Origin of the sequence: Actinomadura barringtoniae (assembly GCF_017573505.1) — a bacterium.
GTDB classification, from domain to species: Bacteria; Actinomycetota; Actinomycetes; order Streptosporangiales; family Streptosporangiaceae; genus Spirillospora; species Spirillospora barringtoniae.
In genome coordinates this window covers 171,650-398,602 of sequence record NZ_JAGEOJ010000011.1, presented here as the reverse complement: position 1 = coordinate 398,602, position 226,953 = coordinate 171,650, and the positions used below count along the sequence as shown (strand labels likewise).

The following is a 226,953-nucleotide window of genomic DNA, read 5'->3' as shown; positions in this document are numbered from 1 at the left end:
GCGCTCACAGAAGTCGCCCCAGGTCACCTGGTCATAGCCGGGCCTACCCGAGTTTTCATGGATGACCAGGAGCTCACGGAGCGCGAGACGGTAGGCGGCGGCGTTCTGCATGTATTGGCGCAGCTGCGTCCACGCGGCGATCGAGGCGAGGCCCGCCGCGGCCAGTCCGAGCGCGTCCAGGTCCGACCATCCGGCCGCCCTCGCCGTGGCGCCCGCGACGCCACAGCAGCCCAGCACGATGGTGGCCAGCCGCCAGCGCCAGGAGCTGTGGTCCGCGGCGGCCGCCTTGTCCTGGTACCAGCGGATCTGATCGGCCAGCCGGTGGGTGCGGTAGACCGCCCGCTTGTCGGGGACCTCGGCGTTCCGGAGGCTGCGCATCATCGGGCTGATCGCCCGATCCGGCGCGAGCAGCCACCCGCCGCGCACGCCGTCCGCGGACCCGGCGCCGTGGATCATGGGCCGGATCTCGCCGAGCCGCTCGATGAACAGGGCGTCGGCCGTCGAGTCGTCCTCGAACGGCTCGGCCCGCATGACGTACTTCCAGGTGAGCGTCTTGGTCGACTCGGCCGCCGCCCGGCCGTCGAACCAGCGGCGGTGGGCCCGGCCGGCGTTCAGCATCGCGCCGCCGACCGCGGCGACCGCGAACCACAGGGCGGCCATGGCGTCCGCCCATGCGTGCCAGGCAGGGCCGTCCTGCCCGCCGAACAACGCGAAGATCCCCGAGGCCAGCCCGGCGAGGATGAGCACGAGGTTCAGCTGCACGACCCTGCGCTGGCCTCGGCGTGAGATTCGAGAAGCGGCCCGGTACAGCTCCGGAAGCCCATCGCGGGTCAGCACGAGCACATCCGTCCCCTTTCGGCCCCGCTTTGATTGTCGGCATCTTGTCCGGGGTGCGGCAAGGGGCGGGTGAGACGCAGTGGCGGGCGGCCACAAGATGTGCCAAGAAATCGACTGGGTTGATGTTTAAAGCATGTCTCTGGCCCTTATCGCCCCGTCCCTATTTACCGTTCCGCTTCTGCATTCAGGTCGATAGCTTGAAGACGATTCGTCAAGTTCTGACGGGAAGTGGGAGCCGAACCAATGGCAATGGAGCGTGTTCGACGCGCCGGGATAGTCTCCGTGGGTTCGGCGATCGTCGTGATCTCGGGTCAGTCCCCCGCGGCGGCGCACTGTGCGGCCAACGGTCTGCTCTCGGCGCTCACGGCACCGCTCTGCATGGCGGCCGGCGGTCACACCCCGACGCCGAGCGCTTCTCCGTCTGAGCATCAGACCGTTCACCACAGCCCCCATTACGCGCACAAGCCCAAGCCGAGACCGCGCAGGCATCGGCATCACCGGCCGCGGGTCGTCGCTCAGCCGTTCGGGCTGCCGGCGCGGCCCGAGCCGATCGAGATTCCGCCCGAGCCGAAGGCGCCGCCGAAGCCGGCGCGGGTTCTGCCGCCGTTGCCGGATGTCGCACGGCCTCAGGCCCCGTCTGCTCCGCCGGTCACGCGGCTGGTCGCGGGTTCGGATCCGGCCGGGGAGCCCGGCACGGGTGCGGTCGCGCTCGCGGCGGCGCTCGGCGGGCTCGCCTGCGGGGTGTCGGGCTGCTGTGGATTCTTCGCCCTCAGGAGGCGACTGTCATGACCCCCCTCATCGAATCCCAGGATCTGCTCCCTGCTCGAACCAGTCCCGAGCCCTCAGGCGTCGCCGTCGAGGCGGACGGGCTCACGCTGCGCGGCTCGCTCGGCTGGGTCTATCGCGATGTGAGTCTCGTTGCGGCTCCGGGTCGCCTGACCGCGCTGGCGGGACCGGCGGGGTCCGGGCGGACCTGCCTGCTGCTCACGCTGACCGGTCGTATGAAGCCGACCGGAGGTGAGGCGCGGGTGGGTGACCACCGGCTCCCGCGCCAGGCGCACGCGGTTCAGCGGATCTCCGCGATCAGCTCCCCGGAGGGCCTCAACCCGCCGGAGCCGGCGCTGACCGTACGGCAGCAGCTGAACGAGTTCCTCCACCTGCACGCGGGCGTCTCATGGGTGCGGCGGTCGCGGCGCGGCGAAGCCATGGGGATCGCGCTGGAACGGGTCGGGCTGGAGCTGCCTTTGGATCGGCACGTCTCGGAGCTCGACGCCGTCGATCAGCAGCTCCTCGGTATCGCGCTCGCGCTGATGGGCGAGCCCTCGCTGCTCGCCGTCGATGACGTGGGCGCTCGGCTGCCGCCCGCGCGGCAGCGGGTGGTCTGGGAGCGGCTGCGGGAGGTGGCCGACTCGGGGGTCACGGTGATCGCCACATGCGTCGATCCCGATCCGGCCACTGATCTGGCCGATCTCGTACGGCTTCCGGCCGCCGGCTGAGCGCTCGTCTTCGGGAAGGAAGTGAGCCGATGCGGCTCGGCATCCCCGCGCTCTCGCTGAGCGTGCTGGAAATCCGGCAGATCACCCGCCACAAGCTGGGCCGCATCGCGGTGATCGGCCTGGTCTTCGTACCGCTGCTGTACGCGGGCCTCTACCTGTGGTCGCAGTGGGACCCGTACGGGCGGCTGAACCGCGTGCCGGTGGCCCTGGTGAACGAGGACCACCCGGTCAGTGCGAACGGGACGACCCTCGACGCCGGAGCCGACCTGGTGCACAAGCTCCAGGAACGCGGAACGTTCCAGTGGCACACGGTCGACGCCGGCGCGGCGGCGTCCGGGATCGCGGCCGGGCACTACTACATGTCCCTCACGATTCCCCTCGACTTCAGCGCCCGCCTCGCCTCGCCCTCCCAGGCCGGGCCGCCGGAGTCGGCGCCGCTGATGCTGCGGCTGGACGACAGCAACAACTTCGTCGCCAGCCAGATCGGCGAGTCGGTGTTCCGCGAGGTGCGGGCCGTCGCCGCGAGCGGCGCGGTGCGCGGCTACCTGGACAAGATGTTCGTCTCGTTCAGCCAGTTGCACACCAAGCTCGGCAAGGCGGCCGACGGCGCCGCGCAGCTCTCGGCGGGCGCGCGCAAGGCCGAGGACGGCAGCGGCCAACTGCACGACGGGATCGGCAAGGCACGCGACGGCGGCGCCAAGCTCCATGAGGGTCTCGGACGTCTCGACCAGGGAGCCGCGCAGCTCGCCGCGGGCAGCGGCCGGCTCGCGGACGGCGGCGGCAAGCTCGCCGACGGCACCCGGCAGCTCAACACCACCGTCGGCAAGGTCGCGGGCAACGTCGTGCCGCTGCTCCGCGAACACTGGAAGCAACTGCAGGCCGCCGCATTGACCATCGCGTCCGCGGCTGATCTGGTCGCCGACGTGGCGGGGCTTCTGCCGGGCGCGGACCGTACGACGCTTCCCGCCGGCCGTGCCGCCGCGCTGGGCCTCAGCACGAGCGACGAGCGCGACGGGGCGCAGGGTGACTCCGAGCGGCTGCCTACGCTGGCCGGGCTGGCTGCCAAGGCTCGCGCCATCGCCGAGCTGGCCCGCAAGTTCGCCGCCCAGGCACCGTACCTCGCCGACCGGATCGACCAGGCCCGCCAGGCCGTCGCCCGCCTCGACGACGGCGCGCACCGGCTGGCCGCGGGCGCGCACGCGCTCGCCACGGGCGCTGCCCGCCTCCACGACGGGACCGCCAAGGCCCACGACGGCGCCGGCAAGCTCAGCGACGGACTCACCCGGCTCGACGACGGCGCGGGCAGGCTGCACGGCGGACTCGGCAAGCTGACCGACGGCGGCCGGAAGCTCAGTGACGGTCTCGCCTCCGGAGCCGAGCAGGTCCCCGGTTACAGTCCGGCCGAACGGGCGCAGCGCACCGAGGTGATGAGCAGCCCGGTGCAGCTGTCCACGATCCGGCAGAACGCGGCGCCCAACTACGGGACCGGCCTGGCGCCGTTCTTCGTGTCGCTGGCGCTGTGGATCGGCTCGATGGTCATCTTCATGCTGCTGCGGCCGCTCAACCCGCGGGCCCTCACCACGAACGCGCCGCCCTGGCGCGTCGCGATGGCGAGCTGGCTGCCCGCGTTCGGGCTCGCCGTGGCCCAGATGATCGTCGTTCTGCTCGTGCTCAACGCCAGCCTCGGGATGCAGGTGCGGTCCTGGCCCGGCCTGATCGCCTATCTGGCTCTGGCGGTCGCGACGTACACCGCGCTCGTGCAGTGGCTGAACGCCAAGCTGGGCTCGATCGGCAAGGTCCTCGCCCTGGTGTTCCTCGTGCTGCAGCTCACCTCGGCGGCGGGCACCTATCCGATCGAGTCCAGCCCGAAGTTCTTCCAGTTCCTGCATCCGCTGCTGCCGATGTCGTGGGTCGTGAACGGCGTACGGCACCTGATCAGCGGCGGCGACCAGAGCTCGGTCTGGACCGGCGTCGTCGTCCTGGCGTTCTTCCTGGCCGGCGCACTCACGCTCACCACGCTGGCGGCGCGCAGCAGCCGCACCTGGAACATGAAGCGGCTCCACCCGCCGATCAAGCTGTGACCTCGCAGACGCGCCAGACCCCGTAGACCCGCCTGAAGGAGGGCGGTGCCGCGCAGGCACCGCCCTCCTTCAGGCACTCCCGAGATGCTCAGCCGCCGACGACCTCGGCGAAGCCTTCCTCCAGGCACTCCATGAACGCCGGTCCGTCGGTGACGGCGGCGGGGTCGGTGGTCAGTCCCAGGGTGGCGCCGCCGCGGCCGGAGACCATGACCGCCATGGCGGCGCATCCGGGCGCCGGGCCGAAGCAGTAGACGCCCTCGATGGCGGCGCCCGAGACGTAGAAGCGGCGGTGGATCCCCGCCACATGGCTCAGCTGAACGTCATAGCTGCGCCCGAGGCGACGCATCGCCTCGAGCGTGAGCGGCGTCGGCAGCGCGTTCACCACCGTCGAGGCCACCTCCAGCGCGGCCGGTGTGTACGCCGACGTCACCTCGGCCAGCCGGTCGCGTACGGCGGCCAGATGCGTCCCTTCCTTCGGCACGGCCATCGGCGCGGGCAGCCGGACCACGCCGAAGCCGTTCCCGACACGCGGGGAGGTCTTCTTGCGCGGCAGCGGCATCGCGATCGACAGCGTGTCCGGCGTCGATCCGCGCCGCTCGTGGTAGCGGCGGAAGCCGACGAGCATGCCGGTGAGGAACGCGTCGTTGACCGAGGCGCCTTCCTCACGCGCGGCGGCACGCAGGCCGTCCAGCGGCACGTCCATCAGGTCCAGCCGCCGCGACAGGCCTCGGCCGCTGAGCAGCGGCGACGGCGTGCCCACGGGCGTCGGGGTCAGCTCGACGGCTCCCCGCACGACCTTGAGCAGCGAGGCGCTCGCGGGCTCGGCCGAGTCCAGCGCCGCCTTGCCCTCGATCAGGCCTCGGCGCAGCAGGTCGAGCTCGGGTGGCGGTTCGAGCAGCGCCAGAAGGTCCGAGACGGGTGGTGGAGGCGGCGGCGGGTCCGGCTTGCCCGTCCTCGGCTCACGCTGCCTGTTCAGCAACGTGGACAGCCAGAACGCGGCGGTCTGCCCGTCGGCCATGCTGTGGTGGAACCGCAGAATCCACGCGGCGGGGCAAGGCTTGCCGTCCCACCGCAGCCCCTCCACCAGAACGCTCTCCCACAAAGGTCGGCCGGGCCGCCACGGGGCGGTCGCCATCGACTGCACGAGGTCGAGCAGTTCCCGGCGCCCCGCGTCACCCGGCAGCGCCGCCCTGCGCACGTGATCGGCCACGTCGAAGTCCGGAACGGACGTCCAGACGGGCGCCGCGGGCAGCAGCGGAAACGTACGGGGCCGGTCGCGCAGGCGGGGGATCATCCGCGTGGCCCACTCGTGACCGGCGACGAAGCGATCCCAGTCGGGCGTGTCGTCCAGCAGGGCCAGCAGTACGAGCGGGGCCCGCAACACCGGGTCGGCCTCGCACCGCCACATCAGCGTGTCCAGAGTGTTCAGGCGGCGGGGCAGGTTCCAGGCGCCGACTCCGAAGTGGTCGGCGGGCCTCACCGCAGCTCCCCCGGGACCATCGCGCTCCGGTCCCAGTTCCTGAGCCGGTCGACGAACAGGCCGCGGACCTCGCCGATCCTGGCGTCCAGCTCGTCGTCCGACCAGCGGCACACCTCGATGGGCGGCAGGACGGCGATGTCGATCTCGCCCGACCTGGCGGTCTTCGCGGCCTTGGACATCAGCTGACCGGCGTTGCGGATGACGATCGGGACGACCGGCACTCCGGCCTTGCGCGCGATGTGGAAGGCGCCCTTCTTGAACGGCCCCGGCATCGGCGTCCGCGACCGTGTGCCCTCCGGTGTGATCCAGATCGAGATGCCCCTGTTCAGCTGTTCCACCGCACTGCGGCAGAGCGCGTCGGCATCGTCGACGGCGCCCCTGTCCACGAAGGTGGTGTCGATGCACCGCAGGAGGTGCCCGAGCCCGGGGACCTTCCCGAGCGACGCCTTGGCCATCCCGGAGTAGTGCTCCTGCACGAGCCTGATCATGATGGCCAGGTCGAGCGCGCTCTGATGGTTGGTCATGAACACGGCGGGCCTGGACGACCAGAGGTTCTCGCGGCCTTCGACGCGCAACTTGATGCCCGCGATGCTGAGGAAGGCGTCGGCGCCCATGTTCATGGCCTGCTCGCCCACCTGCCGCCGGTCGGTGTTCAGCAACCCGATCCCCACCCCCGCGCTTCCGCCCGTCACCATGCCGCCGTACGCCGCGGCCGATCGCGCCAGCGTTCGCAGACCCTGTGAACGCTGCGGGGTCGAGCCGATGACCGGCCATTGGCGCCACAGGGCCATCTGCGCGAGGCGCGGGGTCGGGTGGACCGCGCAGGGTTTCCCGATGCTCTCCAGCAGAGGCACATCGTCGAACGCGTCCGCGTAGGCGTGACTGACCGTCAGATCCACTTCATGGGCCGAGGCGAACGCCGTGACCGCGTCGGCCTTGGCCTCCCCCCGCAGCAAGGGCCCCTGCAGGTCTCCGGTCAGCACGCCCTCAGAAATCTCCAGTTCGGTGCACAGGGCGTGCTCGATGCCCAGCTCCCTGGCCATGGGGCCCGTCTGGTAGCGCGTGGCCGAGGAGACCAGCACGAGGGTGTGCTCCATCATCCGGTGCGCCTCGATCAGCGCCCAGGCCTCCGAACGAAGCCGGCCGCACAAGCTCGTGGCGAAGACATGCTCGCCGAGCTGGACGACCTCGTCCTCCTGGCGGCCAGCGAGGGCGCCGAGCGCCACCTCGTACACCGACCGCACGGCGGCGTCGTCGGGCTCGCCGTGCATGCCCGTGCTCGCCACCAGCCGCATCGCCTGCGGGCCCTCCCGCAGCGCCCTCCGCAGTACGGCGGCCGGGTCGAAGTCCATCCGCTGGATCCGCGCCCGCACCATCGGCATCAGGAACGAGGTGACCGAGAAGCCGTCCACCACCGTGCCGTCGAAATCGAAGAAGGCCCCGACCCGGGGCCCGGCAGGACCGTTCAGTATCGCCTCGATCCGCGCGTCCAGACCGGCGGTGGTCATCGTCGTTCCTCCTCGGGGATCGGCATGCGGGCGGGGCTCGCGCCGAGCACGCCGACGTCGGCGAGCAACGACACATGCCGTGCGAGTTCGGCGGCGAACGCGGCCCGTGCCCGCTGCGCGCCGGGACCGGTCTCCAGCAGCCCTTCGCCCGCCGCGACGGCCAGGGCCGCATGGACGAGGTCACGCGAGGCGGACGCGGGCCACCTGCGGGGTTCGCCGTCCTGGGCGGTCGGCAGCGCCTGCGTCAGGGCGCGGCGGTCGGGTTTGCGCTCCGGCCCGGTGCGTTCAAGGCGTTCGGCGACGCGCAGCACCGCCTCCAGCGCGGGGCCGAGCACGCGGTGCGCGATCACGAAGTGCCGTCCGGCGGGATGGGTCAGATCGTCGACCTCACGGGCGAGGTCGCTGTCGAACCTGTCGGGGCCGGGGAACACGTAGGCGCGTTCCAGGAGCGTGCGCAGGCGCCGGCCGCTCGCGGTGATCTCGTCTGGGGTCGGGGCGAGGATGGTCGCGAGTTCGGCGATGGCGCGCATGACGAACCAGTGGGCCCCCGACTGCGCGTAGAACGTGGCGAGGTGATGCTGCTCCGGCTCGATCACGTAACGCCGTTCCGGAGAGCCGATCGTGGTGGAGGTCAGGACGCCCGCACCGACGAGCCGGTCGAGCACGGCCCGCACCTCACGCGTTCCGGTGAGCCTGCTGCGGTCGGTCAGCGGTATCCCGCGGAGACCGACGAAGTTCAGCACCGGCTCCAGGGCCGCACAGATCTGCGCGACGGTACGCGGCCCGTGGTCGCCGCCGCTGAGCAGCAACGCCAGCAGCGACTCGGGGGTGACCGGGGTCGCCTCGTTCAGCCTGACGCCCAGCTCGCCCGCGACCGACCTGACCAGCCCCCAGCCGTTCTGGTCGCTGACCGCTTCGGCCTGCTCCCGCAGGGAGAACGGCTCGCCGAACGTCACTCTGGCGACGGTCCCGCGGGCCGTCTGGTTGGTGCGGCGGTACGCCATGAGCCAGGCCAGTCCCTCGGGCCGTTTGTGCCCGCCGCAGTCCTCCTCGGCCAGCAGAACGGCCTCCGGGAGGATCTCGTAGGTGATGGAGACGGGCACGACGTACAGGTCGTCGATCCCCGACTCGCTGAACGCCTGGACGAGCTGCCGCAGGAGCCCGTGGCGCGGCCTGCGCAGCCGCCCGGTCCTGCTACGGCCCGCCTCCGCGTACCACTCCAGGCTCGTCCCCTGCCGGAGCAGCTGGGCGAGGTAGGAGCGGACGGCGAGCTGGTAGCTGCGGTCCTGGCCGAAGTCACGCCGGATGTAGATCGTGCCGCTGCGCCGCGCGAGCCATCCGATCGGCCAGAACGACAGGTTGTCGCCCGCGAGCCTGAACGGTTCGGCCACCCCGGCGATGCGCAGCGCGGCGGCCAGCAGCGGCGAGTCGGTGTAGGAACGGTGCGCCGGCAGGAAGACCAGCGGATGCCGGGTGCCGAGCGCCCGGAGCCGTTCGAGACCGGCCTCGTCGATCCGCAGCCGCCAGACCGACCGGTGCAGCGGGCCCAGGAGCAGGGACAGCGCGCTCGCGGCCCAGGCGCGCCGCGTGGCCACCAGGCCGCGCAGCTGCCTTCCCAGCCTCGCCCGCGCGGCCGTCTCGGTGATGCCCGCCCGCCTCGCCAGGGTGGTCGTGTCGGCCCGTACGGAGGGCAGGCCGAGCACCCGGTTCGAGATCCGGCGCCGGTCCAGGTCCCCGGCACTGTCCCGGCCTTTCACGCCATCACTCCTTGGGAACAGCACAGGAGGGTTCTCATTTCTTCTATTGAGCACGTCCCCAAAGAAATCCCCGGGCCGTGAAAACCGCACACTGGTACCTCTGCACTGGACCAATCGCCCTCGTGTCGAGACGGCCCGTGACTTGCGAAAATGGCACGAGAAATCGCGCCACGAACACCAAGGAGCGACCGTGAAGGAATCGACCCCCGCCGTCCTCGACGTGATGATCGCCGTGCTCGGCGCGGACCTGGACCTGCCCGTCACCAGCGTCACCGCGCAGACGACCTTCGCCGACCTCGACATGGACTCGATCGCCATGACCGAGCTCGGCGCCATTCTCGAAGAGGAACTGGGAATCGAGGTCGCCGACGAGGACATCACCATGGAGGACACCCTCGGCGGGATGGCCGCGCTTCTTGAGCGAAAGCTCGCCGCTCAGCCCGCGGCGACGATTCGCGTGCCGAGCGCGCGCACTTCGTAGACGCGCACCCCATCGACCCACAGCCAGGCGTCGGCCACAGCGAAGGGACCGCTGTCGTCGGCGCCGAGCTCGGTCACCTCGAGGTCGATCGTGACGAGCCCGGACGTCGGCAGGACCTGGCCGCGATAGGTCCAGGTGATCTCGTGACCGGTCCGTACGGCCTCGAAGCGCTCACCACAACTGTTGACGCCGTCGGCGAGGCCGCGCTCCAGCATGGAGTGGCGGAGCAGCTGGATCATCGCCTCAATGCCCAGCGAGCCGGGCTGGACCGGGTCCTCGAAGAAGTGGCTCTTGAAGAACCACTCGCGGGGATCGACGTCCTTCTCGGCGCGCAGCCGCCCGAGCCCGGCCGCACCGCCGTCCGGCCAGTAGCCGGTGATGCGGTCGATCATCTGGAGTCTGGAGCCGAGGGTGGGGGCGACGCACCGGTTTCCCGGTGTCGCGATGCGGGCCCGGTCTTCGGGCCCGGTGGGCAGCCCCTGCTGGCGGTCGAGGGCGTCGGGGGTGAAGAAGCCGAACGCGGCGTCCGCCGTGAGCACCGGCCGGTCGGCGGCGTCCCGGCATTCGACGGCGAAGTCGAGCAGGATCGCGCCGCCCGCCTTCGTCGCCTTCATCAGCTCCCCGGTCGTGTAGAGCTCACCGCTGTCGGGGGTGACCTCGCGCAGGACCCTGGCCGTGCCGCCGAGGTTGCGGATCAGCATCTCCCGGTCCTCCAGCGGGTAGCCGGCGTACGACGCGAGCCATCCGCAGGGCTGCAGTACGGTCTCCATCAGCGCGGCGAACGGCATCACCGGAGTCCCGCTGTCGCTCCAGAACCAGGCGTCTGGGCGAAGCACGAAGACCGACTCGGCGGTGGTGCCGATCTCGCGGGCCGCCTGGCCGCCGGACACCTTGGTCACCGCGTCCATGAAGAGGTACGGCGGGCCCGGCAGCCGAACGCCCCGCCGCGATTCGTCGAATATCGAGTAGGCCGGGCCGAACGCGTCCGCGAGGCTCCCCCACGCGCAGTTGAGCATCGACAGTTTGCCGGTCGGTCCCGCTTCGGTCGCCGCGACGGTTCGGGGTTCGTCGTCGATCGTGATGGCGCCCAGCTCGATCCACTGGCGCAGCGGCCGATCCGGTACGAGCCGCAGTCCGATCCCGTCGGCGCCGAAGACCTGGTGTCCGCCTGCGGAGCAGCGGATGTCGCCGTATACGGCCGGTTCGGGATCGTCGGACACCTCTTGAACGAGGATCTCGACGGTCGTCTTGCTCGGCTGAGGCTCCGGCGGCCTTCCCCGGCGTAGGTTGCCGGGAGCGCCTGGAGTCGGCTCGAAGCGCCAGCCGTCCCTGGCGATGGTGAAGCCCATCGCGGTCAAGTAGAAGGCCATGGCCTGCAAGCCCGCCTCAAGCATGAGCGAGTCCGGCCCTGGAGCCATGGCCAGTTCCATGCGGAGGTAGCCGCTGTCCGGGTCGAAGGCCACTACCTCTCCTCGCAGGGTCAGATGCTCCGGCGCCAGGCGAGGCGTTCGCAGATGCGCGTCGGCTATCCGCCAGGCCGGACCGAAGCAGTCGGCAAGGCGGCCCTCGGCGAAGGCCTGGATCGCGGCGGTGTCGTAAGCCTCCCCCGATGTCGTCGTTCGTACTGGCGGGCTGTCCTGAGCAGGCTCGATACGCGCGTGGCGGGGTGATCTGGACGCGAGGAAGCGCTGCTGTACGGCCGACTGCTGTGTCAGGAACTCCCGCTGGACTGAGGCGAGGTCGTGGCGGCGGCCCGCAGGGGCGGGTTCGAGCAGCAGACCCTGGGACGTCACCACTCCGGCCGCGGCGAGTTCGGCGACCGCCTGTAGGTAGGCGCCGAGCGAGTCCGAGCCGCCATCGTCGAACGGGACCGCGAGGTGCTCACGTTCGCCGAGCGTCTGCGAGATCCAGCCGGAACACAGACCGCGCGGCCCCTGCTCGATGAAGACCCGGACCCCGTCCCGCCACGCCTGCTCGACGGTCCCGGCGAAGTCGACCGTCCCGGTCACCAGCTCCGAGAGAGCCTCGGCCATCCCTTCGCGCGACGGCTGATAGGCCGCGCGCCGCACTCCGGAGTAGAGGCGCTTGCCGACGTGGCCTCCGTTCAGCGCATGGCTGTGCAGGACACGCCAGGGCTCCTTGGCCGCCTCGAACACCGGCGCGTGCACCGCGATGTCGTACTCCAGCGGCAGCGCTTGGACGGAACGGCCCAAGCGTTCCAGCACCCGCGCGCACGCCGATTCGTGCCCGCCGATGATGCTCGACCTGGGCGAGTTGACCACCGTGAGGAAGGCGCCTGTCTCCGCCTCGACCGCCTCCCGTATCCGGTCGGTCGGCCCCACCACCAGATGGTTGGCCCAGCCGCCGTCCTGAAGGCCCAGGTCCCGCCAGACCCGGCGGGTCAGCCGGTGCTCCCCGGCGATCTCGCGCACCAGCAGATCGCTGCGGCGCGCCTCGTCGGCGACGGTGGCGCAGTCGGCCCAGATGCTGAGGGCGACGGGTGCAGTGCACTCTCCCGAGGAGTAGCCCAGGGACGCGTTCGGCTGGATGCCGAGGACGTCCTGTGCGATCCGGCTGTGCAGGACCGCGAGGGCACCGGCGGCGATGATCTGGCCGATGGCCAGGCCCGCGGGCCCGGGAGACTCCGCGAACACCCAGCTCATGTACTGCTCGAGAGGGCCGTTGTCGCGCCGCACCCCGTCCATCAGCCCGGGGAACGCGAGCATCAGGTCGCGGCCCATGCCCTGATAGCCGGCCGCTCCGTTCGAGTAGACGAAGGCGATCTCGCCCTCCACGGGCCGGTCCCGGTAGGCCACGCCAGGGGGACGCGAGCCGTCACCGCCGAGCCAGCGAAGCGCCTCGCCCCGCTTGCGCCTGAGTTGCTCGCGGCTTTGGGCGACGACGGCCAGGCGTGCCGGTCCTGCTGAGGAACGCCGGCCATGGCGTACGGCGGCCATCACCGCGCGCCGGTCCGCGCCCGAGTAGACATGGAGTCGCGGCGGACGTGAGCCCAGCCAGGACACCGGACGGCCCGCGCTCAGGGTGACGCCGCAGGCCTCGGTCCGCCGCTCACCGAGCATGGGAGTCGCGGGCGCGCCGTTCCGGAAGTCCGCCCGATGGCGCAACCCCAGAGCGGCGACCAGCACAGGGAAGAGCTCCGGTTCGCGCGGCCCGCCATCGAGAACGGCGATGATCTCGTCACCGGCCGTGCGTGCGTCGCGTTCTCGCCGCAGCAGCAGCGCGACGGCGGCGCCGCTGCCGGGATCGGCGTCCGCGACGAGCACCTCGTCGGCGGTACGTTCGCGAAGCGATCGAAGGGCTTGGCCGAACGATCGGGTGGAGCGGCGCGTCCATCCTCCCGACGCCTCTCGCACGGCCGCCGCGAGCGCCCGGCCGGTGTCGTGCGGGCGCGGGGGCGGCGGTTCGGTTCCTCGCAGAAGCCTTTCGACCAATTCCTGTGTTCGACTCCAGCCCGGGCCGCAGGTGCCGACGGCGACGATCGCGACGGACGTCATGGAATGGTGTTCCTCCTGTTCAGGAAGGGCGACGGACCATCGACAGGCCGATCAGCTCAGATCTCACGCCCGCGTCGTCGATCAATGCGACGTCGCAGAGCGCGTGCGCGGCGCCCACATGGCGTCCGCGCACGATGCAGCGGGCCGGGCCGTCCAGCGGCCCCGGGCGGAAGAGGCGGAACTCGGCCATGCCCATCGGCAGCACCGGACCGCCGAGGCGTTCCATCGCCCAGCCGCACCCGATCTGCACCGCGCCGTCGACGGCGGGCGGATCGACGCGGCGCCCCGGGTCGGTACGCCAGCCCAGCTCGGCGGCGCCCACGAGCGTCGCCGCCGCGGCGAGGTCGGAGAGCCCGTCGACCGCGCACACCGACTGGAACAGCGGCCCGTGGAAGGCCACCTCGCCGTCGTACTCGGCGGGCCACACCTTCGGCGGCGCGAGGCCGGTGGGCTCCGGCCAGTCCGAGGGCTCGGCGGTGAGGGGCGAGACCTCGCCGCAGTAGTGCCGGTGCCCGTCCGGTCCGCGCAGTTCCAGGAAGGCGGTCGAGGGGTCCCAGGCGGACGGCTCGGTGGCGATCACCAGATCGGTGGGCCGGGTCTCCAAACCCGGAAGGTCGAGCTTGCGGTGCACCTTGACGTCGCGCAGGGCCAGGCCGCCGATGCCCGGGGCGAACTCCGCGGCCGCTGCGGCGAACCACTCCAGGACCAGCGCGAACGGCACGATGACCGTCCCCGTGATCTGGTGATCGAACAGCTCGGGATGGTCCTCGGCGCTGAGCCGCAGGCCCACCTCGCGCCTGGCGGTGCGCCGCGCGATCCGGGCCGGGCCGGCGTCGGCGTCGGCGTCGGCGTCGGCGCAGACCACCGCGCGTCCGGGGCGTCCCGTGTGCAGGTCGTCGAGGAAGGCCTGGACGCCTTCGTTCACCGGGACGAGCGAGATCCCCTGCTCCTGGAAGTTGCGGGCGAGGCCCGGTGTGACCATGCCGCCCTCCCACGGGCCCCAGCACAGGGCCCGCATCCGGCCGCCGCCCGCGGTGGCCACCTGACAGAGGACCTCGTTGGCCATGGCGTAGTCGCTCTGCCCGGCGTTGCCGTACTGGGCGACGATGGAGGAGAAGAGGCAGACCGCCTCGACCGGGTCGTCGGCCGTGGCCTCCAGCAGGGACCTCAGGCCGCCCACCTTGGTGTCGAAGACCGCCGCGAACGACTCTTCGGTCTTGTCCGCGATCGTCTTGTCCGCGATGACGCCCGCTCCGTGCACGATGGCGGTGACCGGCCCCCACTCGGCCCGTATGCCGCCGATCGCCTCGGCCACGGCCGCCGCGTTCGTGACATCGACCGCGAGATAGCGGACCTGAGCACCGGCCGCGCGGACGGCTTCGAGGTTGACCCGCAGTTCGCGCCCCGCCAGAACGCGCCGAGCGGTCGCGGCGGCCTCCGCCGGGCCCGGAAGCGGCTCGCCCCGGGCGCGGGCGTGGTCGAAGAGCGCGGCCTTGACGGCCGTCTCATCCCCCGCGTTCCTCAGGTGAACGGGCTCCTCCTCGTCCGGCGGCGGCGTTCGCCCGAGCAGAACGAGGCGTGGGGCGCCGGAGGCCGCGAGCCGGTGCGCGACGGCTGCGGTGATCCCGCGTCCACCGCCGCTCAGCACGACCACCGCGTCAGGCCCGAAGATCGCATCCGGCGCCCGCGCCTCCTCCGATGCTGGAACGGTCGCCTCGCGCGCCGCGAGCGTGGTCCGCCTGCCGTCGGCGTGGAGTCCGACGTTCAGGGTGGTGCCTCCGGCCAGCAGTTCGTGGGCGATCGCCGCGGCCACCGCCGCCGGTTCGCGGGCGCCGCGCTCGCAGTCGATCGCCTTCACCACCGCCTTCGGCCATTCGGCGGCGGTGGTACGGGCGAGACCCGCGAGCCCGCCGAGCCAGGCGCGTTGCCGGTGACCGCCGCCGAGGCCGAAGTCGCCGCCGGTGTCCTGCACGGTGACGAAGACGCCGCCGCGTTCGGTCATCTCACCGGCGACCGCGTGCGCCGCGCGGAACGCCTCCCGGTTCACCTCCACGGCCTCGTCGATCGTCTCGACGCGGCGGAGCCCGCCGAGGAAGACGACGCCTTCTGCTCCGCCCGGCACCTCGGCGGCGATCTCGGCGTGCACGCCCTCGGCCGACAGCGCGTCGGCCAGATGGATCGCGATGCCACCGCCGCCGTCGTCGGTGATGATCAGCTTTCGGGTCCGGATGCCCACCGGCTCGAACCCGCTCGGAGTCGCCACGGCCTCCGTGATCTCAAAGTGGCGAACCATTGCTTTTGGGTCCGCACCACCCCCCGAGACGCCAGAGGCGCCCGAGTGCCCCGACGGCAGCCAGTCGATCACGTCGCCGAGGGTCTGCAGGGCGCCGAGCTCGGCCATGTCGAGCTGCGGCAGGTCGGCCATCCGATCGCTGATCTCGGAGAAGATCTCCATCCGCTTGATCGAGTCGATGCCGAGGTCGGCTTCCAGGGACTTGTCGCGGGTGCAGACCTCCGCCGGGTAGCCGGTCTTCTCCTCCACGACCTCCAGCAGCAGGCTTTCGAGGTTCTGCGGCTGCCCTACCGGGGACGCCGTCGGCGAGGCTCCGTTCGACAGCTCCGGTGGAGGTGGCGCGGCAGGAGCGGGAACGAGGGCGGGCAGGTCGGGTGCGGGCGGCATCATCGTGGGTGGCGCGGGTGGGGGCAGGGAAGGCATGGGCGGAGGCGCGGAACTCCGCGGCGCGGGCATCATCGGGGACCGGTCGTGGTCGGCGCCGATGAACGGCGACTGCGCGGCCTGAAGGAAGGCCAGCTGGCTTTCGGCCATGGTCCGCAGGAAGGTCGTCTGGACCTCCGCGGTCTGGCGCTGGATCTCGTGGTACTGCTCCGACCACAGGTCGTCCGGCAGGCCGGAAGAAGTGCCGCTGTCACTCACTGCCATGGGCCTTTCTGGGTTCGGAGGAGGCAGCTCGGCGGCGCCTCCCGAGGGCGGATAGGGCTTGCCGACGTTGAAGCCCGAGATCGGATAGGTGGCCCGCGACGCGGGCGGTCGCGCCCCGGCCGGGGGCGCGTGCACGCTCCACAGCTCCCCGAACGCCATGGGCACCCCGTTCACCGCGAGCAGGGCCAAGGCCTCGTGGAGGGCGGTCATGCCATGCTCGCCGCGCCGGTCCATGGCGACGGCGAGATGCTCGCGGTCCTTCAGGTTCGCGGCGACCAGGCCGGTCAGCACCGAGCCGGGGCCGACCTCGATGAACGTTCTGACGCCGCGCGTGTACATCGCCTCGATCTGCGAGGCGAAGCGAACCGGTGAGGTGAGCTGCTCGACGAGCCGTTCGCGCGCCGTGGCCGGACCGGCCGGACCGGCCGGGTAGGGCGCGGCGTCGGCGTTCCCGTAGACGTCGGTGGCGGGCGGAACGACGTCGATCTCGTTCAGGAAGCCCCGCAGCGGCTCGGCCGCAGCCTCGACCAGGGGACTGTGGAACGCGGCGGACACGTTCAGTGGCTTGGCCCAGCGCCCGTCCTCCTCCAGAAGTCGGCGCAGCTCGGCGAGGCTCTCGTGCGTGCCCGCGATGACGACCTGGTCGGGCGCGTTGTGGTTGACCGGCCAGGCCTCGGTGATGCCGGCGGACTCGATGAGCGCCTCGGCCTGATCCCAGGTCACGCCTGCGGCGAGCATGCCGCCCGAGTCGTCCCCGGTGTCCCGCATCAGTTCGCCGCGCCGCCGCGCGATGCGGACGAGGTCTTCGGCGCTGTAACAACCGGCCGCGTGCAGCGCGACCAGCTCGCCAAGGCTGTGACCTGCCAGGCAGTCGGCGCGGACGCCGATGAGGTCCAGGACCCTGAGCAGCGAGGTGCTGTGGGCCGCGAGGGCGGGTTGGGCCCACTCGGTCCCGGTGAGCCGTGCCCGCTGCCGGGCGCGTTCGGCATCGGAGAAGACCGGCACCGGGAACACCACGTCGTGCAGGCCGCGCTCCCCCAACCGCAGGTCGGCCAGGCGGTCCCACACCTCGCGGGCTTGGGGAACCTGCATGGCCAGGTCCGCGCCCATGCCCACGTACTGGCTTCCCTGCCCGGGAAAGAGGAACGCGATCTGGCCGGTCTCCGGAGTGCCGCTGCGGTAGTGCACGGCGCCTGGGCGGTCGAACGGTTCGCCCGGGTGAGCGTTGATGGTCTCTGCGGCGGCGCCGGCCTTCTCAGCGAGATCTTCCAGGTCGGCAGCGACGATGGTGAGGCGTTCGGACGCGGACGGGTCGAAAGCCTCCTGGCAGCGGAGCGCGAGCTCGGCCAAAGTGGCGTTCTCTTCGGAGACGACCTCGCATCGCTTCACGAGTTCGTTCGCCGAATCCGCCGACAGCGGGACGAGCTCGGTCGGGGCCGTTCGGAGACGCCACGCGGCGCGGCCGCCCTCGTATTCCTCGATCGTCACGTGGAAGTTGCTGCCGCCGAAGCCGAAGCTGGACGTCGATGCGCGGCGCGGGTGGTCCGAGCCGCGGATCCAGGGCCGCGCCTCGGTGCTCAGGTAGAACGGGGAGCTCCCCAGCTCCAGGCGCGGATTGGGCTGCCGCACCTTGATCGTGGGCGGCAGCACCTGGTGGTGCAGGGCCAGCACGGCCTTGAGCAGCCCGGCCGCACCGGCGGCGGCCTTGGTGTGCCCCAGCTGCGACTTGATCGACCCCAGCGCGCACCACGGCCCATCGGCGTCCCCCGCCACCTCCGAGAAGACGCTGCGCAGGGACGCGAACTCGGCGGCGTCCCCGGCGGCCGTGCCCGTGCCGTGCGCCTCGACGAGTTCGACCGTTCTCGGCTGGTAGCCCGCGAGCTCGTACGCCCGCCGCAGCGCGCGCATCTGCCCCTCGGGGAGGGGCGCGTAGATCGCCTTGCTGTGCCCGTCCGAGGACGCGCCGAGGCCGCGGATCACGGCATGGATCGGGTCGCCGTCCTCCTCGGCGTCCGCGAGCCGCTTCAGCGCGAACAGCACCACCGCCTCGCCCAGCATCGTCCCGTCGGCGTCCTCGGAGAACGGGCGGCAGTCGCCCGACCTCGACAGCGCCGGGGTCTTGCTGAAGCACATGAACATCAAGATGTCGTTGAGGTTGTCGACTCCCCCGGTCACGACCATGTCCGCGTTGCCGACCGTCAGGTCGTTCACCGCCGTCGACAGCGCCGCCAGCGATCCCGCGCAGGCCGCGTCGGTCGTGAAGTTGGAACCGTGCAGGTCGAACCTGTTGGCGACCCGCCCGGCGACGACGTTGCCCAGCAGGCCGGGGAACGTCGCCTCCTGAAAGGGCACGTAATGCTCGGCGATGCGGTCGCAGATCTCGGTGACCTGCGACTCGGGCAGGCCGTTCTCGCGCATGGCCTTGGCCCACACCGGCCGCTGCAGCCGGGCGCTCATGTGCCACTGCAACTCCAGGGCACCGCCGACGCCGATCACGACGTTCGTACGGTCGGCCGGAACCGTCGGCCCGAGATCCTGGAGCAGCCGTCCCGCCGCGACCAGGGTCAGCAGCTGGGACGAGTCGGTCGCGGGCAGCGTCTTGGGCGGGATGCCGAACGCCGCGGTGTCGAAGTCGACCGGGTCGAGGAACCCGCCGCGGCGGGCGTAGGTCTTGTCCGGCGCCGAGGGGTCGGCGTCGAAGTAGTCCTCGATCAGCCAGTGCTCGGGCGGCACCTCCCGGATCTGGTCGACGCCGTTGACGATGGTCCGCCAGGCGCCGCCGACGTCGTTCGAGCCGGGCAGCAGGGCGCTCATTCCGATGACTGCGATGGGTTCCTGGTACGGCGTGCGCTTGGCTGGCATCAGCCGGGTCTCCGTCGGAGCGAGGGGATGGAGGATCGTTCTCGGACGAGGTCTCAAACGAGAGGGCGCGGCGTCACACGAGGGGGCGGGGCGTCACCCGGTAGGCGGCGTCGGGGACCGGCACGCCGAAGGTCCGCAGCTGCTGCGCGCGAGTGATCATGGTCGCGCCCTCCAGCAGGTTGAGGGCGATCTGGACCACGCCGCGATTGGCGGGCTCGGCGAGGAAGGTGCCGCGCGTCCAGCGGTTGAACGCGCCCATCGCGGGCCCGCACCACAGCTGGTAGTCGGTGCGGCGGTCGCCCGCTCCGGCGATGGCCCAGCGGCTCGACATGCCCAGGTACCAGCGGAAGACCAGCGCCATCCAGTGCTTGGGGTCCTGCTCGGCCTTGGCGAGCTGCCCGGGATCACGTTCCCGCCAGAACGACCGGGTCTCGGCCTCGACGGCCTCCAGCGAGGTGTGCAGCACGTCCTTCTCCAGCCCCGCGCGCTCGTCGCCGCTCAGCGCCTCCAGCGAGGGGTGCCGCCGGTAGATCTCGTACAGGCGCCCGGCCCTGCCGGCGAACGCGGTGCCGCGCCGGAGCACCTGCACCTTGACGCCCAGTTCGAACATGTCGGCAGATGGAGCCATGACGACGTCGGCCACGTCGGCTCGGGCGAGGAGCTCCTTGGCCTCGTCGGAGACGCCGGACTCGACGGCCGCCTGGTTGATCGAGCCCGTGACGACGTAGGCCGCGCCGAGCCCGAACGCCGCGGCGATGCCGCCGGGGTCGCCGAGGCCACCGGCCGCGCCCACGCGGACCGGCCGGTCGTAGTGGTGGCGGGCGGTGAGGTCGTCGCGGAGCCGCTGGATCACCGGGAGCATCGTGACCAGCGGCCGGTTGTCGGTGTGGCCGCCGCTGTCGGCCTCGACCGTCACGTCCACCGCGACCGGGATCCGGCTCGCGAGCTCGGCCTCGGCCGCGGTGATCTGCCCGCGTTCCACCAGCGCCCGCAGGATCTTGGCGGGCGCGGGCGACATGAACCGTTCGGCGACCTCGGGCCGCGACACCTTGGCGAACAGGTGCGTGCGGCGCGCCACCGCGCCGGAACGATCCGTGCTCAGCCCCGCGACGGCGCAGCGGACCACGGCCGGGGTGAGGGCCATGTACGCGGAGGCGGAGACGCGCGGCACGCGATGCGCGAGCAGCAGGTCGGCGACGCGTTCCTCCATCTCGGGCTCGGTGGGCGAGTGGATCAGGTTGACGCCCCAGTTGACCTGGCCGGGCAGCTCGCGGCGGATCTCGGCGATCGCGCTCTCGATGCGGCCGGGCGGCTGCCCCGCCGCGCCGAAGAAGCTCAGCATCCCCGCGCGGGCCATCGCGACGACCTGTCGCGAGGTGGCGATGCCGTTGGCCATCTCCCCCGCGATGTAGGCGAACCGCAGCCCGTGCGCCGTGCAGAACGTTCGCTGCCCGAGCCACTCGGGATAGAGCGCGGGCAGCACGCCCAGCACCTGATAGGGCGCGGGCCGCGACGACTCCGGCTCGATGATCCCCTCGGCCGCGAGACCGATCGCGCCGTCGGTGGCGCGGCTGACCACGTGCAACGGCTGCCTCGTCTCATGGGCGAGGCGCACGATCTCGTCGGGCGAGAACGCGGGCGCACCGCTTCCCCTCCAGGCGCCGATCGCCCGCGGCCCGCCCGTTCCGGACGAGCGGGAACCGTTCTCGCGGCGGGCCGGCGCCGCCGCGCGGGAGGGCACTGTCAGCACGCGGACACCTCGATCCCGCTCTCGCGACGGGAGTCCGCAGGCGGGTGAACGCTCGTGCCCTCAGGAAGCGGACCCGAGACGTACAGCTGCGCGCAGGTCCGCCGGCGCACCTTGCCGCTCGTCGTCTTGGCGACCAGGCCTTTGGGGCCGACGACGACCGTCACGCCGGTGAGCTGATGGTCGAGCCGGAGCCGGTGCCGGACGGCGGCGACGATCTCCTCGGCCGTCGCCTCGTCGGTGGCGGCGTCGCGGCGTTCGACGAACACCACCACCTGCTCGGCGCGGTCCTCGCCGTCGCCGGGCGTGGCCGCGGTCACCGCGATGCCGCCGGGCCTGACGTCGGGATGGCAGAGCCGGACGCTCTCCTCCAGGTCCTCGGCGTGGTGGTTGCGGCCGCGCACGACGATCATGTCCTTGATCCTTCCGGTGATGACGATCTCGCCGTCCGCGAAGAAGCCCAGATCTCCCGTGCGAAGGTAGCGGCGCGTGTCGGTGTCTCCCGCGACCGCCGCGTAAAAGACCTCTCTGCTCTCGGCCTCGCGGCCGTAGTAGCCGAGCGCCTTGGTCTCGGAGTCGACCCAGATCTCCCCGGCCTGGTCGGGGCCGCAGGGCTCGCAGGTGTCCGGGTCGATGATGCGGACCCTCGAGCCGGGCTTGGTGACCTTGCCGCAGCCGAAGTAGGTGGCCGCGCGGCGCCGCCGGTCCTTACGGGCGCCGTCGGGTTCGGCCGCGCAGTCCGCGCCGGCCGCGCCGTCCTCGCCGACCGCACCGTCCTCGACACGGATCACCTTGCCCAGCGACAGGGCCTCAGGGTCGACGGTGACTCTGGAACGCCCCCAGCCGGTCACGCTGACGCACGCCTCCGCCAGCCCGTAGGTCGGGCAGAACGTCTCGGGCCGCAGCCCGGTCGCCGCGAACTCGCGGAAGAAGGTGTCCACGGTCCTGGCGAGGACGGGCTCGGCCGCCGACATGACCATGCGCACCCGGCTGAGGTCCCAGCGGGCGCGCTGCTCGGGCGTGGTGCGGCGCACCACGAGGTCGTAGGCGAAGTTGGGGGCGTGCGTCTCGGTCGCGCCCACCCGCGACATCGTCTCGAACCACAGTCCCGGCGACCGCAGGAAGTCCAGCGGCGAGAGCATGTAGATCCGCAGGTTGCCGCTCAGCACGTTCATGATCACGTTGATCAGGCAGAAGTCGTGGTAGTGCGGCAGCCAGGTGACGCCGACCTCCGAGGGCACCAGCCCGTAGTCCGCCGCGTTCGAGGCCGCCTCGGCGATCAGGTTGCGGTGGCTCATGACCACGCCGCGCGCCGTCCCGGTCGAGCCGGAGGTGTACTGCAGCAGCGCCGGCTCGTCATCGCTCTCGGGCCGGTGCCACTCCCGTGGCCCCTCCTCGGGGTCGTCGTAGGCGAGCCGGTCGGTGCGGTGCCAGGGAATGTCGGGCCAGCGGCGGCCGCTGCGCGTGACCGCGCCCGCGACCGTGGCGAGCTTGCGGAGCCGGTCGTAGCCGGTGCTGGTGAGAACGGCCCGCGCCTCGCAGTCCAGGACCGCCGAGACGAACCCGTCCTCGTTGCCGCGGCCGTGGCGAGGGTCGGGCGGCAGCACCGCCGCCGGGAGCACGCCCGCCATCAGGCAGCCGACGAGCGCCACGATGAACTCGGGCCCCGGCGGATAGGCCAGGACGACCCGGTCGCCCGGAGCGAAACCCTCCGAGTCCAGGAAAAGGCGCACGTCGGCCGCGTCGCGTGCGATGGACGCGGCCGTGAGTCTGGCGCGGTCCTTGCCGTGCTTGTCGACGAACGTGAACAGCTCGCGGTCGGGGTGCTCGTCCAGCTGCGCGGCGAACAGGTCGAGGATGGAAAGGGCTGCCACTGCCATTGCCTCCAAAAGCGCGGCAATTGTTTGCAGCCACAATTCTGTGCGTCGCGAGAAACGAGCGGCAATGGGTCGTTTGGCGATGGACCGCAGGTCAGGGGAGCATCCGCACCAGTGCCAACGGACTATTGCGAGCCGAAACTCAATTCGTGTTCGGCGGGATGACGGCCACGGGGCAGTCCGCATGGTGGAGGATGCCGTGGCCCGTGGCGCCGATCCGGAACCTGTCGCCCTGTGTGTGCTTGCCGATGACGATCAGGTCGACCTCGCGGGAGACGGCCACCATGGCCTCCACCGGATGGTCGCGCGGAAGGTCCTCGACGACCTGGACCCCGGGGAACCGCTTGCGATAGGGGGCGTGGGCCTCGATGACGTTCCAGCGGATCCGTTCCTCCAGCTCCTTCAGGCTGATGGGGTGCGGGGTGTCCAGGACCCAGCCGGGCACCTCCCAGCCGTGCACGACCCGCAGCCGCGACCCGCGCCGGGCGGCCGCGTCGAACGCGTACTCCAGCACCGGGCCGTCGGCGACCAGGTCGACGCCCACCGCGACCTCGCCGCGCGCCGGGGCCGGGTCGCCGCGCACGATCACCACGGGCGAGACGGCCCGTTCAGCGATCTTGAGGCTGACCGAGCCGAGCAGTAGCCCGGTGAAGCCGCCCAGGCCGCGGTGGCCGACGACGATCTCGAAGGCATCCCCGGCCTCGCCCTGGAGCGCCGAGGCGGCCGACTCGGTGAGGAGCCCGGTCGTCACCGAGAGCTCGGGCCTGCCGCGGCCCGCCTGCTCAGCGGCGGCGTCCAGCGTGTGCCGCGCCGGCTCGTCCATGGCCGAGGCACCCTCGCCGGTGACCGAGGACGGCAGATCGAACGGCCATTGGTCGCCCCAGACCTCGTGGGAGTACACGATCCGCAGCCCGGCCTGGCGGCGCTGTGCCTCGTCGGCGGCCCAGGCCACCGCGCGGTTCGACGACGGAGAGCCGTCGACCCCGACGACGATCTTGGTGTGGTCGGCCATCGGCCCTCCCGATCCGGAGTCGGTCCCCGATACTGATTCCCGAGGCGACGATCCCCCGACGGGACCTCGCGTGACCTCCATCGTGATCGGCAGAGTTTCGGCCATATAGGGGCAAAGGTCCCGCCAGTACGGGCCTGTCACGTGGCGTGCGCTCTGTGACCGGGCGAGACTCGAGGGGGGCGACCCGTCCAAACTCCTGATCCAACTCAAGAGTTGGATCTTTCGTTATCTTGAACTGTTCTTGTTTAGGGGGATAGGTTGGCGGCATGACCGCAGCCCAGACTCCGACCACTGCCGAGGAGCTGCGCGGTGCGGGCCTGCGGGTGACGGCCGCCCGCGTCGCGCTGCTGGAGACCGTCCGGGACGGTGATCACCTCGGGGTCGAGGCACTCGCCTCCGGAGTCCGCGACCGCGTCGGCTACATCTCGCTCCAGGCCGTGTACGAGGCCCTGCACGCGCTCACCGCGGCGGGCCTCGTGCGGCGCATCGAACCGGCCGGGAGCCCCGTCCGGTTCGAGGGACGCGTCGGCGACAACCACCACCACGTCGCGTGCCGCTCGTGCGGTGCCGTCGCCGACGTCGACTGCGCGGTCGGTGAGGCGCCCTGCCTGACCGCGTCCGATGACCACGGTTTCGTGATCGACGAGGCCGAGGTCATCTTCTGGGGCCTGTGCCCCGACTGTTCCAACCGCAGCACCTGAGCACCGTGTCCGGAAGGATTCCCATGACTGAGAACAACGACGCGATCGTCGCCGACGCGAAGGCCGAAGGGGCGGAAGGCTGTCCCGTGGCGCACGGGCGCGCACCCCACCCGACTCAGGGGGGCGGCAACCGCCAGTGGTGGCCGGACCGCCTCAACCTGAAGGTCCTTGCCACGAACCCGCCGGTGACCAACCCGCTCGGCGCGGACTTCGACTACGCGGCGGCGTTCAACGCCCTGGACCTGCAGGCCGTGAAGCGCGACGTCGCCGAGGTGCTGACGACCTCCAAGGACTGGTGGCCCGCCGACTTCGGCAACTACGGCCCGTTCATGATCCGGATGGCCTGGCACAGCGCCGGCACGTACCGCATCAGCGACGGCCGCGGCGGCGCGGGCGCCGGGCAGCAGCGCTTCGCCCCGCTGAACAGCTGGCCGGACAACGCCAGCCTGGACAAGGCCCGCCGCCTGCTCTGGCCGGTCAAGAAGAAGTACGGCCAGAACATCTCCTGGGCCGACCTGCTGATCCTCACCGGCAACGTCGCCCTCGAGACGATGGGCTTCAAGACCTTCGGCTTCGCCGGCGGCCGCGAGGACGTCTGGGAGGCGGACGAGGACGTCTACTGGGGCCCCGAGACCGTCTGGCTGGACGACGAGCGCTACACCGGCGACCGCGAGCTGGAGAACCCGCTCGCCGCGGTCCAGATGGGCCTCATCTACGTCAACCCCGAGGGCCCGAACGGCAACCCCGACCCGCTCGCCGCCGCGCGCGACATCCGCGAGACGTTCCGCCGGATGGCGATGAACGACGAGGAGACCGCCGCGCTGATCGTCGGCGGTCACACGTTCGGCAAGACCCACGGCGCCGGTCCCGCCGACAGCGTCGGCGACGACCCCGAGGCCGCGCCGATGGAGCAGCAGGGCCTGGGCTGGAAGAGCTCCTACGGCACCGGCGTCGGCGCCGACGCCATCACCAGCGGGCTGGAGGGCATCTGGACGCCCACCCCGACCCAGTGGGACAACAGCTTCCTGGAGACCCTGTACGGCTACGAGTGGGAGCTCTTCCAGAGCCCCGCGGGCGCCAACCAGTACCGCCCGGTGAACGGCGGCGGCGAGGGCACCGTGCCGGACGCCCACGACCCGGCCAAGCGCGTCGCCCCGACCATGCTCACGACCGACCTGTCCATGCGGGTCGACCCGATCTACGAGCAGATCACCCGGCGCTGGCTGGACAACCCCGACGAGCTCGCCGACGCCTTCGCCCGCGCCTGGTACAAGCTCACCCACCGCGACATGGGCCCGATCGTCCGCTACCTCGGCCCCGAGGTCCCGAGCGAGGAACTGCTCTGGCAGGACCCGATCCCCGCGGTCACCGGCGAGGTCATCGGCGACGCCGACGTCGAGGCCCTCAAGGGCCAGATCCTCGGCTCCGGCCTGACGGTGTCCGAGCTGGTCTCCGCCGCGTGGGCGGCGGCCTCCTCGCACCGCGGCAGCGACAAGCGCGGCGGCGCCAACGGCGGCCGCATCCGCCTCCAGCCGCAGGTCGGCTGGGAGGTCAACAACCCCGACCAGCTCGCCAACGTGCTGCGCGTCCTCGAGGGCATCCAGCAGGGCTTCGGCAAGCCGGTCTCCATCGCCGACCTGGTCGTCCTCGGCGGTGTCGCCGCCGTGGAGAAGGCGGCCAAGGACGCCGGGCACGACGTGACGGTCCCCTTCACGCCGGGCCGCGCGGACGCCTCGCAGGAGCAGACCGACGTCGAGTCGTTCGCCGCGATGGAGCCCGCCGCCGACGGGTTCCGCAACTACGTGGGCAAGGGCACCCGGCTCCCAGCCGAGTACCTGCTGGTCGACAAGGCCAACCTGCTCACCCTGAGCGCGCCCGAGATGACCGTCCTGGTCGGCGGCCTGCGAGTCCTCGGCGCCAACCACAACGGGTCCAAGGCCGGCGTGCTCACCGACCGCCCGGGCCAGCTGACCAACGACTTCTTCGTCAACCTGCTCGACATGGGCACGACGTGGAAGTCGACCTCGGAGGCCCAGGACGCCTTCGAGGGGTACGACGCGGCCACCGGCAAGGCCAAGTGGACCGGCACCCGCGCCGACCTGGTCTTCGGCTCGAACTCCGAGCTGCGCGCCCTCGCCGAGGTCTACGCCAGCGACGACGCGAAGGAGAAGTTCGTGAACGACTTCGTCGCGGCCTTCGCCAAGGTCATGGACCTCGACCGCTACTGATCGAGACCCCGATCGGCGGCCTGATCGGCGGCCTGATCGGCGCCTGACCGGGCTCTGATCAGGATGTGATCGCACCGTTCAGGCCGGTCCCGGAGTCCCGGGACCGGCCTGAACCGCTCTTCTCAGTTCTTCGGGCGCGGCGTGACGTTCATGCGGATGTCGCCGTCGGCCCACAGGACGAAGCGTTCGATGGGCGTGACCGTCTGGCCGGGCGCGAGCCGGAAGTCGAACCGCTTGAGCAGGGTGGCCAGCACGAGCTCGGCCTCGACCATCGCCAGCCCGGCGCCCTCGCAGCTGCGCGGGCCGAGGCCGAACGGGATGTAGGCGAGCCGCGGCCTGGCCGCCGTCGCCTCCGGCGTGAAGCGGTCGGGGTCGAACACCTGCGGGTCGGGCCAGTGGTCGGGGTTCATGTGCACGGCCCAGAACGGATAGAAGATCGTGGTCCCGGCGGGGATCTCATAGTCCCCGATCACGACGTCCTCGGTGGCCTCCCGCGCGCCGTACGGGCCCGGCGGGTAGAGCCGCATCGTCTCCTTGAGCGCCCGGTCCAGCTGGACCAGGTCCTTCAGGTCGCCGTACCCGGGTACGGCGCGGTCGCCCAGCACCTGGTCGACCTCGGCGGTGACGCGCTTGGCCGCGTCCGGGTGCCGGGCCATCAGGTAGAGCATCCACGAGATGGCGACGCCGGTCGTGTGGTGGGCCGCCATCATGATCATCAGCACCGTGTCGCGGATCCGCGCCGGTGACTCCCCCGCCTGGACCAGCGCCGCGATCAGGTCGTTCCGCTCTTCCTGATCTTTGTGTGCGGCCAGGACCTGGTCGACGGTGGCTCGCAGGTAGGCCAGCGACTCCTCCGCGCGAGCCTGCCCGGGCCCCTCCATCTGGTACATCCGGCCGAGGTACTCGGTGAGCACGTCCTCGAAGGCGGAGACGACCTGCCCGACCGACTCCTCCGAGGCCAGGCCGCTGCCGAGGGCGTACTGGCAGATCATCCGCAGCGACAGCTCACTCAGGTCCTTCTGCAGCGCGACCTCGCCCTCCCGCTCCCACCGGTCGGCCATCTCGGCGGCCAGGGCGGTGAACCGCGCGAAATGGGCCTCGTGCGAGGGACGCCCGGCCAGCACCGACAGCATCACCCGCCGCCAGGGAACGTGCTCGTCGGCGGGGATCGTCTGCAGGTTCCCCGACTCCTGCAGTGGAGCCAGGAATTCGAACAGTTTCTCCGGCCGCTTGTTGATCTTCGCGGTGGCCTCCAGCAGCACCGGATCGGCGACCGAGACCGCCAGGCCCGCGCCCGGCAACGGGAACCTGGCCACCGGCCCGTATTCGGCATGCAGTTTCAGCTGGTAGTTATGCAATCCGCCCGCTGCGACGATGGCCTCGACGCCGTCGTTGTCCACGGCAGGCCCAGGGATCTGCGATGGAGTGCTGCCGTTGCGCATTTAGGTCTCCGCGTCCAGATCGGCGATTCGGTTGTTCCGCGATGGCCGTAATGCTTACATGTTCGTAGAAAGTTCGCGATATGACTGAGGCCGTAACGCCCGGGGAGAAATTCTGCGCAGCGTCGATACGTCCACTCCGAACGTCCCCCGCATGTACGACTACCTCTTGGGCGGCAAGGACAACTACGCCGCCGACCGTGAGGCCGTCGAGGAGGTCGTCCGGCACGCGCCGGACACCCCGTTCTTGGCGCGCGAGAACAGGGCCTTCCTCCGCCGCGCGGTGCGCTTCCTGGCCCAGTCGGGCATCCGGCAGTTCATCGACATCGGCTCGGGACTGCCCACGCAGGGCAACGTCCACGAGATCGCGCACCAGGTCGCGCCGGACGCCCGCGTCGTCTACTCCGACGTCGAACCGGTCGTCCTCACCCACGGCCGGGCGCTGCTGGCCGGGACGCCCGAGGTCACCGTGATCCAGAGCGACGCCCGCCACCCCGAGGACATCCTGACCGACCCGCAGGTCGAGAAGCTCATCAACTTCGACGAGCCGATCGCCGTCCTCATGCTCGCGGTCCTGCACTTCATCGACGACGCCGACGACCCGCCCGGCATCGTCGCCCGCCTGCGCGCCGCGATGGCCCCCGGCAGCTACCTGGCCATCTCGCACGTGACCGCCGACTTCGACACCGACAACAACGTCCGCGACGCCGGTGCCGTCTACGAGAAGGCCACGTACCAGATCACCCTGCGCAGCCGCGCCGCCGTCACCGGCCTCTTCGACGGCTTCGACCTGGTCTCCCCGGGCCTCACCACCCTCTCCCTGTGGCGCCCGGACGACGGCACGATCATCCCGCCCAACGCCGACCGCCAGTGGTGCTACGCGGGCGTGGCCCGCAAGGCCACCTGAGGGCGGGCCTGCGAGCCCGGCCTGTCAGCCCATGGTCTTGGCGCCGTCCAGGGCCTCGCGGATGATGTCGGCGTGGCCGCAGTGGTGGGCGGTCTCGGTGATGATGTGCAGCAGCGTGGCGCGGGCCGTCCAGAAGTGCTCCGCCTTCCAGGGCGCCGCCGGAACGGTGTGACCGGCGTTCAGGTCGGGCAGGGTGGCCACGAGCTCGTCGGTACGGGCGGCGACCTTCTCGTACTCGGCGAGGATGCCCTCCACGGTCTCACCCGGCTGCATCCGGAAGCCCTTGGCGTACTCCTCCTGCACCTTGGGGTCGGAGTAGTCGGGGGTCGTGGACGGGCCGTCGACGATGAAGTCCACCCAGCCCTTCTCGGTCGACGCGACGTGCTTGATCAGCCCGCCCAGGCACAGCTCGCTCACCGTGGTGCGGCGCGCCGCGTCCTCGTCGCTGACGCCGCGGACCGTGCCGCGCAGGAACTCGCGGCGGGTGCGCAGGTTCTCCAGCAGGTCGGCTCGCTCGCCGGTCAGGTTCTCGGTCATCGACGTGTCCCTTCGACTCACCCGTGTTCCAACGCCTCCGACTCTAGCAGAACGGAATAGTTTGTTCCACTCGTTGCGGGATCAGGTCCAGGGGCGTTCCTCGCCCTTGACGTCGAAGAAGTCGCCGCCCTTCGCCCGCGTGTCCTCGGCGCCCCATCGCCGGTGGCGCGGCATCTTCATCAGCCACGGGATGTGCTTGGCGCAGTGAATGTACGCCTCCTCGACGCCGACGCGCACCCACAGGCGGGCCCGCCGTCCGGGGATGTCGGCCTCCGGGCGGTCCGGCCACAGTTTCAGGAGGTCGGCGTCCGCCAGCACCTCCGCCGTGCCGTTGACGTGCAGGCCGATCAGGTGGGTGAGGAAGTCGACGAAGATCAGCCCGGCGTGGCCGTTCCCGGAGATGTTGCCGAGGCTGCCCATCACCCCGTTGCCGCGGTACTCCGGATAGACCAGGGTGCGCTCGTCCAGCACGTGCACGAAGCCGGGCGGGCCCGCTCGGAAGCTGCAGTCGCACTCGCCGCGGGCGTCGGCGGTGGCGACGAACATCATCTCCTGGCGCCCGACGAACTCCGCCATCCGCTCGTTCAGCCGGTCGAGCATCTGCTCCCGGTAGAAGCGCGCGGCGCGGGCGTCGAACCCGAGGTCGCGCTGCAGCATGTGCTCCCCCGCCGAGCCGGGCAGCCCGGTCCGCAGTTCGGTCATGTCGTCCTCCCCGATGCCGCGTACGTCTGCTCGGGAAGCTAGGCAGCGCCGGCGACGCGGCAGCGACACAGCGGCGACACGGTACAGACGCCCTCGACCGAAGTCGGTCAGGCGGAACGGTCGGCGGACAGGGTCGTGTGCAGCCGTCGCTGGAGGGCGGGCGACGGCTCGACTCCGAGGTCGCGCAGCAACCGGCCGCGCGCCCGGTGGTAGACGCCGACCGCCTCGGCGGGCCGCCCCAGGTCGCAGAGCGCGCGCATCAGCTGGTCGTAGAACGGCTCGTGCAGCGGATACCGCGCGATGAGCAGCTCGATGTCCTCCACCACCCGGTCGGCGCGGCCCGTGTCGAGATCAACCTGGATCAGCGCCGCGTGCACCTGCCGCCGCGCGTCCTCCAGTTGTTCGACCGCGGCCCGCGTGATGGGCCCGTGCCGTACGTCGGCCAGCGCGGGGCCGCTCCACAGCGCCAGCGCTCGGTTGAGCAGGAACGACGCGCGCCACGGATCCTCGGTCCGCCGCGCGTCCGTCCGCAGCCGCCGGAACGACGCCGCGTCCAGCTCGTCGTCACCGACGTCCAGCCGGTAGCCGTGGGAACGCTGCCGGAGCCGCCCGGCGATCCCCGGCTCGCGGCGTTCGAGCGTCCGCCGCAGCCGGGCGACCTGCGCGGTCAGCGCCTCGCGGGGCCGTGCCGGCAGCTCGACGCCCCACAGCTCCTCGATGAGCGCGTCGAAGTGCAACGCATGACCCTCGTTCAACAGGAGCACGGCCAGCAGGGTGCGCTGCAGCGTCCCTGGAACGGACTCGGCCGAGCCTGGAGGTCCCGCCATGACGGGACCGAGAATCCGGTAGTCCATGCCCACTGGTCACGGCCGCCGGACGGTCCCGGTTCAACCGGGCCGAGAGGTGGGGAGCTGCGGGAAACCCGAGTGCGCTTCCGTCACTTTGGACACTCCCGTGTCTAGGGTTTCGGAGCTATCTCAATTTCCTCCCGCTGTCGAGATCAAGGGCCGAACTCGGCCACCCCTGTCGACAAATCCGGAATCGAATTTGATCATCACGGGGGAACGCAAACGATCTTCGTGCAGAAAGGTCTCACGCATGCCCGAGATCACGCGCCGCAGGCTGCTCGGCACCATGGCGGGAACCGCCGCGAGCACGCTCATCGCCTCGCAGCTCCCCCCGAACCTGCGGCAGGCCGCCGCGGCCACGGCCAAGCCAGGTTCGCTGCGCGACATCGAGCACATCGTCGTCCTCATGCTGGAGAACCGCTCCTTCGACCACTTCTTCGGCAGCCTGGCGGGCGTGCGCGGCTTCGACGACCCGAACGCGCTGACGCTCCCGAACGGCAAGTCGGTCTTCTACCAGCCGGACCCGAAGAACCCCGACGGCTACCTGCTCCCCTGGCACCTGGACACGCACCGGACCAACGCCCAGGCACTGCCGTCGACCGGTCATTCCTGGGCGGTTCAGCACGCGTCGTGGAACAACGGAAAGATGGACAATTGGCTGCCCGCCCACAGAGCGACCGATGGTGACGCGGTCGGGCCGTTCACGATGGGTTACTACAAGTGGCAGGACATTCCTTTTGATTACGCGCTAGCGCACGCGTTCACCCTTTGTGACGGCTACTTCTGCTCGGTCATGGGCCCGACGTGGCCGAACCGCCTCTATCTGATGTCCGGCACGATCGACGCGGACGGTGTCGCGGGCGGCCCGATCACCAGCAACGTGGTGAAGCAGCCGTACCGCTGGAAGACCTACCCCGAGCAGCTCGAAGAGGCGGGCGTCAGCTGGCGCGTCTACCAGGACGAGGACGACTACGGCTGCAACCCGCTGGAGTTCTTCCAGACGTTCCAGGACGCCAAGCCCGGCTCTCCGCTGTACGAGCGCGGCATGCGCATCAGCCCCTCGGACCAGTTCGAGCACGACGTGAGGCGCGGCAAACTGCCCACGGTCTCTTGGATCGTTCCGACGTCCGAGCAGTCGTCCCACCCGTCGTACCTGCCGGCCGCCGCGGCCGACTTCGTGGCCAAGAAGCTCGAGGCCGTCGCGGCCGACCCGAGCCTGTTCTCCAAGACCGTCTTCATCATCAACTACGACGAGAACGACGGCCTGTTCGACCACGTACCGCCGCCCACTCCCCCGGCCGGAACCCCGCACGAGTTCGTCGGCGGGGTGCCCATCGGCGGCGGCTTCCGCGTGCCGTGCACGATCGTCTCGCCGTGGACGCGTGGCGGCCACGTGGCGACCGAGGCGTTCGACCACACCTCGGTGCTGCAGTTCATGGAGCAGGTCACCGGCGTCCGCGCGGCCAACGTCACCGACTGGCGGCGCCAGACGTTCGGCGACATGACCTCCGCGCTGGGTATGAAGGTCAACAAGCGGTTCCCCGCCATGCCGCCCACGATGCCGCTCTTCTGGCTGGCCGAGTACGAGGCCGCGACCCTCCCGGCCCCCACCCTCCCCACCACGAACCAGACTCCCCCGCATCAAGAAGAGCCCCCGTTCCCGCCGCCCACCCGGAAGACTCCCGCGCAACACCGAGGCGGCGCTCTCCGCGGCACCAAGAGCCGCCTGGACGAGGTGCGCGCCGAGCACCCCGATCGCGGCAAGGGCACCAACTTCCCCGGCATCATGGACGCGGTCTCCGACCAGCCCCACCTGGACGCCGCCGCCAACGTGAACACCGTCCTCTACGTAGCGTCCCTAGGCGGCGGCCTAGCGGCCATCGACCGAACGACCGGCGCACTCCTCGCCGCCGTCAAGGGATTCACCAACCCCTACGGCGTCACAGCCGCCGCATCCAAGCTCTACATCACCAACTCCGGCGCGAACACAGTCGCAGTAGTCGACCGAGCCACCAACAAGATCACCAAAACCATCGTGGTGGGCGTCTACCCCCACGGCGCGACAGTCTCCCCCGACGGCACCCGCGTCTACGTGGCCGACACGGGTCCCGACAACGGCCCCGGCGGCTCCCGCGACATCTCGGTGATCGACACCGCGACCGACACGGTCGTCACCACGTTCCGCGCGGGCGAGGCACCGCACGCCATCGCGGCGTCCTCCACCGCCCTCTACGTGACCTGCACCGACGGGCTCCACATCCTGACCGCCGAAGGCAGACACAAGACCACCATCCGCGACGCCGCCCGAGGCCGAGGCGTCGCGCTGAGCCCCGACGGCAAGTACTGCTACGCCGCCCAGCCCACAGAAGACCGCGTAGCCGTCATCGACACCGCCCGAGCAAGGCTCATCAAGCACATCCCCGTGGGTGACACCCCGTGGGGCGTGGCCTTCACCGCCGACGGCTCCCGCGCGTACGTCACCAACGCCAACGACGACACCCTCACCGTCATCGACACGGCCCGCCACACCCCGCTCACCACGATCCCCGTGGGCCACATCCCCACCGGCATCCTCGGCGACGGCACCACCCTCTGGGTCGCCAACAACACCTCCAGCACCATCACCCGCGTCGACTCCACCACCAACACCGTCACCACGACCACCCCCCTGGGCCTCAGCAACGAACCCGCCTCCCTGACCATCGCCTGACCCACCCGGTGGACTACCTGACCTGGTAAGGAACCGTCAACGCCCGCGACCTGGGAGGCCTGCGGACCACCGACGGCCGCGCCACTCGTCCGGCCGCGCTCGTACGCTCGGGCATGCTCGACCGGCTGACCGCCCAGGGCTGGTCCGAGCTGCTCGCGTACGGCGTCCGCACGATTGTGGACCTCCGCAACGACGAGGAGCGCACGGTCCTGCCTCCCCCGCCGCTGACCTGCGTGCACGTCCCGCTGGACGATCCTGCCGACACGGCCATGTGGGACCGCATCAGAGCCGACGGCGTGGACGGGACCCCCCTGTACTATCCGTTCTTCCTGGAACGCAAGGCCGAGCGGTGTGCGGCGGCGGTCAGGGCGGTGGCCCATGCCGGGCCGGGCGGCGGCGTGCTGGTCCATGGCGCGGGCGGACGCGACCGGACCGGCCTGGTCAGCCTGCTTCTGCTGCTCCTCGCCGGCGTGGCGCCTGACGAGATCGCCGCCGACTACGAGCTCAGCAACCAGTGGATGGCCCAGAAGAACCCGCGCTACTGCACGCTCGAGGTCCTAGCTCGCCACCACACCACTGAACGGGACGCGCTCCTGGCCGTCATCGACTCGCTCGACGCCGTCTCGTACCTGCGGGAGGCGGGCCTGCGGGAGGAGGAGATCGAGGCGGTCCGTTCTCGGCTGAGGTAGGACGGCGTCAGCTAGTGAGGAAGGCGCCGGTGGTGGCGGCTTGGGCTGCGGTTCGGGCTGCTTGGTCGGGGAGGTCGGGGTCGGGGGGTGTTCTCAGGAGGATGAGGTGGTGGTAGATGGGGGCGGTGGCGGCTATGAGGAGGGGGCGGGGGCTGGTGCCGGGCGGGAGTTCGCCTCGTTGGACGGCTCTGGTGACGACTGTTTCGCAGCGGGTGTAGCGGTCTTCCCAGAGGCGGCGCTGGGCGAGTTCGGCCTTGTCTGAACGGAACGAGGCGGCGATCAGGGCGGTGACGATCGGGGGGTCGGCGGTGAGGGCGTCCTGGATCTCGTGGTTCAGGGCCGCCAGGTCGCCTTGCAGGGAGCCGGTGTCGGGGGGGCGCCAGTCGTCGTCGCTCGCGGCGTCGAGGACGTCAGCGAGGAGGCCGCCGACGTCGCCCCAGCGGCGGTAGACCGTGGTGCGGTGGACGCCGGCGCGGGCGGCGACGGCGTCGATGGTGAGGGCGTCGTAGCCGTGCTCGGCGAGTTCGGCGAGGACCGCCTCGTGCACCTGGGTGCGGACGCGGGCGGTACGACCGCCGGGGCGGCGTTGCGGTGAGGTCATCGGCGGTCCGGTTTGCTCAGCGGTTCGGCGTCATGACACCATCTTAATGCATCAGTTGTCGCAATAGTGAGGTGGTCATGCCCGATCCGTCCGTGGTGCATCCCATGCCCGACCAGCCGCGGGTGGTGCTCCTGAAGCCGCTGATCAGCTCGGCGCTGATCGAGGTCGGGGACTTCACCTACTACGACGACCCGGACGACCCGGAGGCGTTCGAGACCCGCAACGTGCTGTACCACTACGGGCCGGAGCGGCTGGTCATCGGGAAGTACTGCGCGCTGGCCGAGGGCGCGCGGTTCATCATGAACGGCGCCAACCACCGGATGGACGGGCCTTCGACGTTCCCGTTCCCGATCATGGGCGGGGCGTGGGCCGAGCACTTCGATCTCATCAGCGGGCTGCCGGGACGGGGCGACACCGTGGTCGGCAACGACGTCTGGTTCGGCTACCAGGCGACGGTGATGCCCGGCGTCAAGATCGGGCATGGAGCGGTCATCGCGTCCGGTGCGGTGGTAGTCGATGACGTGCCCGACTACGGCATCGTGGGCGGCAACCCGGCCAAACTCATCCGGCGCCGCTACAGCGATGCTGACGTCGACCGGCTGATGGCGCTGGCCTGGTGGGACTGGCCGCTGGAGCACATCACCGCGCACGTTCGCACGATCATGTCGGGCAGCGTCGAGGAGCTGGAGAGGGCGGCGGCCGAGCTCAGCTGAAGCGCTTGCGTGCCTGGCGAACGACCCATGGCTCACCGCCCAGTTTTACGGCGCCGTTGATGGCGGTCGTCATGAACTGGCGGCCGATGAGCCGCTGGGTCGGCCCGGCGCTGTGCGGCAGGAGATCGCGTGACCACGTCGGCAGGGCGTCGACCAGCGCCCATCGCAGAACGGGGATGCGCTCCAGCTTGCCGAACATGAAGTCCAGCGTGGACTTGGCCTGCGGCGTGAGGGCGATCTGCGGCGCGACCCAGCGGTAGTAGTCGCGCAGGTCGGCCATCGTGGCGGGCAGGTCGGTCCCGCCGATCTCGGCGTGGATCCGGGCGAAGCCGGCCACGACCTCGTCCAGGCGTTCACGGTCCAGCGGCCGCGGGTGGTAGAGCAGGTGGCCGCGGATGAAGCCGTACGTCAGCCCGGCGTGCGCCCATCTGAGGTTGCCGGGGTCGTTGGCGGCGTAGGGCCGTCCGTCGGGCCGCGTTCCGGTGACCACCTCGTGGTAGCGATGAACGTTGCGGCACACGCGCTCGGCGACGTCGGCCGGCCCGAACACCGTCGCCCAGTAGAACGACCCGGACCTGCCGCCTCGGCGCTTGAACTGGGTGAAGAAGTCGGAGTGGTCGATCGCCGCGTACGCCATGTCGGGCATGAGCGCTTCGCACATCAGGCTCACGAAGCCGCCGATGAGCCCCGAGGGATGCGACTGCAGGTACCACATCGCACTGTCGGGACCGAACCACCCGGGATCTCCGACGGGATCGGCGAACCGCAGCCCGGGAAGCATCGATCGGTCGGTCGACACCTGCTCGAACGTGTCCTGCACGAGGCGCTGAACGAACCCGACCTCGGCGAGCCCCGCCTCGCGGGTCCGGGCACTGATCTTCAACGCGGGGTCTCGGTGGCGGTTCTCCAGCGCGTGTGCGGCCATCCGTCTATCACCTCACTCTCAGACACTAGCGTCTTTTTGTTACTCAAAGCCGTAGCAGTGGTTCTTCTTAAATACATATCGTCGTCTATATGAGCGGAAGACACCATCACGTCCGGCGCGGGTTCGCCTCGGCCGCCACGGTCGGCACCGCGTTCTGCGCGGCCATGTACGCGGGCGGGACGCAGACCGCGGCGGCGGGGACCACGTATCCGGTCGGCGATCTGAGCACCGCGATCGCCAACTTCTTTCTCAGTCCAGACGCTGTCACCGGGGCCAACGTCTGGACCTGCAAGCCCTCCGCCGAGCATCCGAATCCCGTGGTGATCGTGCACGGGACGACGTCCAACTTCGGGTCGGCCGCGGCGATGATGGCGCCCACGCTGGCCAACGCCGGGTACTGCGTCTACGGCTTCAACTACGGCGAGACGCAGTCGACCCTCGGGCACATCTACGGGCTTGGCGACATCGCGCAGTCCGCACGGACGATGAGCGCGTTCGTCGACAGGGTGCTGGCCTCGACCGGGGCGCAGAAGGTCGACGTGGTCGGCGGCTCGCAGGGCGGCATGATGCCGAACTACTACATCAAGCGGCTCGGCGGCGCGGCGAAGGTCCGCACACTGATCGGCCTCGGCCCGACCAACCACGGCACCACGATGAACGGGCTGGTCGACCTGGGGCGTTCGCTCGGCGTACTCGGCCTGGTGAACGGCTTCTACCACCTCATCGGGTCACCCGCGCACACCCAGCAGGAGGAGGGCTCGGACTTCCAGAAGGCGCTGTTCGCCGACGGTGACACCGTTCCCGGGGTGCGCTACCTGACGATCGTGACCTCGCACGACACTACCGTGACCCCGCTGACCAACGCCTACCTGCACGGCGGCGACGCGACCAACGTCCTGCTGCAGGACCTGTGCCCGGACGATCCGGTGAGCCACAGCGGGATGTCGTACGACGGCCCGATCATGCAGATGATCCTCGACGAGCTCGGCCCCAAGGTCCCCGGGTTCAAGCCGAAGTGCACCGCCTACGGCCCGAACGTCTGACCCCCGAACACCTAGGTCAGCGCGAAGGTGAGGATGGCGTTCGTCGTCGGCTGCGGCGAGCCGCCCGCGGGTTCGATCGTGACGCCGACCTGCTGGGCGCCGTCGAGCCCGGGCGCGATGGTGGACGTGCTCTCCGTCCGCGCCGTCGGGGACATGGTGGTCACCGAACGCGGCTGCCCGCCACCCATGAACCACAGCTGGTAGGTCTTCCCGGCGGGCACGGCGGCCAGGTGCGAGGTCGTGACGACGGCCTTGTTCAGCGAACGCGACGCGATCACGGTCATCGTTCCCTTGGGGCCCGTCTCCTGCGGGGCCATCTGCGCGTCGGGCGCGGTCAGCACGGCGGTGATCTCACGGCTCTGGGCCGCGATCCGATCGGCGCGGTCGGCGGAACGCTGCGCGACGACGCCGAGCGCCAGGGCGACCACCAGGCAGGCGGCGGCGAGCGCCCACGCGACGCTGTTGACGCGGAACGAGGGCAGCCGCGTCTGCTGGCGCGGAGGCAGCTGGCGGGTGTGGGCGATCTCGGCGAAGACGTGGTCGTGCAGCGCCACCGGTGCGGGCCTGGCGGTCGCGAGCGCGAGCCGCGCCGTGGTCTCCCGGAAGCTGCGGACCTCGTCGGCACAGGACGTGCAGCCGTCCATGTGGCGTTCGAAGCGCCGCGTCTCGGTGTCGTCGAGCGCGCCCAGCGCGTAGGCGCCGGTGAGGTCGTGCGGGTCGTGGGTCATCGGTCGACCCCCAGGCAGTCGCGGAGCCGGATGAGGCCGTCCCGCATCCGGGTCTTGATCGTGGACAGGCCGACGTCCAGGAGCCTTGCGACCTGGCTGTAGCTGTAGCCCTGGTAGTACGCCAGCGTGATCGACTCGCGCTGGAGCTCGGTGAGCCGTTCCAGACAGCGTCTGACCTGCTGCTGTTCGAGCCGTATCTGGGCCTGCTCGGCGACCTGGTCGAAGTCGCGTTCGGGGAGGTTGGCGCGTTCCTCGCGGTCCTTGTCGGCCTGGGACGAACGGACCCGGTCGATGGCGCGGCGATGGGCGAGCGTGAGGGCCCAGGCGGAGGCGCTGCCGCGTCCGGGCTCGAAGCGCGACGCCTTGCGCCACAGCTCCACCAGGGCCTCCTGAGCGACCTCCTCGGCCTGTGCGGGATCGCGCAGCGTACGCAGGGCCATGCCGTAGACGGGGCCGGACAGCTGCTCGTACACCAGCTCGAACGCGTCCTGGTCGCCGCGCGCGACGCGGCCGATCAGGTCGCCGAGATCTGCCGGGTCGGGAGCGGCGGTCGGCGCCGAGCCACGGCGCGGGGAGCCGTGCGGTTCATTGATCTCCACACTCTTACTTCGTAGCCGGGCCGCGTTCGGACTGGTCAAGCGATGCAGAAGATTGACCCGTCCGCTCTTGGTGCGGCTCCGAATACAGGGCGTGACACCTTTCAGGAGGGCTCCGGCGGCGTTCTGCGGCCTCGCTTCGGCCGCGGTCGCCATGGGCGCCGCCGAGCTGGCGGCCGGCGCGATCCGCCGCCCGCGCTCCTCGCCGCTCTTCGCGGTCGGCGCCGGATTCATCGATCTGACGCCGGTATGGCTGAAGGATTTCGCGATCCGCCACTTCGGCACGAACGACAAGACCGTGCTGCTCAGCGGGCTTGCCGCGGGCCTCGTGGTCGCCGCGATCGCCGTGGGGCTGCTGGCCCGCAGATGGCGATGGGCGGGGCTGGCGGGCCTAGCCTGCTTCGGGCTCGTCGGGCTGGTGGCCGCCCTCACCAGGCCCACGGCCGCGGCTGTCGACGCGCTTCCGGCGGTGGTCGGGACCGCCGCCGGCATGCTCGCGCTCCTCGTTCTGCTCCGCGCCTCGACGCCCGCTGCCGTCACTGACGGTGAGCATCGGCGGCGGTTGCTGCTGGCGGGCGCCGGAACGGTCGCGTTCGCCGCCGCGAGCGCCGCGGGCGGACGGCTGCTGATGGCTCGCACGAACGTGGCGGCCCTCCGCGCGCGGGTACGGCTGCCGGTGCCGGCGCCGTCCAACCAGGCGAGTTCCGTTCCACTGGGCGCACAGGTGCCCCTGGCCGGGATGCCGCGTTTCACCACTCCCAACAACGACTTCTACCGGGTCGACACCGCGCTCCTGCTGCCGCAGGTCGACCCGGGCGGCTGGACGCTGCGCGTGCACGGCATGGTCGCGCGGCCGATGGAGATCACGTTCGACGAGCTGCTCCGGCGCCCGCTGATCGAACGCGACATCACCCTCGCGTGCGTGTCGAACGAGGTCGGCGGCCGGCTGGCGGGCAACGCGCGCTGGCTCGGCGTGCCGCTCGCCGCGCTGCTGCGCGAGGCGGGCGTGGAGTCCGGCGCCGACCAGCTGCTGTCGCGTTCGGCCGACGGGATGACGCTCGGCACGCCGCTGGACGCCGTGCTGGACGGCCGCGACGCGCTGCTGGCGGTCGGCATGAACGGCGAGCCGCTGCCGATCGCCCACGGCTTCCCCGCCCGCATGGTCGTGCCGGGCCTGTACGGCTACGTCTCGGCGACCAAGTGGGTGGTGGACCTCAAGGTCACCCGCTTCGCGACCGACCGCGCCTACTGGAGGCGCCGCGGCTACGCCGAGCAGGCACCCGTCAAGACGTTCTCCCGCATCGACGTCCCCGCGCCGCTCGCCAAGGTGAGCGCCGGGCGCGTCATGGTCGCCGGAACGGCCTGGGCCCAGCATCGCGGCGTCGCCGCCGTGCAGGTGCAGGTCGACGACGGCCCCTGGCGGGAGGCGAGGCTGGCGCCCGTTCCGGGCCTGGACACCTGGCGGCAGTGGGTCATCGAGTGGAACGCCGTTCCCGGTTCCCACACGCTGCGCGTCCGCGCCACCGACGGCACCGGCGCCACCCAACCGCAGGAACGCGCCCGCCCGTTCCCCGACGGCGCGACCGGCTGGCATTCGGTGGTGATCACCGTCACCTGATCAGCGCGCACCACTTCGGCTCAAGAATTCCGATCGATCATCAGGAGATCATCATGAACCGCATCTACACGACCGCGATCATCGTGTCCGCGCTCGCCTTCGGCGCGACGGCCTGCTCCGGCGACGACTCCAAGTCCGACTCCTCCAGCGGCGGCAAGGCGGCCGCGACCATGCCGTCGTCGTCCGCGCCCGCCGCCGCTGCCGCGGACGCCAAGCCGTTCGGCCCCGCCTGCTCGGCGGTGCCGGCCTCCGGCAAGGGGAGCTTCTCGGGCATGGCCGCCGACCCGGTCGCGACCGCCGCGTCCAACAACCCGGTGCTGTCCACCCTGGTCACCGCGGTCAAGAAGGCGGGCCTGGTCGACACGCTCAACTCGGCCCAGAACATCACGGTGTTCGCGCCCACCAACGACGCGTTCGCCAAGATCCCCAAGGCCGACCTCGACAAGGTCCTGGCGGACAAGAAGAAGCTCACCGACATCCTGACCTACCACGTGGTCGGCCAGAAGGTCGCGCCGAACGCGCTCGCGATGGGCGACTTCAAGACCCTTGAGGGCGGCATGGTCAAGACCAGCGGCTCGGGCGAGTCCTTCATGGCCAACGACGCGAAGGTCGTCTGCGGCAACGTCCAGACGGCGAACGCCACCGTCTACATCGTCGACACCGTCCTGATGCCCAAGAGCTGAGCACCGGGAACGCCGTGTGCACTCGGGACCGCCACTCTCGCGGCGGTCCCGAGTGCATACGGAAGGAGGTCGGGAGCTAGTGCTTCTTGGGCGGGAGCGGGAAGAAGCCGCTGGTGCGTTCGACGTAGTCGGCGTAACCGGGACGCGTCCTGGTCAGCTGCTTCTCCAGGAGCGGCTTGCCGGTCTTGCCCGCCAGGAAGTAGGTCATGGCGATCGGCGAGAGCAGCGTGAGGACGCCCGGCCAGCGTTCGGCGGCGATCAGGAAGAGCCCCCACCAGACCACGGCGTCGCCGAAGTAGTTGGGATGGCGGGTGTAGCGCCACAGGCCGGTGTCCAGGACCTTGCCCTTGCTGTCCGGGTCGGCACGGAAGCGCGCGAGCTGCCAGTCGCCGACCGCCTCGAACGCGAACCCGACCAGCCACACGGCCGCACCGATCCAGGCGAGCGGACCGAGGCCGCCGTCCTCCCCCATGGCCACCATGACGGGCAGCGCGACGAAGTACATCACCACGCCCTGCGGCAGGTAGATCCGGGTGATCGCGGCGGTGTTCGGGTCGGGGTGGCGGCCGAGCATCCGCTCGTACCGTGGGTCCTCGCCGGCGCCGATGCTGCGGCGCGCGATGTGCAGCGCGAGCCGTACGCCCCAGATCGCGGTCAGCGCGAGGACGAGCAGGCGCCGCGACGTGTCACCGTCCCCGATGACGAACGCGACCAGGGCGATGACCGTGAAGCCGAGCCCCCAGATGACGTCGATCACCGAATGGCGGCCGAGCCGTACGGCGGCCGTCCAGGTCGTGGCGAGCAGGATCACGACGGCGACCGCGCACGCAAGGTAGGTCATGCCCGCCTCCTCAGCAGTAGTTGATGGACGTCCATCCGGCCCTGCTCGAAGGCGAGGCCTCCCCCGATCAGGTACAGCCGCCAGACGCGGGCCTGCTCGCGTCCGACCAGCTCGACCACCTCGGAGTAGCGGGACTCGAACGTCTCGTGCCAGGCCCACGCGGTCTGCGCGTAGTGGTCGCCCATCGCCTCGGCGTGCTCGAACTCCAGACCCGAGGCGGCGAGCAGGTCGATCGTCTCGCCTACCGGCCGCATGTGCATGTCCGGCGCGATGTAGGTCTCGATGAACGGGCCGCCGCCCGGGTGTCCCTCGCGCGACATCTGCTGCACGAGGACGCGCCCGCCGGGCCTGACCATCCGCTGCAGGGTGGCGGCGTAGCGCGGGTAGCCGGACGAGCCGACGTGCTCGCCCATCTCGATCGAGGCGACCGCGTCGTAGGGCTCGTCGTCGATGTCGCGGTAGTCGCGGAGCTCGACGGCCGCCCGGAGGCCGCGAGCGCGGGCGCGGCCTTCCACGAATTCCTTCTGCTCGCGCGAGAGGGTGTAGCCGACCGCCTCGACGCCGTACTCGTGCGCCGCGTACAGCAGCAGCGAGCCCCAGCCGCAGCCGACGTCCAGGAGCCGCATGCCGGGCTCGAGCCGGAGCTTGTGGCAGATGAGGTCGAGCTTGCGGCGCTGCGCCTTGGCGAGGGTGTCTCCGGGTTCGAAGTAGGCGCACGAGTAGGCCATCGTCTCGTCCAGGATGAGCCCGTAGAACGCGTTCGACAGGTCGTAGTGATGGGCGATGGCGGCCTGGTCACGGCGCGGTGTGTTCAGCCGTCCGCGCAGCCGTGCCTCCGAACGGGGCGCGGGCAATGGCGGGCCGAGGACGCGTGGCGTACGGGCCAGCAGCCGCGACACCTCGGTGAGCAGGCCGGGGGTGAGGTTGAGGTCCTTGGCCGAGGCCCGGACCTTGCGGAAGGCCTCGGCGAGGTCCCCTTCCACGTCCAGGGTTCCCGTGACGTACGCGCGGGCCAGGCCGAGTTCCCCAGGGCGCCAGAGGATGTAGCGCAGGGCCAGTGGGGTGTGGATGACGACGACGGGCTCATCATCTCCAGACGGGCCGTACTCCGTGCCGTCCCAGAGCCGGACGCGGAACGGAGGCCTCCCTTCGAACAGGTCGTTCAGCGCCGTTTCCAGGGTCATGGCCTCTCCAGCGTCAGTTGCCACACGTTGAGGTATTCGGATCGGAAGCCGGCCTCGGAGTAGGCCAGGTAGAGGGTCCACATGCGGTGGAACACCTCGTCGAAGCCCAGGGCGTCGACGGCTTCCCTGCGTTCCAGGTAGCGCTCGCGCCAGAGGCGGAGCGTGTCGGCGTAGCTGCGGCGCAGGGAGAACCGGTCCACGATCCTCAGGCCGCCGACGCTCGCCTCGATCGCCGGGATGGACGGGATCATGCCTCCCGGGAAGATGTACTTCTGCACCCAGGTGCGGGTGTCCAGGCTCGCGACCATGCGGTCGTGCGGCATCGTGATCGCCTGGACGGCGGCGCGGCCGCGCGGCGCGAGGCGGGCGCGGAGCGTCGCGAAGTACTCCTTCCAGTACTCGGCACCGACCGCCTCGATCATCTCGACGCTCACGACCGCGTCGTAGGTGCCCTCGACCTCACGGTAGTCGCGGAGGGCGATCTCGCAGCGTTCCTGGAGGCCGAGATCGGCGACGCGGCGGCGCGCCAGGATCAGCTGCTCCTGCGACAGGGTCACCGACGTCACCTCGGCACCGCGCTGGGCGGCGCGGATCGCCAGTTCGCCCCAGCCCGTGCCGACCTCCAGCATGCGGGTGCCCGGGCCGACGCGCGCCTGGTCGAGCAGCCTGTCGATCTTGCGGTGCTGTCCCTCGGCCAGCCCCTCCCAGGTGGCGCCGGACGGATCGGGGAAGAGGGCGGCGGAGTAGGTCATGGTCGGGTCGAGGAACTGCGCGAACAGTTCGTTGGACAGGTCGTAGTGCCGGTGCGCGTTCAGCCGCGCCCCCTCGGGCGTCGCCCGGTCGGCGCCCCGGGCCCGGGGGACGGCGATCTTGCGGAGCCGTTGCAGTGGCGCCGGAACGAGCCTGGTCAGACGCGAGGCGAAGATCGTGAGCACCCGAACGAGGTCGTCGGCGTCCCAGTCCCCCGACATGTAGGCCTCGCCGAAGCCGATCAGCCCGTTCGAGCCGATCCGCTGGAAGAACGCCTCGGGGCTGCGGATCAGCATCGTCGGCAGGTTGGATCCCGGCCCGGACGCGGATCCGGACACCGCCCCGAACGCGGACCCGTACTCCACGTGGAGCGGGAGGCCGCGGACGGCGTGCCGCCACAGCCGCTCCGCGACCGCGGCGCGGAGCCGGTGGGACGGCACGGTATAGACGTCAGGCCAGATGGCCTGGAGCTCCTTGGGGTTGGTCTTCATCGGCATCAGTCCCGGGGCACGATCTTCAGCCCGCGCAGGTACAGCCCGATCCCCTGACGGCGGATCCGGAGGCTGGTGACCAGCGGCGCGAGCGGGTGGCGGATGAACATGCGGACCAGGCCCGTGCCGGTGGCCGGCCGGCGCCGGCCGAGGACGGTCGCCACGAACGGCGGCCGCCCGTCCTGGTGGAGCCGGACGCTGAGCTTGAGGAACTCGCCGGGCGGCGGCAGGTCGAGCCGGTAGACGCCCGAGACGGTGTTGAACGGCGAGACGTAGAACGCCTTGGCCGTCTCGGTCTCCCCCGGCAGCATCAGGTACCGATGCCGTCCCCCATAGGTGTTGTGGACTTCGGCGATCGTGCAGACCGGTTCGCCGTCTCGCACGCTGCACCAGTAGACGGTCAGGGGGTTGAACACATAACCCAAGACCCGTGCCTGCGTGAGCATCAGAACGCGGTCCGCCACAAGGCCGTGCTCGTCCAGGAAGCGATCCACGTTCTGACGCAGCGAAAGCCCCGGGTCTCCCACGTGGTCCTTGGCGCGGAACGAGGCGAGCAGCCGCAGGACCCGGGAAAGCCGGGGCAGCCGGTCCAGATCGACCAGCCACATATAGCCGGAGTAGCCGAACGCATGCCGGATCGGCGCGGCCCGGGCATGGGTGATGCGGCACTCGTACAGAGCGTTCACCATCGGCCGCCCAGGGCCTCGGCGGCCTGTACGCCGGATCTGCAGCCGTCCTCGTGGAAGCCCCACCCGTGGTAGGCCCCGGCGAAGGCGATCCGCGAGTCGTTGAGCGAGGCGAGCCGCCCCTGCGCCTCCAGCGCTTCGGGCGTGTAGACCGGATGCTCGTACACCATGCGTGCGATGACCTGGTCGTCGGCGACCTCCTCGCCGAGCGTGACCAGGTACCTCGTCGGGCCTTCCAGCCGCTGCAGCCGGTTCATGTCGTAGCTCACGCGGACGCTGTCGTGGCGGGCCGAGCACGAGGCCATCCGGTAGTTCCAGGACGCTCGTGCGCCTCTCGCGCGGGGCAGCACGGCCGGATCGGTGTGCAGAACGGTCGCGTTCCGCGAGTAGCCGAACGCCCCGAGGACCGTGCGTTCATCCGTCGTCGGCTCCGCCAGCAGCCGCAGCGCCTGGTCCGCGTGCGTGCCCACGACCGCAGCGTCGAAATGCTGCGTGCCGCCCGCTTCCAACTCCACGCCGTCGGGCACGCGCCGCAAATTCGACACGGGCGTCCCCGTGTGGACCTCGGCCGACTGGCCTACCCGTTCGACGTAGGTGCGTGATCCGCCGGTCACGGTGCGCCAGCGGGGCGAGCCGCCGACCGACAACATCCCGTGGTTCGCCAGGAACCTGAACAGGTAGCGGGCCGGATAGCGCCCGGCGATGGACGGCGCGCAGGACCAGACCGCCGACACCAGCGGTGTCAGGAAGTGGGAGACGAAGTACGGCGAGTGCCCCCGCGCGAACTCGCCCAACGTCCGTTCGTCCCCGCCGTCCAGGGAACGCCGTGCCGCCCGGTGAAACCGCGGCACCTCCGAGAGCATCCGCAGGTAGGGACCGCGCCCGCGCAACCGGGGTTGCGCGAACAGCCCGACCGGGCCCCTGCCGCCCGCGTACTCCAGCCCGCACCCGCCGCACGAGACCGACATGCTCATGTCCGACGGCTGCGTGGTGACCCCGAGCTCCCGGAACAGCCTGGTCAGCAGCGGATAAGTGGCCTCGTTGTAGACGATGAACCCGCTGTCCACCGCCGTCCCGCCGACGCCGTGCGTATGGGCGTGACCGCCCAGCCGCCCGTCCGCCTCGAAGATCGTCACCTCATCGGTGCGCCCCAGCACATGCGCCGCCGCCAGCCCCGCGACGCCTCCACCGATGATCGCGATCTTTCTCCGTGCCACAAAGAGCCCCCAGGGTGCCGAAGGTGCCTACACCCTTCATTCGTGGCCGAAACGGGGTGCGGTTGGGTCTGACCCGCAACTAAGCGACAGACGAGACCCCCGCTGGTCACCGCACCCCCGGCGCTATAGGGCTTTCGGGACTTTCGACGCCGAGGACGATTTTTTGTGGGCGGCGGGGTCACGCGGCCGGGGAGAACATGTCGAGCATCCCCTGGGGCGCGTTCTCGTCGCGGCAGCAGAGCCCGAAGATGACGGCGGCGTCGTCGGCGGCCTCGGCGCTGCGTGGGAACAGGGCCTGCTCGTACTCGGCGAGCGCGGCCTCGATGTCGTCCGGGTGCGCGGCGATGGCCTTGCCGAGCTCGGCCCCGTCGTACATGGCCAGGTTGGCACCCTCGCCGGACGGCGCCATGAGGTGGGCGGCGTCGCCGAGCAGGGTCACGCCCGGCACGCGGTCCCACCGGTGCCCGCTGGGCAGGGAGTGGATGGGACGCGGGACCGGCGCGGTATCGGCCTCGGTGATCAGCGCGGCGAGCTGAGGCGCCCACCCGTCGAACTCCCGCGCGCCGATCAGGTGCTCGGCCACGCGCTCACCGCGGACGGCGTGGGCGGCTCGGACGGCGCGGACACGGGGCTGCGCGAGCTCGCGATCAGCGTCTTCGACACCCTCGACCGGCACCAGTGGGCCGCGTCACACCTCACCGCGCCCGGCACGCTGCCGAACGCGCTGCGCCTGCTGGACACCATCGGGACCCTGGTCGCCCGGACCGGCCTGCCCGCCGGGCGGCACTTCACGACCGCCACCGCGATCTTCTTCTTCGTCACCGGCGTCAGCGCCCAGATCATCGCCCCGGCCCCCGCCGCCGACGCGGCCACCGACGCGACCACCGGCCGGGACGCCTACCTCGCCGAGACCGCGGACCGCTGGGCGAGCTTCGACCCCGCCGACTACCCGTTCCTGTCCCGTACCGCCGCCGACCTGCGCGACCACGACGACCGCGACCAGTTCATCATCGGCCTCGACCTCCTCCTGAACGGCCTGCACACCTCCGCGCCCGACCGGGAGTGAACCGGAGGCGCGGGGCAGGCCGTACGACGTGCTGACAGGCTCACCGAGCCGAAGACCGTCGCTTGTCCCGAGACCTCACGGAGGATCGAGTGATGGACAACGCTCTGAGACCGAGCGGGTCGTCCTCCCTGTTCGAGACCGAGACCCTGGGCCGTCCGCCCGGGGGTTCGATCGGCACCACCGAACGTGTGCCCTGGCATCAGGCCCGGCCGGAACCGGCCCAGATGGCGCCAGGGCCGGCGCCTGCCCCTTCCGCGCACTCGCAGGCGCACGCGCAGGAGAGGCCGCCGGGGGCGAAGGTCGCCGGGAACAAGCTGTTCGTGGTCCTGCTGTTCTGGGGGCTGCTGGCCACCAGCATCGCGCTGTGGGCGTTCGGCACGCCGCCCAGCGCGCTCAAGAGCACGCCCGACCTGGTCACCGCGGGCGGGCGCGTCACCGGGATGATCGGCGGCTATCTGCTGCTGGTGCAGGTCCTGATGATGAGCCGGGTCGCCTGGCTCGAGACCTGGATCGGCGGCCACGACCTGATGCGCTGGCATCGCCAGCTGGGCGTCTACCTGCTGCTGTCGGTCCTGACGCACGCCGTGTACATCACGGTGGGCTACTCGATGGTCGCGGGCGTCGATTTCGTCTCCCAGACGGTCACGCTGTTCAACACCGTCAACGGGATGGTCGGCGCGTACACCGCGACCGGGATCATGGTGGCGGTCAGCATGCTGGCGATCCGCGGCATCCGGCGCCGCATGCCGTACGAGGTGTGGCACTGGCTGCACCTGAGCACCTACGCCGTGCTGTTCCTGGCGTACAGCCACCAGTTCACCAACGGCGCCGAGCTCGCGAGGGGCGGGTTCGCGCGGTGGTACTGGATGAGCCTGTACGCGCTGGTGGTCGCCTGCCTGTTCTGGGGCCGGGTCGTCGAGCCGCTGTGGCTGAACCTGCGGCACCGGTTCGAGGTCATGGACGTGGTGTCCGAGTCGGAGACGATGTTCTCGGTCTACATCGGCGGACGTCACCTGGACCGGATGGACGCGCGGGCCGGGCAGTACTTCCGGTGGCGGTTCCTGGCGGGGAACGGATGGTGGCAGTCCCACCCGTTCTCGCTGTCGGCGAGCCCCAACCCGCAGTGGCTGCGTCTGACCGTGAACGCGGTCGGCAGCCATACCAGGGAGATGCGCGAGCTGCGGCCCGGCACCAGAGTGCTGGCCGCCGGTCCGTCCGGAACGTTCACCGCACGCCACCGCACCCGGCAGCGCGCGCTGCTGATCGCGGGCGGCAGCGGCATCGCGCCGATCCGCGCCCTGCTGGACGAGCTGCCGAGCGGAAGCGTGGTCATCTACCGCGCCTCCGACGCCAACGACATCGTGTTCGGCGACGAGCTGCGCGGCATGGCGCAGCGGCACGGCTTCGACCTGCGGTACGTGCTGGGCTCGCGGTACGAGGAGGGCCCGCGCCGCCTGTTCACGCCGCAGGGCCTGCGGGAGCTGGTCCCCGACGTCCGCCACCGCGACGTGTACGTGTGCGGCCCGCCCGGAATGGTCAAGGCCGCGGTCGCCGCGCTGCGCCGCGCCCGCGTGCGCAAGCGGCAGATCCACCTCGACCCGTTCGAGTTCTGAACGGCGTCGACGTCCGAACGACCGATACCGACCGACCAACACTGGAGACGTGATGCGTCGAACCACCGCGGCCGTCGCCGGGACGCTGAGCGGGGCCGCCCTGATCCTCGCGGCCAAGTTCGGTACGGGAGCCGTCGCCGCGCCCGTGGCGTCCGAGCAGACCACTGACGACGCCGGCGGTCTCACGCCCTCCGCCGGCCCGTCGCAGCCCTCCTCGCGTCCTCCCGCCAGCCGCGCCCCGCAAACCGGCCAGGACGGTCAGGACGGTCAGGACGGCCAAGGGGATCAGGCCGGTCAAGGCGGGCAGGCCGGGCAGGCGGCCAACGGCCTGAAGAACGGGATCTTCCGTGGCGACGCCGTGCGGAATCAGTACGGTCCCATCCAGGTCACCATCCAGATCGCCGCCGGCCGGATCACGGGCCTCACCGCCACCCACGCGACCTCCCCGGCGATGACGGTCCAGGTCAACGAACGAGCGATCCCGCTTCTCCGGAAGGAGACCCTGGAGGCGCAGAGCGCTCAGATCGACGGCGTCTCCGGCGCGACGTTCACCACCGGCTCGTTCAAGAACTCACTCCAGTCTGCGCTCACGGCGGCGAAGGCCTGATGCGTCACGACGAGACGGTCATGGGCACGGTCGTCAGCATCGACATCGCCGACCCGCTCCCCCGGCACACCCTGGTCGAGCTGATCGACAGCACCTGCGCCTGGCTGCACGAGGTGGACCATCGCTTCAGCACCTACCGAGCCGACAGCGAGGTCACCCGTCTCGACCGGGGCGAGCTGTCCCTCGACCAGTGCTCGCCGGACATGCGCACCGTGCTGGACGCGTGCGAGTCCCTGCACCGCGAGACCGATGGCTACTTCGACGCCCGCGCGGGAGGGCGGCTCGACCCGTCCGGCTACGTCAAGGGCTGGTCGGTCGAGGTCGCCTCGGAACGCCTGGCCGCGTCGGGCTCGTTCAACCACTGCATCAACGCGGGCGGCGACATCCGCAGCCGAGGGCGTCCCGAGCCCGGCCGCGCGTGGCGCTTCGGCGTCCGCCACCCCTGGGAGCCCGGCAAGCTGGCCTGGGTGCTGACGGCGACCGACCTGGCCATCGCGACCTCTGGAACGTACGAACGCGGCCTGCACGTGCTGGACCCCCACACCGGCGACCCGGTCGAGGCGCTCCGTTCGGTCACCGTCACCGGCCCGGACCTGTCGCTCGCCGACGCGTACGCCACCGCCGCGATGGCGATGGGAACGCGCGGCCTGCTCTGGCTCGCGCGCCTGACCCGTTCCGGCTACCAGTCCGCGGCCGTGACCCGCGACGGCAACGCCTACCGCTCCGACGGCCTCCCCGTTCAACCGCCGGAACCCACGCTCATCGGCTGAACCCTGACCCCGCCGGCCCCGGCTGCTCGCTGATCAGCTGAAGCCGGCCTGGTCGAGGATCACCATGAACTCGGCGGCGCGATGCCGCGTGATGGCCCCCTCGCGCCACCGGGTCCGCACCTTCTCCTTCAGCCCGACGACGTCCCGCCGCAGCTGCTCCTCGCCGTCATCGTCGAGCGAGTTCGCGGCCACGTTGTCGAGGTCGCGGGCGACGTCACCGCGAATCTCGTCCGCCTCAAAGCCCTGCCGAATCGCGAACCGGAACTTGACCAGCACATCCCTGACCCGCGCCGACGGCTGAGACCGCTCGTCAGGGCCGGTCGTCCGTGACGGGCTGGGCGACACGGTGTGGACCGGCGGAGGCGAGCTCGTCGGTTCGACGGTCGGCTCGACGGCCGGATCGCCCGCGGGGACCGAACGCGTGGGCACGGGCGGCCGCAGCATCCCGTCGTGATGCCGCAGTGTGGAACTGATCGTCACCTCCAGCGTCGTCGCGGCCGCCGCCGCGACGATCAGGACCCCGAGCGTGATCCAGAGCGAGCCGCGGTGTCTCACCTGCGGCTTCACGCGGAACCGGTCGACAGGACGTCGGTCAGGCGGGCCGCGACGTCCTGGGTGAGCCCCTGCTCCCTCAGCCGCGTGGCGATCTTCTCCTGCAGCTGGGCGAGGCGTTCGGCGACATCGGTCGGACGCCCGGTGATGAGGTCGTTCCGGAGGTTGTTGATCACATTGTCGAGGTCCACCGCGACGTCGGAACGGACCTTCCCCAGGGTGAATCCGCGTTCCACGATCGGCCTGAGCTGCGCCAGCAACTCCAGCGTCTTGACGCTCTCGGCTCCGCCCGTGGGCGCGACGGTCGGCTCGCCGGTCGGCACCACCGTCGGTTCGGCAGGAGCCGAGTAGCGCGGGCCGGCCTGCGACGATGCGACGCCGCCGCCCGGTGCGTGCGCAACAGGCCCGGGTCGATGGGCGATGAGCAGCGCGCCCACGACTCCGGCCGCGATGACCAGCACGCCGACGGCCGCGCCCAGGTTCCGCCCTGACCTCCGTTCCGGCTCCGGTACGGGCCGGGGCGCGGAGACGATCACGGTGTCGAGCCGGGCTCTGGCCGCACGTCCGAGGCTGTCGGCCGCCACATCCGCCGACGGCCTGCTGACCGCGTCAGACGCGCGGCACCGCGCCTGGAGCCGGTCCACGTCGTCCGGCAGGCAGGCGTCGAGGATGCCGCCCAGCGCATAGACGTCGGCGGCCTCAGCGGTCTCAGGGTCCGCCCCACCCCGGACGATCATGCCGATCCCGAAGTCGACGACCTTCGCTCCGCCGGGCCCGAGAATGATCCGGTCCATCCGCAGATCACCGTGCGGCAGCCCGTTCGCATGAGCGGCGGCGAGCGCCTCGGCTATCCGCGCGCACGCCTCCAGGCCCTCGTCCGATCCCAACGGTGAGCGCCGGAGCCGGGTGGCCAGGTCCTCGCCCTCCACGAACTCCGTGACCACGTACGGCGTCAGCCGCCCATCGGAATCACGCGTCTGGTCACAGTCGTAGATCGTGGCGATCGCCGGATGGGTGAGCCCCGCCGCCTTGGATATCCAGCGGCGAACCCCCTCCCGTACGCCGGGAATCGTCGGATCCAGCACCTTCACGATCACGGTGCGATCCAGCAACTCGTCGCGCGCCCGCCACACCTCCTTGGCATCGCCGTCGCCAAGGCACTCCACCAGCCGGTAGCGGTCGATGAGTCGCAGTCCAGCCTGCATCGAACCCCCCTCCCTCGAGGTGCGGTTCCCAGGTCAGGAAGTACGCACCGAAAAGGAACCTGGTTCGGTACCGATGCCCTCAGGACGGAAGGGAAACCCGTTTCCCCCAGGTCACGGGAAGGCTTCGCAGGCCGCGCATGGTGGAGCGATTCCAGCGCAACGCGGACTCGGAGACCGCCGGCCGCAGGTCGGGGAAGCGTGACACCAGCCCGGTCAGGGCGACCTGAAGCGCCATCCGGGCCATGTGCTCCCCCGGACAACGATGCGGCCCGTACCCGAAGGCCAGGTGCGGGTTGGGGCGCCGCCGCAGGTCGAGCCGTTCGGGATCGTCGAACCGGCGCGGGTCGCGGTTGGCGGCGCCCCGGGCCACGAGCACCGCCGAGCCCTCAGGCAGGACCGACCCCGCCAGTACGACGTCACGGGTGGCTCCGCGGGCCATCCCGTCGCGGGCGTCGACCGGGATCCACCGCAGCAGTTCCTCGACGGCCGACGGGATGGTCTCGGGCCGTTCGGCCAGCTGCCGCCACAGGTCGGGGTAGTGGTAGAGCAACGTGTACGCCTGACCGGCGATGGTGTTGGCCGTGGTCTCGAAACCGGCGACCAAGGTCCCGATCGCCAGCAGGATCCGGGTGTGCTCGTCCACCGTGGGGTTCTCGGCGACGGCCAGGGCGGTCAGCAGGCTGTCGTCCGGGTTGGCGCGGTGCTCGGCGAGGCCGATCTGCATGTAGTGATACATGGCCGCGCCGGCCGCCTCGCTTGCCTCCTGGTCCTTCCCGCGTGAACGGGAACGGAGCCCGAGGAACGCGCGCGCCCAATCGCTGAACTGGCCCTGATCGTCGTCGGGGATGCCCAGCACGTCGCAGATGATGGCGATCGGCAGTGGCAATGCCAGCGCCTCGACCAGATCCACCGGTGGCACCGCAGCGGCCATCCTCTCCACCAGCTCGTCGGTGACCCGGCGTGCCCGTACGCGGAGTCTCTCGGCGCCCGCGGCGGTGAAGTAGCCCTCGATCAGGTTGCGCTGGGCGCGATGCCTCTCGCCTTCGATCTCGGTCAGGAACGCCTCGTCGCGCATCCCGTCGCGCAGGGCGTCGCCGGCGACGTTCACGTGCTCCCGGGAGAACTCGGCGGGCCGCGCCAGCACACGGCAGGCATCGTCATAGCGGGTCACCAGGACGGCCAGATCGCCTTCGGGCGTCAGGACCCGGGCGGCCGGCTCGTTCTCCCGCAGCCGCGCGTACTTCGGGTCCAGCCCCAGCCCCGGGCACCCCTCGTAACTGCCCGCGAACGGATACGCGTGCGGCCTGCCCGCCGTGGCGCCCGTGACCGCAGTCTTGTCCATCCCCGCTCCCCGTTCCCCGCTCCCCCGCAACGCGCGACGTGCGGTCGAACGGTAGAAGGCCCGTGTCATTTTTCGGTCATCGCGGTTTTCACACGAGGCGACGACAGTGACGGACTAGGATCTGTCGCTTGTTCTGAACAATGCGTTGATCTGGTCAATGCGGGTGATGATGGAGTCTCACGGGCGTTCGATGGACATCTCGGTCCTTGGCCTGACCGGTGTCGTCATCGACGGGCAGGACGTCCAGCTGTCCCGGGCCCAGCGGCGGTTGCTCAGCGCCTTGGTCGTGCTCTCGCGGCCGGTGTCCGCCGAGACCCTCAAAGAGATCTTCTGGGACGCCGCCGACGACACCGCCAAGGACCACACCGGCGACCTGACCAGCCTCATCCACAAGACCCGCAAGCGCCTTCCACCGGATCGGCTGGTCCTGCACGACGGCGGATACCTCCTCCAACTGCATGCCGAAGACCGGGTCGACATCCATCGCTTCCGCGAGCTGGTCAAACAAGCGCGGGTGGTGCACAGCCACAGCCCGTTCGAGGCCGCCGGCTGCTACCAGCAGGCCGTGGACCTCTTCGGGCCTCGTCCGCTCCCCGATGTCCCCGACCACCCCGAGCTGATCGCCCACACCCACCATCTGCTCACCGAACTGCAGGACGCCCGCGAGGGACTGGCGGGCGTACGGCTGGCGCTCGGGCAGCACCGCCAGATCCTGCCCGAGCTACGCCAGTGGGTGGCCCAGGATCCGTGGAACGAGTACATGCGCCAGCAGCTGATGCTGGCTCTCTACCGCGACGGCCGAAAGGCCGAGGCCCTGAAGATGTACGAGGAGGCACGCCACCTGCTCGCCGACTCCGCCACCGACGCCCAGCCGGGCCAGTTGCTGCAGAAGGTCCTCTCCAGAATCCTCATCGACGATCCCGACCTCGACCTCCGCTCTCGCATCGCACAGCCGCCGCCCGTCCCCGAGTCCAACGCGATCGCCGCCGATCGCCCCGTTCCCGCCCGCATGCTGAACTTCCTCAAGGGAGGCAAGGACAACTACCAGCCCGACAGGGACGCCGCCAGGGAGGTCATGCGGGTCACTCCGGGGCTCGCCGACATGGCGGTCCTCCATGCGGAGTGGCGCCGCCGGGTCATCATCGACCTTGCCAAGGCGGGGATCGAGCAGTTCATCGACCTGGGCGCCGGTCTGCCCGATCCGAGCAACCTGCACCAGATCGCCCGTGAGGTCATCCCGACGGCCAGGATCATTTACGTCGATGTGGATCCGGTCGTGGCCGCCCACGCCCGCGCACTGCTGCTGGAGGAGCCCTCGACCACCGCGTTCGTCCAGGCCGACCTCCTCGATCCCGAACAGGTCCTGCTCGCCGCCGACACACAGCGGTTGATCAACTTCGCCGAGCCGATCGCGGTCCTGCTGACCGCCGTGGTCCACCTGTTCCCCGACGATGTCAGCGGGGCGATGCCCGTCTACCTCGACGCGATGGCGCCGGGCAGCTACCTGGTGCTGTCGGTCGGGACCACGGACGGACTGGGCGAGGAGGTGGTGGACACCATCCAGCAGTTCGTCCCGCTCTACCACCCGCGTCCCCGCGATGAGATCGCGAGCCTGTACACCGGCTTGGAGGTCGTTGCGCCAGGGCTGGTCCGGCTGGACGACTGGCGCAACTCCAGGAAACTGAAGGGTGTGGACGCGCAGCCGGTCCTGGCCGCCGTGGCGCGCAAGCCTGGCGGCCACACGCGCCTGATCTGACCGTCCCGCGCGTGGCAGGAGGGCGGACGCGCCGGTTGATCTTGATGGGCCGAACGGTCGTTGGAGCATGGTCGGCGACTTCTCTTATGCGTCCGAGGGCTGAGCGGGGCGTTCCGAGGCGTGCAGGCGTTGCGGGGTGACCGTTCGGAGGAACGGGATCAGGGTCGCCGCCGTGGCGATCGCGAAGACGGCGAAGGCTGTGCGTAGTCCGGCGAACTCGCCGATCAGGCCCATCAGGGCGGCACCGACGGGCATCGCACCCCAGCTGAACAGGCGGGACGCGGCGCTGAAACGGCCCAGCAGTTCGTCCGGGACCAGGCGCTGGGTGATCGTGCGGGAGTTCACCGTCCAGAGCGTGCCGCCCATGCCGCCGAGGAACGCGCCTGCCGCCACGGCCCACATCTGAGTGGTCACGGCCGGCAGGGCGGCCATCGCCGCGGTGCCGAGGAGGTCGGCGAACATCGCCCAGCGGACGCCGAGCAGGCGATTGATGGTGGTCACCGTGAGGGCACCGACGAGGCCGCCGACGCCGAGGGCGCTGAGCACCACGCCGTACTGCCCGGCACTGAGGCCCATCTCCGTCTTCGCGTACAGCGGGATCAGGGCCAGCCAGCCGCCCCAGACCGCGCAGAGGACGGTCAGGATCAGCGCGAGCGTGCGCAGGAGACGGTGCCGCCACAGGTAGCGGACGCCCTCGGCGATCTGGGCGTTGACGGAGACGGGGGCGGCCGTGTCGTGGTTGGCGCGGAAGCGTCCGGCGAGCAGGAGGAGGGTGGGGGCTGCCAGGGCGTACGCGGCCCAGGTCGCACCAAGGGCCAGGCTCGTTCCGGCGGCCATCAGCAGGCCGCCGACGAACGGGCCCGCGAACTCCTGGCAGACCGTTTCGGCACCGGAGACCCACGCGTTCGCCCGTTCGCGGCCCTCGAGCGGCACGGCGGCCGGAACGATCGCGGAGCCGGCCGTGGCGGCGATCACCTCGGCCACGCCCAGCACCGACCCGGCGGTGAGAAGGGAGATCAGGGAGAGGCTCCCGGTGGTGGCGGTGATCGTGAGCCAGCCCATCGCGGCGAGGCGCATGGCGTTGGCCACCCAGATCAGGCGGCGCCGGTCGAAGCGGTCCACGAGGACGCCCACGTGCAGGGCGATCAGCAGCCACGGCGCGGTGAGAGTCAGCGAGACGGCCGTGACTTGCGCGGGAGAGCTGCTGAGCTGAGCGGCGAGCAGCGGGAGGGCCATCTTCATCACGCCGTCGGCGAGGTTCGTGATGGCGGTGAACGTGACGAGCACGGTGGTGTTGCGCCGGGTCGGCGGCCGTTCGGCAGGGCTCTCCCGCTGCCGCTCTGCAAGCACCGCTGTCGTCATCGCGCCCATCCTAACCGCCTATCCGTTTTGCCGGTGAGATGAGGATGTCATGGCTGGTGACGTACTGGCAACCGGTAAAACGGATAGACGGTAGACTGGCCTGCGTTCGGACGGATCGGAGGTGGGCGCGGATGCTCGAACAGCCCGCTGCGGCCGCGCTGGTGGAGGCGTTCGCCAACACGGTCGACGTGGAGGAGGCCAGCGACGAGATCGCCACGTCGGAGGGGCTCGCCGCCTGGTTGCACGAACAGGGCATGCGCGACGCCCAGGCGGCGATACCGGCCACGAGCCATGCCGCCTATCTGGCCCTGCGCGCCGGTATCCGCGAGCGGCTCGGCGCGCACGTCGGCGACACCCCCGACGAAGATCTCGTGGCGGCCGCGAACAACGTGCTGGCCGATGCCCCCGTGCTGATCACCGTCAGCGGGACCCTGAACGCGGCTCCCGGCGTACCGGCTGAGCAGGAGCCGCTGGTCCGGCTGGCCATCGCCTGGAGCGAGCTGACGACGACCGGCGACGCGGCGCGGCTCAAGCGGTGCGCCGAACACACCTGTGGCTGGGTGTTCTGGGACGTGTCCAAGAACCGCAGCCGCCGCTGGTGCTCGATGAAGGTGTGCGGCAACCGCAACAAGACCCGCGCGTACGCGGCCCGCGCACGAGCCGCAGCCGAGTAGAGGCTCGACAGTGGGGCTGGGCTACGGCTCGAGGACCAAGCCGAGCGAGCGCTCCAGACCTGCGGCCCCGGCGTCCGTGACGTGGACGACGCGCGGGCCGGCCCCCCAGCGCACCCAGTCCATCTCGAACAGCCGGGACGTCAGCACCGCCCCGAGTCCGCCCGCTAGATGGTGCTGGTGCTCGCTCCAGTCGACGCAGTAGCGGATCGCGGGCCTGCGCGGTGGCAGCCGGTCGGTGTCCACGCCGAGCTCACCGAGCTGCTCCCGGCCGCTGTCGGTGAGCTCGTAACTGATGTCGTGCCCGTACGACGAGACCCGGTCGCGCACGGCCCGCTCTGGACGGTGGATGCCGTCGTACCCGGTCAGTACGCCGCGCTCGAGCAGCGCACGCATCAGGCCGACGCCGAGCCGCCCGGCCAGGTGGTCGTAGCAGGTGCGGGAGCGGTGCAGCGCGTTCGTCCGATTGCTCTGCTTGAGCGAGGTGATCGGCAGGGGCGGGGCGATCAGCGCCAGCGCCTCCAGGGCGGCGCTGAGGTCCGGGCCGGAGAGGCTGTAGTAGCGGTACCGGCCCTGCCGAACGACCGTGACGAACCCGCATTCGACCAGCTTGGCGAGGTGAACGCTGGCCGTGGCGGCGCTGATGCCGGCTTCGCCCGCCAGCGCGCTCGCCGGCAACGGCCGCCCGTCCGCCAGGCACTTGAGCATCAGGGCCCGTGAGGGGTCGGCGATCAGAGCGGCGGCACGGGCGATGTCCGTCTGCTGCTTGAGCGGCTCCCCCTCAGACTCACGACTCTTCGGCATGGCCGCAGCGTACAACATCGACACTTTGATGACCGACTAAGCGTCCGCCCTCGACGATCTCTTCATGACCTTCACGGACCTGTCCACCCGCCCGGCGGCACCCCACACCGCAACCCCGGCAAGCAAGCCCGCCCCCGCAAAAGACCAGCGCCCCACGCTCGCTCTCGCCCCGCTGATCGCCCTCAGCCTCGGCTACTTCCTGGTGATGCTGGACGTCACGGTCGTCAACGTCGCCATCCCCGACATCCGCGCCTCCCTCGACGTCGGCGCCTCCGGCCTCCAGTGGATCGTCGACGGCTACAGTACGGTCTTCGCCGGTCTCCTCCTGCTCGGCGGCAGCCTCGCCGACCGCCTCGGCCACCGCCGCATGTTCCTGACCGGCCTCGGCGTCTTCACCGTGGCTTCCCTGGCCTGCGGCGTCGCCGCCTCCCCCGCCGTACTGATCGCCGGGCGGCTCGCCCAAGGCGCCGGCGCGGCCCTGCTCGTACCCGCCTCGCTCGCGCTCCTCCAGGCCATCTACCCCGACCGCGCGGTCCGCGCCCGGGCCATCGCCATCTGGGGCGCGGTCGCCTCCATCGCCTTCGGCGCGGGACCGGCCGTCGGCGGACTGCTGGTCTCCGGCTTCGACTGGCGCGCGGTGTTCTGGCTGAACGTGCCGGTAGGCGCCCTGGCCGTCCATCTCACCCTCCGCCACATCCCTGCCTCCGCCCGCAAGCGGGACACCCGCAAGGCGGACCCGCTGGGCCAGGCCCTGGGCATCTTCGGCCTGATCTCCCTCACCACAGGCCTCAACGAAGCCGGAGCCCGCGGCTGGACGTCCCCGCTGGTCCTGTCCACCGTCGGCCTGGGCGCCGCCGCCCTGATCGCCTTCGCCCGGGTCGAACGTTCCCTGGAGGCACGAGCCGCAGCCGCCCGCACCGAACGCGCCCCGCTCCTGCCGCCATCGTTGTTCCGTTCCGGCGCCTTCACCTCGACCGCCGCGATCGGCCTGCTGATCAGCCTCGGCTATTACGGCATGCTCTTCCTGACGACCCTCTACTTCCAGCAGCAGCGCGGCTTCAGCGTGCTGGCCACCGGCCTGGCCCTCCTGCCGTCGGTGTGCATGGGCCTGATCGCCGCCCCGCTCTTCAGCCGCCTCACCGCCCGCACCGGCCCGTACATCCCCATGGCCGGAGGCCTCCTCCTGGGCACCACCGGCTTCCTCGGCTGGCTGCTAGCAGGCCCCGACACCCCCTACCCCGTGCTCCTCTTCGCCTTGATCGCCACCGGCCTAGGCCAGACCATGACCGCCCTCGCCGCCACGGCCGCGATCATCGAGGCCGCCCCCGCCTCAGGCGCCGGCATCGCCTCGGCCGTCTTCAACGTCGCCCGCCAGGTCGGCAGCGCCGTCGGCGTAGCCCTGTTCGGCGCCTTCGCCACCGCCTCCGGCAGCTTCACCTCCGGCCTGCACCTCTCCACCGCCATCGCCGCCACCGCCTTCGCCACCGGCGCCCTACTGGCCCTAACCGCACAAGCCCGCACCCGCCGCACCACGGCCCATTGATCTACCAGGCCCCCTCCCCTGCGCCGCCACCCACGCCCGCAGCTCACAAGTGTTTGGCCGACTCGGACTACGGCTCCGCCGTCTCCTCGCCCCGAGACATCGCCGTCTCGCGTCGGCCGCACGCTGTTTGTCTCGGCTCCCAGCGGTCTGGAGCCGCCTATGTGACCCGAGGCGGCCATGTGTTTACGCTCCGCCATTCACGGATCTAGCCTGGCCTTAGTGGAGTCTAGGAGGTGCGAGGATCGTGGGTTTCGGCTTTCGCGTGGGGGTGCCGGGAGCTAGCGTGCGGGTCTCGACACGCGGCGTTCGTGCGTCGGCGGGGCCGCGGATCGCGCGCGTCAGCGTGGGCAGCGGTGGGACACGCGTGTCCAGCGGGATGGGACCGTTCTACGCTTCCTCCTCCGCTGGCGGCAGACGACGGACCAGCACCCGCAAGTCGACGCGAAACCGTACGGTCGGCCCCTCGCCCGCCCAACTGGAGCGGGCCCGTCGCCAAGCCGAGCGAGCACAGCAGGAGGCAGAACGCGACGCGGCGATAGCGCAGCTGCGCGAGTTGCGCCAGCAGACGACCAGCGTTCACCTGGTCAACTATCCGCCGCTCCAGGCGCCGCAGGTTCCTCGACCACCGCAGCTGGGTCTCCCTTGGGCGTTGACCGAAGCGCGCGCTTTTCACCTACGCGGTGTCGGCCGATTCGCCCGAGCCGAACGAGCAGCGGCCACACGCGCGGCCGAGCATGACGCCGCCGAGTTTCTGGCCGCTGAACAAGCCCGCCTGCACCAAGAGCACCAACGCCTCAGCGGCGAGGCTGACCAGTGGTGGCAGGCACTTCTTGCCAATGACGAAGTGACGGTCTGCGAAGCCGTGAACGTCGCGTTCTCTGACAATCCAGCCGCCGGGTGCGCAGTCGGCGTTGAGGAGAACGTTCTGTCGATCGTCCTACGTCAGCAGGACATCGATTCTCTACCAGAGCAGGCGCCAGGCCTTACTCCGAGCGGACGCCCGACCCTCAAGAAGCTCACCAAGCGAGACCGGAACCTTTGGTGGCTCAACATCATGGGCTCGAACGTGATCGCCACCCTTAAGGAAGCGTTCGCGACCGCACCCGCAATCGTGGCCATCGACCTCGCCGTACTGACGCGGATCCCCGAGAATCAACGCCTGGGAATCGTCGCCTACGGTCGGTGGAGCCGCCAGGCCGTCCAATCCACGGCTTGGCGCACTGCCGAGGACGCGCTGCGCTTTCTCGACCTCGGTCAAGACGTTGCCTGCGCAGTGACCACCACCTCATCTGGCAATCTCTCCACCACCATCAAGCCCCTCAACGCAGACCGGATTCCCGGTCTGCAGGCATTGCTCGACAACGCCGTGGATGAATCCGCGACCAACGCATCTCCGTTGGCAGAAATCGAGTCCCAGCTGCGGCCACGGCCAGATGGGCCCGCCGGCGGTCAAAGCACAGCCGATCCGTACTCGCTCCAGTCGTTCGAAGCATGGAAGCAGGCGAGCTCCGCCACACCACCTGCTCCGCCTGCCCCTCAGCGCCCGATGGCGCCCACGACGCTCATCCCCGGTCAGACGGTCGAGCTACCCGAGATGGCCCAGCAAGGCCTGCTCATCACTTTCACTTTCGCCGGAGCGGACGCCGACCTCACCCTCTTGCTCACCGGTCGCGACGGCCGGGTGATCGGTGACGAGGACTTCGTCTTCTACAACCAGCCGTCCACTGCCCAAGGCGCCGCACGCCTGCTCGGCAAGCAGCCCGAGGGGCCGTTCCTCGTCGAACGCGCAGCCGTCCACCTGGCGGCGTTGCCCGGCCACCTGCACCGGGTCATCGTGTCGATCAATATGGACGTCGAGACCGGCCTCACATGCGGGGCACTCACCCATTCCACCCTTCACATGCAAAGCGCCGACGGATCGGTCTGGGCGTTCGAGGCACCCGCCGATCCCAAGATCCGCGCAATGGTCATTGCTGAGCTCTACCGGCACACCACAGGTCAGGGCGCTGTCTGGAAGCTGCGAGCCCTAGGCCAAGGGTGGGCCGACGGCCTCGACGGGCTCGCACGCTCCCACGGTGTCGAAGTGGACTGACTCCCAGCGATCTACTCCTCCTGGCAGATCATCTCGAAACCGGGACCGGGCTCGGACGTCGCCCCCTGGTACGCCTTCGCTAACGCCGATCCGGCTACGGCGAGGCAAGGGGCAGCCGGAGAACGAAACGGGCGCCCTTAGTGCTCTCGGCAATGATGAGCGTGCCCCCGTAGATCTCGGCGATCTCCCGTGCAATCGGAAGCCCCAGACCGGTGCCGCCAGGATCGCGTCGCTGGGACTCCGGCAGCCTGGCGAAACGTTCGAAGACCCGCTCGCGCTCTTCGGCCGGGATCCCCGCCCCGTCGTCCCTCACCTCAAGCACCGCCTGCCCGCCGCCCTCCGCGACCACCACCTCGATCTGCGAGTCCGCGTGCCGTTCGGCGTTGCTGAGCAGGTTGCCCAGCAGGCGCCCGAGCCGTACCGCGTTGGCCCGCACAAGCACCCGAGGCTCCAGCCGAGTCACGACGGGAGGGTGCCTCGGATGCCGAACGGTCTCCCTTTCGACCAGCTCCGCCAGGTCGATGACCTCGACCAACGCGGGTGAACGCGCGTCCAGACGCGACAGCTCCAGCAGGTCCGCGACGATCTCGTTCAGCCGCTCGGTATCGCGCAACGCGGCGCGCACGGTCGGCTTCCAGTCAAAGCTGTCAGGCTCATCCAGCGCGACCTCAAGCCGGGTGTGCAGGCCGGCGATCGGATTGCGCAGGTCATGCGAAGCGTCCGACACGAACCGGCGCTCCCGGCTGGTGGCCTGCTGCAGCCGTTCCAGAGTGTCGTTCACCGTGACGGCCATCCGCTGCAGCTCACCCCCGGTATGCGGCTCCGGCACCCGCCGATCCAGATCCGTCGCGGTGATCTCGGCCAACTCCCGCCGGATGGCCTCGACCGGCCGTAGCGCGTTGCCGATCGTCCACCACGTCCACCACCCGACCAGCGCCGTGAGCACGAGCAGCACCACCGCTGCCTCCAGGTAGAGCAACGGCGTGCTCAACGGAAGAGGCACCGGCTCGGCGGCGTACAACATCACCGTGCGCGGATAGGCGCGCCCGCCGACCCGCAGTCCCACCAGATGGACGCACTCCTTCAAATATGAAGGACAGACCCGATCACTGATCAGCAGGTCGCTGATCCTGGGCGCCACCGGATTCAGCGACGGCCTACCCCTCAACGACGCCGACGCGGCGATCACCCGACCGCTCGGCTCCACCATCTGGATCAGCTGTGCCTCGCCCGCCTCCGGCCGCACCGGCGTCGCGATACCCCTTGTGGTGATGTCGAACGCGACCCGCTGCAGCGTCTTACGCGCGTGCCGCTCCGCCGCGTTCTCCCCCGCGGACTCCAGCAACTGCAGAGTCAGCACCATGCAGACCAGCAGAGTGACGCCGGCCCCCACCACCGAGATCACCGTCGCGCGTCCCCGCACCGACAGGAACGCCCGCGCGGCCCACCGCCGCGCCTGCTCCCGGCCGCGCCCCGCGCCCATCACCCCAGCTCCCGACCGCCCGATCCCTCAAAGACCATTGTCACTCTCCAATAACCCTAAGTGACCGCCGGATCTCTCCCTGAGCCGGGGGTGCTGCTGATCGCACCCGAAGCTGCGTTCGTGTGATCGACATCGGACCTGCTAGACAACTGGTTCATGGAACGACGAACCGTGCGGTGTTATCGCTATTTGCTGGTCATGACCGCGCTGGTGGTGTTTCTGGGCGTTGTTATCGGCCTGCTGGTGCGGGCGCTGGTCCAGGGGCTGTCGTATCTGGAGGCGTTGGGCGCGGTCATTCTGCTGGCGGTCCTTGGCCTGGGGCTGGTGATGGCTGTTGCGGCGTTGCGCAGTCGCGTGATCGTGGACGCGAAGGGCGTCACGATCGTGGGTGCGTTGCGGCGCTGGCGCTACGCGTGGGAGGACGTCACCGAGATCTCCCTGCACGCATCGCTGCGGTATTGGGAGGTGTACCTGCGGACGGCCGATGCCGAACGGCGGGTCTTCTTCTATCCGGTGGGGGTGTTCGCGCCTGCGGCGGGTGGGGAGCGCTTCTCCACTCCCCCGCCGCACACCCCGCCTGGCCTGGCGACCCTCTATGCACGGCTGACCGAGCTTCGCGGCTGAGACGGACAGACGGTCACAGCCGGGTCACAGGCTTTCGCACCGGGTTGTGACTCCTTCGCCGCTAGAAAGTTCGCGGCGAAGGATCACTGCGAAGGGGCGTGTGATGGCTGACGCGGATGCGTTGTTCAAGGCGGGGAAGTTCGAGCAGGCGGGTCGCGCGTACGAGGAGATCCTGAAGAAGGACCCCACGAACGTGCACGCGGCTCGTCAGCGCGGGTATGTGGCGCTGCTGTCCAATCGGTTCTCCGACGCTGAGATGTATTTGAAGGTGGCGCTCAAGCTGGGGCCTGGTGACAAAGACACGAACCGGCTCCTGGCGGACTGCTACACGCGGCAGGACAAGTTCTCTCTGGCGGCGCCCTACTGGCAGGTGGCCGGAGAAGAGGTCTATGCCACATGGTTCGCGGCGGTGAAGGGCGAGCCGTACCAGGTTCGCGGCGACATCGGCCGTGTGGCATTGAAGGGAATGGATCCGAAGCCGTTGGTGGAGGCTTCGGTCAACGGTGGAGCGCCGAAGCTCTTCACGTTCTATACACGGGTTCCGTGGCTGGGCCTGTCTGCGAAGACCGCCCAGGAAGCCGGGCTCAGCCCTGTCGCCAGTCAGAAAATCGAGTATGAGGGCGAGACTCGATGGATGTACTTCGGGGTGCTGGACTCCTTCAAGCTGGGCGACCTCGAACTGCGCAATGTCCCGGTGGAGTGGTCGGACTCGGATGCGGGCGATGAAAGCGCCGGCATCATCGGTACGTGGGTCTTCTACCACCTGCTGACCACGTTCGACTACCCGGGCCGGGAGGTGATCCTGCGCCGCAGGACGCCCGCAGCGGCCAGAAAGGCACGTGTCGACGCCGTACGAGCGGGAGCCAAGCCTCTTCCGCTGTACCTGGCCCGTGAGCACCTGCTGCACAGCAGGGGCAGCATCGCCGGCTCCGGAACGCAGGTGGTGGCCCTGGACATCGGCGGTACGAGCGAAATGGCCGCGAGCGTGCCCGAGGAAACGGCCAAGCGGTTGCGAATCCGTCCCGACTACGAGCGCCCGCTGGAGGCCTTTGCCGGGGGCCAGCCGGTCGTCAGCTATCCGTGTTATCCGAAAGAGATCCGCCTCGGCGGCGCGGTGGCCAAGGACACCTACTGCTATGCGGACAACCGGCCCGTGGACAGCTCCTTCGGGTTCGATTTGCTGGGCCACTTCGCCCACAGTTTCTACAAGCCGTACAACGTCACCCTCGACTTCACCGACATGAATCTGTACGTCGCGCCGGGGAAGGCCATCTGATCGCCGGGGGCCTATGGCTCGCCCGGCACGGCTTGCAGGTGCGGACGGTCGCGTTCGGCCCAGCGGACGGTCGGGGGAACGGCCGGTCCGGTCAGAGCGAAGAGGCCGCCGACCAGCCACCAGCCCGGCACGCCCCACTCAATGCACAACGTGATCAGCAGCACGGGGCCGATGGTGATCCCCAGGCCTTGTCCGTGAGCCGTCTTCACGCGCCTGGCCGAGGACTCCTCAGGGGCAGATCTGGCAGTAGAGCATCTGACCGGAAGCCTTCGCGCGGCGTGCCAGGCCGACGAGCTCGTCCATCACGGGCCTGACTTCGTCCGGGTCGTTCCAGGTGTTCCAGGCCATCTCTTCTGTGTTGGCCCAGATCGGAGCCGCTTCGGCGAGCGCCTCTTCGGTCGCCGCCGCGAGAGTGTCCCGGACCAACGTGCTGAGTTCGACGACGATTACCTCGTCTTGCTCAGGGGTGATGAGTTCCGGGCCGGGGATGTGGTCGGTCGGGATGCCGGAAAGCAGCAGATCCATGTAGGAGTCGCCCGACAGCAGACTGACGAGCTTGCCGAGAATGACGACCGGGTCGATCCCCTTGAAGTCCATGGCCTCAAGGTCGGCCGCCGCCGCTGCCTGAAAGAGACCGTCCTCGTTGAGGCTCAGCGAAAGAGCGCCCTCCCGGTCAGGCGCGCGGAAGTAGTCGCACAGCACGCCCATCTCGCCTCCATGTGTTCTGCCGGCATTCGCGCTCCGACCACCCTAGATGGTGTGGCGAGACCGTCCGGCTCGAGGGACCGGTTCATAGTCCGTTTCGCTTCTCGGCGAGGCGGGACGCAATACTGGCCCGCATGACGCAGCCGCTTGGTTTCGAGGGCCAATCCGAGATCGTGTCCGACATCACCACGACATTGCTGACGCTGCTACCGGAGGGATGGCTCCGCCTGCAGATCGACTACAGGGCGGTCGGCGACAACGTGGCCGGTGACGGACTGCTGTTTCTGGACGGCCAACGGGTGGCCGGCGTCGATTTGCCCGAGGAGATCCACGACCGGTTCGCCGCGCTGCGCAAGGGAATGGCGCATCCGGAACGCGGCACCTGGTTCCAGACCACCTATTGGCTGGAACAACCGGGCTCGGCGTCGATCACGTACGAGTGGCAGGAAATGCCGGCTTGGGACCCTCCGCCCTCCGCCGAGGACTGCGCGCGGGAACTAGAGCTCCATCCCCGCAGTGCCGACGCCGTTCCGGACTGGATGCGGGAACGACTCACGCGCTGACCGCAGAACGACTCGCGCGCTGACCGCGAAGGAACGACCGCGAACAGCCGACCGCGGCCAAGGGCCGTGACCTGGGCGTCGGCTGTCAGATCGCGCGCGCATTTGGACAGGAGTGCCTGTCGAACAGGCTGACAACACAGATCTTCTTGTGAACACGTGACCGGTTAGATGACGGTGGTCTCCGCTCCCCCAGCTCCCGCGACCTGGAGAAACGATGAGACTACCCTCATACGCCGCTGTCCTCGTGGCGACCGCACTGCTGACCGGAGCGGTCGAGGCGCCGGTAGCGCAGGCGGTCGACGCCAAGGCACTTCCCAAGCCACTGCCGCAGGCGCTTTCGAACGCACTTCCCATGGCGCTTCCGAGCGTGGACATGGAAGCCACCATCAAGGCGGCTCAGATCGACCCGCGGCGTCCTGACAACACGCTCACCCCGGGCGCCAAGGCGAGCGTTCTTCTGGTCGAACAGGCATTGCGCGACCGGCAACTGCTCGACGCGAAATGGGTGGACGGCTACTTCGGTACGACGACCATCGCCGCCTTTGCGAAGTACCAGGAATCGCTCGGCTACAGCGGTCTGGACGCCACCGGTCTGCCGGGCAAAACGTCCCTCACCAAGCTCGGAACGGGCCGTTACACGGTCACCCGCATTCTCGAACCGGGTGCCCGGGTTTCCAGCGACGGTTTCACCATCAACACCCGTACGCAGAAAATGCTGGCCGAGGCGGAGCGGCTGCTCGGCCGCGACCTCGTGCTGTCGCAGGGCTCGTACAACCCCGGCGGCGATCCCACCTCCGCCGGCACGCACGATGGTGGCGGCGTCGTCGACATCTCGGTCGACGGGATGAGCGCGGCCACCCGTACGACGGTCGCCCGAGCCCTGCGCCAGGTCGGCTTCGCAGCATGGGTGCGCAATCCCGATCAGGGCGACTGGCCGTGGCACATCCACGCCGCCGCCATCAGCGACACCGATCTCTCCAGCCAGGCCCAGCACCAGACCGGCGACTACTACCTCGGCCTGAACGGGCTCGCCGACCATGGCCCGGACGACGGCCCCAAGGTCACCATCCGCACCTGGGAGGAATACCAGCGCAGCTAGACCATCCGGGCTCCAGGCTCTGCGGAACGAATCCCCCCGCAGAACAGGCTCCGCAGAACAAAAGGAGAAACGACATGCTCGGGCTCACGAAGATCCTCACCGCCACGGCCGCCGCAGTAGCGCTCGGCGGGGCGACGGTCGCCCTCACGACCCCGGCCCAGGCGGCGGCCCGCGACGGCGCCTGCGACAGCGGCGAGTTCTGCTACTACTACAACAGCGACAACCAGGGCTCCATCTCCGACTTCACCGGCTCGGTCGCCGACTACGGCACCACGCAGCCGTCCTGCTACGACTTCAAGGGCGCGGGCAACGGCAAGGGCCTGTGCATCAAGAACAACGCGGCCTCCGTCTGGAATCGCAGCAGCCAGACCGTGCGGGTCTACTTCAACAGCAACTACGGCGGTACGTATCAGGACTTCGCGGCGGGCGCCAAGGGCAACCTCAACTCCAGCCTGAAGAACCAGAACGCCTCCCACGAGTTCGGCCCGTCCGCGCGCACGAACATGTCGTACGGCCTGTACAGCGCGAGCGGCGGCACGATCACCTGCGGGTTCGACGGCTACACCACCACGCCCGGACGCCATGAGGGCATCGACATCGCACGCAGCATCGGCTCGGACGTGCACGCCCTGGTGAGCGGTCAGGTCATCTACATCGCGCCCGGCGCGAACGGCAGCTCTGGGCTCTCCACGATCTCCGTCTACAACTCCTCGCTCGACAAGACGGTCATCTACCTGCACTCGGCGCCGCGTGCCTCGCTGGCCGTCGGCCAGACGATCAGCCGCGGCCAGGTCATCGCCGACGAGGCGTGGCACGGGATCTCCTCCAGCTCGGGCGCGCACACCCACGTCGAGATGCGCCTCGGCCGGCAGACGCACGCGGCCAAGAGCGTGAACGACCCGGTCCTGGACAACCCGAACCCGACCTCGTTCTGGAACTCCCAGGGCTACAACGTCCGATAAGCGCGCTGCGGCCCTTCACAGAAGAGGAACAGCTGTGTCGAAAAGAAATGCACGCATGACCCCGCGACTGTTCGCGGCCGGCGCGGCGATGGCGGCGCTCGGCGGGACCGTTCTCATCTCGGCGTCGCCCGCCTCTGCGGCGAGCCGGGACGGTGTGTGCGACGACGGCGAGTTCTGCTACTACTTCAACAGCGACAACCAGGGGTCCATCTCGGACTTCACCGACTCGGTCGCCGACTACGGCACCGCGCAGCCCTCCTGCTACGACTTCAAGGGCGCGGGTGCCGGTAAAGGCCAGTGCATCAAGAACCAGGCCGCGTCGGCGTGGAATCGCAGCAGCAAGACCGTCCGGGTCTACTTCAACAGCAACTACGGCGGCACGTACCAGGACTTCGCGGCGGGCGCCAAGGGCAACCTCAACTCCAGCCTGAAGAACCAGAACGCCTCCCACCAGTTCCTGAGCTCGACGCCGCCGACCGGCTGCACGACCGACGGCACCGACAGCAAACTGCCCACGACGATCCTGGTCTACCGGGTGTCTCTCAATCGCGTGGACAGGGTCGGCTTCGAGACCTACGTCAAGAACGTTCTGCCGAACGAGTGGATCACCAGCTGGCCCGCCGAGTCGCTCAAGGCCGGGGCCGTGGCCGTCAAGAGCTACGGCTGGTACTGGGCGCTGCACTCGACGCGCAAGACGCCGGGCGGCGCGTGCTTCGACGTCTACGACACCACCTCGAGCCAGGTCTACAAGCCCGGCTCCGCGGTCGCGTCGACGAACTCCGCGGTGGACGCGACGTGGGGAACGCGGATGACCCGCAGCGGAAAGATCCTGCAGGCGCACTACTGCTCCACGACGACCGCCTGCGGCGGCTGGGTCACCGGTGACTGGATGTCCCAGTACGGCTCACGCGACAAGGCCAGCGCGGGCCAGAGCTATTCCACCATCCTCAAGTACTACTACAGCGGGATCGTCCTCGACTGACCCCGCAGCCCCTCCTGGTCCCCCGCCGTGTCCCCTCGCGGCGGGGGCACTAGGGCCCGTCGACGATGACCTGGAAGTTGACCGGCCGGTTTCCGGGGAACGCGACCCGTCCCGAAGCGTCCACCAGCTTGAACCGCACGTAGCACAGCCCCGGTTTCCTGGGCGTGGTGATGTCGGTCCGGATGTCGACCATCTTGCCGGGAGCCGTGTCGTTGATCGGCACGTCGGAGATGGTCTGGCACTGGTCGGCCTGCTGCGGAAGGTCGAGGCGGCGCAGCGAATACCCCTCCCACGGCACCGTCCCGACGTTCTTGAGCCGCCACACCTTGGTGATCGCCTTGCCAGGACTCACATGCGCGCAGTCAGGCAACGTCATGTCCGCGACGAACGCGGCCGCGTCGCCCTCATGCGTCGGCGGAGCCGCAGCCGGATTCGACACAGGCACCGGGCAATCCGCCGCCGAGAGCGCCACCCGCGACGCGCTGACGGACGGCTTGGGACCGTTCCCAACATGCCCGGAACCACGATCGCCGGCCGTCAGAACGACCGCTCCCACCCCGACAACCCCAACCGCCAACGCGACCGTGACCAGCCGAAACCGCCCCCGCTTCGGCCGCACCACCTGAACGTCATTCGCGACGACGGCCGGCGACACCGAGATATGCACCGGCTCACGTTCCACGGTGTCCAGGGCAGAAGCGGCCAGCCCACCTGGCCGGGCCGCGATGGTGCCCGCGACGGCCGCGACCTCCCCGCCCGCCGCCGACCTCACCGTCCGGTTCGCCGTCTCCCACCGTTCGCGGTACGCGGCCGGATCCGCGCCGCACGCCTTGACGAACTCGACGGTCGTCGCCCAACTGGGGAGCCTGTTGCCCTTGGTGGCTTCGTACAGCGTCGTGTGCGAGATCGCCCCGGACCGACCCGACATTTCCCGGAACGGTGGATTGCCCACGGATCGACGCAGTTCCCGCAGTACCGAGGCAAAGTCCGCGACCGCCTCCATCTGTGCACGCATGCCGTCCACGGCCTGAAGCTAACCCGCCCAAGCACTTCGCTCAAGGCCCGAAACGATCTCGCTCTAGGCGCTGCTTGTGAGCTCGGGTGCGTGTACCCGAGACGGGCGGCGGCCCGGCCGACGATCCCAAATCCCAACGTGAGGGCGTACATCGCAATGAGCGATCGACTCAATCGTCAATCATCGCTTTTCGCGATCGAGTCACGCGCCTAGCGTGACAGCCGGCAGCTACGCCAAAGAGACATGGCTGCATGAGGAGACGAAGTGTTCGACTACGACGCCGAGCTCACCCGCTACCGCGACCGGCTCCTAGAGTTCCTCGACGTCCGACCCGGCGATCATGTCCTCGACATCGGCTGCGGCGCCGGCCAGACCACCCGGGACGCCGCCCGAGCCGCATCGCGGGGAACCGCGCTCGGCATCGACGTCTCGTCCGCGATGCTCGCCCAGGCCTGCCAACGGGCCAAGACGGAAGACCTGCCCAACGTCAGCTTCGTACAGGCCGACGCTCAGACCCACGCCTTCCCGCCTGAGCACTTCACCCTCGCCACGAGCCGGTTCGGCACGATGTTCTTCTCCGACCCCGTCGCCGCGTTCACCAACATCGGGCGATCCCTGCGCCCAGGCGCCCGCTTCGTTCAGCTGGTCTGGCAAGCCGCCGACCGGCAGGAATGGCACACCGCGGTCCAAGCGGCGCTGTCAGACGGCGCCCCGTCAGTACCCGACGCAGTCGCCCCGTTCGCCCTGGCCGACCCGGACACCATGATCAGCATCTCGACCGCAGCGGGCTTTACCCCGGTGGACATCATCGACGTCCGCGAGCCCATCTACTACGGCCCGGACGTCGAGAGCGCGAGCGCCGCCGTGCTCCAGCTCTGGACGGCCAAGGGCCCGCTCGCCGATCAAGACGCCGGCTCCACCGAACGCGCCCTAGACCGGCTCCACTCCACCCTCGAAGCCCACAACACCGGCGACGGCGTCTGGTTCGACTCCCGCGCATGGCTGGTCATCACCCGCCGCCCCTGACCGCCCACAGACTCAAGATCGTCTCCCACATCGTTCGGCGGGGCGTTCGGGATCATCCCGAACGCGGGATCACTGGCTGAGCAGCGGCGACGGCGGCTTCAATCTCGGTCGTCAGCCCCGCTTTCGCCTCCGTGAAGGAGAGCCATGCCCGTGAAAACCGCCCGGTTCCTGCCCGTCGCGGCGTTGTCGGCAGCCATGCTGTCGGTCACCTCACCCGCGATGGCCGCCACGACGCAGCCCGTCAAACCAGCCTCGCCCGCAAAGCGCACCATCGCCCCGTGCCCGCTGTCGATCCACTATCTGCTCGGGAAGAAGCAGCGCAGGATCAGGGCGATCAGCTTCCTTGGCCACGTGGAATGCCCCATCCCGGTGTACATGGACGGGCAGGCGTACCTCTACCACGGCAAGCAGAAGGAGGCGAACGGCCGGCATTTCAGTTCCCTGGTCTTCGCCGCGGAAAGCCATGGACGGTACGAATACGGCCGCCGGCGCAGCACCTACCGGGTGAAGTTCGTCGTCACGCTGACGGCCCAGGGCAACGCACGCTGGGCCTCGCTGGGCACTCACTGCTTCCGCCCGAGTCCATTCCTGGTCCAGACCATCCGCTGCATCATCTACAAGAACATCAAGACCAAGTAGCACGCTCACGAATGACGCCCTGCCCAGGAGACAATGGCGTCCCTGGGCGCGGAAGCCCATTCCGCAGGATGGGCTACGGGTTCAGCCGGCGTCGGTGCGGGAGACCACGTTCCCGCTCATGCGGCGAACAACGCACCGAGCACGACGATCACGTCTAGCTGGCGGGCAGAGCACGAAGGGCCAGCACCTTGGCTCGCGTGGCAGTGGTGGCGGCGTGGCTCGGCGTCGTGGTCGAACGCGCCCTCGCTCCGGCCAGCGGGGTCGTTCGGGCCGACGGGCGTCAGTGAACGCGTTGGGCGAGGGAGACGATGATGCCTTCCGGGCCGCGCACGTAGGCCATTCGCCATGACTGCTCGTACTGGCCGACGCCCCCGACAAGTCCGTAGCCGTCAGCGGCGAGCCGGTCGAGCGTCGCGTCGAGGTCATCGACCTCGAAGGCCACGTTGCGCAGCCCGAGTTCGTTGGCCATCGCGTCAGGGGCACCGGGCTGGTGGTCGGGCCGTTCGAAGCTCGACAGCTCCAGTGTCGTGCCCCCGTCCGGAGCGGCGAGCATGACGATGCGGGTGCGGGAGTCGGGGATACCGATCACGGTGTCGAGGAACTCACCCTCGACCGCCATCGGGGCGCCCTGGGCCTGGAGTCCGAGTCGTACGAAGAACTCGGTCGTCGCTTCCAGGTCCGCGACGGTGACACCGACGTGGTCGAAGCGGCGGATGCGGGAACCGTGCGCCGCTGCGGAGCCTGACGCTGGGGCAGGCGCCTGGCTGGAGGATGCCTGGTCGACGTGGGGCGGGTCTGACGCGCGCGGTGCTGGGCCGTCGTTCGGTGCGATGACCGCCACCCATCGCTCACCGTCGCGGGGGTAGGGGATGTCGGTGTACTTCGCGACGAGGCGGTCCACGACGGTCCAGGCCTCGGGCCCCGTGATCCAGTCGACGACGCGGCCGCGGACGGCAACGGGCGCGAACGGGTTGTCGGCGGGCGCGATGGACAGGGCGAGGCGTGGATCACGGCGCAGGTTGCGTGCCTTGCGAGTGTGCGGCCCGGTGAACAGCACGATGTGGTCGCCGTGGGTTCCGACGTACACGGGTGTGCTGTGGGGTGCGCCGTCGGGCAGAACGGTGGCCAGGTGCGCGATCGCCGGACCGTCCAGAACGCGTCGGAGCTCGGTGTCGAGCATGGCTTCTCCTTCAGCAAGAGCAAGAGTGGGAAGGTGTTCACCGGGCATGGGATCGGGCGACTTCGTAGTGCAGGTGTGTGACACCCGGGGCGGCCACCGCTTCGAGCAGCTGAAGCCGCACGTGTTCGGGCAGGTTCTGGAAGAACGGTCGGCCTTCACCGAGCAGGACCGGGACCTGGTGCAGAACGATCTCGTCGAGCAGCCCTGCCTTCAGCGCCTCGGTGACGACCCCGCCGCCCATCAGGGCCACGTCCTTGTCGCCGGCTTGTTGGCGCGCCACCGCGATGGCGTCCTCGATGCCCGTGGCCACGAACGTCTGGCGCTCGTTGTCCTGCGGCGCCGGGCGGTGGCTGAGAACGACCAGCGGAGCGTTCGGATGCGGCGTACCGCCGCTCCCCCAGCCGGAGTCGTCGTAGGTGTTGCGACCGCAGAGGCTGACGCCCACGCGTTCGGCGAGGGTGTCGAAGACACGGGCACTGGGCTTGCTCAGGGTGAACCCGGCGAAAGCGGTGCTCGGGGTGTCGCCGTCGGAGTACCAGTCGAACAGGATGCCTGCGTCGCCGAGACCGCGTCCGGCGGCGGGGTTCCGGCCGGTGATGTATCCGTCGACCGAGACCGACAGTGCGGTGATTACCTTGGCCATGAGCTGCCTTTCCGTCAGATCAGATCACGCATGCGGCGACGTTATGAGGAAGCGTGACGCCGCGTCTTGAACGAATCGCGCATGGGTCATAGCCGCGGTAGCGGCCTCGTGCGGGAGGCGAGGAAGGAACGGTACGACGCCGCGTGGTCGTGCTCGCGCAGGCATCGATCGACCTCGCCACCGAACAACGCGCTCGGGGTGACACCCGCCAGGCGCAGGCATTCGCGGCTGAGGTGCGACTGGTCGGCGTAACCGACATCGGTCGCGAGCGCAGCCATTCCTTCGGCGCCGTGCTGACCCAACGGCGGGCTCGCGGCCTGGGCCAGCGCGAGAAATCCCTGGAACCGCAGGGTCCGCTGCAGCACCTTCGGACTCACGCCCACCACGTGCAGGCACCGACGCCGTAGCTGGCTTGCCGATAGCCCCAGGTGCGAGGCGAGGACGCCGATCTCGGCCTGCTGCCAGGGCATCAGCAGCCGCACCGCCTCATCCATCAGCGGGTCCAGGCCGGTCGCCGTACGCACCTCATGCAGCAGCTGGGCCTGCAGCATCCCCAAGGCCGTCTCGGGTGTGGGCGCGTTCACCATCTCCTCACCGAGCTGTTCCACCCACCGATGTTCCAGCTCCCGCAGCCCGACCCCCTGATCGAGCAGCTCGGACAGCGCCACCGGCAGCAGCGGGTTGCCGCCCGGCCGAAACCGGACCCCGACGATGGTGGTACGTGCCGGGACCACGTCGAGCACGGGGCCGGTCATCGGGCCGAGGAGCCGCGGCTCTCCGCCGAGCGGCCAGTGCAGGTCGACCCCGCCGCTCGGGAGCCGACGCTGCACGTACGGAACGTCATCGGTGCGATGCACCCATACGGTCTGCACCAGCCTCGACAAGGCCGGCACCGGCAGCCGTTCGACGTACGACCGCACCGGCTCTGGCCCGTTGACACCGGGCGCAGCGGACCCCCATCGCCCTTGCTCATCCGCGGGCACACCACCGCGGAGGGTGTCGTCCCCCGGCCCGCGAGAACGGCCGAGCTCAGGCACGGATCGCACGGTCGACCAGCTCGGCGAGCTCCGCGGCGGCCCGCTCGGGGTCGGCGCCCGCGTTCACGATGTCCAGGACCGTCCCATCGATCGCACCCCGCAACGCCACCGCGGCCGTGTGGACATCGAACTCGCGCAGTTCCCCGCTCTCCTGCCCACGCCGGAACCCGTCCTCGAGCAACGCCAGACCCGCACCGCCGGCGACGGCGCCGACGGCCCCGGCCAGGTCGACGGCCGCCCGGGCATAGACCGGATCGGCGGCGATGAACTCCAGGTTGCTCCGGATGTAGACCCCGATCTTCGCGCGCATCGTCGTCTGCGCCGCGATCAGCGGACCCATGAACGCGGCCGCCCGCGTCAGCACGTGCTCGAAGGTCTGCTGAAGCAGCGCCTCCCGCGTGCCGAAGTGATAGGAGATCAAGCGGGTGCTGCTCAGCCCCGCCTCCTGCACCACCTTCGCGAACGACAGACCGTGACTGCCCTCCCGGGCGACCACCCGCACCGCCGCCTCGACGATCTGCTCCCGTCTCTGACCACTCACGCGCCCACCCCCGTCCGCTCGCGTCGCGCGATGCCGACATGACGCGCTCTTACTCACCTAGGTAACACCTTACTCATGTGAGTAAAAAAAGTCGCTGGCGGGCCACTCCCGCCGTACGGAACGGCCTGCCCAACCAGGACGCCCAGCTCACGGCACCGATTCCGGGTCATAGACTCGACACCGGGCCGCGCGGCCTGAAACAACCGCCAGCCGCTCACCGATGTCCGGCATATGCCTCACCTGAAGATCGGATCGCGCGAGCGGACAGATCAAGCCCCGAGGAGGTCGGTGTGCGGAGGAATCTGCTGACCGTCCTCGCTCAGGAACACGACCGATTCACCGTCATAACACTGAGCGGCGAACTCGACCTCTCCACCGCCGATCTCGTACGCCCTCATCTTGATTCCGCCAAGGGCCGACCCGCACATCTGGTGTTCGACCTGACCCAGTTGGAGTTCATGGACTCCAGCGGCCTTCATCTCCTCGCCAGGGCCTACAGCATCACCCGGGCCCAAGGAGCGGTCGTGGTGATGGTCGCACCGGCCGACAGAATTCACCGCGTGCTGGAAGTCGCCGGATTCACCAGGGAGATGGCGGTGTACCCGACACTCGAGCTCGCACTCGCCACCCTCCGCTAAGAGCAGAGCCGCGCCGTGAAACACGTCGCCGGCCGCCGGGCGGTAGGGCGAGCCGCTTCGCGACGAGGCAGGCCACAGGGTCATGAAGATCAAGCTGGCCGAAACGGGCCCGCGCACGATCGATGAGCCGCCTCGCTGCGCCTGGAGAACGAGGCAGGATTGGCACCGCCGACAACCCGGTCCCCAGTCACCCTTAGGAACGCGGCATGACCACCTACGTCAGCGACGATGAGATGCGCGCGGGCATGGCCACCACCAAGGCCTACACCGCGGTGATCCTCCTGCCCGGTCCGGAGTACGGGACGGCTGAGGCCGCCCCGATCGTGTGGGAGCACGGCCGCCGCAACTTCGGCCTGCGCGCCGACGGTGTCCTCGACATCGTCTGCCCGGTCACCGACGGTGGCGGCGAGGTCTGCGGCATCGGCATCTTCAACGCCGATCTGGAGGCCACGCGCGCCGTGATGGCCGAAGATCCCGGCGTGAAGGCCGGGGTCTTCACGTTCACCGCGTACCCGGTGCGCAGCTTCCCAGGCGATCAGTTGCACTGACGGCCGCTCAGGCAGGGAGCAGAGACGGGGCCGATCCAGGACGGTCGGGTTCTGCGGGTCGAGCCTGCCTCTCCCTGTACTGGCTGCGAGCCACGCAGAAGGTCAAGTGCGCCTCCTTCTCGCCGTCCATGAAGTCCAGCGCGACGCCGGTGGCGGCCCACACCTCGGCGATGACCTCGGGACCGTTGGCCGCGTCTCGGACCGCTGCCGTCGCGAACGCGATGAGCTCTTCGGCCCCGTTCTCCGCGGTCGCCGCCACCGCCTCGCGCACCGCCTTGATCAGCCTGGCGACCGCCGCCGCGCCGATGAGGCCCTGCCGGTCGGTGGCCTCGGCCGGCCGGGCCGGAACGTTGACCACCTGGTACGGCTCCGGGGGCCGTCCGGGCGTGAGATCGGCCATCCGCAACCGGGCCGAGTTGGATCCGACGTCAAGAACACCTACGCGCATGCGCTGCCGTTACCCCTGGTGCGCGCCTCAAACGCGAGGTTCTGTCGCCTGGCGGAAGCGATCAGTCTTCGGCGAGGAGACCGGCGCGAAGGCGTTTCAGGGTGCGGCGGAGCATGCGGGAGACGTGCATCTGGGAGCAGCCGAGCTGTTCGGCGATCTGGTACTGGGTCTTGTTCCCGAAGAACCGCAGCAGCACGACGGTGCGTTCACGTTCGGGGAGCTCGTCCAGCAGGGGCGCCAGCGCCTCCCCGTCGACCAGCTTCTCCAGCGCGTCGTCCTCGGCGCCCAGGGTGTCGCCGAGCACGGAGACCTCCTTTTCACCGTCGTTCACCGGTGCGTCCAGCGACACCGGGCTGTAGGCGTCCGAGACGATCATGACCTCGATGACCTCGTCCCGGCTGATGCCGAGGACCTCGGCGATCTCGGCGGTGGTGGGAGAACGGCTGTGCTCGCGTTCGAAGTCCCGCGTCGCCTGATTGAACTCGGCGCGCAGCTCCTGAAGGCGGCGCGGGACGTGGACGGCCCAGGTCTTGTCCCGGAAATGCCGCTTGACCTCGCCCTGCATGACCGGAACGGCGTAGCGGATGAAGCGGTCGCTGAGCTGCGGGTCGTAGTTGTTGATGGCCTTGACCAGGCCTACGTAGGCGGCCTGCTCGAGGTCGTCGTTCGGCTCGCCGCGATTGGCGTAGCGGTGGGCGATGCTGCGGACGATCGGGGCGTGCAGTTCCGCCAGCTCAGAACGGATCTGCTCCTCGCGGGGGCGGTCGATGCTCGGCGCGTTCAGCTCGCTCAGCAGTTGCTCGGCCAGGCCGGTGTCGTATCGGCCACCGGATGAGTCCTTGGTGGCGGGCTTCTGGGCGAGCTGCGGGGACGCCCTGCCGGTGTTCGCGGTGCCGTTTTCGCCCAGCGCCCGATCGTGATGGCGTGCCAGCAGCTCCCGGTCCTTGGCAGCCCAGGTGCGATGATGCTCGGCCGCCGCCAGATGCCCCTCGGCCTGGGCCGGGAAGTCGGCGGCCCTCTGCTCCAGCAGTACGACCGCGCGCTCGTGGGCCTGAGCAGAACGCAGCAGGGCTTGTTCCGCCCAATCCGCCGCCTCGCGAATGTGCCCGTCGGCATCGTCACGGCGTTCACGAGCGCGCCGCAGGTTCTCGGCGGTGGCCGCCGGGCCGGGGATCTGACCGTCGCGCCGTTCACGGTGCTGGTGAAGCTCAGCGGCACGCCGACCGGTCTCGGCGGCTCGCCGCTGGATCTGCTCGGCGCGTTGCCGGGCCGCCTTGCGGCGCAGACTCAGGTCTTCGCTCACCGTTCAACCGCCCTCCCAGGAGTCGCGATCATCGGCACAAGCGATGATTCCGCCCTGGTCGGCCTCCGCGAGTCCTGGATCGGAAATCGCTGTCCGCCGCTGCCCAACAGCCATGACACCCCTGCTTTCCGGTTCCGGGTCGGACGCGCCCGGCTTCGAGGCTGTCTTTGGCGTGTGCCCGGTAGTGGACGGCTAAACCAGGCGACCCGGCGAAGCATGATCAGCCTGGAGGTCGATGAGCACGCGCAGCTCGCCCGCGAATACCGCCAGGCGCTTCAGAACGAGGCAGAACCGCCTGCCCACCGACGACTGACCCGTCTCCGGTCGGCTTGGTGGATTGGGACTCGCGAGTCGGGTAGTGCGGAACTTCAAGGGTTCAAACTGCCGCGAAGGAGAAACGCTCATGGCACAGAAGGTGCGCGACATCATGACCGGCCATCCCGTGTGCGTTCCGCCGAACACCGAGATCAAGACGGTGGCGACCACGATGCGGGACGAGGACATCGGGGCCGTGCTGGTCACCGAAGGCGAGGACCTGCGTGGCCTGGTGACCGATCGTGACCTCGTGGTCCGTGCGCTCGCCTCGGATCTGGGCCCGCAGTCCAGCGTCGGCGGTCTGTGCAGTGAGGCGTCGGTACGGATCGGGCCCGACGACGACCTCGATGTCGCGGTCTGGCTGATGCGCACGCACTCGGTACGCCGCCTGCCGGTGGTCGACGGCACTCGCCCGGTGGGCATCATCTCGCTCGGCGACATCGCGATCGAAGACGATCCCGACTCGGGTCTCGCCGACATCAGCGCCGCCGAGCCCAGCACCTGAATGGAGACAGAGGAGCGCCGGTCATCGCCCTCAGCGGGCCGCCGCGGCGGCGTCAGCCGGCCGCCGGCATCAACTCATCGTCCGGTCCGGACGTTGCCGTCGTCAGCAGGACCGCGGCGCGCTCGGCGATCACTGATTGCAGACGCTGGTCGGCGACGGTGATGGCCTGCGGCCGCTCATAGTGCACGCTCAACATGCCCAGGACCTGGCCGGTGCGGTCGGTCAACGGTGTCGACATGCAGGCCCGCGCCCCAGCCTCCAGCATCACCCCCAGTCCAGCGGTCCCGGCGAAGACCGAACTGGCCGCCACGTTGGGCACCCGCACCGCCCGGCCACTGGACAGCGCCCGCCCGCACGCGCTGCTGGCATCGTCACCGTCGGCCGGAACCACCCGGAAGAAGTCCAGGAACGCCTTCTCGAAGCCACGCTGCACCGCGATCTGCAAACCCCCGGCTTGCGGATCGAGCAATTGAACATTGCCGCGCTGAGCACCGCTGTGCCGCACTGCGGTGTCCAACGCGTCCTCCAACATCGACGTGGGATCGGCACGGTAGGCACTCGCGGCGTCGAAGAACCTCCCCCTCGGCCTTCTCGTCACGACAACCTCCATTTACTTGGCCTGGCCCTGCCGCCTTCGGCACTGCCATTGCCCATTGCCCAAAAGCCAACGAAACGAACAAGGTACCTCTGGGATCCAGACCACAGCACGTCAGCGCGACCACGGCGAACCCGGCCACCGCCGACGGCCCGATCTCCGCCCTACCAGCGCACCCGCCACGCAATGGTTGCCCGCATCCCTGAGCACGAGTTGCCGCTCAAGGACTCGTCTGCCACGGCTACGTACGTCAGCGGCGCAGGCGCACGCACCCAGCCGACAGCGCGCGTCGGACAGCTGCGGCTGCCTGCCGGGTTCAGCAGAACGGTCCGCTCGTCGAGGCGCCGTTGTGCTGCGGTGTGGTCTTCAACGTGCAGGGGTCGATCGCCGCGCGGCGCAGGGCACTGCGGGCGGCGCGGGCGTCCGCGTCGCTCAGTGCCGGTGTGCGTGACAGCACGAAGCCGCTTCGGCGGCCGGAGTCGGTGACCACCGCCCAGCGGTAGTCGGCCGCCAGCCCCACCACGATGTAGTTGGCGTTCGCGGTGTGCCGCCAGGCAGAGCCGAACCGCAGGAACGAGACGTTCAGCCGGGCGTTGGTGGCGTCGAGCGGCCGGGCGTCGCCCCGGATGGTGCTGGTGATGCCGAAGAACGACCGGCAGGAGTTCTTCACCGTCACCGTCCCTGCGGGGCTGAGACCGTAGTCGGCGGTGACGTCGCGTCGGCATTGGATCTCATACAGGGCGGGCACGGCGGCGATCTGATACCAGCGCCCCAGGTACCGGTCGACCTGGACCTTGCCGACGGGCTCGGGCGGCCCCGGCGCCGCCATTGCCGGTGTCGCCGTAGCGGCCATCGTTCCTATTCCCACAGCCGTCATCGCGAGCAGCTTCAGCATCTCAAGCCTCCCGGCTTCCCTCGGCACGGTCCTGAAGGATCTTCGATAGGCCGGGCGCCACCGGATGCGTGCGCGACCAAGAAATCTCATCCCTCGACCAAGCCCTGGCCAAGAGCGCAGGGGCCGTCGCCATGCGCTCGCAGGCCTCATGTGGACGCCGCCACACCACGAGAAGCGGACCCATCCAGGTACAAAGCGCTCTGTTTGGGCAAGGGGCAGTCCGAACACACGTGAGGAGGATCCGAGATGACCGTTACCGGAATCATCACTGCGATCGTCATCGGAGCAATCATCGGCGCGCTCGGCAGGCTGGTCCTGCCGGGACGGCAGCCCATCGGCTTCCTGCTGACCATCGGAGTCGGCATCGTGGCAGCCCTGCTCGGAACGGCGATCGCGCAGAAGGTCGGCGTCGGCACCACCGACGGCATCGACTGGATCGAACTCGTCTTCCAGATCGGCCTGGCCGCCGTCGGTGTCGCCGCCGTCGCCGCGTTCCAACGCCGCGGCAGCCACCGATAACGGCAGTCACCACCACCGACAGCGGCGGTGCGAAACTCCGGTTTCGCACCGCCGCTGTGCCATGTCGTGGCACCAGGGCACAGCCAGCCGCTCCGGATCGCGGACCGATAGCCCTCTGCCGCTCGACCACGAGCGACAGCAAGCAAGGCCGGAACGTCCTCGCCGCGAAGACACCGTGCCCTGCGTGCCCAGGAAGCGCGGTAATGTCCGGGTGGCAAGAGGAGGGTCATGGCCGATGGATTGGACGCGAGTGCGCTCCGAGCGGGGATGCGCCTGCAGCTGAGCTGGCGTAGCGCAATCGCGTGACGATCGTCATCTGGGACGCGCGGCCGACGGCCCGCCAAGGTATGTCCCAACTCGCCTCCGCCAGACGGACCCCGGCCGGTTTCATCGACTGCGGCGAGCCTGCCTACTTGTGGCGAACGCGATGACTCATCTGACGCGCGGCGTCTTCCGTGGAGTGGCGCCGCCCCTGGACGGACGCGAGCAAACACAGGCCGCCGCCATCGACAACGCCCGAGAGTCCGCGACGAAGGGCCCAGACTCGGCGGCCGACATTCCCCCGCTGGGATTCTGCGTCAGCTGTATAGCCGGGACCGGCGACTGGAGAGCGGCCGTGGCACTGCACCAGGGAACCGGCTACTGCCCGGATCACCTGCCCGCTGCCTGAGAACCGAGGGCGGTATTAGCCGGCTCGCCGACTCGTCCGTCGCCGCGACGGCGCCAGCAGCCGACCGAGCACCCGGAACGGCAGGGTGAGAACATTCAAGACTGTCGAAACGATTGCACTGAGAGCGCCAGTAATGCGCCGCATCTCTCTTCTCCCATCTTCCGGTCGCATAACGCCTGTACCCTCCAGCCGCGGCTTACACATTCGAGCCCTGACAGGCCCCCTTGCGATTGCGCCAACACCAATGGCTTCTGACTGGCCAGCCGGCGCGCCGCCCCTCCCCGACCTTCACGGCCGAGATCGCCAGCGGTCGTCGGCTCGGCGCCAGGGAGGCGCTTCAGCGCCCGGATGGCGGTGGCCGTGCTCGCGACTCGTTGTGGCCATTTTGATGGCCGAGACGGGGGCCGGTGTCTATCGTGCGAGCCTAGGAGGTTGAACGACCGTGGCCGAAGGCCGCTGCTCTCCGGGCGTCGATGGCGTTCGCGGGAACAGCACCAGCCAGCGGACGCAGGGGGGGACGATGTCAGATCCGGAACTGGATCCGGAGCACGCTTTCGACCCGACCGGTCCGCTGGAGACCGCTGACGGTCTACGTGCTTTGCTGTCTGCCGAGGTCGTTCTCGGTGAGGTCGAACATGACCTGTTCCGGGACCGTGTGAACCAGTTGTGGGAGCAGCAGCGCGCGGTAAGGCGGCGTCTCGCCGATGAGATCGAACGGTTCGGCACAAGAGACTCACAGGCCGGCGAGGCCCAGATCGCCGAGTCCGCCACCAAGCTGTGGGAGGCCCTGGACGAATGCGAACGGCTGGCCGTTGACGTCGACGAAGCGTTGCAGGGCTTCCAGCAGACCGCAGATCTCCGCGCGAGCGCGCTGACCGACCTGCTGGACCGACTCCACATCGCCGAGGCGAGAAACCTGGACTAGTGGGCGTCCGCATCTGCCGGCAGCTAGCTTCGTCGGCCCTGTTGACCTGGCCCTGCCCACGCGACGAACGTTCAAGGGGTCGATGCGCGTGATCGTGGCCGGTGACCTCGCGCGGCCCGGCCACCATTTCAAACCAACTCGATAGGAATAGCCATATGGACAGAGTCTCGCGTGGTCTCATGTCGGCACGCGAGTCCGCTACACCTTCGTCACGCGGCGTCACGGAGGCTGACCGGCCGAGGACGGGGAGGAAGCACGCATGAGACGACGTGCGAGTGTGGTCGCTGTGGTCGTGACGGTGTCGTTTGCGGTGCCGGTCTCGGCCGGAACGGCCACCGCTGAGGTGGACGCCGGCAAGGCCGAGATCTTCGCGACGAACGAGACCTCCAACAGCTTCGATCCGAACGACCCCGCCCTGCGGACCCGGCTGGTGAAGTTCGCGCACCAGGTCGACGAGATCATCCGCGACAACGGAGGCAGGCCGCGGGGATCCACCCTGCTGAACGGGACGTTCTGGTCATCGGACCTGAAGAAGGCCGACTACGAGCGCTCGCGCGAGTTCCACATCGGACGCGTGGACGCCGCCGAGGTACGCGACATCGCGCACAAGGTCGCCACGCGCTTCCACCAGCAGTCGGTGCTCAGCTTCCAGTACCTCCCGAGGCGCTCGGCCCAGGTCAACGCCATCCTCGTCCAGGTACCCGGGGTCGACTTCCAACGCCTGCACGACGCGATCGAAGCCGACCCCACGCTCGGCGAACGGCTCGGCGGCGGCTCGGTGACGCTGAACGGCAGGCTGATCGAGGCCGGAGCCCTCGGCGACCTTCCGCTGATCAAGCAGCTCGTCCGCGCCGCCGGCGGCGACTGGAGCAGGGCCACGATCCGCTACGGCGCCTGGGCGTTCGTCTCCTGAGTCCTGACCGTGGATGAACCAGGGGCCGCCGGAAACACCGGCGGCCCCTCGGTTGCACGACGTCGATCTCTTCAGCGCAGCGGCGATGTCGGCGGATGCCGCGCACCGATGCAAGGGCGACCGGCTACAGAGGATCCGGCCGGTTGCGGCCCTCAGCGAGGACCTCTTCCATGGAACGCGTCCGGACGTGCCGGTCCGTCACCACTGTCCGGCCTCTTCGACGGCGAGCCGGACCAGCCCGGACTCGTTCAGGTCGTACCGGTTCATCACGCTCAGGGGCGGCGAGTACACGTGCACGCTGACAGCGGGCGCGTTCGAGACGTTGCGGACCTCGTGCACGTACTCGGGGCCGAATGAGCGAGTCTGGCCGGTGGTGAGCCTCCGCGTGGAGGCCAAATCCCGTTCCTCCAAATCGCCGAGCGCGACGGCGAACGCCCCGCGCGAGCCGCCGTGGTCGTGCAGCCCGGTCGCCTGGCCGGGCAGCCAGCTGATCAGCCAGATCTCGTGGTCCTCATCGCGATGCAAGCGCTCGTACCAGCGCCCCTCGGGACTCAGCCGGACTCGCGCCACCCACTCGTCGGGCGCCGCGGCCAGCGCGCCGGCCGTTTCGGCCAGCCGGGACACCGCGGGCGCGGCCATGCTCAACGTCATTTGATTCGGGTTCCTCTCCTTGTCGCTTCACCTCCGCCGAACGTGAGGGTCAGCGACACAGGTCGCTCGCCTGCCGCCGGAAGTCGACGTGCAGGCGCGACCACAGAGGGAGCCCCAGATGCATGGAACCAGCATGGAGGCAATTCCCTATCAAGTCAATCTGAAACGTCTTAATCCTCGAGGCCCCGTCGCATACTCGCCCTGACCAGAGGGGGCTACAGAGTGCGCTTGAGCTGCTACTCACAGCCACGAGGGCGCTACAGTGACCGTCGGCGGCGAGGATCTCCGGCCACGACCGACGGCCCCCGCCATTCCGCTTCGGGGACTCGACCCCGCTCACGAACGGAGACCACAGATGTACCGGCTGACCATCCTCTATGGCCACCCGACCGACCCCGAGGCGTTCGACGCCTACTACCGCGACGTGCACCTGCCCATCGCCCGCAAGATGCGGGGGCTCAAAGGCTGGACCATCGGCCATTGCGAGGCGACCGTTCCGGGGCAGCGGCCCCCGTACCACCTCATCGTCGGCCTCTACGCTGACACCCGCGAAGACCTCGAGGCCATCCTGGCCTCACCAGAGGGCCAAGCCGCCGTCGACGACGTGTCCAACTTCGCCACCGGCGGTGTCGACTTCCTCTACAACCGCGACGAACACATCCTGCCCGCAGCCGAGGCACCCGCAGACTTCTAACAGAATGCCCTGGCCACTGGCGGTCGGCGCTGGGCAGGCGTGCGCCGGCCCAGCACGTCCCGCGAGTGAACGCCGTTGAGAAAGGGTCAGGCGGCGATCGCGGCGTCATATACGCCCGCCGCGATGTCTTCGAGATATGTGCCGAAGTTGACGTCGCCCGCGACCAAAGAGTTGGAACCGATGATGTAGCCGTATCCGCTGCTCTCGGAGAAGTCTTGGAGCAGAGGGCCACCGCTGGAGCCGCCGTTGAGGCCGCAGTGGATCGCTTCGTGGTTCACCCGGTTGGCCGGGTCGTCGAAGGTCGGGCCACTGCAATACTGCATGATCGCGCCGTTGTCGCGGTCGCCGGGATATCCGAAGAGATAGCTGTACGGGTGCCGGACGTGGTTGAAGACGATGCCCTGCCCGCCGACCGTCTCCACGATGTGGCGCCCGTTCAGCGGATTGGCGACCACGACGGCGAAGTCGTAATTCTCGTAGGTCGGTGTCTGCTTGTTCCAGGCAGACGACATCACGATCGTCCTGGAGGTGAACAGGCCGTAGGGCTCCTGTCCTTCGCGATAGGCCGGTGCGAACGCCACGTTCTGCGCCCACTCGGCCCGGTCCAGGTCATAGATGCAGTGTGCGGCGGTGGAGATGCCGTCGAGGTTCCCGCCGTTCACCGCCGAGGCCGAGCACACGAAGTCACCGTGGCTGAAATGCATGAAGAGCTTGCCGCCGGTGGCCGTGATGCCCCCTCCGCCCTCCCACCGCTGCGGACTGGTGACGTCGGAGGGCAGCAGCCCTGCCGATGTCTTCGCGGTAGGACCGGTCGGCGGGACTGATCGCGGCTTACCGGACGGGAGCGAAGGCGTTCCGGCCGGGGAGAGCGTCGTTCCGGAACGCCGTTTGGGAAGTGGAAGCGGCTTCGCCTTACGCATTCGTTCGGGAGTCCAGTAATTGCTGGCACTTTTGGCTGCGGATGCGGGCAGGACATGTGAAATGGGTCGAGGGGCAGGTTCCGCTGCGGCTACGGCGGGTGTCCCGGCCCCGAAGAGCGCTGCGGTCGCCGTGACGGTCATGAGCAAATGCTGTGCCGATCGCACCAAGTCGCCCTTTCCGTTGTCGATCACATGACATCCGCAGGCTAACGATCAAGGATCGTCCATTGCTTGGCCATGGATGAGCAACCAAGGGTCGTCGCCACCCGGCGGAAGCGCACTTCCCGATAAGCCGGAATCGACAAAACTTGCCGGCGCACTGAGGACCAATCGGCCGGACCGCCACCTTCTGTCCGATTCTTGGCTTGGTCCTGCACTGCGTATGGCGAGTCGGCGGGAACACCGACTCCCAGGAGCGTTGGGGGGCGCCGCATGGCCGGGAGGCGGACAGGGCTGGTCCGGCTCGTTGACGGGGCCGACAATCTGCAGCTGTTCGCCGTGACCGGGATCAGCACGGTCCTGCTGACCCGCGCCTTCCTCGCCCTGTCCGGATACCCGCAGGTGGGCGGGCATGGCCTGCACATCGCTCACATGCTGTGGGGCGGGCTGCTGATGGTGGTCGCGCTGATCCTCGTGCTGATGTACGTGGGCAGGACCCCGCGCATCTGGGCTTCGCTGCTGGGAGGCATCGGGTTCGGCCTGTTCATCGACGAGATCGGCAAGTTCGTCACCCAGACCAACGACTACTTCTTCAAGCCTGCCGCCGCGTTGATCTACGTCGCGTTCGCGGTCCTGGTCGTGGTGGCGCGCAAGAGCCGGATCAGCCGTCCGCTGACCGACGCCGAACGCATGGCCAACGCCGCCTACACAGGCATCCGCGGCGTGATCACCGGGCTCACGCCCCTCGAACGGGAGGCGGCGTCACAGTTACTCGGGCAGCACGACGACGCCGTGCACACCGCGCTCCGGCAGCTCGTTCAGGCGGTGCCCGAACGCGCCGATCCGACTCCGCAGTTCCTGCGCAACGCCCGGGCGGGGCTGCGGCGACGACTGGCCTGGTTGCTGGACCGGCGCTGGTTCGTGGTGATCATCGTGGGGTGCTTCATCCTTCAGGCGGTGGTCGCGTTGATCTTTCTCGCCGGGTTGGGGGTGATCCTGGCGGGGCCGACCACTCGTGACGAGGTGCCGGAGCTGGGCGCGACCATCGCTTTGGCCGCCTCCAGCGCGGTGGTGTCGCTCATCGCGATCGCCGCCGCGATCCGGATCCGCCGGGATCGCGATGGCGGTTACGAATGGATGCAGGCGGCGGTCGTCCTGGACATCCTGGTCACCCAGCCGTTCAACTTCACCGTCGATCAGTTCACCGCCGTCAGCGGTCTCGTCTTCGACCTGGTCGTCTACGCGGTCGTCGCGCACCAGCGACGCCGCCTGCGCATCGCGGCCCCTGGCGACGGCGATCCCCGCCTGTGAGCCGGAACGGGCGCGTTCGGTAAAACCGTCGGCAACAAGCAGTCCATTCTCCGCTGTGACCTGCGCGAACACCGTGCTCCCCGTGTCGGATGCGGATAGGACCGGGGTTGATCTCGCTTGGGCCGCGTACTGCGACGGCCGCGTACTGCGACGGGGGCAACGAAGGTGATCGCGGGCACTGCGAAGGGCACCATCGGCCTTGCCGTGGGAGCCGCCTTGGTGGCCTGCGGCGCCACGTGGGTGGGCCAGAGTTCGTCCGTACGAGCCGGAGCACAGGCGCCAACGCATCGGCACCCGGTCTCGCACCCGGCGAGCAAGCAGCCGAGGGCGCGCCTCATCGGCGACGGCTCGACCGCCTACAGCGGCGAACAGCCAGGCCGGCGCCGACCGCAACGTCTTGCGCCGGGTGCGCGGCCTCCGCAGTTCGTGGTCTTCTCGTGGGACGGCGCGGGTGAGGACGACAACAGGTTGTTCTCGCGTTTCCGCGCAGTCGGCAAGGAGGTCGGCGCCACGCAGACGTTCTTCTTGAGCGGTCTGTACGTGCTGCCGCAATCCGAGGCATCGCGGTATCACCCGCCCGGCCACGCGGTCGGTTCCTCCGACATCGGCTTTCTGGGGAGCGCGAGCATCAGGCGCACGCTCGCTCAGCTTCGCCTGGCATGGCTCGGGGGCAACGAGATCGGTACGCACTTCAACGGGCATTTCTGCGGTCCCACGGGCGTGAATTCCTGGACTCCGGCGCAATGGAAGTCGGAACTCAGGCAGGCCAAGTGGTTCGTACAGCACTGGCGCACCACGACCGGCTGGAAGGACATGCCGTCACTGCCGTTCGACTACGACCGTGAGCTCATCGGCGGCAGGACCCCCTGCCTCGAAGGACGGCAGAACCTGCTCCAAGCCGCTCGCCAGATGGGATTCCGCTACGACTCCAGCGGCGTCGCCGACCAAGTCTGGCCGCGCAAACGAAACGGCGTGTGGGACCTGTCCATGCAACGCGTGCCCTTCGTCGGCACGAACTTCGAGGTCCTGACGATGGACTACAACTATCTGGCCAACCAGTCCAAGCGCTATGACGGGCCCGCGTTCCAACGCCCCGCTTGGCAAGACCAGGCCTCGCAAAGCCTCAGGCAGGGATTTGAACGCGCCTACGAGGGCAACCGAGCACCGTTGATCGTCGGCAACCATTTCGAGCAGTGGAACGGCGGCATCTATATGGAGGCCGTCGAGGAGTTCATGCGAGACGTCTGCCGAAGGCATGACGTGCGCTGCGTCTCGTTCCGCGACCTGGTCGACTGGCTCGACGCGCAGAACCCGAGCGTGCTGGCGAAACTCCGCACGCTCAAGGTGGGACAACGTCCGGACGCATGGCCGGGAGCCCCTACCAGCGAACGGTGATCCAGCCAAGGGACGGCTGCCGTACTAGAGCCCGTTCTCCACTTCGGCCTTGGCCACCGTTGCCGACGGCCGATGGTCTGCGGTGTCGTTGGCCTCAAAGCGCAGCAGGTCCCCCGGCTGGCAGTCGAGCGCCTCGCAGAGCGCGGCGAGTGTGGTGAAGCGGACCGCCTTGGCACGGCCGTTCTTGAGTACCGCCAGGTTGGCGGGGGTGATCCCGACGCGGTCCGCGAGTTCGCCCACCGACAGCTTCCGCTTGGCCAGCATCACGTCGATGTCGACGGTGATGGGCATCAGATCACCTCGTCCAGCTCGGACCGCAGCTGCGTCGCTTCGGCGTCGCGCGCGACGGCCTGGGCGAGCAGCATCCGCAGCAGGAGCACGATCAACGCGCCTCCCAGGATGGCCAGGCCGATCCCGCCCATGATGACGGTGACGCCCGGGTCGTCCCGCTGGCCCGGCGCGTTGATGGCCGTGACCGCGAACCACACGAGGGCGGCCGCCACCATCGCGCCGATGATGAGGTCCACGTACCGGAAGGCGGCGTCGGAGAAGACGGTTCCGCGTCGCACCATCGTCACCAGCCGCCATACGCAGACCCCGATGACCTGGATCGTCCCGATGCCCAGGATCGTGATCAAGCGCAGCGGGGTCAGTGGGAGCGATCCGTCCTCCGGGTCGTTCCCGCTGACCAGCGTCCACACCATCAACGCCTGGACGAGCACGGTGCCGGTGAGCACCACCACGAGCACGGCGCGCAGCGCGCGCACTGTCAGCTTTCCCATGGCCTGCCTTCCATCGAGTTGCGATGGAAATCTATCGAAATTCGATAGATTAGGCAAGGTACTGGCCGAGGAGGCAGGACCCCGTACAGGTGCGTAGGCACTAGGAGGCGTGCCCGGCTGGTCCGGGCGCACCAGGGGAAAGACGGCTGCCGCGGACGATGCCGGGCGGGGACGCCTGAGGCGAGTGTTGAAAGCGCGTGAGATCTCGCGCTTTCCCTTTGCCTGGTGGCGTCTGGAGTGATCAACAGGTGGCGACATTTCTTTACTGGATCGGACGGTGGGCGTTCCGGCGGCGCAGGCTCGTAGGCGGTCTGTGGCTGCTCACCCTGGGACTGGCCGTGGTCGCCGCCGCCCTGGCGCCGTCCGGGGACGACGAGGACCTCTCCATGCCCGGCACCGAGTCGCAGAAGGCGTTCGACCTGCTGGACGCGCGGTTCCCGCAGAGCAACGCCCAGGGAGCCGAGGCACGCCTGGTGTTCCAGGCCCCCGACGGGCAGCGGGTCACGGCCACTGAGAGCAAGGCGGCCGTTCAGAACGCCCTCGGCTCGCTGCGCAGGGGCGCCGGCGGGGGCGACGGCGGTCAGGTCGCGTCGATCACCGACCCCTATACGACCGGCGCCGTCAGCAAGGACGGCCGCATCGCCTACTCCACGATCACCTACACCGCGGACGCCGTGGACCTGACCGTACCGACGAAGAACGCCCTCGAAGGCGCCGCGAGCCAGGCCCGGCACGCGGGGCTGACCGTGGAGATCGGCGGCTCGGCCCTGGACGCTGAAGAGTCACTGGGCGGTACGACGGAGATGATCGGCGTGGTGGTCGCGGCGGTGGTGCTGATCCTCGCCCTCGGGTCGCTGGTCGCGGCCGGACTGTCGCTGCTGAACGCCTTCGTGGGCGTGGCCATCGCCTTCGGCCTGGTCTCCGCGCTGGCCGTACCGCTGGGTCTGACCTCCACCGTCGCCATCCTGACGCTGATGCTGGGGCTGGCGGTCGGCATCGACTACGCGCTCTTCATCACCTCCCGCTACCGCGACGAGCGCGCCCAGGGCCACGCGCCGGAGGAGGCCGCCGGCCGGGCGGTCGGCACGGCCGGATCCGCCGTCGTCTTCGCCGGCGCGACCGTCTTCATCGCCCTGGTCGGGCTGGGGGTCGTCGGAATCCCCGAGCTCACCAAGATGGGCCTGGGCGGTGCCGGCGCCGTGGCTCTCGCCGTGATCGTCGCGCTGACCCTCGCCCCGGCGCTGTTCGGCTTCTCCGGCAAGCGGGTCCTGTCGCGCGCCGCCCGCAAGGCCGCCCGGCAGGGAGGCACCGCAAGCGAGCACCCGCACCTGGTGCCCAGTGCGGCCGAACGGCCCGGGCCATTGGGCGAACGCCCTGGGCTCGGCGAACGCCCTGGGCTCAGCGAACGCCCTGGGCTCGGCGAACGGCCTGGGCTCGGCAGCCGCTGGGCACGGTTCGTGCTGCGTCGGCCGGTGGCCGTACTGCTGGTCGCCGGGCTCGGTCTCGGCGCCGTCGCCCTGCCCGCGCTGAACCTCGAACTCGGGCTGCCCGGAGACGAGTCCAAGTCGGTGGAGACCACCCAGCGCCGTGCCTACGATCTGCTGTCGGAGGGCTTCGGCCCCGGCTTCAACGGCCCGTTGACCGTGGTCGTGGACACCTCGAAGCCCGCGGACACGCGTGCCACCACGGACCGGGTCGTCTCGACCGTACGGGGGATGGCCGGGGTCGCCTCGGTCGGTGACCCGGTCCTCAGCCGGAGCAAGGACACCGCCGTCCTCACCGTCGTACCGCGCACCGCGCCGAACAGCAGCGAGACCAAGGATCTGGTGAACGAGATCCGCGGCGCGGTCTCCGGCATTGAGGCGGGCACGGGCGCCGGGGTCCTGGTGACCGGCACCACCGCGATGAACATCGACATCTCCGAAGCCATGTCCGACGCCCTCATCCCGTATCTGACCGTGGTCATCGGCCTGGCGGTGCTCCTGCTGATGGTGGTCTTCCGCTCGATCCTGGTCCCGATCAAGGCCGCGCTCGGCTTCCTGCTGTCGGTGGGCGCCGCCTTCGGCGTCCTCGTCGCCGTCTTCCAATGGGGCTGGGCGGCCGACCTGATCGGGATCGAACAGACCGGCCCGGTCATGTCGCTGATGCCGATCCTCATCATCGGGATCGTGTTCGGTCTGGCCATGGACTACGAGGTCTTCCTCTTCACCCGGATACGGGAGGCCTACGTCCATGGCGCCTCCCCCGGCGAGGCGATCGTCAACGGCTTCCGGCACAGCGGGCGGGTGGTGGCCGCGGCGGCGATCATCATGATCAGCGTGTTCGCCGGGTTCATCGGCATGAGCAACCCGACCATCCAGACGATGGGGGTCGGCCTGGCCGCCGCCGTCGCGTTCGACGCCTTCGTGGTCCGGATGGCGATCGCGCCCGCGGTTCTGGCGCTGCTGGGTCATCGGGCCTGGTGGCTGCCTCGTATCCTGAACCGTGTGCTGCCGAACGTGGACATCGAGGGGGAGAAACTGAGCAGGCATGTCCCGGCGCCCGCGACCGGACCGTACACCGCGACCGGGCCGGACGCGGCGGTGCCGCCGCTCCCCGCCCGCCGGCACTGAGGCGGCCATGACCAACACCGCCGGCGGGGGCCTGCGATCGCGCGTCACGCTGCAGGAAGTGGCGATCATCGCGACGGCGTTCGCGCTCTGCCTGCTCGGTGGCACGCTGCAGGACGACGGCAGCACGCTGTCGCCGCCGCCGGCCGCCGCCTACTTCATCGCCGTGGCGTCTTGTGCCGTGCTGCCGGTACGGCACCGGGCGCCACTGGCCGCCATGGCGGCCACGACGGCGATCGCCCTGCTGGCGGTGCCCTTCGGCCTCCTGCTGAGCCCGCTCATCGTGGCCCCCGCCGTGATCACCGCCTACTCGCTCGCCGCGCGCACCGAACGGCACGCGGCGAGCGCGGTGTCGCTCACCTCCGTGGCACTGCTGGTCGCCTTCACCCCCCTGCTCGGGGCCTTCTCGTGGAAGGACGCGAGCAGGATGGGAGCGGTGGCGGCGTTCCCGCTGGTGGCCGGCGTCCTCGGTCACTCGGCGCAGAACCGGCGGGCCTACCTGGCGGCCGTGGAGGAACGGGCGCGGCGGGCCGAGGAGAGCCGGGACAGCGAGGCGCGCCAGCGAGTGGCCGAGGAACGGGTGCGCATCGCCCGGGAACTGCACGACCTCGTGGCCCATCAGATCACCCTGGCCAACGCGCAGGCCACGGTCGCCGTCCACTTCTTCGACGCCCGCCCGGGGCAGACCCGCAAGAGCCTGAACGAACTCGTCGAGACCACCGGTAACGCGCTCAACGAACTGCGGGCCACGGTCGGCCTGCTGCGCCAGACCGGCGACTCCGCCTCGCCCGCCGAGCCGGCGCCCGGGCTGTCCCGGCTTCCCACGCTCCTGGAGTCTTTTCGCCGCGCGGGCCTGGAGGTGTCGGTGCACGAGGAGGGCACGGCCAGGCCGCTACCGCCCGGCGTGGACCTCACCGCGTACCGCATCGTCCAGGAGGCTCTGACCAACGTGACCAAGCACGCCGGCACCGGCAGCGCCCGGGTGCGCCTCGACTGGAACCGCGACCGCGTCACCATCACCGTCGCCGACGACGGAGAGGACGGAGCCGACGGGCAGGAGGTCCGGGCGGCACCGAACGCGTCCACGGTGTCGGACCATTCGCCCGGTTACGGACTGATCGGGATGCGCGAACGTGCCACCGCGGTCGGGGGACGCCTCTCTGCGGGCAGGCGTCCGGAGGGCGGGTTCCTCGTCTCCACCGAGCTGCCCCTCCCGCCTGCCAAGGACAAGGACGAGCCGCGCAAGGCCGACCGAGCGACGCTCCCTGAGGCCGGTGATGCGCTGTGACGCTCCGGGTGCTGCTCGCCGACGATCAGGCCCTGCTGCGCGGTGCCTTCCGGCTGCTTCTCGACACCGCCGACGACATCACCGTGGTCGGGGAGGCGGCCGACGGAAGGGAGGCCGTGCGCCTCACCCGGGAGCTGGACCCGGACGTCGTGGTCATGGACATCCGGATGCCCGAGGTGGACGGTCTCACCGCCACGTCGGAGATCTGCGCGGACCCGGAACTGAGCGCCAGCCGCATCCTGATCCTCACCACCTACGAGACCGACGAGTACGTCGCTCAGGCGCTGCGCGCGAGGGCCAGCGGCTTCATCGGCAAGGGCATCGGCGCCGAGGACCTGCTGGCCGCCGTCCGCACGATCGCCGACGGCGACACCCTCCTGTCGCCCGCCGCGACCCGTTCCCTGGTCGCGCGCTTCCTGGCCACACCGGACGGCGCCGTTCCGCGCGACCCCGAACGGCTCGCCGCGCTCACCCCGCGCGAACGCGAGATGGTGGCCCTGGTCGCGATCGGCCTGTCCAACCAGGAGATCGCCGAGCGAACGTTCCTCAGCCCCTACACCGTCCGCGCCCACGTGCAGCGCGCCATGACCAAGCTGGACGCCCGCGACCGAGCGCAGCTAGTCGTCATCGCCTACCAGACCGGCCTGGTCCAACCCACCCCCGACGCCCTCCCCTAGCCCGGCACAGCCGCGCCACCCGCTCCGGGCAGTCGACGGAAAACCATTGGCCTGCTTGATCGGGTGGAGCCTAGATTTTTGCGGAGACACCTCGCGGGAGGCCGCAGTGATACTTCTCAGCAACGTGCGGACCGATGACGCCGACCTGGCCCGTCTGGCCGCCGAACTCGACATTCCGACGATCGACGGACTGCAGCACCAGGGTGATGTGTCCGTCATCCCCGCCTCGATGGCGTCCGAGGACCACCGGCCGCCGGTGACCCCCGTTCCGGCCGCGGGCATCGCCGTGGTCCGCGGTGAGGCCGGCGGCCACACCCACCTGCTCCTCGCCTCCGGTGACGTCCGGTACGACGTCCGCGAAGGCGCGGCGGACGACCTCACCCTGGGGTCGCTGGAGGTCGGTGACGGCGCGAGCGCGTGGCTCGACCATCCTGAGCACGGCAACACCGGCATCGCGCCCGGCCGGTACGTGCTGCGCCGCAAGCGCGAGATGGCGCCGCGCGTTCTCACGCCCGACACCGTTCGCAAGCTCGAGCGGGCTCGCAAGCAGGCCCGTAAGCAGGAGGCCCTCGAGCAGGCCGAACGGGCCGAGCGTGAGCAGGCGGAGCGTGACCGGGCCGCCCGCGAGCAGGAATGGATGAACGTCCGCTTCGTCGCGGACTAACCGTCCCGTGGAACAGCGGGCGCTGCTGGAATCCGTGCGGGACGAGTGGATCGGCCACGGCCTGGCGGTCGGTCCGGCCGACCGGGTGGCCGCCGAGGCGGGCGTACGGGACGTCTACCTCGGCGCCGGCCGACGGCCGCCGGAGCAGATCATCTGGCTGGGTTCGCCGATGGCGGGCAGCATCGGCGCCGACATCCGCGCGGGGCGGTTCCAGGTCGTGACCAGGCGAGCCTGGCGGACGCTGCCGGAACAGGCCGCCGACGCCCTCGTCGACCGGGTCCCGGACGACCCGCAGGAAACCGACCTGATCATGCTGGACCCGCTGCCGTCCGGCCCGGACCGGCGCTGGCGCGCGTCACTGGACAGGCTCGGCCGCGAGGTCGCCACCGCGGTCGCCGCAGGTCTGGGCAAGGCCGTGGGTCAGGCCGTCGACCAGGCGGCCGCGACCTGGCAGGAGGCGTGGCAGTTCCCCGAGGAGTGGGCGCTGCCCAGACTGGGCGCGTTCCCGCAACGGGCATTGCCGCACCTCGCCCAGCTCGACTTCCTCGAACGTCTCGGCGCCGCCGAACCGGACCGGCACGGCCTGGGCCTGCTCCAGGTGGCGCGTTCGGCGGGCGAGTGGTGGCCGATGCGCGACAGCGTGATCCTCACCGAGCGTCCCGCCGAGCTGCACCGCGACGCCGAGGGGCGGCTCCACCATCCGACCGGCCCGGCCGTCGCGTACCCCGATGGCTGGCGCCTGTGGGCGTGGCACGGCGTCGCCATGCCGCGCGAGCTGATCGAGGAGGACGTCCCGGTCTCCCGGGCGGTGTCGCTGCGCAACTCCGAGCAGCGCCGCTGCGCCGTCGAACGCTTGGCGGGCCGGGCAGGCTGGCACCGGATCGTCACCGAGGCGGGCTGGCCGCAGGTCGGCCGGGAGGCCCCAGACCCCGGCAACCCAGGCCAGGTTCTCAGCCTCTGGTGCGTCGAACGCCTGTACGACGACCACCTGCACCTGCTCCTGATGACCAACGGCACCGTCGAACGGGACGGCACCCGCCGCGAGTTCGGCGAACTGGTCCCCGGCTGGATCCGCGACCCGGTCCACGCCGCGGCCTGGCAGATCGGGCTCACCTCCGCCCAGTACCGCCAGTCCACCCGCCGCACCTGACCCTCAACGCCCAAGGCCACCCAAGGCCGCCCAAGGCCAAAGCCTCGCGCTGGCGCGGGGAGTCGAAGATCCCATAAAACGATGAAGAGCCGTGGGCCTCAAGTGAGGTTCACGGCTCTGGGATGTGGGTTCGGGGTGGGCGATACTGGGTTCGAACCAGTGACCTCTTCGGTGTGAACGAAGCGCTCTCCCACTGAGCTAATCGCCCCGGGCGGACCGCCTTGCGGCGTTCCGACGTCGGAAACTCTAGCGCATCAGCGGGGGTGCTCACACATCCGTGAGTCAGTTCCAGGGGGTCCAGTCCTGGATGTTCCAGGGCAGGTGGAAGTCGTAGATCTTGAGGTAGGCGATCACGGCGGCGCCGATGAGGATGCCGGTGATGACGGCGAGGATGGTGTTGCGGCGCTTGGCCTTGGGGTCGAGGGCCTTCTCCTTGGCCTTCTCGGCGGCCTGGCGGGCGCGGTGGAGGGCTCGCTGGGCCCAGGCGAACTCGGTGGCGAGGATGGCCAGGCCGACGATGATGCCGAGGATGCCGGGGCCGGGGGCGACCATCATGACCAGGCCGCCGACCAGGACCGTCATGCCGACGGTGAAGACGCCGATGCGCCAGGTGGTGTCCAGGAGACGGTTGCGCCGGAGGTGCTCCCGGAACCGCACGAGGGCGTTGGCGTCCTTTTCATCCTCAATTGCCACGCAATTACCCTATGCCAGGTAGATGGCCGCATCGGGCCGCGAGCCGGTTTTGGGCAACCAATCGGCCCCCGCCGATCGTCACACATGGCAAGGGTCGACACCCCGGAACCCGGCCCGAAAGATCCGCTTTTGCCCTGGTCAGGGCCTACTTTTGAGAACGTGAGATAGATCACAGAGAGCGGCGGACGCGGAATGTTCCCACATCTTCCCTCAGTTACGCGTCATAGATCGCGGGGACATCCGTGAGAGGGAGTGAGGTTCCCACCGGAACGCCCGCGCGTTAGCGGGACCGACCTGAAGGAATGGCCATGAACAGCAGCAGCACCGTCTCAGCCGAGCTGGGCCTTCGTCTCGTCGTCCCTGACCGCACGACCGTCCCCCTGCTCGCCGGACTGGAGTACGCGGCCGATGACCCGTACGCCATCCGCATGGCCTTCTACGTTGGCAACGACGAGCCGGTGGAGTGGATCTTCGCTCGCGAACTTCTCACTGTCGGCATCGTGCGCAAGGTCGGGGACGGCGATGTGGAGGTCTGGCCCGCAGGGCCTGACGACACGACCCTGAACATCGCCCTGTCATCACCGTTCGGCAACGCCCTCTTCGAGGTGCCCCTGTCGCCGCTCGCGGACTTCCTGCACCGGACCTACCAGGTGGTCCCGGCGGGTCAGGAGTCGGAGTTCGTCGACATGGACGCCGAGCTGGAGAATCTTCTGTGGCCGTCCTGATCACTCGCTGAGCGGGCGAAGCCACCCCGGCGAGCGGGCGACATCGCCTGCCGAACGGGTGGCCTCACTCGCTGAGGCGGGCGATCTGGCGCATCTTGTTCATCGCGTCCAGGGCCGCCACCTTGTAGGACTCGGCGAGCGTGGGGTAGTTGAACACCGCGTTCACCAGGTAGTCGACGGTGCCGCCGCAGCCCATCACGGTCTGCCCGATGTGGACCAGCTCGGTGGCACCGGTGCCGAAGACGTGGACCCCGAGGAGCGATCTGTCCTCGGGCGACACCAGCAGCTTCAGCATCCCGTACGAGTCGCCGATGATCTGGCCGCGGGCCAGCTCGCGGTAGCGGGACACGCCTACCTCGAACGGGACCTTGGCCTCGGTGAGCTCGTCCTCGGTACGGCCCACGAAGCTGATCTCGGGGATCGTGTAGATCCCGATCGGCTGGAGCTCGTCCATGGCGTGCACCGGCTCGTCGCAGGCGTGATGGGCGGCGAGCCGGCCCTGCTCCATGGAGGTGGCGGCCAGGGCGGGGAAGCCGATCACGTCGCCGACGGCGTAGATGTGCTCGACCTCGGTGCGATAGTGGCCGTCGACCTTGATCCGGCCCCGGCGGTCGGCCGACAGGCCCGCGGCCTCCAGGGCCAGCTCGTCGGTCATGCCCTGGCGGCCCGCCGAGTACATGACGGTGTCGGCGGGGATGCGCTTGCCGCTCTCCAGAACGGTGAGGGTGCCGCCGTTGCGCCGTTCGACCGACTCCACGCTCTCGCGGAACCGGAACGTGACGGCCAGGTCGCGCAGGTGGTACTTGAGCGCCTCGATGATCTCCAGGTCGGCGAACTCCAGCATCCGCTCGCGGCGCTCGACGACGGTGACCTTGGTGCCGAGCGCGGCGAACATCGAGGCGTACTCGATGCCGATCACCCCGGCGCCGACCACCACCATGGTCTCCGGAACGCGCTCCATGTGGATGATGCCGTCGGAGTCGATGATCGTCTTGTCATCGAAGGCCACGGTGTCGGGGCGGGCGGGCCGCGTCCCGGTGGCGATGACGATCTTGTCGGCGGTCACCTTCTGCTCGCGTTCGCTGTCGCCGACGACCGAGGCCACGCCGACCGTGTGCGGGTCCAGAAAGCGGCCGGTGCCCGACAGGACGGTGATGTGGTTGCGGGCCAGCTGGCTGCGGATCACGTCGATCTCGCGGCCGATGACGTGCTGGGTGCGCATCCCGAGATCGGCGACCGTAATGTCTTCTTTGACCCGATAACTCTGCCCGTACAGCTCGCGCTGGCTCAGCCCGGTCAGGTACAGGACCGCCTCGCGCAGGGTCTTCGAGGGGATCGTGCCGGTGTTGATGCACACACCCCCGATCATGTTGCGGCGGTCGACGATGGCCACCCGCCGGCCCAGCTTGGCCGCGGCGATCGCCGCCCGCTGGCCGCCGGGACCCGATCCGAGCACGAGGAGATCGAAGTCGCTCACGTTCTCCAGTCTGGCCGTGACCGGGCGCACACATAAGGGCATTCGGGGAACCAATCCGTGCCGATCAGACGACACGCCGGTCCTTTTATCGTTCTTTAGGCTGTCCGTGAACGGGCACGGGTACGTCATGAGCATGGAAATGCTGGGCATCGACATCGGCGGATCGGGGATCAAGGGCGCCCCGGTCGATCTCGACACCGGCGAGTTCACCAAGGAACGCATCCGCTTCGAGACGCCGCATCCGGCGCACCCCGAGCCGATCGCGAAGGTCCTGGCGCAGATCGTCGAGGAGTTCGGCTGGACCGGCCGGATCGGCGTGACCTATCCGGGCGTCGTGATCGACGGGGTGACCTGGTCGGCCGCCAACGTGGCCAAGGACTGGATCGGCACGAACGCCGCCGAGCTGTTCGACAAGACCACCGGGTGCAGAGTCGCCTTGCTGAACGACGCCGACGCCGCCGGGATCGCCGAGATGCGTCTCGGGGCCGGCAAGGGGCAGATGGGCACCGTCGTGCTGCTGACGCTCGGCACCGGGATCGGCAGCGCGCTGTTCACCGACGGCGTGCTGGTGCGCAACACCGAGTTCGGGCACCTGGAGATCGACGGCAAGGACGCCGAGTCGCGCGCGTCGGCCAAGGCCCGCGAGGACCACGATCTCAGCTGGGAGAAGTGGGCGCACCGGCTCAGCGAGTACATGACCCACCTCGAGGGCCTGATCTCGCCAAGGCTGATCATCGTCGGCGGCGGGATCAGCAAGAAGGCGGACAAGTTCCTGCCGCTGATCGAGGGCGTCCGCGCCCCGATCGTGCCCGCCAAGCTGCTCAACTCGGCCGGGATCGTCGGCGCCGCGATGGCCGCCGCCGACGACGACGCCAAGGCCTCAGCGACAACACCGGCCGTGCAGTAGCAACGCTCTCGGAGACCGCCGCGGCTCAACGACTCTCAGGGCCGCGGCGGCTCAAGCGGGCCTCAGAGATCGCCGCGGTTCAGGCGAACCGCGGCGATCTCCCATGGACGCAGGGCGACCCGGACGATCTGGCCGTCGAGCACCACGACCGCGCCCGATGCGGCGGGGTCCTCGGCCACCAGACGGGCTTCGAGGGCCCCGTCGTGCTCGCGCAGGCTGGTCATGACGACGCCCTCCCCTGCGAGCTCCATCCCCGTTCCGGCGGGCGGCAGCGGCGCGTCGGCCGCCCCCGTTCCGGCGCCGGTCAGGAAGTCGTGGCGGAACGATTCGGCTGCGGTGAGCACGTCTCCGCCGGGCCGTTCGCCCTCGTACGGCATGATCGCAAAACCGACCGACCGTTCGCCAGGGCACTGGGCGCGCGGGGTCGCGAGCTGCGGCCCGGCGGGCTGGTCGCGGTACGGGTTGTGATCGCGCGACAGGAAACCCACCGAACGCAGCAGCGTCAGCGCGAGCTCCTGCCCTGTCACCTCGTACTCGGTGACGTGCTCCAGCAGCACGGCCGCTCCGCCCGCAGCGACGAAGGACGAGGCGGGGAAGGTCGGCACGGGCCGTTCACCCCAGCCGCCCTCGGCCGTCAGCCCGCGCTCGATCACCGCGAACTGGCCTTCGGCGAACGACGACGAGGCGGCCGTCGGCAGCGGCACGTGCAGCCGCACCCGGTGGTCGTCGCAGCGGTTGTCGAACGTGACCCGCAGCCGGGCGTACGGCTCTCCTGCCCGCAGCTCGACCCGCGTCGTGACCGGAACGCGCTCGCCGCCGCCCCACAAGTAGGTCCGTACGACATCGAGAGCGGCAACGACCGGACCATCGCATACCGGGACGAACTCCACCGAGTCCGGCACGTCCACGAGCCGATCGTCCTCGGGCGGCGCGTAGTTGTAGGTGTCCCCAACGTCTCCCCCATCGACGACCCGGCCGACGCCGGTGAACTCGGCCCCGCCGGCCGAAGTGAGCGTCAGCGTCCCGTCGTCGACCACCTCGACCCGCAGCAGCCCGTTGTCGAGCACCCGGCCGTTCATCCGCGCGAACAGCCCATCCGCCTCGCTCGAACCCGCGGCCTCGCTCGGCTCGGGCAGGAATGACACGTGGCCGAGCGGCGGCGCCTCGACCAGGGCCGCGACGCTGCGGCGGGGCGCGGCGAGCGTCCGCACGCGCCACTCCCCCTCGGCGCCGCTGAGCGCCGCCCGCACGTCGGCGATGTCGAACGGTGCGTCCGAGCGCCGTGCCACCTCGAACGTCAGCGTCCGGTCGTCCTCCGACACCGTCCAGCCGGTGATCTCCTGACCGAACAGCACCCGCCCGTACACCCGGTCGAGCACCATCGGCAGGTCGGCGGCCGGATGCACGGCGTCGTCCACGACGACCGGCGCCTCCTCGACGGTCTGCGTCGCGTACGACCGCCCCTCGGCGTCCACCAGCGCCGTCTCGCCCTCGGCCGGAACGTCCAGCACCACGACGCCGCGCCGCCACGCCGGGCTCGGGTTGAAGACCATGTGGCCGCCGAACGGGACGGACGCCGCCAGCTCCCCGGTGACCAGGTCGCACACGGCCTGCCCGATCTGCTCGGCCTCGGCCATCCGCGCCGCCACCTGCTCGGCGGTCTCGTCGCTGCCGCAGCCGGTGACCGAGTCGTGGCAGCTCACCTCGATGAGCCGCCGCCACGCCATGTCCAGGAAGCGGCTCGCGTCGCCGCTGTACCAGAGCGCCGCGAGCGGCTCGGCGTAGCGCTCGACCAGCCGTTCCGCCCGCCCCATCGCCTGTTTCAGGTGGATCCGCGCCGAGATCACGCCGGGCAGGATGTTGGCGCGCGCGTGCGACCGGAGCTCGCCGCGAACGACCGGCAGCCCGTCGACGGCGGTGCTCTCCTCGGCGAAGTAGCCGGCGAGCGTGTCGAGCCGCATCGGGGTCTCCAGCGCCTCGATCCGGTCGGCGAGGTCGGCGGCGGGCGCGGTGTGGTCCGCCCCGTACATCGCCAAGAACGTTCCACCGTCGTGCCGCCAGGGCCTCATCCGCTGCCCGAACTCGGCCACGCGCTCGGGCAGCAGTCCCGCGTCCTCGAACAGCCCGGCCGCGTTCCCGTAGCCGCCCTCGGGCATGTACTCGGTACGGATCGCCGTGCCGTCGGGGGACTCCCATGCGAACGCGTGCGTCCGGACCTCCCTCGGCACGCCGCGCCACACGCACGCGTGCTCGATCCCCGCCAGCCGCAGGATCTGCGGCGTCTGCGCGCAGTGCCCGAACTGGTCGGGCAGGTAGCCGACGTTCATGACCGCGCCGAACTCCTCGGCGCGGCGCATGCCGAGCTCCAGGTTGCGGACGATGTTCTCGCCCGAGCACAGGAACTCGTCGTGCAGGATCTGCCAGGGCCCGACCGCCAGCCGCCCCTCCCGCACCAGCTTGGCGACCAGGTCGCGGCGCTCGGGCCGGATCTCCAGGTAGTCGTCGACGGCGGCCATCTGGCCGTCCAGCGTGAAGTGCTGGCGCGGGTCGCGCTCCATCCGGTCGAGCACGTCGTCGAGCAGCGAGACGAGGCGGAGCCGGAAGCGCTGGAACGGCAGGTACCACTCCCGGTCCCAGTGGGTGTGCGGAACCACGACGATCATCCGCATAGAGCGATCACCTCGTTCTCATGCGTCTCCAGGCGGTGCGTGCCCGGGCCCTTGGTTCGCATGCGCACATCGTCCCCGCGTACGGCCACCCGCGTGCCGTCCGGGCGGATCATGACGGTGCCGTCCGCGCCCAGCGCGATGAGGTCGTCCTCGACCCGCAGCAGTACGGGCGCCTCCCGTCCCGCCGACACCGACGTACGGCCTGCGGAGAGCGCGCCGAGCACGTCGTCGTCGGCCGCGAGCACCCAGGTGGTCGGTTCGCCGAGCAGCTTGTGCTGCGCCGGGTCGTGGTAGTCGCTGCCGCCGAGCGCCACGACGTCGTCCCGCCACAGCGACGCCCACGACAGCGGGGCGCCCCAGCGCCGGTCCCACCAGGACGAGTGCCAGATCTCCACGAACCGCGGCCGCGACTCGACCGGCATGTCGCGCCGCCAGGCGCAGTCGCCGCTCAGCGGGTGGTTGATCGACATGATCCCGCCGTTGGCCTCGGCGAACGCGGCCCAGTCCCCCGAAGGCCGCCGGAAGTCCACCCATCCGGTGGGGCCGAAGACGTTGGCGTGCCCGAGGTCGGTGGTGACCTCCTGCCCCGGCACCAGAACGATCCCCGCGCGGGCGCCGACGCCGGCCAGCTCGGGGTGGTGGCTCACGGTGTTGTGGTCGGTGACGGCGAGGTAGTCGAGCCCGCGCGCCACGGCCTCGCACGCCAGCTCGGGCACCGTCAGCGTTCCGTCGCTGTGCACGGTGTGCGAATGCAGGTCGCCCGCCATCCACCGCATCCCGGCGGGCGCGGGCAGCGAACGCGGCGCGGGCCGTTCGGGAACGTCGGGGAACGCCGCCTGCTCCGGAGCGGGCGGCGCGACGTCGGACGTGCTCACCGTGACCTCGTACGGCACGCCGTCCGGCGGGATCCGGTGCAGCCCGAGCCAGACGTGCCAGACGCCGGGCTCCAGCTCGCCCGGCAGGTAGCCGGGCGTGGCCCAGTCGGCGGTGATCGTGTACTCCAGCCGCGCCCCGCCCGACCAGCCGCGGAAGCCGTCGGCCCCATGGCAACCGAGGTCGATCACGCCGCCCTCGAAGGACAGCCGAACGTTCAGCGCGGCGGTCCCCGGCGGCACCTCGACGGGCAGCTCGCGCAGCCCCTGCTCCAGCCGGTCTTCGAGCGTCCAGCGTCCTCGGTGGACGGTCGTGTAGGTCATGCCCGTGCCGCCACGGTCACGTCGTCGGTTCCGTTCACCAGATCCCCGTTCCGATAAACAAGCGCGCGGCCGGGCCGTGGCACGGCCCAGCCCTGATCCCCCGGTGCCGGTTCCTCGCCCTCGCCGACGAGAGCGTGCACCATGACTCCGGCGACGTCCAAGGTAACGAGCGAGGTGCTGCCGAGGTTCTCGACGACGGTCACCTCGCCGCCAAAAGCCCCGTCCGTCGCGACCGGCGAAAAGTCCAGGTAGTCGGGCCTGATTCCGTATACGACCTCCTGCCCATCGGTCTCCTGCCCGTCGGCTTCCTGCCCGCCGGCGAAATCCTCCCCTAGTGATGGAGGCAGCGGGAGGGCCGTCTCGGCGGCCACAATCTCGTCACCTCGCACGACCGCGTCGATGAGGTTCATCGGTGTGGAGCCGATGAACGAGGCCACGAAGACGTTCGCCGGGCGCCGGAAGACCTCACGCGGCGTGCCGATCTGGCGGATCCGGCCGGCCTCCATGACGGCGATGCGGTCGGCCATCGCCAAGGCTTCCGCCTGGTCGTGCGTAACGAAAACAGTTGTCACGCCGAGCTCTTGCTGCAGCCGCTTGAGGAACGTGCGCGCCTCCAGCCGCAATCGTGCGTCGAGGTTGGAGAGCGGCTCGTCCAGAAGGAACACCTGGGGCCGTGCGGCCATGGCCCTTGCCAAGGCAACGCGTTGCTGCTGCCCGCCCGACAGTTCGCCTGGACGACGCCCCAGCAGGCCGTCCAAGCCCAGTTCGCCTGCCACTTCGGCAGCGGCCTTATGCCGTTCAGGCCTGGAGGCCTTCTTGATGCGCAGCGGGTAGGCGATGTTGTCGGTCACGGTCATATGCGGGAAAAGCGCGTAGTCCTGGAAGACCATGCCGACGTTGCGACGCCCGGGAGGAGTGCGCGTCACGTCCTCGTCTCCGAGCCGTACCGAGCCCTCGGTGGCCTCCTCCAGGCCCGCGATGGTGCGCAGCAGGGTGCTCTTGCCGCAGCCGGACGGGCCGAGCAGCGCGAAGAACTCGCCGTCGGCGATCTCCAGGTCGAGGGCGTCCAGCGCCCGCACGCCGCCCGGATAGACCTTGGTCAGCTCGCGCAGGGTGATGGCGGCCATCAGCGCTTGATCCCTCCGTAAAAGCGGAACCCGTACCGCCGGCTCACGAAGAGATACATGACCACGACAGGCAGGGAGTAAAGCAACGAGAAGGTGGAGATCAGCGCCAGGTCGGGCTGGCCGCCCTCCGTGTAGAACGTGTACATGATCACCGAGGCCGGGGCCTTGTCCGGGTTGCGCAGCAGCAGGAAAGGCATCAGGAAGTCGCCCCAGACCTGCGCGACCGTCCACACCGTGACCGTGGCCAGGGCGGGCCGGATCGTCGGCGCCACGACGTGCCGCAGGATCTGCAGCGGCGAGGCGCCGAAGACCCGCGCGGCCTCCTCGTAGGACTTGGGCGTCGCGTCGGTGAAGTCCTTCAGGATGAAGATGGCCGTCGGCAGCAGGCCCCCGGTGAGGACCAGGATCACGCCGAGGTGCGAGTCGATCAGGTGCAGGTTGAACGCCAGCAGGAAGATCGGGACCATCGCCGCCGTGCCCGTGATGATCGACGAGAGCAACAGCAGCAGGTAGAGCATCACGTCGCGCCCGGGGATGTGGACGCGGCTGAGCGCGTACGACGCGAGCGCCGCGCAGGTGACGACGAACGCGGCGGTCCCGGCGGCCAGGATCACCGAGTTGCGCAGCGAGGTGAGCGCGTACGGGTTGTCCATCAGCACGCGGAAGTTGTGCAGGGTGAACTCCGGCACCGACACCGCGATCTGCGGGTCCTTGTCGAACGGCGCGAACGCCAGCCACAGCAGCGGCAGCGAGAAGAACCCGAGCACCAGCGAGATGAAGGTCGTCAGCGCGACCTTCCGCAACAGATCTCGCGCCGTCATGCCGGCGCCTCCTGGCCACTCGACGAGTCTCCGCGGCGTCTCAGAGCCCGCAGGTAGAGCAGGGCGATCACCAGGTTGATGAGGATCATGATGAGCGAGATCGCCGCTCCGAAGCCGAGCCGCCCGTCGCCGAGGGCGGTCCGGTAGACGTACGCCGACATGACCTCGGTGCGCCCGTTCGGCCCGCCCGCGGTGATGAGGAACGGCGTGAAGTCGTTGAACGTCCAGAGGCTGACCAGCAGCAGGCTCGTCAGCACGTGCCCCCGGATGCGCGGGAAGACCGCGTCGCGCAGCGTCTGCCAGGTGGAGGCCCCGGCGAGCCGCGCGGTCTCCAGGTGCGAGGGTGGAACGCTCCCGAGCGCCGCGCCGTACAGCATCATCGAGAACGCGGTGCCGCGCCAGATGTTGAACACGATGATGCAGGCCATCGGATGGTCGATGAGCCATGCGGTGCCCGGCGTGCTGAGCAGCGCGTTCAGCGTCCCGCCGTCGCGGTCCAGCAGCGCGATCCACAGGAACGCGATCACCGAGCCGGGCAGGATCCAGGCGAGCAGGACCAGCGCCTCGACGAGCCGCCTGATCGGCCCGCTGCGGTCGCGCATCACCCAGGCGAGGGTGAAGCCGAGCAGCGTCTGTCCGAGGACGGCCGAGCCGAGCACGAACTGGAGCGTGAGCCACAGCGACCGGTGGAAGTCACTGTCGCCCAGCACCCCGGTGTAGTTGTCGGTGCCGACGAACTGCGGCTTGCTGGCCGCGATGCCGGTCAGGCGGTAGTCGGTGACGCCGAGGTAGAGGGTCCACAGCGCCGGGAAGACGAGGAAGACGGCGATGAGGACCAGTGCGGGCGCGACGAACGCGGCCGCGCGTCCGCGCCCCAGCCCGGCCGCGTCGTCGTGCCCACTCCCCTCGCCACGCGCCTTTCCTCGCCTTCGTCCAACCGATTCAGTTGGCGGTGACGTGGTCGGCGCCACCGACGATCCCCTCCAGCTTCTTGGTGTAGGCGGCAGCGGCCTCGTCGGGGGACTTGCCCGAGACGACCTCGGCGGTCGCCTCCTGCAGCGCGGTCGACACCTGCGGGTAGACCGCGAGGCCCGGCCGGTAGGAGGTGATCGGCAGGACCTTGTCCGACAGGTACTTCAGGAACGCGTCGTCCTTGAGGACCTCGTTGTTGACGTCGGTCCGGGAGGTGATCTCCGGCGTGCCGGCCGTGCGCGCCTTCATCATCTCGGGCGAGTTCATGTAGCTGAGCAGCTCGAACGCCTGCTGCGGGTATTTGGTGTTGGGGTTCAGCACGGTGGCCGAACCACCCGACATGCTGACGAACGACTGGCCTCGCACGCCCTTGCCCGCCGTGACCGCGGGGATCATCGTGTAGCCGACGTCGGTGTCGCGGCTGGGCATCTTCGCGACGCCGGTCTTGGGGTTGAGAACGTCGCGCCAGAAGTAGTCGCCCTCGGCCAGGATGCCGATCTTGCCCTTGGCGAACTCCTCGAACGACTTGTCGCGCCCCTTGGCCTCCTGCTGGAGCTTGGGGTCGCCGAGCCCTTCCTTGCCGTAGATCGTGCTGTAGAGGCCGAGGACCTGCTTGACGGCCGCGCCGCCGCCGGTCCACTTGCCGCCGGTGTAGATCTCCGAGCCGGTCCCGACGAGCAGCGGGAGAACGCCCTGCATGGAGGTCGCCTCGCCCATCGCCGTGCCCGCGTTCAGCTGGATGGGGGTGACGCCGGGGACCTTCTTCAGGGCCCGGCCCGCGGTGAGGATCTCATCCCAGCTCTTGGGCTGCCAGTCGGCCGGAAGCCCGGCCTGGGTGAAGAGCTTCTTGTTGTAGAAGAGGACGCGGCCGTCGGTGCCGCCAGGGATGCCGTACCGCTTGCCCTCGAACGTCACCAGCTGCTGGACGGACTTGGGGATCTGCGCCCAGCCGTCCCACATCTCTGATTTGGCGCCGACGACGTCCTGTAGTGGAGCGATATAGCCGGCCTGGGCGAACTCGCCCACCCAGATGCCGTCGATGTCGAAGACGTCCGCGCCCGAACGGGACTTCAGATCGAGCGCCATCTTGGTCTTGTAGGGCTCGTCGTCCACGCCGTAGCCGCGGAACGACACCTTGGCGGTGACGCCCTTGGCCTTCTGCTGGGCGACGAACCCGGGGATCACCGACTTGGTGATCCACTCCGCTTCGCCGGTGTTCTTGCCGCCTTCGATCGCGTTCCGGCTGATGACCAGCGAGAAGCTCTTGGCGTCCTTACCCCGATTCGGATCGGTCGACGACCCGCCGCCGCCACAGGCGGCGAGCGCCGCGCCCGCGAGAACGAGCGCGGCCGCGCCGCCTGCACCCCGTAGGTGGGAGAAGCCCACGGTGACCTCCTTTTTGAGCGTCACCGTCACCGTGACCCAAGATCGGGATCACGTAAAGACTCGGTCCCATTACGGATTTTTCAAGATCATTTGTGGGCCGTGGTCCAAGATCGTTGCGGACCTCAGTCAAGGTCACGGGTCCATGAGCTCGGCGCCGCGCGCCGCGAAGACCTCCATGGCCTTGGTGGTGATGGGACCGGGGGCGACCGGGAGCACGGTGTCGTCGATGGCTCGGATCGGCTGGACGTCGCGCGTCGTGGAGACCAGGAACGCCTCCTCGGCCTGGTAAACCTCCTCCAGGGGGAGGTCCTCCTCATCGCCGCCGCACCATTCGAGCACCAGCGCGCGAGTGATCCCGGCGAGGCAGCCGGAGCTGAGCGTCGGGGTGATCAGACGGCCGCCCTTGACCACGAAGATGTTGCTGCCGGTGCCCTCGCACAGGTTGCCGGCCAGGTTGCCGAAGATCGCCTCGCCGCCGCCGCGCTCCTTGGCGTACGCGAGCGCGAGCGCGTTGTCGGCGTAGGAGATGGTCTTGAGGCCGGTGAGCGCGCCGCGCTCGTTGCGCGGCCACGGCACGACCGTGACATCGCCGGTCGCCGGGAACGGCTTCTGCTCGCTGACGATGATGGTCACGGTGGTGCCCTGCGTACCGCGGTCGGAGCCGAGCGGGCCCGGGCCGCTGGTGTAGGTGATGCGGATGCGCGCCAGCGGGAGCTTGGGGGACGCGGCCAGCACCTCGAGCGTGCCCTGGGCGAGGGCGTCCTGGTCGGGCGCGGGGAGCCCGAGGCCGGCCGCCGAGTCCGCGAGCCGCTTGAGGTGGCGGGTCAGCGCGAACGGCTCGCCGCCCGTCGCCTTCACCGTCTCGAAGACCCCGTCGCCGACGAGGATGCCGTGGTCGAAGACCGACACCTTCGCGTTCTCAGGGTCGTGCAGTTCCCCGTTGATCCAGATCTTGCCCTGTCCGGTCGTCACCGGAAGCCACCTCCAATAGCCGAGCCGCCTTCAGCTCGGTCTCACGCCATTCTCGATGCGGGTCGGAGCCCCAGGTGATGCCCGCGCCGGCACCGAAGCGCAGCAGCCCGTCCTCCGCCCAGAAGGTACGGATGCCGACCGCGAGGGCGGCGCGCCGGGAGTCCGCGTCCACCCAGCCGATGGCTCCACAGTAGGGGCCGCGCGGTGCGGGTTCGAGTTCATTGAGCAAGGTCAGGGCGCTGGACTTGGGCGCGCCGGTCACCGAACCCGGTGGAAACGTCGCCGCCAGCAGCTCCGGCCACCCCATGCCGCGTGCGAGGCGGGCCCGTACGGTCGAAACGAAATGCACCAGGCCGGGCGCCTCCTCGGGGACGCACAGCCCCGGCACGGTGACCGACCCGACCTCGGCGACGCGGCCCAGGTCGTTGCGGACCAGGTCCACGATCATGACGTTCTCGGCGCGGTCCTTGGGGGTCAGCTCCTCGGCCGTACGCGCCGTGCCCTTGATCGGACCCGACTCGACCACCTCGCCGTCCCTGGAGAGGTAGAGCTCGGGCGAGGCGCTGGCGATCTCCAGGCCGGGCAGCCTGAGCGTCATCGCGTACGGCGCCGGATGCCGCGCCGCCAGCCGTACGCCCAGCCCGGCGATGTCGGCGCCCTCCCCCAGCGGCGCCGACAAGATCCGGCACAGGTTGGCCTGGTAGACCGTCCCCTCGGCGATCGCCGCCCGGATCCGTTCGACACCGCCCTCATAGGCGGCCTGGCTCAGCGAGCTCTCCCACTCCCCCGGTGGCGCCCACGGCCCGTCCGGATGCGGCGCGGGCCGTACGTCATCGAACCGCGCGCAGGTCACCTTGCCCTCGTAGGTGACCACGACGGCCCACCAGCCCCGCGAGTCCAGCGCCGCGAGGTCACTGGTCACATCGGCCAGCCCTGTCGCCAGCAGCCCCCCGACGTGCGCGAACGCCTCCCTCATGGGCACCAGTGTGGCGGGTGCCCCCTGGGGTCACGCACGCTGGGGCAGGATGCAGCCGAACGAGTCGGCCAGCCCGGCGAGGCCGACCTCCGTCACGTTCAGCGCCCGGCGCGTGCTGCCCCGCTCGAACCACTCCAGCTCGATCAGCCGCGTGGTCAGCGTCGCGCCCAGCGAACCGTTCAGATGTGGCCGCCGCTCGGTCCAGTCCAGGCAATGTCCGGCGAACCTCCGCCGCCCTTTCCTGAGCTCCTCCACATCGATGCCCAGCCGCCCGAACCGCTCGTCGCCCTTCTCGGTGACCTCGTACAGCTCACCCGCATCAGGCTCGATCATTCCCCCGTCCAGCAAAGCGGCGAACAGCGCCACTCCCGCCTCCCCGGCCAGGTGGTCATAGCAGGTCCTGGCCGTGTGCAGCCGCTTGGCGTCCCGCGACTGCCGCAGGCTCTTGACCTTGATCGGCGGGCTGATCGTGCTGAGCGCCTCGATCACCTGGGCGATCTCCGGCCCCTTCAGGCTGTAGTACCGGTGCCGCCCCTGCTTGATCACGGTCACCAGGCCGCCGTCCAGCAGCTTGGACAGATGGGCGCTCGCCGTCTGCGCGCTCACCCCGGCCACCCTCGCCAGCTCCCCCGCCGCGAGCGGCCGCCCGTCCAGCAGAACGGTCAGCATGGCGGCCCGGGCGCGGTCCGCGAGCAGGCCGGCGACCAGGGAGATGTCGGAGTCGTACGTCAGGTCTGCGGACATACTTCGACCCTAGGCGAACCATCCTTCGACCAGCATCGAAGCATGAGCCCGAAGAACCCGGCCACCGCCGTCGTCACCGCCGTGGACCACTGCCTGGACCTCGCCGCCACCTGGATCGCCTGGGACGGCCGCCCCCTGATCACCGACGGCGACAACGTCTGGACGCCCCACAAGGCCCTCCGCCGCATCGGCGACCACCTGATCGACCACCTGTCCGAGGTCGAGGCCCTCCTCTCCGGCTCGCCCACGATCCCCGACGGCTGGCACGGCCGTTCGGTCACCCTGGACTCCGACTGGGCCCGCTTCACCGAACTGGACCTCTCCGAGGCCCGCCAGCGCCTCCCCCGCCTGGCCCAGTGGTACGAACTCCGCTACGCCGCCTGCGGCCCGGACGAGTGGGACCGCCCCCGTTCGCCCAACTGGACCCTCCGCGAGATCGCCGACCATGTGACCGGCGTCACCTGGTACGCCGACCAGGTGGGAAACCGGTTTGGGGAAGCGCCGACTTCGCGCTAGTCTTTCCCCGTCGCCGCGAAGGGGCTCCGCCCCTGAGCAGCGCAAGCGGAAGTGGCTCAGTGGTAGAGCATCACCTTGCCAAGGTGAGGGTCGCGGGTTCGAATCCCGTCTTCCGCTCTGAGGGGCCTTGCAGAAGGCCTCCCTCCTGGTGGAGTGGCCGAGAGGCGAGGCAACGGCCTGCAAAGCCGTGTACACGGGTTCAAATCCCGTCTCCACCTCAAAACCGCGCTTCCGCCAGAAGCACGGATCCGGGCGATTAGCTCAGTGGGAGAGCGCTACCTTGACACGGTAGAGGTCACTGGTTCAATCCCAGTATCGCCCACCCGGTAACACCAGGTCACAGGCCCTGCCTCACACCACGAGGCGGGGCTTTGATCGTTTTCGGGAGAGATTCGGAGATCATCACCTCCTGACCACTACCGCTCCGTCTCCCAGCCGCGCCCCAGCCATCACTCTGGGTGAGATCATGAGAAGAGCGGGCGGCACGATCTGCGGCAGGTGCCGTCTCTCCTCGACCGTCAGCTGGCTCACACCGCTGACAACAGGCGAGAGCGGATGTCACGGCCTCAGCCGACGTGCTTGGTTCCGGTGATGACGTCGCCTTGGATACTGACCGCCCCGTGGAAATGGGTGGAGCCCTGCTGGGGTGGCTGGGCGTCCTGTCGGGGTGCCTGCGGCCGTGTCTCTCGACCGCTGTCAGGAGGTACGTACAACCACGCTTTGATGTGGGACGACTTGAGTTGGAAGTCCACGGGTGTGAAGGCATCGGCGTCCAGCATGCCCACCGTGGTTCGGATGGACGAAACGAATACGTGGTCGGAAACCATGAATGCCAGGTCAGCCTTGGACTCCTCCAGCGCGGCTCGCAGCGGGCCGGAATCCAGCATGCGAGCCGTGTTAATGATCGCGTCCCCGCTGAGGCCCTCCCTGTCTCGCACCACCGGACCAACATGAAGTGCGGCACGAAGTCTGATGCACATCGCCGCGCTCGCTCGGCGGTTGTGGCGGCGCAGACCTACCCGGAGCCAGGCCAGCAGAGGATCGGCGACCGAGCGCGTGGGGATGGCTGGGGGCACGATCACCAGGACTCCGTCGCCGCGGTCCTCGTGGTAGCAGGACGACCATGACAGCCCCGACTCCTTGAACGCCTGTACGAGAATGTCGTAAAGCGCGGTCCGGACCTCGGCCCGATCGCTCTCGTCGCGGACTGCCGAACTGAACCCGACCACGTCAATGAAGAAGATCGAGCAGTTGAGAGACGACCATTCGACGTCCTTCGCGCGGCGCGAGTACAGGTCGTTGAGATTCTGCGCGTCCACGATCGTCAAGCTGTGGCGTGCGGTGACGATCAAACCATGCCGGCGCCAGATCTTGAGGACCTGCCCGATGTCGTCGCGTTCGGCGTCCGCCCAGCGGGCCAGGTCTTTGCGCGACAGCGGAAGGCTCAACGTCGTGCCCGCAGGTGTGCGCTCGCCGCGGCGGAACGCGAGCTCGGACAGAAGGTAGGCCAGCCGGTACTCGATTTCGTCCGCCCCGGTCCTCAGCAGGGGTTCATTGTCCTCGGCCAGCCGCTCCTGTTCCTGCTTCGCCAGGACGCTCTGGAGTCGTGGGTGCTCCGAAATCAAGTCGTGGAACCTGGAAGCGGACAAGGCGATGCCGCGCACGTCGTCCAAGGCGATCACCACTGCCGAACGGGAGCGCCGTGTCATCGCGGCCCGCTCCCCCACGATGTCTCCCGGACCGCGCAGTGCAACGATCCACTCGTCGTGGCCTTCGGACATCACCACCTTGGACCAGCCCGACTTGATGAGGGTGACGTGGGCGGAGTCGAGCTCCTCGGCACACACGACCGCGCCCGCCGGAAGGACGATCTCGTCGCCGGCGTCCTCGAACGCCTCCCGCTCCACAGCGCTGAGCGACATCCAGAAACTGTGCTCCGGCGGGTGTTCCCAGCGACGTGCCGATGGTGACCGCTCCATGCGGGCTCCTTCCCGGGCATCGACGCGCATCTGCCGCCAGCATCACCGAGGGCACCGGAACTTACGATGTCGTATGACACGTTGTTCGGGCGTGGACGGGCATTTCCATGAGATCTGCTTGGGCAGCGTCTGCATGGATCACTTTGCCGGTCATGCCCCATGGGCCATTGCCATGATCAAGCACGAGGTCACTAGCTGCGCAGCTAACTACTACAGGTCAGCTACGTCATGTGACTCCGGCACCACGAACTGACAGGCACACCTAGTGGCTCTGCACGCGGTCGACGAGGGCGAGAGGCACCGGGCGTCGAAGTCCATGAGGAGGCGGCGAGCTTCCTCCCAATAGGGCCGAGCGGCCTCCAGGCAGTCATTGCGGGCGACGATCCTGGCGGCCTGTGAGAGCCGACGGCCAAGTGCGAAGGGGTTGTCGAATCCGCGCTCGATCGTGACCGCGTCCCGGGCGTGGCGCGCAGCCGTCGGACCCAGCCCCATCCGGTCGCAGAGCTCCGCCATGGCGATGTAAGTGCTGGCGGTCCCGCGCACGTCCCCGATCTCCTCACGGAGGGCCAGTTCACCCTCGAGCTCGCCCATTGCAGCGTCGTAAGACTGCCTCCGCATCATGATCAGGCCGATAGTGTGGCGCCGCAGGGCGATTCCGTACGGATCCATGAGCTGCTCATCGATGCTCAAGGCGATGCGGGCATGCGTGAGAGCTTTGCCGACCTCGCCGAGCGCTAGATGGACCCGCGCCAGATTGTCCCGCGTTGCGACCTCACCGCGGCTATCGCCGATCTGGATCTGAATCTCCAGAGCCTCGGCGGCTTGGAGATACGCCTCACGCGGCTGGTTGAGATGGCGGAGGATGTTTGCGCTGCTGCACAGCGCTACGGCCTGTCCTGGTTTCGCGCCGAGCTGCGTGTAGATCTCCAATGCTTCATCAGCCGCCTGAAGCCCCCACACGTGCATGCCCATGCGGCAGAACACCCGGGACAGGTTGAGGAAAGACCGCGCCTCGCCGTGCCGGTCAGCAAGCTCCTGACGAAGATCGAGCGCTTCGAGGTCGCATCGGAGCGCATCCGAACAATGGCCGAGACGCCGATGAATTCTGGCCAGGTCGTGGAGGCATTCGGCTTCGCCTCTGCGGTCGCCGAGCCTCTGCCGGATCTGCAATGCGCCGTCGGTCAGTCTCCGCACCTGCTCGTAGTTGGAACAGCGCCAGTGGATACTCGCCAGCGTGGCCATCGACTCGGCTTCGGACCATTGATCTTTGTGTGCGGCCGACAGCGCGCGTGCACGTTCGCCAACCCGGATCGCCTTTTCGTAACGGCCTTGTTCACGGTAGATGCAGGCGAGGTGGCGGAGCATTGTCGCCAGCGGGAGGTGGTCTCGACCTAGCTCCGCAGCCTGGGCACCGTACTGATGTACCTCAAGGTTGTCCTGGGTGTAGGCCCGCAGATCCAGGAAGGCGAAGAGCGCGTCGGCAAGCTGCCAGGTCACCTTGTGGAAGCCGCCGAGTGCCGCCTGCCGAGTGGTCGCTACGAGGAGATGACGCTCACGCTCGTACCATTTCAGGGCCTTGTCCAACTCAAGGGATAGCGGCGAAGCGGAGGGTCGGCGCGGGGGTCCGAGGATCTCGGCTGCGTTCTGGGCCGTCCCGAGAAGCCAGTCGAACAGCCGCCATCGGGCTTCCGACTGTTCCTGTGCGAGATCCTCCGACCGAAGGCGTTCGCGCGCATAATCGGACATCAGGTCGTGGAGGCGGAATCGCTCCGTGCCGACATCCTGCACCAGATTAGCGAGAGTAAGCCCACGGAGAATCTGACGGGTCGCTACCGGGCCACGCTCTAGCAGCGCTGCGACGACCTCCGGCCCGAAATCCGGTCCGGTGACAAGGCCGAGCAGGCAGAAGGCGCGCTTCTCCTCATTGGCGAGCTCGCGGTAGGAACAGTCGAATGCAGTCCGCACAGCGCTCGTGTACGGGTCGTCGTCGTGCGCGAGAGCCGACAGCCTGTCGCCCTCGCCGAGCTCACGAGCAATCTCAGCGACGGTCGTGTTCGTGCGGACGCGGCGGTTGGCGGCTGCGATGCGCAGCGCAAGAGGGAGGTAAGCGCACTGTTTGGAGAGCTCGGCGATTGCTTCCGGGTGCGCGGACGCCTCGCCGACGCCGAGTAGCCCGGACACGAGTTCATGGGCCTCTTCAGGTTGGAGAACATCCAGGTCCACGGTGTGGACACTGCTCTTGACGATCAGGCCAGGGAGGCGGTTGCGGCTGGTGACGATGGTGGTGCAGGAGCGACCGGAGGCCAGCAGTGAGTGCACCTGGTCGGAACTCACCGCATTATCGAGGATCAGCAGCATCGATCGCGAAGCGAAATGCGTCCTGGCCAACAGGATCTTCGCGTCCAACGTGGTGGGAACGAGTTCGCCCGGCACCCCGAGCCCGCGCAGGATGCGATCGAGCGCCTCCTGCGGATCCATCGCCGCCTCGGCAGTGTGTCCGCGAAGGTCGACGAACAACTGGCCGTCCGGGAAGCGTGAAGCGATCTTGTGAGCCCAGTGCACGGCAAGCGCCGTTTTGCCGACGCCGGCCATGCCCTGGATGACGATCACCAGCGGTGCGGTGTTGTCCATTGAGCCGCGCAGGAGTTCGTCCATGTTCGTGATCGTTCCGCTCCGTCCACAGAACGGAGAGACGTCACTCGGCAGCTGGCAGGGAGCCGGCGAACCGTTGAAGCGGGCGGCAGTGTCGTCACCGATCATGTCGTCCGCCGGGCGCGAAGCGGCGAGGGAGCCTTGGATCGTGCGCCGTTCGGCGGGGGCAGTCACCAGATCTCTCCAAGTGCCTGTCGCTTATGGAGGAGATACCCCCACGGCATGCACCGAATCGCTACACATCAGCTCCAGGACGAAGAGTCCGCCAGCTTGGCGAAGTCGGGGCTGCGGAACAGTCGCAAGCGTTCCTCTGTGCGGCCGTTCAGCAACAGCCTTCGCAGAACAACGAAGCGGAACATCCAAGCCACGACTTCCGGCTGGTCTATGGCACGGGCCTTCAGGTACACGTCCATGAAACGTCGCGCCAGCTCCAGGCGCCCTGACTTCTGGCAAGAGCAGGGGCAGCTGACCATGAACTGCAGTGCCGCGAAAACGGCGTCCTGCAGGTGATGGTCATGACGAGCGCGTTCCCAGTCGATCACGTTCACCACCACCCCCTTGCGCACCAGCACGTTGGCGGGGCGGTAGTCGCCGTGTGTGAGCCCGGTGAGCCCGGCCTCTTCCGACGCCCATAGAACCTTGTCCGCTCCCAGGAGCAGCATGTCCACCGCTCTGCGGATCTCGTCGCGCTCACCCGCCGCCAGCTGCTCATGCTGGAATCCGCTCAGCACGACATCGAAGTTGTCAACGACCGTCGTAACGGACCAGTTGAGCGCGTGCTCGGCCTCTTCGGGCCCGACCACCGGAGCCGTGCAATCTTCACCTGCCTGATGAAGGCTGGCGAGGGTCCGCGCAGCGTCGGCTACCACGTCGATGCAGTGCCATGGCGCATAGCCATCATGCCGGGTGAAATTACGCAGCAACCAGTAGCCCCCACGCTCCCCGCCCTCGACTACCGGCTCGCCGTCAACGGTATCGACCGGGGAATGGACGAGGGAGAACCCTGCCTCCTGGAGCGCCCGGATGATCTCGAACTGCTTGCGGAATGGAGGGACCTTCACACTCGGCGCATAGCTGGACAGAACGTACCTCTGACGCAGCGTCCGGATGAAGTGATGCTCACCATGATGCTTCGACAGAGCGGTCCGCGCAGACCACCGAATGTCGTAGTGCTCGCGCAGAATCCGGGACCAATCCCCGGTCACACGGCCTCTGATACCGATGACCAACCCCGTGCCGTCCTCACTGTCCGGGGCGGTCCCCACGACGGTGCCCGGAAGTAAGCCATCGTGGCAGATCAGGGTCATGATCGATGCGCCGTGCGGAGAAGTCGGCCCATGTTGCGAGTCAACCTTTGCAGGGCCGAGCCGTTGCTTGGCGAGAATGTGAGCGAGGCGGCCCCAGGCGGCATCGACGCCATGTGATGTAACGGCCTGGTGAGAGTGCGTTCCGTCGGCCGATCACGAGCACGCGCAAGGTCCAACACTCCGCGCCGCGACAGCTCGGCCAGCACCTTTCACTCACATGCTGTGATCACGAGAGCGGGCAATCGCATCCAGGACCTTGACTCACTCTCCTGCAAACATCATTGTTTATTTAACAGAGGAGGGGATCGAGCATGACCCAACCGATCACCCCGATCGTGCGGCCAGCGATGGGCCACGATGTGTCCAGCATGGCTGTCGCACTCGCTAGAGCCTTTTACAGCGATCCGCTGTTCGTCTGGATGTTGCCCGACGCCGCGACCCGCAAGGCCAGGAACGCGATACTGTTCGACATCCTCGCCCGCCATGCGCACCTTGGGCACGGCGGCGTGGAGGTGGCCGAGTGCGGCACCTCGATCCTCTCTGCGGCACTCTGGGACCCGCCGGGTCGGTGGCGTCTTCCTCTACGGGCCCAGCTCGCACAGGCCCCCGCCTTCCGGCGGGCTTTCGGGACACGCCTTCCGGCGGCTCTGGCCGTGCTCACCGCCGTCCAATGGCATCACCCGGCCGAGCCACATTGGTATCTGGGCGTCCTCGGCACCGAGCCCGCGGCCCAAGGTCAGGGCCTGGCTGGGGCGCTCCTGCGGTCGCGCCTCGACCGCTGCGACACCGACGGTGTGCCCGCCTACCTGGAAACCTCCAACGAGCCCAACATCGCCTACTACGCCAAATTCGGCTTTCGCGTCACCAAAGAGATCTCCCTGCCACGCTCGTGTCCGCCGATCTGGCTGATGTGGCGCGACCCGCAATGATCACGAAGCGCGGCTGGAATATCAGTTCGGGCAACGCGGTGCTCGAACCCAGCCGGGTAAGAAGCCTTCAGTCGCTCCGGCTGCGCTGATGATGCCTATGCCCCTTTGAGGACCATCGGGTCTTTACGGCCCCTGACTGCTGCGGACCCGATGGCCGCGGTCAGCCCCACCAGGGTGAACACCGCCGCGCCCCGATTGGCATATCCCGGCACGGCCGAGCTCACGGTATAGCTCCCGCCCCCATCGAGCTTGCACTCGAACCGGAGGGGCAGGAGGCCGACCGCGTAGTCCCTGACGTGCATCGCCTTGTCCATCCCAGCCTCACGGCACGGTTGAGGAGGCGCGGAGTCGGTGCCGCCACTATCGGCGTCCATCACGGGCAAGGACAGACAGCCCAGCCCCCACGCATATAGGCCAAGGCCCACGCCGAAGGCGGCCGACGCGACCGCCCCGAGCAGGCCGGCCCACGAGTGCCGGCCCCTGCGTACGCCCAGCACGATCCCACCAGCCACCAAGGCCAGCGCGATGACAGCGCAGGCCAGGAACCCCATGACCAGGACCAGCCACATCCAAGACCTCCCGATTGCCGGTAATAGGCATGATCCCATTAAGCCGTGAGACACCTCGGACGAAAATGAAGCAGATTCCAGGCTTGGCACCGTCCTGCTTTTCGGTCCGAACAGCCACAACTTCCCGTACAGCAGCCCTGTGGTGAGGGATGCCGCTAGGGCTGGGTCTCGCGGATCCAGGCCAGCGATTCGGCGTCATGTTCGCCGTCGACATCGCCAATTTCAGCACCCGTCCCGCCTACATTCAGCAACAACTGCGCACCGTGTTGTACGCGTCAGCCCAGAAGTCGATCAACTGGTGGAGTGGAAGGTCGTGCAGGAGGGGCGGCTGGTCTGAGCGGCGTCCAGTGATCAGCATCCACCGTGGGGTGAGGGCGGCCGCCAGGGACTTCTCCTCCGCCGACTGCGGTCCACAGGTGTGTGGCCGACCGACCCTGCTGGCCCTGTTGCGGGCAGCTGCCGCGGTTGTGGCGGCCAATGCCGCAGCACCGGCGGGCGGCGAGTGCATGAGGCGTCGGACCCCTTTCGTCGGGTTTGTATTGCTGAACATGGTTTGACGGCGCCGGCCTGCGTGGACACCAAGAGCCAACCGGCCGGGACACGGCAGTCCGCATTGGCGCCTGCCACTCGCCGGTGCCCGGCGCTGAACAGCTGGAAACGAAGCTCGCTGCGGCGGGGTGGTCACCGTTGGCGCAGGCGGACCTGGCCAGCTGATGGGCATGGGCAGTGGCGTGCCGGCGAGCGAGGTTGCGCGGGCTGGCCTGCAGCAACTCCAGCGCGAGTTCATGCCCGGTGGCGGCCGCCGCGGTCAGCAGCGCCAGCGCCGCCTCGCTGTGGTCACGGTCGACCGACAGCAGGATCGCGACCCGGTAGACGGCGTCCGCCTCACCGGCCATGGCCCTCATCTGCAGCTGACGGGCATGGTCACCGAACGAGATGACGTGCTCATAGGCCTGCTCATCCAGATAGAACTGCCCGATGAGGTCCGCGGTCTCCCCCGCAGCGGGCTCAGCCTCCGCAGTCTCGTCCGCACCTGAGTTCGTGGACGCACCGACGATCAAGAGCGTCTCTACGACCGAACGCTGTCCGACCAGCCATCGACCTCACCACAGCCCCCGGTAGAAGCAAGGCTGATCTTGTGAGAGGGCCGTGATGTGAGTCGATCCAGAGCGCCCCATCGCTCCGGCAGGAGAAGCAGCATGCCAGCGCGATGTGCCACCCGACGCCGACCGTCCCAGAAGGCGCCTGGTCCGGCCGCCGCCATACGAGATCGACGGCGGCCGGGCGGTGCCGTCCTTGCCGGACACGCTCGGCCGTCGAGTTGATCTCAACCGCGGACGGACTGGGGCTTGGACGACGTATTTCAGGCGCGTGACGCTAGCTGACGGTGACCGTCAGGTTTTGGGGGTTGCCGTCGCTGGCGGCGCCTGAGACGTCGGGCTGGCCGTCGGGGCAGACGTCGTCGTAGGGGAAGGCGTATCCGATCGGGGTGTTGGCGTGCAGGATCCGTGCCCAGTGGTTGGTGGTCGGGTCCTTGTAGAAGTCCGACTCCTGGGTGCCGTTCGGCTGGTCGGCGCTGCCCAGGATCGTGCTGCGGTTGAACGCGGCGGCGATGCGTGCGAGCAGGCCCTTCTTGATGTCGGAGTCAGCCGGGTTGTTGGTGAACGGCCCGTCGTTGCAGGTGAAGATGTCCTTGGACGCGGGCCGTGCGAACGTGCTGCCGTCGTTGAAGGTGAGCACACCGCCGTTGACGCGCCCGGTATAGACGCCGCGCCCGCCTTGGAGATCCACCTTGAGGTCGGTTCCGGCGTACTTGTCCCAGACCTGGCCGACGTAGCCGTCCCAGTACGAGGAGAAGGCGCCGGGGTTGTTCGCCATGTGACCCTGCGGTGAAACGACCCGCAGGACACCGCCGCCGTTGCGGATGACCAGCTGATCCCAGGGCTGCCCGTCGGTGTTCTTCTGTGCGACGAGGGCGTCCGCGACCGCGTTGACCGCTCCGGTGGGCGCGGGCGCGACCGTGTGCGTCGAGTCGCCGACGAGGTTGAGCCCGATCGGCAGCGCGGTGAGCAGGTCGACGTAGGAGATGTTCGCGAACAGCTGCGTCGGGTTGAAGGTGAGCTCGCAGAACGACCATGTCTTCAGGTAGTTGGGGTCGGACGGGTTGGCGAAGGCCGGTTCGACGAGCGCGGGGCCGGGGTTGACGTAGAAGTCGAGCCCGTCGTTCTTCACGAAGTAGATGCGGGCGGCGTACATCTGCCTGAGGGTGAGCTTCGCCTCGCCACCGGCGCCGACCGGGATCGAGCAGTCCACAGGGAGCGGGGTCTGCGGCGCCGAAGGCGACTCGGGATAGTACGGCGAACTGTCGGCGCGGAGCAGCATCAGCCGGTCGGTGCCCTGCTCGCGGCCGGTGATGTAGGCGTTCACGGGAGCGGAGCCGTGGTTGGCGAGCGTGAGCCCGCACGTCGATGGTGCCGCGAACGCCGGCCTGCCGAGCAGGTCGCGTCCGAACGGGAGGGCGAGTGCGGCCGTTCCGGCCGCAGCGAGAAACGATCTGCGGGTGACCAACGGAAACTCTCCTGGCGGGGTGGGGTCGGTTTGCCGTTGTCTGCCATGCGCGCATCTGGAAAGACGCCCACATGGTTCCCCGATCACGTCTCTACTGTCAAGAGTCTTTCCAATTAGCTCGCTGCGTCGCGGCCGGGAGACGGCGTATGACGACGCCGAGCACACCGGCTCCGGACAGGTAGCCGTAGTGGCGGGAGTCGATGCTCCCGGTGGGGTCGTCGCCCAGGACGAGCAGGCGTCCGTCCGGCACGGAGACGATGGGGCGGAACCGTTCGTGGTTCTTGATGCCGAACAGGCAGCCGAAGCCCGGGCGACCGTCCTGAAGCAGGATGCTCAGATCGATGGCGGGGCGCCAGGGGTCCGTCGGCCCAAGTCCGGGCCAGCGGCATTCTGTTCGCGGGGGCTTCGTGGCAGCCTGGCGGATGCGGCCCGGCTGACTCGGCTAAGGGGTGTGAGCATGGCTACGACTGGTCTGCCGTCTATGGCTGACTTCGAGCGCTCTCGGTTGGAGCTTGATCCTCGGTTCGGCAGTGTGAGGCGGGCTGCGCCGGTTACGCGGGTTCGGCTGGTCGGCGGGGGTGAGGGGTGGCTGGTCACCGGGTGGGAAGAGGCCCGGCGGGTGCTTGCCGACCCGGTCTTCAGTCGGGCGTTGGCCGTCGGGCGATCGGCGGGGGCACGGCGCGAGACGTTCATTGCCGACATGGATCCGCCCGAGCACACGCGCGTTCGGCGGCATGCGGTGACTGCCTTCACGCACCGGCGTGTGCGGGCGATGCGGCCTCGGATTGTGGAGGTTGTCGATCGGCTTGTGGGTGTGATGGTTGCCGGGGGTGCGCCTGCGGATCTGGTTGAGGGGCTGTGTCTGCCGTTGCCGGTGGTCATCATCTGCGAACTCCTCGGGGTGCCGGAGGGTGATCGGCGTCGGTTCAAGGAGTGGTCGGACGCGTTTCTCTCGGTCAGCGCCTACTCCGCGGAGCAGGTACGCGACGCTCATCAAAGCCTGGACGCGTATCTGGCCGAGCTGATCGCTCGGCGTCGGGCCGAGCCTGCCGACGATCTGTTGTCAGCGCTGGTGCGGGTCACCGGCCAGGAAGGTGGGCTGACCGAGGATGAGCTGATCAATCTGGGCGTTGGATTGCTGATCGCGGGATACGAGACCACTGCGAGCCAGCTGACGAATCTGAGTTTTACGCTGCTGACGCATCGGGAGCTTTGGGAACGGCTGGTGAGCGAGCCTGGTTTGCTGCCCGTCGCGATCGAAGAGTTGCTGCGGTATGTGCCGCTGGGGTCTGACACGGGCATGCCTCGGGTCGCTGCTCGTGACGTGGAGCTTGGTGGGGCGCGGATTCGGGCTGGGGAGACTGTTGTGGTCGCGCGGCCGGCGGCCAACCGTGACGAGGCCGTGTTCGGGGATGCTGAAAGCATCGTTATCGATCGGGGCGATAATCCGCACCTTGCGTTCGGGCATGGCATCCACCATTGCCTTGGCGCGCATCTGGCACGTCTTGAGTTGCAGGTGGCCATTGGCGCCTTGCTTGCCCGGTTCCCGGCGTTGCGATTGGCGGTGCCTGAGTCCGCGCTTCAGTGGAAGGTGGGGCTGTCCGTTCGAGGTCTGCACGGCCTTCCGGTTACCTGGACGTCCGATGGCTCATGACCGAACGGCTGTAGTCGGAGGGCGGATAGGGCTAGGGCGGAGGCGGTGATGCCTAGGGCTGCGCTGAGGGTGGGGAATGCCCAGCCTTCGAGGGCGGTCAGTCCTAGGAGGGTCGTGCCTGCGGCTATGCCCGCGTGCATGAGGGAGTTGTTCCAGGAGATGACGGTGGCGCGGCGGGTGGGGTCGGCTGAGCCCAGGTAGCTCTGCTGGGTGGCGTAGAAGGCGCCACCGGCCACGAACCAGCCGAAGAGGGCGAGAAGGCTCGTGGGCAGGGATGTTGTGGCGAGGGCGATCGCGGCGGACGTTGAGAAGAGCAGTGCCCAGGCTGAAGAGAGGGCGAGTTCGTTGCGGCCGTGGGCTCGCCATCGGTCGCTGAGGATGCCGGCCATGAGGGATCCGGCTAGCGTTCCGGCGCCGACTACCAGGCCCATCAGCGCTAGTCCGCCGGGCGAGAAGTGGAACCGCCGGGTGTAGAGGACGCCGACGTAGGTGTAAGCGCCTAGGCGGCCTGCCTGGAGAAAGGCGGTCGCGAGGAGCGCTGGGCGGATCTGCGGGGAACGCCATGGGCCGAACAGGTCGGAGAATGGGGAGGCGGTGTGGCGGGGCGGGGGTGTCTGGTCACGCTCTATGCGGAGTAGGACTCCTGCTAGCGCAACTAGCAGGGCTAGGCCGATCGCGGCGTAGGCCCAGCGCCAGCTTGCCCATTGGGTGACCAGCGCGCCCGCCGGTACGCCTAGGACCTGGCCCAGCGAGTAGCAGGTGACTCCCAGGGCGGCGGCGCGGCCTCGCTGGTCTGCTCGGGCACGTTCGGCTAGGTAGGCCCACATGGCGGGGGCCGCCGCGGCTCCGCCCAGTCCGGCGATCGCCTGGCCGGTGATCAGCAGACCGAGGTCAGCGGCCAGGGCGCACAGGAGGGTTCCGGCGATCAGGACAGCGATGCCCCCAGCGATGACGGTGCGTCGTCGCAGTCTGTTCGACAGCGCGGCGAAGATCGGGCCCGCTATGGCGTACGCGAGGACGTAGCCGGTGACCATGCGGGCGGTGGCGTTCGTGGACGCGTGCACGTCGGCGGCGATGGAGGGCAGGAGCGGGGAGGCCAGGAACGTCTCGGCTCCCATGAAGAACAGCACCGCGTACAGGACCGCGTAGCGGGCCCAGGGTGTCGTGTCGGTCCGGGGCTGTTGGTGTGTCGTTAGTGTCATGACCCTCCACGGTGGTGCGGGCGGCTAGAGGGAGTCCAATAGACATTTCAGCTCGGCTGATAGGCGGCGCCTATGGTGGAGGCATGGAATTGCGTCGGCTGCGCTACTTCGCGGTGCTGGCGGAGGAACTGCACTTCGCCCGTGCCGCCGAACGTCTGCACATCGCCCAGCCGAGTCTGTCGCAGCAGATCAAGGCGCTCGAACGCGAGCTCGGCGTACGGCTGCTCGATCGTGGTGGCCGCGGCGTGACGCTGACGTCGGCTGGGGAGGCGCTGGTGGATGAGGCCGCCGCCGTGCTCACGCGGTGCGACGAGTTGGTGGAACGGGTCCGGGCGGCAGGCCATGGGCTTTCGGGGCGACTGCGGATCGCTTACACGCGTTCCGCCGTGGACCTCGCCGCTCAACCGATCGTCGGGCGCTTCCGTGAGGCGGTGCCGGGCGTTGAGGTGCTCGCCATGACCGGCTGGACGTCGGAGAACCTCCGGCGGCTCGTGGCGGGCGAGGTCGACGTCGTCTTCGTCCGGCCGCCGGTCAGCGACGCAGGGCTGGCCGTACGGCAGGTGGCCGAGGAGGAATTGGTGGTCGTGGTGCCGGCCGGGCATCGGTGGGCGGCGCGGCGGCGTATCAAGCGGGCCGAGTTGCGGGATGAGCCAGTCGTCATGTGGCCGCGTGCCCAGGGGCCCGGCTACTACGACCACATCGTCGAGCAGGTGTGGGCGGGCACTCCCCCGAGGATTGTCCGGCGGGAGCCCGAGGCTGAAAGCATCCTGGCCGCCGTCAATGACGGGGTCGGGATCGCGGTGCTCGATCGGGGGCGGGCTGAGAAGCTGCGGCCTCGGGGCGTTCTGGTGCGCAGGTTCGCCGCACCGGCGCCTACGGCCGGGCTTGCGATCGCCTGGCGGCCTGCAGATCGTTCACCTGCTCTTGCACGCTTCCTTGAGTTGCTTCCGATGAGAGCTGACGACAGAAATGTGGCGGTCACGTAGCCCAACTTCGGCGCGGCACGGGTCGTCCTAACGATTCTCCGCCGGGGACACCGCGTCGCCGGCGCCTCGAAGGGGTGGCCATGCGGCTTAAGATCACGATTCTGCTGGCGGGGCTGATGACGGCTCTGCTGGTGGCTCCGGGGACGGCCCACGCCGAGCCACCGCTGCCCGGGTGCACGAGCATCAGCGGCGACTGGCGCAACATCGACGGCCAGACCCGTTCCGTCACGCGTGCGGCCGCCAGCACGGACTGCTACTCCAGCTACCACGGCACGGCCCATCTGTACGGGAAGTGCTCGCCCGCCGACTGCGACTGGGGAACGACTCGCATCGACCAGCAGTCCGACGGCTCGTGGACCGGGCAGTACGTCACCGGCTTCGCCACCCGGCACATCTGGCTGAAGACCTCTTACTTCAGCGGCGTCCGCTACCTGCGGGTGTACGTCCAGAGCCACTACAACGACGGCCGCGCGGACACCACTTTCGACGACTGGATGCTTCCGGCCTGAGCTGATCCAGATCCGTTCAGCAACGTCGCGCGTCCGGCGGCAGCGGCGCCGACCCGACGCGCCATAGCCAGAGGGCGCCGTCGCGGCCTCCGCTGGCGAGGGTCTGGCCGTCGGGGCTGAACGCGATCGAGTAGACGTTGTGGGTGTGGCCGGTGAAGATCTCCGCGGGATGCTCGGCGCACAGCTGCCAGAGCCGGACTGTGGTGTCGCGGCCGCCGCTGGCCAGGAGGCGCCCGTCGGGGCTGAACTCCAGGGCGAGGACCTCGCCCGTGTGTCCCTTGGCGGTGGCGATCCGCCGCCAACGGTCGAGGCTGCAGAGCCGGATCGCGCGGTCGTCGCCGCCGCTGGCGGCGATGGTGCGGCCGTCCGGGCTGATGGCCATGCACCTGATGCCGCTGGTGTCCCCGGTGAGCGTCGCGGTGTTGTCCCCCGTACGGGTGTCCCAGAGCCGGATGGTGGGGTCGTCGCCGGCGCCGACGCTGGCCAGGGCCCTGCCGTCCCGGTTGAACGCCATGCAGGTGACCGCCTTGCTGTGGCCGCTGAACGTCTTGGTGTTGCGGCCGGTGCGGACATCCCACAGGCGGATGCGCGCGTCCAGGCCGCCGCAGGCCAGGGATCGCCCGTCGCGGCTGATCGCCACGCAGGTGATGCCGGTGGCGTCGCCGGTGAGCGTCGCGGTGTTCTCGCCGGTGTCGATGTTCCAGAGGCGGATGGTGCGGTCGTCACCGGCGCCGGCGCTGACCAGGGTCCTGCCGTCCGGGCAGAACGCCAGGAAGCTGATTCCCTTCGTGTGGCCGGTCAGCGTCATGACGTTCTGGCCGTTGCGGACGTCCCACAGGCGGACCTGCGCGTCGAAGCCGCCGCTCGCCAGGGTGTGCCCGTCTCTGCTGAACGCCACGCAGGTGACGCCGCTGGTGAGGACGGCGAACGGGGAGCGCGATTGTGCGCGGTGGCGAGGTTCGTACCGATCGTGCCGATGGGTGTTGGAGGAGCGGATCTGCTCGGCGACGGCGGCGGCCGTGGCGGGACGTTCGCCGGGGTCCTTGGCCATGAGTGCGGCGATCAGGCCGTTCAACCAGTCGGGGCAGTCGGAACGGACGGCCTGTGGGGGCGGCGGGCTCTCCTGAAGGTGCTGATACATGATCGCGGCCGCGTTCGTACCGGCGTCGAAGGGAGGAACGCCGGTGACCAGCGCGTACAGCACGCAGCCGAGCGCGTAGAGGTCCGTGCGGCTGTCGGTCGGGTCGCCTCTGATCTGCTCGGGTGCCATGTACAGCGGGGTGCCGCCGATGCAGGCGCCCGACTCGGTGATGCTGGTCGCGTCGGCGAGACAGGCCATCCCGAAATCGCAGACCTTGACCCTGCCGTCGTCCAGGAGGAACAGGTTGGCGGGCTTGATGTCACGGTGCACGATTCCCGCCGCGTGGGCCGCCGCCAGGGTGTCGCTGATCTGCGTGGCCAGCGTGACCACCTGGTCGATGGGCAGGCCGTGCGGGTGCTCGGCGAGCAGCTGGCACAGATCACGTCCTCGCAGGAGCTCCATCACCAGGAACACGCGCTGCCGGTAGTCGTCGATGTCGAAGGTCACCGTCACGCCGGGATGCTGGAGCCTTGCCGTGACCTGCGCTTCACGGCGGAACCGCGCGATGGCCACCGGATCGGCCAGGTGACGCTCGTGCAGGAACTTCACGGCGACGGATCGCCGGAGCCGGAGGTCGACGCCCTCCCAGATCTCCGCCGTACCCCCGTACCCGAGGCGCTTGACCAGTCGATAACGACCAGCAAGACGTAGGCCTGGTTCCATATTCTTCCTCAAATGAGAACGACGCCATGAAGCCATCCCGAGGCAATTTCGCAAACACCTCAGGCGGTGGTCTCATGAATTCGCCGACCAGCTCCCCTCAAATGGGGACCATGGCCGGGCGCCGCGATTCCTCAACCCCCATAGAATGACAATCAGGAGTCAACCCGATGCACAGCCATCATGCCCACGCGGACATGCAGCTGCAAGCACCTTGGCTCATGCAAATGCACGTGCATTTCAGTCGATCAAGGAATCCGCAGGTCATGCGATTTCAACCCCTCAAAGCCGGACGGTGCCAAAAGATTGCGGAAGCAACGACCACACGCTCCGTCTATAAAGGACCGACTATTACTTCAATATAGGGCCGTCCGCCTTAAGGATTACCCTAAGCTCGCGACCGGACACCGGCCCTCACTGGACAGAAGTTACTCCGTTAATTTGAGTCAGCGGGCCCATTCGACATGTGCCACGCACGGTCACATCACTGACCCCCTGCGGACACAAAGCCCCGCCTCGCGGTGCGAGGCGGGGGCCTTGATTGTTTCTGGCAGAGCGCGCGAGGTCTGGCGCCCGGGTTAGTGGTCTTCGGCCGGGTTAGTGGTCTTCGAGGGATAGGAGGAGGGCGGCGGACCAGCTGAAGTTGGTGGAGTTCAGCGGGGCGCCAGTGGCGGGGTTGTAGTTCTCCATGATGGGACCGTCCCCGAGGAGGCCGGACGCGGAGTTGCGCAGCCGGTCCGCGAACGTTCGGGCATCGGCTCGGTAGCCGTACGAGCGCAGGCCGACCAGGGAGAAGTAGGCCTGGTCGAGCCAGACCGGGCCGCGCCAGTACTCGGCCGGGTCGAAGTAGGGCGAGCTCTTGGCCACCGTCGGGAACGGCACCTTCGTCGCGAACTCCGCCGGGTCCACCAGCTTGCGGTGAACCGCAGCCCCCTGCGCGCGCGAGGCGACGCCCGCCCACAGCGGGATCGCTCCCTCGATGCCCCTCCCTCGCGCTGTCAGCGGCTGCCCCGAGTCGATGCCCGCGTCGTAGAAGAATCCGCCGGCCCGGTCGTACATGCGCGCCTGCACGAGGCCGGTCAGGTTGCGCGCCTGGCGCTCGTCGCGGTCGGCGGCGGCGCGGTCGCCCAGCCGCCGCGCGATGCGGGCCAGGTAATGCTTGTCGGCGACCAGATAGGAGTTGAGGTCGACCGACTCCTGGTTGAGGGAGTAGCCGAGCAGCTTGCCGCCGCGGTCGCGGTTCTCCAGCATCGCGGCGCCGAGCTTGGCGTCGAAGCGCGGCGCGTTGTCCATGCCGCTCTCCCACGCCGCCGCCAGCAACTGCTCGTCGCCGTTGTCGTTGGCCGGGTCGACGGTCGCGCCGTATTCGGCGAGCCCGTCGTGATCGTGGTCGCGATTGGTGTACCACCAGGCGTGATAGGCCGCCAGCTTCGGATACATCTCGCGGAGGAACCGCAGGTCGTGGCTGTGCTGGTAGGTCTCCCACACCGCCCATGCCGCCAGCGGAGGCTTGCTGTTGCGCTCGTTCCAGTTGCCGCCGCCGCGCGCCGGATCGTTGTAGAAGACGACGTCGGGGATCATCCCGGCGTCCTGCGGCCGCGACGGCGAGGCGGCCGTGATCTGGTAGTCGAACATCGACCTGATCTGTGCCTGGGCCAGCGACGGGTCGAACCGGCTCACGCCGACGGCCTGCTTCCAGGTGTCCCAGGCCCAGAAGCCGCCGGTGAACCACTTGTAGGAGATCGACGGGGTGATGCCGTCGTGCTTAAGCATGCCGGCGGCGCTGCGCCAGTTGGTGACCAGCGTTTCGACCGACTTCACCGCGAGCCTGCGGCGTTCGGCGGGCACGCCGTGCGTCGCGCGCGCCACGTATCCGCGCCAGCGGGCGTCCCCGGCCCTGACGGCGCGGTCCGGCGAACGCAGGAGGCCCGCGATCACCGGTGCCTCGGCGCGCCGCTCGGCCTCGGTGAAGGTGTAGGTCTCGGTCCAGGTCAGCGACGTACGGCCGTGCGCCGGAACGGTCACGGGTCGCGCGGTCGACGTCTCGTAGGCGTCGCCGTTGGTCGTCGTGCGCACGGGACCCGCGTGCGTGACCTCGAAACGTTCGGTGCCGTCGGTCAGGTAGTCCCACGTCTCGCGGACCTTGGCGAAGCCGACCGCGACGCCCTTGTCCGTGGCGTGAAGCGAGGGCGCGCTCTTCATCGGCTCGGTCTGCGGCCGGAGGAGTTCGCCGGTCCAGGCGACCTGGAGGGTCCGCGCCCTGCCCCTGGTGTCGTCGATGTACGCGCGCACCAGTGCGGTGCGGGAGCTGGCGAAGCGCAACTCCAGGGTGAGCCGGAGCCCGTTCAGGTCGTAGGTCTGGCGCAGCAGGCCGGGGAGCGCGGTCAGCACCGGCTTGCCCGCGGCGGCGAGGTCGATGACGCGGCCGTTCTCGCTGAGCCTGATCTTGCTGAACGCCTTGCTCAGCCACCACGGGTACTCCTGGGCGATGTAGAGCGGCCCGGAGAACCCTCCGTACGCGGCGGTGTCGCCCACCTTCGGCAGCGCGTACGCGTGCCAGGCCCCCTGGTCGGCGAAGACGTTGATCTCGCTGACCGTGGCGGGCTTGGCCGCGACTGGAACGCCGTGCAGGTCGAGCACGTCGGCGTAGGAGTCGCCACGGGCGGAGGCAGCCCCAGCCGCCTGCGCGGAGATCTGCGCGGATGCCTGCGCGGGCACGGTGAGCAGGGCGAGAACGGAGCCGAGCGCGAGCGCGGCTCCACCGGGTGCCTTCATCATGACCTTCTCTCGGGGAGGGATGTGCGGAGCACCGCCGCCCCGAGCGGGGCGAGCCGCAGCTCGCCGCGCACGGCGGCGCCGGTCAGCAGGTCGGTGCCGTCGAGATCGCGGACGACCTTGTCGACCGGTGCGTGGTTGAGGAGGAAGAGGTGGCGGCCGCGCCGGGTCACCTCGACGCCGGGCGGAACGGGGTGAACGGGCCGTACCCCGGCGGCGTCCACGGCGGCGCCGAGCGCCTCGGGCAGGTGGCAGCTCACGTACCAGGCCAGCCCAGCGCCGTGGGCGTTGCGGGTGACGGCCGGGCGCCCGCTGAGCTCACCCGAGGCGTACGAGGCGACCGCCTCGGCGGTCGTGGTGTCGAGCCATTCGCTCCACAGCGTGGCCACGCCCAGCGGGGCGACCTTCACGTCGTCGCCGTCGGGAATGGGCCAGAACTCGTCGACCACGATCCCGAGCACCTCGCGCAGCGGCGCGGGGTAGCCGCCCAGGTGGATGTGGTCGTTCTCGTCCACGATGCCGCTGAAGAAGCCGCAGACCAGATGGCCTCCGTTCCGCACGTACCGGGTGAGCGCGGTCGCCGCCTCGTTCCGGAGCAGGTAGAGGTTGGGGGCGAGCACCAGCCGGTACGGGCTCAGGTCGGCGCCCGGCGGAACGAAGTCGACCGCGATGCCGCGCCGCCACAGCACCGAGTACCAGGACGTCACGAGTTCCTTGAGGTCGAGCCGGAGCGACGGGTGATCGTCCTGCTCCAGCGCCCACCAGGAGTCCCAGTCCAGGACGATCGCGGTGTCGGCCGTGACGCGGCTGCCCGCGATCTCGGTGAGCCGCGCCAGCTCGCCGCCGAACCGCACGGTCTCCGCCCAGCCGCGCGAGGTCGTTCCGCCGTGCGGGAGCAGCGCGCTGTGGAACTTCTCCGCTCCGGCGCGGGACGCGCGCCACTGGAAGTACATGACGCCGTCGGCGCCGTGCGCGACCGTCTGCAGCGACCACAGCCGGTGCAGGCCCGGCCGTTTGGGAACGTTCACCGGCCGCCAGCTCACCGCCGAGGGGGCCTGTTCGAGCAGCAGCCATGGCCGCCCGCCCTTGAGCGACCGCATCAGGTCGTAGTTCATGGCGGCGGTGATGTGCGCCTCGGGATCGGCGGGGTCGGGGTAGGCGTCGTCGGACACCAGGTCCTCGTGCGAGGCCCACTCCCAGTAGTCCAGGGCCTTGAACATCGACATGAAGTTGGTGGTCACCGGAACGCCGGGCGACACCTCGTCCAGTACCGCCTTCTCGCCCAGATGGCATGCGAGCAGCGCGTCCGAGCAGAACCGGCGCCAGTCCAGCGTCTGTGTCGGGTTGACCGGGCCGGGAGCGGTACGAGGCGGCTCGATCTCGTCCCACGCCCCGTACCGCTGCGACCAGAACTCGGTCCCCCACGCGGCGTTAAGTGCGTCGAGCCCGTCGTACCGTGCCCGCAGCCAGCGCCGGAAGTCGGCCGCCGAGACGTCGCAGAAGCACTCTGTGACATGGTCGCCGTACTCATTGTGCACGTGCCACAGCGCCAGCGCCGGATGGTCGTGATACCGCTCGGCGATCGCCCGCGCGAGCCGTACGGCCGCCGCCCGGTAGACGGGCGAGGACGGGCAGTAGTGCTGCCGCGACCCGAACTCCAGCCGTACCCCGTCGGCCGTGACCGGCAGGATCTCGGGGTGGGCGCGCACCAGCCAGGCGGGCGGCGAGGCCGTCGCGGTCGCCAGGTCGACGCCGATCCCGTGGGCGTGCAGCAGGTCCAGCAGCCGGTCGAGCCACACGAAGTCCCACTCGTCCGGGCCGGGCTGCAGCCGGGCCCACGAGAACACCCCGACCGTGACCAGGTTGACCCCGGCCTCGCGCATGAGCTCCGCGTCCTCGGCCCAGACGGGCTCGGGCCACTGCTCGGGGTTGTAGTCGCCGCCGTACAGCAGCCCCGGAATACGTGTCAGCCCCTCGGTCATCCCTGTCATCCCTTCACCGCCCCGCCCAGGAGGCCCGCGATGAACTGCCGTTGGAACGCGAAGAAGACGATCATGATGGGCAGGGTGGCGAGGAACGAGCCGAGCATCAGGCCGGAGTAGTCGACCTTGGTCAGCCCGATCATCGTGTTGAGCGCGATGGGCACGGTGTACTTGTCCTCGGTGTTGAGCATGAGCAGCGGCCAGATGAAGCTGTTCCACTGGCTCATGAACGTGAAGATGACCAGCGCGCCGAGCTGGGGGCGCACGCCGGGCAGCACGATCCGGTAGAAGAGCCGCAGGTCGCCGGCTCCGTCCAGGCGGGCAGACTCGATCAGCTCGTCGGGGAAGCCCAGGAACGCCTGCCGCATCAGGAAGATGCCGAACGCGTTCGCCAGGAAGGGCAGGATCACCGCCTGGTAGGTGTCGGTCCAGCCCAGGTTCGCCATCATCTGGAACAGCGGGACCAGCAGCACCTGCATCGGGATCATCATCGTCGCGAGGATCACGCCGAGCAGGACGCCGCGGCCACGGAAGCGGTACTTGGCCAGGCCGTAGCCGCACATCGCCGAGATCAGCGAGCTCAGCACCGTGTAGACGACCGCGATGCCCAGGCTGTTGGCCATCACGCGGGTGAAGCCGTGCTCGTCCTCCAGCCGGGACAGGTTGGCGAGCACCTTGCCGCCCGGCAGGAACGGAGGCGGCGAGGTGAAGAGCTCGGAGGTGTCGTGGGTCGCCGCCACGGCCATCCAGTAGAACGGCACCAGGCTGATCACGACGCCGATCGCCAGCAACGCGTAGGCCCCGGCGCGGCCGAGAATGCGTGGGCTCATCGCGTACGGTCCCTTCCCAGCAGCCGGAACTGCACCAGCGAGACCAGGCCGATGAGCAGCACGACCACCCAGGCGATCGCGGCGGCGTAGCCGAAGTCCAGCTGGTCGAAGCCGATCTTGTAGAGGTACAGGACCGGGGTCATGGTGGCGTTGTCGGGCCCGCCGCGGGTCAGCACGTAGTTCTCGTCGAACAGCTGAAGCGTGCCGATGGTCGAGGTGATCGTGCAGAACAGGATCACGGGCTTCAGCTGCGGGACGATGACGCGGGTGAACGTGGTGACCGGGCCCGCGCCGTCGATCGCGGCGGCCTCGTGCTGGTCCTTGCCGATCCCCTGCAGGCCTGCGAGCAGGATCACCGCGTTGTAGCCGGTCCATCGCCAGGTGATCGACAGGATCAGGGAGATCCGCGCCCAGGTCGCGTCGTTCAGCCAGTCGACCGGCCCGAGCCCGAACGCACCGATGAACTGGTTCGCCAGGCCGCCGTCGGCCTTGAGCAGCACCCGGAAGACCACCGAGTAGGCGACGAGGGTCGTGACGGCGGGCAGGAAGTAGACCAGCCGCCACGTTCCCCGGAACCGCAGCCAGGATGCGTTCAGCACCCCGGCCAGCACCAGCGCCAGCCCGATCATGATGGGCACCTGGATCAGGAGCAGCAGCCCGGTGTTGACCAGCGACTGGAGAAGGACCGGGTCGTGCACCATCCGCCGGTACTGGGCGAGCCCGACCCAGACCGTGACTCCGTCGCGGTCGGCGGTGAAGCTCTGCCACAGGCTCGCACCGAGCGGGTAGGCGAAGAAGGCGACGAAGAGCACGGTCGCGGGTCCGGCGAACACCCAGGGGGCGAGTCGCGGGACGCGCCGTCTCCGGGGCGGGCGGGCGTGGGCGGCACCGGTGGTCGCGTCGCCGGCCGCTTCACCGGTCGCGATCGCGGGCTCGCGAGTCTTCACCACCATGACCTACGAGGCGATCTCGCGGCTGGTCGCGGAGGCCAGCTGCTCGGCCGTCGAGTCGAGCGTCTTCTTCGGGTCCTTGCCGCGCAGCAGCACGCCCGCGTTGGCCGCCCAGACCAGCTCGTTGGCCTTCGCGCCGTCCTTGGTGTACTCGATCGGCGGGATGGACTTCACCAGGTCGGCGAACGTCTTGTTGACGGGCTGCCCGCCGAAGTAGTCGCTGGGCTGGGACACGTACGGGTCCTGAAGGGCGGGCAGGTACGCCGGGAACAGGCCCTCCTCCTTCAGCATCGACACCTGGTTGCCCGGGTCGGCGAGCATGAACTGCACGAACGCCCACGCCGTCTGCGCGTTCGAGGTCTGCGACGTCACGGTCAGCACCGAGCCGCCGTTGTTGGAGGTACGGACTCCACCGGCGTCGAACGCGGGCAGCGGCACGACGCCGAACTTGCCCTTGAGCTCCTTCATCTCGGTGGTCAGGGTCCCCGACCACCAGGCGGCGTACGGCGCGCTGACGGACTTGCCCGTCTTCTGCGAGGTGACGTAGCCGTCCCAGCCCCTGGCGAAGTCGATCAGGCCCTTGTCGCGGAGCGTCTTGAGCAGCTGCATGGCGCGCAGGGCCTTGGCGCTGCTGACCGCGACCTTGCCGCCCTGGAAGTAGCCCTGGCCCTGCTGCTGGAGGAGAAGCAGGAAGGTGTTGTCCTCGGCGTTGTCGAGGGTGAGCAGCTTCTTGCCGGTCTTGGCCTTGATCTGCTCACCCGCCTTGACGTAGTCGTCCCAGGTCGCGAGCGAGTTCGGGTCGACGCCCGCGCTCTGGAAGTGGTCGCGGCGGTAGTACAGCGCGCAGGGCCCGGTGTCCCAGGGCAGCGCGAGGACGCGGCCCTTGTCGTCGGACGCGGTGCGCCAGGCGGCCGGGTCGTACTTGCCGTTGTACTGCGCGGCGAGCGCGGACAGGTCGTAGAAGCCGGACGGGAAGTTGCCGAGGAAGCTCTGGAACCGCGGTCCCTCGACGGTGGTGATGTCGGGCAGGCCCTTGCCCGACTTCAGGCCGACGGTGATCTTGTCGTAGGCGTTGTCGTACCCGATGTCCACGACGTTGATCTTGACTCCGGGGTGGCGCCGTTCGAACTCGGGGGCCAGCCGCTTCAGCGCGGTGGCGGCCACGTCCCACGACCAGACCGTGAGGTTCCCCTTGATCGCGGCCGAGGAGGCGCCGGCGAGCTTGGGCCCGTTCTTCTTGGTTCCCGACCCACCCGCGGCGCAGCCGCTCGCGCCCAGGACCGCCGTCGCGGCACTCGCGGCCCCGGCGACCAGTACCGACCGCCGTGTCCATTGTGTCCGTTTGGTCTGCACCCTTGCCTCCCGACACAACTCTGTTGAATGCTGTATACAGCACACCGAACACGGTGCATCCGTCAAGAGTTCAGCGCGGAAGCGTTGCGGAGCGATTGCGGCGCCCCTCCGTCAGAAGGCAATCAGGAAGCGGGGAGCATGACCGGCGCACGAGAACCGTTCGTCCATCCGTACATCCCGAACGCGGTCCCAGCCATCAAGCAAGCGATGCTCACCGAGGTCGGTGCCGCGAGCATCGAGGAGTTCTACGCGGACGTGCCGGAGAGCATCAGGTTGCGCCGGCCGCTCGACCTGCCCGCCCCGATGCGCTCGGAGGCGGCGCTCGCCCGGCATGTCGGCGGGCTGCTGCGCCGCAACGTCAGCACGCGCGACAACCTGAGCTTCCTCGGGTCGGGCGTGTACCAGCACCACGTGCCCGCCGTCGTCGACGAGGTCGTCAACCGCAGCGAGTTCCTGACCGCATACGCGGGCGAGCCGTACGAGGACCACGGCCGCTTCCAGGCGCTGTGGGAGTACCAGTCGCTGATGGGCGAGCTGCTGGAGATGGACGTCGTCACCGTGCCGGTGTACGACGGCTACCAGGCGTCGGGCACCGGCCTGCGCATGGCGGGGCGGATCACCGGCGCCCGGCGACTGCTGATCGTCACGGCCATCGATCCCGGCAAGCTCTCGAAGATCCACGACTACGTCGCCCCCGTTCACGACGTGGTCGTCGTCCCCGTGGCGCCCGACACGGGCCTGGCCGACCTGGACGCCGTACGGAGCGAGCTCGCCGCGGGCGACGTGGCCGCCGTCTACGCCGAGTCGCCGTCCGCCACCGGGATCATCGACCCGGCATTGCTCTCGCTGGGCCGCGCCGCCCACGAGGCCGGCGCCCTCTACGTCGTCGGCTGCAACCCGATGTCGCTCGGAGTCGTCGCGCCCCCGGCTGCGTACGGCGCCGACATCGCGTGCGGCGACGTCCAGCCGCTCGGCCTGCACATGAGCTACGGCGGCCTGAACGCCGGGTTCATCGCCACCCGCGACGAGGAGCGGTTCGTCGCCGAGTTCCCCTCGCGGCTGTTCGGCGTGGTGCCGACCGAGGTCGAGGGCGAGTACGGCTTCGGCGACGTGGCCTACGAGCGCACCTCGTTCGCGCTCCGCGAGGAGGGCAAGGAGTGGGTCGGCACCGCCGCCGCGCTGAACGGCATCACCGCCGGGGTCTACCTCGCGGTCATGGGCCCGCAGGGGATGCGCGAGATCGGCGAGACGATCATGGCGAACACGCGGTACGCGATGGAACGGCTCGCCGCGGTCCCCGGCATCGAGGTCCCGTACGCGGCCGCCGCGCACTTCGCCGACTTCACCGTGCGCTTCACCGGGGCGGCGAGCACCGAGGAGATCAACGACGCGCTGCTCGAGCGCGAGATCTTCGGCGGCGCCGCGCTCTCCGACACCGACGCCCTCTACTGCGTGACCGAGGTGCACAGCAAGGACGACATCGACCACCTGGCCGCGACCCTCAAGGAGCTCGTGAAGTGAGGACCGCCCCCGTCTCCGTCTCCCCCGCCGACGCCAAGATCGGCGCGAAGCCGCCGCTGCGCCGCTTCCATCAGGCCAGCTGGGACGAGCCGCTGCTGTTCGAGCTGTCCAGCCCGGGCGAGCGCGGCGTGCAGGTGCCCGCCCCCGAGGTCCCGTTCGACGACGCGCTGCCCGCGGGCCTGCGCCGGCAGGACCCGCCCGGCCTTCCCGAGCTCTCGCAGTTGCACGTGCTCCGCCACTATCTGCGCCTGTCGCAGGAGAACCTGGGCGTCGACCTCAACATCGACGTCGGCCAGGGCACCTGCACGATGAAGTACAGCCCCAAGATCAACGACCAGTTCGTCCGCGACCCCGGGGTGGCCGAGCTGCACCCGCTGCAGGACGAGCGGACCGTGCAGGGCGTGCTGGAGATCGTCTACCGGCTGGAACGGATGCTCGCCGAGATCTCCGGCATGGACCACGTCACCCTGCAGCCGGGCGCCGGCTCCGCGGCGATCTACACCAACGTCGCGATGATCAGGGCGTACTTCGCGGCCTGCGGCGAGCTGGAGCAGCGGGACGAGATCATCACCACGATCTTCTCCCATCCCTCCAACGCCGCCTGCGCCAAGACCGCCGGGTTCAAGGTCATCACCCTCTACCCGGACGCCGACGGCTACCCCGACCTGGAGGCGCTCAAGGCCGCCGTCGGGCCGCGCACCGCCGCGCTCCTCATCACCAACCCCGAGGACACCGGGATCTTCAACCCGCGGATCGAGGAGTTCGTCCGGGTCGTGCACGAGGCCGGCGGGCTCGCCTGCTACGACCAGGCCAACGCCAACGGCATCCTCGGCATCACCCGGGCCCGCGACGCCGGGTTCGACCTGTGCCACTTCAACCTGCACAAGACCTTCTCGACGCCGCACGCCTGCGGCGGCCCGGCGGCCGGGGCGTGCGGGGTGACCGACGCGCTCGCGCCGTACCTGCCGCGCCCGACCGTCGAGTTCGACGGCGCCTCGTACTGGCTGAACGACGACCGGCCCGCGTCGGTGGGCAAGATCCGGCCGTTCTACGGCGTGATCCCGAACCTGGTCCGCGCGTACGCCTGGATCATGTCGCTCGGCGCCGAGGGCCTGCGCGAGGTGGCCGAGATCGCGGTGCTCAACAACAACTACCTGATGAAGAAGGTCCTGGAGATCCGCGGCGTCTCCGCCCCGTACGCCGAGGGCAGGCGCCGCATCGAGCAGGTGCGCTACAGCTGGGCCGAGCTCACCGAGGACACCGGCGTGCACAGCGACGACATCGGCGTGCGGGCCGCCGACTTCGGCACGCACTACTGGACGAGCCACCACCCGTTCGTGGTGCCCGAGCCGATGACGCTGGAGCCGACCGAGTCCTACTCCAAGGCCGACCTGGACGAGTACGCCGCGATCCTCGCCGAGGTCGCGCGCGAGGCGTACGAGGACGCCGACGTGGTGCGGACGGCCCCGCACAACTCGACGGTCCACCGCGTGCGGCCGGACACGCTGGACTCCTCCGAGACCTGGGCGGTCACCTGGCGCGCCTACCGCCGGAAGATCCTCGGCGAATGAGACTCGGGCTCGTGGTGAACCCGGTCGCCGGGCTCGGCGGCCGGGTCGGCCTCAAGGGAAGCGACGGCGAGGCCGTTCAGGCGCGCGCTCTGGCGCTGGGCGCGCGCCCCCGGGCGTCGGAACGGGCCGCCCTGGCGCTGACCGAACTGCGTTCCCGGCTTCCCGGGGACATCCCGCCGATCCTGACCGCCGGTGGGCCCATGGGCGCGGACGCCGTCCGGGCCGCCGGCCTGGTGCCCGAGGTCGTCTACAAACCGCAGAGCCGGACGACGCCCGACGACACGGCCGCCGCGGCGAAGGCGCTGGCTCCGCTCGTTGACCTGCTGGTGTTCGCGGGCGGTGACGGCACGGCGCGCGACCTGCTCGACGCCGTGGGGACGTCGGTTCCCGTGCTCGGCGTCCCGACCGGCGTGAAGATGCACTCGGCGGTCTTCGGCGTGAGCCCGCGCCTGGCCGCCGAGGCGGTGGCCGTCATGGCGGCCCGCCGTGCGCGCCTCATCGACGCCGAGGTCATGGACCTGGACGAGGAAGCCGTACGGGAGGGCCGCGTGACGGCCCGGCTGTACGGTCATCTGCGGGTGCCGGACGTGCCCGTACGGATCCAGCAGCGCAAGACCGGCAGCTCCGCGCCGAACCCCGCCGCCATCGGCGGCATCGCCGCCGAGGTCGCGTCCCGGCTGCCGGCGGGCGACCTGCTCGTCCTCGGCCCCGGCGGTACCACCCGGGCCGTCGCCGCCGCGCTCGGCGCGGCCGTCCCCGTCATGGGCGTCAACGCCCTTCGCGCGAGTACGGGCGTGACCACAGGGCTGTCGGCGGTCGCCACGGATCTGTCGGCCGACGGGCTCGCCGAGCTCGTCCGTTCCGCGCCGTCCTGGATCGCGGTGACGCCGATCGGGGGCCAGGGCTTCCTGCTCGGCCGGGGCAACCAGCAGATCTCCCCCGACGTGCTGCGGGCGGCCGGCCCGGACCGGCTGCTCGTCGTGGCCACCGAGGCCAAGCTCGCCGCGCTGGGCGGACGGCCGCTGCTGGTCGACACCGGCGACGACGCCCTCGACCGGGAGCTGGCCGGGCACCGGCCGGTGATCACCGGCCGGGGGCGGTCCACCATGTACCCCATCCACTGACAGGAGGATCATCAATGATCGATCTGACCGGAAAGAGCGCCGTCGTCACCGGCGCCGGGTCGGGCATCGGCCGGGCCACCGCCGGGGTGCTCGCCGAGCTCGGCGCGGCGGTCGTGCTCGCCGACATCGACGAGACGAGCGGCACCGAGGCCGCCAAGGAGATCACCGGCGCGGGCGGCGAGGCGGCGTTCGTCCGCTGCGACGTCTCCAAGGCCGCCGACTGCGACCGGGTGATCGACGCCGCCCGCCAGGCCCACGGCGGGGTCGACGTCCTGTTCAACAACGCGGGCATCATCAGGCGTTCGACGGTCTGCGAGATCACCGAGGACGACTGGGATCTGGTGATGGCGGTCAACATCAAGTCGATCATGTTGATGAGCGCGCGGGCCGTTCCGCTGATGGCGGCGGCCGGGGGCGGCAGCATCGTCAACACCGGGTCCGGATGGGGCATCAAGGGCGGTGCGCAGGCCGTATCGTACTGTGCGTCCAAGGGCGCGGTGGTCAACATGACCCGGGCGATGGCCATCGATCACGGCCCGCAGAACATCCGGGTCAACTGCGTCTGTCCGGGAGACACGGCCACCGGGATGCTCGCGGACGAGGCACGCCAGCTCGGAGAATCGGTGAACGCGTTCTACGAAGACGCGGCCGACCGGCCGCTCGGCCGGATCGGTCAGCCTCGCGACATCGCGAGCACCGTGGCGTTCCTGGCGAGCGACGCGGCCGCCTTCGTGAGCGGCGCCGTCATCGCGGTGGACGGCGCGGGGACGGCATGACCCCGAACGCGAACCGAACCGCCAGCGACGAGAAGGAAGACCATGCCGATCGAGCACCGTCCACTGCGTGAACAGATCAAGGACGAGCTGCTCCTGCGGCTGAGCCGGGGAGAGTTCACCGCGGACGAGCCGCTCAACGAGAGCCAGCTGTCCACCGAGCTGGGCGTGAGCCGCACTCCCCTGCGCGAGGCCCTGATCGCCCTCGAACGCGAGGGCATCATCCGCAGCGAGCGCGGCAAGGGCTTCCGCTTCGCGCCCTTGAGCAGCAAGGAGTTCCGCGACCTCACCACGATCGTCAGCGAGATGGAGTCGCTCGCCCTGCGCCTGTCCGGCGCCGACTTCCTGAAGTCGATCGCCCCGCATCTGCTCGACGAGGCGCGGGCGTTCTCCGACCCGCAGGCTCCCCTGAACGTGATCGAACGCTACGACGACGCGTGGCACGACCTGATGCTCTCGGGCTGCCCGAACGAGCGGCTCCTGGACCTCATCGCCTCGCTGAAGCTCACCATGCACCGCTACGAGCGCGTCGTGGTGGGCGATCAGGAGGTACTGGAGCGTTCGGCCGAGGAGCACGAGCAGATCGCCGAACGTCTCCTGAACGGTGACGTCGACGGCGCCGTCACCGCGCTGAAGCGGAACTGGACCAGCGGAATGGACCGCATCCTCGAACGCTTCGCTCCCACCGAGGCGCGCCCGCCGGGCCTCGAAGCCGGCTGATCGCCTGACCGCCGCCTCACAGAACGTCGTCGGCGAGCCCGTCGATGATGCGGACGATCTGCTGAGGGTCCTTGAGGTCCGCGCTGTGATCGCGCTTGTGCATCACGACCCGTTCACCGTTCGGCAGAACGTTCGCGATCGCGTCGAGCCGCTCGGCGAGGTGGGCGGGGCTGCGGTCACCGCCGAGCAGCACGGTCGGAACGGGGATCTGGGCGTAGGCGTCGAGGCGTACGCCCAGCTCGTCCAGCGCATGCAGATCGTCGAGCTGGCTCGGCACCAGCCTCCGGTAGCGCGGGGCGGCGCCGATGAGGACGCCGGCCGGCGTGGCCTGCCACGCGGGCATTCCGACGACCTCGCGCATGAAGATCGCCAGCGCCTTGCCGGGGCGGCCCGAGGCCTCGGCGGCGCGGGCACGGCCCAGGGCGGCACCTCCCAGCGGCGGGCCGATCACCGCGGCGGGCTCGAAGATCACCGCGCCCGCGAACGCATCCGGCGAGGCCGCCAGGGCCTCGAGAGCGACCACGCCGCCGGACGAGTGGCCGTAGAGGATCACCGGCTCGCCGGCGGTGCGCACGAGGGACAGCACGTCCGCGGCCTCCTGCGCGATCGAACAGGACGCTCCCCCGGCCTTGAGGTCGAGGCGGTACTGGCGGCGCTGGAGACGCAGAACGCGGAAACGGCGGGTCAGGAGCGAGGCGAGCTTCTTCGTCCGCGATCCGTCGTCCATGCCGGGGCCGACGATCACGACGGGCGGGCCCTCCCCCTCGTCGTACGCCCGGACATCGGTTCCGTCCGCCGAGACCGTGGTGAGCATCGAGACCTCCCGCGCCTGGCCGCCGCCTTAGCACTGCTAAGGAGAGTTTAGCAGTGCTAAGGTGGCACCGATGTCGACCGCGAAGAGACCCGGCCTGACCAGGCAATCGATAGTCCAGGCAGCCCTGCGGCTCCTCGACGAGGTGGGTCTCGACGGCCTTACGGTGCGCAGGCTCGCGGCCGAGCTCGGCGTCCGGTCACCGGCGCTCTACTGGCACATCCGCACCAAGCAGGAACTGCTCGACGAGATGGCCGAGGCGATGATCCTGGCCGCCGGGATGGGACCGCCCCGCGAGGACGAGTCCTGGCAGGACTGGCTCGCCCGGCGCGCCCGCGCCTACCGCCGGACGCTGCTCGCCCACCGCGACGGCGCCCGCATCGTCGCCGGCGCCGCCCAGCTGAGCGCCGCGACGATCAACCAGTTCGACGAGGAGCTGACCGCGCTGGTCGCCCGTGGCTTCACGCCGGTGCTGGCGCTGCGCACGATCACGACGATCTCGCTGTACGTCAACGGGTTCGTTCTCCAGGAGCAGACCCGCGCCCATGAGGAGAGCCCGCCGGAGCCGGACCGTTCCGCCGGTCTGGCTCAGCTGCTGAACGCCGGCCCGGCCTCCACCCTGCTCGCGGCCCTGCGCGACGGCGGCGGCGACCCGAGCGAGAGCGCCTTCGAACACGGCCTCGGCGTACTGATCGACGGAACGGCCGCCGCGATCAGCGAGTGAGCAGGGGCCGGCGCCGGTCAGTGTGCCCGATTCGCGGTCACAGCCGCGTCACAGCTTTCCGCACCGTGCTGTGACTCCTCGGTCGCTAGAAAGTTAAGCGGCGAAGAGGCCATCACGTGAGGAGAGCATGTTGGCGGTCGACGGGGAATGGAAGCGGCGTTCGGTCCTGCGGGGCGCGGCCGTGGTGGCGGGCGCGGCGGCGACGGCGCCGCTGCTGGGCAAGGCCGCAGCGCGAGCCGACGACGCTGACGCGGACGCGCTGTTCAAGGCGGGGAAGTTCGAGGAGGCCGGCCGCGCGTACGAGGAGATCCTGAAGAAGGACCCCACGAACCTGCGCGCGGCTCGTCAGCGCGGCCATGTCGGGCTGCTGGGCAACAAGTTCCCCGACGCCGAGAAGTACCTCACGATGGCCCTCCGGCTGGCGCCCGACGACAAGCAGACGAACTCGCTGCTGGGCGACTGCTACATCCGGCAGGACAAGTTCGCGCTCTCCGTGCCGTGCTGGCGGGCGGCGGGCGAGGAGGGATACGCCCAATGGTTCGCGGCGGTCCGCGGCGAGGCGTATCAGATCCACGGCGACATCGGCCGCGTGGCATGGAAGCAGACGGACCCGTTCCCGCTGGTCGAGGCCTCGCTGAACGGCGGACCTGCGAAGAGCCTCTCGTTCTACACCGGCGCCCCGAGTCTGGGCCTCACCGCGTCGGCGGCCAAGGAAGCCGGGCTGAAGCCCGTCTACCAGGAAGAGACCGAGTTCGAAGGCACCAAGATCTGGGTGTACTACGGGGTTCTGGACTCGTTCAAGCTGGGCGGCATCGAGCTGCGCAACCTCCCCGTGGGCTGGTCGGCGACGGAGTCGGGCGCGGATGTCAGCAGTGACAGCGACGGCCTGATCGGCACGTGGGTCTTCTACCACCTGCTGACCACGTTCGACTACGCGGGCCGGTCGCTGATCCTGCGCCGCCCGACCCCCGGAACGATCGGCAAGGTGCGCGCCGACGCCGCGCGGGCGGGCACCAAGGCCCTGCCGCTGTGGATGTCGCGTGACCACGACGTCAGCAGCATCGGCAGCATCGCCGGCTCCGGCGAACGGGTGATGGGCGTGAACTTCGGCGGAACCAGCGGCGAGGCCGCCCTGGGCATGCCCGGGGAGGTGTCCAAGCAGCTGGGGATCCGCACCGACGACGAACGCCCGATCGAGACGTTCGCCCACAGCCACCCGACCACCACCTACCCCTGCTACCCGAAGCAGATCCGCCTGGGCACCGCCGTCGCCGAGAACGTCTACTGCGAGACGGACCCGGAAATGCCGGTCAACGTGCCGTGGCCCTACGGGCCCGGGTACGACGCGATCGGCCACTTCTCCCACTGCTTCTTCAAGCCGTACAACATCACGCTCGACTTCACCGGCATGAACCTCTACCTCGCCCACGGCAAGGCCGGCTGAAAGCCGTGCCGCCCGTCCATGTACGCCGACCCCTACCAAGACCCGAGGACGCAGCAGTGACCGGCAGTGAACCAGGACAGACGACGGCGCATATGGACGCGGAGATCGAACAGGACGACACGAGCCGTCCGACCCCCGCCTCGTCTGCCTGGCGTACGCGCATCCGCGAGGCGCTCGGCGCCCTCTCCGGGCCCGAGCCCTGGAAGCGCGGCCCGATCCTCACGGCGCTGGCGGTCGCGCTGGGCCTGTTCATGATGCTGCACGCGCAGATCCCGAACTGGCTCGGGAACGTGGGCAGTCTGGTGGAGACCATCCTGCCGTGGTTCGGGGTGTTCGTTCCGCTGCTGCTGGCCGCGGCGGTGTGGCGCCGTTCCGCCTCCGCGGTGGCCGCGCTGCTGCTGCCGGTCGTGGTGTGGCTGGGCCTGTTCGCCGGGCAGCTCACCGACAAGTCCCACGCGGGCGGCGACCTCACCCTGGTCAGCCACAACGTCGGCGCCGACAACCCCGACCCGGCCAAGACCGCTCGCGACCTGATCGCCTCCGGCGCGAACGTGCTGGCGCTGGAAGAGCTGACCCCGCAGGCCGTCCCCACGTACGAGAAGGAGCTGGCGAAGGCCTACCCGTACCACTCGGTGCAGGGCACGGTCGGGCTGTGGAGCAAGCTGCCGCTGTCGGACGCCAAGGCGTTCGACATCAAGATGGACTACGGCCCGCTGGCCGCGACCAAGCCGTTCGACCTCAAGATGGAGGACAACCGGGCGCTGCGCGCCGTCGCGGCCACGCCCCACGGGCCGCTGGTGGTGTACGTGGCCCACCTGGCCTCCGTCCGATGGAATCCCCGGGGAGGCTTCGTGACGGCCCAGCGGGACAGAGGCGTGGACGCGCTCGGCAGGGCCGTCGCCGCCGAACAGAATCAGCATGTGGTGCTGCTCGGTGACTTGAACGGCACCACGAACGACCGGGCGTTCAACAGCCTCACCTCGCAGCTGCGCTCGACCCAGGACGCGGCGGGGGACGGCTTCGGTTTCACCTGGCCGAAGGCGTTCCCGATGGTGCGGATCGACCAGATCCTGGTCAAGGGCGTGAAGCCGAAGAGCTCGTGGGTGCTGCCCGGAACCGGCAGCGACCACCGTCCCGTCGCCGCCGGAATCGCCTGGTGACCGCGTCACGTCTTGATCGCTGAGGCGGGCAAAACCCTGACCATCGCGCAGCCTGGCCTTAGGATCGGGCCAATCCCGCCTACTCCCCGGAGGCTCTGGGTTGCGCATGGTACGGGCATTCGAATGGTTCCTCCGGTACGTCGACGTCATCGTCGCCCTGCTCCTGGCGATGGCCGTCGTCGGCCTCGACGTCATCGGCGTCGCCTCGGACAAGGTCGTGCAGAACGCCACGGTCGCGACCCTCGCCGTCGTCGCGATCGTGCTGCTGCGCGACCGCCAGCGCAGCGACGAGTCGGTGGACGAGACCCACCGGCGCCTCGACCGCATCGAACGCGGCGCGCTCGTCCGCGAGGTCAGCGGCGCCGAGTGCACCCGGGCGCTCACCGAGGCCCGCCGCCAGACCGCCCGCTGGTACTTCAAGGGCGCGACCGGCACCTACGTCCGCGCGGTCACGCTCCCCGAGTGCGTCGCGTCGGCCCGCCCGTTCCGCCGCCCCCTCAGGTTCCACCTGGAGATCCTCGACCCCCGCGACGAGGATCTGTGCGACCGCTACGTCCGCTTCCACAAGGCGCTGCCCGCGGGCGACGGGTCCGAGGACTCCTGGTCGGTGAAGGCCACCCGCCAGGAGCTGTACGCGACCATCCTGGCCGCCTGCTGGTACGGCCAGCGCTACGAGTTCCTCGACATCGACGTGTGCCTGTCCACGACGTATTCGCTGCTGCGCTACGAGGAATCCGACACCTGCCTGATCATCACCCAGCGCGGCCCGAACTTCCCGGCCACCATCATCGAGCGCGGCAGCTCCACCTACGACTGCCTGGTCTCCGAGCTGTACGCCAGCCGCAAGCAGGCCCGCGTCCTGGCGCTGCACAAGTCCAAGGACACACCCCTCGGCGAAGAGCCCACCCCCGACGAGATCCGTGCCCTCTTCCGAGTCCTCGACCTCGCTCTCCCCGACGACTACAGCGAGAAGGACGTGAAAGAAGTCCGCGCTCTCGCCCTCAGCCAAACAAACCCCTACGGCTGAGGAACGCCGAGTGCGGTCCGGCTCAGTTGCGGGCGCCTGAACTTCTCAGGTCTTGGAGGAGGTCGGCCTGGCCTGAGAGGACTCCGGTGAGGATTCTTCGGGCCACGGCCAGGAGCTCGGCCACGTCTGGGCTGGTGAGTGAGTAGTAGGCGGTGGCGCCTTCTTTGCGGGCCACGACCAGGTTGGCTCGGCGGAGGACGGCCAGCTGCTGGGACAGGTGGGCCGGCTCGATTCCGACCTCTGGGAGCATCTCCGCGACCGAGTGCTCGCGGATGCTGAGGAGTTCCAGCACCCTGATCCGGGCCGGGTGGCCGAGCGTCTTGAAGAACTCCGCCTTCAGTTTATACAGCGGCGTACTCACCTCGACCGCCCTTCATTCTGGACTTCAAGCCCGAACCGGGCATCCATCACACAATAGCAGCGCCAAAAGTGCGCGCGGTGGAGATTGATGACGCGGGAATCTCAGATACCGAATACTACTCGGAATTTTAATGGCGGGGTGGACGATTCTTTCGCAAGGTGACACATCATGAAATATGCAAGAGTAAGGTGACGCCATCGGACGAGCCCCTCCCCCGCAAGGAGGAACACATGGCTGGTATTGACCTGTCACTCAAAGAGATGATGGCGATCGACGGCGCCCTCGGGGCGGCCGTCGTCGACTACAGCAGCGGCATGGCGCTGGGGACGCTCGGCGGCTCCAAGGAGCTAGACCTGGCCGTCGCCAGCGCAGGGAACACCGAGGTGGTGCGCGGCAAGATGCGCACCATCGAGCAGCTCAACCTCAAGGAAGGGATCGATGACATCCTCATCACCCTCACCCGGCAGTACCACATCATCATGCCGCTGACCGGGCGGAAGGGCGGAGGGCTGTTCCTGTATCTGGCCCTGGACCGGGAGCGGGCGAACCTCGCTCTAGCCAGGCACCGGCTCAAGGCCGTCGAGGAAGCGATCGCCGTTTAATGATCGGCTTTTCTCACTGATCGCCGCCCGCACCGAATGGCGCGGGTGGCGATCGCCGCGTCAGGCGCATGGCGTCGCGACTGGGCGGAGTGCCGTAATGGCCACGTTATTCGCGGCTGAATTCTGCGGGCGGATTCTTTCTGGAATTGAACTGGACTGAGGCTGCAGTCGTCAGGGCAGAAGGCTGTCGAGTTCGGCGTCGAGCCTCCAGGACGGTCGTCATGATCTCGTTCGAGATGGCTGTGATGTGAGCTCGGTGATCAGCTCGTCGCGGCCGGCGTAATAGCGGTAGAGCGCGGGACCGCTCATGCCCAGCCGCTTGGCGATCGCGTTCAGCGAGAGCGCCGAGGCGCTCGGCATGGGCCTCGAGGCCTGGCTGCGCGACTTGAGGACCGCCGCCGAGCGCTAGGCCCGTTCGAGCCGGGCGACCGCAGGTGCCGGCCCCGGTGCGGCACCGATGCGGTCGCCCAGCCGTGCGGCGGCCGAACGGTAGGACGGGTCTTCGATGACGGTGCGGACGGCGGCGGCGATCTCCGCCGGGCTCGCGTTCTCGCCGTCGAGGGCGATGCCGGCTCCCAGCTCGGCCGCGCGCTGGGCCAGGGCCGGCTGGTCGGCCGCCGGGTTGGGAAGCGCGACCACGGGGACCCCGTGTGCCAGGGCGGCGGCGAGCGTTCCGTGGCCTGCGTGGGTGACGACCGCGGAGGCCTGCGGGAGTACCTCGGTATGGGGCAGCCAGGGTAGGACGACCGCGTCGCCGTGGCTGGGGGCCGCGGTTTCGCCGGTGGTGATCAGGACGCGGTGATGCCCGTCGGCGAGGGCGTCGAGGGTGCGCTGGATGCGTGAGCGCTGGTCCCACGCGACACCCGTGGAGAAGCTGCCGATGATGAGCGGGCGCGGGTCGTCCTGCGGCCACGGCGCTTCCCAGCCGGACGGCGGGCGCTGCTCGAACAGCGGGCCGATGTAGGTGAACGACTCCGGCACCTGGTCGGCCAGCGGGTCCAGCTCACGGATGCTCGTGCAGAGCGTAGTGAACGGGGTCCAGGCGTCCCAGAGGTGATCGATGGGAGGCTGCGCCGCCTGCTCACGCAGCGCGTTCACCGCGGGGAGAAGCATCTGCTCCAGAGGTTGGCCCGGAGGCGCCAACGCTCCGGGGGCGCTGTGAACCAGAACCGTTGCCGGAGTGGACGACGCTTGCAGGTACGCAAGTGCACCGAACATCAGGCAATCGGCGACGACGCGGTCGTAGGAGCCCTCCTTGAGCAGCTCCGGCACGTCGGTCAGGTGGGCTTCGCAGGCCCAGACCGCGCCTACCAACGCGGGCAGCCAGCCCTCCGGGGGCGGTTCGGTCGGGTAGCCGGCGTCGGCCTTTGGCAGCGTACGGAAATCGAAGCCCGCGAAGCGGTCGCGCTGGCTCGCGTAGCCCGCGACGGTGACGTCGTGCCCGCGACCGGCGAGCGTCTGTGCCAGGCCCAGCATCGGAACCTGGTTCCCCGCACCATCCCAGGTGAGCAGCAGCCAGCGCATGGTCAACCTCCGTTGAGCAGGGACTGAATCATCAACGTCATGGCCGCCTCGGCATCGGCTCGCGAACGGCCCATGTCGCGGCGGAGGAGCTTCCAGGTGTAGACGTCACAGGCGCAGACCAGCGCGTCCAGGAGCATCGTCCGGCGTTCGTCCGGAACGTCTGCCATGAGCGGGCCCAGCTGTCGTTCGACGTGCTCCCGGTGGCGGGTCTGGCCGATCCGCACGATCGGGGCCACGACCGGATCGGACTCGTCGGCGAGGTTGCGCACCACCGCGTCGCCGAACTTCTCGTAGTGATCGAACCACGCGGCGACGGACGCGGGGACGTCGCCCGGCTCGGCCTGTTTCAGCTCGGTGCCGATGCCCTCCAGCACCTGCGCCAGGGCCAGGTCCACGAGCTGAGCGCGGGTCCCATACGCCCGCAGAACGGTCGGGACGCTCACGCCCGCCTCGGCCGCCACGTCCTCCAGCCGGATGTCGGAACGCATCCGGCGCTTCAGCAGCGTCACCGCCGCGGCGAGGACGCGCTGCCGGGTCGCCTCCGCCGACCGGGCGCGCGCGCTCATCGTGTAGGCCCTTTTCATGACAACGGACACTAACACGAAATTATGAGATGGCGATGATGATCTGCCGTGGCTACCATCGGACCCATGAACGGCACGGCCATCACTGTTCGCCCGAGCGCCTCGTGCGCCGGGCTCGTGGTCGTGCCTGCTCCTGGCCGTCGATGAGCGGACGTCGCGCCCGTGCGCGACCCGCGGATCCTTTCGACGGCACTCACAGGAGCCTTGCCATGTGCATTGTTGAAATACGTCCGGGCGAAGGCGGAGCCGACGCGCTCACGTTCGCCACCGATCTGGCCGAGACCGTCACCGCCTGGGCCGCTCGACACGAGTGGTCGGTGCAGCGAGCGACCGCCGAGGCCCGCACGACCATCCTGGTGCTGGGCGGCGTGCCCGTCTCGCAGGTCGGCTGGCTGGCCGGGACGCACCGGCTGCAACACGAGCCGCGCAACGACCGTCGCGGCCGGCGCCACACCTCCACCGCCACGCTCGCCGTCCTGCCCGAGGGGCCGGCGGTGACCGCGCCGGAGATCCGGAACGATGACCTGGTCATCGAGACCATGCGAGGGCGCGGCCGGGGCGGGCAGCGCAAGAACAAGGTCGAGACGGCGGTGCGGTTGCGGCACATGCCGACCGGCATCGTCATCACGCGCACCACGGGCCGTTCACAGGCCGCCAACCTGGCGTCCGCGCAGGCGGAACTGGAGCAGCGCCTTCAGGAACGCGCCGAACGTGCGTCGCGGCACGCGACCGACGCGACGCGGCGCAGGCAGGTGCGGGCGGAACGTTCGGCCAAGGCGTTCACCCACAACAGCCAGCGCCACGAGGTCGTCGACCACGAGACCGGGCGGCGCTGGACGCAGCGGGCCTGGCGCCAGGGGCGGCTCGGCTAAGCGCCGGGCTCACACCCGGCTAAGCACCGAAACGGGTCAGGACGCGCTCGGCCTCGTTCATCATGTCCCGGACGATGTCGCCCGCCGGACGGATGTCGTGGATGAGGCCGACGCCCTGGCCCATCAGCCAGGGCACCTCCTCCCAGTCGGCCTGCGTCGCGGGTACGGGCGGGAACACGGCGAACTTGCGGAGCGGCGTCTCGGTCCCCTGGAAGACCGTGGTGCCGATCAGCTCCAGGTCGTCGCGGTCGGCCGGCACCTCGTCCAGGCGGTCGTTCCACTCGGCCACGACGCGGTCGCGCTGCACGCGCATCGGGTTGAAGTCCGGCCACTCGGGACCGAAGACGCCGGAACGGACCGTGTCCTCGCCGACCGAGGCGATCAGCCGGTTGTGGTGTTCGGGATGCACGTTGGCCTCGGCGGACGCGACCATCCGCGTTCCGACCCACACGCCGTCGGCGCCCAGGCACAGCGCGGCGGCGACCTGGCGGCCGTCGGTGATGCCGCCCGCGGCGAGGACCGGCACGCGGTCGCCGACGGCGTCCACGACCGCGGGGACGCCGACCATCGTCGGCAGGCCGCCGTAGTTGTGGCCGCCCGCCTCCCAGCCCTGGGCGACGACGACCTCCACGCCGTCGTCGGCGGCGAGCCTGGCGGCGCCCGCCGAGGCGACCTGCTCCCAGACCGAGACCCCGGCCTCGCGCAGGTACTTGATCTGGTCGGTCGGCGGGTGGCCCCAGTGGAAGGAGACGATCGGCACGCGCTCCTCGACGCAGAGGCTGACGTACTCGGCGTTGTCGAAGTAGGTGATGAGGTTGACGTTGAACGGCGCGTCCCCGACGGCCTGCTTGATCGCGCGGATGATGCGCCGGACCTCGTCGGGCGGCAGGAGCGCGACGCCCACCGCCCCGACGCCGCCCGCGCGGGTGACCGCCACCGCCAGCTCCGGCGTGCCGCCCGCGAACGCCATCCCGGCGCAGGCGAACGGGTACTGGACGTTGAACCTCTCGGTGAACCGGGTGGACAGCACGCTCATGATCTCTCCCCTGGGCGAGGGCGAACCCCGACGACGGGCCGAGGATGGGCCGAGGATGGGCCGACAACGGGCCGGCGATGGGCCCGGTCTGAGGTTCCGGCCGGTCGGGGGCGTTTGCAAGGGCGGCGCTGACGACGAATGATGCGAACTGTTAGAAGATCCTTGACGGGTGCTTCGTTCACGCTTTAAATCAGGTCGTGAAATAAAGCGTGAACTAAGTGGGGGCTCACGCTTCGGGCACGCTTCACGCTCGTGAGGAGCCGCGCATGCGTCCGTTCCCACCCCTCCGATCCCTCTCCCCTCGTCCCTGGTCGGCGGCCCTCGGCGGGCTGCTGCTCGGCGCCGCCGTCGCCTGGCCGGGTTCCCTTCCGGCAACGGCGAGCACGGCGGCGAGCACGGCCGCCAAGCCGGCGCCACGCGTTGCGGCATGCGGCACCAGCGATGCCGCGCAGAACAAGCCCGCCACGGCGTCGTCCACCGAGAGCGGCGCGTTCGCCGCCTCGGCCGCGGTCGACGGCAACGCGGCGACGCGCTGGTCGAGCGCGTTCAGCGATCCCCAATGGCTGCAGGTCGACCTCGGCAGCCGCCAGGACGTGTGCCAGGTGACGCTGGCCTGGGAGGCCGCCTACGGCAAGGCCTTCCAGATCCAGGTCTCCGACGACGCGGCCAACTGGACGACGATCTACTCGACGGTCTCCGGCACCGGCGGCACCCAGACGCTCAACGTGTCCGGGACCGGCCGTTACGTCCGCATGTATGGGACGGCCCGAGGCACCGGTTACGGCTACTCGCTCTGGAGCTTCTCGGTCTACACCGGCTCGGGCAGCAGCCTGCCGGGCGGCGGCGACCTCGGGCCGAACGTGCTCGTGTTCGACCCGTCGATGCCCGCGGGCGACATCCAGAGCCGCCTGGACTCGGTCTTCAAGCAGCAGGAGAGCGCGCAGTTCGGCACCGGCCGGTACGCGCTGATGTTCAAGCCGGGCAGCTACAACGTCAACGCCAACATCGGCTTCTACACCTCGATCGCGGGCCTCGGCCGCAACCCCGACGACGTCACGATCAACGGCGCCGTCAACGTGGACGCGGGCTGGTTCAACGGCAACGCCACGCAGAACTTCTGGCGGTCCGCCGAGAACCTGTCGATCACCCCGTCCGGCGGCATGGACCGGTGGGCGGTCTCGCAGGCCGCGCCGTTCCGCCGCATCCACGTGCGCGGCAACCTCAACCTGGCGCCGACCGGCTACGGCTGGGCGAGCGGCGGCTACATCGCCGACTCCAAGATCGACGGCCAGGTACAGCCGTACTCGCAGCAGCAGTGGCTCACCCGGGACAGCCAGATCGGCGGCAACCTGAACGGCGTCTGGAACCAGGTGTTCTCGGGCGTCATCGGGGCGCCCGCGCAGAGCTTCCCGAACCCGCCGTACACCACGCTCGACACGAGCCCGGTGACCAGGGAGAAGCCGTACCTGTACGTGGACTCGGGCGGGGCGTACAACGTCTTCGTCCCGTCGCTGCGTCACAACACGCGCGGCACGTCCTGGTCGGGCGGCTCGACGCCCGGCTCGTCGCTGCCGCTGAGCCAGTTCTACGTGGCCAAGCCCGGCGTCACGGCCGCCACGCTGAACGCGGCGCTGGCGCAGGGCCTGAACCTGCTGTTCACGCCCGGCGCCTACCACCTCAACCAGACGCTGAACGTGACGCGGCCCGACGCGGTCGTGCTCGGCCTCGGCTACCCGACGCTGATCCCCGACAACGGCGTCACCCCGATGAGCGTCGCCGACGTGAACGGGGTCAAGCTGGCCGGTCTGCTGTTCGACGCGGGCACGACCAACTCGCCGTCGCTGCTGCAGGTCGGGCCGAACGGGGCGAGCGCCGATCACGCCGGCGACCCCACCTCGATCCAGGACGTGTTCTTCCGGATCGGCGGCGCGGGCGCGGGCAAGGCGACGGGCAGCCTGGTGGTCAACAGCGACGACGTACTGATCGACCACATCTGGGCGTGGCGCGCCGACCACGGCACCGGCGTCGGCTGGACGGTCAACACCGCCGACAACGGGCTCACCGTGAACGGCGACGACGTCACCGCCTACGGGCTCTTCGTCGAGCACTACCAGAAGTACCAGGTCGTCTGGAACGGCAACGGCGGCAAAACGATCTTCTTCCAGAACGAGATGCCCTACGACCCGCCGAGCCAGTCGGCCTGGCGGAGCGATTCCAATGACGGCTACGCGGCCTACAAGGTCTCCGACTCGGTCACCACGCACGAGGGCTGGGGTCTCGGCTCGTACTGCTACTTCAACGTCAACCCCTCGATCGTCGCCGCGCGCGGGTTCGAGGTCCCGGCGCGATCCGGCGTGCGCTTCCACGACCTGCTCACCGTCTCGCTCGGCGGCAACGGCGTGATCTCGCACGTCATCAACAACACCGGAGGCCCGGCGCAGGGCACCGACACCGTCCCCTCCAACCTCGTCAGCTTCCCGTGAGCGGAGAGATCTTCATGAAGCGCCCTGCCGCGGCCGCGCTGTCGGTCCTCCTGGCCTTCTGCACCGGTGTCCTGGTGCTCACAGGCCTGCAGGGGACCGGCGGCGCGGCGGCGTGCGGCACCGCCGATGCCGCACTCAACCGCCCCGCCACCGCCTCGTCCGTCGAGAACGGCGCGTTCCCCGCGTCCGCCGCCGTCGACGGCAACGCGGGCACCCGCTGGTCCAGCGCGTTCAGCGACCCGCAGTGGATCCAGGTCGACCTCGGCAGCCGCCAGGAGGTGTGCCAGGTCGTCCTCAACTGGGAGGCCGCCTACGGGAAGTCGTTCCAGATCCAGGTCTCCGACAACGGCACCAGCTGGACCAGCATCTACTCCACCACCACCGGCACGGGCGGCGCCCAGACGCTGAACGTCTCCGGCAGCGGACGCTACATCCGCATGTACGGAACGGTCCGTGGCCTGCCCTACGGCTACTCGCTGTGGAGCTTCGCCGTCCACACGACCGGCGGGACCACGCCGCCCACCGATGACTTCTGGGGCGACACCTCCACGATCCCTCCCGCGCACAACGTCCTCACGGTCAAGGTCCTCAACCGCACCAACGGCAAGTACCCCGACAACCAGGTGTTCTGGAGCTTCAACGGGCAGGTGCACTCGATCGCCGAGCAGCCCTACCTCGACATGCCCGCCAACTCCGCGGGCCGGATGTACTTCTATCTCGGCTCGGCCAACAGCCGCTACCAGGACTTCATCGAGTTCACGGTCGGCCCGGCGGTGTTCAACGGGAACACCACCAGGGTCGACGGGTTCGGGCTGAAGCTGGCGATGCGGCTGCACGCCAAGGACGGCTACGACACCGAGGTCGGTGAGGACCGGGCCACGTTCGCCGAGGACCGCAACGCGACCTTCCAGAAGTTCACCAACGAGGTCCCGGCCGAGTTCGACTCGCTGGCGCAGGTCGAGGCGCCGTACCGGATCCCCTCCCCCGGCAACGCACCGATCTTCCAGCCGGGCGGCGCGCAGGCGAACTACTTCAACGCCTACGCCTCCAGCGTCGGCGTCTCCGCCACCTCGCAGCAGATCTTCGGCTGCGCGGGGCCGCTGTCGCAGAGCGCGGGCATGTGCTCGGCCCTCAACCGGCACGTCGCCCACCTGCCGCAGTCCCAGTGGTCGGATCCGGCGCAGTTCTACAAGGCCGCGCCGGCCAACTACTACGCCAAGTTCTGGCACGACCACGCGCTCAACAAGCTCGCGTACGGGTTCCCGTACGACGACTACGCCGGACAGTCCTCGTTCATCTCGCACGGCGACCCCCAGTACCTGCTGGTGGCCGTCGGCTGGTAGCCCCCTAGAACGAAAGACCCCTCGGAGCCTCAATGACCGCCGCACTCCGGCGGCGAGGCGGCGTGAGCCTGCCCGCTTTCGTGGCAGCGCTCACGCTGCTCGCCGCTCTCCTCACCGTGCCCGCGCACCCGGCGCGAGCAGCGACGCTGCTGTCCCTCGAGAAGCCATCGACCGCGTCGTCCACCGAGGGCGACGCCTTCCCCGCCTCGGCAGCCGTGGACGGCGACAACGGAACGCGCTGGTCCAGCGCGTTCAGCGATCCGCAGTGGATCCAGATCGACCTGGGCGGCAGCGCCGACATCAGCCAGGTCGTCCTCAACTGGGAGGCGGCGTACGGCAAGTCCTTCCAGATACAGGTCTCGGCGAACGCCTCCACCTGGACGACCATCTACTCCACCACCACCGGGACCGGCGGCACCCAGACGCTCAACGTCTCGGGCACCGGCCGCTACATCCGGATGAACGGGACCGAGCGCGCGACCGGCTACGGCTACTCTCTCTGGGAGTTCTCGGTCTACGGCACGTCCGGCGGCACGGGCCCGCCGCCGACCGGCACGCCGATCTCGGCGTTCAAGCAGGTCGCGGCGTCCTCCTCGGAGGGTGGCAACGCGCCCGCCGCCGCGCTGGACGGGCGCACCAACACCCGCTGGTCCAGCGAGTCCAGCGACGACCAGTGGTTGCGCGTCGACTTCGGCGCCACCGCGACCATCACCGGCGTGAGCATCAACTGGGAGAACGCCTACGCCACCGGCTACCGCCTGGAGGTGTCCGACAACGGTTCGGACTGGTCGACGATCTACTCGACGACCAGCGGCAAGGGCGGGATCGAGAACCTCACCGTCTCCGGCAAGGGCCGCTACATCCGCTTCCACGGAACGGCCCGCGCCACCGGCTACGGCTACTCGTTCTGGGAGTTCCAGGTCTTCGGAACGCCCGGCAGCCCGCCGTCCACGCCGCCGCTGCTGTCGGGCCCGGCCAAGGCGCCGGGCACCACCGGCCAGTTCGCGCTGAATTCGCCCGCCGACAAGGCGATGATCACCGACACCCGGCGTCCCGCCCTGTCGTGGGCGGGCGTGTCGGGCGCCGCGCACTACGAGGTGTGGCTGAACGTCAGCCGCACCGACTACGACTTCACCGCGTCCGGCTCGCTGCTGGACCTCTACACCAAGGTCGCCGAGCCGACCGGCACCGACTACACGCCGTCGTGGGACATCAGCGACCGCTGGACCTACAAGTGGTACGTCGTCGCGGTCAGCGGCTCCGGCACCCGGACAACCTCGTCGATCCGCACGTTCAGCGTCTACCTGCCGGACATCGAGACTGCAGACGACGGCGTGAACATCGTCGGCGGCGCCCGCGACCTGGACAAGAACGGGACGATCGAGCCCTACGAGGACTGGCGGCGTCCCGTGGACGCCAGGGTCGCCGACCTGCTCGGACGCATGACGCCCGAGGAGAAGGCGTACCAGATGTTCTACAACGCCCAGACCTACAACAGGTCGGGCTGGCACTTCGGTCCCGCGCAGCCGAACGACCTGAACACCGTGCTGCGCAACGCGTCCGGCACCCGGCTGGGCATCCCGCCGGTCTCCGCGGGCGACACCATCGCCGGCTACCAGACCACCTATCCGCTGCAGAGCGCGCTCGCCGCGGGCAAGGACTATCCGCTGGACTACAAGCTCGGTGAGATGCAGCGCCGCGAGGAGCTGGAGGTCGGGGCGCGCGGCGTCCTCGGCCCGCTCGCCGAGGTCGGCACCAAGGTCCTGTATCCGCGCATCCAGGAGGGCAACGGCGAGAACGCCGACGTCGCCGCCGCCCAGGTCCGTGCCCTGGTCTCAGGCCTTCAGGGCGGCCCCGAGCTGAACCCCGGCTCCGTCCTGGCGACCGTCAAGCACTGGCCAGGCGAGGGCGCCGGCGGCGAGGCGGGCATCACCTACGACGGCGTGACGATCAAGTACCACATGATCCCGTGGAAGGCCGCGCTGGACGCCGGGGCGGTCAACATCATGCCGGGCTACGCGGGCAGCTCGTACCTCGACCCGGGCGGCCCGGGCGCGGGCAACAGCGCCAAGATCCTGGCGTACCTGCGCACCAACCTCGGCTACACCGGCCTGATCACCACCGACTGGCTGCCGTCCGGCGCCTGGGTGAGCGCGGCCAACGCGGGCTCGGACGTGATGGGCGGCGCCGACCCAGGCGCGTCCGGCTTCACCATGGCCGACTTCCTGGCCAACGTCCCGATCGCGCGGATCAACGACGCGGTCACCCGGATCCTCAAGCTGAAGTTCCAGCTCGGCGTCTTCGAGCACCCCTACGGGGACCCGGTGAACGGCCCGTACCGCTTCCACCAGCCGTCCTACACCGCGCTCGCCGACCAGGCCGCGCGCGAGTCCATCACCGTCCTGAAGAACGACAACGTCCTGCCGCTCAGGCTGAGCTCCGGCGACAACATCGTCGTGGCGGGACCGCGCGCCACCGACGGCGGCGCGTGCTGCATCTGGACGAGCTACTTCCATCAGGAGTACGGCTCGCAGACCCTTCTCGACGCGATCAAGTCCCGCGCGTCCAAGGCCGGAGTGAACGTCTACCAGGACAGCGGTCCCTCCCCCAAGCTCGCCATCGTCGCGGTGGGCGAGCCGTCCTACACGCACGCGACCTCATGGGTGAAGGAGAAGCCCTACCTGCCGCCCGACCAGCTGGCCGTCATCCAGAACTTCAAGAACCAGAACATCCCCGTGGTCGTGGTGATGGACCTGCCCCGGCCGACCGTGATCACCGAATGGCGTGACCTGGCGTCCGCGATCGTCATGACGTACCGAGGCGGCGAGGAGGTGGGTCCCGCCACGGCGAGCCTGCTCTTCGGCGACTACGCGCCCCGCGGCAAGCTGCCCTGGCAGCTCCCCCGCAGCGTCGACCAGGTCCTCAAGCCCGGCGGCACCGACGTCCCCGAGGACGCCGTCGAGGACTGGAACATCCCCTACGACCTGGGCGCGACCGCCGCCCAGCGCACCGACATCCGCGGTCACATCGACGCGGGCACCACCATCCCGACCACCTACGGAGATCCCCTCTACCCCTACGGCGCGGGCATCCAGTCCTGGCCCGCCTCCGCCAAACGCAAGTAGAACCAACCGCAAGGAGAACCACTCATCCCGTGGCCCGGCCACCGTCGCGCACGCCGGGCCACGGGATGCGCCCTTCGTCCCGCCCCTAAGCTGCCGCCATGAACGTCACGGTGAACCGCAGCAGCGTGGCGGCGGGAGACGACGCCATCCCGCACGACGAGGTCGTGGAGGTGGCGCCCGACGTTCCGCTGAGCAAAGTGGTCGCCGACCTCCTGGCCCGCTACTACCTGGCCACGATCGTGGGCGGCCAGGCGACCTGGATCCTGGAGAGCGACCGGCCGCTGGCCGTGGTGGCCCAGCAGTGGCAGCGGCCGCGCTACCTCGTCGACCCGGATCTCCCGATCAGCTCGTTCGAGGTGGACGGGCGAGGGGTCTCGCTGATGTTCCGCTACTGGCTCCAGAACGACCCTGATCACGTCTTCGACGAGCTGGCGGCCGGTCGCCGGCCCCCGCGGCGGCCCTAGCGTCTGAGATCATGGGGGCAGGCTCCGGATCAGACGTCAGGGAGGACGTTATGGCCAAGAGCTACCGGCCGAGTTCGCTGGGCCGCCTGCGGGACGGGCTGATGGCGTTCGCGCTGCGCAAGGGCGTCGGTCCGCCCGGCATCTACCTGCTCACCGTCGCCGGCCGCAAGACCGGGACCCCGCGCAGCACGCCCGTCGCCCCGCATGAGCACGGCGGGGAGCGGTGGCTCGTGGCGCCGTACGGGGAGGTCGGCTGGGTCCGCAACGCGCGGGCGGCCGGCAAGGTGACGCTGCAGCGGGGCAAGAAGATCGAGACGCTCAAGGTCACCGAACTGACGACGGTCGACCAGGCCGCACCCGTTCTGAAGCGCTACCTGGCCGAGCATCCACGGACCGTCGGCGCCTACTTCGACGTCCGCAAGGACGCCACGCTGGAACAGTTCGAGTACGAGGCCGAGAAGGGCGAGCACCCGGTCTTCAAGCTCGAGAGCGAGGCCGCGGGCTAGGGCGGCGTCAGCACGAGCGACGCGTGGTGGCCGCCGAAGCCGAAGGAGTTCGACAGCACCGGCGCCACCGGGATCTCGCGCGGGCCGCCGTGGACGACGTCGATCCGGTCGGTGCCGCCGGTGAAGTTGGCCGTCGGCGGAACGAGGCCGTCGGCAGCGCTCATCAGCGCGATGACGGCCTCGAACGCGCCGCACGCGCCGAGGAGGTGGCCGGTCACGCCCTTGGTGGCCGTCACGGGCGGCGACGAGGCGAAGAAGCGCTCGATCGCGGCCACCTCCGCGTTGTCGTTGGCGGGCGTGGCGGTGGCGTGGGCGTTGACGTGGCCGATCTCGTCCGCGCCGAGGTCGGCGTCCTCCAGGGCGCGGCGCATGCACTCGGCGGCGACCAGGCCGTCCTCGCGCGGGGTCACGATGTGCGCGCCGTCGGACGCGGCGGCGTAGCCGCTGATCTCGCCGTAGATCCGCGCGCCGCGTGCGGCGGCGCGGTCGGCCCGTTCCAGCGTGAGGAACGCGGCGCCCTCCCCCATCACGAACCCGTCCTGGTCGGGGTCGAAGGGCCGGCTGGCCGCGCCGGGATCCTCGCGGCGGCGCGACAGCGCGCCCAGGCGCGCGAACGCGGCGACGACGAAGGGCGTCAGCAGGGCGTCCACTCCCCCGGCGATCGCCGCGTCGATGCGGCCCGAACGGATCGCCAGGGCCGCCTCGCCGAGCGCGGTGGCGCCGCTCGCGCACGCGGCGGCCAGTGTCAGGCAGGGGCCGCGATGACCGTGCCGGATGGAGATCTGCGCGGCGGCCGCGTTCGCCATTATGGTCGGCACGGTCGGGACCGGGACCTTGTTCAGGGTGCCCGCGTGCTCGTGCCCGCCGAGGGCGATGATGGACGCCAGGTTGGCGGAGGCGGTGCCGACGTACGTCCCGCGGCGCAGCGGGTCGTCACCGGAGAAGCCCGGCCCGGCCGCCGTGATCGCCTCGTCGGCGGCGGCGATCGCCAGCTGGGCGGCGCGGTCCAGCCGCCTGCGCTCGACCTTGCTGAGGCCGGACTCGAAGTCGCGCACCGCGCACCCGAACGTGACCGGCAGCCCCGCGTCCAGCAGTTCGGGCAGATGCGCGGCCTGGCCCTTCCCCGACGTCACGGTCGCGTAGGCCTCCGAAGGGTCGTTTCCGGCCGGGCTCCTCACGCCCATGCCGGTCACCACCACTCGGGGTGTTCCATCGGGCCGCTGCATCCGCCACCTCGTGATCTCGCCGGGGACGAGGTGACGCTAGCGGCGGGGCCGGGCCGGGCACTTGTAGCGGTGCGCGCCGGTCTGCCCGCACGGTTTGTCAGGTGCGGACAGAAGGACGAACCATTGCAGGCAGACCCGTATACCAATGCGTTTCACCCCTGTCACTCAAGGCGCGAGCCGCGCCTGGCGGCGTCGCGTTCCTGGATCAGCCGGGCCATCTCGTGCTTGATCTGGTCGAGGAAGGCGTCCACCTCGTCCATCGCGTATCCGGGCAGCAGCCGCCTCGTGCTGAAGCGCTGGTTCTGTACGGCCTCGGGGGTGAGCCTCAGGTGAAGGTCGTCGTTCATGGGCCCTTCTCCTAGCACGCGCCGCGACGCGTGGGCGGTGATTCGTGTGGAGGTGTTGCGAACGCGCCTATTCGCGGGCGCCGGATGCGCACGTGGTGAGTAGGCACGCCCGCCGCGCCCCGGATCTGGGGCACGGCGGGCGTTCGCGCTACTTGCCCGCGAGGGCGAGCTCGGGGTCCTGCTCCCCGGCCGGGGGCTCGGCGCCCGGCTTGGACAGCGCGCTCGGCCACCACATCCGGCGGCCGACGTCCAGCGTGAGCGCGGTGACCAGCACCGACCGGACGATGAGGGTGTCCAGCAGCACGCCGAACGCGACCGTGAAGCCGAGCTCGGCCGCGAACACCATCGGCATCGAGCCGAGCGCGGCGAACGTGCCCGCGAGCACCAGGCCCGCCGAGGTGATGACGCCGCCGGTGGCCGACAGCCCCGCCAGCGCTCCGCGCCGGGTGCCGTGCAGCATGGCCTCCTCCCTGACCCGGGTGACCAGGAAGATGTTGTAGTCGATCCCGAGCGCGACCAGGAAGACGAAGGCCATCAGCGGGAACGAGGCGTCCATCCCGCCGAACTTGAACACGTGCTCGAACATCAGCACGCTCACGCCGAGGGCCGCGCCGAACGACAGCACGACCGTTCCCATCAGCAGCAGCGGCGCGACGACCGCGCGCAGCAGCAGCGCGAGGATGAGGAACACCACGACCAGCACGACCGGGATGATCACCTTGGAGTCGCGGGCCGCCGCGTTCTCCATGTCGAGCGTGATCGCCGTGCCGCCGCCGAGCCGCGCCTCCGCGCCGGAGATGCCGTGCACCGCCGTACGGGCCTTCTTGACGGTGTCCATCGCGGGCTTGCTGTTGGGCGCGTCCTTCAGCGTCGCGAGGATGAACGCGTCGCCGTTCTTCAGGATCGGCTGCTCGACCGCGACGACGCCGGGGACGCCCTGCAGCGTGGTCTTCACCTGGTCGGCCGCCGAGGCCTTGGCGACGACGTAGATCGGGTCGCCCGACCCGGCCGGGAAGTGCGCGGCCTGGATCTCCTCGCCGACGACGGCCTGTGTCTTCTTGGTGAACTGGTCCTTCTGCGGGATGCCGTCGGCCTTCATGCCGACCAGGCCGATCGACAGCGCGGCCAGCACCACTGCGGTGCCGATCCACACCAGGCGCGGGCGGGCCGCGACGCGGGCGCCGACGCGCGTCCAGAGGCCGTCGGAGGTCGGCTCCGGCGAGCCGTACGAGGGACGCTTCGGCCAGAAGATCCAGCGGCCGAAGATGACCAGCAGGGCGGGCATCAGGGTGACCATCGCGAGCAGGCCGACCAGGATGCCGATCGCGCAGACCGGGCCGAGGCCCTTGGTCGAGTTGAGCGTCGCGAGCATCAGGACCATGAGGCTGATCGCGACCGTGGCGGCACTGGCGACGATCGCCGGGCCGGAACGGTGCAGGGCCTCGGCCATCGCCTCGTGCCGGTCCTCGTGCCGCCGCAGTTCCTCGCGGTACCGGGCGATGAGCAGCAGCGCGTAGTCGGTCGCCGCCCCGAACACCAGCACGGTGATGATGAACGCCGACTGCGCGTTGACCGTGAGGCCCGCGTGCTTGGCGAGCAGGTAGACCACCGCCTCGGCGCCGAACAGCGCCCCGCCCGCGGTGAGCAGCGGCAGCAACCACAGCAACGGGCTGCGATAGGTGAACAGCAGGATGACGATGACCACCACGGCGGTGATCAGTCCCAGCGAGTTCCCCTGGGTGAAGATCTTGCCCGAGTCCGCCGCGTAGCCGCCCATGCCCGTGACGTGGACGCCCAGCCCGCCGGAATTGCCCTTGGCGATGTCGAGCATCTTGTCGACGGCCTTGGTCGCGCCCGCCCAGCCCTCCGAGCCGAGCTTGATCGTCACGACCGTCTGCAGCGCCTTGCCGTCCTTGGACGGCACCGGCCCCTGTACGGCACCTTCCACGTCCTTGACGCCCTTGAACGCGACGGCGTCGGCCTTGGCCTTGGTCAGGTCGGCCGGGGTGACGCTGCCGGCCCGGTCGTAGATCACGACCGCCGGCATCGTGTCGCTGGGCTGGAACGTGGCGGCCTGGTCGAGCACCTTGGTCGCCTCGGCGTCCTTGGGCAGCCACGCCGACATGTCGTTCTTCTCGACGTCCCCGAGCTTCCCGGCGAACGCGAACGCCGGTATCAGGAGGGCGATCCAGACGCCCAGAATGATCCATTTGGCCCACCGACCACTCGGCAAGGCCGCTACTCTGCGTATCACGTGGGGGGTTCCTCCGTTAGCGAGCGTTCAGCATGCTGATGGTTAGCTTAAGTACGCTGGTGTCACCGCAGTCCACCGACCCCTGTTACTTCCTGATGAACGATGTCTGACCAGTCGCGATCCCACCCCGCCAACGAACTGGCGACCTGGCACACCGGCAAGCTCCTCACCGCGGCCGCCCGGCTCGTCGAACACGCCTTCGACGCCGGGATCGCCGAGCTCGGTGTCACGCACGCCGGAATCCGCATTCTCGACGCCCTGAACGAGGACGCGATCACTCAGCGTGAGCTCGCCGGGCGGTGCGGCGTCCAGGACCAGACGATCAGCCGCACCATCGACGGCCTGGAGCGGGACGGGCTGGTCATGCGCCACCGCGACCCGGGCGACCGGCGCCGCGTCCTGGTCGAGCGCACCGAGGACGGCGCCCAGGTGCTGGAGCGGGCCCGTGAGGTCGCCGACAAGCGGCTCGGGACCCTCGACGAGGGCACGCCCGAGGACAGCGCCGCGGCGCGGCGGGTGCTGATCAACATCATCGAGCGCTACAGCGGCGGCCGCTGGGGCGGCTGCGGTCACTGAGTGGCCATGAGCCCATCGCCTCGATAACGCGGGGAAATATCGTATAAGTGGTCACCGGGCATTTACCACTCGGCCACTTCGGGAATGCCTTTCACAGCATCGATGCGTTCCCCCGCCGAAAGGCCGGTTCCACCCCACCGGCCGGTTCGAAAGGCCCCCGCATTGGGTCGACGTGCGACCCCCACCTCGCTGGTGGGATGCTTCGTCCTGCTCGTTTCGTATCTACTCGCCTTTCCGGCCGCACGGCCGGCAATGGCGGCGCAGGCGACCGTCGTCGCGGAAACAACGGTCGCTTCGCGCACCATCGATCTCACCATCCAGTCCCCCGCGATGAACGCACAGGAAAAGGTGCGGCTGCTCGTGCCGAATGGATGGTCGAAGACCTCCTCGCGCACCTGGCCGACGCTCTGGCTTCTGCACGGCGGCGCCGACGACTACACCGCCTGGACCCGTGAGACCGACGTCGCGTCCCTCACCGCCTCGTCGAACGTCATCGTCGTCATGCCCGAGGCCGGCCGGTGCGGCAACTACTCCGACTGGTGGAACTACGGCAACGGCGGCCCGCCCGCCTGGGAGACGTTCCACATGACCGAGCTGCGGCAGATCCTGGAGAGCCGGTACCGCGCCAGCACGGTGCGGGCGATCGCGGGCAACTCCATGGGCGGCCTCGGCACCATGGAGTACGCGGCCAGGTTCCGCGGCTCGTTCCGGATGGCCGCCGCGTTCAGCGGCTACCTGGACACCCTCCTCAACCACAAGCCCGGCGACGACTCCACCGGCTGGGGCCCGTCGTTCACCTGCCCGGGCACCGACTGGCGCCGTGTCTGGGGCGACCCGGACGACCAGGCCTCGATCTGGCACGCGCACAACCCGTACGACCTGGCCGACAGGCTGGCCGGCACCAAGCTGTGGGTGGCCGCCGGCAACGGCAAGACCGGGCCGCTCGGCGGCCTGCCGTTCACCGACCCGGTCGAGTCCGCCGCCAACGACAACGCCCGCGCGTTCGTCGGCCGGCTGAACGCTCTCGGCATCCCCGTGACGACGCGCTACTACGACGGGCAGCACAGCTGGCCGTACTGGCAGCGGGAGCTGCACAACGCCTACCCGGCCCTGCGCGCCTCCATCGGCGCCTGACGGCCAGGCTCCTACGACCCGTCAGCGGCTCGCGTAGTGCTCCGCGAGCCGCTCGGTCCGTTCCTTCGGCCACGGGCAGCGGATCTCGCCCATGACGGCCGCGAAGAACAGCTCCATGTGCACGTGCCACGCGGCGAGCGTGACCGGCAGCCGGTCGGCGGGCGGCAGCGTCTGCGTCAGCTCGGTGCGCACGCCGAGCCTGGGGTCGGAGACGATCTCCCAGCGCACCGTTCCGCCGTCCAGGGCCCGGTACTCCAGCACGTGCGGCGCATCGACCACGGTCAGCTCGCCCGCCGGGACGTAGTCGTTCACGGCGCGCGCCGGGGGCTCGCCGCCGACCTCGGGCGCGGAGCCCTCGACCAGCAGCTCCCAGACCTTCTCGGCCGGCTTCCAGACCAGGTCGCGGGCGAAGCGCACCTCGCTGCCCGACACCGCGCCCTCGCCGATGCCGAACTTCTCGATGTAGCCCTCCATCGGCGTGAGCCAGTCGGTGCGGGGCTCCACGGTCGTGCCGTCCAGTCCCGCGGCCAGCACGTCGAGGCAGGTGTCCCAGCCCGCGGCCGTACGGCCCGCACCGAGGCGTCCGACCGCGCCGCCGCCGAGGGTCTGCGTGAACACCAGCAGGCAGCCGTCGCCCTCGGGGATGATCTCGAAGCGCAGGACGTCGGCGTTCCAGCGGAACATGTACACCTTCGGCGGGTCGACCTCGAGCACCTCCCCGTCCCACGAGCCGTCCACGACCGCCTCCTCCGGGAAGGTGAAGCGCATGGGCGCGCCGGGGCGCAGCTCGGCCTCGACCGCCGTCGGGAACCAGCTCCCCATCTGGGCCGGGTCGCTCACGGCCCGCCACACCTTCGCGGGCGGGTGGGCGAGCCTGCGCTCGAAGCGCAGCGTCGGCTCTCCGTTCACCGTCTGCAGAATCGCGTCCTGAGTCATCACGAGTCCTCGATGTCGTCGTCCAGCTCGGCGTCGTCCGGCATGGCGTCCAGGTGCCGTTCGAGGGCGTCCAGGCTGGCGGACCAGAGGGCGCGGTAGGGCGCGAGCCACGCGTCGATTTCGGCCAGCGGCTCCAGGCGCAGCCGGTAGAGGCGGCGTTGCGCGTCGCGGCGGACCTCGACGAGCCCGGCCCCGCGCAGCACCTTCAGATGCTTGGACACCGTGGGCTGGCTCAGCGCCAGCCGTTCCACCAGCTCGCCGACCGGTTGTTCCCCGCCGCGCAGCAGATCCAGGATCTGCCGCCGCCGCGGCTCGGCCAGCACCTCGAACGTAGATGCCATGCCAGCAATATACCCAGCGAGGAATATAAGAAGTCAAGCGGCACCGGCTCCCGCCCGGCGCGGCGGCGGGAGCCGGTGCCAGTCCAGGTTGCTCAGGCGTCGGCAGCAGCTTCACCTGCATGACCAGCTTCACACCGCGAACGTAACCGGCAGCACCGACGAAATAGCCGGGTGCAACGTTCGTCCATAGGCCACAACCGGCCGGGTGGAACGCCCATGCCCCCGGCGGGGCATGGGCGTTCGCCGGTCAGGCCTCGGCGATGACCGCGTCCACGAGATGGCGCGGGACCTCGGCGTAACCGTCGAGCTGCATGGTGTAGCTCGCACGGCCCGAGGTACGGCCACGGAGGTCGCCGACATAGCCGAACATCTCCGCGAGCGGCACCACGGCGTCCAGAACGCGGGCGCCCGAGCGCTCACCCATTGCCCGGATGTGGCCACGGCGCGCGTTCAGGTCACCGATCACCTCGCCCATGTACTCCTCGGGCGTGGTGACCTCGACCGCCATGACGGGCTCCAGCAGCACCGGCGAGGCCAGGCGGGCGGCCTCCTTGAAGGCGAGGAGGCCGGCCTGGCGGAACGCCGGCTCCGAGGAGTCCTTCACGTGGAAGTCGCCGTCGAGCAGCGTGACCCGTACGCCCGTCATCTCGTACCCGGCCAGGATCCCGAACTGCAGGGCGTCCTGGCAGCCGGCGTCCACCGAAGGGATGAACTCCTTCGGGATGCGGCCGCCGGTGACCTCGTTCACGAATTCGTAGCCCTCCTCGATCGGCTCGAGCGCGATCTGGACCTTGGCGTACTGGCCCCTGCCTCCGTTCTGCTTCTTGTAGGTGTGGTCGTGGCCGGTCACCCGGCCGCGGATGGTCTCGCGATAGGCGACGCGCGGCCTGCCGACCGCGGCCTCGACCTTGAACTCGCGTTGCATCCGTTCGACCAGCAGCGACAGGTGGAGCTCGCCCATCCCGCCGATGACGGTCTGGCCGGTCTCCTTGTCGGTGTGCACCCGGAACGAGGGGTCCTCCTCGACGAGCCGCTGGATCGCCAGGCGGAGGCGCTCGCCGTCGCCGGACTCGATGGCGACCTCGAGGACCGGAGCCGGGAAGTCCATGGACTCCAGCACGACCGGCGTGCTCTCGTCGCACAGGGTCTCCCCGGTGGTGGTCTGTTTGAGGCCCATCACGACCACGATGTCGCCCGCGCCCGCCGACTCGACCGCCGCGCGCTTGTCGGCGTGCATGCGGTAGAGCTTGCCGATCCGCTCCCTGCGGCCCTTGACCGAGTTGAGCACCGAGGTGCCCGGCTCCATCCGGCCGGAGTAGATCCGCACGAACGTCAGCTTGCCCAGGTGCGGGTCGGTCGCGACCTTGAACGCCAGCGCGGCCAGCGGCTCATCGCCCGACGGCCGCGCCCCGCCCGCCACGTCGAGGGAAGGTAGCGGACGACCGCGTCGAGCAGCGGCTGGACGCCCCTGTTCTTGAACGCGGTGCCGCCGAGCACCGGGGTGGCCGTGCCCGCGATGGTGAGCCTGCGGATCGCCGCGTGCAGCGGCTCCTCGCCCGGCTCCACACCGTCGGCGAACAGGCGCATGACCTCCTCGTCGTGCTCGGCCACGGCCTCGACCAGCCGGGCCCGCCACTCGCGCGCCGCGTCGGCGTGCGAGTCCGGGACGTCGACGACCGCGAAGTCGTCGCCGGACTCCGGCCAGACGAACGCGCGCATGCCGACGAGGTCGACGACGCCCGTGAAGCCCGCCTCGGCCCCGATCGGCAACTGGACGACCAGCGGCACGGCGCCGAGCCGTTCACCGATCATCGCGGCGCAGCGCACGAAGTCGGCGCCGGCGCGATCGAGCTTGTTGACGAAGCAGATCCGCGGGACGCCGTAGCGGTCGGCCTGGCGCCACACCGTCTCCGACTGCGGCTCCACGCCCGCGACGGCGTCGAACACCGCCACCGCGCCGTCGAGCACGCGCAGGCAGCGCTCCACCTCGATGGTGAAGTCGACGTGCCCCGGCGTGTCGATGATCGTGACGGTATGGCCGTCCCAGTGGCAGGTGGTCGCCGCCGAGGTGATCGTGATCCCGTGTTCTCGCTCCTGGTCGGTGTAGTCCATCGTCGTGGTGCCGTCGTGGACTTCGCCGATCTTGTACGAGACGCCGGTGTAGTAGAGGATCCGCTCGGTCGTCGTCGTCTTGCCCGCATCGATGTGCGCCATGATCCCGATGTTGCGGACCTTGGTCAGGTCCTGACGGGTCGTGGTGGTCATGGCTGTGATTCCTTTCTCGATCCGATGGGATACGACGACCGGCCGTACGCGCCCACCAGTATCGAGTCGGAGATCACGCCACCGCACGCCATTTTTCGGGCATGCGGCCGTCACCGCCCGCGGCGAGGGATCAGTGGATCGGCATCGACGAGTGCGGGACGAAGCCTGCGGAGGGCGCGGTGATGGCCCAGCGCTCGTGGTCCCGCCAGGCGCCGTCGATGAAGAGGTAGTCGGGCGAGTAGCCCTCCTTGCGGAAGCCGGCCCGCGCGACCAGCCGGAGCGAGGCGTGGTTGGCGGGCTGGATGTTGGCCTCCAGGCGGTGCAGCCGCAGGTCCTCGAAGGCGTGGCGCAGCGCCAGCCGCATGCCCTCGGTCAGGTAGCCGCGCCCCGCGCTGGGCGCGAACGCCGCATAGCTGATCGTGGCGCCCTGGTAGCGGCCGCGGATGATCTCCTTGATGTTGATCATTCCGGCGGCGGCGCCCGAGTCGCGCAGGCAGACCAGCAGGCTCTCCGAGGACGCCGGGTCGAAGCCCGCGAGGAACGCGCGGAACCGCTCCGGCGTCGCGGGCAGGGACATCCAGGGATGGTGCAGTTCGGCGCTGTCGAGGACGAGCTTGACGAACTCGTCCTCGTCCTCGCCGGTCAGCGGGCGCAGCGTCACGCGCGAGCCGTCGTGGTCCATGTCAGGAGACCTTCCGCAGGAGCTTGCCCGCGAGGCGGAGATGGGAGACCCGCCCGTCCTCGCGGAGGAAGCGGACGAGCAGGCCATGATCGGCCCGGCCCTCGTCCGGGGCGATGAAGCGTACGCGGCCGAGGCCCTGCTCCGACAGGACCACCCCGTCCGGCACTCCGTCGACGCGGATCTGGTCGGAGCCGTCGGTGTAGACGCCGAGATGGTCGCGGACGTCCGGCGCCGCCAGGAACTCGTGCTCCGGCTCGGCCGGCAGCCCGAGCGCGGCGGCCGTCTCCCGGTCGAGGAACGGTCCGGCGTTCTCGGAGTTGGCCAGGATGACGAACGCGCGGCCGCTGTCGGGCAGCAGTGTGAGGCGAGCGGTGTAGCCCTTGGTGTGGCCCGCGTGCCCGGCCGCCCGCCCTCCGCCGGGGAGGTCGAAGACGTTCCAGGCGACGCCAACGTGCGAGCCCTGGTCGAACCCGTCGGCGAGCGGCTCCCAGGCCGGACCCGGGTCGGCCAGGGTGTACCGGGCGAACGCGATCAGGTCGCGGGCGGTGGTCATGAGCCCGCCCTGGCCGTTGCGCGCCCTCGACCGGCCCCACGGCCGCAGCACGCGCGGAGGCTCGCCCCCATGGCCGAGGGCCACCGGGTGGGTGACCGCCTCGTCGGTGAAGTACGTGGAGCGCCGCATGCCCGCCGGTTCGAGGACCAGGCGGCGCGCGGCGTGCTCGAACGGCTCCCCCGCCACCACCTCGACGATCCGGGCGAGGACCATGAAGCCCGCGTTGCTGTAGCCGTAGTAGCGGCCCGGCGGGGAGATCTGCGGCGCGACGGCGAGGTCGGCGACGGCCCGGGCCAGCGCGCCGGCGTCCAGCTCGTCGGCCAGGCGGTCCTTGTTGACGTCGGGCGCGAACCCGGCGCGATGCGTCAGCAGGTCCCGGACCGTGATCCGTCCGGCCGCATCGGCGTCGGCGAGCCGGAAGTCCGGCAGGTGGTCGCGGACCGCCGAGTCCACGTCGACGCCCAGCGCGGTGATCGCGGCGCCTGTGATCAGCTTGCTGACCGAGGCCACGCGGAACAGCGTGTCCTCGTCGACCGGCATCGGATCCTCGGCGCTGCGGACCCCGCGCGACTCGTAGCGCTCGCCGCCCGAGTCCAACCACGCCCTGCACAGGCCCGGTGGATCGGGGGTCACAGCGCGACGAAGGTCAGGCCGCGTTGCTTGAGCGCGGGGATGACGCTGCGCAGCGCCTCGATGGTCTGCGTCCGGTCGCCGCCGCCGTCGTGGCAGAGCAGCACGTCGGCGGCCTGCGCCTTGAGCATCTCGGCGGAGATGTGGGCGGTGCCCGGCCGTGCCCAGTCGCGCGGATCGATCTTCCAGTCGACGCAGATCATCCCGTGCGCGGTCGCGGTCTGCACGACGCCCGGCGACCACGCGCCGCCCGGCGAACGGAAGAACTTGGGCGACCGCCCGGTCGTCTGCGCGATCTGGTCGTGCGCCTCGGAGATCTCCTTCTCCATGGTCGCGGGCGGGAGCCGCACCAGGTTCAGCGGGTGGTTCACGGTGTGGTCGGCGAGCTGGTGGCCCGACTCGGCGATCCGCCGCACGACCGCGGGGAACTCCAGCACCTGCCGCCCGATCAGGTTGAACGTCGCGACCACGCCGAACTCGGCCAGCAGGTCGAGCATCATCGGCGTGTAGCGAGGATGCGGGCCGTCGTCGATCGTCAGCGCGATCGCGTTCGGCGGCGCGGGCGGCGTCAGGTCCCGGAGGCTGTGCACGGGGTTCTGCACCGCGTGCATCGGCTGGCCGTGCGCGTAGCCGGGGTCCGGCGGCGGCTTGGGCTTCTTCGGGTTGTGATGGTCGGCGTGCGCCTGGCTCCCGTTCCGCAGCCCGAGCAGCTCAGGGGCGGCGCCCGCGCCGACCCCCACCGCCGCGGCCGCCATGGAGACGATCGCCTGCCGCCTGTTCAGCCCCGCCATGCTCTCCCCGTTCCCCCAGAAATCGCCGCAAACAACTATCGGGGTGGTGCGCTCTCCGGCACAACCCGCCCCCAGTCCGAGAAAGTCCGTCATCCGAGGGTGACCATGGGCCTACGATTCGTGATTTGTGACCACCCCCCACGGTGCCGGCGCGAGTACTCACGGTGCCGGCTCCAACCATCACGCGATCCGCGAGGACCTGGCCGGCCGGGCGATCGAGCAGCGCCCGCCCCGCCGCCTCTATCTGACCGGAGCCCGGCAGGCCGATCCGCCGCCGATCCCGCCCGTCGAGCTGGCGCCGGTGGCGGACCTGATGGCGACGGCGCGAGCCTCGGCGCTGCACGGCATGGTGATCGCGCAGATCGACTGGATCCGGGAGGGCCGTGAGGTCGGCGCGAACGGAGAACTGTCCCCGGCGGCACTGACCGAGTTCCTCGACGTGACCGACGAACGGGTGAGCTCGGCCGCGTCGGAGTCGGCGGAGATGGCCGAGGCCGTACGGCAGTTCTGGGGCGCCCTGGTGGGCAGCGGCATCCTGCACATCGACACGGCCCGCTCACTGGTGTGGCCGGGCCCGAACGCGGTCGCGCTCACCGGCACCGACGGCCAGGCGGCCCTGCACGCGTGGCGGACGTTCCTCATCGCGATGCTGGACCTGTGGAGCGGTCTGGGCCGCGGCGAGCCCGAGGAGCAGGGCCTCAGCACCAACATTCTGATCTCGCTGTACGCCCACGGCGGCCCGGTCCCCCGGACCAAGCTGTCACCGCTGATCGACGAGGCGCGGGCCTACACCCAGCTGCATCTCGACACGCTCACCCACGCCGGGCTGCTCCAGCAGGACCCCGAGCTGGTCTGCGTCACCACCCTCGGCACGTACGTGTGCCACGCCCTCCTGGAGGAGGCGAGCGGGCTCCGGATCCCCGTCCTCGGCTCGTACGCCGACGCCGACGCCGCGGTCCTGCTCCAGGCCATCACCGCCTACCCGGTCGAGCGGATCCCGGTGGAGGCGCACGGCTGGCTCGGTGACCGCCCGGCCGAGGAGGGCGCCGCCGCGATCCGGGCCGCGCTGCTGGAGGTCGGCCCGATGGCGCGCCGGGCCGGGCTCGACCTGCTCGCCGGGACGTTCGGGGACACCTTCGGCATGGACGGCCGCCGGACGCTGCTGGAGCTGGCCGGGGACGAACGGCTCGGCGCGCTGGCGTTCAACTACCTGTCCCCCACCCAGCAGGCCCAGATCCCCACGCTGGGCCGCGCCACCAGCACCTGGGCGCTCATCGACCTCGCCGCGATGAGCCTGGAGGCGGGCACGCCCGCGCACGAGATGGTGCACGGCCTCGGCTACGTCGACCAGCCGGCGGGCAAGATGGCCAAGCTCATCGATCTGTTCGGCGACGCCGACCACCCGTGGGCCGCCCGCGTCCTCGACGCCATGATCGCCCACCACCCCGAGCCCGAGGTCGTGGAGGCCGCGCGGAGCGCCCGTGACCGCCTCGGTGACTAGCCGGCCGCGCCGGCGTCGATGACGGTGTCCAGCATGGCGCGGGAGGCCTCGAGGTCCTCGATGGCGCCGGTGATCCGGTCGCGTTCACGCTGAAGGTCGGCGAGCATGTCCGGGCACGTGGGAACGAGGCGTTCCTCCTCCTCGCGCAGGCAGGGCAGCACCTTGGCGATCGCGCAGGTGCCGAGGCCCGCCGCGAGCAGGCTGCGGATCCGGCGAACGGTGTCGACGTCGCCCTCTGAGTACTCGCGATAGCCGCTGGGGCGGCGCGTGGGCCGCAGCAGCTCCTGCTCCTCGTAGTAGCGCAGCAGCCGTTCGCTCACGCCCGACCGCCGTGACAACTCCCCGATGCGCATGCGACCTCCGTCACACGACTTGACTCTCACATCCATGTGAGACCTTAGCGTCCGCGGCATGAGACGAGGAATCGCGGTGCTCGCGGCGCTGACGGTGAGCGTGTTCGTGGTCGGCACGTCGGAGTACCTGATCGCGGGGCTGCTCCCGCAGGTCGCGGACGATCTGGGTGTGTCGGTGGCGACGGCCGGGCAGGCGGTCACCGCGTACGCGCTCGGCGTGGTGATCGGCGGCCCGGCGGTCACGATCCTGACCGTGCGGCTGCCCCGCAAGGGCCTGGCGATCGGCCTGCTGCTCCTCTTCGCGGCGGGCAACGCGATCTGCGCGCTGGCGCCCTCGTACGAGATGCTGCTGGCCGGGCGGGTGGTCGCCTCGCTCAGCCACGCCGCGTTCCTGACGCTGGCGATGCTGCTCACCACCCAGTCGGTCGCGCCGGAACGGACCGGTACCGCGATCGCCACGGTCGCGTCGGGCTTCGCGGTCGCGACGCTGCTCGGGGTGCCGGTCGGCGTCCTGATCGGGGACGGCGCCGGATGGCGGGCCCCGTTCGCCGTCCTGACCGGGCTGGCCCTGGCCGCCACGCTCCTGCTGGCCCTCGTCCTCCCCCGCCAGGAGGCGCGGGAGACCCGCGTGCGGGACGAGGTGCGCACGGTCACCCGGCGGCCCGTACTCCTGGTGATCGCGACGACGTCGCTGGTGATGGCGGCGGTCGCGACGGTGTTCACCTACCTCGCGCCGACGCTGACGCGGATCTCGGGCTTCGGCACGACGGCGGTGTCGGTGCTGCTGCTGGTGTACGGGGCGGGCAGCCTGCTGGGCGGGCTGATCGCCGGGCGCCTGGCGGACCGTTCACTCGGCGCGACGGTGCGCGGAACGATCGCCGCGCTGTCGGGGGTGCTGGCGCTCGTGCCACTGGCCGCCGGGTGGAAGGCGTCCGCGGTGGTGGTCGTGCTCGCGTTCGGGCTGCTCGCCTCGACCACCACGCCCACCATGCAGAGCCTGCTGCTCAAGCACGCGGGCAGCGCGCCCACGCTGGCGGTGGCGGTGAACGTGTGCGCGTTCAACATCGGCATCGCGACCGGGTCGATGGCCGGCGGCGTGATGGTCGCGGCGGGCGGCCTGCGCTGGCTCGGATTGGCGGCGGCGGTGCTCGGCCTCGGCGCGCTCGCCCTCACCTCCATGACGGAGGGCTTGTTCGGACACCGATCCGACCTTAATTTCGGAACAAGATCCTTGATCATTGAGGCGGGGCGCCATGAGTGATCTCGAACCGCTGTTCCTGGCTCGCTCGGAAGGCGAACGCCCGCAGGCGCCCGGGCCGGACTTACTCATCCTCGGCGAGCTGGTGGTCCGGAGCGGCGGCCGCGACGTCGCCCTTCCGGGCCCGAGCGTCAGGGCGCTGCTCAGCGCGCTGCTGCTCACGGCGGGCGAGGTCGTCGGGGAGGACCGGCTCCTGGAGCTGGCATGGGAGGCGGAGAAGGGGAGCCGGCGGGCGCTGCAGTGCGCGGTCCACCGGCTGCGAGGGTGGCTCGGCCGCCTCGCGACGGGGTGCCGGCTGGAGTACGCCGGGACGGGCTATCGGCTGGTTGTGCCGGGCGGCGCGGTCGACCTCGGCCGGTTCCAGGAGCTGCTGAAAGAGGCCGCCGCGGCCCAGAATCCCGAGCGCGCACTGGATCTGTTGTCGCTGGCGCTCGGCCAGTGGCGCGGGCCCGTGCTCGGCGGGCGGCCCGAATGGCTGGCCGTTCATCCGCTGGTTCGGGCGATCGAGCAGGCGCGGGTCGAGTGCGCGGCGGCGGTCGCCGACCTGGCGTTCCGGCTGAACCGGCATGACGTCGTCCCGCTGGTCGGCGAGGTCGCCGCCCTCGCTCCCTACGACGAGCCGCTCCAGGCGCGCTTCGTACGACTGCTGGCGAGGGCGGGGCGGCATGCCGAGGCGCTGCGGCACGTGGAAGAGGTGCGCAGGCGGCTCGCGGACGATCTCGGCATCGCGCCGTCGCGCGAGGTCCGCAGCGCTCACGCGGTCGCACTTCAGGGCGAGGTGCCGATGCAGTTGCCGCCCGGCCTGCCCGACTTCACCGGGCGGGCCGCCGAGACCGCCGCCGTGACCGAGCCGCTGCTGTCGGGCCGGGAACCGCGCGCCGCGCTCGTCTTCGCGATCAACGGGCCGCCCGGCGTCGGCAAGACCGCGCTGGCCTTGGAGGTCGCGCATCGGATGGCGGCGCTGTTCGCGGACGGGCAGTTGTACGCGGACCTGCGCGACCAGGCGGGACGGCCGGTCGCGCCGGACGACGTTCTCGCCAGGTTCCTGCGGAGTCTCGGGCATGACTCCGTACCGGGCTCGATGGAGGACCGCGTCGCGCTCTACCGATCGCGGACCGCGGGACGACGGGTGCTGGTGATCCTGGACAACGCGGCCGAGGAGGCGCAGGTGCGTCCCCTCGTTCCGGGCAGCAGCGGGAGCGCGGTGCTGGTCACCAGCCGGGTGTGCCTGGCCGGGCTCGCGGGCGCACGGCTGCTGCGGCTCGGCATGCTCGCGCAGGACGAGGCGGTCCGGCTGCTGGTCCGGGTCTCCGGTCGCGACGGTCTCGCGGGCGATCCGGCCGTCGGTGAGATCGCCCGGCTGTGCGACCTGCTGCCGCTGGCCGTACGGATCGCGGGCATCCGGCTGGCCGGGCGGCCGAGCCTGCGACCAGGCGGGCTGGCCCGGCTGCTGCGGAAGGAGGATCGCCGCCTGGACGAGCTCGCGGTGCACGGCCTGGCCGTACGGCCGAGCCTGGACGCCGCCTACCGCGACCTCGCGCCCGCGCACCGGCAGGCGTTCCGGCTGCTCGGCCGGTTCGGCGGCGCGTTCACCGCGCAGTCGGCCGCCGCGTGCCTGGGCGTCTCGCCCGACTCGGCCGCCGCCTACCTGGAGGCGCTCGTGGACGCCGGGCTCCTCGAGGCGGCGGCGGACTACCGGCTGCACGACCTCATCCGGCTCTACGCTCGCGAACCCGCCCCGGACTGAAAGTGATCTGAGAGCGGATCGAAAGCGGTGCTCGGTCAGGATTCAGCCGTGATCGCAGCTTCGCCTCCGTTCCTGCGCTTCGATCCCCCAGAGCTCCACGAGGGCGCCCTGGTCGTCCGCGCCGTTCCGGCGGAGGACCGCGAGCGGCGGCGCCTGGCGCCGGACGCGCCCCTCGGCTACCTCTACGAGACGGTCTCGCCCGGCGAGCCCGAACACGACCTTACGTTCACCGCCGGCCACTTCGACGAGTCGGCCCTGGTCTGGTCCTTCTCCGGGGAGGTGACCGGGATCGGCGGCATCTCCGAGCCCGCGGCTCCCGCTGCACCCGCTGCTCCCGTGTCTCCCCCGCCCAGCTCTTAGCCCCACCGGGCTTCGCACGACCCCCGCCGCCAGCGTCGCCGGAGACACCGGCGAAGAAGGAGGTTCACATGTCCGACGTCCTGACCCGTGATCCGCTGCTCACCTCGCTGTCGATGGTCGACGGCCACCACGTCGAGCCCGCCCTGCCCGCCGACCCGAGCACGCAGCCGCTCGCCTACCTGTACGCCGAGTGGGACGGCAGCGTCGCGGCGCCGCAGGCCGGCGACTTCGACGCCGACTCCCAGACCTGGTCGTGGCCGGACGGGATGCCGCAGGCCGGCATCGCGACCTACACCTCGACCAGCTGTTACCAGGGCTCGGACCGCTGCCGCGACGACACCTGCGCGTAGCGGATGACATCCCCCGGCCCCTGGGTGCTGATCGTCACCCAGGACTTCGATCCGACCGTCGATCCGGTGATCCAGACCCTGTCGGACCGGGGAGCCGGCGTCGTGCGCGTCGACCTGAGCTATTTCCCGCGCAGGTTGACGCTCACGACGTCGGACTTCGAGGGCGAGCGGCGGGTGCTGCGGCACCGCGACCGCGAGATCGACCTCGACCGGCTCTCCAGCGTCTGGTACCGCCGCCCGACCGCCTTCGACTTCGGTCCCGACATGGCCGAGCCGGAACGGCAGTTCGCCCGCAAGGAGGCCATGCAGGCGATCGGCGGCATCCTGCGCGCCACCGACTGCCTGTGGGTCAACCGCCCCGACATCGACGCCATCGGGGAGCTCAAGCCGTACCAGCTGGAGCTGGCCAAGCGGCTCGGGTTCCGCGTGCCGCGCACCCTGCTCACCAACGACCCCCGTGAGGTCGCCGATCTGGTGGCCCGGTCCGAACGGCCCGTGGTCTACAAGAGCCAGATCGGCGGCGTCATCCACTATCCGGGCGCGTTCCCCGGCGGGCTGCTCACCACGGTCGTCGGCGACGAGATCGCCGAGCACCTGGACCGGGTGGGCCACACGATGTGCATGTTCCAGGAGTACATCGACAAGGCCTACGAGGTCCGCCTGACCGTGATCGGCGACACCTACTACCCGGTGACCATCAACTCGCAGGAGATGGACACGACCACGATCGACTGGCGGGGCGAGTCGGGCGAGACGTCCGTCCTGCCCTACGGCGACTACCATCCGCTGCCCGACGAGATCATCAAGAAGACGCAGGCGATGCTGACCGAGCTGCGCGCGGTCTACGCGGCCGTGGACTTCATCGTCACGCCCGACGGCGAGTACGTCTTCCTGGAGGTCAACCCGGCCGGCCAGTTCATGTGGATGCAGTACGACCTCGGGCTGGACCTCAGCGGCGGCATGGCGGACCTGCTCATGCGGGGCGGCCCGTTCCGGCGAGGCGAGGTGACCCAGATCGGTTACTGATCGATGTCATCGAACCTGATGGCGTGGTGCCAGGCGGCGGTCGCGGTCGCGTTCGCCGCCTCGGCCACCACCAAGGTGACCGGCCGTGCCGCCTACACCGCCTTCCGCCGCTGGCTGACCGCCGGGCCGGGCGTCCCCGCACGCCTCGCGGCCCCGCTCGCGCCGGTGATGATCGCGGCCGAGGCGGCGACGGCCGTCGCGGTCGTCGTCCCGGTGCTTGCTCCGGCGGGCTTCGCGGCAGCGGTCGTGCTGCTCGTCGTCTTCAGCGCCGGGGTGCGGTCGATGATGCGGCGGCACGTCACGGTGCCGTGCCGCTGCTTCGGTGCGGGGCGCGGCGCTCCCGGCGTGCCGCACCTGATCCGGAACGGCGCGCTCCTCCTGATCGCGATCACGGGCGGCGTGGTCGCCATCGCCGGTGGAGGCGCAGGATCGTTCGGCCCCGACGAGGCGGTCGCGGCGCTCGCGGGGGCCGCGACGGCGCTGCTGCTGGTCAATCTCGAGGAGATCGTCGCCCTGGCCCGCCCCATGCCGGGCCCCGGGCGCAGCTGAGGAGGCACCATGGCGCTCTCGATCATCGGCGCGCTCGGCCTGGCCAACATCGCGCTGACCCTCCTGGTCATCAGGCGGCTCGGCGAGCACAGCAGGCTGCTGGCCGAGAACGCGACGGCGCGGCCCGCGAGCGCCGCCGGCTGGCCCGCGGCCATCGACGTGGCGCCCGGTGAGCAGGTCGGCGACTTCGCGGTGACCGCCTTCGACGGCACGTCCATGTCGCGCGGCGACCTGAACGGCAGGACGCTGGTCGGCTTCGTCGCGCCCGGCTGCCCGGCCTGCGACGCCAGCCTGCCCGACTTCATCGAACGCGCCGGAGCCGCCGAGGGCGGCCGCGCCCAGGTGGTCGCGGTCGTGATGGGCGACGCGCGGGCCGCCGGGGAGGTGTGCGAGCAGCTCTCCCCCGTGGCCAGGGTGCTGACCGAGGATCAGGAGGCGGGCCCGCTCGCGACGGCGTTCGGGGTGGGCGGCCTGCCCGCGTTCGCACTGCTCGCGGGCGACACGGTGGTGGCGAGCCACTCGCTGATCGAACGCCTGCCCGCATGATGCGTCCGGCCGCCGCGGCACTGGAGCTGGCGTGGGCGTCGGGCCGCACCCGGCTGCTGATCCGGGTGGCGCTGACCATCGTGGGCAGCGCCGTCCCGGTGGCGATGGCGTGGCTCATGAAGGCGGTCCTGGACGGCCTCACCGCGCCCGACCGTCCGTCGCTCGTCCTGCCCGCCCTGCTGCTCGCGGCGGCCGGGATGGCGGCCGCGTTCCTGCCGCAGGCCGTGCAGTACGTCGAGTCCGAGCTGCAGCGGGCCGTCGACCTGACCGCGCGCAAGCGGTTGTACGCGGCGGTCGCGCGGATGCCGGGGCTGCGCCGCTTCGAGGACCCGCGTTTCCAGGACCGGCTCGCCCTCGCCGCCGAGACCGGGCCGACCGGCCCCTCCGAAGTCGTCAGCGGCGGGCTCGGCGGCGCCCAGGGGCTGCTGATGCTGGGCGGCTTCTTCGTGACGCTCGCCGTGCTCAACCCCTGGATGCTCGTGCCCGTCGTGCTGGCGGGCGCGGTGTCCATGCACGGGCAGATCCGGCTGAGCCACTACCGGGCCCGCGTGCTCGGCGAGCTCGGCCACGCCACCCGCCGCGAGCAGTTCTACGCGCAGCTGCTGACCAGCCCGAGCGCCGCCAAGGAGGTGCGGCTGTACGGGCTGAGCGACCTGTTCGGCACGCGCATGCTCCGCGAGCTGCGCTGGATCAACCGGCGGCGCCGCACGATGGACCGGCGCGAGCTGATCGTTCAAGGGCTGCACGGGCTGGCGGGCGCCTGCGTCGCCGGCGGCGGGCTGGTGTGGGCCGTGGACGCGGCCCGGTCCGGGCGCCTCACCGTCGGCGACGTGTCAATGTTCATCGCGGCGGTCTCCGGGGTGCAGAACGGCCTGGCCGTCGTCGCCGGCAGCGCCGGGCGCATGCACGAGGCGATGCTGACGTTCGGCCATTACCTGCACGTCGTCGGCGCCGAGCCGGACCTCCCCGAATCCAGCCGGGCCTCTGGTCTGGAGCCCTTGCGCGAGGGCATCGAGCTGCGCGACGTGTGGTTCCGCTACGGCGACGGCCTTCCCTGGGTGCTGCGCGGCGTGACCCTCACGATCCCTGTCGGCCGCGCGACCGCCCTGGTCGGCCCGAACGGCGCGGGCAAGAGCACCCTGGTCAAGCTGCTGTGCCGCTTCTACGACCCGACCCGCGGCACGATCCTGTGGGACGGCGTCGACCTCCGTGACATCCCGGTCGCCGACCTGCGCGCCCGGATCGGGACCGTGTTCCAGGACTACATGTCCTACGAGCTCAGCGCCGCCGACAACATCGGCGTCGGGCGGCGCGAGGCGATGGACGACCGCGACCGCGTCGAGGCGGCGGCGCGCCGGGCCGGCTGCCACGGCACCCTTGCGGAACTGCCCCGCGGCTACGACACGATGCTGTCGAGGGCGTTCGACTCCGGCGAGCACGACGACCCCGACACCGGCGTGCTGCTATCGGGCGGGCAGTGGCAGCGGGTCGCGATCGCGCGGGCGCTGCTGCGCGACGACGCCGATCTGCTGATCCTGGACGAGCCGAGCTCGGGCCTGGACGCCGAGGCCGAGCACGAGGTGCACACCCGGCTCCGCGAGCACCGCGCGGGCCGCACCAGCCTGCTCATCTCGCACCGGCTGAGCACGGTCCGCGAGGCCGACTCGATCGTGGTGCTGTCCGGCGGCGCCGTCGCCGAACGCGGCACCCACGACGGGCTACTGGCCGCGGGCGGCGTCTACGCCCGGCTCTTCACCCTCCAGGCGTCGGGCTATCAGCAGGTGTCGTTGACCGCGTCTTCCAGCGACTGGAAGGCGGTGCCCGCGCCGCGGAGCGCCGACCCGGCCGCCGCCAGCGACTGAGGGCTGGTCTTCCCCACGGCCCCGGAGATGGCCGTCGTGGCCTGGCTGATGGCGAGGTTCAGCGCGTTCAGCTGGGTCGAGAACTGGCCCTTGGCGCTCTGGGCGAACGTCTGCAGGTCGCTCTTCACCTTCGACACGTTCGTCTGCAGTGCGTTCACGCCGTCGCTGTTCAGGCTGGTGCTCCTGAGGTCGGCGACCGACTTGTGGAGCGAGTCGAAGTCGTCGCACACCTGCGGCCGGTTCGAGTCGCCGCACGCCGTCAGTACGAAGGTCAGCGGAACCAGCGTCGCGGCCGCCACCTTCCACGTCCTGCCCGTGGATCTGCTCATGCGGCGATGATCAGCGCCCGGCCAGGCCCGCACATCACCCGCTCCGGAGGAGCATCCCGAACTCAGTCGCGGAGTTTCTGCAGCAGGCGGATCGCCTGTCCCGCCGTCAGGTCCGGCACGTAGGCGCGCCCGATGGCGTTGGCGATGGCCGGGAGCGCGGCGGGATCCGGATAGGCCATGTAGAGCGGCTGGTACTCGGGCTGGAACTTGGCCTTGAAGGCGAACAGCGAGCGGAATCCGTACACCGGCTCCAGCCACCGGCCGGTGAGGTCGAGCAGCCGCTGGAGCGCCCCCGGCTGGTCGCCCCGGTCGAGCCGGGCCAGCGGCGCGCCGGACAGGCTGAGGAACTCGGCGCCCTCGTCCTTGAGCGTGAGCGCCGCCGACGCGATCAGGAACTCCATCACGCCGCGGAACGCCTCGTCGGTCCGGCGGCGCATGAAGTCCAGCGTCCAGCCGACCGTCTTGCCGTCCTTATAGACCGGCATCCAGCTCGTCACCCCGTGCACGTCGCCGTCGGCGTCCACCGCGACCAGGCAGCGCACGTCGCGGTCCTTGAGCTCGTCCAGCCCGCCCAGCGTGAAGCCCATCTCGGGCAGGCCCTTGTCGGCGACCCACTCCTCGGAGATGGCGTTGATCTGGTGGACGATGCCGAGCGGAGCGTCCTGATAGGTCCACCACTCGGCCTTGATCCCGGCCTTGCCCGCCTTGTTGAGCGCGGTGCGCACGTCCTGCCACTTCTTGCCCTTGAACGCCAGGTCGGGCAGCGGCACGACCGTGTCCTCGGCGACCTGGACCGCGTTCCAGCCGAGCGGCTCGACCTCCGCGGTGACCCGCGGCGTGACGCTGTAGAAGCACGGGGTCACGCCGCGCTGGGAGCAGAAGTCGGCGAAGTCCCGCACCGCCTGGATGCGCGCGGCGTCCTGGCCGTACGGGTCGCCCAGTGTCACCGCGACGCCGCCGATCTCCCGGTAGGCGACCGCGGCGCCGCCGCCCTCGCTGAACCAGTACCGGTTGCCCGGCCAGGTGGTCATGTACGAGAGGGTCGAGCCGCTGCCCGAGGTCAGGATGCGCCGGGACCGTTCGGCGGCGCCGGTCTGGGAGACCGTTCGGCCGCGCCAGAAGAACGCGAGGAGCCCGGCCAGTGCCACGACCCAGAACACCATGAACAGGTAGACGTACAGCAGCTTGGCGACGTCGCCGTGCGGCAGGAACCGGGTCGGCAGCAGGTCCAGGTAGGCCGGGGCGAGGAACCGCGTGGGCAGGTCGGCGATCAGGTCGGTGAGGGCGGGCTCCGGCCGGAAGTAGTCCTGGATCATGTAGGCGAGGTGGACGTAGATGTAGGCGACGATGAAGAACGATCCGCCGACGAGCTCGGTCAGCCGCAGCCAGGACGACCGGTCGGCGCGCTGGTCGAAGTGCCGCCGGGTGAACAGCAGCAGGGCGAGGATGGCGGCCCAGGGCAGCAGCGCCTCGGCCGCGGTGACGAAGTACCAGACGTTGCTCGCGGTGTCGCTCCAGTCGAACGACGGGTCGGTCACCGCCTCGGTGAACAGCCAGCCCGCCAGCCCGAGCAGGGCCAGGTGCACGATCAGGGCCAGCCGCCAGGCGAACCGCCGCCCGCGCCGCAGCCCGTCGGCGAGCACCATCAGCAGCAGCGCGGGGACCAGCGCCAGGAACGTCGCCAGGCCGCCGTAGAGCTGCTCGGCGTGAACGGCCCGGCAGTCCCCCGCCGACCCGCCGCTGCCGCACGCCTCCTTGAGGGTGTCCGGGTCGGGCCCGGTCGCGGCGACCAGGAAGCTCAGCGGCTCCAGCGGCCCGTTCGGCTCCTGGGAGAACGCCGCGACGATCGCGCCGAGCGCGGAGGCCGCGACGGCGAGGGCGACCAGGATCCGCGTCTCGTGATGCGACGCCCGCCAGCGCGTCCCCCTTCCGCCCGCACTGGCTGCGGCTCCGCCCCGCCCGAACATCAGCAGGCCCGCGCACAGCCCGACCAGGCCGCCCGCCACCCGCACGACCTCCTGCACATGCCCGATGTAGAGCATCGTGATGAAGATCCCGACGAGCAGGAAGAGCCTGATCCGGCGCCGCCACATCGTGGTCATCGTGCAGGTGAGCGCCAGCCCGACGCCGACCGCGCCGGTGGCCGGGCCGACGTCGAGCTCGCCGGCGATGGAGCTGAGCCAGGGCTCCCCGGCCAGGTCGCCCAGCTTGATGATCCCGGTGCCGAGCAGGCTTCCGCCGACCTGGCTGACGACCAGGATCAGAGTGGTGCGCGCGGCGCCGATCCTGCGTTCGGCGGGCGCGACAAGGATCAGGATGAGGACCGTCTTGGCCAGGTAGCTCCACAGGCTCGACGCCCACAGCCCGGACGTCAGGACCGTCCACCAGCGCCCGTCCGACAGCGCCGGGAGCCCGCCGCCGATCTCGTTCAGCAGCCCCTGGGACGGGCCGTGCAGCACGCTCCCGGTGGCCAGCGCGAGGATCCACAGCGCGGCGACGTACACCAGCGTCACCGGAGAGTGCCTGAGCCTGCGCACGGCCCGCACCGTTCCGGTGACGGTCGACCAGTGGTTCATGCGGACGCCCATCACGCAGCGGATCTTGTGTGTTCGGCGTCCCCGTTTCCCTCTCCCCCAAGACTCAAGAGGGTGCAATGTCGCATCAAAGAGGACACCACTCTTGTGAGGCTCTGGAGGCAGAGGTACGGTCCGAGGACTGCTGCTTCATAACGCCCTGCAACCGGGATGTGACCGCAATGCAGCGGACACTCGACGCACGTGAGGTCTTCGCACGCCGGGACCGACCGGCCACCGGCCTTGCTCAGGACGCCGAAGCGATCGCGCTCGCCTGCCACGCCATGGCCGGGCGGTTCCGCGAGGGCGGGCGGCTCTTCTCCTTCGGCAACGGCGGCGCCGCGACCGACGCCCAGCACATCGCGGTCGAGTTCGTCCACCCGGTGATCGTCGGCAAGCGGGCGCTTCCCGCGCTGGCGCTGACGGGCGACGTGGCCACCGTGACCGGCTTGGGACAGGACGCGGGTCTCGAAGCCATCTTCTCCCACCAGCTCCGCTACTTCGCCCGGCCCGGGGACATCGCGCTCGGGATCTCCGCCGACGGCCGATGCCCGAACGTGCTGGAGGCGGTCCGCGAGGCTCGGCGGCTCGGGCTGCTGACGGTCGCGCTGCTCGGCGGCGACGGCGGCGAGATCGCGCCGCTCACCGACCATCCGATCGTGGTCGGGTCCGACGACCCACTCGTGATCAAGGAAGTGCACGTCACGGCCTATCACCTGCTGTGGGAGCTGACCCACGTCTTCCTGGAGCGGGGGATCCCGTGACCGGCTGCACCGGTGACCATTGCGTCACCTGCTCGGACGAGGCCGTCGCGGTGACCGTCGTACGGCTGCTGGACGACGACCTCGCCGAGGTCGACGTCGGCGGCGGCCGTACCGAGGAGATCAGCGTCGCGCTGGTGGAGGCGGCGGCCGGTGACACCGTGCTCGTGCACGCCAAGGAGGCCATCGGGACGGTGCCCCGATGACCGAGCAGCTCTACCCGTTCCTGCACGCCGCCGCGACCGACCTGGACACCGTGCTGGCCGAGGTGCGGCGCTCCACCGAGGAGAAGGTCGCCGAGATCGTCGCACTGCGCCGGACCGTGCTCGAGCGGGACGGTGCCCGGCTGGAGGCGTGCGCGCGGCGGCTGGGCGAGGCGTTTCGCGCGGGCGGACGGCTGTTCACCTTCGGCAACGGCGGAAGCTCCACCGACGCCCAGGACGTCGCGTCCCTGTTCCTGCATCCGGGCGGCAAGTGCCGGCCACTGCCCGCGCTCGCGCTGACGACCGACGCCGCCGTCGTCACCGCGCTGTCGAACGACATCGGCTTCGACGTGGTCTTCGCGCGCCAGCTCGCCGCGTTCGGCGGCCCCGGCGACATCGCGCTCGGGCTGTCCACCAGCGGCAACTCCACCAACCTCATCCGCGCCTTCGAGGAGGCGATGCGCAGGAAGATGCTCACGATCGGACTGGCCGGATCCACCGGCGGGCAGATGGCCGAGCTCGACGGCATCGATCACCTCTTCGTGATGCCGTCGTCTTCGGTGCACCGGATTCAAGAGGCGCAGACCACCGTCTACCACGCCCTGTGGGAACTCATTCAGCGCGCTCTGTGACGCGCACCCCGTCAGGAGCCGCGACCGGCTCCTGCCCCGCTGAACGCCCCCCATACACGGCGGTACGACATGACGACCGACACGGCCGACGCCGGCGGTTCGACCGGCGCGCAGGAAGCGCAGGAACCCGACCTTCACCTTCTCTGGATCAACGCGGGACTGAGCTGCGACGGGGACTCGGTCGCGCTCACCGCGGCCACCCAGCCGAGCATCGAGGAGATCGTGCTCGGCGCGCTGCCCGGGCTTCCCAAGGTGGCGGTGCACTGGCCGCTCATCGACTTCGAGTGCGGGCCCGACAAGGGCGCCGACACCTTCATCGAGTGGTTCTACAAGGCCGAACGGGGCGAGCTCGAACCGTTCGTGCTGGTCGTGGAAGGCTCGATTCCGAACGAGTCCATCAAGAGCGAGGGCTACTGGTCGGGGTTCGGCAACGACCCGGCGACCGGCCAGCCGCGTACCACCAGCGAGTGGCTGGACATCCTCGCGCCCAAGGCCACCGGTGTGCTGGCGGTCGGAACCTGCGCGACCTACGGCGGCATCCACGCGATGGAGGGCAACCCCACCGGCGCCATGGGGGTCGCCGACTACCTCGGCTGGGACTGGAAGTCCAAGGCGGGGCTGCCCATCGTGAACGTGCCGGGCTGCCCGATCCACCCCGACAACCTGTCGGAGACGATCCTCTACCTGCTCTACCAGGTGGCGGGCCAGGCGCCGATGATCCCCCTCGACGAGAACCTGCGGCCGAAGTGGCTGTTCGGGCAGACCGTCCACGAGGGCTGCGACCGCGCCGGGTACTACGAGCAGGGGCAGTTCACGCACGAGTACGGATCGCCGCGCTGCCTGGTGAAGATCGGCTGCTGGGGTCCCGTGGTCAAGTGCAACGTCCCGAAGCGCGGCTGGATCAACGGCATCGGCGGCTGCCCGAACGTCGGCGGCATCTGCATCGCCTGCACCATGCCCGGCTTCCCCGACAAGTTCATGCCGTTCATGGACGAGCCCCCGGGCGCGCGCGTCTCCTCGACGCTGAGCGGCGCGTACGGCGGCGTCATCCGCACGCTGCGCGGGATCACCGAGCGCACCGTGGACAAAGAACCCAAGTGGCGCCACAAGGGCGACCTCACGACCGGATACAAGCCCTCCTGGTAGGCGGACCCATGACCAGCAACCCCGAAAGCACCGACGGCGTCGTCGAGATGGCATGGGACCCGATCACCCGGATCGTGGGCAGCCTGGGCATCTACGCCAAGGTCGACTTCAACAACAACCGCGTCGTGGACTGCTACAGCACCTCGTCGGTGTTCCGCGGCTACAGCATCTTCATGAAGGGCAAGGATCCGCGCGACGCGCACTTCATCACCAGCCGCATCTGCGGGATCTGCGGCGACAACCACGCGACGTGCTCGGTCTACGCGCAGAACATGGCCTACGGCGTGCGGCCCCCGCACCTCGCCGAGTGGATCATCAACCTGGGTGAGTCGGCCGAGTACATGTTCGACCACAACATCTTCCAGGAGAACCTGGTCGGGGTGGACTACTGCGAGAAGATGGTCCGCGAGACCAACCCCGGCGTCCTGGACCTGGCCGAACGCACCGAGGCACCGCACGCGGGCGACCACGGCTACCGGACGATCGCCGACATCATGCGGTCGCTCAACCCGCTGGAGGGCGAGTTCTACCGCGAGGCCCTCCAGGTGTCGCGCTCGACGCGCGAGATGTTCTGCCTCATGGAGGGGCGGCACGTGCACCCCTCCACGCTCTACCCGGGCGGGGTCGGCACGGTCGCGACGGTGCAGCTGTTCACCGACTACCTCACCCGCCTCATGCGGTACGTGGAGTTCATGAAGCGGGTCGTCCCGATGCACGACGATCTCTTCGACTTCTTCTACGAGGCGCTGCCGGGCTATGAGAACGTCGGCCGCCGCAGGGTCCTGCTCAACTGCTGGGGCTCGCTGAACGACCCCGAGCACTGCGACTTCACGTACCGGAACATGGCCGACTGGGGCCGCAAGATGTTCGTCACGCCGGGCGTGATCGTGGACGGCAAGCTGCTCACCAACGACCTGGTCACCATCAACCTCGGCATCAGGATCCTGCTCGGCAGCTCCTACTACGAGGACTGGGAGGGGCAGGACCCGTTCGTCACCGAGGACCCGCTCGGCAACCCTGTCGACATGCGGCACCCGTGGAACCAGCACACGATCCCGCGGCCGCAGAAGCGCGACTTCGACGACAAGTACAGCTGGGTGATGTCGCCCCGCTGGTTCGACGGCACCGAGAACCTGGCGCTGGACACCGGCGGCGGTCCGATCGCGCGGCTGTGGTCGACGGCGCTGTCGGGCCTGGTGGACATGGGGTACGTCAAGTCCACCGGGCACAGCGTGCTGATCAACCTGCCGCGGACCGCGCTGAAGCCCGAGGTCACGTTCGAGTGGAAGATCCCCGAGCGGAACGGCGAGCTGCTGTCCAACGCGATCGAGCGCAACCGGGCCCGGACCTACTTCCAGGCGTACGCGGCGGCGGCCGCGCTGCACTTCGTCGAGAAGGCCCTCGCCGAGGTGCGCGCCGGGCGCACCAAGACCTGGGAGCCGTTCAAGGTCCCCGACGAGGCGATCAGCTGCGGGTTCACCGAGGCGGTGCGCGGCGTGCTGTCGCACCACATGGTGATCAAAGGCGGCAAGATAGCGAACTACCATCCGTACCCACCGACCCCGTGGAACGCCAGCGTGCGCGACATCCACGGCACTCCGGGGCCCTACGAGGACGCGGTGCAGAACACGCCGATCTTCGAGGAGAACCCGCCGGCGGCGTTCAAGGGGATCGACATCATGCGGGCGGTCCGCAGCTTCGACCCGTGCCTGCCGTGCGGGGTGCACATGTACCTCGGCAACGGCAAGTCGCTCGACCGGCTGCACTCCCCGCACGCCTTCGCCTCGGGTGAGGGCGGATGACCGGCGACGGGACCGGCGGAACCGGCGGAACGACGGGCGGGGCGCGCGAGGTCCGGGCCGCGGGCGCCCGCGTCGAGGAGCTGCTGGCCGGGCTGTCCGGCTCCGAGCGCGACCGCGCCGAGAAGCTGGTCGGCGAGGTCGTGCGGCTCTACGGCGCGGGGCTCGCGCGGGTCATGGAGATCGCCGGGCCGGAGGGCGGCCGCGCGCTGGCCGCCGACGACCTGGTCGGCTCCCTGCTGGTGATCCATGACCTGCATCCGCTGAGCACGGCCCAGCGCGTCCGTTCCGCGCTCGACCGGGTCCGGCCCTACCTCGGGTCGCACGCGGGCGGCGTGGAACTGCTCGGCGTCGACGCCGACGGCGTGGTCCGGCTGCGGCTGGAGGGCAACTGCCATGGCTGCCCGTCGTCGCAGGTCACGGCCACGCAGGCGATCGAACGGGCGGTGCTGGACGACGCGCCCGAGGTGACGAAGGTGGTCGTCGAGGGCGTCCAGGCCGAGCCGCAGCTGCTGCAGATCCACCCGTACCGCGATCGGGAGTGCGCCGTGCCGGAGGAGGCCGCCCGGTGAGCCTGCGCCGCTTCGCCCAGCCTCGGAGCTCTCAGCCCGGGCCCGAGCCGGACACCGCTCCGCCTCAGCACGACCGGATCGAGGCGGAGCGGTGCGAGCTGTGTACCGAGGCGATCGGCGAGGAGCACGCGCACGTGGTCAACCGGGAGGACCGGCGGATCCTGTGCGCGTGCCGGCCGTGCGCGCTGCTGTTCGCGCATCAGAGCGAGCAGCGGTTCAGGATGGTGCCCGACCGCTACCGCTACGAGCCGGACTTCACGGTGGCCGAGGAGGACTGGATCTTCCCGGTGCGGATGGCGTTCTTCTTCCGCAACTCCGCGCTCAGCCGGGTGGTCGCGTTCTACCCGAGCCCGGGCGGCGCGACCGAGTCCGAGCTGCCGCTGGACGCCTGGGTGCGGATCATGACCGACAACCCGGCCGCGCGCGAGGTGGAGCCGGACGTCGAGGCGCTGCTGGTCGACCGCGAGTCCGGCGCGTACGTGGTGCCGATCGACGCGTGCTACCGGCTCGTCGGCCTGGTCCGCCTGCACTGGAAGGGCTTCGCGGGCGGCACCGAGGCGTGGGACCTGATCGAGGCCTTCTTCGCCGAACTCCGGGAGCGTGCGCATGGCTGACCTCGATCTGGCCTTCGAGTGCGTGGACGCGCGGCCCGACCCGTACGCCGCCGCGCCGACGCTGGTCTTCAAACTGCGGATCACCGAGTCGTCCGGGCTCAGGGTGAACGCGATCGCGCTGCGCTGCCAGCTGCGCATCGAGCCGCAGCGCCGTGCCTACGGCGAGGCCGAGTCGCAGCTGCTGGCCGACCTGTTCGGCGGCAGGGAACGCTGGGGCGAGACGCTCCGTCCGCTGCAGTTCGCGACGATCTCGGTGATGGTGCCGCGCTTCACCGGCTCCACCGAGGTCGAGGTGCCGGTGCCGTGCTCGTACGACCTGGAGGTCGCCGCGAGCAAGTACTTCGCGGCGCTCGGCGAAGGCGAGATCCCGTTCCTGCTGATGTTCAGCGGCACGGTCTTCACGGGCGAGGGCGTACGCCAGATCCCGTGGGATCTGGAGACGCGGCACCACCTTCCGGTGTCGGCCTGGCGCGAGCTGATGAACCGCTACTTCCCCGGCACCGGCTGGCTGCGGCTCGGCAACGACACGCTCGCCGCGCTGCAGCGCTTCAAGTCCGAGCGGGCGCTGGCCACCTGGGACGACGTGATGGCGGCCCTGTTGAAAGAGGTCCGGGGATGAGAGGCCTGAACGCGGCGCGGCAGATCGCCGACGCGGTCCTCTACGAGGGCTACCTGCTCTACCCGTACCGGGCCTCGGCGGCCAAGAACAAGGTGCGCTGGCAGTTCGGCGTCCTGGTGCCGCCCGGTTTCACCGCGACCTCCGAGCCGTCCGCCAGCCGCACCGAGTGCCTCCTGGAGGCCGGCGCCGACGCCGTCCTTCACCTGCGGCTGCGCTTCCTGCACGTTCAGGCCCGCCGGGTCGATCCGGAGGGCCTGGTCGTGGACGGCGTCCAGCACCGCACGTTCGACGAGGCGGTAGAGGCCGAGATCGACGCCGACATCCCCGTCATGGACCTGCTGGCGGCGCCGCACACCATCGAGCGGATCGTGCCCGCCCGGCGCTGGGGCGAGGAGCTCGGGCCCGGCCGGATCATGCGGACGCGCTGGCCGCTGCGGCTCGAACTGCGGGTGCGGGCCGAGCCGGTGCCCGGACCGTACGGCGGGATCAGGCTGGCGGTCGAGGTCGGGAACACCACCGCGTGGGACGGCGAGGACCGCGAGGCGGCGCTGCGCCGCTCCCTGGTCGCCGCGCACGTGCTGCTGGGCCTCACCCACGGCCGGTTCCTGTCGCTGCGCGACCCGCCCGAGTGGGCGCGGCAGGCGGCCGAGGCGTGCCGGAACGAGCACGCCTGGCCGGTGCTGATCCAGGACGACGTGGTGCTCGCCTCGCCGATCATCCTGGACGACCGGCCGAGCATCGCGCCCGAGAGCCCGGGCGACCTGTTCGACGGCACCGAGATCGACGAGATCCTGACGCTGCGGACGCTGGCGCTGACCGATGCCGAGAAGCGGGAGGCGCGCGGCACCGACCCGCGCGCCGCCGAGATCATCGACCGCGTCGACGCGATGCCGCCCGAAGTCCTGGCCCGGCTGCACGGCGCCATCCGCTCCCCCGGGCCGCGCCGCGGCTGGGACGAGCCCGTTCAGCGGGACGAACCCGTTCAGCACGACTCGGAGCCCGTTCAGCAGCGGACCGAGGACGGCGTGTTCGAGGTGGACCGGCCCTGGTGGGATCCGGGCGCGGACGCCTCGGTGTCGCCCGAGACCGACAGCGTGGTGATCGCGGGCGTGCCGGTCGCGCGCGGGGCGAAGCTGCGGCTGCGTCCCTCGGGCCGCAGCGACGCCCAGGACATGTTCGTCGCCGGCCGCACCGCGACCGTCGAGGCGGTGCTGATGGACGTGGACGGCGCGACCCACCTGGCGGTGACCCTCGACGACGACCCCGGCGCCGACATCCGCCGCGAGCAAGGCCGTTTCCTGTACTTCGGGCCTGAAGAGGTGGAGCCGCTGTGAAGATCCTGGTGGCCGGGGTCGGCAACATCTTCCTGTCCGACGACGGCTTCGGCGTCGAGGTCGCCCGGCGGATGGCCGGCGCGACCGATCTCCCCGGCGGCGTGGACGTCGGCGACTTCGGCATCCGCGGCATCCACCTGGCCTACGAGCTGTCCTCCTACGACACCGCGATCCTCGTCGACGCGGCGCCGCGCGGCGGCGAGCCCGGCTCCCTGTACGCACTGGACCTGAGCGAGATCGAGCAGTCCCCCCGCCCCGTGATCGACGCGCACGGCATGACGCCCGACGCCGTCCTGGACATGGTCGGCATGGTGGGCGGCACGGCCGGGCGCGTCCTGCTCGTCGGTTGCGAGCCCGCGACCGTCGAGCCCGGAATGGACCTGAGCGCGCCGGTCGCCGCGGCCGTGGCCCCCGCGATCGCGCTGGTCCGTGAGCTGATCGAGGAGGCGCTCCATGCTGAAAAGGCTGTTGCTCTTGGCGGCCCTGACGGTTCTGGTCATCCTGGCGGTGCAGGGGATCCCGGACATCAAGCGGTTCATGAAGATCCGGGAGATGTGAGGAAGGCAGGGCGGCATGCATGAGTTCGGCCTCGCCGAGTCGATCCTGGACGCGGTCGAGCGGCGCGCCGCCGGGCGGCCGGTGAGCCGCGTCCGGGTCCGCGCGGGCGTCCTGCTGAACGTCGTCGGCCCGTCCATGAGCCAGGCGTACGAGATGGTCACCGCCGGCACGGTGGCCGAGGGCTCGGCGCTGGACCTGGTGACCGTGCCCGCCGACCTGGCCTGCCGTGGCTGCGGCCACCGGTCGGGCACCACCGACCCCCTGGCGGTCTGCCCCGCGTGCGGCGGCGGTGACGTCCAGGTCACCGGGGGCGACGAGCTGACCCTGATATCCATCGAGATCCTGGAGGCGCGGGATGTGCCTGGGAATCCCCGGCGAGATCGTGACGATCCTGCCGGACCAGCCTGACCTGGCCACGGTCGACGTCAGCGGCGTCCGGCGGAAGATCAACATCGGGCTGCTGGAGGGCGATGCGCTCGCCCCCGGCGACTGGATCCTGATCCACGTCGGCTTCGCCCTGTCCAAGATCGACGAGTCCGAGGCCAAGGCCGCGCTGGAGTTCCTGGAGAGCATCGGCCAGGCCTACGCCGACGAGATCGACGCCCTGCGTGAATCGAGGATCGAGTGATGCGCTACGTCGACGAGTACCGCGACGCGGGCAAGGCGCGGGCGCTGGCCGCCTCGATCGCGTCCCTGTGCGAACCGGGCCGCCAGTACAAGTTCATGGAGGTGTGCGGCGGCCACACGCACACCATCTACAAGCACGGTCTGGAGGACTACCTGCCGGAGAACGTCACGCTGGTGCACGGGCCCGGCTGCCCGGTCTGCGTGATCCCGATGGGCCGGGTGGACGACGCGATCCACATCGCCTCCCAGCCCGACGTCATCATGACCTCGTTCGGCGACATGATGCGAGTGCCCGGCGGGGACGGGTCGTTCTTCGACGCCAAGGCGGCCGGGGCCGACATCCGGATGGTCTACTCGCCGCTGGACGCCCTCAAGATCGCCAAGCAGAACCCCGGCAAGCGCGTGGTGTTCATGGCGATCGGGTTCGAGACGACCGCGCCGTCCACCGCCATGACGCTGATGCGCGCCGCCGCGACGGGCCAGGACAACTTCTCGGTCTTCGGCAACCACGTCACGATCATCCCGGCGATCAAGGCGATCCTGGACTCCCCCGACCTGCGCCTGGACGGGTTCATCGGCCCCGGGCACGTGTCGACCGTGATCGGCTGCCGCCCGTACGACTTCATCGCTCGCGAGTACGGCAAACCGCTGGTCGTGGCGGGCTTCGAGCCGCTGGACATCCTGCAGTCGGTGCATATGCTGCTCACCCAGCTGGCCGAGGGCCGTTCGGAGGTCGAGAACCAGTACGGCCGCGTGGTGCCCTGGGACGGCAACCTCAAGGCGCTGCAGGTCATCAACGAGACGATGGAGCTGCGCCCCTACTTCGAGTGGCGCGGCCTCGGGTTCATCTCGCACTCGGCGCTGCGGCTGCGCGACTCGTTCGCCGCCTACGACGCCGAACGCATCTTCCAGATCCCCGGCAGCCGGGTCGCCGACCCGAAGGCCTGCCAGTGCGGTGAGGTGCTCAAGGGCGTTCTCAAGCCGTGGGAGTGCAAGGTCTTCGGGACCGCCTGCACCCCGGAGACGCCGATCGGAACCTGCATGGTGTCCTCGGAGGGCGCCTGCGCCGCGTACTACAACTTCGGGCGGTTCACGCGCGAGCGCGTGCGGGAGGCGACCCGATGAAGGACGAGCGGCTGCTCATCAAGGAGGAGCAGGTCCTCGAACGCATCGAGCGGGCCCGGCGCCGCAAGGCTCGGCTCCGCGAGCAGGCCATCACCCTCGCGCACGGATCGGGTGGCAAGGCGTCCCGGACGCTGGTCGAGGCGGTGTTCCTGGAGTCGTTCGGCAATCCGCTGCTCGCGCCGCTGGACGACGCCGCGTGCCTGTCGATCGACGGGGCGGCCCTGGCCTTCACGACCGACTCCTACGTGGTCTCACCGCTGTTCTTCCCCGGCGGCGACATCGGCGACCTGGCGGTCAACGGGACCGTGAACGACCTGGCCGTCTCCGGTGCCGACCCGCTGCATCTGTCGGCCGGGTTCATCCTGGAGGAGGGCTTCGCGGTCGACGACCTGCGCCGGATCACCGCGTCGATGCGGCGCGCCGCCGACGAGGCCGGCGTCACGATCGTCACCGGCGACACCAAGGTGGTCGAGCGCGGCAAGGGCGACGGCTGCTACATCAACACCGCCGGCGTCGGCGTGACGCGGCGGCCGCCGTCGGGCGACGTCCGGGCGGGCGACGCGATCCTGGTGACCGGGCCGATCGGCGAGCACGGCGTCACGATCATGCTGGCGCGCGGCGAGCTCGACATCGAGGCCGACCTGCCGTCCGACACCGCGCCGCTGAACGGCCTGCTGGAGTCGCTCGGGCCGTTCGCCGTGCGGCGGATGCGGGACGCGACGCGCGGCGGCGTCGCCACCGTGCTGAACGAGATCGCCACCGACCACGGCCTCGCCGCGGTCGTGGAGGAGGAGGCCATCCCGGTCCGGCCGGTCGTCCGGGGCGCCTGCGAGCTGCTCGGCATCGATCCGATGTACGTGGCGTGCGAGGGCCGTGCCGTGATCGTCGTGTCGGGCGAGGACTGCGAGGACGCCCTGGCCACGCTGCGGGCTCATCCGCTGGGCGCGGAGGCCGCGGTGATCGGGCGGATCAAGGACGACCCGCCGGGGCTGGTGCTGCTGAAGACCGCGTTCGGAGGGACGAGGATCGTCGATCTGCTGGTCGGTGACCCGCTCCCCCGGATCTGCTAGCTCAGCGCTGTCAGCTCAGCGCTGTGGCGACGGCGGCCTGGCCGAGGCTGATGCCGCCGTCGTTCGGCGGGACGCGGTGGTGGGTCAGCACGGTGAAGCCGGCCGCCTCGAGCCCGGTGACCGCGCGTTCGAGCAGCAGCATGTTCTGGAAGACGCCGCCGGACAGCGCGACGACCGAGCACCCGGCACGCCTGGCGCCCTCGACGATCAGTGTCGCGATCGCGTTGTGGAAGCGTGCGGCGACGATCGGGGTCGCCGCGCCCGCGCGCAGATCCGCCGCGACGGCCTCGATGAGGGAACGGCCCGCGACGACGAACCCGCCGCTCTCGGCGTCGCGGAACTCCGGCTCGTACGATCCGCCCTCGCGCGGGTCGGCGTGCTGCTCCAGCTCGATCGCCGCCTGCCCCTCGTAGTTGATCCGGTCCCGGATGCCGAGCAGCGCGGCGACGGCGTCGAAGAGGCGGCCCATGCTGGAGGTGAGCGGGGCCTTGACGCGCCGTTCGGCCATCCTGGCGACGGTCTCGTAGTCGGGGTGGTCGATCCTGGCCCCGTAGGCCGCCGCCATCCGCCAGGGCTCGCGGATCGCCGCCGCGCCGCCCGGCATGGGCACCGGTTCCAGATGGCCCACGCGGCGGAAGCCCGTGAGGTCGGCGATCAGGAATTCGCCGCCCCAGAGCGTTCCATCGGTCCCGTAGCCCGTTCCGTCGAACGCGATCCCGGTGACCGGGCCGGTCGCCTCGTTGTCGGCCAGGCACGAGGCGATGTGCGCGTGATGGTGCTGCACGCCGATGCCGGGGATGTCCTGCTCCAGCGCGTACTTGGTCGACAGGTACTCCGGGTGCAGGTCGTAGGCGACGACCTGCGGGTTGATGTCGAAGAGCCTGCGGAAGTGCCCGATGCCCTCCTCGAAGGCCCGGAGCGTCTCGTAGTTCTCCAGGTCGCCGATGTGGTGGGAGACGAACGCGCGGCCCTGCTTGGTGAGGCAGAACGTGTTCTTCAGTTCGGCGCCGCAGGCGAGGATGGCCGGACCCTGCGCGATCGGCACCGGCTGCGGCGCGTACCCGCGTGACCGCCGCACGGGCAGCGGCCGGCCCCGGAAGACGCGCATCACCGAGTCGTCGGTGCGCACGTGGATGGGCCGGTCATGGGTCAGGAAGGCGTCGGCGATGCCTGCGAGCCGTTCCCGGGCGTCGTCGTCGCGGTAGGCGATCGGCTCGTCGGAGACGTTCCCGCTGGTCAGTACGGTCGGCTCGGTGATCAGCAGGTGGTGGAGCGGGGTGTAGGGCAGCATCAACCCGACCGCGCGGTTGCCGGGCGCCACCTCGTCGGCCAGGGGCGCGTCCGGTCTGCGCGGCGCGAGGACGATCGGGCGCCGCGTCGCGGTCAGCAGTGCGGCCTCGGCGTCGCCGATCTCGCACAGCGCCCGGGCCGCGTCCAGGTCGGGCACCATCACGGCGAACGGCTTGTCCTCGCGGTGCTTGCGGGCGCGCAGCGTGGCGACGGCTTGTTCATCGGCCGAACGCGCCGCCAGGTGATAGCCGCCGAGCCCCTTCACGGCCAGGACCGCGCCCTGCGCCAGCATGGCCCGGGCCGCCTGGAGCGGATCGGCCTCGTCGCCCAGGGCCAGCCTTGGCCCGCATGCCGGGCAGCAGGTTGGTTGGGCGTGGTAGCGGCGGTCGGCCGGATCGGCGTACTCGCGGGCGCAGTCGGCGCACATCGCGAAGCCGGCCATCGTGGTGTTGGGCCGGTCGTAGGGAACGCCCGTCACGATCGTGAAGCGCGGCCCGCAGTTGGTGCAGTTGACGAACGGGTAGCCGTACCGCCGATCGGCCGGGTCGCGCAGCTCCTTCAGGCAGTCGGTGCAGGTGGCCGAGTCGAAGGAGACCAGGGCCCGGCGTTCGCCCGCGCCGTCGCTCCCGACGATCGTGAACCCGTGCCCGCCCACGGCGTCGAGGGAACGCGTGGCGACCTTATCGACGACCGCCAGCGGCGGCGGGTCCCGCAGTCCGTCCAGGAACGCCTCGACCGCCTCGGGTGCGCCCTCAATCTCGATGAAGACCCCGGACGCGTCGTTCCCGACGATTCCCGAAAGCCCGAGGCGCGTGGCGAGCGCGTGAACGAAGGGCCGGAACCCGACCCCTTGCACGACACCTTCGACCCGGACACCGGCGCGGACCCGCACGCCGTCATCATCGCATCTCAGCCCTTGTGATCCTGGCGATCCTGCTCGTGAAGCGCCGCCTCGGTGAGGACGACCTCCTTCTCGTGGATGAAGCGCTTGACGCCCTCGGCGGTCGCGTACTGGGGCTTCAGGTCGCCCTTGAGGTCGAGGATCTGGGCCTTCAGCTGCTGGGTGTAGGTGTCCATGCCGTCACAGATCTTCTTGGCCGTGTCGGCGGTCAGGCGGCCGTCGCCGAAGAGCTTCTTGCGGGTCTCCTCGGCCGGGTCCTTGGCCATCTTCAGCTCGTAGGGGAGCATCTTCTCGGCCTTGGACCACTCGTCGTAGAACTGCTGGCTGTGGCCCTCCTCGGCGCAGAAGAACTCGTGGAGCTTGCTGACGTTCCACGGCTTGGGCTCCGTCGCCGTCGCGGGGCCGGCCGTGAGCAGCCCCGTCATCAGTCCCGCTCCCGTCACGAACACGGCGGCCCGCAGGCGCTTGGCGTTGTTGGTCATGCACAAAGAGTTATCGAACCGCAACACTGAGTGCAAGGATCATGCGAGCGGATCACTCGGGCGGCAGGATGCGGCGTGGGCCCTTGGGGGCCTCGCCGCGCTTGCGCCACTCGCGCGGATAACCGACCGACACCTCCACGAACGGAACGTCGTCGCTCCAGATCGTGCGCGGGATGTGGAGGTGGCCGTAGACGACGGCGGCGGCGTTGTACTTCAGGTGCCAGTCGGCGGTGCGCTCGGTGCCGCACCACTGCGCGAACTCGGGATACCAGAGGACGTCGGTCGGCTCGCGGGTCATCGGGAAGTGGTTGACCAGCAGCGTCCGGGTGCCGGGCTCCAGCTCGGCGAGCCGCCGCTCCGACTCGGCGATGCGGATGTCGCACCACGCGTCGCGGCTCGGGTAGGGGTCGGGGTGCAGCAGCATCTCGTCGGTGCACACCACGCCCGCCTTGTAGGCGATCTCCAGCGCCTCCTGCTTGTTGGTGGCTCCCTCGGGGCGGAAGGTGTAGTCGTACAGGAGGAACAGCGGCACGACCGTGACCGGACCGCCCGCGCCCTCCCACACGGCGTACGGGTCCTCGGGGGTCAGCACGCCCAGGCCTCGGCACATGTCGACCAGCCGCCGGTAGCGGTTCTCGCCGCGCAGCTGAACGGGATCGTCCTTGGGCGTCCACAGCTCGTGGTTGCCCGGCACCCAGATCACCTTCGCGTACTTGCGAACGAGCGTGCCGAGCGCCCATTCCACCTCGGCGAACTGCTCGGCGACGTCCCCGGCCACCACGAGCCAGTCGCCCTCGTCGTCGGGTCTGAGCCCCTCGACGAAGGCCCGGTTGTCGTCGAATCCCACGTGCAGATCGCTGATGGCGTACAGACCGCTCATGCGCCGGATCCTACGTGCGTGAGACGATCTCCGTCCGCGAGGCGTCCAACGGCTGGGTGCCCTGCAAGGGCGGAGCAACGGGAGGCCGGATGCGTCGGCTGTTGGTGCTCGTCTCGATGGCCGTCCTCGTGACCGCCTGCGGAGGCGCTGGAAGCGGTGACTCGCTCCTGGACAAGAAGACCCTGGTCGTCGGCGTGCGCCCGGACCTGCCCGGCCTCGGTCTGAAGACCAAGGACGGCCAGTTCGTGGGCTTCGACGTGGACGTCGCGCGCTATATCGCCGACAGGCTCGGCAAGAAGGTCACCTTCACCCAGGTCCTGGCCGCCGACCGGATCCCCTCGCTCCTGGAGCACAAGACCGACATGGTCCTGGCGACGCTGTCGGTCACGCCCGACCGCAAGACCCAGATCTCCTACGCGGGCCCCTACTACCTCTCCTACCAGGACATCCTGGTCCGGTCGGAGGACTCGGCGGTCAGGACCATCCGCGATCTCAAGGGCCGCAGCTTCTGCACCGTGAAGGGCTCGGACGCGACGGCCCGCCTGGCCGCGGTGGACGGCATGTCGGCCAGGCTGGTCCCCGCCGCCGACTACAACGAGTGCATGACCAAGATCCGGACCCGCCGGGTGGACGCGATCACGACCAACGACGTGATCCTCGCGGGCCTCATCAAGCGCGCGGGCGGCGGTCTGCGCCTGGTGAACGCCAAGTTCGCCGAGCAGCGCACCGGCATCGGCATCCGCAAGGGGGACCCGGACGCCTGCGAGGCCCTCAACAAGGCCATCACGCAGATGTACTACGACGGGACCGCCGCGCGCCTCGTCCACAAGTGGTTCGACGGCACCGGTCTCGACGAGTCCATCATCGAGGTCCCCCAGCTGGAGGGCTGCGATGACTAGCCGGCGCGCGGCTAGAGCAGCCTGACCCAGCCCGTCATGCGGGCCTCCTTGGTCTTCACCCGGACCTTGCGGTAGCCGGTGGGGTCGTCGTGCCGGACGACGGTGTTGTAGACGAACTCCGACACGATGTAGCCCAGCCCTGCCTTGGCCGAGGCCAGCTCCTGCTTGAACGCCGGGGCGTCGAGCAGCCGCGCGGCATAGATGATCGACTCGCCCGTGAGCCCCTGACCGTCGGGCACGATCGGCCCCACGTGCACCGCGACCCGCAGCTGGAGCTGCGAGGTTTCCTCTTCACCGCGGTTGTGCTCGGTAATGGAGCGCGCCAACCTGTCGGCGAGCGGCCGCGTGAGGATCCGCGTCGAGTGCGTCGGCGGCACGACGATCAGCACCCCGTCGCCGCGGTCCTCGCGGTAGCACTCGCGCCAGGGCACCCCCGCGCCGTCGAACGCCGCCTCCAGCGCCTCGTACATCACCGTGCGCAGCACCAGCCGGTCGCGGTCGTCGCGGTCCTTGCGCCCGAACGCGGTGATGTCGGTGAACACGATCGAGCAGTTCAGCCCGTTCAGCGCCGACGGCTCCACTTCCTCCACCACCGGCGGCGCCTCGGTCAGCCGGTCATAGAACTGCGCCTGCAGCAGGTCCAGGGTGCGCGGGCACTCGGCGAGGAAGGCCCGGAAGTCCTCGGCCCCGATGACCAGCAGTTCGACGTCGGTCAGCGTCACCACCGAGGCCGAACGCGTGCGGGCCCTGGTCACCGCACGCTCCCCCAGCAGTTCCCCCGGGCCACGGATCGCCACGACCCGTTCGATGCCCGCCTGCAACACGCAGACCTTGGCCAACCCGCCCATCAAGACCATGACCTCGTCGGCGGCGTCGCCCTCACGGCACAGCACGGCCCCCGGCGCCGCCCTCCGTGGCCGCGCCACCTGGCGCAGCCGGTCGCGCTCGGCCTTGGTGAGCCTCGCCCAGAACCCGTTCCCCGGCATCACCTTCTGCATCGTTCCGACGCCGTTCTCCGAACGGGCGGGCTCCTCCACCTCGCGGTCCAGCAGAGTCGCCAGGGGCTTGGCGAACGCGACCGCGTTCATGTGCATGAGCTTCCGTACGTCGTCGACGGAGGTGACATGGTCGCGGCCGCTCTCGGTCAGCCTCATCAGATTGACCGTCAGGCCGATGACCGGGAAGGCGCAGATGAGGACCACGAGCACGAGAAGCGCCAGGAAGACCAGGGCCACGCCCGACGCGCCGCCGAAATAGCCGCCCATCACGAAGGTGGCCAGCCAGGCGGCGAGCGCGGGCAGGCGGCGCCTCCCGAGGTGCCGCGCCAGACCGCGCCTGCGGTTCGGATCTGCGCCTTGCCCCGTCGCTTGTCCGGTCGGGGGCTCCTCCGGCGGCTCGGAGGGCGGTGACTGCCGGCTGCTCAACATGGCCATATCAGGCCTCCGGCGGCGATCGGAGGCCCGACCTTACGCAATGAGGCTTCAGGGGTGTCATTCAGGTGCGACTTGACCCCCGCGGCTTGCACGCCGCGGTCTCCCAGAGTGAGAGTCATGGGGGGAACGAACATCGAGCCTGTCTCCCATGCAGGTTCGAGGCCGGGGCCGTCCTCCGTGTTCGCGACAGCTTGCTTGGCGGTGGGCGTCACGAGGGTGGAGACGGCCCTGGCGTACCGATTCGAACAGTGAGGGCGCTCTCCACGGCTGGATTCCCGTGAGTGGCCCCGATTCCACGCGGTAGATCCCCGAGCTCTGACGCGGCACCTGGCCGATGTGCGTCATCCGCAAGTTGCAATGTAACTGTAGACTACACCACAGAGTGCCACATGGCAGTGCGGCACATGACGTTCGTCCAGACGCCGGAGCGCGACACGGCGGCCCGCCTGAGGTCTCCACGCCAGATCCATGCCTCAAATAGGCATTACAGGTGTGACGAAAGGGGCCGGTGGTGCCTGAGGGAAGGGCGTGCTAACTTTCATTCGGGAAGAACGCGTATCGTGATAAGGCCGAACGCCACATGGCGATATGCTGAAGAGCACACATCATCCTGGAATCAGGTGGGTCATGCCGACAGACCAGGGGCCCGTCGTTCAACGGGCCCTGCTCGTCCGCGAACTCAACACGCTCCGTCGTGAGACCGGCTTGCGCCAGGAGGAGGTCGCCTCGGCCCAGGGCTGGAGCACCTCCAAGCTGATCCGCATCGAGGGCGGCAAGACCGGGATCTCCAAGAACGATCTGCTCGGCCTTCTCCGGCAGTACGGCGTCGACGACCCGACCGAGACCGACCGGCTCGTCGAACTGGCACGCGGCGCGGGCCAGCGCGGCTGGTGGGACGACTACAAGGCCGACCTGCGCGATCCCGCCTACTTCGCGCTCCTGGGCTACGAGACGGGTGCGTCCTTCATCCGCCACTACCAGGGCCAGGTCGTTCCGGGTCTCCTTCAGACGAAGGAGTACGCGGAGATGACCACGGAGGAGTACCTGCCGCCCGCCGAGGTCGGCACCATCGTCAACGTCCGCATGCGACGCCAGCGCGAGCTGCGTCAACGCGACCCGCAGCCCTACCAGTTCTTCATTCTCGACGAGGCGGTCATCAGGCGGCGCGTCGGTGTCACCAGAGACGCCTCGATCATGCCGTCGCAGCTCGACCATCTCGTCTCGGTGGCACAGCGCGACAACGTGACGATCGAGGTGATCCCGTTCAGCAAGGGCGCCCATATCGGCATGCGCGGGCCGTTCGAACTCCTGGAGTTCGAGGGAGGCCTCGACGACGTGGCGTTCCTGGAGAGCGGACGCCGGGCGGACAAGCTCCTCCTCGGAGGTGACGATCGCATACCCGACCTGCGCGCGGCCTTCGAGACTTTGCGTCGTGAGACGCTTAACGCCGACGAGACCATTGACTTTATCCGCACGGTCCGCGAAGAGATGACCTAGGCGCGTCGCCGGGAGTTTACCTACACTCGGGATTGGCAACGAAGCCTGACAAGATCAGGCCTTTTGCCCCGAGGAGCCTCCCATGACCGATTCGCCGCCACCTGTCCGGAGATGGCGTAAAAGTAGCGCCAGTGCCGATGGGGGGTGCGTGGAGATCTACGCGGACGAGAGGGTCGTCAGGGTCCGGGATTCCAAGAACCCGGACGGGCCCGAGCTTCACGTGAGCAGGCGCGGCTGGTCCGCCCTGCTCGACGTGCTGAAGGAACGGTCCTCCTGACGGTTCAGTCGTCGGCGAGGTCTCGATAGACCCTTCTCGCGTTGCCGCCCAGGACGGCCGCGGTCTCGTCGTCGTCGAGGTTCAGGGCTTCGGCGACGGCGCGGGCGTTGCGGGCGATGCCGGGGACGCCCGGCCAGTCGGTCCCGAAGATGAACGAGCGGGCGAGCCGTTTCAGGTTGTGGCGGGCGTAGTAGACGGGCAGGCGGCGGGGCGGGAGGCCCGACAGCTCGATCCAGACGTTCTCGTGGGAGAGGGTCAGGAAGGCCGCCGCGTCGTACCACCAGCCCCGGCCGCCGTGCGCCAGGACCAGGGTGAGGTCGGGGAAGTCGCGCAGCACGTCGTCGAGCAGGGTCGGGTCGGCGTACTTGTTGGCCGACCCCGGGAAGCTGCTCGTGCCGCAGTGCACGACAACGGGAAGCCCGGCAGAACGGCAGACCTCGTAGGCGGGGTAGAGCATCGGGTCGGCCGCGCTCACGCCCGCGTGGACCGGGTGGATCTTCAAGGCCACGGCGCCGAGGTCCAGCTGGCGTTCCAGCTCGGCTGCGACCGGGTAGTGCAGGTGCGGGTTGAGGTTGGCGATGGGCCGGAATCGCTTGGGGTTGTGCTTGATGAGCGGCAGCAGATCCTCGATGGGCTGCTCGCCTGTGGCCTTGGGGCTGTATTCGCATAGCAGCAGGGCCACGTCCACGCCCTCGGCCTCGAAGTAGGCGTCGACACGGGACGGGACGAGGGTGCCGTCGGGGTCGTAGAGGTCCTGCCACGGGTGGGCCGCGCCGAACTCCTCGGCCCAGCTGCGCCAGGCGGGGCGGACGGTGGGCAGCCGGGCCGTGTGGACGTGCGCGTCGATCAGTGTGTGGCCGTCGATCATTGCTGCGCCCGCAGGAGGGACGCGGCGAACTCGCGGACGGCGAAGCGCTGCAGCTTGCCGGTCGCGGTGGTGGGCAGCTTGTCGACGATCAGCACCTCGCGGGGCCGTTTGAACGAGGCCAGACCCGCCCGGCAGAACTCGATGAGCTCGTCGGCGGTGATGGTGCTCCCCTCGTTCGGGACCACGCAGGCGACCGGCTTGTCGAGGCCGTCGGCGTCCGGGAGGCCCACGACGGCGGCGAGCAGGACGTCGGGGTGTTCGAGGAGGCGGGCCTCGACCTCGGTGGGCGAGACCCAGATGCCGCCCGCCTTGAGCATGTCGTTCGTCCGGCCCAGGCAGGAGTAGTAGCCGTCGGCGTCGGTGACGTAGGTGTCGCCGGTGCGCAGCCAGTGGCCCTCGAAGACGCTGCGGGTGGTGTCGGTGCGGCACCAGTAGCCCGTCGCGATCGAGTCGCCTTTGACCAGGAGGGAGCCGGGCGTTCCCGTTTCGACGTCGTTGCCGTGCTCATCGACGACGCGCAGTTCGTAGCCGGGGACGGGCCTGCCGGTGGTGCCGGGGCGGACCTTGCCGGGGCGGTTGGACAGGAAGATGTGCAGGGCCTCGGTCGTGCCGATGCCGTCGATGAGCTCGACGCCGAAACGTTCGGTGAAGCGGCGATACAGCTCGGGCGGCAGCGGCTCCCCAGCCGAGACGGCGAGGCGTACGGAGGAGAACAGCTCGCTGGGCAGGTCGGCGGCGAGGAGCGCGGCGTAGAAGGTCGGGACCGCGAAGAACAGGGTCGGGCGGTCCTCCTGCACGCGTTGCGCGACGGAGGCCGGGGTGGGGCGTGCCGGGTCGAGGATCGTGGTGGCGCCGACGGAGAACGGGAAGAACAGCGAGTTTCCGATGCCGTAGGCGAAGAAGAGCTTGGGGATCGAGAAGCAGCGGTCCTGGGCCGTGATGCCGAGGACCTGGCTGCCGAACGTCTCATTCACGTGCCGGATGTTGGCGTGCCGGTGGATGGCGCCCTTGGGCGTGCCGGTGGTGCCGGAGGTGTAGAGCCACAGCGCGGACGAGTCTTCGCGCGTGTCGTACGGCTCACTGTCGTCGCCGCGGAGGTCACCGAGACGGTGCAGGGCGGCGGACGGCGAGGCGGTGAAGTCGCCGTGCCCGTCGACCACGACGTGCCGCAGCTCGGGCGACTGGGCTGCGGCCTGCTCGGCGGCGAGCAGGAACGGGTCCCCCGCCACGAGCACGCGGGCGCCGGAGTCTCGCAGGACCAGGCTGAGCTCCTTGCCGGTCTGCATGGTCGACACGGGCACCGGCACCGCGCCGATCCGCATCGCCGCCAGGATCGTGGCCGCGAGCGCAGGCCCGTCCGGCATGAAGAGCACGATCCGCTCCTCGGGCCGTACGTCGAGGGCGCGCAGGCCGGCGGCCAGATCGCGCACCTTGCCGAGCAGTTCCGCGTAGGTGAACGCGCCGAGCGGACCGGCGATCGCGGGCTGGTCGCCCAGGCCGCCTGCGACGCGGTCGTCGAGGAGATAGCTGCAGGCGTTGAAGCTCGTGCCGAGGAACGTGGACGTGGCCATGGCCGGCTCCGATCAGCCGATGCGGACGTAGGGGAACTCGACGGGCTGCTGGTTGATGCCGACGCTCGGCGGGTTGATCCAGGACGCGAACTCGCCCGGCTCGTACACCGGCCGCATGAGCGAGGCCACGTCGCTCTTGTCCTGCTCGCTCGGCAGCCAGCCGTCCTTGCGCGCCTCCCACGCCGCCTCGTCGATGATGGCGCCGTGCGGGTCGACGTGGTGACCGGAGTAGACGCCGACCTTGCGGTTGAAGCCCTCGTGCGGGAGGTAGAGGCGGTGGGCCAGGCCCGCGGCCTCCAGCACCTTGTTCCAGCGCTTGACGCCGGTGTTGCAGTCGGCGACGTACTGGTCGCGCAGGTCGAGGTTGAGCGCGGACAGGGCCGGGACCTCGTCGGTGACGAACGCGCCGTCCCGTACGGAGGTGACCGTCGTGAAGTCGTCCAGCAGCCGGTGGTCGTCCTTGCGGCGCCGTTCCATCCAGCGGCCCTTGACCCCGCCGGAGAAGTAGTTGGCCGCGTTGGTGCTGGTCTCGGAGCCGAAGAGGTCCATCGACACCGAGAAGTGGAAGTTCAGGTAGCGCTGGATGAGCGCGAGCGGGATGCCTCCGAACGGGAGGATGTCCTCGGTGTCGTGCTCCTTCATCAGCGCGGCCGTGCGTTCCACGACGCGGTGCACGCCCATGGTGCCCACGAACATGTGGTGGGCCTCTTCCTTGAGCATGAACTCGCAGGTCCGCGCGAGCGGGTCGAACGCGCTCTCCTTGAGGGTGCCGAGCTGGAACTTGCCGTCCCGGTCGGTGAAGTAGGTGAACATGTAGAACGCGAGCCAGTCGGGCGTCGGCTCGTTGAACGCGCCCAGGATGCGGGGCGAGTCGTCGTCGCCGGAGTTGCGGTGCAGCAGCATCTCGGCCTCGTCGCGGCCGTCCCGTCCGAAGTGGGCGTGCAGCAGGTAGACCATCGCCCACAGATGCCGCCCCTCCTCCACGTTCACCTGGAAGAGGTTGCGCAGGTCGTACAGGCTCGGCGCGGTCCGGCCGAGGTGGCGCTGCTGCTCCACGCTCGCGGGCTCGGTGTCGCCCTGGACGACGATGAGGCGGCGCAGGTCGGCGCGGTACTCGCCGGGAACGGTCTGCCAGGCGGGCTCGCCCTGGTGCTGGCCGTGGGCGATCGTGCGTTCCCCGTCCCGCTCCGCGAGGAAGATCCCCCAGCGGTAGTCGGGCATCCGCACGTAGTCGAAGTTGGCCCAGCCCTCCTTGCCGACCGCGACGGCCGTGCGGAGGTAGATGTCGTTCTCCTTGAACACCGTCGGGCCGAGGTCGCGCCACCAGCCGAGGAAGTTCGGCTGCCAGGACTCCAGGGCGCGCTGCAGCCGCCGGTCGGTGTCCAGGTCGACGTTGTTCGGGATCTTGCCGCTGTAGTCGATGGTCTGCGTCATCGGCGGGTCACACCCTTCTCCGGTCGAAGGCGGCGCGCTGCCCGGTGCCGTAGCGGCGCAGCGCGCCCTCCGGCCCGGCGGCGTTCGGCCGCTGGAAGATCCAGTTCTGCCAGGCGCTGAGCCGCCCGAAGATCTTGGTCTCGAGGGTCTCGGGACCGGCGAACCGGTGGCTGGCCTCCATGCCGGTCAGCGCGTCCGGGCTGAACGCGGCGCGTTCCTCCAGCGCCAGCCGCAGCTCGTCGTCCCAGTCCAGGTCGTCGGGGATGAACGTGACCAGACCGGCCGCCTCGGCGTCGCGCGCGACCAGCGGCGTCCCGACCTGCTTGGCGGCCGCGTCGTAGGCCTCGTCGCGACCGTGGAAGCGGGTGGCCAGTCGGCTCAGGCCGTTGCCCATCGGGAGCGGGCCGAGGTTCATCGCGTCCAGCGTGAGGGTGGCGGGCTCGCGGCCTTCGTCCTCGTCCTCCTCGCGCAAACCGTCCAGCATGTACGAGCGGTCGGCGGCGAGGGCGAGCTCGGCCAGCGATCCGGCGAAGCAGGAGCCGGGCTCGATCACCGCGAAGAGCGTGCGCGAGGTGACGTCGAGCCGCTTGAGGGTCCGCTTGAAGTAGTGCAGCGTCTCGGAGAGCAGCCAGTCGCCGGTGTTGGCCAGCACGAACTCGTCGAACCGCGTGACCAGGCCCGGGTCGCCCTCGGTCCTGAAGACCCAGGTGCCGACCTCCGGCTCGTTGGTGCGCAGGCGCAGGATCAGGTCGTCCAGCTCGCGCGTGACCGCCAGCAGCCAGAACGCGGCGCCCTGCTCGTGCACCTGCTCGACGGACGCGGGCACCTCGTCCGGCCCGCGCACGGTGATGGTGGCGGTGGACCCGCCCACCTCGCACGTGACGTGGGGATAGCTGTGGCCGTCGCGCTCCAGCGGGGTGAGCTCGATCCCCCGCTCGTCTCCCCCGGTCCCTTCCACGGCCTCCGCGACGCGGGCGGCGATCGCCTCGTCGAAGCGGCGCGGCGGCGCGATCTCGTCGACCAAGCCCCAGTCGACGGCCGTCCGGCCCCGTACGCCCTCGGTCCTGGTGGCGAAGACGTCCGCCAGGTCCCGGCGCACGTGCCGCTTGTCGACCAGCCGCGTCAGCCCGCCCGTTCCCGGCAGCACGCCGAGCAGCGGCACCTCGGGCAGCGACACGGTCGAGGACCCGTCGTCGCTCAGCACGATCTCGTCGCAGGCCAGCGCGATCTCATAGCCACCGCCCGCGGTCGTGCCGTTCAGCGCCGCGATGAAGCGCTTGCCCGAATGGGCGCTCGCGTCCTCGATCCCGTTGCGCGTCTCGTTGGTGAACTTGCAGAAGTTCACCTTCCACTCGTGCGGCGAGGTGGCGAGCATCGTGATGTTGGCCCCGGCGCAGAAGACCCGGTCCTTGGCGCTGGTGACGACCACTGCCCGCACGCCCGGATGCTCGAACCGCAGCCGCTGCACGGCGTCGTACAGCTCGATGTCCACGCCGAGGTCGTAGCTGTTCAGCTTGAGCTCGTAGCCGGGAACCAGCCCGCCCTGCTCGTCCACGTCCAGGATCAGCCGCGCCGTGCGCCCGTCGCGCTCGTCGATCTCCAGCGTCCAGTGCCGGTACCGGTCGGGGTGGGTGTCGAAGTCGACCATACGCTGATGCTCTACAGAATTTAGACGCCCGTCAATACGTTTGTGGAATATTCATGGAGGCGGGATACTGCCGTCGTGACCATCGAGCCTGCCTTCCAGCGCCGCCGGGAGATCGGCGCGGCCAGCGCGCGGTCCCTGCTGCTCACCGTGCTGGGCGAGTTCGTGCTCCCGGCCGGAAAACCTGTCTGGACGTCGGCGTTCCTGGACGCGCTGGGCCTTCTGAACGTCGAGGAGAAGGCCGTGCGGCAAGCGCTCGCCCGGAGCGCGAGCGAGGGCTGGCTGGAGACCGAACGCCACGGCCGCCGCACCGCCTGGCAGCTCACGCCGACGGGCCGCCGCCTGCTGTCGGAGGGCGCCGAACGCATCTACGGCTTCGGCACGCCGATGACGACCTGGGACGGCCAGTGGCTCGTCGTGCTGGCCAGCGTTCCCGAGTCCAACCGCAAGCTGCGCCACCTGCTCCGCACCCGCCTGGCCTGGAGCGGCCTGGGCAACCTCTCCCCCGGCGTCTGGGTCACGCCGCATCCCGAACGCGAGTCGGAGGTACGCGAGGTCCTCACCGAGGCGGCGGTGGCCGAGTCCGCGACGATCTTCACGGGACGGCTGGGCGACCTCGACGAGGCCCGCCGGGTGGCGGGCCAGGCCTGGGACCTGAGCGAGATCGAACGAGCCTACGAGGAGTTCCTCGACGAGGTCGGCACGCTCCGCCCCGGCGACGACCGCGCCACCTTCAGCGCACAGGTCAGGCTGGTGCAGGAATGGCGGCGGTTCCCGTTCCTCGATCCCGGCCTGCCGCCCGACCTGCTCCCCGCCGGCTGGAGCGGCGCGCGGGCCGTCACCTCGTTCCGCACCCACCACGACGGCTGGCACCAGGCCGCCGACCGCCACTGGCAGACGCTCACCCGGACCTGAAGCGACGGCCCCGCACCCGGGTCAGTACTTCCAGCGGAGCCGGGCGGCGATCTCCTCCGGCGAGCAGCCGCCGAGGGCCGCGATCTCGCCCCTCCGCACGGCCCCGATCGAGTCGATCAGCGCCTCGCCGAACGCCTCGGTGAGCACCTTGTCGGCCTCCAGCGCGGCCATCGCCTCCTCCAGCGTGGCCGGGAGCGGAGCGATGCCGGAGTCCGTCGCGAGCGTCGCGGGATCGACGTCGACCGGCTTGGGCAGAACGGCGTCTTCGGCCAGGCCCGCGCTTCCGGCGGCGAGCAGGCCAGCGACCGTCAGGTAGGGGTTGGCGGCGCCGTCGAAGCTCTTCACCTCGAAGTTGGCGGCGCCCGAGTGACTGCCGGCGGCCCCGGTCACGAACCGCAGCGCGGCCTCCCTGTTCTCCAGGCCCCAGCAGGCGAACGCGCCCGCCCAGTGCGACGGGACGAGCCGCAGGTAGCTGGCGACCGACGGCGCCCCGATGGCCAGCAGGCCGGGCAGGTGCGCCAGCACACCCGCCGCGAACGCCTCGCCCGCCGGGCCCAGGCCGTAAGGGCCGTCGCCGCCCGCCATCTGGTTGCGGCCGTCGCGCCACAGGCTGAAGTGGACGTGCATGCCGTTGCCGACGCCGTCGGCCGTCACCTTGGGCGAGAAACTGGCGCGCAGGTCGTGGTGCCGGCTGACCGCGCGGATCGTCTCCCGTACGAGGACGGCGTTGTCGGCGGCGACGACCGGATCGGCCGCGGCCACCGAGATCTCGTACTGCCCGGCGGCGTACTCGGGGTGGATCTGGTCGACCTCGATGCCCGTGGCGGCCAGGGCGTTCACGACGTCGCGCAGGTAGTCGGCGCGTTCGGTGAGCCGCGTCATCCCGTACGCCGGACCGGCGCACGCGGGCGTGAAGTCGTCGCCCTCTCCGATGGAGACGGCCCATTCGATCTCGAACGACGCGCGCACCGTGTAGCCGTCACCGCCGAGCCGGTCGACGGAGCGCCGGGCCAGGCCGCGCGCGTCCTGGGGGTGCGGCGCGCCCTCCTGGTCGTAGCGCTCGGCGGGCGCCCAGGCCCGGGTTGTCTTGCGGGCGATCAGATCGCTCGCCGCCTCGCGCGCGACCTCGGCCCGTTGTGCCCTGTCCTGCTCGTTCATCGGTTCCATCCGTTCACCGATGGGACACCCACCGAAAACAGCACCGGCGCACAGAACTGCCGCTTGACAGTCGGCAAGAATTGCTGTGATCAAAGTCGGTCACAAGACCCAATCGCCCACGTGACCGCTCACGGCCAAGGCGGGCGCGGTGACCTTCGTGGCTACGGCCCGGTCGGCCGAAAACGGGCCATCGGGACGGCCGGACCGCCGCATCGTTCCGGCGAAACGAACGCCATTCGGCAGTTCGCCTGGCGCGACACGACGGTCGTCCGGACAACGGCCTTGTTGTCGGACGGATCGGGATCGGGGATCGACGAACCGATCGTGGCGATGTCGCGCAGGACCGCTCCGGTCCTGGCGCTCTTCCTGACCTTGGCGGTGACGACGTAGCGCTGCAACCCGCCGGGCGCGAGGCGGTCCAGGGTGCACTCGACCGTACGGGTGGACGACGAGCAGGCGGGCGGGACGCGCAGGATCCGCAGCCCCGCCGGGAGCCGGTCGGTCACCACCACGTCGCGGGCCGTCGAAGGGCCCGCGTTGCGCGCGGTCAGCACGTAGCGGACCCGCCGTCCCGGCGAAGTCGACGCCGGTCCCGACTTGCGGATCGAGACGTCGCTGCGGCCGACGACCCGCGCCGGTGCCGTCCCCTCGTTGTTCAGCCGGTCGGGATCGGCGGTCGCGGCGAACGTGCGGGCGAGGTTGACGACCGTCTGGCCGGTCGCGTCCGGATCGACCCGCACGGCCACCCGGAGCACGATCCTCCCGGCGACGTCGAGCCGCGCCACCCGGCAGGTGACGGTGCGGCCGGCGCTCGTGCAGCCGTCCGGCACCGCCACCACCCGCAGCGCGGAGGGCACCTCGTCGGTGACGGTGACCTCGCGCGCCGTGGACGGGCCGTGGTTGGTGACGGTGATCAGGTAGACCGCCTCGTCACCGGCGACCACCTGCGGCGCGGGCGCCGCAGGTGCCGCCGGGACGAGCGAGGCGAGCGCCGTCACCAGGTGCAGCCCCGATGCGAGCACTGCGATCACGGCTTCTTGACGCTCGAGACCGTCTTGTTGAGCTCCAGGTCGGCCCGGGTCGTCGTGGTCGGCTGGGTGCCGCCCGCCAGGTCGATCGTGCTGGAGTTGTTGCTGGAGTCCGGGTCGGTCTCGTTGCCGGCGACGGTGCCGGTGTTCTGGATGCTGGTGCCGTCCGGCGTCGAGGGATCGAGCTGCAGGTTCAGGGTGATGTCCCTGGAACTGCCCGAGGTGAGCGCGCCGGCGGTGCAGGTGACCGTCCGCGTGCCGCCGTCGTAGGTGCAGCCCGAGGTGTCGACATAGTTGACGTACTGCGGCAGCACGTCGCTGACGGTCACGCCGGTGGAGTCGGACGGGCCGTTGTTCTTGGCGGCCAGGGTGACCGTGAAGGCCTGGCCCGCGGTCAGCTGCGTGCCGGGACCGGTCTTGGTGATCTGCAGGTCGGTGCTGGCCGTGGTGACGATGACGTCGGTCGACGAGCTGTTGTTGCCCGGCGTGTCGTCGGCGGTGGCGGAGCCGACCGTACCGGTGTTGCTGATCAGCGTGCCCGCCGCGGTGTTCTGCCTGACCTGGGCGACCACGGTGAAGGTGTGGGTGTTGCTCCCCGAGGCCGCGGGCAGCGTGGCGAGATTACAGGTGAGCGCCTGGCCGTTGTTGGAGCATTCCGACGAGCTGACGAACAGCAACTGGGCCGGGAGCGTGTCGGTGACCGACACGTTCTGGGCGTCCGAGGGGCCATTGTTGGTCACCGTGAGGGTGTAGGTCACGGTCGCGCCCGGCGGCACCGGCTGCGGGACCCGAAGCCGTTCCGCCGCGGGCCGTGAACCCGGCTTCACGCCGACGACCAGCGAAAGGTCACGCCGTTCGTGCTCCGCCGCCGAGGCCGTTCCAGCCAGTCCGCTCCCCGCCAGTACAAGGCCGGCCGTCATCCAGCCGGCTCGTGACACCACATACCGAAAACCCACGATTCCCCCGAAAAACCGCGTGCAATTCCCCGAATTCAACGACGAGCATTCCCAAGATCATGTCGTGCATGCCTCCGGCTCATTGAGAGGTCTTGACCAGGCCCAGGTCGGCGACCGGCCGGTAGTACTGCAGCACGATCTGGCCGTTGCCACCATTGACGCCGATGACGCCGCCGTCCCCGATCCCGGCCTGGTAGTACGGATCGCTCTTGCCCGCGGCCACCCCGGCGAAGGTGGCGTTCCCCGTGACGCCCGCCGTCGTGGTGGCCGTCGCGCCCGCGATGATGTAACCGGAGCCGCCTCCCCCACCGGAATCGTTGGACAGGATCGTTCCGCAGGCTCCGCCGCCTCCGCCGAAATAGCCGCCACCTCCCCCGCCGCCGGCGCTGAGGGCCGTCAGCGCCGCCGTGGACGCACCGTTGCCACCCTGGTAGCGGCTCCCGGCCGTGGCGGCCCTGCTACAGAGGCCCGATGACTGGTTGCCTGCGGCGCCCCCGGCGGCCTGCGTTCCGGCGCCGCCCGCCTGGCTCGCACCGCCCGCGCCGCCGCTGGTACCACCGCCGGCACCGCCGCCCTGGTTGGTGCCGCCCGAGTTGCCGGGGCCGCCTCCGCCGCCTCCGGCGATGAGCATCGGGGTGGCGAGCGCGGCGCCCCGCCACAGCGCGCTCATGCCGCCGCCGCTCGCTCCGTCGCGCCCTCCGATCGGTGAGGGCCGGTCCCCGCCCGCTCCGCCGCCGCCGAACATCGTCCCGGCGTAGGTCGGATGGCCACCCTGCCCGACGGTGATCGTCAGGCTCTCGCCGGGCGTGACCGGCACCGTTCCGATGGTGAAGCCGCCGCCGCCCGGCCCGTTCGCCCCACCGGTGCCGCCTCCGCCGCCCCCAGCGCCCCACAACCGCACCTTCAAGGCGGTCACCTTGGTCGGAACGGTGAACGACTCGTGGGCGCCCGTGTAGGGGTAGCGCCGGCAGTTGGTGTAGCCCGTCTCGGGCGTGCAGGCCACCGGAGCGAGCGCGTGACCATGGGCCGGCGCGGGAACGGGCACTCCGATGGCCAGGGCGCTCAACAGCGCCGCAGCCGGGTTCATGAAGCGATGTCTCCGGAAGATCGAGGTCATTTCCTCCGGACCTACCCGAGGCGCTCCCAAGGGCCGGTCACCCCCCGGTCATGGGCGCGCCTGGTCCGATCCACCGGCCCGACGCGCTATATTTAGTGCCGTCGCCGCAAGGGATCGCAGGGTCCCGGCAGCGCACGCGGAAGTGGCTCAGGGGTAGAGCATCACCTTGCCAAGGTGAGGGTCGCGGGTTCAAATCCCGTCTTCCGCTCCAGCTTCAGCACGGCCTCGACCTGGGAGATCTTTCCCGGTCCGCGCGATCCTCCTCCCCGTTGCCGAAACGGCAACGAATTTTGCCGTTCTACGGGCCGTGCATGCACCCTGTGCCGGTGTCGGCCGCGGGACCTCGCGGCCACGAACCGATGGGGAGGACCAGCCATGGCGGCGACCGACGAGGCCGAACGGTTCTGGGAAGAGCGCTACCAGCGGAGCGACCGGATCTGGAGCGGCAGGGTCAACCCGGTCATGGCCGAGATCGTCGAGCCGTTGAAGCCCGGCCGCGTGCTGGACCTCGGCTGCGGCGAGGGCGGCGACGCCGTCTGGCTCGCGCGGCAGGGCTGGCGGGTGACCGGTGTGGACATCTCGGCCACCGCCCTGGAACGCGCCGCCGTCCACGTCGCCGAAGCGGGCGTTGCCGAACGGGTGACCTTCGAGCGCCACGACCTGGCCACCGACTTTCCCGAGGGCGAGTTCGACCTGGTCTCGGCCCAGTTCCTGCAGTCGCCGGTCGACTTCCCGCGCGATGAGGTGCTGCGGCGGGCGGCCGGCGCGGTCGCGGTCGGCGGGGTGCTGCTGATCGTCGAGCACGGCGCGGCCCCGCCGTGGAGCGACCACGCGCACGCCGACTTCCCCACCGCCCAGGAGACGTTCGACGTCCTCCGGCTGGACCCGGCGCGCTGGACCGCCGAGCGGGTCGACGCGCCCGAACGCGAGGCCACCGGCCCGGACGGCCACACGGGCATCCTCACCGACAACGTGATCGTCGCCCGCCGCACCCGTTAGCCCGTCCCGGAAACGGCAACGACACGGCACCAACGGCGAGTTACGGGTCGACCGCATGGCCCTGCTGATGCTGGTCGCCGGAACCCAGTTCGATGTGCGCGTTCAGGCAGCCTCTACTGCCAGCGAATCCAGTAGCCAGCGATGGGTGGCACCGAGCGTGAGGGCCTGGCCGGTGACCTGGCTGACGAGTTCCCAGTAGCGGTCGATCTGCGGCTGCTGATCCAGGGTCAGCTCCCGCTGCAGGTAGCGCCGGAACTCGGGGGTGTCGCCGCGGGCGCCCCTGACCTCCGCGTGAACGGCGACGAAATCGTCCAGCTCCGGGCCGGGCCGGGGCGCCTCGCCCGCCAGCAGGCAGGGCGTCACGACCCGGCAGGCCTCGCCGACGCCGACCATCAGTGTGTCCTCGTCGGAGATGTTGCCCATGTTGACGCGGCCGCGTGCGCGCATCCGGGCGATCAGGGCGTCGTCGCAGGTGAGCGTGACCATCTCTGCGAACGCGACCACCTGAGCGGGGGTCGGCTCGGCGGGCGCCGGCGGCACGAACGCCGCGATGAGCCCGTCCGCGAGCTCGGGCCGGATCGGCGCCTGCACCATCCGGAGCCAGAACGCCTCCAGAGCGTCGCGCGCGCCAGGCCCCTGCGCGTGCGCGAGCAATTCGAGCCGGGCGGCCCGTTCGGCGGGCGAGACCTCCGCGACGGCCGCCAGCGACGCGCGCCGCCACGCCAGCACGGACAGCTCGGCGTCCACCGCCGAACGCTCGATCGCGATCACCTCGTCCAGCGACCGCTCCCCCGTCAGGACCTCGACGATCGACGGCAGGCCCAGGCCGAGCCTGCGCAGCCGCCGGATCAGCCGGACGTTCTCCACCGCGGACGGGTCGAAGCGGCGGTGGCCGCCCGAGCTGCGGCGAACGGTCAGGATGCCCTCGTCGCAGTAGAAGCGGATCGTGCGCACGGACACGCCCGTCAGGCGGGCGAGCTCGCCGATCCCGAGTGTGTCGTCGGTCACAGGCACTTGAACCTCCACCCGGCTGGAGCTCCTACGTTACGAGAGCCGACCCAGGGAGGGACATATGGGTGCACTCACCGTGGAGCGCCTCGCCGAGGGGCTACTCGAGCAGACCGACGGGCTCGCCCGCACGATCGACGGCGCCGACCCCGAGACATGGATCCCCACGTGCCCGGACTGGGCGCTGGGCGTCCTCGTCGAGCACGTCGGGCAGGCCGTTCACTGGGCGGCCGCCCTCGTCGAACGCGGCGCGGCCGAACCCGGCCTGCCGGCCCAGCCGGGATCGCTGGAGCTCGAGCCGCACCAGTGGCCGGACTGGCTCCGCGGCGGCGCCGACCGGCTGGTGGCCGCCGTGCAGGGCCGGCCGCAGGAGGTCTGGTCGTTCCTCGGGCCGCAGCCCGCCTCGTTCTGGCTCCGCCGGATGCTGCACGAGACCGCCGTCCATCACGCCGATGCCGCGATCGCCCTGGACGCCGGCTACGAGTACGCGCCCGACCTCGCGGCCGACGGCATCAGCGAGGCGCTGGACATGATGACCAAGGCCGCCGCCCTCGGCCTCAGCGCCCGCCTCGCCCGGTTGCGGGGCTCCGGCGAGACGCTCGGCTTCAGGCCGGAGGAGGACGGGCTGGAGGGCTGGCTCGTCACCCGGATGCCGGAGGCGATCCGCTGGACGCGCGGACGCGGCGCCACCGACGTCGTGGTCACCGGCCGGGCCGCCGATCTCCTGCTCCTGCTGGCCCGCCGCGTACCGGCCGATGAGTCGCCGGTCCGCGTCCAGGGCGATCGCGCGCTGCTCGACCACTGGCTGGAGCACACCGCGTTCGAAGGCGCCAAACCCGAGACGGTCTCGTGACCGCGACGCAGGGCGCGGGCGGCTTCGAGCCGCCCGGCACCGGCATCTTCCAGTGGGGTCCGCTCATCCCGGGCGGGCCCCACTGGCTGACCAAGCCGGTCCTCATCGTGCTGCTGTCGGCGGCGATCGTCTGTGTCTTCTTCTGGAGCGCGTTCCGCAGACCGCAGCAGGTGCCTCGCGGCATGCAGAACGTAGGCGAGCTCGCCTACCTGTTCGTACGCGACCAGATCGCGCGCCCGACGATCGGCCGGGACGGCGACGCCTAGCTGCCGTTCCTCGTGCCGCTGTTCTTCTTCATCCTCGTCATGAACCTCATGGGCGTCGTGCCAGTGCTTCAGCTACCCGGCACGTCGCATTTCGCGATCCCGCTGCTGCTGGCGCTTTCGGTGTACGGCATCTACATCACGGTGAGCATCCGGCGACAGGGCCTGACCGGCTATTTCAGGAACATCATGTTCCCGCCCGGTCTCCCCCGCTGGGTGTACGGCTTCTACGCGCCGCTGGAGCTCGTCCACCATGTGCTCCTGCGCCCGTTCACCCACTCGATCCGGCTCTTCGCGAACATGTTCGCCGGGCATCTGCTCATCGCGTTCTTCTCGTACACGGCCTACCGGTTCCTGGTCGAGAACCTCAGCCCGAGCATGTTCGGGGTGGGAATCGTGGGATTCGTGATGACGGTGGTGATGACGGCCTTCGAGATGTTCGTGCAGGTCCTGCAGGCCTACATCTTCACGCTGCTGGCGGCCTCCTACATCGATGGGGCGCTCCATCCCGATCATTAGGCACACGCGGTGCTAGCTTCGCGGACATGGTCAAGGAAGTGGAGTCCCCGCCCGAACCGCCCGGGTCGCTCACCGATCCGGGCGAGCTGCTCGACGGCTATCTCGACTTCTACCGGGACGCGGTGCTGCGCAAGCTGGACGGGCTGACAGAGGAGCAGGTGCGCACGAGCGTTCTGCCTTCCGGGTGGACGCCGCTGGAGCTGCTCGTGCACCTGAGGTACGTGGAGATCCGATGGCTGCGGTGGGGGTTCGCGGCCGAGCAGGTCAGCGAGCCGTGGGGTGACCAGGGGCCGGACGAGCGGTGGCACGTGCCGGAGAACCTGACCTACGCCGAGGTGAGGGCCGAGTTCCTCGCGACGGCCGAGCGGTCACGGGAGATCGTGGCGGGGGCGCGGCTGGGCGACATGGCCGCGGTCGGCGGGCGGTTCCCGACTGCGGACGAGGCGCCGTCGCTGGCGTGGATCCTGTTCCACGTACTGCAGGAGTACGCGCGGCACACCGGTCACCTGGACGTGGTGCGCGAGCTGATGGACGGCATCATCGGGGAGTGATCCGGTCCAGGATCTTGGACAGGACGTAGGCGACGACGCGGTCGGGCTCGGCCTCGTGGGCCGCCTCGATCGCGTCCCGGCATTCTGACGTGCACGCCTTTTCCAGGCCGGACGCGGCGCCCGAACGGACGTCGCGCTCCGGATCGGCCAGCCGGCCGTGCAGCGCCCGGTGGAGCGGGTCGCCGGGCACGTGGGCGACCTTGGCCGCGCAGCGGCAGGCGCGCGAGCGCAGCTCCGCGTCGGGGTCCTCGATGAGCGGAGGCCACTCCTCGGGCGGCGGCGCGGCCCCGGCCTGGACGAGGGTGTCGATGGCGACCGTACGGATGCCGGGTTCGGGGTCGGTGAGGCGCGCGTGCGCGGCCGTCGCCCAGAAGCGGCTCGGGATCTTGATGGAGGCCCAGGAGCCGCGGGCGAGCCGGTAGAGGGTCTGCCAGCGGATCGCCGGGTCCTCGTCCTCCAGCAGGACGCTCAGGATCGGGATGAGGCCCGTCCGGCGTTGCGAACGCAGGAGGTCGGAGGCGGCCTCACGACGTACGAGGCGATCGGGATCCGTGACGGCGGCCGCCATCACCATGCCCTCCCAGCGGGCGTCCTTGTCCCAGGCGAAGGCGTGCACGGCGACGGCCCGTACGGCGGGATCGGGGTCGGCGATCATCGCCTGCACGCGGCGGAAGAGCGGCAGGTGGCGGGGGCCCGGACGGGCGAACTGCAGGGTGGGCAGCGCACGAACGGCCGCGACACGGACACGCGCATCGGGATGGTCGAGGTGGTCCGCGATCACCTGCTCGGTGCCGAGCCTGCTCGCGACGGCGATCCTGATGGTGGGTTCGGGGTCGTCCGCGAGAGAACGGATCGCCTCGGTGGCCTCCTCGTCGGGCTTGCGCATCCAGGTCAGGGTGGTGAGCGCCGTCTGCCTCACCTTCGGATCCGGGTCGCGGAGCGCGGGGACGGCGAGCCGCGTGCCGTCGGGGCCTCCGCTCTTCAACGCCCAGACGGCGGTGGCGCGCACGAGGGGCGAGGCGGAGTTCGTGGCGGCCTCGGCCAGCATCCGGCATCCGGGTTCGGACAGGTTCGGCCAGTCCCAGCGGCCCCAGCGCGCCGCGATCATCCGGGCGGCCCAGACCGCCTCCTCGGGATCGGGGTGGTCGCGAACGACCGAGGCCGTCCAGCCCGGCCGGTCGAAGTCGGTCTCGGGCCGCAGCGTCGGCCGGGCCTTCCGCTCGTCCGAGCGCGCCTTCGCGCCGTCCAGCCACTCCTCGTACCAGGCGAGGAAGTCCGGCGCCGGATGGTAGATGGGGCTGAAGTACTCGTCATCTGCCTCGACCATCACCATGCGGCCCCGGCCCGGGCCGCTGACCACCAGCAGCGTCCGGGGCCTGGCCGTCTCGTGATAGTCCCACTCCATGTCGCCCTGCCGGTTGAGCAGGAGCGTGCCGAGGTAGCCGGACCAATGGCCCCACTGGGAGCTCCGGTAGAAGACGTTCAGGTCTTCGGGTCCGCAAGGGAAGTTCGCGGCGAGTTTATGGGTGGTGAGGTGCGGGTCGAGGGGTTCGAGGCCCTCATAGGGGCCTGGGCCGCCGTTCCCCAGCGTTGTGATGAACGCGCGGTAGCCCTCTGGGAGGCGGATGCCGTTGCGTTGCTCGAACGCCTCGACGTCCTCGATCGGAAGCGGCGGGTTGAGCTCCAGGTCCGCCGCCTTGCGCGCGATGCGATCCAGCCGTTCACGCAAGTCGCCCTCAACGCTGTCGTTCTCGGCCGCGGTGATCACCCCTCTCTTCCTGGGACGCGTCGTGGCTGGTTAGGGTTCCCGTAGTGTGAGCAAGCGATCAAGGAGGGCCTGTGACCCGGTCCCTGCGCGGTGACGCCGCCGAACTTCAGAACGACCTCGTACTGCTGCGCCGTGCCCTGCACCGCGAACCGGAGCTGGGCCTGGACCTCCCCCGTACCCAGGAGAAGGTGCTGGCCGCGCTGGACGGCCTGCCGCTGGAGGTGGCGCAGGGCTCGCGCCTCAGCTCCGTGACGGCGGTGCTGCGCGGCGCGCGACCCGGTCCGACCGTGCTGCTGCGCGGCGACATGGACGCGCTGCCGGTGACCGAACGCGGGGACGCCGACCTGATCTCGCGTACGCCCGGGCAGATGCACGCCTGCGGGCACGACCTGCACACCACGATGCTCGCGGGCGCGGCCCGCCTGCTGTCGGGGATCCGCGACGACCTCGCCGGGAACGTGGTGTTCATGTTCCAGCCCGGCGAGGAGGGGCTCGGCGGGGCCAAGATCATGATCGACGAGGGCGTGCTGGAGGCCTCCGGCGAACGGCCGGTCGCCGCGTACGCGCTGCACGTCCTGTCGGCGGGGCTGCCCGCCGGGATCTTCGTCACCAAGGGCGGGCCGGTCATGGCGGCGGCCGACCGGCTGCGGGTGACGGTCAAGGGCGTGGGCGGCCACGGGGCCACGCCCCACCTGGCCAAGGACCCGCTGCCCGCCGCGTGCGAGATGGTCACCGCGCTGCAGACGATGGTGACGCGTGCCTTCGACCCGTTCGACCCGGTGGTGCTGACCATCGGCAACTTCCACTCGGGAACGATGGACAACGTCATCCCGGACGAGGCGGCCTTCTCCGGCACCGTCCGCTCGTTCTCGCCGGGCGCGCACGAGCGCCTCAAGGAGCGGGTCGTCGAGGTCGTCCGGGGGATCGCGGCGGCGCACGCGCTGGACGTCGACGTCAGCTACGTGCAGGACTACCCCGTCACCGTGAACGACCACGCCGAGGCCGCATTCGTCGGCGCCACCGTACGGGAGGCGTTCGGCGAGGACCGCTACTTCGACGCGCCGCAGCCGTTCCCGGCGTCCGAGGACTTCTCGTTCGTGTGCAACGAGATCCCCTCCTCGTTCGTGATGCTGGGCGCCTGCCCGTCCGACCGCGACCCGGGCAAGGCGGCCTTCAACCACTCCCCCGACGCCGCGTTCAGCGACTCGGTGCTCGGGGACGGCGCAGCGCTCCTCGCCGAACTAGCCGTACGCCGCCTGGCCTCGACGTCCTGAGCGCCAACCTCCACGTCCCGGGCGCTGGCCTGTACGTCCTGGGCGCTGGCCTGCACGTCCCGGGCGCTAACCTCCAGGTCCTGAGCCAAGGCCGCTGGACGCATTACAGACCGGCCGGATCCCCGATGACGTGAGCCCCGGCCGGAACGGGGAAGGATCAGGGACATGATCGGGGAACACGTGCTCGCCGGATTCAAGGGCGACGCGGGCGGCCGGGAGGCGCTCCATCTCGCCCGCGCCGTCGTCGCGCTCACCGGCGGGAAGCTCACGGTCGCCGCCGTACACCCGCCGGACCGGCCCGCGGCGGCCGGCGAGGCGCGCACGCTGCTGGAGCAGGCGCACGAGCTGCTCGGCGACATGCCCGTCGAGTTCGACGTGCAGGAGAGCCGCAGCGTCGCGCGCGGCCTGTCGGTGATGGCCAGCCGGATCGGCGCCGACCTCATCGTGATCGGCTCGACCCCGGGCGGCGCGCACGGCCGGATCAGCATCAGCAGCGCCTCCGACCACCTGCTCCACTCGGCCACCGAGGCCGTGATGCTCGCGCCCGAGGGCTACGAGCCGCCCGAGGCGCTGAGCCGCATCACCGTCGCCTACGTGCGCCGCCCCCAGTGCGACGAGGCGGTCGAGCGCGCCGCCCAGGCCGCCGTACGGCTGGACGTTCCGCTGCGGCTGCTCACCCTCGCGCTCGGCGACGAGCCGCGCGGCAGGCTGAACGACGATCTCGCGCTGGCGATCAGGCTCGCGCAGGACTCGTCAGGCCTCTTCGAGGACCGCGTGACCGCCGAACTCGCCGAGGGCGACGACGTCGCCGACGCGTTCACCAGCGTGGACTGGCCCGAGGGCGAGCTGCTCGTCTGTGCCAGCAGCGAGGACGCCTCGGCGCACCGGGTGTTCATCGGCGAGGTCAGCCTCAAAATGCTCCGCGCGGCGCCATGTCCGGTCACCGTGCTCCCCAGGGGCTATTCCTGACATAGCTAGGCCCGACTACCGCCCCCATAGTCCAGATCGACCGTTTCCTCCTGAACCGCTTGCCCCCACCTCTTTACCTCGGCTACATTCCAGCGAGATCGGAGCGTGACCTTGGGACCGCTCCGAACCGGGTCGGTCCCCTCGCCGACCCGTCGGGGTGGCAAGGAGCGCAATGGATCCGGTCGGCAAGAAACTGCTCGACATCGCTAAAGACCAGCTCGGTTATACCGAGAAGGGCGACGGCTACACCAAGTTCGGCGACTGGTACGCCAAGAACATCGACGGCGACCACGACTCGTACTTCAAGACCGCCCCCTGGTGCGACATGTTCCTGGCCTGGGCCGCCGACAAGGCCGGCGTCCAGGACTCGGCCGGGCAGTTCGCCTCCACGATCGACCACGCCAAGTGGTTCAAGAAGCAGGACGCCTGGGGCACCAAGCCCGAGCCCGGCGCCATCGTCTTCTTCGACTGGTCCGGATCCCACGACGTCGACCAGATCGACCACGTCGGCATCGTCGAGAAGGTCGACGGCAGCACGCTCACCACGATCGAGGGCAACAACGGCGGCTACAAGCTCGCCCGCGCCACCCGCGACATGGACCAGGTCGTCGGCTTCGGCTACCCCGGCAAGGTCAAGGTCGCCACCGAGACGACCGCCAAGTACGCCCCCAGGCACGCCGCTCCCGCCCCCACGGTCGAGCACCTCACCCCCGACACCGGCGCCACCAACGTGCAGCACGACAAGCCGGTCCACCACACCCCGCTGCCCAACCAGGAGATGATCCTCGGCGGCCTCCTGGCCCTGGTCCTGTGCGGCACCGTGGCCCTCGCCGCCGGCAAGGCCGCCGCCGCGATGACCCCCACGTCTCCCCCGGTCCGCGTCCGCAAGCGCGGCAAGCACCACCGCGTCACCCCGGTGGAGCTCCCCGCCGAGATCACCCCGGCCGTCCTCGAAGAGGCCGAGACCGCGACCACGATCATGCCCGCGCTCTCCCTGGCCGCCGCCCACGAGGCCGAGGATCGCGAGTTCTGGGGCCGCATCGCGCCGCTGGCCGAGGACGAGGAGCTGTCCTTCTGGGACTCGCTGCACGCCGAATCCACCCTCTCGACCGCCGCCCGCGAGCGCGCCGAGTACGCAACCACTCCCGGATTCCGCTAAAGTTAACTCTGCGCGGCCGGGGTGAAACCCCGTCCAGCAAGCGGAAGTGGCTCAGTGGTAGAGCATCACCTTGCCAAGGTGAGGGTCGCGGGTTCGAATCCCGTCTTCCGCTCTGAGAGGCCCTGTTCACGGCATGGTCTCGCTCTGGTGGAGTGGCCGAGAGGCGAGGCAACGGCCTGCAAAGCCGTGTACACGGGTTCAAATCCCGTCTCCACCTCGACGCACGTGCCGACCCCGGCACGAGCTCCGGGCGATTAGCTCAGTGGGAGAGCGCTACCTTGACACGGTAGAGGTCACTGGTTCAATCCCAGTATCGCCCACCACTCTTTCCCGAGGTCAAAGCCTCGTCTCAGTCAACTGAGACGAGGCTTTCGCCGTTCCTGGAGAAAAACTGGAGATCATCCACCGCAGAGCGCTACCGCGCACCGCTCACTCCCCCGCGACCGGGCCACTCTCAGTGACCTCCTACACCAGCCCAGGTGGGACGATCTTGATGAGCTGGTGGCGCTCATCGGGCGTCAGCGCCGCTAGAGTGGCAACCCAACGAGCTTGCAGAACCTCGAGCACTCGCCGCTGCATGCCTGGCGTGACGTGCTCGTAGACATCGCCCATGCCCCTCATCTTGTGGCCCAGCCGCGCTGCCCGGGCGACTTCGGGGATGAGATCTTCAGCCAACCAGGTCCTGTGGGTGTGACGGCCTTCATGGAAGGTGAACCCAGGCAAGATCGCGGGAACGCGCGCATCAGGGTCAAGATTGTCGGGGTCACCATCCCAGACAGGGCGCCAGAACCTGCGCGTGAAGTTGCTGCGGCGCAGCACTCCCCCGCGAGCCCCGGTGAACACGCGGTGGTACGAGCTCTGCTCCAGCAGGAACTCATACAAGACCGGCAAGAACGCAGGCAGTTGGATCCACCGCTTACCCGCCGGGCTCTTGGGCCGCGGAGCCTCCTCGATCTGCCCGGCAGCCTCCCGCGGCGGCCGCCTCACGGGGAACTGCTGGTTCACGCGGTCGTACATGCCGGGGCGCTGGGAGATGAGCTCCGACCATCGCGCACCGGTATAGGCGTCCAGCAGCGTCAAGACAAAGGCGCCGTAGCCGGCCAGCTCGGCCATGCGCAGAGCCGCCCTGAGGACCTGGGTCGGCGTCGCCACCTGCCGCTCGACCTCGTCCTCACCGGAGGTGACTCGGATTCCATGACAGGGATTGGCCGGGATCCTTCTCGCCATGACAGCTCCGTTCATGATCGTGGAGAACAAGGCGAAGACCGAGGCGACCGTCGAATCAGCAAGCTCGTCATGCAGCTCGTTCACCCAGCCCTGCACCTCCAGATGGTTATTGACGATCAAGATGAGCGGCCAGTCCTCCCACTGCGGGAGGATCCGGCTCCGCAGCTGTGACCGGTACTTGGCCTCGGTGTTGATCGCCCTGCGGCCGACCGACATCCACTCATCAACAAAGTCACCGAACCTGGTCTCCCCCTCATCAGGATCGATCCACGTCCGGCGCCGGATCATCGCCTCCTGCTCCTCACCCCAGCGCTCAGCCGCGGTCCGGGTCTCAAAGCCCGGTTCTGAGCCATAGGTTCCGTCGGGCTTCTTATAGCGAGCTCGCCATTTCTTGCCCAACCTCTCGGCGTAAGCCATCGCTCCCCCTGTTCTTTGGCCAGCATCCGTAGAGGCAAGATCTGTGAGCTCTAGCGCGCGGCAGCCCGGCGTGGGGGCCGCCGGCCCTCTCGTATGAGCAGGGCGAGGTCGTCATCGCTGAACCGCAGATGCTTGCCAAGAAAGGTGCACGGGATCGCGCGGGCTGCGGCCTTCTTCCGCAGCCACGACTCCCGAACCCTCAACAGCCGCGCAGCCTCAGCCGGCGTATGTACGCGAGGCGTATCCATCTACGCAGCGAACCCGGTCGACCTCACACCCTGTTGTCAAGGAGACCGTTCGCCAGGCTGCCCGACCTGGAGACGACTCACACGCACACCTTGGCGGATCCGCCTGCTGACATACCGCCAACACGACCGCGGGACTACCGGGCCGTTGGCCGCGGGTCGGGCTCTATTGAGGTCGTGGCATCGATACCGGAAGGTTTCATGGCCAGGTGCTTGATTTGTGGCTCTGCGGAGTAGAGCGATTCCATCGCTGGATGCTGTTGGCAAGGTCTTCACTGACTTGATCCGCCAGACGCTTCCATCGGGGCTTCCCTCGACGGATTCAGTCCTCGCCTTGCAGCTGGCTCCAGGCAGGCATACGCGTTGTCACCCAGCCCTCGGCCGACAGGATGAGGCCGCCGCCAATAAGCGTTGTCGATGGAACCTGGACTCGATGCCTCTCCGTCCGATAGGGGAGGTGAGGAGGAACAGATGACCTACGCGGATCAACTACCTGCCTTGGTCGGCGTGGTCATCGGAGCCATCGGCTCGTACACCGTGTCGAGTCTCACCGAAAGAAGCCGATGGCGGCGGGCTCGAGCTGAACGCTGGGACCAATCAAAGCTCCAGGCCTACACCCGCTACGCCAACTCCCTGAAAGCTCAATTCCGCATCGCGACACGAATCGCTGCGGCGAGGGGCCTCGCCACGGCCGTCGAACCCATGGATCCACATGAGGGGCTGCAGCAGTTCGCCGAAGCAGAGTCCAGACGAACGGCCGAGTGGGAGTCCATGCTGCTCCTTGCGGATGTCACAACCATCGCCGCCGCCCGGGCCTGGCATGAGGCCGTCTGGGGCCTCCGCCCCTACATTCGTGGACTGCACGACGACCCAGAGGATTGGCGCAGAGCACTCCAACGCACAAGTCACGCCAGAGACGGCTTCTATGCCGCCGCACGCAACGACCTTGGAATCGAAGGAGTACCACCGCACCCGAGTCCCTGGCCAGGAGACACGGAAGACCACGACGCGCCGCCATGACCAGGACACTCGGTTTGGTCCAACAGCGACAGATCGCCCGTCACCGAACGAGTTCTGGCCCCGGCCGGTGACTGCCAGAGGTCCTGTGGGCAAGCCGTCTTGTCGGTGGTCTCTCGTAGCGTGAACGGGTGCCCAGACGTTCCAACGACTTTCAGGCCGTCATCTACTTCGTCAGGTCGCACCTGGATTCGGATGTCGCGGTGACTGAATCCGCCGTACTGCCCGATAGGACAGGTGCCGGGCCCCGTGAAGTAGACGTACTGATCACCAGCCGCGTCGGCAACGGCGAAGTTCGGATCGGGGTCGAGTGCCGCGACCACCAAAAGACTCCCGACGTCGCCTGGGTCGAGCAAGTACGCGCCAAGCAGCTCGACCTGGAGCTGGACCGAATGGTGCTGGTCTCCTCCAGCGGTTTCACCTCAGGCGCTGTGGCCAAGGCCCGGTACTACAACATCGAGCTTGTAACCCCCAACAGGCCCATCTCTCCCGACGGCCCGTTGGGACGGCTCGGAGGACCTAGCTTGGAGTTTCGCGACCTCGTCCGCGAGCGCTTGATCGAAGTCTCTGGTGTCGTAGAGCGCGACGGGCAACCCGAGGAGATCCCTCTCGCAGCCAGGGCTGTTGTCTTCGACGCAGACGGGACGGATGTCAGCAGCATCATCGAAGTGGTCGCAACAGCTTTGGACAAGGCAGACTTGCGCGAGGCCGTTGCGAGTGCTCCTGGGCAGACCCTGGAACTTTCCATGGAAATCGATGACCTGGTACTCCGCCCGGCTACAGGCGGAGACGCGATCAAGGCGTTTGTTCGTACGGAACCACCTCCTCGGCAGCTCCTCCGCCTGATCGCGCTCAAGGCCCTAATCGCGGCTCGAGTCGAAGCACGGCCAGTGCCCTATCGGCAGGCGACCTGCAAGGGCAGGCCTACGCCGTGGGTGCAGGACGGGTAGGCGGCAACCGGGCCCTCGTTGTCTTCTCCAAGTCTCCAGACAACGAGCGCATGTCCGTCCGCCTCACCAACACCGATGGTCAAGTCACCGATTGGATCGCCGACCGAGCAACCCAGACCCTGAGACCTCACAATCCCGAGCTGGAGTGAGTATGGTCGCTCGACCGCCCCACTCGACAACTAGCCATCCCGTGCCTATGGCCGCACCAGACCGCCAAGCTCGAGCCGCAACCGAGCGCGCCGCAAGGCTGCGCTGACCTTGGGGCGAGGTCTGCGGGGCCGGGCACCACGCGCGCACCGTCAAGGTCGGCGACCGCGTCCTCTTCCACCCCGACGACCAGTACGAGGTCGAGATACAGGGCGAGAACTACCTGGTCATGCGCGAACGCGACCTGCACGCCATCGCCTGATTTCGGGGGCGGGAAACTCTCATGCTTAGGGCCAGGTGGGACATTGGGGCGGCGGACATGGTCGGCCGGTGAATGTTCGAGGATCCCGTCGATCACGCACGTCCGGTAGAAGCCGGCCACTACCGACAGCCGCCGGAACACGGTGGAGGGCCGGAACCGGCGGATCTCCTGGAGCCATCGCACATACATCTCCACATGCGCGCGCTGCACAATCAGCGGATCCAGGCGCCGTTCGGCGCACCAGGCCAGGTAGATACGCAGGTCCGACTCGGTGTGCATGCGTGAGTCACCCTTGTACCGAGCCAAGTAGGCGATGGTCGCCAACCGCAGGACCTCCCGATGTGCACTCCTGGCGCTGGGCTTCGCTTCCAGAGGTTCATCGAACGAAGTCATCCCTGCGACGCTGCGCCCGCATGAAGCGCCGGACCAGACCGACCACATGCGGTATGAACGGACGCTGCCAGGCAGGGCTCGGCCGAGGGCGCTGCGGTCATGACTGACGAGGAACGCCTGCAGAGGATGATCGACGAACTCCGGCAGATGCGCGGGCAGTGTGAGCC

Annotated in this window: 206 protein-coding genes, 8 tRNA genes and 3 pseudogenes (1 of these 217 running past the window's edge); 113 read left to right on the top strand and 104 right to left on the bottom strand. The window is 69.9% G+C overall.

The genetic code is table 11. The features are described 5' to 3' along the window. Positions 1-837: the 5' portion of a DUF4231 domain-containing protein gene (locus J4573_RS27910; protein WP_307796946.1), read on the bottom strand. It extends 54 nt beyond the left edge of the window; only the first 837 of its 891 coding nucleotides appear in the window; it begins with the start codon at positions 835-837; the stop codon falls past the left edge of the window. A gap of 785 nt (positions 838-1,622) precedes the next feature. Here J4573_RS27910 and J4573_RS27905 point away from each other — a divergent pair. Continuing rightward, positions 1,623-2,333, top strand: a complete 711-nt coding sequence (locus J4573_RS27905) for an ATP-binding cassette domain-containing protein (protein ID WP_208258822.1) — start codon at positions 1,623-1,625, stop codon at positions 2,331-2,333. A 29-nt stretch (positions 2,334-2,362) separates the two neighbouring features. Next, a complete protein-coding gene (locus J4573_RS27900) occupies positions 2,363-4,414 on the top strand; it encodes a YhgE/Pip domain-containing protein (RefSeq protein WP_208258821.1) in 2,052 nt (683 codons plus the stop codon). An 88-nt stretch (positions 4,415-4,502) separates the two neighbouring features. Here the strand turns inward: J4573_RS27900 and J4573_RS27895 are convergent, their stop codons facing one another. Genes J4573_RS27895 through J4573_RS27885 form a run of 3 tightly spaced genes read right to left on the bottom strand, consistent with a single transcriptional unit; the run spans position 4,503 to position 9,159 of the window. Beyond that, complete coding sequence (locus tag J4573_RS27895; protein WP_208258820.1) at positions 4,503-5,894, bottom strand: wax ester/triacylglycerol synthase domain-containing protein; 1,392 nt, start codon at positions 5,892-5,894, stop codon at positions 4,503-4,505. Then, the gene (locus tag J4573_RS27890) at positions 5,891-7,402 is read right to left on the bottom strand and encodes an HAD-IB family hydrolase (protein ID WP_208258819.1); all 1,512 of its coding nucleotides are present in this window, start codon (positions 7,400-7,402) and stop codon (positions 5,891-5,893) included. The genes J4573_RS27895 and J4573_RS27890 overlap by 4 nt, the downstream gene beginning before the upstream one ends. Further along, the gene (locus tag J4573_RS27885) at positions 7,399-9,159 is read right to left on the bottom strand and encodes a 1-acyl-sn-glycerol-3-phosphate acyltransferase (RefSeq protein ID WP_208258818.1); all 1,761 of its coding nucleotides are present in this window, start codon (positions 9,157-9,159) and stop codon (positions 7,399-7,401) included. The genes J4573_RS27890 and J4573_RS27885 overlap by 4 nt, the downstream gene beginning before the upstream one ends. A gap of 190 nt (positions 9,160-9,349) precedes the next feature. Between J4573_RS27885 and J4573_RS27880 the strand changes: the two genes are divergently transcribed. Then, positions 9,350-9,640, top strand: a complete 291-nt coding sequence (locus tag J4573_RS27880) for an acyl carrier protein (RefSeq protein WP_208258817.1) — start codon at positions 9,350-9,352, stop codon at positions 9,638-9,640. Here J4573_RS27880 and J4573_RS27875 read toward each other — a convergent pair. From J4573_RS27875 to J4573_RS27855, 5 genes are all read right to left on the bottom strand, one after another. Beyond that, on the bottom strand, positions 9,595-13,155 hold the full coding sequence (locus tag J4573_RS27875; RefSeq protein WP_208258816.1) for a hypothetical protein: 3,561 nt from the start codon (positions 13,153-13,155) through the stop codon (positions 9,595-9,597). The two genes, J4573_RS27880 and J4573_RS27875, sit on opposite strands and share 46 nt — an antisense overlap. Before the next feature lie 19 nt (positions 13,156-13,174). Next, complete coding sequence (locus J4573_RS27870; protein ID WP_208258815.1) at positions 13,175-18,958, bottom strand: type I polyketide synthase; 5,784 nt, start codon at positions 18,956-18,958, stop codon at positions 13,175-13,177. Between the two features lie 73 nt (positions 18,959-19,031). Next, positions 19,032-20,708 carry a PfaD family polyunsaturated fatty acid/polyketide biosynthesis protein gene (locus J4573_RS27865; RefSeq protein ID WP_208258814.1) on the bottom strand — a complete coding sequence of 559 codons (1,677 nt, stop codon included), beginning with the start codon at positions 20,706-20,708 and terminating at the stop codon, positions 19,032-19,034. Next, entirely contained in the window at positions 20,702-22,579 is a 1,878-nt protein-coding gene (locus tag J4573_RS27860) for a fatty acyl-AMP ligase (RefSeq protein WP_208258813.1), read from the bottom strand. Before J4573_RS27860 ends, J4573_RS27865 begins: the two co-directional genes overlap by 7 nt. A gap of 145 nt (positions 22,580-22,724) precedes the next feature. Further along, positions 22,725-23,594 (bottom strand): universal stress protein, encoded by an 870-nt coding sequence (locus J4573_RS27855; RefSeq protein ID WP_208258812.1) that lies wholly within the window; start codon positions 23,592-23,594, stop codon positions 22,725-22,727. Positions 23,595-23,860: 266 nt separating this feature from the next. On the opposite strand from J4573_RS27855, the gene J4573_RS27850 reads away from it, so the two are divergent. Further along, a complete protein-coding gene (locus J4573_RS27850) occupies positions 23,861-24,295 on the top strand; it encodes a Fur family transcriptional regulator (RefSeq protein ID WP_208258811.1) in 435 nt (144 codons plus the stop codon). 23 nt (positions 24,296-24,318) lie between these two features. Then, the gene (katG, locus tag J4573_RS27845; RefSeq protein ID WP_208258810.1) at positions 24,319-26,523 is read left to right on the top strand and encodes a catalase/peroxidase HPI; all 2,205 of its coding nucleotides are present in this window, start codon (positions 24,319-24,321) and stop codon (positions 26,521-26,523) included. A 122-nt stretch (positions 26,524-26,645) separates the two neighbouring features. Here katG and J4573_RS27840 read toward each other — a convergent pair whose 3' ends face one another. Next, entirely contained in the window at positions 26,646-27,965 is a 1,320-nt protein-coding gene (locus tag J4573_RS27840; protein WP_208258809.1) for a cytochrome P450, read from the bottom strand. 109 nt (positions 27,966-28,074) lie between these two features. Here J4573_RS27840 and J4573_RS27835 point away from each other — a divergent pair, with 109 nt between their 5' ends. Then, positions 28,075-28,869: an SAM-dependent methyltransferase gene (locus J4573_RS27835; RefSeq protein ID WP_307796945.1), complete on the top strand. Its 795-nt coding sequence runs from the start codon at positions 28,075-28,077 to the stop codon at positions 28,867-28,869. Positions 28,870-28,893: 24 nt separating this feature from the next. On the opposite strand, the gene J4573_RS27830 is transcribed toward J4573_RS27835, so the two are convergent. The 3 genes from J4573_RS27830 to J4573_RS27820 all read right to left on the bottom strand — a co-directional run bounded on the left by J4573_RS27830 (position 28,894) and on the right by J4573_RS27820 (position 30,935). Continuing rightward, entirely contained in the window at positions 28,894-29,406 is a 513-nt protein-coding gene (locus J4573_RS27830; RefSeq protein ID WP_208258807.1) for a DinB family protein, read from the bottom strand. A gap of 81 nt (positions 29,407-29,487) precedes the next feature. Then, the gene (locus J4573_RS27825) at positions 29,488-30,108 is read right to left on the bottom strand and encodes a pyridoxamine 5'-phosphate oxidase family protein (protein ID WP_208258806.1); all 621 of its coding nucleotides are present in this window, start codon (positions 30,106-30,108) and stop codon (positions 29,488-29,490) included. Between the two features lie 107 nt (positions 30,109-30,215). Beyond that, positions 30,216-30,935, bottom strand: coding sequence for an AfsR/SARP family transcriptional regulator (locus tag J4573_RS27820; RefSeq protein ID WP_208258805.1), 720 nt, complete (start codon positions 30,933-30,935; stop codon positions 30,216-30,218). Between the two features lie 271 nt (positions 30,936-31,206). Between J4573_RS27820 and J4573_RS27815 the strand changes: the two genes are divergently transcribed. Next, positions 31,207-33,666, top strand: coding sequence for an alkaline phosphatase family protein (locus J4573_RS27815; protein ID WP_208258804.1), 2,460 nt, complete (start codon positions 31,207-31,209; stop codon positions 33,664-33,666). A 41-nt stretch (positions 33,667-33,707) separates the two neighbouring features. Beyond that, positions 33,708-34,355: pseudogene (locus tag J4573_RS27810) on the top strand (tyrosine-protein phosphatase); the annotation flags it as partial. Between the two features lie 7 nt (positions 34,356-34,362). On the opposite strand, the gene J4573_RS27805 reads toward J4573_RS27810, so the two are convergent. Continuing rightward, positions 34,363-34,956, bottom strand: coding sequence for a TetR/AcrR family transcriptional regulator (locus J4573_RS27805; RefSeq protein WP_208258803.1), 594 nt, complete (start codon positions 34,954-34,956; stop codon positions 34,363-34,365). A 71-nt stretch (positions 34,957-35,027) separates the two neighbouring features. On the opposite strand from J4573_RS27805, the gene J4573_RS27800 reads away from it, so the two are divergent. Beyond that, complete coding sequence (locus J4573_RS27800) at positions 35,028-35,669, top strand: CatB-related O-acetyltransferase (RefSeq protein WP_372442895.1); 642 nt, start codon at positions 35,028-35,030, stop codon at positions 35,667-35,669. On the opposite strand, the gene J4573_RS27795 is transcribed toward J4573_RS27800, so the two are convergent. Beyond that, a complete protein-coding gene (locus J4573_RS27795; protein WP_208258801.1) occupies positions 35,662-36,594 on the bottom strand; it encodes an oxygenase MpaB family protein in 933 nt (310 codons plus the stop codon). The two genes, J4573_RS27800 and J4573_RS27795, sit on opposite strands and share 8 nt — an antisense overlap. A gap of 89 nt (positions 36,595-36,683) precedes the next feature. On the opposite strand from J4573_RS27795, the gene J4573_RS27790 reads away from it, so the two are divergent. Then, a complete protein-coding gene (locus J4573_RS27790) occupies positions 36,684-37,637 on the top strand; it encodes an esterase/lipase family protein (RefSeq protein ID WP_243773629.1) in 954 nt (317 codons plus the stop codon). A gap of 11 nt (positions 37,638-37,648) precedes the next feature. Here the strand turns inward: J4573_RS27790 and J4573_RS27785 are convergent, their stop codons facing one another. Together J4573_RS27785 and sigK are read right to left on the bottom strand one after the other, a co-directional pair. After that, entirely contained in the window at positions 37,649-38,365 is a 717-nt protein-coding gene (locus J4573_RS27785; RefSeq protein WP_208258800.1) for an anti-sigma factor, read from the bottom strand. Then, a complete protein-coding gene (gene sigK, locus J4573_RS27780) occupies positions 38,362-38,958 on the bottom strand; it encodes an ECF RNA polymerase sigma factor SigK (protein ID WP_372442901.1) in 597 nt (198 codons plus the stop codon). The genes J4573_RS27785 and sigK overlap by 4 nt, the downstream gene beginning before the upstream one ends. 157 nt (positions 38,959-39,115) lie before the next feature. On the opposite strand from sigK, the gene J4573_RS27775 reads away from it, so the two are divergent. Next, positions 39,116-40,579, top strand: coding sequence for a molybdopterin-dependent oxidoreductase (locus J4573_RS27775; protein ID WP_208258798.1), 1,464 nt, complete (start codon positions 39,116-39,118; stop codon positions 40,577-40,579). A gap of 53 nt (positions 40,580-40,632) precedes the next feature. Beyond that, on the top strand, positions 40,633-41,262 hold the full coding sequence (locus tag J4573_RS27770) for a fasciclin domain-containing protein (RefSeq protein ID WP_208258797.1): 630 nt from the start codon (positions 40,633-40,635) through the stop codon (positions 41,260-41,262). Between the two features lie 76 nt (positions 41,263-41,338). Here the strand turns inward: J4573_RS27770 and J4573_RS27765 are convergent, their stop codons facing one another. The 6 genes from J4573_RS27765 to J4573_RS56230 form a co-directional block, all read right to left on the bottom strand. After that, positions 41,339-42,103, bottom strand: a complete 765-nt coding sequence (locus tag J4573_RS27765) for a DUF1295 domain-containing protein (RefSeq protein WP_208258796.1) — start codon at positions 42,101-42,103, stop codon at positions 41,339-41,341. Beyond that, on the bottom strand, positions 42,100-43,287 hold the full coding sequence (locus J4573_RS27760) for an SAM-dependent methyltransferase (RefSeq protein ID WP_208258795.1): 1,188 nt from the start codon (positions 43,285-43,287) through the stop codon (positions 42,100-42,102). Before J4573_RS27760 ends, J4573_RS27765 begins: the two co-directional genes overlap by 4 nt. Then, the gene (locus tag J4573_RS27755; RefSeq protein ID WP_208258794.1) at positions 43,284-44,528 is read right to left on the bottom strand and encodes an SAM-dependent methyltransferase; all 1,245 of its coding nucleotides are present in this window, start codon (positions 44,526-44,528) and stop codon (positions 43,284-43,286) included. The genes J4573_RS27760 and J4573_RS27755 overlap by 4 nt, the downstream gene beginning before the upstream one ends. A 5-nt stretch (positions 44,529-44,533) precedes the next feature. Then, the gene (locus J4573_RS27750; RefSeq protein ID WP_208258793.1) at positions 44,534-45,217 is read right to left on the bottom strand and encodes a DUF1365 domain-containing protein; all 684 of its coding nucleotides are present in this window, start codon (positions 45,215-45,217) and stop codon (positions 44,534-44,536) included. After that, positions 45,211-46,431, bottom strand: a complete 1,221-nt coding sequence (locus J4573_RS27745) for an NAD(P)/FAD-dependent oxidoreductase (RefSeq protein ID WP_208258792.1) — start codon at positions 46,429-46,431, stop codon at positions 45,211-45,213. Before J4573_RS27745 ends, J4573_RS27750 begins: the two co-directional genes overlap by 7 nt. Before the next feature lie 178 nt (positions 46,432-46,609). Next, positions 46,610-47,014, bottom strand: coding sequence for an FAD-dependent oxidoreductase (locus J4573_RS56230; RefSeq protein ID WP_307796931.1), 405 nt, complete (start codon positions 47,012-47,014; stop codon positions 46,610-46,612). Between J4573_RS56230 and J4573_RS27735 the strand changes: the two genes are divergently transcribed. From J4573_RS27735 to J4573_RS27720, 4 genes are all read left to right on the top strand, one after another. Continuing rightward, a complete protein-coding gene (locus tag J4573_RS27735) occupies positions 47,003-47,497 on the top strand; it encodes a TetR/AcrR family transcriptional regulator C-terminal domain-containing protein (protein WP_208258791.1) in 495 nt (164 codons plus the stop codon). The genes J4573_RS56230 and J4573_RS27735 overlap by 12 nt on opposite strands. A 92-nt stretch (positions 47,498-47,589) precedes the next feature. Beyond that, the gene (locus J4573_RS27730; protein ID WP_208258790.1) at positions 47,590-49,110 is read left to right on the top strand and encodes a ferredoxin reductase family protein; all 1,521 of its coding nucleotides are present in this window, start codon (positions 47,590-47,592) and stop codon (positions 49,108-49,110) included. A 52-nt stretch (positions 49,111-49,162) separates the two neighbouring features. Further along, positions 49,163-49,717 (top strand): FMN-binding protein, encoded by a 555-nt coding sequence (locus tag J4573_RS27725; RefSeq protein ID WP_208258789.1) that lies wholly within the window; start codon positions 49,163-49,165, stop codon positions 49,715-49,717. Continuing rightward, a complete protein-coding gene (locus J4573_RS27720; RefSeq protein WP_208258788.1) occupies positions 49,717-50,487 on the top strand; it encodes an FAD:protein FMN transferase in 771 nt (256 codons plus the stop codon). The genes J4573_RS27725 and J4573_RS27720 overlap by 1 nt, the downstream gene beginning before the upstream one ends. A 33-nt stretch (positions 50,488-50,520) precedes the next feature. Here the strand turns inward: J4573_RS27720 and J4573_RS27715 are convergent, their stop codons facing one another. The 3 genes from J4573_RS27715 to J4573_RS27705 form a co-directional block, all read right to left on the bottom strand. Next, complete coding sequence (locus tag J4573_RS27715; protein ID WP_208258787.1) at positions 50,521-51,042, bottom strand: hypothetical protein; 522 nt, start codon at positions 51,040-51,042, stop codon at positions 50,521-50,523. A gap of 8 nt (positions 51,043-51,050) precedes the next feature. Then, on the bottom strand, positions 51,051-52,244 hold the full coding sequence (locus tag J4573_RS27710; RefSeq protein WP_208258786.1) for a protein kinase domain-containing protein: 1,194 nt from the start codon (positions 52,242-52,244) through the stop codon (positions 51,051-51,053). A gap of 79 nt (positions 52,245-52,323) precedes the next feature. Then, positions 52,324-53,586, bottom strand: a complete 1,263-nt coding sequence (locus tag J4573_RS27705; RefSeq protein WP_208258785.1) for a cytochrome P450 — start codon at positions 53,584-53,586, stop codon at positions 52,324-52,326. 166 nt (positions 53,587-53,752) lie between these two features. Between J4573_RS27705 and J4573_RS27700 the strand changes: the two genes are divergently transcribed. Then, positions 53,753-55,342 (top strand): SAM-dependent methyltransferase, encoded by a 1,590-nt coding sequence (locus J4573_RS27700; protein ID WP_208258784.1) that lies wholly within the window; start codon positions 53,753-53,755, stop codon positions 55,340-55,342. 84 nt (positions 55,343-55,426) lie between these two features. Here the strand turns inward: J4573_RS27700 and J4573_RS27695 are convergent, their stop codons facing one another. Then, positions 55,427-56,704, bottom strand: coding sequence for an MFS transporter (locus tag J4573_RS27695; RefSeq protein ID WP_208258783.1), 1,278 nt, complete (start codon positions 56,702-56,704; stop codon positions 55,427-55,429). Positions 56,705-56,835: 131 nt separating this feature from the next. On the opposite strand from J4573_RS27695, the gene J4573_RS27690 reads away from it, so the two are divergent. Further along, the gene (locus J4573_RS27690; RefSeq protein ID WP_208258782.1) at positions 56,836-57,378 is read left to right on the top strand and encodes a CGNR zinc finger domain-containing protein; all 543 of its coding nucleotides are present in this window, start codon (positions 56,836-56,838) and stop codon (positions 57,376-57,378) included. A gap of 21 nt (positions 57,379-57,399) precedes the next feature. Here J4573_RS27690 and J4573_RS27685 read toward each other — a convergent pair whose 3' ends face one another. Continuing rightward, on the bottom strand, positions 57,400-58,179 hold the full coding sequence (locus J4573_RS27685) for an ArsR/SmtB family transcription factor (protein WP_208258781.1): 780 nt from the start codon (positions 58,177-58,179) through the stop codon (positions 57,400-57,402). Between the two features lie 64 nt (positions 58,180-58,243). On the opposite strand from J4573_RS27685, the gene J4573_RS27680 reads away from it, so the two are divergent. Together J4573_RS27680 and J4573_RS56225 are read left to right on the top strand one after the other, a co-directional pair. Continuing rightward, a complete protein-coding gene (locus tag J4573_RS27680; protein WP_208258780.1) occupies positions 58,244-59,722 on the top strand; it encodes an MFS transporter in 1,479 nt (492 codons plus the stop codon). A 244-nt stretch (positions 59,723-59,966) separates the two neighbouring features. Then, on the top strand, positions 59,967-61,814 hold the full coding sequence (locus J4573_RS56225) for a TerD family protein (RefSeq protein WP_208258779.1): 1,848 nt from the start codon (positions 59,967-59,969) through the stop codon (positions 61,812-61,814). Between the two features lie 94 nt (positions 61,815-61,908). On the opposite strand, the gene J4573_RS27670 is transcribed toward J4573_RS56225, so the two are convergent. Continuing rightward, positions 61,909-63,297 (bottom strand): sensor histidine kinase, encoded by a 1,389-nt coding sequence (locus J4573_RS27670; RefSeq protein ID WP_208258778.1) that lies wholly within the window; start codon positions 63,295-63,297, stop codon positions 61,909-61,911. Between the two features lie 156 nt (positions 63,298-63,453). Here J4573_RS27670 and J4573_RS27665 point away from each other — a divergent pair, with 156 nt between their 5' ends. Both J4573_RS27665 and J4573_RS27660 read left to right on the top strand, forming a co-directional pair. Continuing rightward, complete coding sequence (locus tag J4573_RS27665) at positions 63,454-63,921, top strand: PH domain-containing protein (RefSeq protein WP_208258777.1); 468 nt, start codon at positions 63,454-63,456, stop codon at positions 63,919-63,921. Between the two features lie 103 nt (positions 63,922-64,024). After that, the gene (locus J4573_RS27660; protein WP_208258776.1) at positions 64,025-65,197 is read left to right on the top strand and encodes a tetratricopeptide repeat protein; all 1,173 of its coding nucleotides are present in this window, start codon (positions 64,025-64,027) and stop codon (positions 65,195-65,197) included. Positions 65,198-65,208: 11 nt separating this feature from the next. On the opposite strand, the gene J4573_RS27655 is transcribed toward J4573_RS27660, so the two are convergent. Both J4573_RS27655 and J4573_RS27650 read right to left on the bottom strand, forming a co-directional pair. Beyond that, positions 65,209-65,361: a hypothetical protein gene (locus tag J4573_RS27655; protein WP_208258775.1), complete on the bottom strand. Its 153-nt coding sequence runs from the start codon at positions 65,359-65,361 to the stop codon at positions 65,209-65,211. Positions 65,362-65,425: 64 nt separating this feature from the next. After that, the gene (locus J4573_RS27650) at positions 65,426-65,905 is read right to left on the bottom strand and encodes a hypothetical protein (protein WP_208258774.1); all 480 of its coding nucleotides are present in this window, start codon (positions 65,903-65,905) and stop codon (positions 65,426-65,428) included. Positions 65,906-66,036: 131 nt separating this feature from the next. On the opposite strand from J4573_RS27650, the gene J4573_RS27645 reads away from it, so the two are divergent. From J4573_RS27645 to J4573_RS27630, 4 genes are all read left to right on the top strand, one after another. Further along, positions 66,037-66,465: a hypothetical protein gene (locus J4573_RS27645; protein WP_208258773.1), complete on the top strand. Its 429-nt coding sequence runs from the start codon at positions 66,037-66,039 to the stop codon at positions 66,463-66,465. 244 nt (positions 66,466-66,709) lie between these two features. Beyond that, the gene (locus J4573_RS27640; protein WP_307796930.1) at positions 66,710-67,564 is read left to right on the top strand and encodes a peptidoglycan-binding domain-containing protein; all 855 of its coding nucleotides are present in this window, start codon (positions 66,710-66,712) and stop codon (positions 67,562-67,564) included. A 74-nt stretch (positions 67,565-67,638) separates the two neighbouring features. Beyond that, positions 67,639-68,526 carry a peptidase inhibitor family I36 protein gene (locus J4573_RS27635; RefSeq protein ID WP_208258771.1) on the top strand — a complete coding sequence of 296 codons (888 nt, stop codon included), beginning with the start codon at positions 67,639-67,641 and terminating at the stop codon, positions 68,524-68,526. Positions 68,527-68,581: 55 nt separating this feature from the next. Then, complete coding sequence (locus J4573_RS27630) at positions 68,582-69,508, top strand: SpoIID/LytB domain-containing protein (protein WP_208258770.1); 927 nt, start codon at positions 68,582-68,584, stop codon at positions 69,506-69,508. Between the two features lie 49 nt (positions 69,509-69,557). Here J4573_RS27630 and J4573_RS27625 read toward each other — a convergent pair whose 3' ends face one another. Continuing rightward, positions 69,558-70,523 (bottom strand): NBR1-Ig-like domain-containing protein, encoded by a 966-nt coding sequence (locus J4573_RS27625; protein WP_243773683.1) that lies wholly within the window; start codon positions 70,521-70,523, stop codon positions 69,558-69,560. A gap of 264 nt (positions 70,524-70,787) precedes the next feature. On the opposite strand from J4573_RS27625, the gene J4573_RS27620 reads away from it, so the two are divergent. Together J4573_RS27620 and J4573_RS27615 are read left to right on the top strand one after the other, a co-directional pair. Further along, positions 70,788-71,549, top strand: a complete 762-nt coding sequence (locus J4573_RS27620) for a class I SAM-dependent methyltransferase (RefSeq protein WP_208258768.1) — start codon at positions 70,788-70,790, stop codon at positions 71,547-71,549. 144 nt (positions 71,550-71,693) lie between these two features. Further along, on the top strand, positions 71,694-72,188 hold the full coding sequence (locus J4573_RS27615; protein WP_208258767.1) for a hypothetical protein: 495 nt from the start codon (positions 71,694-71,696) through the stop codon (positions 72,186-72,188). A gap of 280 nt (positions 72,189-72,468) precedes the next feature. Here the strand turns inward: J4573_RS27615 and J4573_RS27610 are convergent, their stop codons facing one another. The 4 genes from J4573_RS27610 to J4573_RS27595 all read right to left on the bottom strand — a co-directional run bounded on the left by J4573_RS27610 (position 72,469) and on the right by J4573_RS27595 (position 75,589). Further along, positions 72,469-73,368 (bottom strand): TIGR03618 family F420-dependent PPOX class oxidoreductase, encoded by a 900-nt coding sequence (locus J4573_RS27610; protein ID WP_208258766.1) that lies wholly within the window; start codon positions 73,366-73,368, stop codon positions 72,469-72,471. A gap of 37 nt (positions 73,369-73,405) precedes the next feature. After that, positions 73,406-74,011 (bottom strand): dihydrofolate reductase family protein, encoded by a 606-nt coding sequence (locus tag J4573_RS27605; protein WP_208258765.1) that lies wholly within the window; start codon positions 74,009-74,011, stop codon positions 73,406-73,408. Between the two features lie 86 nt (positions 74,012-74,097). Then, on the bottom strand, positions 74,098-74,931 hold the full coding sequence (locus J4573_RS56220; RefSeq protein WP_208258764.1) for a DUF6597 domain-containing transcriptional factor: 834 nt from the start codon (positions 74,929-74,931) through the stop codon (positions 74,098-74,100). A 109-nt stretch (positions 74,932-75,040) separates the two neighbouring features. Next, a complete protein-coding gene (locus J4573_RS27595; RefSeq protein ID WP_208258763.1) occupies positions 75,041-75,589 on the bottom strand; it encodes a TetR/AcrR family transcriptional regulator in 549 nt (182 codons plus the stop codon). Between the two features lie 290 nt (positions 75,590-75,879). On the opposite strand from J4573_RS27595, the gene J4573_RS27590 reads away from it, so the two are divergent. Both J4573_RS27590 and J4573_RS27585 read left to right on the top strand, forming a co-directional pair. Then, entirely contained in the window at positions 75,880-76,227 is a 348-nt protein-coding gene (locus J4573_RS27590; RefSeq protein WP_208258762.1) for an STAS domain-containing protein, read from the top strand. A gap of 206 nt (positions 76,228-76,433) precedes the next feature. Next, positions 76,434-76,775, top strand: a complete 342-nt coding sequence (locus J4573_RS27585; RefSeq protein WP_208258761.1) for a YciI family protein — start codon at positions 76,434-76,436, stop codon at positions 76,773-76,775. 7 nt (positions 76,776-76,782) lie between these two features. On the opposite strand, the gene J4573_RS27580 is transcribed toward J4573_RS27585, so the two are convergent. Both J4573_RS27580 and J4573_RS56215 read right to left on the bottom strand, forming a co-directional pair. Then, positions 76,783-77,175, bottom strand: coding sequence for a Ppx/GppA phosphatase family protein (locus J4573_RS27580; RefSeq protein WP_208258760.1), 393 nt, complete (start codon positions 77,173-77,175; stop codon positions 76,783-76,785). A 109-nt stretch (positions 77,176-77,284) separates the two neighbouring features. Continuing rightward, positions 77,285-78,526, bottom strand: coding sequence for a SigB/SigF/SigG family RNA polymerase sigma factor (locus tag J4573_RS56215; protein WP_307796928.1), 1,242 nt, complete (start codon positions 78,524-78,526; stop codon positions 77,285-77,287). A 403-nt stretch (positions 78,527-78,929) separates the two neighbouring features. Here J4573_RS56215 and J4573_RS27570 point away from each other — a divergent pair, with 403 nt between their 5' ends. After that, on the top strand, positions 78,930-79,346 hold the full coding sequence (locus J4573_RS27570; protein WP_208258759.1) for a CBS domain-containing protein: 417 nt from the start codon (positions 78,930-78,932) through the stop codon (positions 79,344-79,346). A 52-nt stretch (positions 79,347-79,398) separates the two neighbouring features. On the opposite strand, the gene J4573_RS27565 is transcribed toward J4573_RS27570, so the two are convergent. Both J4573_RS27565 and J4573_RS27560 read right to left on the bottom strand, forming a co-directional pair. Then, on the bottom strand, positions 79,399-79,956 hold the full coding sequence (locus tag J4573_RS27565) for a GAF domain-containing protein (protein ID WP_279575591.1): 558 nt from the start codon (positions 79,954-79,956) through the stop codon (positions 79,399-79,401). A 301-nt stretch (positions 79,957-80,257) separates the two neighbouring features. Continuing rightward, positions 80,258-80,836 carry a lipocalin family protein gene (locus tag J4573_RS27560; protein WP_208258757.1) on the bottom strand — a complete coding sequence of 193 codons (579 nt, stop codon included), beginning with the start codon at positions 80,834-80,836 and terminating at the stop codon, positions 80,258-80,260. A 246-nt stretch (positions 80,837-81,082) separates the two neighbouring features. On the opposite strand from J4573_RS27560, the gene J4573_RS27555 reads away from it, so the two are divergent. Then, positions 81,083-81,355 (top strand): GlsB/YeaQ/YmgE family stress response membrane protein, encoded by a 273-nt coding sequence (locus tag J4573_RS27555; protein WP_208258756.1) that lies wholly within the window; start codon positions 81,083-81,085, stop codon positions 81,353-81,355. Positions 81,356-82,040: 685 nt separating this feature from the next. Here J4573_RS27555 and J4573_RS56715 read toward each other — a convergent pair. Beyond that, positions 82,041-82,169 (bottom strand): LPFR motif small protein, encoded by a 129-nt coding sequence (locus tag J4573_RS56715; RefSeq protein WP_372442894.1) that lies wholly within the window; start codon positions 82,167-82,169, stop codon positions 82,041-82,043. A 298-nt stretch (positions 82,170-82,467) separates the two neighbouring features. Here J4573_RS56715 and J4573_RS27550 point away from each other — a divergent pair, with 298 nt between their 5' ends. Together J4573_RS27550 and J4573_RS27545 are read left to right on the top strand one after the other, a co-directional pair. After that, complete coding sequence (locus J4573_RS27550; RefSeq protein WP_208258755.1) at positions 82,468-82,950, top strand: hypothetical protein; 483 nt, start codon at positions 82,468-82,470, stop codon at positions 82,948-82,950. Between the two features lie 259 nt (positions 82,951-83,209). After that, positions 83,210-83,863, top strand: a complete 654-nt coding sequence (locus tag J4573_RS27545) for a hypothetical protein (RefSeq protein WP_208258754.1) — start codon at positions 83,210-83,212, stop codon at positions 83,861-83,863. 198 nt (positions 83,864-84,061) lie between these two features. On the opposite strand, the gene J4573_RS27540 is transcribed toward J4573_RS27545, so the two are convergent. Then, positions 84,062-84,514, bottom strand: coding sequence for a cysteine dioxygenase (locus J4573_RS27540; protein WP_208258753.1), 453 nt, complete (start codon positions 84,512-84,514; stop codon positions 84,062-84,064). Between the two features lie 355 nt (positions 84,515-84,869). Here J4573_RS27540 and J4573_RS27535 point away from each other — a divergent pair, with 355 nt between their 5' ends. Continuing rightward, a complete protein-coding gene (locus tag J4573_RS27535; RefSeq protein WP_208258752.1) occupies positions 84,870-85,208 on the top strand; it encodes an EthD family reductase in 339 nt (112 codons plus the stop codon). 86 nt (positions 85,209-85,294) lie between these two features. Here the strand turns inward: J4573_RS27535 and J4573_RS27530 are convergent, their stop codons facing one another. Further along, positions 85,295-86,269, bottom strand: coding sequence for a trypsin-like serine peptidase (locus J4573_RS27530; RefSeq protein ID WP_208258751.1), 975 nt, complete (start codon positions 86,267-86,269; stop codon positions 85,295-85,297). Between the two features lie 291 nt (positions 86,270-86,560). Here J4573_RS27530 and J4573_RS27525 point away from each other — a divergent pair, with 291 nt between their 5' ends. Together J4573_RS27525 and J4573_RS27520 are read left to right on the top strand one after the other, a co-directional pair. Then, on the top strand, positions 86,561-87,598 hold the full coding sequence (locus tag J4573_RS27525; RefSeq protein WP_208258750.1) for a hypothetical protein: 1,038 nt from the start codon (positions 86,561-86,563) through the stop codon (positions 87,596-87,598). Positions 87,599-87,763: 165 nt separating this feature from the next. Then, entirely contained in the window at positions 87,764-88,993 is a 1,230-nt protein-coding gene (locus J4573_RS27520; RefSeq protein WP_307796927.1) for a polysaccharide deacetylase family protein, read from the top strand. Positions 88,994-89,017: 24 nt separating this feature from the next. Here J4573_RS27520 and J4573_RS27515 read toward each other — a convergent pair whose 3' ends face one another. Beyond that, positions 89,018-89,284: a helix-turn-helix domain-containing protein gene (locus J4573_RS27515; RefSeq protein ID WP_208258749.1), complete on the bottom strand. Its 267-nt coding sequence runs from the start codon at positions 89,282-89,284 to the stop codon at positions 89,018-89,020. Beyond that, positions 89,284-89,775, bottom strand: coding sequence for a DUF2975 domain-containing protein (locus J4573_RS27510; RefSeq protein ID WP_208258748.1), 492 nt, complete (start codon positions 89,773-89,775; stop codon positions 89,284-89,286). Before J4573_RS27510 ends, J4573_RS27515 begins: the two co-directional genes overlap by 1 nt. A gap of 248 nt (positions 89,776-90,023) precedes the next feature. Here J4573_RS27510 and J4573_RS27505 point away from each other — a divergent pair, with 248 nt between their 5' ends. The 5 genes from J4573_RS27505 (at position 90,024) to J4573_RS27485 (ending at position 96,163) form a co-directional block, all read left to right on the top strand. Then, a complete protein-coding gene (locus tag J4573_RS27505; protein ID WP_208258747.1) occupies positions 90,024-92,387 on the top strand; it encodes an MMPL family transporter in 2,364 nt (787 codons plus the stop codon). Positions 92,388-92,394: 7 nt separating this feature from the next. After that, the gene (locus J4573_RS27500) at positions 92,395-93,672 is read left to right on the top strand and encodes a sensor histidine kinase (RefSeq protein ID WP_208258746.1); all 1,278 of its coding nucleotides are present in this window, start codon (positions 92,395-92,397) and stop codon (positions 93,670-93,672) included. Continuing rightward, positions 93,669-94,349: a response regulator transcription factor gene (locus J4573_RS27495; protein ID WP_208258745.1), complete on the top strand. Its 681-nt coding sequence runs from the start codon at positions 93,669-93,671 to the stop codon at positions 94,347-94,349. The genes J4573_RS27500 and J4573_RS27495 overlap by 4 nt, the downstream gene beginning before the upstream one ends. A gap of 124 nt (positions 94,350-94,473) precedes the next feature. Further along, positions 94,474-95,013: a DUF8820 family protein gene (locus tag J4573_RS27490; RefSeq protein WP_208258744.1), complete on the top strand. Its 540-nt coding sequence runs from the start codon at positions 94,474-94,476 to the stop codon at positions 95,011-95,013. A 7-nt stretch (positions 95,014-95,020) separates the two neighbouring features. Continuing rightward, positions 95,021-96,163, top strand: coding sequence for a DUF6745 domain-containing protein (locus tag J4573_RS27485; RefSeq protein ID WP_208258743.1), 1,143 nt, complete (start codon positions 95,021-95,023; stop codon positions 96,161-96,163). A gap of 136 nt (positions 96,164-96,299) precedes the next feature. Here J4573_RS27485 and J4573_RS27480 read toward each other — a convergent pair. Together J4573_RS27480 and J4573_RS27475 are read right to left on the bottom strand one after the other, a co-directional pair. Continuing rightward, positions 96,300-96,371 (bottom strand) — tRNA-Val (locus J4573_RS27480). Between the two features lie 74 nt (positions 96,372-96,445). Next, positions 96,446-96,856: a PGPGW domain-containing protein gene (locus J4573_RS27475; protein WP_208258742.1), complete on the bottom strand. Its 411-nt coding sequence runs from the start codon at positions 96,854-96,856 to the stop codon at positions 96,446-96,448. A 308-nt stretch (positions 96,857-97,164) separates the two neighbouring features. Here J4573_RS27475 and J4573_RS27470 point away from each other — a divergent pair, with 308 nt between their 5' ends. After that, complete coding sequence (locus J4573_RS27470) at positions 97,165-97,581, top strand: SsgA family sporulation/cell division regulator (protein ID WP_208258741.1); 417 nt, start codon at positions 97,165-97,167, stop codon at positions 97,579-97,581. A gap of 64 nt (positions 97,582-97,645) precedes the next feature. Here J4573_RS27470 and sthA read toward each other — a convergent pair whose 3' ends face one another. Then, complete coding sequence (gene sthA, locus J4573_RS27465; protein WP_208258740.1) at positions 97,646-99,058, bottom strand: Si-specific NAD(P)(+) transhydrogenase; 1,413 nt, start codon at positions 99,056-99,058, stop codon at positions 97,646-97,648. Positions 99,059-99,191: 133 nt separating this feature from the next. Here sthA and ppgK point away from each other — a divergent pair, with 133 nt between their 5' ends. Then, a complete protein-coding gene (gene ppgK / locus J4573_RS27460; RefSeq protein WP_208258869.1) occupies positions 99,192-99,965 on the top strand; it encodes a polyphosphate--glucose phosphotransferase in 774 nt (257 codons plus the stop codon). Between the two features lie 62 nt (positions 99,966-100,027). Here ppgK and J4573_RS27455 read toward each other — a convergent pair whose 3' ends face one another. From J4573_RS27455 to J4573_RS27415, 9 genes are all read right to left on the bottom strand, one after another. Beyond that, the gene (locus J4573_RS27455) at positions 100,028-102,634 is read right to left on the bottom strand and encodes a glycoside hydrolase family 38 N-terminal domain-containing protein (protein WP_208258739.1); all 2,607 of its coding nucleotides are present in this window, start codon (positions 102,632-102,634) and stop codon (positions 100,028-100,030) included. Beyond that, positions 102,625-103,830, bottom strand: coding sequence for a CehA/McbA family metallohydrolase (locus J4573_RS27450; protein ID WP_208258738.1), 1,206 nt, complete (start codon positions 103,828-103,830; stop codon positions 102,625-102,627). Before J4573_RS27450 ends, J4573_RS27455 begins: the two co-directional genes overlap by 10 nt. Next, positions 103,827-104,957: an ABC transporter ATP-binding protein gene (locus tag J4573_RS27445; RefSeq protein ID WP_208258737.1), complete on the bottom strand. Its 1,131-nt coding sequence runs from the start codon at positions 104,955-104,957 to the stop codon at positions 103,827-103,829. The genes J4573_RS27450 and J4573_RS27445 overlap by 4 nt, the downstream gene beginning before the upstream one ends. Then, positions 104,957-105,778 (bottom strand): carbohydrate ABC transporter permease, encoded by an 822-nt coding sequence (locus J4573_RS27440; protein ID WP_208258736.1) that lies wholly within the window; start codon positions 105,776-105,778, stop codon positions 104,957-104,959. The genes J4573_RS27445 and J4573_RS27440 overlap by 1 nt, the downstream gene beginning before the upstream one ends. Beyond that, positions 105,775-106,749: a carbohydrate ABC transporter permease gene (locus J4573_RS27435; RefSeq protein WP_208258735.1), complete on the bottom strand. Its 975-nt coding sequence runs from the start codon at positions 106,747-106,749 to the stop codon at positions 105,775-105,777. The genes J4573_RS27440 and J4573_RS27435 overlap by 4 nt, the downstream gene beginning before the upstream one ends. Then, positions 106,721-108,160 carry an extracellular solute-binding protein gene (locus J4573_RS27430; RefSeq protein ID WP_307796926.1) on the bottom strand — a complete coding sequence of 480 codons (1,440 nt, stop codon included), beginning with the start codon at positions 108,158-108,160 and terminating at the stop codon, positions 106,721-106,723. The genes J4573_RS27435 and J4573_RS27430 overlap by 29 nt, the downstream gene beginning before the upstream one ends. A gap of 108 nt (positions 108,161-108,268) precedes the next feature. Further along, positions 108,269-109,108, bottom strand: a complete 840-nt coding sequence (locus J4573_RS27425; protein ID WP_208258734.1) for an aminotransferase class IV — start codon at positions 109,106-109,108, stop codon at positions 108,269-108,271. Continuing rightward, the gene (locus tag J4573_RS27420) at positions 109,056-110,084 is read right to left on the bottom strand and encodes a chorismate-binding protein (RefSeq protein WP_208258733.1); all 1,029 of its coding nucleotides are present in this window, start codon (positions 110,082-110,084) and stop codon (positions 109,056-109,058) included. The genes J4573_RS27425 and J4573_RS27420 overlap by 53 nt, the downstream gene beginning before the upstream one ends. A gap of 30 nt (positions 110,085-110,114) precedes the next feature. Next, positions 110,115-110,828 carry an ArsR/SmtB family transcription factor gene (locus tag J4573_RS27415; RefSeq protein ID WP_208258732.1) on the bottom strand — a complete coding sequence of 238 codons (714 nt, stop codon included), beginning with the start codon at positions 110,826-110,828 and terminating at the stop codon, positions 110,115-110,117. A gap of 42 nt (positions 110,829-110,870) precedes the next feature. Here J4573_RS27415 and J4573_RS27410 point away from each other — a divergent pair, with 42 nt between their 5' ends. From J4573_RS27410 to J4573_RS27395, 4 genes are all read left to right on the top strand, one after another. Beyond that, the gene (locus J4573_RS27410) at positions 110,871-111,344 is read left to right on the top strand and encodes a hypothetical protein (RefSeq protein WP_208258731.1); all 474 of its coding nucleotides are present in this window, start codon (positions 110,871-110,873) and stop codon (positions 111,342-111,344) included. Positions 111,345-111,389: 45 nt separating this feature from the next. Then, a tRNA-Gly gene (locus J4573_RS27405) sits at positions 111,390-111,461 on the top strand. A 30-nt stretch (positions 111,462-111,491) separates the two neighbouring features. Continuing rightward, a tRNA-Cys gene (locus tag J4573_RS27400) sits at positions 111,492-111,562 on the top strand. A 32-nt stretch (positions 111,563-111,594) separates the two neighbouring features. Next, a tRNA-Val gene (locus J4573_RS27395) sits at positions 111,595-111,666 on the top strand. 244 nt (positions 111,667-111,910) lie between these two features. Here J4573_RS27395 and J4573_RS27390 read toward each other — a convergent pair. The 3 genes from J4573_RS27390 to J4573_RS27380 all read right to left on the bottom strand — a co-directional run bounded on the left by J4573_RS27390 (position 111,911) and on the right by J4573_RS27380 (position 117,282). Then, positions 111,911-113,323, bottom strand: coding sequence for a cyclic nucleotide-binding domain-containing protein (locus J4573_RS27390; RefSeq protein ID WP_208258730.1), 1,413 nt, complete (start codon positions 113,321-113,323; stop codon positions 111,911-111,913). Positions 113,324-113,533: 210 nt separating this feature from the next. After that, positions 113,534-115,978 (bottom strand): ATP-binding protein, encoded by a 2,445-nt coding sequence (locus tag J4573_RS27385; protein WP_208258729.1) that lies wholly within the window; start codon positions 115,976-115,978, stop codon positions 113,534-113,536. A gap of 239 nt (positions 115,979-116,217) precedes the next feature. Continuing rightward, a complete protein-coding gene (locus J4573_RS27380) occupies positions 116,218-117,282 on the bottom strand; it encodes a phosphotransferase enzyme family protein (protein ID WP_208258728.1) in 1,065 nt (354 codons plus the stop codon). 311 nt (positions 117,283-117,593) lie between these two features. Between J4573_RS27380 and J4573_RS27375 the strand changes: the two genes are divergently transcribed. Next, the gene (locus J4573_RS27375) at positions 117,594-118,211 is read left to right on the top strand and encodes a GNAT family N-acetyltransferase (RefSeq protein WP_208258727.1); all 618 of its coding nucleotides are present in this window, start codon (positions 117,594-117,596) and stop codon (positions 118,209-118,211) included. Between the two features lie 95 nt (positions 118,212-118,306). Here J4573_RS27375 and J4573_RS27370 read toward each other — a convergent pair whose 3' ends face one another. Continuing rightward, on the bottom strand, positions 118,307-118,780 hold the full coding sequence (locus tag J4573_RS27370) for a hypothetical protein (RefSeq protein WP_208258726.1): 474 nt from the start codon (positions 118,778-118,780) through the stop codon (positions 118,307-118,309). A gap of 719 nt (positions 118,781-119,499) precedes the next feature. Here J4573_RS27370 and J4573_RS27365 point away from each other — a divergent pair. Then, complete coding sequence (locus tag J4573_RS27365; RefSeq protein ID WP_208258725.1) at positions 119,500-119,817, top strand: hypothetical protein; 318 nt, start codon at positions 119,500-119,502, stop codon at positions 119,815-119,817. 340 nt (positions 119,818-120,157) lie between these two features. Here J4573_RS27365 and J4573_RS27360 read toward each other — a convergent pair whose 3' ends face one another. Next, positions 120,158-121,348 carry a glycoside hydrolase family 64 protein gene (locus J4573_RS27360; protein WP_208258724.1) on the bottom strand — a complete coding sequence of 397 codons (1,191 nt, stop codon included), beginning with the start codon at positions 121,346-121,348 and terminating at the stop codon, positions 120,158-120,160. 97 nt (positions 121,349-121,445) lie between these two features. Beyond that, complete coding sequence (locus tag J4573_RS56710) at positions 121,446-121,607, bottom strand: S26 family signal peptidase (RefSeq protein WP_372442898.1); 162 nt, start codon at positions 121,605-121,607, stop codon at positions 121,446-121,448. Between the two features lie 222 nt (positions 121,608-121,829). Here J4573_RS56710 and J4573_RS27355 point away from each other — a divergent pair, with 222 nt between their 5' ends. Further along, positions 121,830-123,002: a cytochrome P450 gene (locus J4573_RS27355; RefSeq protein ID WP_208258723.1), complete on the top strand. Its 1,173-nt coding sequence runs from the start codon at positions 121,830-121,832 to the stop codon at positions 123,000-123,002. Here J4573_RS27355 and J4573_RS27350 read toward each other — a convergent pair. Then, positions 122,930-124,204 (bottom strand): MFS transporter, encoded by a 1,275-nt coding sequence (locus tag J4573_RS27350; RefSeq protein WP_208258722.1) that lies wholly within the window; start codon positions 124,202-124,204, stop codon positions 122,930-122,932. The genes J4573_RS27355 and J4573_RS27350 overlap by 73 nt on opposite strands. An 83-nt stretch (positions 124,205-124,287) precedes the next feature. On the opposite strand from J4573_RS27350, the gene J4573_RS27345 reads away from it, so the two are divergent. Next, a complete protein-coding gene (locus J4573_RS27345) occupies positions 124,288-125,190 on the top strand; it encodes a LysR family transcriptional regulator (protein WP_208258721.1) in 903 nt (300 codons plus the stop codon). Positions 125,191-125,270: 80 nt separating this feature from the next. After that, entirely contained in the window at positions 125,271-125,699 is a 429-nt protein-coding gene (locus tag J4573_RS27340) for a hypothetical protein (RefSeq protein WP_208258720.1), read from the top strand. A 16-nt stretch (positions 125,700-125,715) separates the two neighbouring features. Here the strand turns inward: J4573_RS27340 and J4573_RS27335 are convergent, their stop codons facing one another. From J4573_RS27335 to J4573_RS27310, 6 genes are all read right to left on the bottom strand, one after another. Further along, complete coding sequence (locus J4573_RS27335; protein WP_208258719.1) at positions 125,716-127,503, bottom strand: WD40 repeat domain-containing serine/threonine protein kinase; 1,788 nt, start codon at positions 127,501-127,503, stop codon at positions 125,716-125,718. Positions 127,504-128,097: 594 nt separating this feature from the next. Continuing rightward, on the bottom strand, positions 128,098-130,278 hold the full coding sequence (locus J4573_RS27330; RefSeq protein ID WP_208258718.1) for an MGH1-like glycoside hydrolase domain-containing protein: 2,181 nt from the start codon (positions 130,276-130,278) through the stop codon (positions 128,098-128,100). Next, complete coding sequence (locus J4573_RS27325; RefSeq protein ID WP_208258717.1) at positions 130,275-132,257, bottom strand: beta-galactosidase; 1,983 nt, start codon at positions 132,255-132,257, stop codon at positions 130,275-130,277. The genes J4573_RS27330 and J4573_RS27325 overlap by 4 nt, the downstream gene beginning before the upstream one ends. Before the next feature lie 5 nt (positions 132,258-132,262). Further along, positions 132,263-133,087 carry a carbohydrate ABC transporter permease gene (locus J4573_RS27320; RefSeq protein WP_208258716.1) on the bottom strand — a complete coding sequence of 275 codons (825 nt, stop codon included), beginning with the start codon at positions 133,085-133,087 and terminating at the stop codon, positions 132,263-132,265. Further along, entirely contained in the window at positions 133,084-134,040 is a 957-nt protein-coding gene (locus J4573_RS27315) for a carbohydrate ABC transporter permease (RefSeq protein ID WP_208258715.1), read from the bottom strand. The genes J4573_RS27320 and J4573_RS27315 overlap by 4 nt, the downstream gene beginning before the upstream one ends. Before the next feature lie 3 nt (positions 134,041-134,043). After that, positions 134,044-135,390 carry an ABC transporter substrate-binding protein gene (locus J4573_RS27310; protein ID WP_208258714.1) on the bottom strand — a complete coding sequence of 449 codons (1,347 nt, stop codon included), beginning with the start codon at positions 135,388-135,390 and terminating at the stop codon, positions 134,044-134,046. A 138-nt stretch (positions 135,391-135,528) separates the two neighbouring features. Here J4573_RS27310 and gcvPA point away from each other — a divergent pair, with 138 nt between their 5' ends. Genes gcvPA through J4573_RS27285 form a run of 5 tightly spaced genes read left to right on the top strand, consistent with a single transcriptional unit; the run spans position 135,529 to position 141,099 of the window. After that, on the top strand, positions 135,529-136,911 hold the full coding sequence (gene gcvPA, locus J4573_RS27305; RefSeq protein WP_208258713.1) for an aminomethyl-transferring glycine dehydrogenase subunit GcvPA: 1,383 nt from the start codon (positions 135,529-135,531) through the stop codon (positions 136,909-136,911). Further along, positions 136,908-138,482, top strand: a complete 1,575-nt coding sequence (gcvPB, locus tag J4573_RS27300) for an aminomethyl-transferring glycine dehydrogenase subunit GcvPB (protein ID WP_307796923.1) — start codon at positions 136,908-136,910, stop codon at positions 138,480-138,482. The genes gcvPA and gcvPB overlap by 4 nt, the downstream gene beginning before the upstream one ends. Next, positions 138,479-139,606 carry an ATP-NAD kinase family protein gene (locus J4573_RS27295; RefSeq protein ID WP_208258712.1) on the top strand — a complete coding sequence of 376 codons (1,128 nt, stop codon included), beginning with the start codon at positions 138,479-138,481 and terminating at the stop codon, positions 139,604-139,606. The genes gcvPB and J4573_RS27295 overlap by 4 nt, the downstream gene beginning before the upstream one ends. A 14-nt stretch (positions 139,607-139,620) precedes the next feature. Further along, positions 139,621-140,382, top strand: a complete 762-nt coding sequence (locus J4573_RS27290; protein ID WP_208258711.1) for an SDR family NAD(P)-dependent oxidoreductase — start codon at positions 139,621-139,623, stop codon at positions 140,380-140,382. Between the two features lie 42 nt (positions 140,383-140,424). Continuing rightward, positions 140,425-141,099 carry a GntR family transcriptional regulator gene (locus J4573_RS27285; RefSeq protein ID WP_208258710.1) on the top strand — a complete coding sequence of 225 codons (675 nt, stop codon included), beginning with the start codon at positions 140,425-140,427 and terminating at the stop codon, positions 141,097-141,099. Between the two features lie 16 nt (positions 141,100-141,115). Here the strand turns inward: J4573_RS27285 and J4573_RS27280 are convergent, their stop codons facing one another. After that, positions 141,116-141,913, bottom strand: a complete 798-nt coding sequence (locus tag J4573_RS27280; protein ID WP_208258709.1) for an alpha/beta fold hydrolase — start codon at positions 141,911-141,913, stop codon at positions 141,116-141,118. 70 nt (positions 141,914-141,983) lie between these two features. Between J4573_RS27280 and J4573_RS27275 the strand changes: the two genes are divergently transcribed. The 4 genes from J4573_RS27275 to J4573_RS27260 all read left to right on the top strand — a co-directional run bounded on the left by J4573_RS27275 (position 141,984) and on the right by J4573_RS27260 (position 146,265). Continuing rightward, positions 141,984-142,634 (top strand): TetR/AcrR family transcriptional regulator C-terminal domain-containing protein, encoded by a 651-nt coding sequence (locus J4573_RS27275; protein ID WP_208258708.1) that lies wholly within the window; start codon positions 141,984-141,986, stop codon positions 142,632-142,634. A 127-nt stretch (positions 142,635-142,761) separates the two neighbouring features. Next, positions 142,762-144,078, top strand: coding sequence for a tetratricopeptide repeat protein (locus J4573_RS27270; RefSeq protein WP_208258707.1), 1,317 nt, complete (start codon positions 142,762-142,764; stop codon positions 144,076-144,078). A 92-nt stretch (positions 144,079-144,170) separates the two neighbouring features. Further along, positions 144,171-145,238, top strand: a complete 1,068-nt coding sequence (locus tag J4573_RS27265; protein WP_208258706.1) for an endonuclease/exonuclease/phosphatase family protein — start codon at positions 144,171-144,173, stop codon at positions 145,236-145,238. 106 nt (positions 145,239-145,344) lie between these two features. Further along, complete coding sequence (locus tag J4573_RS27260; RefSeq protein WP_208258705.1) at positions 145,345-146,265, top strand: hypothetical protein; 921 nt, start codon at positions 145,345-145,347, stop codon at positions 146,263-146,265. Between the two features lie 22 nt (positions 146,266-146,287). On the opposite strand, the gene J4573_RS27255 is transcribed toward J4573_RS27260, so the two are convergent. Next, on the bottom strand, positions 146,288-146,626 hold the full coding sequence (locus J4573_RS27255) for an ArsR/SmtB family transcription factor (RefSeq protein ID WP_208258704.1): 339 nt from the start codon (positions 146,624-146,626) through the stop codon (positions 146,288-146,290). Between the two features lie 230 nt (positions 146,627-146,856). Here J4573_RS27255 and J4573_RS27250 point away from each other — a divergent pair, with 230 nt between their 5' ends. Further along, a complete protein-coding gene (locus J4573_RS27250; RefSeq protein ID WP_208258703.1) occupies positions 146,857-147,228 on the top strand; it encodes a hypothetical protein in 372 nt (123 codons plus the stop codon). 219 nt (positions 147,229-147,447) lie between these two features. Here J4573_RS27250 and J4573_RS56210 read toward each other — a convergent pair whose 3' ends face one another. The 3 genes from J4573_RS56210 to J4573_RS27235 form a co-directional block, all read right to left on the bottom strand. Next, positions 147,448-147,537 (bottom strand): hypothetical protein, encoded by a 90-nt coding sequence (locus J4573_RS56210; protein ID WP_307796921.1) that lies wholly within the window; start codon positions 147,535-147,537, stop codon positions 147,448-147,450. Between the two features lie 96 nt (positions 147,538-147,633). Further along, complete coding sequence (locus tag J4573_RS27240) at positions 147,634-148,752, bottom strand: glycosyltransferase (RefSeq protein ID WP_208258701.1); 1,119 nt, start codon at positions 148,750-148,752, stop codon at positions 147,634-147,636. Between the two features lie 2 nt (positions 148,753-148,754). After that, entirely contained in the window at positions 148,755-149,336 is a 582-nt protein-coding gene (locus J4573_RS27235) for a TetR/AcrR family transcriptional regulator (protein ID WP_208258700.1), read from the bottom strand. Between the two features lie 209 nt (positions 149,337-149,545). Here J4573_RS27235 and J4573_RS27230 point away from each other — a divergent pair, with 209 nt between their 5' ends. Next, positions 149,546-150,208: a peptide chain release factor-like protein gene (locus J4573_RS27230; protein WP_208258699.1), complete on the top strand. Its 663-nt coding sequence runs from the start codon at positions 149,546-149,548 to the stop codon at positions 150,206-150,208. A 19-nt stretch (positions 150,209-150,227) separates the two neighbouring features. On the opposite strand, the gene J4573_RS27225 is transcribed toward J4573_RS27230, so the two are convergent. Next, positions 150,228-151,244 carry an NAD(P)H-dependent flavin oxidoreductase gene (locus J4573_RS27225; protein ID WP_208258698.1) on the bottom strand — a complete coding sequence of 339 codons (1,017 nt, stop codon included), beginning with the start codon at positions 151,242-151,244 and terminating at the stop codon, positions 150,228-150,230. Positions 151,245-151,510: 266 nt separating this feature from the next. On the opposite strand from J4573_RS27225, the gene J4573_RS27220 reads away from it, so the two are divergent. The 5 genes from J4573_RS27220 (at position 151,511) to J4573_RS27200 (ending at position 159,165) form a co-directional block, all read left to right on the top strand. Then, a complete protein-coding gene (locus tag J4573_RS27220) occupies positions 151,511-153,727 on the top strand; it encodes a discoidin domain-containing protein (RefSeq protein ID WP_208258697.1) in 2,217 nt (738 codons plus the stop codon). A 14-nt stretch (positions 153,728-153,741) separates the two neighbouring features. Then, positions 153,742-155,070, top strand: a complete 1,329-nt coding sequence (locus J4573_RS27215; RefSeq protein WP_208258696.1) for a beta-1,3-glucanase family protein — start codon at positions 153,742-153,744, stop codon at positions 155,068-155,070. A gap of 32 nt (positions 155,071-155,102) precedes the next feature. Further along, positions 155,103-158,195, top strand: a complete 3,093-nt coding sequence (locus J4573_RS27210) for a discoidin domain-containing protein (protein ID WP_208258695.1) — start codon at positions 155,103-155,105, stop codon at positions 158,193-158,195. A 98-nt stretch (positions 158,196-158,293) separates the two neighbouring features. After that, the gene (locus J4573_RS27205) at positions 158,294-158,659 is read left to right on the top strand and encodes a hypothetical protein (RefSeq protein WP_208258694.1); all 366 of its coding nucleotides are present in this window, start codon (positions 158,294-158,296) and stop codon (positions 158,657-158,659) included. Positions 158,660-158,709: 50 nt separating this feature from the next. After that, positions 158,710-159,165 (top strand): nitroreductase family deazaflavin-dependent oxidoreductase, encoded by a 456-nt coding sequence (locus J4573_RS27200; RefSeq protein WP_208258693.1) that lies wholly within the window; start codon positions 158,710-158,712, stop codon positions 159,163-159,165. Here the strand turns inward: J4573_RS27200 and J4573_RS27195 are convergent. The 3 genes from J4573_RS27195 to J4573_RS27185 form a co-directional block, all read right to left on the bottom strand. After that, positions 159,162-160,391 carry a beta-ketoacyl-[acyl-carrier-protein] synthase family protein gene (locus J4573_RS27195; protein ID WP_208258692.1) on the bottom strand — a complete coding sequence of 410 codons (1,230 nt, stop codon included), beginning with the start codon at positions 160,389-160,391 and terminating at the stop codon, positions 159,162-159,164. The two genes, J4573_RS27200 and J4573_RS27195, sit on opposite strands and share 4 nt — an antisense overlap. 161 nt (positions 160,392-160,552) lie before the next feature. Further along, a complete protein-coding gene (locus tag J4573_RS27190) occupies positions 160,553-160,738 on the bottom strand; it encodes a DivIVA domain-containing protein (protein WP_208258691.1) in 186 nt (61 codons plus the stop codon). A gap of 148 nt (positions 160,739-160,886) precedes the next feature. Beyond that, positions 160,887-162,971: an MMPL family transporter gene (locus J4573_RS27185; protein ID WP_243773625.1), complete on the bottom strand. Its 2,085-nt coding sequence runs from the start codon at positions 162,969-162,971 to the stop codon at positions 160,887-160,889. 123 nt (positions 162,972-163,094) lie between these two features. On the opposite strand from J4573_RS27185, the gene J4573_RS27180 reads away from it, so the two are divergent. Further along, a complete protein-coding gene (locus J4573_RS27180) occupies positions 163,095-163,568 on the top strand; it encodes a MarR family winged helix-turn-helix transcriptional regulator (protein ID WP_208258689.1) in 474 nt (157 codons plus the stop codon). A 330-nt stretch (positions 163,569-163,898) separates the two neighbouring features. Further along, positions 163,899-164,702: an alpha/beta hydrolase gene (locus J4573_RS27175; RefSeq protein WP_243773624.1), complete on the top strand. Its 804-nt coding sequence runs from the start codon at positions 163,899-163,901 to the stop codon at positions 164,700-164,702. A 21-nt stretch (positions 164,703-164,723) separates the two neighbouring features. On the opposite strand, the gene J4573_RS27170 is transcribed toward J4573_RS27175, so the two are convergent. From J4573_RS27170 to J4573_RS27145, 6 genes and pseudogenes are all read right to left on the bottom strand, one after another. Next, positions 164,724-165,638, bottom strand: coding sequence for an SRPBCC family protein (locus J4573_RS27170; RefSeq protein WP_208258688.1), 915 nt, complete (start codon positions 165,636-165,638; stop codon positions 164,724-164,726). After that, positions 165,638-165,979: an ArsR/SmtB family transcription factor gene (locus J4573_RS27165; RefSeq protein WP_208258687.1), complete on the bottom strand. Its 342-nt coding sequence runs from the start codon at positions 165,977-165,979 to the stop codon at positions 165,638-165,640. Before J4573_RS27165 ends, J4573_RS27170 begins: the two co-directional genes overlap by 1 nt. A gap of 247 nt (positions 165,980-166,226) precedes the next feature. Next, positions 166,227-168,244 (bottom strand): annotated as a pseudogene (fusA, locus tag J4573_RS27160) (elongation factor G). Positions 168,245-168,374: 130 nt separating this feature from the next. Next, positions 168,375-168,926 carry a GNAT family N-acetyltransferase gene (locus J4573_RS27155; protein WP_208258686.1) on the bottom strand — a complete coding sequence of 184 codons (552 nt, stop codon included), beginning with the start codon at positions 168,924-168,926 and terminating at the stop codon, positions 168,375-168,377. 1 nt (position 168,927) lies between these two features. Beyond that, positions 168,928-170,112, bottom strand: a complete 1,185-nt coding sequence (locus tag J4573_RS27150) for a serine hydrolase domain-containing protein (RefSeq protein WP_208258685.1) — start codon at positions 170,110-170,112, stop codon at positions 168,928-168,930. Beyond that, positions 170,109-170,900 carry a polysaccharide deacetylase family protein gene (locus J4573_RS27145; RefSeq protein ID WP_208258684.1) on the bottom strand — a complete coding sequence of 264 codons (792 nt, stop codon included), beginning with the start codon at positions 170,898-170,900 and terminating at the stop codon, positions 170,109-170,111. The genes J4573_RS27150 and J4573_RS27145 overlap by 4 nt, the downstream gene beginning before the upstream one ends. A 127-nt stretch (positions 170,901-171,027) precedes the next feature. On the opposite strand from J4573_RS27145, the gene J4573_RS27140 reads away from it, so the two are divergent. Beyond that, the gene (locus tag J4573_RS27140) at positions 171,028-172,401 is read left to right on the top strand and encodes a hypothetical protein (RefSeq protein ID WP_208258683.1); all 1,374 of its coding nucleotides are present in this window, start codon (positions 171,028-171,030) and stop codon (positions 172,399-172,401) included. Here J4573_RS27140 and J4573_RS27135 read toward each other — a convergent pair. After that, the gene (locus tag J4573_RS27135; RefSeq protein ID WP_208258682.1) at positions 172,398-172,754 is read right to left on the bottom strand and encodes a MerR family transcriptional regulator; all 357 of its coding nucleotides are present in this window, start codon (positions 172,752-172,754) and stop codon (positions 172,398-172,400) included. The two genes, J4573_RS27140 and J4573_RS27135, sit on opposite strands and share 4 nt — an antisense overlap. A gap of 58 nt (positions 172,755-172,812) precedes the next feature. On the opposite strand from J4573_RS27135, the gene J4573_RS27130 reads away from it, so the two are divergent. The 8 genes from J4573_RS27130 (at position 172,813) to J4573_RS27095 (ending at position 180,452) form a co-directional block, all read left to right on the top strand. Continuing rightward, a complete protein-coding gene (locus tag J4573_RS27130; RefSeq protein ID WP_243773623.1) occupies positions 172,813-174,015 on the top strand; it encodes an MFS transporter in 1,203 nt (400 codons plus the stop codon). Further along, positions 174,008-175,759: an AfsR/SARP family transcriptional regulator gene (locus J4573_RS27125; RefSeq protein ID WP_208258681.1), complete on the top strand. Its 1,752-nt coding sequence runs from the start codon at positions 174,008-174,010 to the stop codon at positions 175,757-175,759. The genes J4573_RS27130 and J4573_RS27125 overlap by 8 nt, the downstream gene beginning before the upstream one ends. Positions 175,760-175,807: 48 nt before the next feature. Continuing rightward, positions 175,808-176,119 carry a hypothetical protein gene (locus tag J4573_RS27120; protein ID WP_208258680.1) on the top strand — a complete coding sequence of 104 codons (312 nt, stop codon included), beginning with the start codon at positions 175,808-175,810 and terminating at the stop codon, positions 176,117-176,119. 68 nt (positions 176,120-176,187) lie between these two features. Continuing rightward, complete coding sequence (locus J4573_RS27115) at positions 176,188-176,469, top strand: hypothetical protein (RefSeq protein ID WP_208258679.1); 282 nt, start codon at positions 176,188-176,190, stop codon at positions 176,467-176,469. Positions 176,470-176,472: 3 nt separating this feature from the next. Beyond that, entirely contained in the window at positions 176,473-177,495 is a 1,023-nt protein-coding gene (locus tag J4573_RS27110; protein WP_208258678.1) for an MvdC/MvdD family ATP grasp protein, read from the top strand. 3 nt (positions 177,496-177,498) lie between these two features. Beyond that, a complete protein-coding gene (locus J4573_RS27105) occupies positions 177,499-178,044 on the top strand; it encodes a MauE/DoxX family redox-associated membrane protein (protein ID WP_208258677.1) in 546 nt (181 codons plus the stop codon). 9 nt (positions 178,045-178,053) lie between these two features. Continuing rightward, a complete protein-coding gene (locus J4573_RS27100; RefSeq protein ID WP_208258676.1) occupies positions 178,054-178,590 on the top strand; it encodes a TlpA family protein disulfide reductase in 537 nt (178 codons plus the stop codon). Then, a complete protein-coding gene (locus tag J4573_RS27095) occupies positions 178,587-180,452 on the top strand; it encodes an ABC transporter ATP-binding protein (RefSeq protein ID WP_208258675.1) in 1,866 nt (621 codons plus the stop codon). The genes J4573_RS27100 and J4573_RS27095 overlap by 4 nt, the downstream gene beginning before the upstream one ends. On the opposite strand, the gene J4573_RS27090 is transcribed toward J4573_RS27095, so the two are convergent. Both J4573_RS27090 and J4573_RS27085 read right to left on the bottom strand, forming a co-directional pair. Next, positions 180,365-180,781, bottom strand: a complete 417-nt coding sequence (locus J4573_RS27090) for a hypothetical protein (RefSeq protein WP_208258674.1) — start codon at positions 180,779-180,781, stop codon at positions 180,365-180,367. The two genes, J4573_RS27095 and J4573_RS27090, sit on opposite strands and share 88 nt — an antisense overlap. Positions 180,782-180,843: 62 nt before the next feature. After that, the gene (locus J4573_RS27085; RefSeq protein WP_208258673.1) at positions 180,844-183,369 is read right to left on the bottom strand and encodes a rhomboid family intramembrane serine protease; all 2,526 of its coding nucleotides are present in this window, start codon (positions 183,367-183,369) and stop codon (positions 180,844-180,846) included. Positions 183,370-183,536: 167 nt separating this feature from the next. Here J4573_RS27085 and J4573_RS27080 point away from each other — a divergent pair, with 167 nt between their 5' ends. The 14 genes from J4573_RS27080 to hypE all read left to right on the top strand — a co-directional run bounded on the left by J4573_RS27080 (position 183,537) and on the right by hypE (position 194,414). Next, entirely contained in the window at positions 183,537-184,118 is a 582-nt protein-coding gene (locus J4573_RS27080) for a D-sedoheptulose-7-phosphate isomerase (protein WP_208258672.1), read from the top strand. Beyond that, positions 184,115-184,321, top strand: coding sequence for a HypC/HybG/HupF family hydrogenase formation chaperone (locus J4573_RS27075; RefSeq protein WP_208258671.1), 207 nt, complete (start codon positions 184,115-184,117; stop codon positions 184,319-184,321). Before J4573_RS27080 ends, J4573_RS27075 begins: the two co-directional genes overlap by 4 nt. Beyond that, on the top strand, positions 184,318-184,950 hold the full coding sequence (locus J4573_RS27070) for a D-sedoheptulose-7-phosphate isomerase (RefSeq protein WP_208258670.1): 633 nt from the start codon (positions 184,318-184,320) through the stop codon (positions 184,948-184,950). The genes J4573_RS27075 and J4573_RS27070 overlap by 4 nt, the downstream gene beginning before the upstream one ends. A 69-nt stretch (positions 184,951-185,019) precedes the next feature. Further along, positions 185,020-186,096 carry an NADH-quinone oxidoreductase subunit B family protein gene (locus J4573_RS27065; RefSeq protein ID WP_208258669.1) on the top strand — a complete coding sequence of 359 codons (1,077 nt, stop codon included), beginning with the start codon at positions 185,020-185,022 and terminating at the stop codon, positions 186,094-186,096. Between the two features lie 8 nt (positions 186,097-186,104). After that, the gene (locus J4573_RS27060; protein WP_208258668.1) at positions 186,105-187,898 is read left to right on the top strand and encodes a nickel-dependent hydrogenase large subunit; all 1,794 of its coding nucleotides are present in this window, start codon (positions 186,105-186,107) and stop codon (positions 187,896-187,898) included. Further along, positions 187,895-188,467, top strand: coding sequence for a NifU family protein (locus tag J4573_RS27055; protein ID WP_208258667.1), 573 nt, complete (start codon positions 187,895-187,897; stop codon positions 188,465-188,467). Before J4573_RS27060 ends, J4573_RS27055 begins: the two co-directional genes overlap by 4 nt. Continuing rightward, positions 188,464-189,081: a DUF5947 family protein gene (locus tag J4573_RS27050; RefSeq protein WP_208258666.1), complete on the top strand. Its 618-nt coding sequence runs from the start codon at positions 188,464-188,466 to the stop codon at positions 189,079-189,081. The genes J4573_RS27055 and J4573_RS27050 overlap by 4 nt, the downstream gene beginning before the upstream one ends. Continuing rightward, positions 189,074-189,700 (top strand): DUF6084 family protein, encoded by a 627-nt coding sequence (locus tag J4573_RS27045; RefSeq protein WP_208258665.1) that lies wholly within the window; start codon positions 189,074-189,076, stop codon positions 189,698-189,700. Before J4573_RS27050 ends, J4573_RS27045 begins: the two co-directional genes overlap by 8 nt. Continuing rightward, positions 189,697-191,034: a hypothetical protein gene (locus J4573_RS27040; RefSeq protein WP_208258664.1), complete on the top strand. Its 1,338-nt coding sequence runs from the start codon at positions 189,697-189,699 to the stop codon at positions 191,032-191,034. The genes J4573_RS27045 and J4573_RS27040 overlap by 4 nt, the downstream gene beginning before the upstream one ends. Beyond that, the gene (locus J4573_RS27035) at positions 191,031-191,615 is read left to right on the top strand and encodes a hydrogenase maturation protease (protein ID WP_208258663.1); all 585 of its coding nucleotides are present in this window, start codon (positions 191,031-191,033) and stop codon (positions 191,613-191,615) included. The genes J4573_RS27040 and J4573_RS27035 overlap by 4 nt, the downstream gene beginning before the upstream one ends. Next, complete coding sequence (locus tag J4573_RS27030; RefSeq protein ID WP_208258662.1) at positions 191,608-192,000, top strand: hydrogenase maturation nickel metallochaperone HypA; 393 nt, start codon at positions 191,608-191,610, stop codon at positions 191,998-192,000. The genes J4573_RS27035 and J4573_RS27030 overlap by 8 nt, the downstream gene beginning before the upstream one ends. After that, on the top strand, positions 191,975-192,220 hold the full coding sequence (locus J4573_RS27025; protein ID WP_372442893.1) for a HypC/HybG/HupF family hydrogenase formation chaperone: 246 nt from the start codon (positions 191,975-191,977) through the stop codon (positions 192,218-192,220). The genes J4573_RS27030 and J4573_RS27025 overlap by 26 nt, the downstream gene beginning before the upstream one ends. Then, positions 192,220-193,344: a hydrogenase formation protein HypD gene (hypD, locus tag J4573_RS27020; RefSeq protein ID WP_208258660.1), complete on the top strand. Its 1,125-nt coding sequence runs from the start codon at positions 192,220-192,222 to the stop codon at positions 193,342-193,344. The genes J4573_RS27025 and hypD overlap by 1 nt, the downstream gene beginning before the upstream one ends. Further along, positions 193,341-194,414, top strand: coding sequence for a hydrogenase expression/formation protein HypE (gene hypE, locus J4573_RS27015; RefSeq protein WP_208258659.1), 1,074 nt, complete (start codon positions 193,341-193,343; stop codon positions 194,412-194,414). The genes hypD and hypE overlap by 4 nt, the downstream gene beginning before the upstream one ends. Positions 194,415-194,424: 10 nt before the next feature. On the opposite strand, the gene hypF is transcribed toward hypE, so the two are convergent. From hypF to J4573_RS27000, 3 genes are read right to left on the bottom strand one after another with little or no spacing between them, the layout of a single operon-like run. Continuing rightward, on the bottom strand, positions 194,425-196,596 hold the full coding sequence (hypF, locus tag J4573_RS27010) for a carbamoyltransferase HypF (RefSeq protein WP_307796915.1): 2,172 nt from the start codon (positions 196,594-196,596) through the stop codon (positions 194,425-194,427). Between the two features lie 17 nt (positions 196,597-196,613). Further along, a complete protein-coding gene (locus tag J4573_RS27005) occupies positions 196,614-197,087 on the bottom strand; it encodes a hypothetical protein (RefSeq protein ID WP_208258658.1) in 474 nt (157 codons plus the stop codon). 52 nt (positions 197,088-197,139) lie between these two features. Beyond that, the gene (locus tag J4573_RS27000) at positions 197,140-197,967 is read right to left on the bottom strand and encodes a metallophosphoesterase family protein (protein WP_208258657.1); all 828 of its coding nucleotides are present in this window, start codon (positions 197,965-197,967) and stop codon (positions 197,140-197,142) included. A gap of 14 nt (positions 197,968-197,981) precedes the next feature. On the opposite strand from J4573_RS27000, the gene J4573_RS26995 reads away from it, so the two are divergent. Further along, positions 197,982-198,866 (top strand): transporter substrate-binding domain-containing protein, encoded by an 885-nt coding sequence (locus J4573_RS26995; RefSeq protein WP_307796914.1) that lies wholly within the window; start codon positions 197,982-197,984, stop codon positions 198,864-198,866. An 11-nt stretch (positions 198,867-198,877) separates the two neighbouring features. Here the strand turns inward: J4573_RS26995 and J4573_RS26990 are convergent, their stop codons facing one another. After that, entirely contained in the window at positions 198,878-200,293 is a 1,416-nt protein-coding gene (locus J4573_RS26990) for a cyclic nucleotide-binding domain-containing protein (RefSeq protein WP_208258656.1), read from the bottom strand. A gap of 633 nt (positions 200,294-200,926) precedes the next feature. On the opposite strand from J4573_RS26990, the gene J4573_RS26985 reads away from it, so the two are divergent. Beyond that, the gene (locus tag J4573_RS26985) at positions 200,927-201,796 is read left to right on the top strand and encodes a helix-turn-helix domain-containing protein (RefSeq protein ID WP_208258655.1); all 870 of its coding nucleotides are present in this window, start codon (positions 200,927-200,929) and stop codon (positions 201,794-201,796) included. 82 nt (positions 201,797-201,878) lie between these two features. Further along, the gene (locus J4573_RS26980) at positions 201,879-202,073 is read left to right on the top strand and encodes a DUF397 domain-containing protein (RefSeq protein WP_208258654.1); all 195 of its coding nucleotides are present in this window, start codon (positions 201,879-201,881) and stop codon (positions 202,071-202,073) included. A 4-nt stretch (positions 202,074-202,077) separates the two neighbouring features. On the opposite strand, the gene J4573_RS26975 is transcribed toward J4573_RS26980, so the two are convergent. Genes J4573_RS26975 through boxC form a run of 4 tightly spaced genes read right to left on the bottom strand, consistent with a single transcriptional unit; the run spans position 202,078 to position 207,594 of the window. Further along, the gene (locus tag J4573_RS26975) at positions 202,078-202,941 is read right to left on the bottom strand and encodes an amidohydrolase family protein (protein ID WP_208258653.1); all 864 of its coding nucleotides are present in this window, start codon (positions 202,939-202,941) and stop codon (positions 202,078-202,080) included. Then, positions 202,938-204,512: a benzoate-CoA ligase family protein gene (locus J4573_RS26970; RefSeq protein ID WP_208258652.1), complete on the bottom strand. Its 1,575-nt coding sequence runs from the start codon at positions 204,510-204,512 to the stop codon at positions 202,938-202,940. The genes J4573_RS26975 and J4573_RS26970 overlap by 4 nt, the downstream gene beginning before the upstream one ends. 12 nt (positions 204,513-204,524) lie before the next feature. Then, a complete protein-coding gene (gene boxB / locus J4573_RS26965) occupies positions 204,525-205,946 on the bottom strand; it encodes a benzoyl-CoA 2,3-epoxidase subunit BoxB (protein WP_208258651.1) in 1,422 nt (473 codons plus the stop codon). 7 nt (positions 205,947-205,953) lie between these two features. Further along, positions 205,954-207,594 carry a 2,3-epoxybenzoyl-CoA dihydrolase gene (boxC, locus tag J4573_RS26960; protein ID WP_208258650.1) on the bottom strand — a complete coding sequence of 547 codons (1,641 nt, stop codon included), beginning with the start codon at positions 207,592-207,594 and terminating at the stop codon, positions 205,954-205,956. Positions 207,595-207,669: 75 nt separating this feature from the next. Here boxC and J4573_RS26955 point away from each other — a divergent pair, with 75 nt between their 5' ends. After that, positions 207,670-208,506 carry a PaaX family transcriptional regulator gene (locus tag J4573_RS26955; RefSeq protein ID WP_208258649.1) on the top strand — a complete coding sequence of 279 codons (837 nt, stop codon included), beginning with the start codon at positions 207,670-207,672 and terminating at the stop codon, positions 208,504-208,506. A 21-nt stretch (positions 208,507-208,527) separates the two neighbouring features. On the opposite strand, the gene J4573_RS26950 is transcribed toward J4573_RS26955, so the two are convergent. The 4 genes from J4573_RS26950 to J4573_RS26935 all read right to left on the bottom strand — a co-directional run bounded on the left by J4573_RS26950 (position 208,528) and on the right by J4573_RS26935 (position 212,735). Further along, positions 208,528-209,664 (bottom strand): type I glutamate--ammonia ligase, encoded by a 1,137-nt coding sequence (locus J4573_RS26950; protein ID WP_208258648.1) that lies wholly within the window; start codon positions 209,662-209,664, stop codon positions 208,528-208,530. Between the two features lie 161 nt (positions 209,665-209,825). Continuing rightward, positions 209,826-210,695 carry a DUF11 domain-containing protein gene (locus J4573_RS26945; protein WP_208258647.1) on the bottom strand — a complete coding sequence of 290 codons (870 nt, stop codon included), beginning with the start codon at positions 210,693-210,695 and terminating at the stop codon, positions 209,826-209,828. Next, positions 210,692-211,612, bottom strand: a complete 921-nt coding sequence (locus J4573_RS26940; RefSeq protein WP_208258646.1) for a DUF11 domain-containing protein — start codon at positions 211,610-211,612, stop codon at positions 210,692-210,694. The genes J4573_RS26945 and J4573_RS26940 overlap by 4 nt, the downstream gene beginning before the upstream one ends. A 115-nt stretch (positions 211,613-211,727) precedes the next feature. Next, on the bottom strand, positions 211,728-212,735 hold the full coding sequence (locus tag J4573_RS26935) for a glycine-rich protein (RefSeq protein ID WP_243773622.1): 1,008 nt from the start codon (positions 212,733-212,735) through the stop codon (positions 211,728-211,730). 166 nt (positions 212,736-212,901) lie between these two features. Here J4573_RS26935 and J4573_RS26930 point away from each other — a divergent pair. Both J4573_RS26930 and J4573_RS26925 read left to right on the top strand, forming a co-directional pair. Then, positions 212,902-212,976: transfer RNA gene (locus J4573_RS26930), tRNA-Gly, on the top strand. 164 nt (positions 212,977-213,140) lie between these two features. Beyond that, the gene (locus tag J4573_RS26925; protein ID WP_208258644.1) at positions 213,141-213,764 is read left to right on the top strand and encodes an SAM-dependent methyltransferase; all 624 of its coding nucleotides are present in this window, start codon (positions 213,141-213,143) and stop codon (positions 213,762-213,764) included. Between the two features lie 102 nt (positions 213,765-213,866). Here the strand turns inward: J4573_RS26925 and J4573_RS26920 are convergent, their stop codons facing one another. Then, positions 213,867-214,772, bottom strand: coding sequence for a MerR family transcriptional regulator (locus J4573_RS26920; protein WP_208258643.1), 906 nt, complete (start codon positions 214,770-214,772; stop codon positions 213,867-213,869). A 64-nt stretch (positions 214,773-214,836) separates the two neighbouring features. Between J4573_RS26920 and J4573_RS26915 the strand changes: the two genes are divergently transcribed. The 4 genes from J4573_RS26915 to J4573_RS26905 are packed head-to-tail and all read left to right on the top strand — an operon-like array spanning position 214,837 to position 216,958. Then, positions 214,837-215,625: a maleylpyruvate isomerase family mycothiol-dependent enzyme gene (locus J4573_RS26915; RefSeq protein ID WP_208258642.1), complete on the top strand. Its 789-nt coding sequence runs from the start codon at positions 214,837-214,839 to the stop codon at positions 215,623-215,625. Beyond that, the gene (locus J4573_RS54245) at positions 215,622-215,891 is read left to right on the top strand and encodes a FoF1 ATP synthase subunit a (protein ID WP_243773621.1); all 270 of its coding nucleotides are present in this window, start codon (positions 215,622-215,624) and stop codon (positions 215,889-215,891) included. The genes J4573_RS26915 and J4573_RS54245 overlap by 4 nt, the downstream gene beginning before the upstream one ends. A 12-nt stretch (positions 215,892-215,903) precedes the next feature. Next, positions 215,904-216,407, top strand: coding sequence for a F0F1 ATP synthase subunit A (atpB, locus tag J4573_RS54240; protein WP_307796912.1), 504 nt, complete (start codon positions 215,904-215,906; stop codon positions 216,405-216,407). 26 nt (positions 216,408-216,433) lie between these two features. Next, positions 216,434-216,958 carry a DinB family protein gene (locus J4573_RS26905; RefSeq protein WP_208258641.1) on the top strand — a complete coding sequence of 175 codons (525 nt, stop codon included), beginning with the start codon at positions 216,434-216,436 and terminating at the stop codon, positions 216,956-216,958. On the opposite strand, the gene J4573_RS56205 is transcribed toward J4573_RS26905, so the two are convergent. Next, positions 216,945-218,726, bottom strand: a complete 1,782-nt coding sequence (locus tag J4573_RS56205) for a HEAT repeat domain-containing protein (RefSeq protein ID WP_208258640.1) — start codon at positions 218,724-218,726, stop codon at positions 216,945-216,947. The two genes, J4573_RS26905 and J4573_RS56205, sit on opposite strands and share 14 nt — an antisense overlap. A 71-nt stretch (positions 218,727-218,797) precedes the next feature. Between J4573_RS56205 and J4573_RS26895 the strand changes: the two genes are divergently transcribed. The 6 genes from J4573_RS26895 (at position 218,798) to J4573_RS26870 (ending at position 222,451) form a co-directional block, all read left to right on the top strand. Further along, the gene (locus J4573_RS26895) at positions 218,798-220,000 is read left to right on the top strand and encodes a M20 metallopeptidase family protein (protein ID WP_208258639.1); all 1,203 of its coding nucleotides are present in this window, start codon (positions 218,798-218,800) and stop codon (positions 219,998-220,000) included. A 165-nt stretch (positions 220,001-220,165) separates the two neighbouring features. Next, positions 220,166-220,969, top strand: a complete 804-nt coding sequence (locus J4573_RS26890; RefSeq protein WP_208258638.1) for a universal stress protein — start codon at positions 220,166-220,168, stop codon at positions 220,967-220,969. A 172-nt stretch (positions 220,970-221,141) separates the two neighbouring features. Next, entirely contained in the window at positions 221,142-222,128 is a 987-nt protein-coding gene (locus tag J4573_RS26885; RefSeq protein ID WP_208258637.1) for a CHAP domain-containing protein, read from the top strand. Between the two features lie 40 nt (positions 222,129-222,168). Continuing rightward, positions 222,169-222,240 (top strand) — tRNA-Gly (locus J4573_RS26880). 34 nt (positions 222,241-222,274) lie between these two features. Then, positions 222,275-222,345: transfer RNA gene (locus tag J4573_RS26875), tRNA-Cys, on the top strand. A 31-nt stretch (positions 222,346-222,376) separates the two neighbouring features. Then, positions 222,377-222,451 (top strand) — tRNA-Val (locus J4573_RS26870). A gap of 142 nt (positions 222,452-222,593) precedes the next feature. On the opposite strand, the gene J4573_RS54230 is transcribed toward J4573_RS26870, so the two are convergent. Together J4573_RS54230 and J4573_RS56700 are read right to left on the bottom strand one after the other, a co-directional pair. After that, on the bottom strand, positions 222,594-223,772 hold the full coding sequence (locus J4573_RS54230; RefSeq protein ID WP_243773620.1) for a tyrosine-type recombinase/integrase: 1,179 nt from the start codon (positions 223,770-223,772) through the stop codon (positions 222,594-222,596). Between the two features lie 50 nt (positions 223,773-223,822). Next, positions 223,823-224,020, bottom strand: a complete 198-nt coding sequence (locus J4573_RS56700; protein WP_208258636.1) for a helix-turn-helix domain-containing protein — start codon at positions 224,018-224,020, stop codon at positions 223,823-223,825. Between the two features lie 468 nt (positions 224,021-224,488). On the opposite strand from J4573_RS56700, the gene J4573_RS26855 reads away from it, so the two are divergent. The 3 genes and pseudogenes from J4573_RS26855 to J4573_RS26845 all read left to right on the top strand — a co-directional run. Then, a complete protein-coding gene (locus J4573_RS26855; protein ID WP_208258635.1) occupies positions 224,489-225,037 on the top strand; it encodes a hypothetical protein in 549 nt (182 codons plus the stop codon). A 128-nt stretch (positions 225,038-225,165) separates the two neighbouring features. Continuing rightward, positions 225,166-225,984: a restriction endonuclease gene (locus tag J4573_RS26850; RefSeq protein ID WP_208258634.1), complete on the top strand. Its 819-nt coding sequence runs from the start codon at positions 225,166-225,168 to the stop codon at positions 225,982-225,984. Positions 225,985-226,243: 259 nt separating this feature from the next. Next, positions 226,244-226,393 (top strand): annotated as a pseudogene (locus J4573_RS26845) (co-chaperone GroES); the annotation flags it as partial. Positions 226,394-226,953 lie beyond the last annotated feature (560 nt).

Excerpts from the sequence above, each read along its gene's own strand:
- J4573_RS27905 (WP_208258822.1), top strand. The coding sequence starts at position 1,623 with ATGACCCCCCTCATCGAATCCCAGGATCTGCTCCCTGCTCGAACCAGT.
- J4573_RS27900 (WP_208258821.1), top strand. The coding sequence starts at position 2,363 with ATGCGGCTCGGCATCCCCGCGCTCTCGCTGAGCGTGCTGGAAATCCGG.
- J4573_RS27890 (WP_208258819.1), bottom strand. The coding sequence starts at position 7,402 with ATGACCACCGCCGGTCTGGACGCGCGGATCGAGGCGATACTGAACGGT.
- J4573_RS27875 (WP_208258816.1), bottom strand. The coding sequence starts at position 13,155 with ATGACGTCCGTCGCGATCGTCGCCGTCGGCACCTGCGGCCCGGGCTGG.
- J4573_RS27870 (WP_208258815.1), bottom strand. The coding sequence starts at position 18,958 with ATGCCAGCCAAGCGCACGCCGTACCAGGAACCCATCGCAGTCATCGGA.
- J4573_RS27855 (WP_208258812.1), bottom strand. The coding sequence starts at position 23,594 with ATGGCCGACCACACCAAGATCGTCGTCGGGGTCGACGGCTCTCCGTCG.
- J4573_RS27850 (WP_208258811.1), top strand. The coding sequence starts at position 23,861 with ATGACCGCAGCCCAGACTCCGACCACTGCCGAGGAGCTGCGCGGTGCG.
- katG (WP_208258810.1), top strand. The coding sequence starts at position 24,319 with ATGACTGAGAACAACGACGCGATCGTCGCCGACGCGAAGGCCGAAGGG.
- J4573_RS27840 (WP_208258809.1), bottom strand. The coding sequence starts at position 27,965 with ATGCGCAACGGCAGCACTCCATCGCAGATCCCTGGGCCTGCCGTGGAC.
- J4573_RS27830 (WP_208258807.1), bottom strand. The coding sequence starts at position 29,406 with ATGACCGAGAACCTGACCGGCGAGCGAGCCGACCTGCTGGAGAACCTG.
- J4573_RS27825 (WP_208258806.1), bottom strand. The coding sequence starts at position 30,108 with ATGACCGAACTGCGGACCGGGCTGCCCGGCTCGGCGGGGGAGCACATG.
- J4573_RS27820 (WP_208258805.1), bottom strand. The coding sequence starts at position 30,935 with ATGGCGGGACCTCCAGGCTCGGCCGAGTCCGTTCCAGGGACGCTGCAG.
- J4573_RS27815 (WP_208258804.1), top strand. The coding sequence starts at position 31,207 with ATGCCCGAGATCACGCGCCGCAGGCTGCTCGGCACCATGGCGGGAACC.
- J4573_RS27805 (WP_208258803.1), bottom strand. The coding sequence starts at position 34,956 with ATGACCTCACCGCAACGCCGCCCCGGCGGTCGTACCGCCCGCGTCCGC.
- J4573_RS27795 (WP_208258801.1), bottom strand. The coding sequence starts at position 36,594 with ATGGCCGCACACGCGCTGGAGAACCGCCACCGAGACCCCGCGTTGAAG.
- J4573_RS27790 (WP_243773629.1), top strand. The coding sequence starts at position 36,684 with ATGAGCGGAAGACACCATCACGTCCGGCGCGGGTTCGCCTCGGCCGCC.
- J4573_RS27785 (WP_208258800.1), bottom strand. The coding sequence starts at position 38,365 with ATGACCCACGACCCGCACGACCTCACCGGCGCCTACGCGCTGGGCGCG.
- J4573_RS27775 (WP_208258798.1), top strand. The coding sequence starts at position 39,116 with ATGGGCGCCGCCGAGCTGGCGGCCGGCGCGATCCGCCGCCCGCGCTCC.
- J4573_RS27770 (WP_208258797.1), top strand. The coding sequence starts at position 40,633 with ATGAACCGCATCTACACGACCGCGATCATCGTGTCCGCGCTCGCCTTC.
- J4573_RS27765 (WP_208258796.1), bottom strand. The coding sequence starts at position 42,103 with ATGACCTACCTTGCGTGCGCGGTCGCCGTCGTGATCCTGCTCGCCACG.
- J4573_RS27760 (WP_208258795.1), bottom strand. The coding sequence starts at position 43,287 with ATGACCCTGGAAACGGCGCTGAACGACCTGTTCGAAGGGAGGCCTCCG.
- J4573_RS27755 (WP_208258794.1), bottom strand. The coding sequence starts at position 44,528 with ATGAAGACCAACCCCAAGGAGCTCCAGGCCATCTGGCCTGACGTCTAT.
- J4573_RS27750 (WP_208258793.1), bottom strand. The coding sequence starts at position 45,217 with ATGGTGAACGCTCTGTACGAGTGCCGCATCACCCATGCCCGGGCCGCG.
- J4573_RS27730 (WP_208258790.1), top strand. The coding sequence starts at position 47,590 with ATGGACAACGCTCTGAGACCGAGCGGGTCGTCCTCCCTGTTCGAGACC.
- J4573_RS27725 (WP_208258789.1), top strand. The coding sequence starts at position 49,163 with ATGCGTCGAACCACCGCGGCCGTCGCCGGGACGCTGAGCGGGGCCGCC.
- J4573_RS27720 (WP_208258788.1), top strand. The coding sequence starts at position 49,717 with ATGCGTCACGACGAGACGGTCATGGGCACGGTCGTCAGCATCGACATC.
- J4573_RS27710 (WP_208258786.1), bottom strand. The coding sequence starts at position 52,244 with ATGCAGGCTGGACTGCGACTCATCGACCGCTACCGGCTGGTGGAGTGC.
- J4573_RS27705 (WP_208258785.1), bottom strand. The coding sequence starts at position 53,586 with ATGGACAAGACTGCGGTCACGGGCGCCACGGCGGGCAGGCCGCACGCG.
- J4573_RS27700 (WP_208258784.1), top strand. The coding sequence starts at position 53,753 with ATGATGGAGTCTCACGGGCGTTCGATGGACATCTCGGTCCTTGGCCTG.
- J4573_RS27695 (WP_208258783.1), bottom strand. The coding sequence starts at position 56,704 with ATGACGACAGCGGTGCTTGCAGAGCGGCAGCGGGAGAGCCCTGCCGAA.
- J4573_RS27690 (WP_208258782.1), top strand. The coding sequence starts at position 56,836 with ATGCTCGAACAGCCCGCTGCGGCCGCGCTGGTGGAGGCGTTCGCCAAC.
- J4573_RS27685 (WP_208258781.1), bottom strand. The coding sequence starts at position 58,179 with ATGCCGAAGAGTCGTGAGTCTGAGGGGGAGCCGCTCAAGCAGCAGACG.
- J4573_RS27680 (WP_208258780.1), top strand. The coding sequence starts at position 58,244 with ATGACCTTCACGGACCTGTCCACCCGCCCGGCGGCACCCCACACCGCA.
- J4573_RS27670 (WP_208258778.1), bottom strand. The coding sequence starts at position 63,297 with ATGGGCGCGGGGCGCGGCCGGGAGCAGGCGCGGCGGTGGGCCGCGCGG.
- J4573_RS27665 (WP_208258777.1), top strand. The coding sequence starts at position 63,454 with ATGGAACGACGAACCGTGCGGTGTTATCGCTATTTGCTGGTCATGACC.
- J4573_RS27660 (WP_208258776.1), top strand. The coding sequence starts at position 64,025 with ATGGCTGACGCGGATGCGTTGTTCAAGGCGGGGAAGTTCGAGCAGGCG.
- J4573_RS27650 (WP_208258774.1), bottom strand. The coding sequence starts at position 65,905 with ATGGGCGTGCTGTGCGACTACTTCCGCGCGCCTGACCGGGAGGGCGCT.
- J4573_RS27645 (WP_208258773.1), top strand. The coding sequence starts at position 66,037 with ATGACGCAGCCGCTTGGTTTCGAGGGCCAATCCGAGATCGTGTCCGAC.
- J4573_RS27635 (WP_208258771.1), top strand. The coding sequence starts at position 67,639 with ATGCTCGGGCTCACGAAGATCCTCACCGCCACGGCCGCCGCAGTAGCG.
- J4573_RS27630 (WP_208258770.1), top strand. The coding sequence starts at position 68,582 with ATGACCCCGCGACTGTTCGCGGCCGGCGCGGCGATGGCGGCGCTCGGC.
- J4573_RS27625 (WP_243773683.1), bottom strand. The coding sequence starts at position 70,523 with ATGCGTGCACAGATGGAGGCGGTCGCGGACTTTGCCTCGGTACTGCGG.
- J4573_RS27615 (WP_208258767.1), top strand. The coding sequence starts at position 71,694 with ATGCCCGTGAAAACCGCCCGGTTCCTGCCCGTCGCGGCGTTGTCGGCA.
- J4573_RS27610 (WP_208258766.1), bottom strand. The coding sequence starts at position 73,368 with ATGCTCGACACCGAGCTCCGACGCGTTCTGGACGGTCCGGCGATCGCG.
- J4573_RS27605 (WP_208258765.1), bottom strand. The coding sequence starts at position 74,011 with ATGGCCAAGGTAATCACCGCACTGTCGGTCTCGGTCGACGGATACATC.
- J4573_RS27585 (WP_208258761.1), top strand. The coding sequence starts at position 76,434 with ATGACCACCTACGTCAGCGACGATGAGATGCGCGCGGGCATGGCCACC.
- J4573_RS27580 (WP_208258760.1), bottom strand. The coding sequence starts at position 77,175 with ATGGCCGATCTCACGCCCGGACGGCCCCCGGAGCCGTACCAGGTGGTC.
- J4573_RS27570 (WP_208258759.1), top strand. The coding sequence starts at position 78,930 with ATGGCACAGAAGGTGCGCGACATCATGACCGGCCATCCCGTGTGCGTT.
- J4573_RS27565 (WP_279575591.1), bottom strand. The coding sequence starts at position 79,956 with ATGGAGGTTGTCGTGACGAGAAGGCCGAGGGGGAGGTTCTTCGACGCC.
- J4573_RS27560 (WP_208258757.1), bottom strand. The coding sequence starts at position 80,836 with ATGCTGAAGCTGCTCGCGATGACGGCTGTGGGAATAGGAACGATGGCC.
- J4573_RS27555 (WP_208258756.1), top strand. The coding sequence starts at position 81,083 with ATGACCGTTACCGGAATCATCACTGCGATCGTCATCGGAGCAATCATC.
- J4573_RS56715 (WP_372442894.1), bottom strand. The coding sequence starts at position 82,169 with ATGCGGCGCATTACTGGCGCTCTCAGTGCAATCGTTTCGACAGTCTTG.
- J4573_RS27545 (WP_208258754.1), top strand. The coding sequence starts at position 83,210 with ATGAGACGACGTGCGAGTGTGGTCGCTGTGGTCGTGACGGTGTCGTTT.
- J4573_RS27540 (WP_208258753.1), bottom strand. The coding sequence starts at position 84,514 with ATGACGTTGAGCATGGCCGCGCCCGCGGTGTCCCGGCTGGCCGAAACG.
- J4573_RS27535 (WP_208258752.1), top strand. The coding sequence starts at position 84,870 with ATGTACCGGCTGACCATCCTCTATGGCCACCCGACCGACCCCGAGGCG.
- J4573_RS27530 (WP_208258751.1), bottom strand. The coding sequence starts at position 86,269 with ATGACCGTCACGGCGACCGCAGCGCTCTTCGGGGCCGGGACACCCGCC.
- J4573_RS27525 (WP_208258750.1), top strand. The coding sequence starts at position 86,561 with ATGGCCGGGAGGCGGACAGGGCTGGTCCGGCTCGTTGACGGGGCCGAC.
- J4573_RS27515 (WP_208258749.1), bottom strand. The coding sequence starts at position 89,284 with ATGCCCATCACCGTCGACATCGACGTGATGCTGGCCAAGCGGAAGCTG.
- J4573_RS27510 (WP_208258748.1), bottom strand. The coding sequence starts at position 89,775 with ATGGGAAAGCTGACAGTGCGCGCGCTGCGCGCCGTGCTCGTGGTGGTG.
- J4573_RS27500 (WP_208258746.1), top strand. The coding sequence starts at position 92,395 with ATGACCAACACCGCCGGCGGGGGCCTGCGATCGCGCGTCACGCTGCAG.
- J4573_RS27470 (WP_208258741.1), top strand. The coding sequence starts at position 97,165 with ATGAACAGCAGCAGCACCGTCTCAGCCGAGCTGGGCCTTCGTCTCGTC.
- ppgK (WP_208258869.1), top strand. The coding sequence starts at position 99,192 with ATGGAAATGCTGGGCATCGACATCGGCGGATCGGGGATCAAGGGCGCC.
- J4573_RS27455 (WP_208258739.1), bottom strand. The coding sequence starts at position 102,634 with ATGCGGATGATCGTCGTGGTTCCGCACACCCACTGGGACCGGGAGTGG.
- J4573_RS27450 (WP_208258738.1), bottom strand. The coding sequence starts at position 103,830 with ATGACCTACACGACCGTCCACCGAGGACGCTGGACGCTCGAAGACCGG.
- J4573_RS27445 (WP_208258737.1), bottom strand. The coding sequence starts at position 104,957 with ATGGCCGCCATCACCCTGCGCGAGCTGACCAAGGTCTATCCGGGCGGC.
- J4573_RS27440 (WP_208258736.1), bottom strand. The coding sequence starts at position 105,778 with ATGACGGCGCGAGATCTGTTGCGGAAGGTCGCGCTGACGACCTTCATC.
- J4573_RS27420 (WP_208258733.1), bottom strand. The coding sequence starts at position 110,084 with ATGAGGGAGGCGTTCGCGCACGTCGGGGGGCTGCTGGCGACAGGGCTG.
- J4573_RS27415 (WP_208258732.1), bottom strand. The coding sequence starts at position 110,828 with ATGTCCGCAGACCTGACGTACGACTCCGACATCTCCCTGGTCGCCGGC.
- J4573_RS27410 (WP_208258731.1), top strand. The coding sequence starts at position 110,871 with ATGAGCCCGAAGAACCCGGCCACCGCCGTCGTCACCGCCGTGGACCAC.
- J4573_RS27390 (WP_208258730.1), bottom strand. The coding sequence starts at position 113,323 with ATGGAGCGGTCACCATCGGCACGTCGCTGGGAACACCCGCCGGAGCAC.
- J4573_RS27385 (WP_208258729.1), bottom strand. The coding sequence starts at position 115,978 with ATGGACGAACTCCTGCGCGGCTCAATGGACAACACCGCACCGCTGGTG.
- J4573_RS27380 (WP_208258728.1), bottom strand. The coding sequence starts at position 117,282 with ATGACCCTGATCTGCCACGATGGCTTACTTCCGGGCACCGTCGTGGGG.
- J4573_RS27375 (WP_208258727.1), top strand. The coding sequence starts at position 117,594 with ATGACCCAACCGATCACCCCGATCGTGCGGCCAGCGATGGGCCACGAT.
- J4573_RS27370 (WP_208258726.1), bottom strand. The coding sequence starts at position 118,780 with ATGTGGCTGGTCCTGGTCATGGGGTTCCTGGCCTGCGCTGTCATCGCG.
- J4573_RS27365 (WP_208258725.1), top strand. The coding sequence starts at position 119,500 with ATGGGCAGTGGCGTGCCGGCGAGCGAGGTTGCGCGGGCTGGCCTGCAG.
- J4573_RS27355 (WP_208258723.1), top strand. The coding sequence starts at position 121,830 with ATGGCTGACTTCGAGCGCTCTCGGTTGGAGCTTGATCCTCGGTTCGGC.
- J4573_RS27350 (WP_208258722.1), bottom strand. The coding sequence starts at position 124,204 with ATGACACTAACGACACACCAACAGCCCCGGACCGACACGACACCCTGG.
- J4573_RS27345 (WP_208258721.1), top strand. The coding sequence starts at position 124,288 with ATGGAATTGCGTCGGCTGCGCTACTTCGCGGTGCTGGCGGAGGAACTG.
- J4573_RS27340 (WP_208258720.1), top strand. The coding sequence starts at position 125,271 with ATGCGGCTTAAGATCACGATTCTGCTGGCGGGGCTGATGACGGCTCTG.
- J4573_RS27335 (WP_208258719.1), bottom strand. The coding sequence starts at position 127,503 with ATGGAACCAGGCCTACGTCTTGCTGGTCGTTATCGACTGGTCAAGCGC.
- J4573_RS27330 (WP_208258718.1), bottom strand. The coding sequence starts at position 130,278 with ATGATGAAGGCACCCGGTGGAGCCGCGCTCGCGCTCGGCTCCGTTCTC.
- J4573_RS27325 (WP_208258717.1), bottom strand. The coding sequence starts at position 132,257 with ATGACCGAGGGGCTGACACGTATTCCGGGGCTGCTGTACGGCGGCGAC.
- J4573_RS27320 (WP_208258716.1), bottom strand. The coding sequence starts at position 133,087 with ATGAGCCCACGCATTCTCGGCCGCGCCGGGGCCTACGCGTTGCTGGCG.
- J4573_RS27315 (WP_208258715.1), bottom strand. The coding sequence starts at position 134,040 with ATGGTGGTGAAGACTCGCGAGCCCGCGATCGCGACCGGTGAAGCGGCC.
- gcvPA (WP_208258713.1), top strand. The coding sequence starts at position 135,529 with ATGACCGGCGCACGAGAACCGTTCGTCCATCCGTACATCCCGAACGCG.
- J4573_RS27295 (WP_208258712.1), top strand. The coding sequence starts at position 138,479 with ATGAGACTCGGGCTCGTGGTGAACCCGGTCGCCGGGCTCGGCGGCCGG.
- J4573_RS27290 (WP_208258711.1), top strand. The coding sequence starts at position 139,621 with ATGATCGATCTGACCGGAAAGAGCGCCGTCGTCACCGGCGCCGGGTCG.
- J4573_RS27285 (WP_208258710.1), top strand. The coding sequence starts at position 140,425 with ATGCCGATCGAGCACCGTCCACTGCGTGAACAGATCAAGGACGAGCTG.
- J4573_RS27280 (WP_208258709.1), bottom strand. The coding sequence starts at position 141,913 with ATGCTCACCACGGTCTCGGCGGACGGAACCGATGTCCGGGCGTACGAC.
- J4573_RS27275 (WP_208258708.1), top strand. The coding sequence starts at position 141,984 with ATGTCGACCGCGAAGAGACCCGGCCTGACCAGGCAATCGATAGTCCAG.
- J4573_RS27270 (WP_208258707.1), top strand. The coding sequence starts at position 142,762 with ATGTTGGCGGTCGACGGGGAATGGAAGCGGCGTTCGGTCCTGCGGGGC.
- J4573_RS27265 (WP_208258706.1), top strand. The coding sequence starts at position 144,171 with ATGGACGCGGAGATCGAACAGGACGACACGAGCCGTCCGACCCCCGCC.
- J4573_RS27260 (WP_208258705.1), top strand. The coding sequence starts at position 145,345 with ATGGTACGGGCATTCGAATGGTTCCTCCGGTACGTCGACGTCATCGTC.
- J4573_RS27250 (WP_208258703.1), top strand. The coding sequence starts at position 146,857 with ATGGCTGGTATTGACCTGTCACTCAAAGAGATGATGGCGATCGACGGC.
- J4573_RS56210 (WP_307796921.1), bottom strand. The coding sequence starts at position 147,537 with ATGAGCGGTCCCGCGCTCTACCGCTATTACGCCGGCCGCGACGAGCTG.
- J4573_RS27240 (WP_208258701.1), bottom strand. The coding sequence starts at position 148,752 with ATGCGCTGGCTGCTGCTCACCTGGGATGGTGCGGGGAACCAGGTTCCG.
- J4573_RS27235 (WP_208258700.1), bottom strand. The coding sequence starts at position 149,336 with ATGAAAAGGGCCTACACGATGAGCGCGCGCGCCCGGTCGGCGGAGGCG.
- J4573_RS27230 (WP_208258699.1), top strand. The coding sequence starts at position 149,546 with ATGTGCATTGTTGAAATACGTCCGGGCGAAGGCGGAGCCGACGCGCTC.
- J4573_RS27225 (WP_208258698.1), bottom strand. The coding sequence starts at position 151,244 with ATGAGCGTGCTGTCCACCCGGTTCACCGAGAGGTTCAACGTCCAGTAC.
- J4573_RS27220 (WP_208258697.1), top strand. The coding sequence starts at position 151,511 with ATGCGTCCGTTCCCACCCCTCCGATCCCTCTCCCCTCGTCCCTGGTCG.
- J4573_RS27215 (WP_208258696.1), top strand. The coding sequence starts at position 153,742 with ATGAAGCGCCCTGCCGCGGCCGCGCTGTCGGTCCTCCTGGCCTTCTGC.
- J4573_RS27210 (WP_208258695.1), top strand. The coding sequence starts at position 155,103 with ATGACCGCCGCACTCCGGCGGCGAGGCGGCGTGAGCCTGCCCGCTTTC.
- J4573_RS27205 (WP_208258694.1), top strand. The coding sequence starts at position 158,294 with ATGAACGTCACGGTGAACCGCAGCAGCGTGGCGGCGGGAGACGACGCC.
- J4573_RS27200 (WP_208258693.1), top strand. The coding sequence starts at position 158,710 with ATGGCCAAGAGCTACCGGCCGAGTTCGCTGGGCCGCCTGCGGGACGGG.
- J4573_RS27195 (WP_208258692.1), bottom strand. The coding sequence starts at position 160,391 with ATGCAGCGGCCCGATGGAACACCCCGAGTGGTGGTGACCGGCATGGGC.
- J4573_RS27190 (WP_208258691.1), bottom strand. The coding sequence starts at position 160,738 with ATGAACGACGACCTTCACCTGAGGCTCACCCCCGAGGCCGTACAGAAC.
- J4573_RS27180 (WP_208258689.1), top strand. The coding sequence starts at position 163,095 with ATGTCTGACCAGTCGCGATCCCACCCCGCCAACGAACTGGCGACCTGG.
- J4573_RS27175 (WP_243773624.1), top strand. The coding sequence starts at position 163,899 with ATGAACGCACAGGAAAAGGTGCGGCTGCTCGTGCCGAATGGATGGTCG.
- J4573_RS27170 (WP_208258688.1), bottom strand. The coding sequence starts at position 165,638 with ATGACTCAGGACGCGATTCTGCAGACGGTGAACGGAGAGCCGACGCTG.
- J4573_RS27165 (WP_208258687.1), bottom strand. The coding sequence starts at position 165,979 with ATGGCATCTACGTTCGAGGTGCTGGCCGAGCCGCGGCGGCGGCAGATC.
- J4573_RS27155 (WP_208258686.1), bottom strand. The coding sequence starts at position 168,926 with ATGGACCACGACGGCTCGCGCGTGACGCTGCGCCCGCTGACCGGCGAG.
- J4573_RS27145 (WP_208258684.1), bottom strand. The coding sequence starts at position 170,900 with ATGGCGGGGCTGAACAGGCGGCAGGCGATCGTCTCCATGGCGGCCGCG.
- J4573_RS27135 (WP_208258682.1), bottom strand. The coding sequence starts at position 172,754 with ATGCGCATCGGGGAGTTGTCACGGCGGTCGGGCGTGAGCGAACGGCTG.
- J4573_RS27130 (WP_243773623.1), top strand. The coding sequence starts at position 172,813 with ATGAGACGAGGAATCGCGGTGCTCGCGGCGCTGACGGTGAGCGTGTTC.
- J4573_RS27125 (WP_208258681.1), top strand. The coding sequence starts at position 174,008 with ATGAGTGATCTCGAACCGCTGTTCCTGGCTCGCTCGGAAGGCGAACGC.
- J4573_RS27115 (WP_208258679.1), top strand. The coding sequence starts at position 176,188 with ATGTCCGACGTCCTGACCCGTGATCCGCTGCTCACCTCGCTGTCGATG.
- J4573_RS27110 (WP_208258678.1), top strand. The coding sequence starts at position 176,473 with ATGACATCCCCCGGCCCCTGGGTGCTGATCGTCACCCAGGACTTCGAT.
- J4573_RS27105 (WP_208258677.1), top strand. The coding sequence starts at position 177,499 with ATGTCATCGAACCTGATGGCGTGGTGCCAGGCGGCGGTCGCGGTCGCG.
- J4573_RS27100 (WP_208258676.1), top strand. The coding sequence starts at position 178,054 with ATGGCGCTCTCGATCATCGGCGCGCTCGGCCTGGCCAACATCGCGCTG.
- J4573_RS27095 (WP_208258675.1), top strand. The coding sequence starts at position 178,587 with ATGATGCGTCCGGCCGCCGCGGCACTGGAGCTGGCGTGGGCGTCGGGC.
- J4573_RS27090 (WP_208258674.1), bottom strand. The coding sequence starts at position 180,781 with ATGAGCAGATCCACGGGCAGGACGTGGAAGGTGGCGGCCGCGACGCTG.
- J4573_RS27085 (WP_208258673.1), bottom strand. The coding sequence starts at position 183,369 with ATGGGCGTCCGCATGAACCACTGGTCGACCGTCACCGGAACGGTGCGG.
- J4573_RS27080 (WP_208258672.1), top strand. The coding sequence starts at position 183,537 with ATGCAGCGGACACTCGACGCACGTGAGGTCTTCGCACGCCGGGACCGA.
- J4573_RS27070 (WP_208258670.1), top strand. The coding sequence starts at position 184,318 with ATGACCGAGCAGCTCTACCCGTTCCTGCACGCCGCCGCGACCGACCTG.
- J4573_RS27065 (WP_208258669.1), top strand. The coding sequence starts at position 185,020 with ATGACGACCGACACGGCCGACGCCGGCGGTTCGACCGGCGCGCAGGAA.
- J4573_RS27060 (WP_208258668.1), top strand. The coding sequence starts at position 186,105 with ATGACCAGCAACCCCGAAAGCACCGACGGCGTCGTCGAGATGGCATGG.
- J4573_RS27055 (WP_208258667.1), top strand. The coding sequence starts at position 187,895 with ATGACCGGCGACGGGACCGGCGGAACCGGCGGAACGACGGGCGGGGCG.
- J4573_RS27045 (WP_208258665.1), top strand. The coding sequence starts at position 189,074 with ATGGCTGACCTCGATCTGGCCTTCGAGTGCGTGGACGCGCGGCCCGAC.
- J4573_RS27040 (WP_208258664.1), top strand. The coding sequence starts at position 189,697 with ATGAGAGGCCTGAACGCGGCGCGGCAGATCGCCGACGCGGTCCTCTAC.
- J4573_RS27030 (WP_208258662.1), top strand. The coding sequence starts at position 191,608 with ATGCATGAGTTCGGCCTCGCCGAGTCGATCCTGGACGCGGTCGAGCGG.
- hypD (WP_208258660.1), top strand. The coding sequence starts at position 192,220 with ATGCGCTACGTCGACGAGTACCGCGACGCGGGCAAGGCGCGGGCGCTG.
- hypE (WP_208258659.1), top strand. The coding sequence starts at position 193,341 with ATGAAGGACGAGCGGCTGCTCATCAAGGAGGAGCAGGTCCTCGAACGC.
- J4573_RS27005 (WP_208258658.1), bottom strand. The coding sequence starts at position 197,087 with ATGACCAACAACGCCAAGCGCCTGCGGGCCGCCGTGTTCGTGACGGGA.
- J4573_RS27000 (WP_208258657.1), bottom strand. The coding sequence starts at position 197,967 with ATGAGCGGTCTGTACGCCATCAGCGATCTGCACGTGGGATTCGACGAC.
- J4573_RS26990 (WP_208258656.1), bottom strand. The coding sequence starts at position 200,293 with ATGTTGAGCAGCCGGCAGTCACCGCCCTCCGAGCCGCCGGAGGAGCCC.
- J4573_RS26985 (WP_208258655.1), top strand. The coding sequence starts at position 200,927 with ATGCCGACAGACCAGGGGCCCGTCGTTCAACGGGCCCTGCTCGTCCGC.
- J4573_RS26980 (WP_208258654.1), top strand. The coding sequence starts at position 201,879 with ATGACCGATTCGCCGCCACCTGTCCGGAGATGGCGTAAAAGTAGCGCC.
- J4573_RS26975 (WP_208258653.1), bottom strand. The coding sequence starts at position 202,941 with ATGATCGACGGCCACACACTGATCGACGCGCACGTCCACACGGCCCGG.
- J4573_RS26970 (WP_208258652.1), bottom strand. The coding sequence starts at position 204,512 with ATGGCCACGTCCACGTTCCTCGGCACGAGCTTCAACGCCTGCAGCTAT.
- boxB (WP_208258651.1), bottom strand. The coding sequence starts at position 205,946 with ATGACGCAGACCATCGACTACAGCGGCAAGATCCCGAACAACGTCGAC.
- boxC (WP_208258650.1), bottom strand. The coding sequence starts at position 207,594 with ATGGTCGACTTCGACACCCACCCCGACCGGTACCGGCACTGGACGCTG.
- J4573_RS26950 (WP_208258648.1), bottom strand. The coding sequence starts at position 209,664 with ATGAACGAGCAGGACAGGGCACAACGGGCCGAGGTCGCGCGCGAGGCG.
- J4573_RS26940 (WP_208258646.1), bottom strand. The coding sequence starts at position 211,612 with ATGACGGCCGGCCTTGTACTGGCGGGGAGCGGACTGGCTGGAACGGCC.
- J4573_RS26935 (WP_243773622.1), bottom strand. The coding sequence starts at position 212,735 with ATGAACCCGGCTGCGGCGCTGTTGAGCGCCCTGGCCATCGGAGTGCCC.
- J4573_RS26925 (WP_208258644.1), top strand. The coding sequence starts at position 213,141 with ATGGCGGCGACCGACGAGGCCGAACGGTTCTGGGAAGAGCGCTACCAG.
- J4573_RS26915 (WP_208258642.1), top strand. The coding sequence starts at position 214,837 with ATGGGTGCACTCACCGTGGAGCGCCTCGCCGAGGGGCTACTCGAGCAG.
- J4573_RS26905 (WP_208258641.1), top strand. The coding sequence starts at position 216,434 with ATGGTCAAGGAAGTGGAGTCCCCGCCCGAACCGCCCGGGTCGCTCACC.
- J4573_RS26890 (WP_208258638.1), top strand. The coding sequence starts at position 220,166 with ATGATCGGGGAACACGTGCTCGCCGGATTCAAGGGCGACGCGGGCGGC.
- J4573_RS26885 (WP_208258637.1), top strand. The coding sequence starts at position 221,142 with ATGGATCCGGTCGGCAAGAAACTGCTCGACATCGCTAAAGACCAGCTC.
- J4573_RS54230 (WP_243773620.1), bottom strand. The coding sequence starts at position 223,772 with ATGGCTTACGCCGAGAGGTTGGGCAAGAAATGGCGAGCTCGCTATAAG.
- J4573_RS56700 (WP_208258636.1), bottom strand. The coding sequence starts at position 224,020 with ATGGATACGCCTCGCGTACATACGCCGGCTGAGGCTGCGCGGCTGTTG.
- J4573_RS26855 (WP_208258635.1), top strand. The coding sequence starts at position 224,489 with ATGACCTACGCGGATCAACTACCTGCCTTGGTCGGCGTGGTCATCGGA.